General features: G+C 35.8%; 224 protein-coding genes, 4 tRNA genes, 1 pseudogene and 3 riboswitches (2 of these 232 cut by a window edge). Of the genes and pseudogenes, 37 read left to right on the plus strand and 192 right to left on the minus strand.

Going from position 1 to position 230686, the window contains the following annotated elements; translation table 11 throughout:
- The 11 genes from I0Q91_RS05990 to megL form a co-directional block, all read left to right on the plus strand.
- Positions 1–673 carry the 3' portion of a THUMP domain-containing class I SAM-dependent RNA methyltransferase gene (locus tag I0Q91_RS05990; protein WP_270453515.1) on the plus strand. 476 nt of this gene lie to the left of the window's left edge, so only the last 673 of its 1149 coding nucleotides appear in the window; its start codon lies off the left edge, out of view; the stop codon is at positions 671–673.
- The gene (locus I0Q91_RS05995; RefSeq protein WP_270453516.1) at positions 673–1647 is read left to right on the plus strand and encodes a DMT family transporter; all 975 of its coding nucleotides are present in this window, start codon (positions 673–675) and stop codon (positions 1645–1647) included. The genes I0Q91_RS05990 and I0Q91_RS05995 overlap by 1 nt, the downstream gene beginning before the upstream one ends.
- A complete protein-coding gene (dapB, locus tag I0Q91_RS06000; protein WP_270453518.1) occupies positions 1628–2419 on the plus strand; it encodes a 4-hydroxy-tetrahydrodipicolinate reductase in 792 nt (263 codons plus the stop codon). The genes I0Q91_RS05995 and dapB overlap by 20 nt, the downstream gene beginning before the upstream one ends.
- 21 nt (positions 2420–2440) lie before the next feature.
- Positions 2441–3436, plus strand: a complete 996-nt coding sequence (locus I0Q91_RS06005; RefSeq protein ID WP_270453520.1) for an aspartate-semialdehyde dehydrogenase — start codon at positions 2441–2443, stop codon at positions 3434–3436.
- A 21-nt stretch (positions 3437–3457) separates the two neighbouring features.
- A complete protein-coding gene (gene dapG, locus I0Q91_RS06010) occupies positions 3458–4669 on the plus strand; it encodes an aspartate kinase (RefSeq protein WP_270453521.1) in 1212 nt (403 codons plus the stop codon).
- 5 nt (positions 4670–4674) lie between these two features.
- Complete coding sequence (gene dapA / locus I0Q91_RS06015; protein WP_270453522.1) at positions 4675–5553, plus strand: 4-hydroxy-tetrahydrodipicolinate synthase; 879 nt, start codon at positions 4675–4677, stop codon at positions 5551–5553.
- 171 nt (positions 5554–5724) lie between these two features.
- Positions 5725–7398, plus strand: coding sequence for a ribonuclease J (locus I0Q91_RS06020; protein ID WP_270453523.1), 1674 nt, complete (start codon positions 5725–5727; stop codon positions 7396–7398).
- Between the two features lie 315 nt (positions 7399–7713).
- Positions 7714–9990 carry an FtsK/SpoIIIE family DNA translocase gene (locus I0Q91_RS06025; RefSeq protein WP_270453524.1) on the plus strand — a complete coding sequence of 759 codons (2277 nt, stop codon included), beginning with the start codon at positions 7714–7716 and terminating at the stop codon, positions 9988–9990.
- 81 nt (positions 9991–10071) lie between these two features.
- The gene (locus I0Q91_RS06030; protein WP_270453525.1) at positions 10072–10836 is read left to right on the plus strand and encodes a DUF3388 domain-containing protein; all 765 of its coding nucleotides are present in this window, start codon (positions 10072–10074) and stop codon (positions 10834–10836) included.
- Between the two features lie 20 nt (positions 10837–10856).
- Positions 10857–11828, plus strand: a complete 972-nt coding sequence (locus I0Q91_RS06035; protein ID WP_270453526.1) for a helix-turn-helix domain-containing protein — start codon at positions 10857–10859, stop codon at positions 11826–11828.
- 23 nt (positions 11829–11851) lie between these two features.
- A complete protein-coding gene (megL, locus tag I0Q91_RS06040) occupies positions 11852–13033 on the plus strand; it encodes a methionine gamma-lyase (RefSeq protein WP_270453527.1) in 1182 nt (393 codons plus the stop codon).
- Positions 13034–13118: 85 nt separating this feature from the next.
- Here megL and I0Q91_RS06045 read toward each other — a convergent pair.
- The 3 genes from I0Q91_RS06045 to I0Q91_RS06055 form a co-directional block, all read right to left on the minus strand.
- Positions 13119–13205, minus strand: a tRNA-Tyr gene (locus I0Q91_RS06045).
- Between the two features lie 16 nt (positions 13206–13221).
- Positions 13222–13297, minus strand: a tRNA-Glu gene (locus I0Q91_RS06050).
- 7 nt (positions 13298–13304) lie between these two features.
- Positions 13305–13381: transfer RNA gene (locus tag I0Q91_RS06055), tRNA-Pro, on the minus strand.
- 174 nt (positions 13382–13555) lie between these two features.
- Here I0Q91_RS06055 and I0Q91_RS06060 point away from each other — a divergent pair.
- Positions 13556–13631: transfer RNA gene (locus I0Q91_RS06060), tRNA-Phe, on the plus strand.
- Between the two features lie 58 nt (positions 13632–13689).
- Positions 13690–14487: an SDH family Clp fold serine proteinase gene (locus I0Q91_RS06065; protein WP_270453529.1), complete on the plus strand. Its 798-nt coding sequence runs from the start codon at positions 13690–13692 to the stop codon at positions 14485–14487.
- Here the strand turns inward: I0Q91_RS06065 and xerA are convergent.
- Complete coding sequence (xerA, locus tag I0Q91_RS06070; RefSeq protein WP_270453530.1) at positions 14484–15416, minus strand: site-specific tyrosine recombinase/integron integrase; 933 nt, start codon at positions 15414–15416, stop codon at positions 14484–14486. The two genes, I0Q91_RS06065 and xerA, sit on opposite strands and share 4 nt — an antisense overlap.
- Before the next feature lie 115 nt (positions 15417–15531).
- On the opposite strand from xerA, the gene I0Q91_RS06075 reads away from it, so the two are divergent.
- The 10 genes from I0Q91_RS06075 to I0Q91_RS06120 all read left to right on the plus strand — a co-directional run bounded on the left by I0Q91_RS06075 (position 15532) and on the right by I0Q91_RS06120 (position 24144).
- Positions 15532–17235 carry an MFS transporter gene (locus I0Q91_RS06075; protein WP_270453531.1) on the plus strand — a complete coding sequence of 568 codons (1704 nt, stop codon included), beginning with the start codon at positions 15532–15534 and terminating at the stop codon, positions 17233–17235.
- A 24-nt stretch (positions 17236–17259) separates the two neighbouring features.
- The gene (locus tag I0Q91_RS06080) at positions 17260–17502 is read left to right on the plus strand and encodes a glutaredoxin (RefSeq protein WP_270453532.1); all 243 of its coding nucleotides are present in this window, start codon (positions 17260–17262) and stop codon (positions 17500–17502) included.
- Between the two features lie 83 nt (positions 17503–17585).
- A complete protein-coding gene (locus tag I0Q91_RS06085; RefSeq protein WP_270453834.1) occupies positions 17586–17792 on the plus strand; it encodes a cold-shock protein in 207 nt (68 codons plus the stop codon).
- 135 nt (positions 17793–17927) lie between these two features.
- A complete protein-coding gene (locus I0Q91_RS06090) occupies positions 17928–18428 on the plus strand; it encodes a flavin reductase family protein (protein WP_270453533.1) in 501 nt (166 codons plus the stop codon).
- A 17-nt stretch (positions 18429–18445) separates the two neighbouring features.
- Positions 18446–19018 carry a nitroreductase family protein gene (locus tag I0Q91_RS06095; RefSeq protein ID WP_270453534.1) on the plus strand — a complete coding sequence of 191 codons (573 nt, stop codon included), beginning with the start codon at positions 18446–18448 and terminating at the stop codon, positions 19016–19018.
- Positions 19019–19084: 66 nt separating this feature from the next.
- Complete coding sequence (locus I0Q91_RS06100) at positions 19085–20572, plus strand: TrkH family potassium uptake protein (protein WP_270453535.1); 1488 nt, start codon at positions 19085–19087, stop codon at positions 20570–20572.
- A gap of 14 nt (positions 20573–20586) precedes the next feature.
- Positions 20587–21270: a potassium channel family protein gene (locus tag I0Q91_RS14420; RefSeq protein WP_270453536.1), complete on the plus strand. Its 684-nt coding sequence runs from the start codon at positions 20587–20589 to the stop codon at positions 21268–21270.
- Positions 21271–21362: 92 nt separating this feature from the next.
- Positions 21363–22265, plus strand: coding sequence for a glutamate formimidoyltransferase (gene ftcD / locus I0Q91_RS06110; protein WP_270453537.1), 903 nt, complete (start codon positions 21363–21365; stop codon positions 22263–22265).
- Entirely contained in the window at positions 22265–23536 is a 1272-nt protein-coding gene (gene hutI / locus I0Q91_RS06115; RefSeq protein ID WP_270453538.1) for an imidazolonepropionase, read from the plus strand. Before ftcD ends, hutI begins: the two co-directional genes overlap by 1 nt.
- On the plus strand, positions 23536–24144 hold the full coding sequence (locus tag I0Q91_RS06120; protein WP_270453539.1) for a cyclodeaminase/cyclohydrolase family protein: 609 nt from the start codon (positions 23536–23538) through the stop codon (positions 24142–24144). Before hutI ends, I0Q91_RS06120 begins: the two co-directional genes overlap by 1 nt.
- A gap of 114 nt (positions 24145–24258) precedes the next feature.
- Here I0Q91_RS06120 and I0Q91_RS06125 read toward each other — a convergent pair whose 3' ends face one another.
- Entirely contained in the window at positions 24259–24579 is a 321-nt protein-coding gene (locus tag I0Q91_RS06125; RefSeq protein WP_270453540.1) for a LysM peptidoglycan-binding domain-containing protein, read from the minus strand.
- Between the two features lie 168 nt (positions 24580–24747).
- On the opposite strand from I0Q91_RS06125, the gene lexA reads away from it, so the two are divergent.
- Positions 24748–25368: a transcriptional repressor LexA gene (gene lexA / locus I0Q91_RS06130; protein ID WP_270453541.1), complete on the plus strand. Its 621-nt coding sequence runs from the start codon at positions 24748–24750 to the stop codon at positions 25366–25368.
- 65 nt (positions 25369–25433) lie between these two features.
- Here the strand turns inward: lexA and I0Q91_RS06135 are convergent, their stop codons facing one another.
- From I0Q91_RS06135 to I0Q91_RS06175, 9 genes are read right to left on the minus strand one after another with little or no spacing between them, the layout of a single operon-like run.
- A complete protein-coding gene (locus I0Q91_RS06135) occupies positions 25434–26045 on the minus strand; it encodes a tetratricopeptide repeat protein (RefSeq protein ID WP_270453542.1) in 612 nt (203 codons plus the stop codon).
- Between the two features lie 7 nt (positions 26046–26052).
- On the minus strand, positions 26053–27225 hold the full coding sequence (locus I0Q91_RS06140) for an LL-diaminopimelate aminotransferase (protein WP_270453543.1): 1173 nt from the start codon (positions 27223–27225) through the stop codon (positions 26053–26055).
- A gap of 38 nt (positions 27226–27263) precedes the next feature.
- Positions 27264–28127, minus strand: coding sequence for a diaminopimelate epimerase (gene dapF / locus I0Q91_RS06145; protein WP_270453545.1), 864 nt, complete (start codon positions 28125–28127; stop codon positions 27264–27266).
- A complete protein-coding gene (miaA, locus tag I0Q91_RS06150) occupies positions 28094–29083 on the minus strand; it encodes a tRNA (adenosine(37)-N6)-dimethylallyltransferase MiaA (protein WP_270453546.1) in 990 nt (329 codons plus the stop codon). The genes dapF and miaA overlap by 34 nt, the downstream gene beginning before the upstream one ends.
- Positions 29076–30944 (minus strand): DNA mismatch repair endonuclease MutL, encoded by a 1869-nt coding sequence (gene mutL, locus I0Q91_RS06155; RefSeq protein WP_270453547.1) that lies wholly within the window; start codon positions 30942–30944, stop codon positions 29076–29078. The genes miaA and mutL overlap by 8 nt, the downstream gene beginning before the upstream one ends.
- 5 nt (positions 30945–30949) lie before the next feature.
- Positions 30950–33565, minus strand: a complete 2616-nt coding sequence (gene mutS, locus I0Q91_RS06160) for a DNA mismatch repair protein MutS (RefSeq protein WP_270453548.1) — start codon at positions 33563–33565, stop codon at positions 30950–30952.
- 29 nt (positions 33566–33594) lie between these two features.
- A complete protein-coding gene (gene miaB / locus I0Q91_RS06165; RefSeq protein ID WP_270453549.1) occupies positions 33595–34920 on the minus strand; it encodes a tRNA (N6-isopentenyl adenosine(37)-C2)-methylthiotransferase MiaB in 1326 nt (441 codons plus the stop codon).
- 22 nt (positions 34921–34942) lie between these two features.
- Positions 34943–35590 (minus strand): potassium channel family protein, encoded by a 648-nt coding sequence (locus I0Q91_RS06170; RefSeq protein ID WP_270453550.1) that lies wholly within the window; start codon positions 35588–35590, stop codon positions 34943–34945.
- A gap of 12 nt (positions 35591–35602) precedes the next feature.
- Entirely contained in the window at positions 35603–36943 is a 1341-nt protein-coding gene (locus I0Q91_RS06175; RefSeq protein WP_270453551.1) for a TrkH family potassium uptake protein, read from the minus strand.
- A 271-nt stretch (positions 36944–37214) separates the two neighbouring features.
- On the opposite strand from I0Q91_RS06175, the gene I0Q91_RS06180 reads away from it, so the two are divergent.
- The 3 genes from I0Q91_RS06180 to I0Q91_RS06190 are packed head-to-tail and all read left to right on the plus strand — an operon-like array spanning position 37215 to position 40375.
- The gene (locus tag I0Q91_RS06180; RefSeq protein ID WP_270453552.1) at positions 37215–38744 is read left to right on the plus strand and encodes an NAD(P)/FAD-dependent oxidoreductase; all 1530 of its coding nucleotides are present in this window, start codon (positions 37215–37217) and stop codon (positions 38742–38744) included.
- Positions 38734–40005: an NAD(P)/FAD-dependent oxidoreductase gene (locus tag I0Q91_RS06185; RefSeq protein WP_270453553.1), complete on the plus strand. Its 1272-nt coding sequence runs from the start codon at positions 38734–38736 to the stop codon at positions 40003–40005. Before I0Q91_RS06180 ends, I0Q91_RS06185 begins: the two co-directional genes overlap by 11 nt.
- A gap of 1 nt (position 40006) precedes the next feature.
- Positions 40007–40375 carry a DUF1667 domain-containing protein gene (locus I0Q91_RS06190; RefSeq protein WP_270453554.1) on the plus strand — a complete coding sequence of 123 codons (369 nt, stop codon included), beginning with the start codon at positions 40007–40009 and terminating at the stop codon, positions 40373–40375.
- A gap of 169 nt (positions 40376–40544) precedes the next feature.
- Here the strand turns inward: I0Q91_RS06190 and glpK are convergent, their stop codons facing one another.
- From glpK to I0Q91_RS06590, 80 genes and pseudogenes are all read right to left on the minus strand, one after another.
- On the minus strand, positions 40545–42044 hold the full coding sequence (glpK, locus tag I0Q91_RS06195) for a glycerol kinase GlpK (protein WP_270453555.1): 1500 nt from the start codon (positions 42042–42044) through the stop codon (positions 40545–40547).
- Positions 42045–42056: 12 nt separating this feature from the next.
- Complete coding sequence (locus I0Q91_RS06200; protein WP_270453556.1) at positions 42057–42710, minus strand: DUF47 domain-containing protein; 654 nt, start codon at positions 42708–42710, stop codon at positions 42057–42059.
- A gap of 20 nt (positions 42711–42730) precedes the next feature.
- Entirely contained in the window at positions 42731–43108 is a 378-nt protein-coding gene (locus tag I0Q91_RS06205) for a CoA-binding protein (protein WP_270453557.1), read from the minus strand.
- 77 nt (positions 43109–43185) lie between these two features.
- Positions 43186–43314, minus strand: coding sequence for a desulfoferrodoxin FeS4 iron-binding domain-containing protein (locus I0Q91_RS06210; RefSeq protein WP_270453558.1), 129 nt, complete (start codon positions 43312–43314; stop codon positions 43186–43188).
- A 64-nt stretch (positions 43315–43378) separates the two neighbouring features.
- The gene (locus tag I0Q91_RS06215; RefSeq protein WP_270453559.1) at positions 43379–44572 is read right to left on the minus strand and encodes a trans-sulfuration enzyme family protein; all 1194 of its coding nucleotides are present in this window, start codon (positions 44570–44572) and stop codon (positions 43379–43381) included.
- Positions 44573–44600: 28 nt separating this feature from the next.
- Entirely contained in the window at positions 44601–45326 is a 726-nt protein-coding gene (locus I0Q91_RS06220) for a nucleoside phosphorylase (protein WP_270453560.1), read from the minus strand.
- Between the two features lie 23 nt (positions 45327–45349).
- Positions 45350–46402 (minus strand): S-methyl-5-thioribose-1-phosphate isomerase, encoded by a 1053-nt coding sequence (gene mtnA, locus I0Q91_RS06225; RefSeq protein ID WP_427854497.1) that lies wholly within the window; start codon positions 46400–46402, stop codon positions 45350–45352.
- A gap of 16 nt (positions 46403–46418) precedes the next feature.
- Positions 46419–46850, minus strand: a complete 432-nt coding sequence (dut, locus tag I0Q91_RS06230; protein WP_270453562.1) for a dUTP diphosphatase — start codon at positions 46848–46850, stop codon at positions 46419–46421.
- Positions 46851–46867: 17 nt separating this feature from the next.
- On the minus strand, positions 46868–47794 hold the full coding sequence (locus tag I0Q91_RS06235) for a cell wall hydrolase (RefSeq protein ID WP_270453563.1): 927 nt from the start codon (positions 47792–47794) through the stop codon (positions 46868–46870).
- 96 nt (positions 47795–47890) lie between these two features.
- Positions 47891–50320: a helicase C-terminal domain-containing protein gene (locus tag I0Q91_RS06240; protein ID WP_270453564.1), complete on the minus strand. Its 2430-nt coding sequence runs from the start codon at positions 50318–50320 to the stop codon at positions 47891–47893.
- A gap of 10 nt (positions 50321–50330) precedes the next feature.
- Positions 50331–51170, minus strand: a complete 840-nt coding sequence (locus I0Q91_RS06245; protein WP_270453565.1) for a deoxyribonuclease IV — start codon at positions 51168–51170, stop codon at positions 50331–50333.
- Between the two features lie 88 nt (positions 51171–51258).
- Complete coding sequence (locus I0Q91_RS06250) at positions 51259–53370, minus strand: polyribonucleotide nucleotidyltransferase (protein ID WP_270453566.1); 2112 nt, start codon at positions 53368–53370, stop codon at positions 51259–51261.
- A gap of 54 nt (positions 53371–53424) precedes the next feature.
- On the minus strand, positions 53425–53691 hold the full coding sequence (gene rpsO / locus I0Q91_RS06255; RefSeq protein ID WP_270453567.1) for a 30S ribosomal protein S15: 267 nt from the start codon (positions 53689–53691) through the stop codon (positions 53425–53427).
- Positions 53692–53785: 94 nt separating this feature from the next.
- Positions 53786–54709, minus strand: a complete 924-nt coding sequence (locus I0Q91_RS06260; RefSeq protein WP_270453568.1) for a bifunctional riboflavin kinase/FAD synthetase — start codon at positions 54707–54709, stop codon at positions 53786–53788.
- 25 nt (positions 54710–54734) lie between these two features.
- The gene (gene truB, locus I0Q91_RS06265; protein WP_345790962.1) at positions 54735–55664 is read right to left on the minus strand and encodes a tRNA pseudouridine(55) synthase TruB; all 930 of its coding nucleotides are present in this window, start codon (positions 55662–55664) and stop codon (positions 54735–54737) included.
- A gap of 6 nt (positions 55665–55670) precedes the next feature.
- Positions 55671–56672 carry a DHH family phosphoesterase gene (locus tag I0Q91_RS06270; protein ID WP_270453570.1) on the minus strand — a complete coding sequence of 334 codons (1002 nt, stop codon included), beginning with the start codon at positions 56670–56672 and terminating at the stop codon, positions 55671–55673.
- Positions 56656–57033: a 30S ribosome-binding factor RbfA gene (gene rbfA / locus I0Q91_RS06275; RefSeq protein ID WP_270453571.1), complete on the minus strand. Its 378-nt coding sequence runs from the start codon at positions 57031–57033 to the stop codon at positions 56656–56658. The genes I0Q91_RS06270 and rbfA overlap by 17 nt, the downstream gene beginning before the upstream one ends.
- 30 nt (positions 57034–57063) lie before the next feature.
- Positions 57064–59088 (minus strand): translation initiation factor IF-2, encoded by a 2025-nt coding sequence (gene infB / locus I0Q91_RS06280; RefSeq protein WP_270453572.1) that lies wholly within the window; start codon positions 59086–59088, stop codon positions 57064–57066.
- Positions 59089–59120: 32 nt separating this feature from the next.
- Positions 59121–59378, minus strand: coding sequence for a YlxR family protein (locus I0Q91_RS06285; RefSeq protein WP_270453574.1), 258 nt, complete (start codon positions 59376–59378; stop codon positions 59121–59123).
- 3 nt (positions 59379–59381) lie between these two features.
- A complete protein-coding gene (gene nusA / locus I0Q91_RS06290) occupies positions 59382–60551 on the minus strand; it encodes a transcription termination factor NusA (protein WP_270453575.1) in 1170 nt (389 codons plus the stop codon).
- A 20-nt stretch (positions 60552–60571) separates the two neighbouring features.
- On the minus strand, positions 60572–61033 hold the full coding sequence (gene rimP, locus I0Q91_RS06295) for a ribosome maturation factor RimP (protein ID WP_270453576.1): 462 nt from the start codon (positions 61031–61033) through the stop codon (positions 60572–60574).
- Positions 61034–61179: 146 nt separating this feature from the next.
- Positions 61180–65409, minus strand: a complete 4230-nt coding sequence (locus I0Q91_RS06300) for a PolC-type DNA polymerase III (protein ID WP_270453577.1) — start codon at positions 65407–65409, stop codon at positions 61180–61182.
- Between the two features lie 15 nt (positions 65410–65424).
- Positions 65425–66087 (minus strand): MgtC/SapB family protein, encoded by a 663-nt coding sequence (locus tag I0Q91_RS06305; protein ID WP_270453578.1) that lies wholly within the window; start codon positions 66085–66087, stop codon positions 65425–65427.
- A gap of 18 nt (positions 66088–66105) precedes the next feature.
- A complete protein-coding gene (locus I0Q91_RS06310; RefSeq protein WP_270453579.1) occupies positions 66106–66741 on the minus strand; it encodes a glycosyltransferase family 2 protein in 636 nt (211 codons plus the stop codon).
- 17 nt (positions 66742–66758) lie between these two features.
- Positions 66759–68474, minus strand: a complete 1716-nt coding sequence (locus I0Q91_RS06315; RefSeq protein ID WP_270453580.1) for a proline--tRNA ligase — start codon at positions 68472–68474, stop codon at positions 66759–66761.
- Position 68475: 1 nt separating this feature from the next.
- Positions 68476–69531 carry a flavodoxin-dependent (E)-4-hydroxy-3-methylbut-2-enyl-diphosphate synthase gene (gene ispG, locus I0Q91_RS06320; RefSeq protein ID WP_270453581.1) on the minus strand — a complete coding sequence of 352 codons (1056 nt, stop codon included), beginning with the start codon at positions 69529–69531 and terminating at the stop codon, positions 68476–68478.
- A 3-nt stretch (positions 69532–69534) separates the two neighbouring features.
- A complete protein-coding gene (locus I0Q91_RS06325; RefSeq protein ID WP_270453582.1) occupies positions 69535–70095 on the minus strand; it encodes an HD domain-containing protein in 561 nt (186 codons plus the stop codon).
- 18 nt (positions 70096–70113) lie between these two features.
- The gene (gene rseP / locus I0Q91_RS06330) at positions 70114–71190 is read right to left on the minus strand and encodes an RIP metalloprotease RseP (RefSeq protein WP_270453583.1); all 1077 of its coding nucleotides are present in this window, start codon (positions 71188–71190) and stop codon (positions 70114–70116) included.
- On the minus strand, positions 71184–72338 hold the full coding sequence (dxr, locus tag I0Q91_RS06335; RefSeq protein ID WP_270453585.1) for a 1-deoxy-D-xylulose-5-phosphate reductoisomerase: 1155 nt from the start codon (positions 72336–72338) through the stop codon (positions 71184–71186). The genes rseP and dxr overlap by 7 nt, the downstream gene beginning before the upstream one ends.
- Complete coding sequence (gene ytvI, locus I0Q91_RS06340) at positions 72338–73393, minus strand: sporulation integral membrane protein YtvI (RefSeq protein ID WP_270453586.1); 1056 nt, start codon at positions 73391–73393, stop codon at positions 72338–72340. The genes dxr and ytvI overlap by 1 nt, the downstream gene beginning before the upstream one ends.
- 15 nt (positions 73394–73408) lie before the next feature.
- Complete coding sequence (locus I0Q91_RS06345) at positions 73409–74215, minus strand: phosphatidate cytidylyltransferase (RefSeq protein ID WP_270453587.1); 807 nt, start codon at positions 74213–74215, stop codon at positions 73409–73411.
- A 1-nt stretch (position 74216) separates the two neighbouring features.
- A complete protein-coding gene (uppS, locus tag I0Q91_RS06350; RefSeq protein ID WP_270453588.1) occupies positions 74217–74918 on the minus strand; it encodes a polyprenyl diphosphate synthase in 702 nt (233 codons plus the stop codon).
- Between the two features lie 67 nt (positions 74919–74985).
- The gene (locus I0Q91_RS06355; RefSeq protein ID WP_270453589.1) at positions 74986–75192 is read right to left on the minus strand and encodes a hypothetical protein; all 207 of its coding nucleotides are present in this window, start codon (positions 75190–75192) and stop codon (positions 74986–74988) included.
- A 1-nt stretch (position 75193) separates the two neighbouring features.
- Positions 75194–75751, minus strand: coding sequence for a ribosome recycling factor (gene frr / locus I0Q91_RS06360; protein WP_270453590.1), 558 nt, complete (start codon positions 75749–75751; stop codon positions 75194–75196).
- Positions 75752–75773: 22 nt separating this feature from the next.
- Positions 75774–76493, minus strand: a complete 720-nt coding sequence (gene pyrH, locus I0Q91_RS06365) for a UMP kinase (RefSeq protein WP_270453591.1) — start codon at positions 76491–76493, stop codon at positions 75774–75776.
- Positions 76494–76564: 71 nt separating this feature from the next.
- The gene (tsf, locus tag I0Q91_RS06370) at positions 76565–77455 is read right to left on the minus strand and encodes a translation elongation factor Ts (RefSeq protein ID WP_270453592.1); all 891 of its coding nucleotides are present in this window, start codon (positions 77453–77455) and stop codon (positions 76565–76567) included.
- A 136-nt stretch (positions 77456–77591) separates the two neighbouring features.
- Entirely contained in the window at positions 77592–78329 is a 738-nt protein-coding gene (gene rpsB, locus I0Q91_RS06375; protein ID WP_270453593.1) for a 30S ribosomal protein S2, read from the minus strand.
- 179 nt (positions 78330–78508) lie between these two features.
- On the minus strand, positions 78509–78988 hold the full coding sequence (locus I0Q91_RS06380) for a chemotaxis protein CheD (RefSeq protein ID WP_270453594.1): 480 nt from the start codon (positions 78986–78988) through the stop codon (positions 78509–78511).
- The gene (locus tag I0Q91_RS06385) at positions 78985–79608 is read right to left on the minus strand and encodes a chemotaxis protein CheC (RefSeq protein ID WP_270453595.1); all 624 of its coding nucleotides are present in this window, start codon (positions 79606–79608) and stop codon (positions 78985–78987) included. Before I0Q91_RS06385 ends, I0Q91_RS06380 begins: the two co-directional genes overlap by 4 nt.
- Before the next feature lie 15 nt (positions 79609–79623).
- Positions 79624–80124, minus strand: coding sequence for a chemotaxis protein CheW (locus I0Q91_RS06390; RefSeq protein ID WP_270453596.1), 501 nt, complete (start codon positions 80122–80124; stop codon positions 79624–79626).
- Between the two features lie 14 nt (positions 80125–80138).
- Positions 80139–80666, minus strand: coding sequence for a chemotaxis protein CheW (locus I0Q91_RS06395; protein WP_270453597.1), 528 nt, complete (start codon positions 80664–80666; stop codon positions 80139–80141).
- A 15-nt stretch (positions 80667–80681) separates the two neighbouring features.
- A complete protein-coding gene (locus I0Q91_RS06400) occupies positions 80682–82691 on the minus strand; it encodes a chemotaxis protein CheA (RefSeq protein ID WP_270453598.1) in 2010 nt (669 codons plus the stop codon).
- 26 nt (positions 82692–82717) lie between these two features.
- Positions 82718–83083 carry a response regulator gene (locus I0Q91_RS06405; protein WP_270453599.1) on the minus strand — a complete coding sequence of 122 codons (366 nt, stop codon included), beginning with the start codon at positions 83081–83083 and terminating at the stop codon, positions 82718–82720.
- Between the two features lie 167 nt (positions 83084–83250).
- Entirely contained in the window at positions 83251–84030 is a 780-nt protein-coding gene (gene codY / locus I0Q91_RS06410; protein ID WP_270453600.1) for a GTP-sensing pleiotropic transcriptional regulator CodY, read from the minus strand.
- Positions 84031–84066: 36 nt separating this feature from the next.
- Entirely contained in the window at positions 84067–85494 is a 1428-nt protein-coding gene (gene hslU / locus I0Q91_RS06415; RefSeq protein ID WP_270453601.1) for an ATP-dependent protease ATPase subunit HslU, read from the minus strand.
- Positions 85487–86050 carry an ATP-dependent protease subunit HslV gene (gene hslV, locus I0Q91_RS06420; protein ID WP_270453602.1) on the minus strand — a complete coding sequence of 188 codons (564 nt, stop codon included), beginning with the start codon at positions 86048–86050 and terminating at the stop codon, positions 85487–85489. Before hslV ends, hslU begins: the two co-directional genes overlap by 8 nt.
- 203 nt (positions 86051–86253) lie before the next feature.
- A complete protein-coding gene (trmFO, locus tag I0Q91_RS06425; RefSeq protein WP_270453603.1) occupies positions 86254–87564 on the minus strand; it encodes an FADH(2)-oxidizing methylenetetrahydrofolate--tRNA-(uracil(54)-C(5))-methyltransferase TrmFO in 1311 nt (436 codons plus the stop codon).
- A gap of 22 nt (positions 87565–87586) precedes the next feature.
- Positions 87587–89659, minus strand: a complete 2073-nt coding sequence (gene topA, locus I0Q91_RS06430) for a type I DNA topoisomerase (RefSeq protein WP_270453605.1) — start codon at positions 89657–89659, stop codon at positions 87587–87589.
- Positions 89660–89703: 44 nt separating this feature from the next.
- Positions 89704–90834: a DNA-processing protein DprA gene (gene dprA / locus I0Q91_RS06435; protein ID WP_270453606.1), complete on the minus strand. Its 1131-nt coding sequence runs from the start codon at positions 90832–90834 to the stop codon at positions 89704–89706.
- A 162-nt stretch (positions 90835–90996) separates the two neighbouring features.
- Positions 90997–91812, minus strand: coding sequence for an SIMPL domain-containing protein (locus I0Q91_RS06440; RefSeq protein ID WP_270453607.1), 816 nt, complete (start codon positions 91810–91812; stop codon positions 90997–90999).
- A 17-nt stretch (positions 91813–91829) separates the two neighbouring features.
- Positions 91830–93206 (minus strand): MATE family efflux transporter, encoded by a 1377-nt coding sequence (locus I0Q91_RS06445; RefSeq protein WP_270453608.1) that lies wholly within the window; start codon positions 93204–93206, stop codon positions 91830–91832.
- 153 nt (positions 93207–93359) lie between these two features.
- Positions 93360–93851 (minus strand): ferritin family protein, encoded by a 492-nt coding sequence (locus tag I0Q91_RS06450; protein WP_270453609.1) that lies wholly within the window; start codon positions 93849–93851, stop codon positions 93360–93362.
- 68 nt (positions 93852–93919) lie between these two features.
- Positions 93920–94774, minus strand: coding sequence for a thiamine pyrophosphate-dependent enzyme (locus I0Q91_RS06455; protein WP_270453610.1), 855 nt, complete (start codon positions 94772–94774; stop codon positions 93920–93922).
- Positions 94774–96453, minus strand: a complete 1680-nt coding sequence (locus tag I0Q91_RS06460) for a 2-oxoacid:acceptor oxidoreductase subunit alpha (protein WP_270453611.1) — start codon at positions 96451–96453, stop codon at positions 94774–94776. Before I0Q91_RS06460 ends, I0Q91_RS06455 begins: the two co-directional genes overlap by 1 nt.
- 17 nt (positions 96454–96470) lie before the next feature.
- Positions 96471–96998: a type 1 glutamine amidotransferase domain-containing protein gene (locus I0Q91_RS06465; protein WP_270453612.1), complete on the minus strand. Its 528-nt coding sequence runs from the start codon at positions 96996–96998 to the stop codon at positions 96471–96473.
- Position 96999: 1 nt separating this feature from the next.
- Positions 97000–97761 carry a class I SAM-dependent methyltransferase gene (locus I0Q91_RS06470; RefSeq protein ID WP_270453613.1) on the minus strand — a complete coding sequence of 254 codons (762 nt, stop codon included), beginning with the start codon at positions 97759–97761 and terminating at the stop codon, positions 97000–97002.
- A 17-nt stretch (positions 97762–97778) separates the two neighbouring features.
- Positions 97779–97892, minus strand: a pseudogene (nrdD, locus tag I0Q91_RS06475) (anaerobic ribonucleoside-triphosphate reductase); the annotation flags it as partial.
- Positions 97893–97985: 93 nt separating this feature from the next.
- Positions 97986–98717 carry an anaerobic ribonucleoside-triphosphate reductase activating protein gene (locus I0Q91_RS06480; protein WP_270453615.1) on the minus strand — a complete coding sequence of 244 codons (732 nt, stop codon included), beginning with the start codon at positions 98715–98717 and terminating at the stop codon, positions 97986–97988.
- Entirely contained in the window at positions 98718–101333 is a 2616-nt protein-coding gene (locus tag I0Q91_RS06485) for a ribonucleoside triphosphate reductase (RefSeq protein WP_270453616.1), read from the minus strand.
- Entirely contained in the window at positions 101323–102651 is a 1329-nt protein-coding gene (locus I0Q91_RS06490) for a patatin-like phospholipase family protein (protein WP_270453617.1), read from the minus strand. The genes I0Q91_RS06485 and I0Q91_RS06490 overlap by 11 nt, the downstream gene beginning before the upstream one ends.
- A gap of 667 nt (positions 102652–103318) precedes the next feature.
- Complete coding sequence (locus I0Q91_RS06495; protein WP_270453618.1) at positions 103319–103786, minus strand: chemotaxis protein CheX; 468 nt, start codon at positions 103784–103786, stop codon at positions 103319–103321.
- 1 nt (position 103787) lies between these two features.
- A complete protein-coding gene (locus I0Q91_RS06500) occupies positions 103788–104210 on the minus strand; it encodes a bacteriohemerythrin (RefSeq protein WP_270453619.1) in 423 nt (140 codons plus the stop codon).
- A 137-nt stretch (positions 104211–104347) separates the two neighbouring features.
- On the minus strand, positions 104348–106759 hold the full coding sequence (locus I0Q91_RS06505; RefSeq protein WP_270453620.1) for a secretin N-terminal domain-containing protein: 2412 nt from the start codon (positions 106757–106759) through the stop codon (positions 104348–104350).
- Positions 106759–107211, minus strand: coding sequence for a hypothetical protein (locus tag I0Q91_RS06510; RefSeq protein WP_270453621.1), 453 nt, complete (start codon positions 107209–107211; stop codon positions 106759–106761). Before I0Q91_RS06510 ends, I0Q91_RS06505 begins: the two co-directional genes overlap by 1 nt.
- 5 nt (positions 107212–107216) lie before the next feature.
- Positions 107217–107780, minus strand: coding sequence for a hypothetical protein (locus I0Q91_RS06515; RefSeq protein WP_270453622.1), 564 nt, complete (start codon positions 107778–107780; stop codon positions 107217–107219).
- Positions 107777–108328 carry a PilN domain-containing protein gene (locus I0Q91_RS06520; RefSeq protein WP_270453623.1) on the minus strand — a complete coding sequence of 184 codons (552 nt, stop codon included), beginning with the start codon at positions 108326–108328 and terminating at the stop codon, positions 107777–107779. Before I0Q91_RS06520 ends, I0Q91_RS06515 begins: the two co-directional genes overlap by 4 nt.
- Entirely contained in the window at positions 108318–109418 is a 1101-nt protein-coding gene (pilM, locus tag I0Q91_RS06525; protein WP_270453624.1) for a type IV pilus assembly protein PilM, read from the minus strand. Before pilM ends, I0Q91_RS06520 begins: the two co-directional genes overlap by 11 nt.
- A 29-nt stretch (positions 109419–109447) precedes the next feature.
- A complete protein-coding gene (locus tag I0Q91_RS06530) occupies positions 109448–110560 on the minus strand; it encodes a pilus assembly PilX N-terminal domain-containing protein (RefSeq protein WP_270453625.1) in 1113 nt (370 codons plus the stop codon).
- A 93-nt stretch (positions 110561–110653) separates the two neighbouring features.
- Complete coding sequence (locus I0Q91_RS06535; protein WP_270453626.1) at positions 110654–111169, minus strand: prepilin-type N-terminal cleavage/methylation domain-containing protein; 516 nt, start codon at positions 111167–111169, stop codon at positions 110654–110656.
- A gap of 1 nt (position 111170) precedes the next feature.
- The gene (locus tag I0Q91_RS06540) at positions 111171–111626 is read right to left on the minus strand and encodes a type IV pilus modification PilV family protein (protein WP_270453627.1); all 456 of its coding nucleotides are present in this window, start codon (positions 111624–111626) and stop codon (positions 111171–111173) included.
- A gap of 31 nt (positions 111627–111657) precedes the next feature.
- Positions 111658–112404, minus strand: a complete 747-nt coding sequence (locus I0Q91_RS06545; RefSeq protein WP_270453628.1) for a prepilin peptidase — start codon at positions 112402–112404, stop codon at positions 111658–111660.
- Between the two features lie 31 nt (positions 112405–112435).
- Positions 112436–112864 (minus strand): prepilin-type N-terminal cleavage/methylation domain-containing protein, encoded by a 429-nt coding sequence (locus I0Q91_RS06550; RefSeq protein WP_270453629.1) that lies wholly within the window; start codon positions 112862–112864, stop codon positions 112436–112438.
- 99 nt (positions 112865–112963) lie between these two features.
- Positions 112964–113404, minus strand: a complete 441-nt coding sequence (locus I0Q91_RS06555) for a type II secretion system protein (RefSeq protein ID WP_270453630.1) — start codon at positions 113402–113404, stop codon at positions 112964–112966.
- 143 nt (positions 113405–113547) lie between these two features.
- Positions 113548–113635, minus strand: a riboswitch (cyclic di-GMP riboswitch).
- 94 nt (positions 113636–113729) lie between these two features.
- Positions 113730–114965: a type II secretion system F family protein gene (locus tag I0Q91_RS06560; protein WP_270453631.1), complete on the minus strand. Its 1236-nt coding sequence runs from the start codon at positions 114963–114965 to the stop codon at positions 113730–113732.
- Between the two features lie 17 nt (positions 114966–114982).
- Positions 114983–116056, minus strand: a complete 1074-nt coding sequence (locus I0Q91_RS06565) for a type IV pilus twitching motility protein PilT (RefSeq protein ID WP_270453632.1) — start codon at positions 116054–116056, stop codon at positions 114983–114985.
- A 29-nt stretch (positions 116057–116085) separates the two neighbouring features.
- Entirely contained in the window at positions 116086–117762 is a 1677-nt protein-coding gene (locus I0Q91_RS06570; RefSeq protein WP_270453836.1) for a GspE/PulE family protein, read from the minus strand.
- Between the two features lie 45 nt (positions 117763–117807).
- On the minus strand, positions 117808–118377 hold the full coding sequence (mnmM, locus tag I0Q91_RS06575) for a tRNA 5-(aminomethyl)-2-thiouridylate-methyltransferase MnmM (protein WP_270453633.1): 570 nt from the start codon (positions 118375–118377) through the stop codon (positions 117808–117810).
- A gap of 290 nt (positions 118378–118667) precedes the next feature.
- Positions 118668–119621 (minus strand): tRNA modification radical SAM protein MnmL/YtqA, encoded by a 954-nt coding sequence (gene mnmL, locus I0Q91_RS06580; RefSeq protein WP_270453634.1) that lies wholly within the window; start codon positions 119619–119621, stop codon positions 118668–118670.
- Between the two features lie 197 nt (positions 119622–119818).
- Complete coding sequence (locus I0Q91_RS06585; protein ID WP_270453635.1) at positions 119819–121210, minus strand: L-cysteine desulfidase family protein; 1392 nt, start codon at positions 121208–121210, stop codon at positions 119819–119821.
- Positions 121194–122993, minus strand: a complete 1800-nt coding sequence (locus I0Q91_RS06590; protein WP_270453636.1) for a sensor domain-containing diguanylate cyclase/phosphohydrolase — start codon at positions 122991–122993, stop codon at positions 121194–121196. The genes I0Q91_RS06585 and I0Q91_RS06590 overlap by 17 nt, the downstream gene beginning before the upstream one ends.
- A gap of 223 nt (positions 122994–123216) precedes the next feature.
- A riboswitch (cyclic di-GMP riboswitch) is annotated at positions 123217–123305 on the plus strand.
- A gap of 112 nt (positions 123306–123417) precedes the next feature.
- Here I0Q91_RS06590 and I0Q91_RS06595 point away from each other — a divergent pair.
- On the plus strand, positions 123418–123627 hold the full coding sequence (locus I0Q91_RS06595) for a hypothetical protein (protein WP_270453637.1): 210 nt from the start codon (positions 123418–123420) through the stop codon (positions 123625–123627).
- A gap of 61 nt (positions 123628–123688) precedes the next feature.
- On the opposite strand, the gene I0Q91_RS06600 is transcribed toward I0Q91_RS06595, so the two are convergent.
- The 24 genes from I0Q91_RS06600 to nth all read right to left on the minus strand — a co-directional run bounded on the left by I0Q91_RS06600 (position 123689) and on the right by nth (position 147748).
- Entirely contained in the window at positions 123689–124630 is a 942-nt protein-coding gene (locus I0Q91_RS06600; RefSeq protein WP_270453638.1) for an HD-GYP domain-containing protein, read from the minus strand.
- A gap of 122 nt (positions 124631–124752) precedes the next feature.
- Positions 124753–126312, minus strand: coding sequence for a YifB family Mg chelatase-like AAA ATPase (locus tag I0Q91_RS06605; protein ID WP_270453639.1), 1560 nt, complete (start codon positions 126310–126312; stop codon positions 124753–124755).
- 23 nt (positions 126313–126335) lie between these two features.
- Positions 126336–126737, minus strand: a complete 402-nt coding sequence (locus tag I0Q91_RS06610; RefSeq protein ID WP_270453640.1) for a YraN family protein — start codon at positions 126735–126737, stop codon at positions 126336–126338.
- Positions 126738–126930: 193 nt separating this feature from the next.
- Complete coding sequence (locus I0Q91_RS06615; protein WP_270453641.1) at positions 126931–128097, minus strand: pyridoxal phosphate-dependent aminotransferase; 1167 nt, start codon at positions 128095–128097, stop codon at positions 126931–126933.
- Positions 128098–128148: 51 nt separating this feature from the next.
- Positions 128149–128619: a QueT transporter family protein gene (locus tag I0Q91_RS06620; protein WP_270453642.1), complete on the minus strand. Its 471-nt coding sequence runs from the start codon at positions 128617–128619 to the stop codon at positions 128149–128151.
- A 70-nt stretch (positions 128620–128689) separates the two neighbouring features.
- Positions 128690–129958, minus strand: coding sequence for an MFS transporter (locus tag I0Q91_RS06625; RefSeq protein ID WP_270453643.1), 1269 nt, complete (start codon positions 129956–129958; stop codon positions 128690–128692).
- Between the two features lie 13 nt (positions 129959–129971).
- The gene (locus tag I0Q91_RS06630) at positions 129972–130715 is read right to left on the minus strand and encodes a class I SAM-dependent methyltransferase (protein WP_270453644.1); all 744 of its coding nucleotides are present in this window, start codon (positions 130713–130715) and stop codon (positions 129972–129974) included.
- A 152-nt stretch (positions 130716–130867) separates the two neighbouring features.
- Positions 130868–131731: a formate/nitrite transporter family protein gene (locus I0Q91_RS06635; protein WP_270453645.1), complete on the minus strand. Its 864-nt coding sequence runs from the start codon at positions 131729–131731 to the stop codon at positions 130868–130870.
- Between the two features lie 142 nt (positions 131732–131873).
- Positions 131874–132308, minus strand: a complete 435-nt coding sequence (locus tag I0Q91_RS06640; protein ID WP_270453646.1) for a DMT family transporter — start codon at positions 132306–132308, stop codon at positions 131874–131876.
- A 49-nt stretch (positions 132309–132357) separates the two neighbouring features.
- Complete coding sequence (locus I0Q91_RS06645) at positions 132358–133104, minus strand: aspartate/glutamate racemase family protein (RefSeq protein ID WP_270453647.1); 747 nt, start codon at positions 133102–133104, stop codon at positions 132358–132360.
- Between the two features lie 113 nt (positions 133105–133217).
- On the minus strand, positions 133218–135530 hold the full coding sequence (locus I0Q91_RS06650) for a spermine/spermidine synthase domain-containing protein (protein ID WP_270453648.1): 2313 nt from the start codon (positions 135528–135530) through the stop codon (positions 133218–133220).
- Positions 135523–136653, minus strand: a complete 1131-nt coding sequence (amrS, locus tag I0Q91_RS06655) for an AmmeMemoRadiSam system radical SAM enzyme (protein ID WP_270453649.1) — start codon at positions 136651–136653, stop codon at positions 135523–135525. Before amrS ends, I0Q91_RS06650 begins: the two co-directional genes overlap by 8 nt.
- Positions 136654–136809: 156 nt before the next feature.
- Positions 136810–136980, minus strand: a complete 171-nt coding sequence (gene rd / locus I0Q91_RS06660) for a rubredoxin (RefSeq protein WP_270453650.1) — start codon at positions 136978–136980, stop codon at positions 136810–136812.
- An 85-nt stretch (positions 136981–137065) separates the two neighbouring features.
- Positions 137066–137779, minus strand: a complete 714-nt coding sequence (locus I0Q91_RS06665; protein WP_270453651.1) for a radical SAM protein — start codon at positions 137777–137779, stop codon at positions 137066–137068.
- 11 nt (positions 137780–137790) lie between these two features.
- Positions 137791–138834 carry a peptidoglycan DD-metalloendopeptidase family protein gene (locus tag I0Q91_RS06670; RefSeq protein WP_270453652.1) on the minus strand — a complete coding sequence of 348 codons (1044 nt, stop codon included), beginning with the start codon at positions 138832–138834 and terminating at the stop codon, positions 137791–137793.
- A gap of 47 nt (positions 138835–138881) precedes the next feature.
- Positions 138882–139892 carry a M42 family metallopeptidase gene (locus tag I0Q91_RS06675; RefSeq protein ID WP_270453653.1) on the minus strand — a complete coding sequence of 337 codons (1011 nt, stop codon included), beginning with the start codon at positions 139890–139892 and terminating at the stop codon, positions 138882–138884.
- Position 139893: 1 nt separating this feature from the next.
- Positions 139894–140913 carry a M42 family metallopeptidase gene (locus I0Q91_RS06680; RefSeq protein ID WP_270453654.1) on the minus strand — a complete coding sequence of 340 codons (1020 nt, stop codon included), beginning with the start codon at positions 140911–140913 and terminating at the stop codon, positions 139894–139896.
- Positions 140904–141965: a M42 family metallopeptidase gene (locus tag I0Q91_RS06685; RefSeq protein ID WP_270453655.1), complete on the minus strand. Its 1062-nt coding sequence runs from the start codon at positions 141963–141965 to the stop codon at positions 140904–140906. The genes I0Q91_RS06680 and I0Q91_RS06685 overlap by 10 nt, the downstream gene beginning before the upstream one ends.
- A 43-nt stretch (positions 141966–142008) precedes the next feature.
- Positions 142009–142494 carry a tRNA (uridine(34)/cytosine(34)/5-carboxymethylaminomethyluridine(34)-2'-O)-methyltransferase TrmL gene (gene trmL, locus I0Q91_RS06690; RefSeq protein WP_270453656.1) on the minus strand — a complete coding sequence of 162 codons (486 nt, stop codon included), beginning with the start codon at positions 142492–142494 and terminating at the stop codon, positions 142009–142011.
- 26 nt (positions 142495–142520) lie between these two features.
- On the minus strand, positions 142521–144584 hold the full coding sequence (locus tag I0Q91_RS14425) for a SpoIID/LytB domain-containing protein (RefSeq protein ID WP_270453657.1): 2064 nt from the start codon (positions 144582–144584) through the stop codon (positions 142521–142523).
- 23 nt (positions 144585–144607) lie between these two features.
- Entirely contained in the window at positions 144608–145921 is a 1314-nt protein-coding gene (locus I0Q91_RS06700) for a PhoH family protein (RefSeq protein WP_270453658.1), read from the minus strand.
- A 2-nt stretch (positions 145922–145923) separates the two neighbouring features.
- The gene (locus I0Q91_RS06705; protein ID WP_270453659.1) at positions 145924–146376 is read right to left on the minus strand and encodes a PPC domain-containing DNA-binding protein; all 453 of its coding nucleotides are present in this window, start codon (positions 146374–146376) and stop codon (positions 145924–145926) included.
- A gap of 2 nt (positions 146377–146378) precedes the next feature.
- Entirely contained in the window at positions 146379–147098 is a 720-nt protein-coding gene (locus I0Q91_RS06710; protein WP_270453660.1) for a tetratricopeptide repeat protein, read from the minus strand.
- A 5-nt stretch (positions 147099–147103) separates the two neighbouring features.
- Positions 147104–147748 (minus strand): endonuclease III, encoded by a 645-nt coding sequence (gene nth / locus I0Q91_RS06715; protein ID WP_270453661.1) that lies wholly within the window; start codon positions 147746–147748, stop codon positions 147104–147106.
- A gap of 101 nt (positions 147749–147849) precedes the next feature.
- Between nth and I0Q91_RS06720 the strand changes: the two genes are divergently transcribed.
- A complete protein-coding gene (locus I0Q91_RS06720; RefSeq protein WP_270453662.1) occupies positions 147850–148422 on the plus strand; it encodes a 5' nucleotidase, NT5C type in 573 nt (190 codons plus the stop codon).
- Here I0Q91_RS06720 and I0Q91_RS06725 read toward each other — a convergent pair.
- The 7 genes from I0Q91_RS06725 to I0Q91_RS06755 form a co-directional block, all read right to left on the minus strand.
- Positions 148410–150059 (minus strand): nucleoside kinase, encoded by a 1650-nt coding sequence (locus tag I0Q91_RS06725; protein WP_270453663.1) that lies wholly within the window; start codon positions 150057–150059, stop codon positions 148410–148412. The genes I0Q91_RS06720 and I0Q91_RS06725 overlap by 13 nt on opposite strands.
- 22 nt (positions 150060–150081) lie before the next feature.
- Positions 150082–151038 carry an epoxyqueuosine reductase gene (locus tag I0Q91_RS06730; RefSeq protein WP_270453664.1) on the minus strand — a complete coding sequence of 319 codons (957 nt, stop codon included), beginning with the start codon at positions 151036–151038 and terminating at the stop codon, positions 150082–150084.
- A 13-nt stretch (positions 151039–151051) separates the two neighbouring features.
- Positions 151052–153931 carry a UPF0182 family membrane protein gene (locus I0Q91_RS06735; protein WP_270453665.1) on the minus strand — a complete coding sequence of 960 codons (2880 nt, stop codon included), beginning with the start codon at positions 153929–153931 and terminating at the stop codon, positions 151052–151054.
- A gap of 17 nt (positions 153932–153948) precedes the next feature.
- A complete protein-coding gene (locus tag I0Q91_RS06740) occupies positions 153949–154677 on the minus strand; it encodes a JAB domain-containing protein (RefSeq protein ID WP_270453666.1) in 729 nt (242 codons plus the stop codon).
- Positions 154678–154701: 24 nt separating this feature from the next.
- The gene (locus tag I0Q91_RS06745) at positions 154702–156006 is read right to left on the minus strand and encodes an amidohydrolase (RefSeq protein WP_270453667.1); all 1305 of its coding nucleotides are present in this window, start codon (positions 156004–156006) and stop codon (positions 154702–154704) included.
- A gap of 24 nt (positions 156007–156030) precedes the next feature.
- Positions 156031–156330, minus strand: a complete 300-nt coding sequence (locus I0Q91_RS06750) for a hypothetical protein (protein ID WP_270453668.1) — start codon at positions 156328–156330, stop codon at positions 156031–156033.
- A gap of 106 nt (positions 156331–156436) precedes the next feature.
- Positions 156437–156934 carry a ferritin gene (locus tag I0Q91_RS06755; protein ID WP_270453669.1) on the minus strand — a complete coding sequence of 166 codons (498 nt, stop codon included), beginning with the start codon at positions 156932–156934 and terminating at the stop codon, positions 156437–156439.
- A gap of 112 nt (positions 156935–157046) precedes the next feature.
- On the opposite strand from I0Q91_RS06755, the gene I0Q91_RS06760 reads away from it, so the two are divergent.
- Complete coding sequence (locus I0Q91_RS06760; protein ID WP_270453670.1) at positions 157047–158471, plus strand: deoxyribodipyrimidine photo-lyase; 1425 nt, start codon at positions 157047–157049, stop codon at positions 158469–158471.
- A gap of 92 nt (positions 158472–158563) precedes the next feature.
- Here the strand turns inward: I0Q91_RS06760 and I0Q91_RS06765 are convergent, their stop codons facing one another.
- From I0Q91_RS06765 to pta, 21 genes are all read right to left on the minus strand, one after another.
- Entirely contained in the window at positions 158564–158869 is a 306-nt protein-coding gene (locus I0Q91_RS06765) for an HU family DNA-binding protein (protein ID WP_270453671.1), read from the minus strand.
- A gap of 111 nt (positions 158870–158980) precedes the next feature.
- Positions 158981–159982 (minus strand): NAD(P)H-dependent glycerol-3-phosphate dehydrogenase, encoded by a 1002-nt coding sequence (locus I0Q91_RS06770; RefSeq protein ID WP_270453672.1) that lies wholly within the window; start codon positions 159980–159982, stop codon positions 158981–158983.
- A gap of 14 nt (positions 159983–159996) precedes the next feature.
- Positions 159997–160605 (minus strand): glycerol-3-phosphate 1-O-acyltransferase PlsY, encoded by a 609-nt coding sequence (gene plsY / locus I0Q91_RS06775; protein WP_270453673.1) that lies wholly within the window; start codon positions 160603–160605, stop codon positions 159997–159999.
- A 14-nt stretch (positions 160606–160619) separates the two neighbouring features.
- Positions 160620–161936: a ribosome biogenesis GTPase Der gene (gene der / locus I0Q91_RS06780; protein WP_270453674.1), complete on the minus strand. Its 1317-nt coding sequence runs from the start codon at positions 161934–161936 to the stop codon at positions 160620–160622.
- A complete protein-coding gene (locus I0Q91_RS06785; protein ID WP_270453675.1) occupies positions 161905–163227 on the minus strand; it encodes a DUF512 domain-containing protein in 1323 nt (440 codons plus the stop codon). The genes der and I0Q91_RS06785 overlap by 32 nt, the downstream gene beginning before the upstream one ends.
- 121 nt (positions 163228–163348) lie before the next feature.
- Complete coding sequence (locus I0Q91_RS06790) at positions 163349–165598, minus strand: bifunctional 4-hydroxy-3-methylbut-2-enyl diphosphate reductase/30S ribosomal protein S1 (RefSeq protein ID WP_270453676.1); 2250 nt, start codon at positions 165596–165598, stop codon at positions 163349–163351.
- An 85-nt stretch (positions 165599–165683) separates the two neighbouring features.
- Positions 165684–166271, minus strand: a complete 588-nt coding sequence (locus I0Q91_RS06795) for a lysophospholipid acyltransferase family protein (protein WP_270453678.1) — start codon at positions 166269–166271, stop codon at positions 165684–165686.
- Between the two features lies 1 nt (position 166272).
- Entirely contained in the window at positions 166273–166944 is a 672-nt protein-coding gene (gene cmk, locus I0Q91_RS06800) for a (d)CMP kinase (protein WP_270453679.1), read from the minus strand.
- Positions 166945–166964: 20 nt separating this feature from the next.
- The gene (gene aroH, locus I0Q91_RS06805) at positions 166965–167318 is read right to left on the minus strand and encodes a chorismate mutase (protein ID WP_270453680.1); all 354 of its coding nucleotides are present in this window, start codon (positions 167316–167318) and stop codon (positions 166965–166967) included.
- Between the two features lie 3 nt (positions 167319–167321).
- Positions 167322–168050, minus strand: coding sequence for a ribonuclease III (gene rnc, locus I0Q91_RS06810; protein ID WP_270453681.1), 729 nt, complete (start codon positions 168048–168050; stop codon positions 167322–167324).
- A 31-nt stretch (positions 168051–168081) separates the two neighbouring features.
- Positions 168082–169329: a beta-ketoacyl-ACP synthase II gene (gene fabF, locus I0Q91_RS06815; protein ID WP_270453682.1), complete on the minus strand. Its 1248-nt coding sequence runs from the start codon at positions 169327–169329 to the stop codon at positions 168082–168084.
- Between the two features lie 93 nt (positions 169330–169422).
- On the minus strand, positions 169423–169656 hold the full coding sequence (gene acpP / locus I0Q91_RS06820) for an acyl carrier protein (RefSeq protein WP_270453683.1): 234 nt from the start codon (positions 169654–169656) through the stop codon (positions 169423–169425).
- 46 nt (positions 169657–169702) lie between these two features.
- Complete coding sequence (gene fabG / locus I0Q91_RS06825) at positions 169703–170458, minus strand: 3-oxoacyl-[acyl-carrier-protein] reductase (RefSeq protein WP_270453684.1); 756 nt, start codon at positions 170456–170458, stop codon at positions 169703–169705.
- Complete coding sequence (gene fabD / locus I0Q91_RS06830) at positions 170455–171381, minus strand: ACP S-malonyltransferase (RefSeq protein ID WP_270453685.1); 927 nt, start codon at positions 171379–171381, stop codon at positions 170455–170457. Before fabD ends, fabG begins: the two co-directional genes overlap by 4 nt.
- 1 nt (position 171382) lies before the next feature.
- Positions 171383–172342: an enoyl-[acyl-carrier-protein] reductase FabK gene (gene fabK / locus I0Q91_RS06835; protein ID WP_270453686.1), complete on the minus strand. Its 960-nt coding sequence runs from the start codon at positions 172340–172342 to the stop codon at positions 171383–171385.
- Between the two features lie 4 nt (positions 172343–172346).
- Positions 172347–173345 (minus strand): beta-ketoacyl-ACP synthase III, encoded by a 999-nt coding sequence (locus I0Q91_RS06840; RefSeq protein ID WP_270453687.1) that lies wholly within the window; start codon positions 173343–173345, stop codon positions 172347–172349.
- Positions 173345–174352 carry a phosphate acyltransferase PlsX gene (gene plsX / locus I0Q91_RS06845; RefSeq protein WP_270453688.1) on the minus strand — a complete coding sequence of 336 codons (1008 nt, stop codon included), beginning with the start codon at positions 174350–174352 and terminating at the stop codon, positions 173345–173347. Before plsX ends, I0Q91_RS06840 begins: the two co-directional genes overlap by 1 nt.
- Before the next feature lie 163 nt (positions 174353–174515).
- Positions 174516–174689, minus strand: a complete 174-nt coding sequence (gene rpmF, locus I0Q91_RS06850; protein WP_270453689.1) for a 50S ribosomal protein L32 — start codon at positions 174687–174689, stop codon at positions 174516–174518.
- Positions 174690–174728: 39 nt separating this feature from the next.
- Complete coding sequence (locus I0Q91_RS06855) at positions 174729–175202, minus strand: YceD family protein (protein WP_270453690.1); 474 nt, start codon at positions 175200–175202, stop codon at positions 174729–174731.
- Between the two features lie 89 nt (positions 175203–175291).
- Positions 175292–176485 (minus strand): acetate/propionate family kinase, encoded by a 1194-nt coding sequence (locus I0Q91_RS06860; RefSeq protein ID WP_270453691.1) that lies wholly within the window; start codon positions 176483–176485, stop codon positions 175292–175294.
- A 39-nt stretch (positions 176486–176524) separates the two neighbouring features.
- On the minus strand, positions 176525–177517 hold the full coding sequence (gene pta / locus I0Q91_RS06865) for a phosphate acetyltransferase (RefSeq protein WP_270453692.1): 993 nt from the start codon (positions 177515–177517) through the stop codon (positions 176525–176527).
- 164 nt (positions 177518–177681) lie between these two features.
- On the opposite strand from pta, the gene I0Q91_RS06870 reads away from it, so the two are divergent.
- On the plus strand, positions 177682–178932 hold the full coding sequence (locus I0Q91_RS06870) for a nucleotidyltransferase (RefSeq protein WP_270453693.1): 1251 nt from the start codon (positions 177682–177684) through the stop codon (positions 178930–178932).
- On the opposite strand, the gene I0Q91_RS06875 is transcribed toward I0Q91_RS06870, so the two are convergent.
- The 6 genes from I0Q91_RS06875 to yedE form a co-directional block, all read right to left on the minus strand.
- Complete coding sequence (locus I0Q91_RS06875) at positions 178898–179896, minus strand: YlbL family protein (protein WP_270453694.1); 999 nt, start codon at positions 179894–179896, stop codon at positions 178898–178900. The two genes, I0Q91_RS06870 and I0Q91_RS06875, sit on opposite strands and share 35 nt — an antisense overlap.
- Positions 179897–179918: 22 nt before the next feature.
- Entirely contained in the window at positions 179919–181289 is a 1371-nt protein-coding gene (locus I0Q91_RS06880) for a sensor histidine kinase (RefSeq protein ID WP_270453695.1), read from the minus strand.
- 2 nt (positions 181290–181291) lie between these two features.
- A complete protein-coding gene (locus I0Q91_RS06885) occupies positions 181292–181984 on the minus strand; it encodes a response regulator transcription factor (RefSeq protein WP_270453696.1) in 693 nt (230 codons plus the stop codon).
- A 311-nt stretch (positions 181985–182295) separates the two neighbouring features.
- Positions 182296–182541, minus strand: a complete 246-nt coding sequence (locus I0Q91_RS06890; protein ID WP_270453697.1) for a putative Se/S carrier protein — start codon at positions 182539–182541, stop codon at positions 182296–182298.
- A gap of 38 nt (positions 182542–182579) precedes the next feature.
- A complete protein-coding gene (locus I0Q91_RS06895; protein ID WP_270453698.1) occupies positions 182580–182789 on the minus strand; it encodes a sulfurtransferase TusA family protein in 210 nt (69 codons plus the stop codon).
- Positions 182782–183876, minus strand: a complete 1095-nt coding sequence (gene yedE / locus I0Q91_RS06900) for a YedE family putative selenium transporter (RefSeq protein ID WP_270453699.1) — start codon at positions 183874–183876, stop codon at positions 182782–182784. The genes I0Q91_RS06895 and yedE overlap by 8 nt, the downstream gene beginning before the upstream one ends.
- 219 nt (positions 183877–184095) lie before the next feature.
- Here yedE and I0Q91_RS06905 point away from each other — a divergent pair, with 219 nt between their 5' ends.
- A complete protein-coding gene (locus tag I0Q91_RS06905) occupies positions 184096–185247 on the plus strand; it encodes an aminotransferase class V-fold PLP-dependent enzyme (protein ID WP_270453700.1) in 1152 nt (383 codons plus the stop codon).
- A 47-nt stretch (positions 185248–185294) separates the two neighbouring features.
- Here I0Q91_RS06905 and I0Q91_RS06910 read toward each other — a convergent pair whose 3' ends face one another.
- From I0Q91_RS06910 to I0Q91_RS06945, 8 genes are read right to left on the minus strand one after another with little or no spacing between them, the layout of a single operon-like run.
- Positions 185295–186179 (minus strand): selenium metabolism-associated LysR family transcriptional regulator, encoded by an 885-nt coding sequence (locus I0Q91_RS06910; RefSeq protein ID WP_270453701.1) that lies wholly within the window; start codon positions 186177–186179, stop codon positions 185295–185297.
- Positions 186180–186196: 17 nt separating this feature from the next.
- Positions 186197–187450, minus strand: coding sequence for a D-serine ammonia-lyase (dsdA, locus tag I0Q91_RS06915; protein WP_270453702.1), 1254 nt, complete (start codon positions 187448–187450; stop codon positions 186197–186199).
- Positions 187451–187474: 24 nt separating this feature from the next.
- Complete coding sequence (gene coaD / locus I0Q91_RS06920) at positions 187475–187963, minus strand: pantetheine-phosphate adenylyltransferase (protein WP_270453703.1); 489 nt, start codon at positions 187961–187963, stop codon at positions 187475–187477.
- An 18-nt stretch (positions 187964–187981) separates the two neighbouring features.
- Positions 187982–188533, minus strand: a complete 552-nt coding sequence (gene rsmD / locus I0Q91_RS06925; RefSeq protein WP_270453704.1) for a 16S rRNA (guanine(966)-N(2))-methyltransferase RsmD — start codon at positions 188531–188533, stop codon at positions 187982–187984.
- A gap of 22 nt (positions 188534–188555) precedes the next feature.
- Positions 188556–190610, minus strand: coding sequence for an ATP-dependent DNA helicase RecG (gene recG, locus I0Q91_RS06930; RefSeq protein WP_270453705.1), 2055 nt, complete (start codon positions 190608–190610; stop codon positions 188556–188558).
- Positions 190610–191488, minus strand: coding sequence for a DegV family protein (locus I0Q91_RS06935; protein ID WP_270453706.1), 879 nt, complete (start codon positions 191486–191488; stop codon positions 190610–190612). Before I0Q91_RS06935 ends, recG begins: the two co-directional genes overlap by 1 nt.
- 24 nt (positions 191489–191512) lie before the next feature.
- Positions 191513–193243 (minus strand): DAK2 domain-containing protein, encoded by a 1731-nt coding sequence (locus I0Q91_RS06940; protein WP_270453707.1) that lies wholly within the window; start codon positions 193241–193243, stop codon positions 191513–191515.
- Positions 193230–193595: an Asp23/Gls24 family envelope stress response protein gene (locus tag I0Q91_RS06945; protein WP_270453708.1), complete on the minus strand. Its 366-nt coding sequence runs from the start codon at positions 193593–193595 to the stop codon at positions 193230–193232. The genes I0Q91_RS06940 and I0Q91_RS06945 overlap by 14 nt, the downstream gene beginning before the upstream one ends.
- A 177-nt stretch (positions 193596–193772) precedes the next feature.
- Here I0Q91_RS06945 and rpmB point away from each other — a divergent pair, with 177 nt between their 5' ends.
- Positions 193773–194003, plus strand: coding sequence for a 50S ribosomal protein L28 (gene rpmB / locus I0Q91_RS06950; RefSeq protein WP_270453709.1), 231 nt, complete (start codon positions 193773–193775; stop codon positions 194001–194003).
- Positions 194004–194051: 48 nt separating this feature from the next.
- On the opposite strand, the gene I0Q91_RS06955 is transcribed toward rpmB, so the two are convergent.
- The 25 genes from I0Q91_RS06955 to remA all read right to left on the minus strand — a co-directional run bounded on the left by I0Q91_RS06955 (position 194052) and on the right by remA (position 217781).
- A complete protein-coding gene (locus tag I0Q91_RS06955) occupies positions 194052–195272 on the minus strand; it encodes an NAD(P)-dependent malic enzyme (protein ID WP_270453710.1) in 1221 nt (406 codons plus the stop codon).
- Positions 195273–195283: 11 nt separating this feature from the next.
- Positions 195284–195835 carry a Fe-S-containing hydro-lyase gene (locus I0Q91_RS06960; protein WP_270453711.1) on the minus strand — a complete coding sequence of 184 codons (552 nt, stop codon included), beginning with the start codon at positions 195833–195835 and terminating at the stop codon, positions 195284–195286.
- A gap of 1 nt (position 195836) precedes the next feature.
- Positions 195837–196691, minus strand: a complete 855-nt coding sequence (locus tag I0Q91_RS06965; protein ID WP_270453712.1) for a fumarate hydratase — start codon at positions 196689–196691, stop codon at positions 195837–195839.
- Between the two features lie 14 nt (positions 196692–196705).
- Entirely contained in the window at positions 196706–197368 is a 663-nt protein-coding gene (locus tag I0Q91_RS06970) for a thiamine diphosphokinase (protein WP_270453714.1), read from the minus strand.
- A 4-nt stretch (positions 197369–197372) separates the two neighbouring features.
- Positions 197373–197837: a 6,7-dimethyl-8-ribityllumazine synthase gene (gene ribH, locus I0Q91_RS06975; RefSeq protein WP_270453715.1), complete on the minus strand. Its 465-nt coding sequence runs from the start codon at positions 197835–197837 to the stop codon at positions 197373–197375.
- Position 197838: 1 nt separating this feature from the next.
- The gene (locus tag I0Q91_RS06980) at positions 197839–199071 is read right to left on the minus strand and encodes a bifunctional 3,4-dihydroxy-2-butanone-4-phosphate synthase/GTP cyclohydrolase II (protein WP_270453716.1); all 1233 of its coding nucleotides are present in this window, start codon (positions 199069–199071) and stop codon (positions 197839–197841) included.
- 17 nt (positions 199072–199088) lie between these two features.
- Positions 199089–199757, minus strand: a complete 669-nt coding sequence (locus tag I0Q91_RS06985) for a riboflavin synthase (protein WP_270453717.1) — start codon at positions 199755–199757, stop codon at positions 199089–199091.
- Positions 199757–200893: a bifunctional diaminohydroxyphosphoribosylaminopyrimidine deaminase/5-amino-6-(5-phosphoribosylamino)uracil reductase RibD gene (gene ribD / locus I0Q91_RS06990; RefSeq protein WP_270453718.1), complete on the minus strand. Its 1137-nt coding sequence runs from the start codon at positions 200891–200893 to the stop codon at positions 199757–199759. The genes I0Q91_RS06985 and ribD overlap by 1 nt, the downstream gene beginning before the upstream one ends.
- An 86-nt stretch (positions 200894–200979) precedes the next feature.
- Positions 200980–201097: riboswitch (FMN riboswitch) on the minus strand.
- 89 nt (positions 201098–201186) lie between these two features.
- A complete protein-coding gene (rpe, locus tag I0Q91_RS06995; protein ID WP_270453719.1) occupies positions 201187–201834 on the minus strand; it encodes a ribulose-phosphate 3-epimerase in 648 nt (215 codons plus the stop codon).
- Positions 201827–202666 (minus strand): ribosome small subunit-dependent GTPase A, encoded by an 840-nt coding sequence (gene rsgA, locus I0Q91_RS07000; protein ID WP_270453720.1) that lies wholly within the window; start codon positions 202664–202666, stop codon positions 201827–201829. Before rsgA ends, rpe begins: the two co-directional genes overlap by 8 nt.
- 48 nt (positions 202667–202714) lie before the next feature.
- Positions 202715–204481, minus strand: coding sequence for a Stk1 family PASTA domain-containing Ser/Thr kinase (pknB, locus tag I0Q91_RS07005; RefSeq protein WP_270453723.1), 1767 nt, complete (start codon positions 204479–204481; stop codon positions 202715–202717).
- Positions 204482–204493: 12 nt separating this feature from the next.
- Positions 204494–205222, minus strand: coding sequence for a Stp1/IreP family PP2C-type Ser/Thr phosphatase (locus I0Q91_RS07010; RefSeq protein WP_270453724.1), 729 nt, complete (start codon positions 205220–205222; stop codon positions 204494–204496).
- A 4-nt stretch (positions 205223–205226) separates the two neighbouring features.
- Entirely contained in the window at positions 205227–206264 is a 1038-nt protein-coding gene (gene rlmN / locus I0Q91_RS07015) for a dual-specificity RNA methyltransferase RlmN (RefSeq protein ID WP_270453725.1), read from the minus strand.
- A gap of 1 nt (position 206265) precedes the next feature.
- Positions 206266–206913, minus strand: coding sequence for a DUF6391 domain-containing protein (locus tag I0Q91_RS07020; protein ID WP_270453726.1), 648 nt, complete (start codon positions 206911–206913; stop codon positions 206266–206268).
- 20 nt (positions 206914–206933) lie between these two features.
- On the minus strand, positions 206934–207872 hold the full coding sequence (gene fmt, locus I0Q91_RS07025; protein WP_270453727.1) for a methionyl-tRNA formyltransferase: 939 nt from the start codon (positions 207870–207872) through the stop codon (positions 206934–206936).
- 2 nt (positions 207873–207874) lie between these two features.
- Positions 207875–208342 carry a peptide deformylase gene (gene def, locus I0Q91_RS07030; protein ID WP_270453728.1) on the minus strand — a complete coding sequence of 156 codons (468 nt, stop codon included), beginning with the start codon at positions 208340–208342 and terminating at the stop codon, positions 207875–207877.
- A 35-nt stretch (positions 208343–208377) separates the two neighbouring features.
- Positions 208378–210636 (minus strand): replication restart helicase PriA, encoded by a 2259-nt coding sequence (priA, locus tag I0Q91_RS07035; protein WP_270453729.1) that lies wholly within the window; start codon positions 210634–210636, stop codon positions 208378–208380.
- A gap of 79 nt (positions 210637–210715) precedes the next feature.
- Positions 210716–211897, minus strand: coding sequence for a methionine adenosyltransferase (gene metK / locus I0Q91_RS07040; RefSeq protein ID WP_270453731.1), 1182 nt, complete (start codon positions 211895–211897; stop codon positions 210716–210718).
- A gap of 71 nt (positions 211898–211968) precedes the next feature.
- On the minus strand, positions 211969–213318 hold the full coding sequence (locus I0Q91_RS07045; protein ID WP_270453732.1) for a TldD/PmbA family protein: 1350 nt from the start codon (positions 213316–213318) through the stop codon (positions 211969–211971).
- A 1-nt stretch (position 213319) separates the two neighbouring features.
- Complete coding sequence (locus I0Q91_RS07050; RefSeq protein ID WP_270453733.1) at positions 213320–214714, minus strand: TldD/PmbA family protein; 1395 nt, start codon at positions 214712–214714, stop codon at positions 213320–213322.
- On the minus strand, positions 214714–215484 hold the full coding sequence (gene lgt / locus I0Q91_RS07055) for a prolipoprotein diacylglyceryl transferase (RefSeq protein ID WP_270453735.1): 771 nt from the start codon (positions 215482–215484) through the stop codon (positions 214714–214716). The genes I0Q91_RS07050 and lgt overlap by 1 nt, the downstream gene beginning before the upstream one ends.
- A 14-nt stretch (positions 215485–215498) precedes the next feature.
- Entirely contained in the window at positions 215499–216683 is a 1185-nt protein-coding gene (gene coaBC / locus I0Q91_RS07060) for a bifunctional phosphopantothenoylcysteine decarboxylase/phosphopantothenate--cysteine ligase CoaBC (protein WP_270453736.1), read from the minus strand.
- A 22-nt stretch (positions 216684–216705) separates the two neighbouring features.
- A complete protein-coding gene (gene rpoZ / locus I0Q91_RS07065) occupies positions 216706–216921 on the minus strand; it encodes a DNA-directed RNA polymerase subunit omega (RefSeq protein ID WP_270453737.1) in 216 nt (71 codons plus the stop codon).
- Entirely contained in the window at positions 216911–217495 is a 585-nt protein-coding gene (gene gmk / locus I0Q91_RS07070; RefSeq protein WP_270453738.1) for a guanylate kinase, read from the minus strand. Before gmk ends, rpoZ begins: the two co-directional genes overlap by 11 nt.
- Positions 217496–217523: 28 nt before the next feature.
- Positions 217524–217781, minus strand: a complete 258-nt coding sequence (remA, locus tag I0Q91_RS07075) for an extracellular matrix/biofilm regulator RemA (RefSeq protein WP_270453739.1) — start codon at positions 217779–217781, stop codon at positions 217524–217526.
- A 137-nt stretch (positions 217782–217918) separates the two neighbouring features.
- Between remA and I0Q91_RS07080 the strand changes: the two genes are divergently transcribed.
- Entirely contained in the window at positions 217919–219694 is a 1776-nt protein-coding gene (locus I0Q91_RS07080; RefSeq protein ID WP_270453740.1) for an Rqc2 family fibronectin-binding protein, read from the plus strand.
- Here I0Q91_RS07080 and lnt read toward each other — a convergent pair.
- From lnt to I0Q91_RS07100, 4 genes are all read right to left on the minus strand, one after another.
- Positions 219653–221131 (minus strand): apolipoprotein N-acyltransferase, encoded by a 1479-nt coding sequence (lnt, locus tag I0Q91_RS07085; protein ID WP_270453741.1) that lies wholly within the window; start codon positions 221129–221131, stop codon positions 219653–219655. The two genes, I0Q91_RS07080 and lnt, sit on opposite strands and share 42 nt — an antisense overlap.
- Before the next feature lie 18 nt (positions 221132–221149).
- Entirely contained in the window at positions 221150–221809 is a 660-nt protein-coding gene (locus tag I0Q91_RS07090; protein WP_270453742.1) for a Crp/Fnr family transcriptional regulator, read from the minus strand.
- An 80-nt stretch (positions 221810–221889) separates the two neighbouring features.
- Positions 221890–223944, minus strand: a complete 2055-nt coding sequence (fusA, locus tag I0Q91_RS07095) for an elongation factor G (protein WP_270453743.1) — start codon at positions 223942–223944, stop codon at positions 221890–221892.
- Positions 223945–224798: 854 nt separating this feature from the next.
- A complete protein-coding gene (locus I0Q91_RS07100) occupies positions 224799–225335 on the minus strand; it encodes a DUF192 domain-containing protein (RefSeq protein ID WP_270453744.1) in 537 nt (178 codons plus the stop codon).
- Between the two features lie 130 nt (positions 225336–225465).
- Here I0Q91_RS07100 and I0Q91_RS07105 point away from each other — a divergent pair, with 130 nt between their 5' ends.
- Complete coding sequence (locus tag I0Q91_RS07105; RefSeq protein WP_270453745.1) at positions 225466–225765, plus strand: ArsR/SmtB family transcription factor; 300 nt, start codon at positions 225466–225468, stop codon at positions 225763–225765.
- Positions 225749–226474: a hypothetical protein gene (locus tag I0Q91_RS07110; protein WP_270453746.1), complete on the plus strand. Its 726-nt coding sequence runs from the start codon at positions 225749–225751 to the stop codon at positions 226472–226474. The genes I0Q91_RS07105 and I0Q91_RS07110 overlap by 17 nt, the downstream gene beginning before the upstream one ends.
- 50 nt (positions 226475–226524) lie before the next feature.
- Here I0Q91_RS07110 and I0Q91_RS07115 read toward each other — a convergent pair whose 3' ends face one another.
- From I0Q91_RS07115 to I0Q91_RS07125, 3 genes are all read right to left on the minus strand, one after another.
- Positions 226525–227916 (minus strand): Na+/H+ antiporter NhaC family protein, encoded by a 1392-nt coding sequence (locus I0Q91_RS07115; RefSeq protein ID WP_270453747.1) that lies wholly within the window; start codon positions 227914–227916, stop codon positions 226525–226527.
- A 221-nt stretch (positions 227917–228137) separates the two neighbouring features.
- Positions 228138–228611 carry a hypothetical protein gene (locus tag I0Q91_RS07120; protein ID WP_270453748.1) on the minus strand — a complete coding sequence of 158 codons (474 nt, stop codon included), beginning with the start codon at positions 228609–228611 and terminating at the stop codon, positions 228138–228140.
- Positions 228612–228622: 11 nt separating this feature from the next.
- Positions 228623–229783: a PQQ-dependent sugar dehydrogenase gene (locus I0Q91_RS07125; protein ID WP_270453749.1), complete on the minus strand. Its 1161-nt coding sequence runs from the start codon at positions 229781–229783 to the stop codon at positions 228623–228625.
- Between the two features lie 155 nt (positions 229784–229938).
- Between I0Q91_RS07125 and mnmH the strand changes: the two genes are divergently transcribed.
- A protein-coding gene (gene mnmH / locus I0Q91_RS07130; protein ID WP_270453750.1) for a tRNA 2-selenouridine(34) synthase MnmH crosses the window boundary here: on the plus strand, positions 229939–230686 show its 5' portion. It continues 314 nt past the right edge of the window; the window shows 748 of its 1062 coding nt (coding positions 1–748); it begins with the start codon at positions 229939–229941; its stop codon lies off the right edge, out of view.

The raw sequence follows: 230686 nt of genomic DNA on the forward strand, positions 1-230686 counted from the left end.
ACTCCATAAGCGTGGTTATAGACAGGAAGCCGGTCCTGCTCCAATCAAGGAAACTATTGCGGCAGCCATGATTTACCTTAGCAAATGGAATAGAGATAGAATTCTAATAGATCCATTCTGTGGTTCAGGAACTATTCTGATTGAAGCTGCTTTAATGGCTCGAAAAATAGCCCCAGGTTTAAATAGAGATTTTGTCAGTGAAGACTGGGCTTTTCTGCCAGAAAATCTTTATGATGAGATGAGGACTGAAGCCAGAGATAAGATCTGGACAGATGCCGAGCCTAGAATGCTGGCAGGTTATGACCAGGACCAGCGCTCAGTTAAACAGGCTATCTATAATTCAAGACGGGCTGGAGTTGAAGAGATGATTCATTTTCAGCAGCAGGAACTTGCTGATTTTTCAACAAACCGCAAATATGGTTATATCATTTCTAACCCTCCATACGGTGAAAGAATGGCTGAGGATGAGGTCAGGGAATTATATGAACTAATGGGTAATAAGTTTTTACCGTTAGACACCTGGTCATTTTATATCCTGACTGCCCACCCGGATTTCGAAAAGTATTTCGGTAAAGAAGCAAGTAAAAGGAGAAAATTATATAATGGCGGCCTGGAATGCCAGTTTTATCAGTATTATGGTCCATGGCCACCATCTGATGGAAGTGATTATTAATGGGGAAACAGAATAAATCTGGTGATAAAAGCCAGGTTTTACCCTATTTAGCAGGGCTGACATTCAGCATTATCTTTGGTTTTTCCTTTATGTTTTCCCAGGATGCCCTGGAATATTTAAATCCATTTCATTTATTAGGCTTTAGATTTATAATTGCTTCACTTACAATGACTTTTTTCTGGGGCTTAGGGTTTATTGAGATAAATATATTATCAAAGGCGAAAGGACCATTACTATTAGTGGCTCTATTTCAACCAGCCCTTTATTTTCCCTTTGAGGTAACAGGAATTCAGATGACAACATCGTCTCAGGCCGGTTTAATGATTTCTTTAATACCGGTTGCAGTTGCTATTTTTGGAGCAATTTTTCTAAAAGAGATACCTGGTAAACTTCAGCTATTTTTTATAATTCTGTCAGTGTCAGGTGTTGGTGTGATTGTTTCTTTTCAGGGCGAGCTTGCTTCGACTGAAGGCCATCTAATCGGACTGCTCTTATTGATGGGGGCAGTTATTTCTGCAGGTTTATATAATATTGTTTCCAGGTCTATTTCTGTTAACTATACCCCTGTCGAGATAACATTTTTTATGTGTTATACAGGAGCAATTATATTTAATATAATCGGTATCAGACTCCATGATGGCGGCCTTTCAGAATATATCTCAATGTTTACACTGTCTGAAGTTCTAATTGCCGTTACATATTTAGGGGTTTTATCTTCTGTTGTTGCATTTTTTATGATGAATTTTACATTATCAAAGTTGCCGGCTTCTCAAGCAGCCATCTTTGCTAACCTGGTTACAGTTGTTTCTATTTTTGCCGGTGTCTTTTTAAGGAATGAGCCATTTTACAGACCACAGATTATTGGAGCTATAATGATAATTCTAGGGGTCTGGGGTACTAATTATTTCGGAGTTAAAGAAAAAAGAGAGAAAAAATTTAATAGAGGTGAAAATTATGAAAAGAATTTTAATTAGAGGTATTACTGGTAGCATGGGTGTTGAGACAGCTTCCATGATAATTAGCCATTCTGACTATAAACTTGTTGCTGGCCTGGCCGAGGAAAACTTAAATGTTGACCTATCAAGGCTGACCGGTCTGTCTAAGGCTACAGATGTTTCTATATTTGCAGATTTAAAAGAGGCTGTACTTTCAACAAAACCAGATATTATGATAGATTTTACTGTTCCTGATGGGCTTTTACCTGCCTTAAAACAGGCTTTAGATTTAGGCCTTGATTTAATAATTGGTACAACAGGTCTGCAGGAAGATGAAATCCAGGAATTAAAAGCATATACTGAAGACAAATCAGCTACAACTATGTTAATACCTAACTTTTCATTAGGGGCAGTATTAATGATGGAATTTGCCTCTAAGGCAAGTAAATACTTTCCGAGAGCCGAGATTATTGAAGGCCATCATGAAAATAAGGCAGATGCTCCTTCTGGAACCTCTATTGCCACAGCTGAAAAATTAGAGAAGACGGAGCCATTTCTAAAAGAAGAAGAGATAAAATATACAATTGAAGGAGTCCGTGGCGGCGAGAAAAATAATGTCAGAATTCACAGTCTTAGACTGCCTGGTTTAATGGCCAGACAGGAAGTTATTTTCGGTGGCCAGGGCCAGACCTTTACTTTAACCCATAATACTATCTCCAGAAGTTCTTATATGCCTGGTGTCCGACTTGCCCTTGATAGGATTGAAGATAAATCAGGATTTATTTATGGACTCGATAAATTGTTGGATTAATGAGTTTTAAGGAGGATATTTATGAATTATACTATTGGTGTTTTAGGTGCCTCTGGTCTGGTAGGCCAGGAGATCATTAAAATTTTAGAGGAGAGGAACTTTCCTCTTAAAGATATCAGGTTATTTGCCAGTGAAAGATCTACTGGTAAAACTGTTGTATTTAAAGATAGAGAAGTTGAAATTGAAAAGTTAACTGTTAAAGCAGCTAAGGAATGCGATATTCTGCTCTCAAGTATGCCTTCAGGAATAAGTGAGAAAATAATTCCTGAAATTGCAGATAGTGATACAATTGTAATCGATAATTCTTCAGCCTTCCGTCAAAAAGATGGTATTCCACTGATTGTACCTGAAGTAAATAGTGGAGATATTCCTGAAAGGCCTGAGATTATTGCCAATCCAAACTGTTCAACTATTCAGCTTGTTTTAGTCTTAAAACCACTGGCTGAAAGGTATGGTCTGGATGAGGTTGTTGTCAGTACCTATCAGTCAGTCTCTGGGAGTGGCCAGAAAGCTTTAGAATCATTAAAGGCAGAAACAAAAGAGCAGCTTGAATCTGGTAATAAGGAAGGCAAATATTATGAACGACCAATTGCCTTTAATTTATTACCTGCTATCGATTATTTCCATGATGATGGTTTTTCCAATGAAGAGGTGAAGATGTTAAATGAGTCCCGTAAAATATTAGGAGATCCTGAATTACATTTAAATGCAACCTGTGTCAGGGTTCCTGTCTATTATGGCCATGCTGAGAGCTGTTATTTGAAATTAAATAAAGAGTTTAATATAGATGATATAAAAGAATTACTGGCTAATTTTCCAGGTTTAAAACTTTATGATAATCCTGAGTTAGCTGAATATCCTGAACCAATCTTATCTGAAGAGATTGATGAGACTTTGGTGGGTAGAATAAGAAGAGATAGAGTAAACCCAAAGGCTTTAAACTTATATATTGCAGCCAATAATCTTCGTAAAGGGGCGGCTTTAAATGCAGTTCAGATCGCTGAAGAACTGGTCTAATAATTGCTGGAGCTGGTTAATATGAATGTGATTATTCAGAAATTTGGTGGTAGTTCTCTGGCAACCTTAGAAGATAGAGAAAATGCCTGTAGACAGGTAATAAAAGCTGTTAAAGCTGGTTATAAGCCTGTAGTCGTTGTCTCTGCAATGGGCAGGGCAGGGGCTGCATATGCTACTGATACTCTTTTAGACCTGCCAGGAGATAGAGAGAAATTATCGGCCAGACAGCAGGATTTACTGGCCTCCTGTGGCGAGGTTATCTCTTCAGTAATAATTGCCGGCCATTTGACTGAAAAAGATTACTCGGCCCAGTCTCTGACCGGAGGTCAGGCCGGTATTATAACCGATGATAATTTTGGAGCTTCCAGGATTATTGCTGTGAAACCGGAAAAAATCATAAAACTTCTTGAAAAAGATATAATTCCTGTTGTTGCAGGTTATCAGGGCTTAAGCCAGGATGGCGAGATAACAACCTTAGGAAGAGGTGGCAGTGATACAACTGCCAGTGCTTTAGGCTATGCATTAAATGCTGAAAAGATCGATATCTTTAGTGATGTTGATGGATTAATGACAGCAGACCCCTCCATTTATGAAGGCGCAAAAAACTTGAGTGAAGTGACCTTTACTGAGGCCTGTGAACTGGCCTATCAGGGAGCTGAAGTTATCCATCCCAGGGCAACAGAGTTTGCCCAGGCTGGAAATATTCCTCTGAGAATAAGAGCTACAAATAATCTAAACGATGATAATGGCACAGTTATTAAGGATTCCAGGGATTTAAATAAAGACCGCCCAGTTACTGGACTGGCAGTCAGGCGTCAGGTAGCCTTTATAGAGATTCTCCCTGATAGCAAGAATGATTATAATACAGGCCTTAAATCGTTTAGACTGCTTGCAGATAATGACATTAGTGTTGATATGATAAATATAAGACCGGAAAAGATTTCATTTATAGTTGATAATCCAGATATAAATAGAGCCAGCAGTTTATTGACTGATTCAGGCTTTACCTTTAATATTTCAGATAAATTTTGTAAGGTTTCTATTGTTGGAAGTGGTATGACAGGTCTGCCTGGAGTTATGGCCAGGATAGTTGATGCTTTAAATCAGGCCGGGATTAAGATTTATCAGACGACAGATTCCCATACCAGTATTGCCTGTTTAATAGAAAAAAGCAGCGAGGAAGCTGCTATTTCAGCACTGCACGGAGCTTTTAAACTAAATTACAAGGAGTGAGTATAATGTTAGAAGGAAACCTTTATACGGCAATGGTTACACCCTTTACTGAGTCAGGAGAAGTTAATTACGAGAAAGCCCGGGATTTAGCCAGGTATTTAATTAATGAAGGCTGTGACGGACTGGTTATCTGTGGAACTACTGGAGAAGTGCCGACTTTAACAGACCAGGAAAAGATCACTTTATTACAGAATATTGTTGCTGAAGTTGGAGATAAAGCTGAAATTATTGCTGGAACCGGGTCGTATGATACAAGATCAAGTATTGAATTGAGCAGAGAAGCAGAAGAGATTGGTGTTGATGGGGTTATGCTTGTTGTTCCTTATTATAACAAACCACCTCAGGAATCATTGTATCAGCATTTTAAATCTATTGCTGAAAGTATTGAGCTACCGGTTATGCTCTATAATGTTCCAGGCAGAACCTCTAGAAATATGGAGGCAAAGACTACTATCCAGCTTGCTGAAATTGATAATATTGTTGCTATAAAAGAGGCAAGTGGCGATTTTGATCAGGCCACTGAGATAATTGCTAGAGCCGGCGATAAGATAGATCTTTATAGTGGTGACGATTCATTAACATTACCTTTAATGTCCCTGGGAGGCAAAGGGGTTGTCAGTGTTGCCGGCCATTTAGTTGCTTCTGAGATAAAAGATATGATAGAATTAGCTCTGGCCAATGATTTTAAAAGAGCCGCTGAGATTAATAAAAAGCTATTCCCAATCTTTAAGAATATGTTTATATCTACAAACCCTATTCCTGTTAAGACTGCTCTTAATATGAAAGGCTGGGATTTAGGTAGTTTTAGGCCACCATTAACTGAGCTGGAACCATCTAAGAAAGATCTGTTAAAGAATCTTTTAGAAAATTATAATTTACTATAATTTAAAATTCGGCGAGTTTTTGCTTGTATTTTAGTAAGTAAGACGTTATAATAGAAACAATGGATATTTATGTGCTATTTCTTAAATGAAATAAATAAATTTAATATAAATAAAAGAACACAATTAAGTAAAATTAATTGAAATTCAAATCGGAGGTGTCTTTTTTTATTTATGTCACAAAAAAATAATGAAGCCGTCAGGATGATTCCACTCGGCGGAGTCGGCCAGATCGGTAAGAACATGATGGTGTTGGAATATGGAGATGAGATGTTAATTATAGACTCTGGGGTGATGTTTCCTGAAGATGATCAATTAGGTATTGATTTAGTAATACCTGACTTTGATTATGTCAAGAAAAATAAAGACAAAATCAAAGGGATTGTATTAACCCATGGTCATTTAGACCATATAGGTGCTCTACCTTTTTTATTAAAGGAGATTAATGTACCTATTTATGGGACAAAGCTGACTTTAGGTTTATTAGAAGGAAATTTAAAGGAACATCGTTTGATGAAGTCAAGTCGTTTAAAGGTTGTAAATGCTGGAAGTACTGTTCAGGTTGGTCAGTTTAAGGTAGATTATATTAAGGTAAATCATAGTCTAACAGATACCTGTGCACTTGCAATTCACACACCTTTAGGGCCGATTGTTTATGCCAGTGATTTTAAGTTTGACCAGACTCCAGTTGATGGAGAGGTCGCTGATTTTCATAAACTAGCCGAGTTAGGACATTCAGAACCTGGCGTATTAGCACTTTTCTCTGATAGTACAAACGTTGAGCGGAAAGGTTACACGATGTCAGAGAAAGTTGTTGGTGAAACGATTGATGATATATTTTATAGAGCTACTAATAGGATAATCGTTGCAACCTTTGCTTCGAATATTCATAGAATTCAACAGATTCTTGATGCTGCAGTCAAGTATGACAGAAAAATTGCTATTACTGGCCGGAGTATGACTAATAATGTTGAAATAGCTAGAAGACTTGGGTATATTAATGTTCCTGATGATATGATCGTTGATATTAGAGATATGGGACATATTGCTGATGATGAAACTGTTATCATTACAACAGGAAGTCAGGGTGAGCCGATGGCTGCTTTAACCAGAATGGCCAGAGGAGACCATTACCATATTAATATTAAAAATGGTGATACTGTAGTTATTTCTGCATCTGCAATCCCTGGTAATGAAAAATTTGTTGGCCAGACAATTAATCAGTTATTTGAACGGGGAGCAAATGTAATCTATGAAGATGTTTCAGGTGTGCATGTTTCTGGTCATGCCAGTCAGGAAGAGCTTAAATTAATGCTTAATCTAACTAAGCCTAAATATTTTGTTCCTACCCATGGCGAGGCCCGTCATCTACATCAGCATGCTGCTTTGGCTGAAGATGTTGGAGTTCCTAAGGAGAACACTTATATAGCAGAGCTTGGCGATGTAATTGAATTTAGAGAAGATAAGGTAGAAAAGGTTGATAAGGTTCAGGCTGGAGATATTCTAGTTGATGGCCTTGGAATTGGCGATGTTGGAAATATAGTCTTAAGAGATAGAAAAACTCTATCTGAAGATGGAATTATTATTGTTGTTGTAACAATAGATAGCAATGGTAATATTCAATCTGGACCTGATATTATAACCAGAGGATTTGTTTATATCAGAGAGTCTGAAAAATTAATTGAAGATGCAACTAATCGTGTCAAGGATGCTTTAGAAGAATGTGAAGAAAAGGGAATAACTGAATGGTCTGTTCTTAAAAAGACTATTAAAAATTCCTTAAATAATTACATTTATAAGCAGATTAAAAGAAATCCAATGATTCTACCGATTATTATGCAGGTATGATCCAATAAATAACTAAAAAACAGGGGACAGGCAGTTAGCCTGTCTCTTTTCTTAATAAATACCGATTTGCAGTATATAAATACATATAAATGAATATTACTTGTATAATTACTTTGTGAAATTTGTTAAGAGATACTACCTGGTAACCGTCGGGTAACCGGAGGGTCATATCTACATATTGAATAAATATACACAAAGATTTTATTTGATTTTATAAAATTTAATAGCTTATTTATTGGTTTTACATAATATGCAGGAATTATAACAAATAAAGAGAATTAATATATAGAACAGATATTTGTAGGAGAGGATATTATGCTGTCAGGGATTTTAAAGCCTGGGGAAAGAAAAAAGGAGATTGCAGGGATTTTATCAGCAGCCTGGGGAATCTTTAGTGGTGTGGCCCTTTATGGAGGGGCAGCCGGTATAGCTGGCCGTTTAGTAGCTGATTTTTATCGTTTCTTTGTTGGTAATTCTGCAGTTGCAATACCTGTGATTTTTGTAATTATAGGTTATAAGTTAGTTTTTGCTGATGATTATAATTATAAAAGTAAGATACCTGGATTTATAATTGCATTTATATCATTTATTACTATTTACCATATAGTTCAGGATTATGAGAGTATTTTTACTGCAGGTTTAATTGGTGATGGTGGTGGCCTGATTGGAGGAAGTCTTGCCTATTTCTTTAAGATGATTTTTGGCATGACTGGAGCCCAGCTAATTTTAACAGCCTTTGGGTTGATTGGTATTCTCTTATTCTTTGATATTTATCTAACTGATTTATATAAAATGATAAAGGCTAGAATTAAAGAGGTCTTTCATCAAATTAAGTCAATTAATTATACTGGAAAGATTAAAGGTCTGGCAGGTTTATTGATTGTCTTATTAAAATCACCTTTCACACTTTTTAACAAGATAAAGAATAGAGAAAAGGTTAAAGATAAATCAAAAAAGAAAGAATCAACTGAATTACAGCTTAGAGAAGAAGAAAAGAACTTAGAAGTTGTAAATGATGAGAATTATACTTTACCTGAATTTGAGAAGGTATCAAAAAAGCAAAAAAGTAATCACCAAACTAAAAATACTGAAGATGAAATTGAAAAGAGCTATTTCCCTGATTGGGATGATGATTATAATGATTTTGAAGTCTTTTCTGTTGAGGATAGCCTGGCTGAAGATAAAAAAGAAAATAAAGGTATGGAGGATTATCAAAATCCCCATAGCCGTCTTCTTAAAAAGAGCAGTGTTGACCGGGATCAGGTTGAGGATAAAAGCCAGTTATTAGAGAAAACTTTAAATAATTTTGGTGTAGATGCTTCAGTTATTAATGTTACCCATGGCCCAACTATTACCAGATATGAGATCCAGCCTGAGGTTGGAGTTAAAGTTAGTAAGGTCGTTAATTTATCAAACGATATTGCTTTATCTTTAGCTGCCCATGATGTTAGAATTGAAGCTCCGATTCCAGGCAAATCAGCGATTGGGATTGAAGTTCCTCATCAGGGTCCATCGATGGTTAGGTTTAGAGAAATTGTAGAGAGCGATAAATTTAATGGTTCTGATACCAGGCTAAATCTTGGTCTGGGCAGGGCAGTTGATGGTTCAGCAGTTGTTGCTGATCTAGGAAAGATGCCCCATCTGCTGGTTGCTGGAGCAACTGGTTCAGGTAAAAGTGTCTGCATTAATAGTATTATCGCCAGCCTTTTATATCAGAATACTCCTGAAGAATTAAAACTTTTATTGATCGATCCTAAAAAGGTTGAGCTTGTGAATTATAATGGCCTGCCCCATTTATTTAGTCCTGTTGTAACTGACTGCAAAAAGGCTGCTTCAACCCTGCAATTAATTGTTAAGGAGATGGAAGATCGCTATGATCTCTTTGCCGAGACTGGAACCAGAGGGATTGAGTCATATAATAAAAAATCAGATGATCCCCTCCCATACATCGTTGTTATAATTGATGAATTATCTGATCTAATGATGGTAGCAGCAAATGATGTTGAGGATGCTATCTGCAGACTGGCCCAGATGTCCAGAGCAGCAGGGATCCATCTTGTAATAGCAACTCAGAGACCTTCTGTCGATGTCATTACCGGTTTGATCAAGGCAAATATTCCTAGCCGGATCTCCTTTGCTGTCTCTTCAGCTACTGATTCCAGAACTATTCTTGATACTGGAGGAGCAGAGAAACTTCTCGGTAATGGTGATATGTTATTCCACCCAGTTGGGGCCAAAAAACCTTTCAGAGTTCAGGGTGCTTATATCGATAATGAAGAGATAAATAACCTGGTTAATTATTTAAGTAATCAGACTGAACCTGATTTTTATATCGATGAAGATGAATTTGAAGACCTGGAACTGAATTTAGATGATGAAGAGGACGAACTTTTAGAAGATGCAATTAGACTTGTTGTTGAGTATCGGGCTTCAATTTCAATGTTACAGAGAAGGCTTCATATTGGTCATTCTCGAGCTGCAAGATTAATCGATACCATGGAAGAAATGGGGATTGTGGGCCCATATGTTGGCAGCAAACCAAGAGAGGTATTAATTACAGAAGATGAACTGGAAAACTATTTAGATGACTAATTTCTAACTATTAGACCAGTTTACAGGTTAAAGAAGGATTATCTACTTATAATCTCGAATATAATAGAGAGAGGCAAAATTATGGAAACATTATATATGGAATACAAGATAATAAAAAATAGACCTGGACTATTAGGAGACCTTGCTTCTTTATTAGGTTTATTGCAGATTAATATTAAGACAATAGCCAGTATAGAAAATTATTATCGTGGTTTATTACTTGAAATTAAGGAACCTGAAGTTAAGGAAAGACTTTTAAATGCGCTAGGAGCAGTTAAAGAACTTGAACTAACTGGATTAAGGACTCCTCAGTTAGAAGATTTTTTGGCATTAAAACATGGCAAAAAGGTATCATCGAGGTTTAAAGAAGATAGCTATTTATTTTCTCGCCAGGATTTAGAGTTGTTGATAGATTTTTTGAGCTTTTATATTATAGATAATGAAGAGATAATGATTGGAATAAAGGGTAATCCAAGAATTGGAAAAACAGAGACGGCTATTGCAGCTGCTGTTCATTCAAATAAGCACTGGAAATTATTATCTACAACTTTGCTCAGGCAGACAACACTAACTTCTGTTCCTGAAAATATTCTTAATAGTAAGACGGTCTTTATTATCGATGCGATCACAACATTTAGGAGGGCTTCAGCTGATCATGTGAGGTTTATCAGGGATTTTTTAAATAAACCATTACTTAAAATTATTGAACATCCAGAATTTTTGATCAGGGAAACAGATGTCTCTTATAAGGATTTTGACCTTTTAGTTGAGTTGACTGAAGATATTAATGATGATTCAGATGACAGGCTTGATAATTATATGTATTCAATTAGTAGTTTTGAATAAATTGGGAGGGGGTCATACTTTTGGCCGTTGGAAAAACTTTAAAAGAAATTAGAGAAGAAAAAGGTATCACGATTGAAGAAGCAAGCAAAGAGACTAAGATAAGAAAGAAGTATATTTTAGCATTAGAGAATGATGAATTCAGTAAAATACCAGGGCGAGTATATGAAAAGGCTTTCTTAAAAACATATGCTGATTATTTAGGTATAGATAAAGAGAAAATTTTAAATGAATATCAACTCGATCAACAATTAGATGGGGTTGAAGAAGAAAGCATTGGTCGCAAAAGAAGAACTAAAAAGAATAAAAAATCTACATTATTTAACTTTCTCTCCATGATAACCGGGAGAGCTATGATAATTATACTTATAATTCTTTTATTTGGTGGAGTTGTAGGTTATAATTTGCTTATTATGAATGGTAATAATGGCAACAATGGTTTTGCTGAAGTTGATGAACAGGTTGAGGAAGAGGTTATTGATGAAGATGATTCAGTTGATGAGATATATCTGGCAACAGAGGATAATGAGGAAGAAAATGATTCTGAGCCTGATCTAGATAGTGATAATTTATTAGAGACTGGAATTGATCCTACTGATCTAGATGATGATGGTATTCAGCCAGATGATGAAACAATTATTGATTTAGAAGACGAAGTTGATTTAGCCGAAATTTCTGAGCAGGAGGCTGAAGTAGACGAGAATGGAGAAGACGAGAATGGAGAAGCTGATGATTCTGATGAAAATGATTTAGAAGAGGCTCCATCTTATTTTAATGTGATTGCCACTGGCGAAAGCTGGATTAGAGTAGTTGTCGATGGAGAAACTCAGTTTGAAGGAATAATTAACGACGGCGATATTCTTGAATATGAACCTGATTCAGAAGTAGTAATCAGAGTTGGTAATGCAGCCGCCATATCGGTTGAGTATGGAGAAGAAGAAGTAGGTCCTCTTGGTGGTAGTGGGCAGGTTGTTGAAGAAACATTTCAATTATAATTAACCAGGAAAGGGCTGAATTTATGAAAAAAGAATGGAATTTTAATACCAGAACTGTTCATGCTGGCGAGGATCCATGTCCTCAGACAGGCGCTTTAAGGGTGCCAATATATCAGAGCTCTACCTTCGTTTTTGACAGTGCTGAGCAGGGTGGAAGACGATTTGCTGGCGAGGAACCAGGCTACATATATACCAGGCTTGGAAATCCGACTCAGACGGCATTAGAAGAGAAAATGGCTAATTTAGAAGGTACCGATTCTGCAATAGCATTGGGTTCTGGTATGGCAGCAGTATCATCAACAGTTATGGGTTTATTAGAAGCAGGAGACCATATCATAGCTTCAAAGACTTTGTATGGCTGCACATTCTCACTATTTTCAGAATTATTACCTAAATGGAATATTGAAGTTTCCTTTGTTGAGATGTCTGATCTTAATAACATTAAAGCTGCAATCAAAGATAATACAAAAGTTATTTATACTGAAACACCATCAAATCCTACTATGAATTTAGTTGATCTTGCTGAACTGTCAGATATTGCAGGTGAAGATATAATAACAGTTGTAGATAATACCTTTATGTCTCCCTGTCTACAGAAACCTGCAGAATTTGGAATTGATATAATTATTCATAGTGCCACTAAATTTATTGGTGGTCATGGCGATACAATAGCTGGTATAATCTGTGGTCCTGAAGATCTTTTAAATTCATTTAGAGAAACAACTGTTAAAGATTTTGGAGGAATTATAGCTCCCTTTGATACATTTTTGCTATTAAGGGGATTAAAAACATTATCAGTCAGGATGGAAAGAATAACGAAAAACGCAAAGAAAGTCGCTGAATTTTTAAGTAATCATCCAGCAGTTGATACTGTTTATTATCCAGGTTTAAAAGATCATCCTCAATATGAATTAGGAGAAAAACAGATGAAAGGACCTGGAGGAGTTATGGCCTTTGAATTAAAAGGCGGAATTGAAGAGGGTAAAAAGCTATTAAATTCTCTTGATTTATGTATACTTGCAGTTAGTTTAGGCGATGTGGATACTTTAATCCAGCATCCGGCTTCGATGACCCATTATGTAGTCCCGGAAGAAGACAGGCGCTCTGCAGGCATTACAGACGGCCTAATAAGGCTATCAGTTGGAATCGAGGATGTAAATGATATTATTGATGACTTAGAGCAGGGGCTTAATAAAATCAAATAAGATTTATATTTGCTGACAGCTTTAAAACTGTCAGCTTTTAATATTTATAAATAAAAAACTCCAGCTGATTAGCTGAAGTTAAAAATGGTGGAGGGGAAAGGATTTGAACCTTTGAAGGCATCGCCGGCAGATTTACAGTCTGCTCCCTTTAGCCAGACTCGGGCACCCCTCCAGTATTATATTAAAAATGGTACCCTCAAGGGGATTCGAACCCCTGTCGCCAGGATGAAAACCTGGTATCCTAGACCCCTAGACGATGAGGGCACTAAAATGGTCGGGCTGCTGAGATTTGAACTCAGGACCCCCTGTTCCCAAAACAGGTGCGCTACCAAACTGCGCCACAGCCCGTCAACACAATTACTAGTATATCTGAAAAAGACGTTATCGTCAAGGGTTTTTTTAAAGTTTTTTTATTTTTTATTTTCCGTCAATTCTAAATTCTTTTTTTAGTAAAATATACTTGATTTTAACAAATTCATATGATAATATAATCTTGCAGAAATTAAATATTTTTTTAAATGTGGTGAGATAGCTCAGTTGGTAGAGCAGGGGATTGAAAATCCCCGTGTCGGCAGTTCAATTCTGCCTCTCACCACCATTTTTATATAACAAATTGTTATTATATTTTGAAATTTTAAATGATTGGAGGTGATTATATGTCATGGGGTCTATTTTTTCTTATAATTTTTATTCTAACTATTTTTATTCCAATCCTAAAGAATTATAACTTGAACTATAAAAGAACTAAAATGATTAAATCTATTGAAAAAGATGAAGAGACCAGGGTTATAACATTAATTCATAGACAGGAAATCTTAAGTATTATAGGCATACCCTTTACCAGGTATATAAATATTGAAGATTCAGAGGAGATTTTAAGAGCAATCAGGTCCACTGATAAGGACAGACCTATAGATTTAATACTGCATACCCCTGGTGGTTTGGTTCTTGCAGCTGAGCAGATAGCTATGGCAATAAATAGGCATCCATCTAGAGTAAGAGTACTTGTACCCCATTATGCTATGTCAGGTGGTACTTTAATTGCTCTAGCTGCTGATGAAATTATTATCGATGAAAATGCTGTTTTAGGCCCTGTAGATCCGCAGATAGCCGGCTACCCTGCTGAATCTATTCTCCAGGTAATTGAGTCAAAAGAAATGGCTGATATCGACGATGAGACGCTTATCTATGGGGACGTGGCCAGAAAAGCAATAGTTCAATTAGAAAATTTCTTAAAAACAATATTAGATGATAAAATGGACGATGATGAAATTATAAGGTTAATTGAGAATCTATGTCATGGAAAATACACTCATGATTTTCCTCTAGACTCAAAGGTTTTAGAATCACTAAATATTAAGCATAGTATAGGTCTGCCAGATAAGGTTTATACATTAATGGAACTTTATCCTCAACCTGGCAGAAATAGACCATCTGTTTATTATGTTTCTTAAAAGTCTTCCATCTTATCAATAGCATTTTTCTTTTGACGTGCATCAGTGTGGGTATATATCTGGGTTGTAGAAATACTGGCATGACCTAATAAATCCTGTAATACCTTTAAGTCCTTTGTCTGATGATACAGAGATGTTGCAAAGGTATGGCGTAATTTATGGGGGGTGATTTTACTTGCCTGTCTTAAACCGGCACTTTTAGCATATTTCTTAACAAATTTTTGTATAGTTCTTACTGAGATTCTTCGACCCTGATTTGATAAAAATAAAGCTTCCTCATCTTTAGGATCTTTAATATCTATATTATCTCTTAAGGGTAGATAATCTAAAATTGATTCAATAACATCGTTATGCAAAGGGACATACCTTTCTTTATTGCCTTTACCATAAAATTTAATAGATTCATCATCAAAATCAATATCAGGCAAATCTAAATTAACGAGCTCAGAGACTCTTAATCCGCCGTATAGAAATAATTTGACTATAGCTAAATCTCTTAATTTATAACTGCTATCAGATTTTTCTATAGACTTAATATATTTTTTGGCCTCATTCATTTTCAAGTATATAGGTTCAGCTCTCTGTTCAGTCTTACTTGCCTGAATACTGGCAGCTGGGCTACTATCTAGCAATTCATTTCTAACTAAATATTTAAAAAAAGATCTTAATGAATAGAGCTTTCTATTCCTGGTAGCTGCTGAATTTTCCTGAACAATTATTATATTTCCTAAAAATTCTATTACCTGATGTTTCTCTATTTGCTTGACTGGAAAATCTTCTTTGAAATTATATTTATCTTTTAAAAAATCAAGGAATAGGAATAGATCATGGTTGTATTCTTTAATAGTTAATTCTGAATAGCCTCTTTCAACTAATAGGTGATTTTTAAATCTATCAACTGCATCTAAAAAACTTATATTTTTTGACATAATATATACATCTCCTTCGCCTAAGTTAAATTTTACGAAACTTTTATCTTCTTGTTTTATATATTCAAGATAAAAAATTAAATTCCTGTTTTTAAATAAAAAGGAGGAGTTCAACTTGAAAAAGAGATATAAGTATGTAATATTATTTTTTCTTATTTCATTAATTCTTATAGGGGGATTTTCTGTCTATCATTACTGGTATAACCTTAATAATCCTAATGAAGTACCACTTTTAGCAACTCAGGATTGGTCATATCCAACAAAATTAATTGAAAATTTATATTCGAGAGAGTATGAAATTATAATAAATGATGAAAATATTGAAGTTATTTGGATCGATAGAGGGTCAAATAGTGATAATATTAAACTATCCAAATTTAATAGGTCAGGGGATTTAATTGAAGAAGAAACTATTTTTGAGGAAGCAACATTAAGAAATATTAATTATTATCATTTAGATGAACATAATTTTATTTTTTATTTATCAGGTTCAGGAAGGAATATGAAATTAAATAAATTGACTTTTAATGAGGCATTTGAGTTGATATCAGAGGAAACATTAATTGATGAATTATATAATGCAGGAGGCCTAAGTATAGATTATAATAATTCAGATATTTTATTAAGCTGGCATCATAGAATAGATGATATAAGTAGTAGCTATCAGATTGGAGCAATGAAATATAATCTCGATGACGGAGTAATTAATCTCAATTCTGAACTAATAATAGGGGAATATGATTCAAGGCACCCTATTTCAGTTCTAAATAATAATGATTCTTATATTATTTCCAATGATATGGATGAAAGAGGTTATTATGCCGGTTCAAGTTTAAATAATAATAGATATCTAATTACATTCAATACTATAGATGATACAACATTCTCTGTTGATAATTCAATTGAAATAGAAAGAACCCAAATAAGGGATAGAAGAGACAGTCCTAAATATGTAATAGATGATGAAGATATTTATATTTACTGGAATTATTTTGATTCTGGTGATAGGGCAAGAACTATTTACCTCTCTAATATTAATTTAGTTGATTATTCAATAGAAGAATTAAAATATGTCACAGGATTTAATAATTCAGAACCAGGCATTATTAGAAGAGGGGATAAATATTATTTTTCTTATATACAAGAAACTGAACCAGAAAAAGGGATAAAAGTAATTGAGTCAGATGATCCTATTAATCAAAGGATGGATGGTGAAACCTTGTTTCCAGTCCATAAATATATATCGCAACCCAGATTATCTGGAAACCAAAGTGAAGCTTTATTAAGCTGGTTAAGGATTGAAGGCGGACAGAGAACTTTATATTATTCAAGTGATGCTGAAGGATACAATCCGTCAGTTTCTACAATTCTTGGCCTTTCCAGAGAAGAATTTGATCTAAATCTACTAAGTATATTTTTGTATTATTTTTTATTACCGTTTTTGCCGATGGCATTTAATCTGCACTTTTTAGTATTACCCTTTTTAGCTGCATTTGCATTGTATTATTTTATTAAATACTTTAAAAGTGATTTATTATTTAATAAAAGATACTTCACATTCATTTCGTCCCTAATGTTTATAATTATTGGAACATTTATTAGAGGTGATACTGGTTTCTTGTTTTTTCCTGAGACCCCACCGTCAGGATTATTAATTCCGATTTTGATTTCAGCTTTTATATCTGTTATAATTTATTTTAATAATGTAGAAGAATCTTCAGGTTTAGAATTTTATGTAGGGTTTTCAATGATTATAGCTCTATTTTATTGGATAGCTCAGATAAATTTAGTTTTTCAAACATTTAATTATTTCTTGTAAAATTTTTAAATCAGGAGGGATATTGTGAGTGAGTTAAATTTATATTATCTAGAAAACTGTCCGTTTTGTATTAAAGTGTTAGATTATCTAGAGAATAAGAATTTTGATATTGAATTAACTGAAATAAATGAAGTTGATATGGCTAGAGAATTTTTAAAGAAAAATGGCGGGAAAATACAGGTGCCATGTTTATTCATTGATGGAGACCCATTATATGAGTCTGATGATATTATTGAGTGGTTTAAGGATAATTTAGAAAATAAATAATTAAATTTACTTGATATACCAATTAAATTATGTTAATCTAATAATGGATTAAAAATAGATTAAATTTAGGAGGAATGAGTTTAATGATTTATACTGGAAACGTAAAATGGTTTGACACTAAAAAGGGTTTTGGTTTTATTGAACGTGAAGGCGAAGAAGAAGACGTTTTTGTTCATTTTTCAGCTATTGAGGAAGATGGATTTAAGAATCTTGAAGATGGTCAGGAAGTAGAATTTGAAATTGTTGAAACTGACCGAGGTCCTCAGGCTGAAAATGTAGTTAAAATATAATCATCTAAATAACTATTAAATTCTGTTAAAGATTTAGTCCCCCGATTACCTCGGGGGATTTTATTTTATATGTAAATATATTGCTGATTAAACTAAAATATGCTATGATTAATATTGCAGGAGTGTGATAATATTATGAAATCTATAAACTATTTTGCTGACCTAGACTTAGTTAATAAGCAATTACAGGAAGGGGCATTTTTAACTGTAAGATCTAAAGACCGGCTTAATACTATGACCATTGGCTGGGGAATGATCGGTTATATCTGGAATAAGCCTATTTTTCAAGTCTTAGTCAGGCCTTCTAGATATACATATAATTTGCTGAGAGAAGTTGATAATTTTACTGTTTCAGTACCTTATGAGTATGATATGAATAAAGAACTTGCTTATTGTGGCAGTAAATCTGGAAGAGATGTTAATAAGTTTTCTGAATTAAATTTAAAAACTATCGAGTCTCCAGATGTTAACTCGCCATTTATAAAAAGAGCTACTTATCATTATTCATGCAAGATTTCATATAAGGATAAGATAATCAAAGATAAACTTAATCAGGGTATCTTAAATAATTTTTATCCTGATGGAGATTTTCATTATCAATATTATGGCGAGATTGTCTCTGCATATAAAAATTAGATTTAGGAGGAATTATTATGAATTTTAAAGAATTAGTAAAAGGTAATCGTTCATATCGTCGTTATGATGAAGAATATGATTTAAAAAGAGAGGATCTAGAATATTTAATTGATTTAGCAAGAATGACAGCATCTGCTGCTAATCGTCAGCCATTAAAATATTTTTTATCTAATGAAAAAGAAACTAACAATAAAATTTTTGAGACATTAAGCTGGGCTGGTTATATTAAAGACTGGGATGAACCTAAAAAAGGTGAGAGACCTTCAGGATATATTGTAATTCTTGGAGATAAAACTATTTCAAAAAATTATTTCTGTGATCCAGGAATAGCAGCACAAACTATTTTATTAGGGTCCAGAGAAAAAGGATTAGGTGGATGTATTTTTGCTGCAATTAATAAAGAAAAATTAAGGGAAAATCTGAATTTGCCTAATAAATATGAAATATTATATGTAATATCCCTTGGTAAGCCAGTCAAAAAAGTCGTTTTAGAAGAAATGGATGATAATGATAATATAAAATACTGGAGAGATGAAGATAAAGTTCATCATGTTCCAAAAAGGAACTTAAATAAAATAATTATCAACTAAATTATATTAGGATGGCTTATAGCCATCCTATATTTATTATAATAATTTAATATAGGGGTAAATTACATGTTTAAAAAACAAAATCAAATTTTACATTATATTGGTGCTTTAATTTTTATCATATCTGCTATTTTAATTTTACCTTTACTTATTTCTATTTTAAATAATGAAAGCTTTGAAATTTCAGTTATATATCTTATAACAACATTGATTTTTTCTGTGATTGGGATTTTATTATATAGATTAAATAAAGTTAAGCGGGAAATAAACATCGCTACTGGTATGCTTTTATGCAGTTTAGGCTGGATTATTGGTTCTTTTATTGTATCAATACCATTTTATTTAATTTTTAAAATACCATATATTGATGCTTATTTTGAGGCTATGAGTGGTTTTACAACAACAGGAATAACTATGTTAACCGGTATCAGTAATTATCCTGCTTCTATATTATTTTTGAGAGCAGTTATCCAGTGGCTTGGTGGTTTAGGAATTTTAACCTTCTTCCTATTGGTGACTTTTAGATTAGGAAGTGGAGTCTGGCATCTATTTACAGCAGAATCCCATAAAGCTTTAAATTCCAGACCAGTTCCAAATATATTCAAAACAATTAAGATTTTATGGTCAATATATATAGTTCTAACAATTTTATTGGTTATAATTCTTTTGATTTTAGGATTAAGCTTTTATGATGCTCTTACTCATGCTTTTACAACATTATCGACTGGTGGATATTCAAATTATGATACAAGTATAGATTATTTTAGAACTGCAGGATACGGAAATTATATTCTAATTGAGTATGCCTTTATAGTATTTATGTTTTTTGGTGGCGTAAACTTTTTAATATTCTATAAGATAAAAAATCTGGAATTCAATGATGTTTTAAATGATAGAGAGCTAAAATTATATTTTAAAATAATTGTTTTTACAACTTTTTTAATTTTATTATCTGTAATATTTACTAATTCAATTAGCTTTGATTTTAAAATGATTGAAGAAAATTTTAGAAAAGTTTTATTTCAGGTTGTTGCTATCTTAACTACAACAGGTTATGGAACTAAAGATATAGCTGCACCTTATTTTACGGCTTTTGCACGACAATTATTTTTATTTTTAATGTTAGTTGGAGGTTCAGTAGGTTCAACCGGTGGAGGAATAAAAGTATATAGGGCTTTAGTTTTAAAGGAATTATTTACCAGAGAAATAAAAACATTAGGATATCCAAGAAAAGCAGTAAAACCAATAGTAATAAATAACTCTATTATAGAAAAATCAGAAATATATAGAATAGCCGGTATTTTCTTTGCCTGGTTAGTGTTTATATTAATAGGTGGTTTGATAACAGCTTTATTTTCAAACCATACAGCTTTAGAATCTATTTCCGGAATGTTTTCTGCAGTTAATAATATAGGACCTTCATATATCTCTGTTTCTGAAATGACTGAATTAAATCCAATTATTAAAATTACTTATATAATAGGAATGTTAGCAGGAAGACTCGAATTAATACCAGTTATTGCATTATTTAATAAAGATATCTGGAATAAATAAATTTTTAATAAGAGGTGTCTAAAATATATATTTTAATAGCAGGTGGAGGAATTGTTGGAAGAAGCCTTGTAAAAAAATTAGTAGATAAGCATGATATTGTTGTTATTGATTTAGAAAAAGAGGTATGTGAAAGAATATATAGTCAATATGGAGCAGTCAGTGTTCATGGTAATGCAACTAAAATTAATGTATTAAAAGATGCAGGTATAGAAAAATGTGATGTTGCAGTAGCTGTTATGAGAGATGATGTTGATAATTTAGCCTTTACAATATTAGCTAAAAACTTTGGTGTAGATAAAATACTCGTAAGAATGAGAGATCCAGAATATGAAAATGCATATAGATTGGCTGGAGCTACAAATATTGGGGCAGTAATGAACCTTTTGGCTGAGAGGTTTGTTGTTGATATTGAAGAGCCAAGAATTAGAAAAGTCGCATCATTAGGAGATGGAAAAGCTGAAGTTTCAATTATCACTATACCAGAAGATGCAAGATCTGATGGTCAATCTATTGCAGACATTGTAAATAATAGTGAATTTCCAGATGATTGTGTAATAGCTGGAATTTATGATACTGAAAATGATCAGCTAATTATTCCCAGGGGAAACAGGAAAATTCATGCCGATAATCAGGTATTTTTAGTTGCAACAAAAGAAAACATGATAAAAGCAGCAGACTTTTTAATGGGTGCTTTATAATCACACTACAACACTTTAATGCATTCAATTGAAGCTTTTTGTGAGAAAAGTTATAATATTAAATGGATAAACTATAATTTGGAGGGGATAAAGTGAAAAAATTAGTAGAAACAGTACCAAATTTTAGTGAAGGTAGAGATCAGGAAAAGATTGATGCAATTGTCAAGCCATTTAAAGAAATTGAAGATGTCAAATTGCTGGATGCTTCAGCGGATAAAGATCATAATCGATTAGTTGTAACTGCAATCGGTACACCAGAAGCTGTGGAAAAAGCAATTTATGATTCAACAAAAATTGCAATCGCTGAAATTGATATGGAAAAGCATGAGGGTGAACATCCAAGAATGGGCGCAGTTGATGTAATTCCATTTACACCAGTTAAGAATATTGAAATGGAAGAGGCCAAAGAATTAGCTGATAGAGTCGCGAAAAAATTATCAGATGATTTTAATTTACCAATTTTTATGTATGAAGAGTCAGCAAGCAATGAAAAGAGAAGAAACCTTGCTAAAATTAGAAAAGGCCAATATGAGGGTATGAAAGAAAAAATAAAAGAACCAGAGTGGCAGCCTGATTATGGTCCAGCAGAAATTCATTCATCTGCAGGAGTTACTGCTGTTGGTGCCAGGATGCCATTAGTTGCATTTAATATTAATTTAGATACTAATAATAAAGAAATAGCAGATAAAATAGCCAGAAAAATTAGACATTCTGGTGGAGGTTTAAGATACTGTAAAGCAATTGGAATTGATTTAAAAGATAAAGGTATTGCTCAGGTATCAATGAATATGACTAATTATAAAGGAACATCTTTATATCAAGTAATGGAAATGGTAAAATTTGAAGCCGAAAGATTTGGCGCAAATATAATTGGCAGTGAGTTAATTGGTTTATTACCTTCTGAAGCATTATTTGATGTTGCTGAATATTATCTAAAGTTAGATGACTTTGATTTAAATCAGGTAATAGAAAACAGATTATTGGAAGACCTCTAATGAATAATAATCTTATGATTGTTTACAATATTGGTGAGCTTATAACTTCAACAGATCCATGGCTTATAAAAGATGCAGCTATAGTAATTAATGAAAAAACTGGATTAATTAAAGAGATAGGTAAGAATAAAATTATAAAAGAAAAATATAACCTCACTAATAATAACTCAATTGATGCTAAAGGTGCATCAGTCTTGCCTGGATTTATAGACTCCCATACCCACTTTGTATTTGGAGGATACAGGGCAGATGAATACTTATGGAGATTAGAGGGCCAGTCTTATTCTGAAATAATGGAAAAAGGTGGCGGCATTGTAAATACTGTTGATGCAACCAGGCAAACTAGTTTTGATGAACTTCTAAACGCAGGTAAAAAGAGACTGGACAACTATTTACAGCAGGGTGTAACAACAATCGAAGGAAAGAGTGGATATGGCTTAAATATCGAAACAGAAATAAAACAATTAGATGTTATGAGATCTTTAAACTGCAAACATCCTATAGATGTAGTTCAGACCTTTATGGGAGCCCACTCTGTTAGCAGAGAATTCAATGACAATAAAGAGGGCTTTGTCAATTATGTAATTGAAGAGATGCTTCCAATTGTTGCAAAAAGAGAAGATGTATCATTTTGTGATGTTTTCTGTGATAAGGGTGTATTTACTACCGAAGAGACTAAAATGATTTTACAGGAAGCCAAATCATTAGGATTAAAGCCAAAATTACATGTTGATGAGATTGCTTATGTTGGTGGTGCAGAATTAGCAGCTGAGCTTAATGCAGTTTCAGCAGAGCATTTATTAAAAGTGTCTGATGAAGGAATTACTCGAATGGCTGAAAATAATGTAATCCCTGTAATTTTGCCAATTACGGCATTTAGCCTTCAAGAAAAATATGCACCTGCAAGAAAAATGCTTGATAATGGGTTAAATGTTGCAGTTTCTACTGATTTTAATCCTGGAAGTTCACATTCTTATTCAATTCCATTATTATTATCTTTATCTGCTATTAAACTTAATATGAACTTAAAAGAAATAGTTAAAGCTGTAACCATTAATGCTGCTAAAGCTTTAGATAGAGATAAATTAATCGGTAGCTTAGAGCCTGGTAAGTATGCTGATTTAATTATATTAGATGCTCCATCATACGAGCATTTGATTTATAATATTGGAGGCAATATTGTAGATACAGTGATTAAGAAAGGCTCTATAGCTCATAAAAAAGATAAATTATATTATGAAAAGAATAATATCATAAAGGGTGATAAATAATGGCATTTGCAAATTTATCTTTAAAAGAATTTTCGGAAGAAGTTGCTTCTAACAAACCAACTCCAGGTGGAGGTAGCGTAGCTGCATTATCTGCAGCATTAAGTTCATCCCTATTAAAAATGGTAATAGTTTTAACCAAAGACAATAATGAGCTGGATTCCTTTAAATCTGATCTTAATAAAGATATTCAAGACGCTTTTCATTTAATGGATAAAGACAGTGATAGCTTCAATGAAGTAATGAAAGCTTTTAAGATGTCAAAAGAAACAGAATTAGAAAAGCAAAAAAGAAAAGAAGCTATCCAGGCTGGTCTCAAAAAAGCAAGTTTAACTCCGCTGGATACAATGAAATTAGCATATAAATTAATAGAGATTTCCATTAAAGTCGCAAGGCATGGCAATAAAAATGCAGTTACAGATGCAGGCGTTGCAGGTTATATGGCTTTTTCCGCACTCCAGGGCGGTTATTATAACGTAATTATCAATACTGCATCCATAAATGATGAAGATTTCGTTAATACTACAGAAAAAGAAGCAAATGAAATGCTGGAGAGATCGAAATCTTTATTAGAAGAATTAAACGATATAGTTATTAATACTGTATCATAAGAGTATTATTTTAAAGAAAAATCAAATTAAATAAAGCGATTTTATATAAACCTTCGCAAAATACTTATTTTGCGAAGGTTTATATTTTTAATTAAAAAATCATGAAATAGAGAATTATTCTATAGGTATTTTTATTTGCTGTCCTGGCCTTATATCACTATTATTCATATTGTTTATTTCTTTTATTTCATAAATAACTTCTCTTAGATCAGTTTTTGTACCATAATATCTTCTAGCTAAATTCCAGAGAGTATCTCCGTTTTGTACAATAACCCTTTCTATTTCTATATTTGATTGAGTCATAGAGCCATTATTAAAATTGCCATTTAATATTTTACCTCCAGATAGTATTGATGGGCTAAAATAAAAAATAGTCATAGATAATGTAATAAGTAAAGCTAAGATCAATAATAGGTTATTACTGAAGCTTTTCATTATAAATCCCCCTTTAGCTCGAACTTTAGTTCAGTACTTATGTTCAATTATACCAGAACATAAGTTCAACTTCAACCCCTTTTCTATTAATTTGTGAACTATTGTTTGTTAAATTTAATATTATATGATATAATATTACTATCAATCATTATTATTTGGAGGGATAATATGAACGATTTAAGTGATAGACAAAAACAAATTTTAGAACATATTATAGATGAATATAATACTAAAGGTTATCCACCTTCTGTAAGAGAAATTGGAAAAGCAGTTGGATTAAAATCTCCAGCATCAGTTCATAACCATCTTAAAACTTTAGAAAAATTAAATTATATAAAAAGAGATCCTGATAAACCTAGAGCAATTGAAATTTTAAAAGGTAATAAAGAAAAAATTAAAACTGAAGAAATAGTTAATATACCTATATTAGGAAAAGTAACCGCTGGTGTCCCGGTATTATCTGAAGAAAATGTAGAAGATTATTTTCCACTTCCGATTAATTATTTTAAATCAGGAAATAGTGATGTTTTCATGTTGAAGGTAGATGGACAGAGCATGATAAATGCAGGAATTCATGATGAAGATTATGTAATTGCAAAAGAAACCAGGCAAGCAAAAAATGGAGACATTGTAATAGCTTTATTAGAGGATGAAACCACAGTTAAAAGATATATTAAAAAATCAGACCATATTGAATTATTACCAGAAAATGATGATTTTGATACAATCAAGACTACCAATGTTACAATATTAGGCAAAGTAATTGGTCTCTTTAGGTCTATTAATTAAATATATTATTAGATAATATAAAAAAATTAAAGGTTGTCCCAAGCATCGGGACAACCTTCTCTTTATCAAAATATAAAATCTGATAATAAACTGCCTGTCTTTCTTAATTCATTAATGGCTCTAAGTTTATGACCTTGTTCATAATAATTTACCCCTAATAATAAACGGGTATATTGATTATTTTCTATATCCAATGACTTATTTAAACTATCATGAGCTTCTTCAAATCTTTCTGATTCTATTAGTGCTGCTGATTTATAATTTAAAGGCCAGATATTATCAGAATCAATTTCAATTATTTTATCAAAATAATCTATAGCATTGTCATACTCATCAAAAATCACATAATAAAATGCATGGTAATTCAAATATAAAAGCTTATCTTCTTTCTGATTAATATTATTTACTTCCTGATTAAACATTTCATCAAACTCATCTCTAGAAAAATCATCTTGAAATTGATCCAGGATATCCATAGTTTCATTAATCATGCCTAAATTAGCCATAGAAACAGTTTTATAATAATTATTTGCTAATGAATCAGGATTCTCATTATATTTAACCTCAGCTTGTTCATAATGCTGCTCCCAATAGCTATCAGTTGCTAAAGAGGTTCCTGAAAAAATTATTATTGCACAAATTATAAAACTTATAAGTAATCTTTTATAATTTATCAAAAGTAAATCATCCTTTAAATATATTGCTATTTTTTAATCTTTCTAAAGCCTCTTCTATTCTACTTTCATTTACCGTTAAAGCAATTCTAACATATTTATTGCCTTCATCACCATAACCAATACCTGGAGTAAAAAAGACACCAGTCTCTTCAAAGACTTTCTTAGAAAACTCTTCTCCAGTTGAATAACTATCTGGAATTTCAGCCCAGATATAGAAAGTAGCTGTGTTCTTATTAATATTCCAGCCTAATTCATTTAATCCATCTACAATTTTATTTCTTCTGTTTTTGTATATATCACATGTACTTTCTATTGCTGATCCATTACCATTTAAAGCAGTTATAGCAGATTTCTGGATAGCTTCAAATATACCAGAATCAATATTAGTTTTAATTCTACCAAGTGCATCTATAATCTTTTCGTTACCAACTGCCCAACCAACTCTCCAGCCAGTCATATTAAAGCTTTTTGATAGAGAGCCAAATTCAATTCCAACATCTCTTGCACCTTCAACTTCTAAAAAACTTAATGGTTTATTATCTTCATAATAAATCTCTGAATATGCAGAGTCATGAGCAATTATAAAATCATATTTTTTAGCATAAGATATCATTTCTTTAAAAAAGTCCTCATTTGCAGTAGCTGCAGTAGGATTATTCGGATAGTTTAAGAATAATAGCTTAGCTTTTTTTAATATTTCTTCATCAACAGAATCGAGATCTACTAAAAAATTATTTTCTTTCTTTAAAGGTAATTTTTCAACCTTGCCTCCTGCTAATAATGAAGCAGTATTATATACAGGATAGCCTGGATCAGGTACTAAGGCATAATCATCTTGATTAATATAACAAAAAGGCAAATGAGCAATCCCCTCTTTCGAACCAATTAAAGAGATAACTTCAGTGTCTGGATCTAAATCAACTGAAAATCTTTCATTATACCAATTAGTTACTGCATCCCTATATTCATATAAACCTTCATAAGATGGATAACTATGTGTTGATGGGTCCTGGACAGCTTCGATCATACTATCTACAATATAATTCGGGGTTGGTTGATCAGGATCACCAATACCAAAACTAATTACATCAACTCCATTTTCTTTAGCTTTATTAATCATTTTATCAATTTCAGCAAATAAATATGGTGGCAAATTCTTAACTCTTTTAGCTTCTTCCATTAATAACACCTCTTAAGATTATTTGTTGTTAATCACTATTATACATTAATTATACCATTAAAAACAAGTCTAGATTCTCCTTTAATATAAACACCATCATCATTCCACTCAACCTGTAAATTACCTCCAGGTAATTCAACTAAGGCTTTTCTATCAACTAAATTATTTAACGAAGCAGCCACAACTGTAGCAGCTGCGCCAGTACCACAGGCTAGAGTTGCGCCAGCTCCACGTTCCCAGACATTTAACTTAATTTTATTATTATTTATTTTAGTTGCAAATTCAACATTTGTTTTTTCTGGAAAGAGTGGATTCTTTTCAATTTTAGAACCGATATCTTTCCAGTTTAACTCATCAATATCTTCATTAAAAAAGATAACAGCATGAGGATTTCCCATTGATACCATGTTAAACTTATACTCTCTACCATCTATTAAAAGTTTTTGATTTAAAATATATGAATCTTTTTTTATTTCTGGTAAATCTATTGCTAAATTTTCATTTTTCAATTCTGGTTTTCCTAAATTCACACTAATAATTGCTGATTTCTGATCTTTATTATACTCCATTATCTCTGGAATAATTTTACCAGCTTTCGTTTTTAAACTCAATTTCATTTTCTCAGTCAAATTATATTCCTTAATATAATGGGCAATACACCTAATCCCATTACCACACATCTCAGCTTCAGACCCATCAGAATTATGAATTATAATCTCAAAATCATAATCTGGATCATCTATAGAAAGAATCTCTAAAATTCCATCTGCCCCTACACCAAATCTCCTATTACATATATTTTTAATCTTATCTTTATCATCAAATTCTAGATTATTCTCTCTGTTATCAACAACTATAAAGTCATTACCTAAACCATGCATTTTAGTAAACTTAAATTCCATTTTGATTCATTCCTTTCAAAATACTCAAATTTATTACACGCAGTTTTAATAATATATGCTAGTAATTCTGTATTATTCCAATGATCAGGATTTAACCAGATATTCTTTGAATTTCTCCTTAAAAAAGTGAGTTGTCTTTTTGCCAGATGGCGAGAGCCCTGTTTTATATTCTTTATTGCAGTTTCTTTATCAGCTTCTCCATCTAAAAATTCTTTAATTTCCTTATAACCCAGGGCCTGACCTGCAGTTCGCCCTGGATTAAAATTATTAAATAAATACTCAACTTCTTCAATGAGTCCATTTGAAATCATTTCATCAACTCTACTATTTATTTTATTATATAACTTTTGTCTATCTCTTTTTATTGCAAATTGCAAATAATTATATCGACTTTTTTTTCTGTTTTGCCTGAATTCAAAATATGTCCTGGTTCTTCCAGTCATATGATAGATTTCAATAGCTCTAGTCACCCTTCTTGTGTCATTAGGGTGAATCCTTTTAGCATATTCCGGGTCGATCATTTTCAAGTAATTATGCAATCTGTTTTTATCAATAGATTTAAGTTCTTCTTTATACTTTCTCCGAAAATCATTATCTGGTAAATAAGGTAACATAAAACCCTCAACAACAGCCTTTATATACATGGTTGTACCACCAACTATTATTGGGAGTTTTCCTCTTTTAAATATTTCATTTATTTTCTGATCAGCTAACTTTTTATATCTAGCAACAGAAAACTCTTCATCTGGCTCACAGATATCAATTAAATGGTGGGGTATTTCTTTCTGGATATCTTTAGAAACCTTATCAGTCCCAATATCCATATATTTATAAATTTGCATTGAATCTGCAGAAATTATTTCAGCATTTAAAAGTCTTGCTAATTTAACAGAAAGTCCAGTTTTCCCGCTTGCAGTTGGCCCAGTTATTATCAATAGGTCTGGTCTTTTAATCATATCTTTCCACCTTCTGCTTTAACTCATCAATCGATAAATTTATTATAATTGGCCTATAATGGGGGCAATAAAAGGGATTAGAGGTATCAAATAAATCATCAACTATTTTTTCCATTTCAGAGTTGGAGAGATATTTCCCTTCTTTAACAGCTTTCCTGCAGGAATTATACATTAATAACTCATCAACTAGTTCATTATTTTTAGCAACTTTAGCAGTTTCTAATAGATGATTAATTAAATCACTAATACTCTCTTCAGGATTCTTATCTTTAATAAAATCTGGAACTGAAGTAACAGCATATTTAGATGGACCAAACTCATCAATTTCAAACCCGAGACCATTAAGTTCATCTTTAATTTCAATAAGTATTTCTTTTTCTTGAGCATTCAAATTTAACTGAATTGGTGTTAATAGCATTCTGCTGTTATTTGATTTGGAATTAATTTTTGCTTTCAAGTTATCATAAATAATTCTTTCATGGGCATTATGTTGGTCAATTAATAAAACTCCCTGATTAGTTTCAGCAATGATGAATAATCTATGCAATTGACCTAAAATATTTCTAATCTCTAGATCCTCATTATCTTCATTACTATCTTGATCAACTTCATCCAAACTATCTGGATAATCCCTATTATTAACGTTCTTGCTGTAAGATAAATCAGCTTGTACAGTCCTGGACTCATCTTCATCAATATTTTCATTTTCTTTTATTATATCACCAGTAAGGTTAAGCCTGGATGGCAGGTATTCAACTTCTCTCTTTAAATTTTTATCCTTATTATTTGGTTTAGATTTAGCTTGATTGCGATTTTTCTTAAAACTATTTGAGCTTTTTTGTTTATTAAAGCTACTATCACTTGTCTTTTCTTTATTTTTTATAAGAATATTTTTAACATTACTCTTAATAGTTTTCTTAATATCCTTTCCTCTACTAAACTTAACTTCCCTTTTAGTTGGATGGACATTAACATCTACTAAAATTGGATTTAAATCTATATTAAGAAATATTAAAGGATATTTCTTAATTCCAAAAAGTTCTTTATAGGCTTCTTCAACAGACAGACGTAAAAACTTATTATAAACTGGCCTTCCATTTACAAAATAGTATTGATGCTGTCTTGACGATCTCATAATATCTGGTTCAACAACAAAGCCAGAAACTTCAATAAAGTTATCTTTAAATTCAACAGAAATTAATTTATCAAAAACATTTTCACCATAAATACTATATATTACATCCTTTAAACTCTTACTACCAGGAGTTGTAATGGTTCTATTGCCATTATGGTCAAGAGTAAATTTAACATCAGGCCTGGCCAGAGCAGCAGCAGTAATTATTCTACTGATATGAGCAGCTTCTGTAGAGGTTTTTTTCAGATACTTATATCTGGCAGGCGTATTAAAAAAGAGGTCCTTAACAGTTATTTCGAGACCTTTATTATAGCCGATTGTTTCTTTTTCAATTATTTCGCCACCATTTAACACCAGTTTGACGCCTTCTTTTTCCTCTTTATGACAGCTCTTAGCAATAACTTTAGCAACTGCAGCTATACTTGCAAGAGCTTCACCTCTAAAACCAAGAGTTCTTAATGAATATAAATCATTGACATCCTCAATTTTACTGGTTGCATATCGGGAAAAAGCCAGCTCTATCTGATTACTTCTAATGCCTTTACCATTATCAATGACCTGTATAAGATCTTTACCACCATTTTCAATGACAATCTCTATTTTATCAGCGCTGGCATCTAATGAATTTTCTATCAGCTCTTTAACGACAGAAGCTGGCCGCTCTACAACTTCTCCAGCTGAAATTTGATTTGCAATCTGCTCAGATAATTTTTTAATTTTAGCCATAAACTCTATTCATCTCCTGTAAGATCCTGTTTGAATTCATACAACTTCTCCAGAGCTTTAATAGGAGTTAGATTATTAATATCTAATTCTCTAATTTCATTGATTATTTTTTCTTCATTTTCTGGATAACCAAATAATTCTAGCTGTTCATCGTCAAGTCTATTAAAATCTCTTCCATCAATTTCTCCATTATTATTTTCAAGTTTATTTAAAACAAGATAAGCCTGATCAATTATTTCTTCTGGAAGACCGGCAATTTTAGCAACTTCAATCCCATAGCTATCATCAGCAGAACCAGGTTCTATTTTGTGTAAAAACTTAACCTCATTATTTTCTTCAGTAACTACAACATTTAAGTTTTTAATACCATCATTTTTATTTGCCAGAACTGTTAACTCATGATAATGAGTTGCAAATAATGTTCTAGCACCAATTCTATCAGGGTTATTTATATAATTACTTATAGCCCAGGCCAGACTCAAGCCATCATAAGTGCTGGTTCCTCTGCCAACCTCATCTAAAATTACTAAACTTCTGGCAGATGCATTATTAATAATATTACTAACTTCATTCATTTCAACCATAAATGTACTCTGACCAGTTGAAAGGTCATCACTGGCCCCAACCCTTGTAAATATACGATCAACCAGTCCAATCCTGGCAGCTCCTGCAGGAACAAATGATCCAATCTGTGCCATTAAAACAATCAGAGCTACCTGACGAAGATAAGTAGATTTACCAGACATATTTGGCCCTGTAATTATCATAAATCTATTATTTTTTCTATCAAGCCGACTATGATTAGGAACAAAATCTACATCATCCATAATCTCAACGACAGGATGTCTGCCTTCAGTAATTGTGATTATATCACCATCATCAACCTCAGGACAGATATAATTGTTTTCAGCAGCAACCTCTGCAAGTGAGATTAATACATCCAGGGTTGCCAGTTGTTTAGCAGTGATCTTAATCCTTTCTAAAACCTTATTGGCTTCTTCTCTAAGTCTGGTAAATATTTTATATTCTAATTCATGAATCTGGTCTTCAGCCCCTAAAACCTGGGCTTCCTTTTCTTTTAGTTCAGGAATTATATAGCGTTCACTATTGCTTAATGTCTGCTTTCTTTCATAATCATCTGGTACAGTATCCAGATTAGCCTTAGTAACCTCTATATAATAACCAAAAACTTTATTAAAACCTACTTTTAAAGAACCAATTCCCGTTCTTTTCCGTTCTTTAGGCTGCAAATTGGCAATCCAATCTCTGGCCTCCTGAGATTCTTCCCTTAAATTATCTAATTCCTCATTAAAGCCAGATTTAATTAAACCACCTTCTTTTGGAGAAACAGGGGGTTCCTCTACTAATGCATCGTTTAATATCTCAAGCAGCTCTGGAATCTCATCCAACTTATTTTTAATCTCAATTAAATAGACAGACTGAAAATCATCAAGTTTATTTTTCAATTCAGGGATTAGATTTAATGAACTTCTTAAACAGTCCATATCCCTGGGATTTATAGAACCATAGCTTATTTTGCTCAAAATTCTTTCTAAATCATATATTCCCTTTAAACTATCCTGAAGCTTTTTTCTTTTAACAAAACTATCCAGCAACTCTTTAACTGCATTTTGTCTTTTTTCAATCTTTTCAATTTCTAGAAGAGGTTGATTAATCCATTTTCTTAATAGTCTAGCTCCCATGCTATTAATAGTATGGTCCAGTACAGAAAGTAGAGAACCATCAAATCTACTATCGATAATTGTTTGATTCAATTCTAAATTTCGCCTGGTAGAACTATCAATAACCATATATTCTTCAATAAAATACCTGCTTATACTTGAAATATGATCCAAACTTTTTTTCTGAGTATGATTAATATATTTTAAGATCAAAGCAGCAGATTTAACTGCAGAATCCATATTTTGCAGATTAATCTCCTCTAAATCATTAATACTGAAATGCTCTAAAAGGATATTTTCAAAATCATTTTCTAATTTATCTGATTGATTCTTGATTTCCTCTTCAATATAACTAATATGATAATCGTTATTTTTAATTAATCTTTCCCATTGGTTATCAGGATTGAAACCCTTAGTAATAACAATTTCACTGGGATTTAAGCGATTTAGTTCATCATAAACCTCATCAATGTTTTTTGTCTCAGTTACATTATAATCACCAGTAGATACATCTATATAGGATAAACCATAATTATTATTAATTTCAGCCAGGGCTACTAAATAATTATTTTTTCTTTCAGTCAGGATTTCATCCTCGATTACAGTTCCTGGGGTTATAACCCTAACGACATCTCTTTCAACAAGGCCACTGCTCTCATCTGCATCTTCAATCTGTTCACAAATGGCAACTTTATAATCTGCATTAATTAATTTTGCAATATATGGAGCAGCTGAGTGGGCAGGTACTCCAGCCATTGGCGTTTTTTCCCCACCGCCTTTATTCCTGGAAGTTAATGCAATATCCAGTATCTGAACTACCTCTTCAGCATCATCTCCAAACATTTCATAAAAATCACCTAATCTAAAAAATAAAATAGAATCAGGATATTTATTTTTCAATGAAAAATATTGTTGCATCATTGGTGTAACCTTAGCCATTATTTAACCTCCAAAAATCGAGCATTTCCCTAATTATTTACAATATCGCCATAAAGGGTCCAGCTTCCAGCTTCATTTATCTTAGCAGTAATAATATTACCAATTAACTTTTTTGTTTTAGCTGGAATTATTACAAGCTTATTACCATCAGACCTTGCAGAAAAATAATCTGGATCTTTTTTGCTTTCACCTTCAACTAAAACATCTATCTCTTTTCCGATTAATTCCTGATTTACCTCATAACTTATCTGATTCTGTTTATCCATTAAAGCCTGCAGTCTTCTGTGTTTTTCTTCAGAACTAATCTGATCAGCTTTTTTGGCTGCAGGAGTGCCTTCTCTTGGTGAATATGCAAAAGTATAAGCCATATCAAAACGAACTTTTTCAACTAAAGAAAGAGTCTTTTCAAAATCAGATTCAGTCTCACCAGGAAAGCCAACAATAAAATCTGTAGTAATTACAGCATCAGGAATATTGTCTCTGATTTTATTAATTAAACCAAGATAATGTTCTCTGTCATATTTTCTGTTCATAGCTTTTAAAATCCTGGAACTCCCAGACTGAACTGGAAGATGAAAATGTTTAGATATATTATCATTCCTGGCAACAGTTTTAATAAGTTTATCAGATAGATCTTTAGGATGAGATGTCATATATTTAATTTTTTCTAAACCATTAATTTTAGCTAATTCGCTTAATAAATCAGGAAAATCATAATCGTCATCAAGATCAAGTCCATATGAATTTACATTCTGGCCAAGCAGAGTTATATCAATAACTCCATCTGCAACGAGTTTTTTAACCTCATCAACAATATCCTCAAGTGGCCGACTTCTCTCAGATCCCCGGACATGTGGAACAATACAGTAACTACAATAATTATCACAGCCCTGAATAATAGTAACCCAGGCCTGGAATTTATTTCTCCTTTTGCTTGGTAAATCAGGGATTAAGCCTTTATCTTCTTCCCAGACATCAATCACCCGCTCCTCACCATGTTTTACCTGATTTATAAGTGAAGGTAACTTGTGAATATTATGAGTTCCAAAAATTATATCCACCTGTGGATATTTCTGATACAATTCGTCAACAGGCCCTTTCTGCTGCATCATACAGCCGCCTACAGCAATAATCATTTCAGGATTATCTTCTTTCAACTGTTTTAAAGACCCGACTTTTCCAAAAACTTTCAGCTCAGCATTTTTACGAATTAAACAGGTATTAAAAACTATTATATCAGCCCCAGCATGGTCATCAGTTTCTTGATATCCCATGCTTTCTAACATGCCAGCAATTTTTTCAGAATCATGTTCATTCATCTGGCATCCATAAGTTATTATATGATAATTCATCATTATATTTAATAAATCCTCCTAATTATTCTTCTTTTAAATCCTCAAGTTCATCATTATGCCCCATAATAATCAGAGTATCGCCTTCAAGAACTTTATCCTGGCCACCAGGAGCTAAATTCAAATTCTTTCCCCTTCTAATGGCCATTACGTTGGCATTATATTCTCTTCTAAAATTAATTTCCTGTAAAGTTTTGCCAACCATCTGACCAGGAGCAATAACCTCAATAATACTATACCCTGGAGCAAAATCTATATAATCAAGCATATTTGGGCTGATTAGCTGTCGGGCAACCCTCTCACCCATATCTCTTTCCGGGAAAACAACCTTATCAGCTCCGACTCTGCTTAAAATTTTGCCATGCATTTGATCCTGGGCTTTAGCAACCACCTCTGGCACACCCATCTCCTTTAAAATTAAAGTAGCCAGGATATTGGCATGAAGGTTATCTCCTATGCTGACAACAGCAGTATCAAAATTATTGACACCTAAAGCACTTAAAGCTGCTTCATCAGTAGCATCAGCCTCCACTGCATGGGTCACATGTTCAACTAATGCATCAACACATTCTTCGCATTGATCAATGGCCAGCACATCATGACCGTTATCTGCTAAAGTCCTGGCAACACTGGAACCAAAACGGCCCAGACCTATCACAACAAACTGTTTCATTATAAATCCTCCTTAACCAACCATAATTTTTTCCTGTGGATATCTATACTTTCCATGTCTGACTTTCTGCCCTAGGGCTAGGGCAAGTGTCAGTGGCCCGACCCTGCCTAAAAACATGGTAATAATTATTAAAACTCTACCAATCGACGAGAGCTCACTGGTTATACCAGTTGAAAGACCAACAGTACCAAAGGCAGAGACAACCTCAAATAATATTTCTAAAAACTGTCCATCTTCAGTAATTGTCAAAATAAAAGTCATCAGCAAAACAATCCCTAAAGCCAGCAAAATAATAGTTAATGCCTTAAAGACTATCTCATAATCAACCCGTCTTTCATAAAACTCTATATCCTTTTTATTTCTTATCTTATTAAATGCCGTAACAATAATTAAGCCAAAGGTTGTTGTCTTTATCCCGCCACCGGTAGAACCAGGTGAAGCACCAATAAACATTGCAATTACAATAAAGAAAAGAGTAGTACTTCTTAATGCACCAGTTGGGATAGTATTAAAACCGGCTGTCCTTGGCGTAATTGATAAAAAGAAAGAAGATATTATCTTTTCACCAATGCTGGCATCTGCAATCGTATTAATATTACCGGTCTCTAAAATAAAGATTATAACAAAACTTACAACAGTCAGTAAACTAGTAACAGTCAAGACCAGCTTGGTCTGCAGACTGAATTTTTTCTTGCCTTCCCAGCCTAAAAGTTCAACAATAACAGCAAAGCCCAGTCCACCCAGTACAATTAAAGCAATCACTGTTAAATTAATTATCGGATCACCGAAATATCCTTCAAGACTGGTGCCAAATAAGTCAAAACCGGCATTATTAAAGGCAGAAACAGCATGAAATACAGAAAAATATAGTGATCTAATAATAGAGTAATCATATCTTAATCTAATAAATAATAATACAGCCCCAATCCCCTGAATAGTCAGAGTTAAAGCGATTACATACTGAATCAATCTCAATAAACCGGAGATTTTAAACTGATTAAGATCCTCCTGGATTAATATTCTTTCCTTTAAGGAGATCTTCTTACCTAAAATCAAGGCAATCAAAGTTGACATAGTCATAATCCCCAGCCCGCCAATTTGAATCAAAACCATAATTACAACCTGACCAAATACAGTAAAGGCAGTGCTTGTATTAACAACAATCAGGCCAGTAACACAGGTAGCAGATGTTGCAGTAAATAATGCTGTTAAAAAACCAATACTTCCTGGATCAGTTGAAGCCTGGGGCAAAGTTAATAAAAATGTCCCAATAGAAATAACAATAAAATATCCAAGCACCAGAAATTGGGCCGGAGATAAATTTGTTGGTGAAAAATCAGCCTTATTCAGCATAATTATGTATCCCTTCCCTGCCATCATATTTATCTAAATATCACCTTTTATTATACTATACAAACTATCATATATCAATTTATCTAACTTGACTTAGTTATAATATTATAGTATTATTAATATTGTAAATCAAATATGTTTTTAATGGTGAGATATAGAGAGAGCCATTGTTAGTTAGGGGAAGCTATGCCTTCTTTTAACTAACTGGCTCTCTTTTTGTATTTAAATAATATTATAAAATTATAATTAAATCAGGAGAGGAGCAGAAAATATGAATGATAAAAAGTATGATATTCTAATAGTCGGAGGTGGAGTCGTCGGTACAGCAATCGCAAGAGAGCTGTCAAAATACAACCTGTCAATTGCCCTTTTTGAAAAGGAAACTGATGTAGCTTCTGGAACCTCTAAAGCCAACTCTGGCATAATTCATGCAGGTTATAATGCCTCAAAAGATACTTTAAAGGGTAGATTAAATATAGAATCAAATCCTATGTTCGATCAAATAGTCTCTGATTTAAAGGTTCCATTTAAACGGATAGGTTCTCTGGTTGTTGGCCACAGTCAGGAAGATAAAGAAAAATTAATCCTGGAAAAAGAAAAAAGCCTGGCTCAAGCAGATATTGATTTAAGAGTTATTGAAAAGCAGGAATTAAGAGAAAAAGAGCCTGATCTGGCTGAAGATGCAATTGTTGCTCTCTATGCTCCAAATGCAGGAATAATCTCTCCTTATAAATTAACAATTGCCCAGGCAGAAAACGCAGCCAATAATGGTGTTGAAATCCATTTGCAAACCGAAGTTAAACAGGTTTTACATGAGAATAACTATATTACAGGAATAAAGACCAATAAAGGTGAATTTTATGGCTCTGTCGTTATAAATGCAGCTGGACTTTATGCTGATAAAATAGCTGCAACAGTTGGAGAAAATTATGAGATAGTCCCAAGAAAAGGTGAATATAATTTATTCGATAAAAAATATGGTTCCCTGGTTAATCATGTCATCTTCCCAATGCCATCAGAGAAATCCAAGGGAATACTTATAACACCAACTGTAGATGGCAATTTATTATTAGGACCTAACTCATATGTTGTCGATGATAAAGACGACCTTGAAGTAACCGAGCAGGGTTTAAATGAGATCTGGTCTGGAGGCAAAAAACTATATCCCTCATTACCAGGTGGCGGTGTTATCTCATCATTTGCTGGTCTTAGAGCAACTATTCCAGCAGATCCATATAATGATGATTTTAAAATTGAAGCTTTAGATAAACCAGTCGGTTTTATTGATGTAGCAGGGATACAGTCTCCTGGCCTCTCTTCTGCTCCAGGAATTGCAAAAATGGTAGAAAGACTAATCAAGGATATCTCTACTGAAATTAAAGCACCAATTTCCTTAAAAGAAAAACCAACTTATAACCCTGAATTAGATAAATTGCCCCGGCTTGATGATTATAAAGATCACCGTGAAGATTGGCATCAGGTTTATCAAGAGGATAATAATTATGGTGAGATAGTTTGTCGCTGTGAACACGTAACTAAAGGAGAAATAATTGCAGAATTAAAAAAATCACTTGCCCCTCCAACACTTGATGCTCTTAAAAGAAGAACCAGAGCTAGCGGTGGACGCTGTCAGGGCGGTTTCTGTGGGCCAAGGATTGCAGAAATAATTGCCGAAGAATTCAATATATCACCATTAGAAGTAACCAAAAATGGCCCTGGATCAGAAATCTTAATGGAAAGAGTAAAGGATATAAAAGCCGATCGGGACATCACATATAGGAGGCAAAAGGATGAAAACTAAAAGAGAATTAGTTGTTGTTGGAGGTGGGCCAGCCGGTCTTGCTGCTGCCCTTGAAGCCCATAAAAAAGGTGTTAAAGATATCCTTTTAATTGAAAGGGATGAATATCTCGGTGGAATCTTACAGCAGTGCATTCATAATGGGTTTGGTTTGGATTATTTTAATGAAGAGCTTACCGGTCCAGAATATGCTGAAAGATTTATCGATGAACTTAAAGATAAAAACATAGATGTTCAGTTAAAAACAATGGTTATAGATATCAATGAAGAAAAATTAATAACTGCCTTGAGTTCAAAAGATGGTATAGAGTTTATTGAAGCAGAATCAATTATCCTGGCAATGGGTTGCAGAGAGAGAACTAGAGAAGCTATTAGAATTCCAGGTACCCGCCCTGCCGGTGTCATGACTGCCGGAGCGGCACAGAGATATATTAATATCGAGGGCTATCTTCCTGGCAGAGAAATAGTTATCCTTGGTTCAGGAGATATTGGTTTAATAATGGCCAGAAGACTTGCTCTAGAAGGGGCCGATGTCAAAGGAGTATTTGAAATTATGCCCTATTCATCTGGCCTTGTCAGAAATAAAGTACAGTGTTTGGATGATTTCGGTATACCTCTGTATCTTCAGCAGACAGTTGCCAAAATTTATGGGCAAAAAAGAGTCGAAGCCGTAGATATCGTTGAAGTTGATGACAATCTAAATCAAATTACTGAAACTAAAAAGACAATTCAATGCGATACCCTTCTTCTATCAGTCGGTTTAATCCCTGAAAATGAATTAAGTCAGCAGGCCAATATTTCCCTTGATGATATTACTGGAGGCCCGATTGTAGATCAGACACGAGAAACTGATATACCTGGAGTATTTGCCTGTGGCAATGTTCTTCAGGTTCATGACCTTGTAGATAATGTAAGTGAAGAGTCTGAAATTGCAGGGAAAGCTGCTGCTGAATATCTTTTAAATGATCAAGAAAAAGAAATTGAGCAAGCACTTGAGGTTTCAGCTGGAGAAAATATAACCTATGTAGTTCCTCATACATTAAATCTGAATTCCAAGACAGATCCCATAATCGAGTTATTTTTTAGAGTTAAGGACCCGGCAGAAGATTGTAAGATTTCGATAAAGGATAATAAAGAAGAACTGGCCAGTTATACCAGGCCAATCGTTGAGCCTGGAGAGATTGAATCAGTTAAATTGCCGGTAAAATTAATTAATAAAGACTCAAATGAAATAATAGTCGAATTAATAACAGGGGGTGAGTAGCATGGATCAAAGAACGATTGTCTGTTTAAGTTGCCCTAAAGGCTGTCGGGTTACAGTTAAGGCCAACGGAGATGATATTAAAGATATTAGTGGCCATGAATGCCCCCAGGGGATAGAATATGCTAAAAATGAATATCTAAATCCGACTAGAATTCTACCAACTACTGTCAGGGTGAAAAATGGACAGATAGCCTTAGTACCAGTCAAAACTGCTGCCCCAATCCCTAAAGGAAAAATTGGAGAAGCAATGCAAAAACTGGCAGAAGTTGAAGTTGAAGCTCCTATAAAACTAGGCCAGGTTATTGTTGAAAATATAGTAGAAACCGGTGTAGATGTAGTGGCAACCCGTTCTATCAAAGCAAAAAATTAATATTATGTAACCTCTAAACTCAAAAGCCAGCATATCAATTATTATGCTGGCTTTATCAATTCTTATTATTATATTTTAGTTATAGCACAATAAAACTCCAGGACTGTTCCGTATTTCCTCCGAGATTGCTCCGGGTCCGCTCCGGCTTTAATCCAGTCCCCCTTATATCTTAATGTAAATCAGACCAGGCCAGAGTTCCTTTAATAGCCTTCTGCCAGCCCTGATATAATTCTTTTCTTTTATCTGAATCTAAATCAGTCTCAAAAACATTTTCAACATTTCTGATGCTTTTAATCTCATCTAAATTACCCCAGAAACCAACAGCAAGACCTGCTAAAAATGCAGAACCTGCAGCAGTTGTTTCAGTATCCACCGGTCTCTGAACCTCAGTAGCTATCATATCAGCCATAAATTGCAGCATAAAGTTATTTGCTGATGCTCCTCCGTCGACTCTTACCTCTTTAAATTCAATTCCAGTATCTTCAACCATGGCCTCTAATAAATCTTTGCTCTGATAGACAATCGATTCTAAAGTAGCTCTTATCAAGTGATTTTTAGTCGTTCCCCTTGAGATACCAAACATAGTACCCCGTGCTTCTGAATGCCAGTGAGGAGCTCCCAGGCCAGTAAAAGCTGGCACCAGATAGACACCATCAGTATCATCAACTTTTTTTGCAAAAAACTCAGAGTCAGCTGCATCTTCAATTAAACTCAATTCATCTCTTAGCCACTGGATTGCCGAACCAGCATTAAAAATACTTCCCTCTAATGCATAGGTAACCTCTCCATCAATCTCCCAGGCTATAGTTGTCAGCAGCCCATTTTCAGAGATATAAGGTTCATTACCTGTATTCATCAATAAAAATGCACCGGTTCCAAGTGTTATCTTTGTCATACCAACTTCAAAACAGTTTTGAGCAAAGGTAGCTGCCTGCTGGTCTCCAGCAATTCCGGCAATTGGAACTTCTTCACCAAAGAAATGGTGAGCAACTGTTTCAGTATAAATCTCACTGCTTGAACAGACTTCAGGCAGTATATTACCTGGAACATCAAGGATATCTAGAAGTTCATCATCCCATTCACCTTCATGAATATTATACATTAAAGTTCTAGAAGCATTGGTTGCATCAGTGACATGTCTTTTTCCACCACTTAACTTCCAGATCAACCAGCTATCGATCGTTCCAAATATAATTTCATCATTTTCAGCCCGTTCCCTTGCCCCGTCAACATTATCCAGAAGCCATTTAACTTTAGTTCCAGAAAAATAGGGGTCCAATACCAGCCCGGTCTTCTTATTAAATAAATCTTCATAGCCTTCATTTCTTAAATCCTGACAGATATCATTAGTTCGCCTGCATTGCCAGACAATAGCATTATGAATTGGTTCAGAAGTTTCTTTATCCCAGAGTACAGTGGTTTCTCGTTGATTTGTAATTCCAATCCCGGTAATTTGAGAAGGTTTAATTCTGGCATCTTTAATAGAACCTGCCATAACCCCCAGGGTTGAGATCCAGATATCAGAAGGATCATGCTCCACCCAGCCTGATTTTGGATAAATCTGTTCAAACTCCTGTTGAGATTTACCAACTATCTCTCCAGCTTTATTATATATCATAGCTCTGGTACTTGTTGTTCCCTGATCTATTGCCATTATAAATTTATCCATTAAGAAACCCTCCTATACCCTTCTTAAAGCAACAATCAACTCAATTTCATCAGCGGCATCCTCAATAATATCAGAAATATCTGTTAATCTGGTCAGAAAATCTCTATATAAAACCTTTAAAGCAAAGGAAAGATCATCTCTTTCTGAGAGCATATTAATAAGTTCAGTTTCAATTACATCAATATCTGATTCTAAATCAGCTATCTTCTCAACATAGGTAAAAGCCTGATGAATATCTTTAAATACATACTCTATTGCTTCTATCAATAAATTATATTGCTCAATAGTCAATTCTAAAATTTTATTAATTTTAGACTTACCTTCATCAGTAACATCCATGGATTTAAGTATAATAAAATCCAGAGTTCCTTCAGCATAATCAGCGGCTTTATCAGTAAATTTTAGTAGATTCATAAAATCCCGTCTGGTATTAGGTACTAGAAACCTTTTTTCAATCAGTAGTTGGACAATCTCTCTTCTTAAATCATCAGCTTCAGTTTCAAGTCTGTGGACATTATGGGCAAACTCTTTAAATTCATCAGTCGTTCCAGATTCCAAATAAATATTTAACGCCTTATCAAACTCTTTTAAACAATCTAAAACTTTTAAAGCATGCTTATTATATAATTCTGCAAGTTCACCGGTTTTATTAACAATTCCATTCATTAATTTCACTCCCTGTCAAATTAAGCTAATGTAGAATAAATACAGTCTTTAACAACCTTAAGATTAAATTTTTCAGTAAGATCATCTATCTCATCACTTCTTGTGCCTGGTTGTAACCAGATATATTCAATATTATTACCAGCTATTTCAGGAATAATCTTTTTGCTAATCTCTGGCCTTACCACTATATCAACAACATCAATAGTTTCATCTATATCGTTTAAGCTACTATAACATTTAATGCCATCGATCTCTTCAAGCCTGGGGTTAATTGGAAATACATTATAATCATTATCACTTAGAGTTTTAACTATTTTATAACCGAATTTATCCTTTTTATCACTGGCCCCAACAACAGCCCAGTTCTTTAACTTAAGACTTTCAGCTTTATAATCCATAATTATACCCCCTAAAATTATTAAATAGAAAAATAACCCTGGCCATAAATATACTGGCACAGAGTTATTATAAAAAACTACTCTTCTTCAACTAATTCCATTGGCTGACCACAGCAGACCAATTCGCCTCCACCGACATCTAAAACCTTAACTTCATTCCCACAGACATTACAGTGAAATACCTGACCTTTTTTTGATACATTCATGATATAGCCCCCTTTAAATTAATTATGTTATGATAATTATATTAAAATAAATAATAACTGTCAATTAAAGTTTTTGTAAATTATTTTCAATATCCTCAATAAGAATCTCAGCATCTTCAAGTCCAGCAGAAATACGGAGTAAATATTTACTTATACCTAATCTATCTAAGATTTTTTTATCATAATCTCTATGAGTCATGAAAAATGGGTACTCAATTAATGATTCAATATCGCCTAAACTAACAGCTAATTTAAAATAATCGAGATTATTAACAAATTCCCTGATTTTATTAACATCTGCATCCAGTTCAAAGCTAAGCATGGCCCCTGGCCCAAGCATCTGTTTTTCCCAGATATTTGCTGATTTCTTTGATTCCAGCCCTGGATAATTAACAGATTTCACTCTCTCATCAGCCTGTAAAAACTCAACAATCTTCATAGCATTGGCCTGGGCAGCTTCCATTCTCAACTTCAAAGTTTTCATACCCCTTAAGATCAACCAGGCATTAAATGGACTCATTACACTGCCTAATTCTGTTAAATAATTAAACTTTAAATCCATAGCATAATCTCTGGAATCAGCAACAACAACTCCACCAACCAGATCACCATGCCCACCTAAATATTTAGTGGCACTATGAATAACTATATTAGCACTCTGATCAATTGGATTTTGCAGATAGGGACTTGCAAACGTATTATCAACAACTAATTTACAGTCATTTTCTTTAGCAATTTCAGCAATTCTTTCTATGTCAATAACCTCTAAAGTTGGGTTAGCTGGAGTTTCCATATATAAAACCTTAGTATTTTTATCTACAACCTGATCAAGCTTTTCAAAATCATTAAAATCAACTAGCTTACCTTCAATATTATAATCCCTTAGCCATTCATTAATCAGTTTATAACTGGAGCCATATAAAATTTGATGAGCAACAATATTATCTCCAGGTTCCAATAAAGACAATAAAGTTGCAGAAATAGCACCCATACCTGAAGCAAAAGCAACTCCCGCAGCCCCATTTTCTATTTCGGCCATTTTATCTTCAAAAATCTTTAAAGTCGGATTATTCCCTCTGGTATAAACATAATCATCAGTCTCAAATTCAAAAGCAGCTTCAGCAGCTTCTAAACTATCAAACGTAAAGGTAGAAGTCATAAATATTGGATTATTCAAAGCATTTTCAGGTTTTTTGTCAGGCTCTCTGGCATGGATTAATTTAGTCGAAAAATTATCTTTTGGTTTAATTAATATCAACCCCTTAATCTATCCACAAACAATACACTTATAGTGTAATAGCCTCCAGTGCTATTATACTACTATTTTTAATAGCTTCATCTACCTTATCCCGATGTGGATTATAACTATCAGCATCAAAGTCAATTGCAATCCCGTCAATTGCAAAAATACCACTGGCTGCAACTCCGTGTAAGGAGGCAATAACAAATAATACACTGGCTTCCATCTCAACAGCAAGGGCTCCGGCTTCACTATAATAATTATTAGGCAAAGCCTCAATTTCAGGATAAAATGCCCCAACAGTTAATATTATCCCACTCTGAATCTGTTTGTCAGCTATATCATTAGCTGCTGAAATTAAATTTCTAGTTAAATCCATATCGGCTACTGCCGGGTACTCCTTTTTAATTAACTGTTCTGTCAGGCCATCTTCTCTAATTGCAGCCTCAGAAATAACAATATCTCCATCTTTTATCTTTAAATCCAAGGAACCGGCAGTACCGACCCTTATAATCTCTTTAGCTCCACCTTTAATAATTTCTTCAAAACAGACTGCAGCTCCAGCAGCTCCAACTCCATGGGAAACAACAGTTATTGCCTGACCATTATATTTACCATTTATTACCTTATACTCTCGGTTATATGCCACTTCTTCGACATCATCAATAAATTTAGATATCTTATCAACACGGCCAGGATCCCCACAGACTATAACTTTATCATTAATTTTATCTGGAGTTGTCTTTAAAATTGGCAACATATTGTCTGACATATTTATCGCCCCCTATTAAAGATTTATGACCTTCTTCTATCTTTTATATCTCTTAGACCAGAAACAAAAGGAGGTTTAACAATACCGTATTCTGTAATAATTCCAGTTATATTTTCAGCAGGTGTTATATCAAAGGCTGGATTATATACTCTTATACCATCAGGAGCAATCACTTCAGAACCGATTTTCTTAACTTCATCTGAAGATCTTTCTTCAATTTCAATAAGATCACCATGATCTAAATTATAATCGACTGTTGATCTTGGAGCAACAACATAAAATGGAACTGAATGAACTCTGGCCAATTCTGATAACATATAGGTTCCTATCTTATTGGCAGTATCGCCATTGGCAGCTATTCGATCAGCACCAACTAAAATCAGATCAATCCTGCCATCTCTAATTAGCGTGGCAGCAACACTGTCAGCTATTAAAGTAGCAGGAATATTCTCTTCAACAAGTTCAAAAGCTGTTAATCTGGCACCCTGTAGCCGGGGCCTGGTTTCATCAGCATAAACATGGATATTTTTATTATTTCTGTGGGCTTCTCTAATAACCCCTAATGCTGTCCCGTAATCAACTGTTGCCAGGGCTCCAGTATTGCAGTGGGTCAAGATATTTGCAGACATAGGCACAATCTTATTACCATGTTTGGCCATAGTCTTATTAATTTCAACATCTTCCCGGGCAATATTATTTGCCTCCTGCTCTAGTAATCTGATTAAAGCCTTTCGATTCTGTCCGCTATTTTTCTTAATAATATTAAACATTCTCTTAGTTGCCCAGCTTAAATTAACAGCAGTAGGACGGGCTTTATTTAAATATTCAATAGCTTCTTTCATCTGATTTAAAAATTCATTCTCACTAAGGTCATCATATTCTAAAGCAGCTAAATAAACACCATATGCACCGGTAGCTCCAATAGCAGGCGCTCCTCTAACTACCATATCAGAGATAGCAAAGGCAACCTCCTGGTAATCTTCAGCTTCAAAAAATTCTATTTTCTCAGGTAGCTTTCTCTGATCCAATAAGATTAAAGTTTCTCCATCCAATCTAATTGTTTCATACTTCATAATTATAACCCCCCTTTAGTTAGATTCCTGAATCACCAAAACCAGTAGATTTTCTCTCACTCTCTGGTAATTTATCAACAGGATTCCATTCAACTTGCTCTATCTGGTGAATTATCAGCTGAGCGATCCTGTCTCCCTTTCTTATTTCAAAATCTTCAAGGCTGTGGTTTATTAAAATAACACCAACTTCACCCCGGTATCCAGAATCAATAACCCCTGGTGAATTTAAGACTGTAACACCATAATCTTTAGCAAGACCACTCCTTGGGTAAACAAAACCACCATAACCCTCTGGAATTGCAATCTTAATACCAGTCTTAATCATCCTGAAATTACCTCCAGTCAGGTTACAGTTTTCAGCAGCCATTAAATCAATCCCGGCATCTTCACCAGGATGCTGATATTCAGGTAAGTCAATCGATTTATCAATCTGCTTAATTTCTACTTTCATTATACCACTCCTAACTATTACCTTGCAAAAACATGGTTTCCAATTCGAACAATAACATCTCTTCTGGCCATCCATGCCTGTTCATTTGAAGTTTCAGGATTATAAAAGTATAGAGATCTATCTGTTGGATCTCTGCCATTAACAGCTTCTTGAGCAGCCTGTCTTGTGGAGGGTGAAGGAGCTAAATCTATCTGACCATCTTCAACAGCGCAGAACTGACCATCCTGCATAATAACACCTTCAATAGTATCAGGAAATTTATCACTGATGACCCGATTTATAATAACTGCACCAACTGCAACCTGCCCTAAATATGGTTCACCCCGGGCTTCACCGTTGATTGCTCTAGCAAGTAATTCTATTTCCTGGTTAGAAATAGATCTGGCCAGTAGCTGTCTTTCAGTTAAGTCTTTGGCAGGAACCTGTAATTGATCTCCAGGCCTAATAGAATGATTTTCTAGATCATTTAAAGCAATAATTACACTTGAAGAAGTATTGTATGTCCTTGCAATTTCATAAAGAGAATCACCACTACTGACATTATATGTAACTAAGTCTTCTTCTGATATATCATCAATATCTGCCTGGGCATTGGCATTAACATTGATTGGATAAGACTTTTCAGTAGCTAGATTTAAATCATCTTCACTGTCTAAAAAGTTCTTATTAAAATCCCTTTCAACAGGTTCATCATCATCAAGGGGTATTTCTAAATCATCACCTGATCTAATCATTCCATTGCCGCTCAGTCCATTCCAGGAGGTTAACCTATCAATACTTATATTATAGCCCATTGAAATTTCATAAAGAGAATCCCCTTCTTGAACTGTATAAATCAACTTAAAGTCGATCGCACTGGTCTCTAATGGAAAAATAGCCCCAAAAATAAAAACTAAAATAAATACAGATATTATAACTTTTAAATTAAATTTTGAAATATTCATATTTATAATGCCACTCCTTATCAACAAGAACAAAAATTAATTCTACTAATACTTATATTTCTTTAAAGAATATTAAAATCCTTCATAGTTATCAAATTAACTTTTAAAATCAGGCCAATTTTTATTTAATTTACAGTTCTTTGGCAATGACTTAATAAACCTGCTGCCATAGCTCTTATCAAGGATTCTTCTATCCAGTAGTATGATTTCCCCTTTATCCTTTTTGGACCTGATTAAACGGCCAAATCCTTGCTTAAACTTGATAATAGCTGCCGGGAGTGACTCTTCCCAGAAAGGATTGCCACCAGATTCTCTAATTTTGTCATTTCTAGCAGCAACTATCGGATCTGTTGGAACCTCAAAGGGCAACTTCATTATAACCAGGCCAGCAAGAGATTCTCCTGGAACATCAATCCCTTCCCAGAAACTACTGGTCCCAAGCAGGATCTGCCGCTTTTTATTCTTCAATCTCCTTAAGATAACATGCCTGGGGAGATCTCCCTGGGCTAAAATATTAATATTTAGTGCCTTTAATGGCCCTCTATAAATTTCTTTAAATTGATTTAGCATTTTATAGGATGTAAATAAAATCAAAGTTCTTCCAGCCTTTTTGTCAATATACTCTATTAAATCATCAGAAATTGTATTTAAAAAATCATCATCATAAACAGAGGGAATATCTTCTGGAAGATAAATCCCTATCTGATTTTTATAGTCAAAAGGTGATTCAACAATAAGCTCACCGGTCTTATTTAAACCTAATTTTTTCTTAAAATAATCAAAACTCTCATTTACAGCAAGGGTAGCTGAAGTCATAATATTTGTGGCAACTTTATCAAAAATAACCTCATTTAAAAATTCATTAACTTCAAGCCTTGCATTCCTCTGAATATAATTATTGCTTCCTCTATTAAAACTTTTTTCTATCCAGAATACATATTCATCTAAATGATCCATATAATTTAAATTAACCTCAAGTGCATCAGCCATCTCGTTTAATCTGCTTAAATATGCGTTAATCTCAATCAAAGGATTTTCTTCAGCTGTTGATTTTATATCAAAATTAGACTCAACTAAATCAAATAGGTTTTCAAATTTATAGGCAGTCTTTTTTAAAAGTGAGATTAATCTATCGCCATAATCTTTCCAGTCTTCTATATTGTCATTATTTTTTAAGGTATTTTCTTTTAACCGTAATTTTCTAGAACTTTCTTTTTTCATAAAAGAGCCTAATTCAAAATTATATTGACGATTTAATTCTTCAATTTTGTTAAGATTAGGGAATAATTCTTGATCAATAATATCAATTATTTGTTGGCGATCATTGGGATGGATATTATATTCATTTTTGCGAATTCTGATCAAAGGTGAATGAGTTGAATTCATTATCCTATTTATTAAATTATTTAATGCTGGCGGATAAAAATCCTGACCACTAATCTTTGTAGCAACTTCTGATAAATTATGGGCTTCATCAATAATTAATTCCTGATAGTCAGGGAGAACACTGTAAGCTTTATTCTTTAAAATCCCATCAGCCAGCAAAAGATGGTGATTAACAACTAAAATATCACTCTGATAAATTGATTTTCTGGCTCTTTGAAAATAACACTTTTTAAGATAAGGGCAGGCTGAGTTTAAACACATATCCGACTCTGAAGCAAATTCAGACCAGAGATTATTATCAATTTTTAAAGTAAGATCACTTTTAGAACCATCAAAGTTCTCTTTATTAGTCTGATCATCAATATACTGAGCCACATTTTTTAATTCAGAGTTATTATCATTTCTCTTTAATATGTTTTTTAGTTTTCGATAACAGATATAATTAGACCTGCCCTTAACAAGAGTGGCCTTAAAATCAAAGGGCATAATTTCTTTTAAAAAGACCAGGTCTTTATTAATTAACTGCTGTTGCAAATTAATTGTATTAGTAGAGATTATAACAGGTACATTATTTTGATGGGACCAGATTAAAGCCGGAATTAGATAGGCAAATGACTTTCCTGTGCCTGTGCCAGCCTCAACCATTAATTTTCCATTATTATTAAAGGTCTCAATTATTTCTTTTAAAACCTCTATCTGCTCTTCTCTTTCCTGATAATTTTCCAGAGAATTAGCAAGCTGTCCTCCAGGTTTAAAATATTTGATTATCTCCTCTTTATCAAGGAGCTCTAATTCATCAATACTATCAGGACTTACAACTATATAACTGTCAGTAACACCATTATTAATAATAATAAAACCAATTCCTTTATTGCCTAATTTAGAGGCAATTCTAATATCTGCCGGGGAAGGTCTCAAATCAGCTGAGGGGTGATTATGAATAACAACATCACCTGGTTTAAGATTACTAATAATTGCCGGAGCCATACTTTCATTACCCCGGCTGACTGCTTTAATAGAAGTCAAAACTTCCTGCTTTCCATCATAGACACCCTGAAAAAATACTTCCTGACCTCTTGCAGCATCAATCTGGTCTCGCATATATTCAATTGTATCTTCAGTAAATAGTTTGTTTTCCATTAAAATCCACCTATTTCCTGAGTTCTTTTAATATATCAACATCAGGATCATGGTCAAGATCATCAAACCACGGAGTTTCTAATATAAATGTTTTATCAGCTAATTTAGGATGATTTATTATCTCAGTAAATCCTTCTTTCCCAATATAACCTTCACCAATATGGGCATGTCTATCTTTATTTGTTCCTAATTCAAATTTAGAATCATTTAAATGCAATACTTTAAGTTTATCTAAACCTGGGCCAGTTTCAATCTTATCAAGCAATTGATCTAAACCCTCTTTAGTAGCGACATCATAACCAGCAGAAAAAGCATGGCAGGTATCAATACAAAAACCAACTCTTTCTGGCTCATTCAACTTAGTTATAATTTCATTGAGTTCATCGATAGTTTTACCGATAGCAGTCCCTGCCCCGGCAACATTCTCTAATAATATTTCAGTATTTCCTTCAGTTTCATCCAGCACCTTATTTAAACCATCAATAATTCTTAAAATTCCTTTTTCTTCGCCAGAGCCAGTATGACTTCCAGGATGAAATACCAGGTATTCAGCACCGATTTTGTCAGATCTTCTATAATCATCAATCAGTCCCTGAATAGATTTTTCCCATAAATTTTTCTTAGGAGATGCTAGATTAATTAAATATATTGAGTGGACAACAACAGGATTAATTTTATTAGATTTTCTAGAACTTTTAAAATCATTTATTAGTTCATCTCCCAGGGCACTATTCTTCCAGCCACGAGGATTATTCACAAATATTTGAACAGAATTACAACCAATTTCTGCTGCTCTTGTAATAGCTTTATCAATTCCACCGGCTATTGATACATGTTTACCAAGTTTCATATAATTGACTCCTCTCAAATAATTAAAAAAACATAAACTAGAAAAAACTAGTTTATGTTTTTCAGTTGTTATTTTATTTTAAGCAATATTACTCTTTATCTTCTTCATCAAGTTCTTCAAGAGCTTGAACCCGTGATAGATTTATTCTATCCTGATTATCTATTTTTATTACCTTAACTGGAACCTCATCACCAACACTGACAATATCTTCAACTTTGTCAACATGATAATCAGCCAGTTCAGAAATATGAATTAATCCTTCTTTACCAGGTAAAATTTCAGCAAAAGCTCCAAAATTCATGATCTTTTTAACTGTACCTGTATAAATTTCACCAACGACTACATCTCTAGTCAGATTCTCAATCATTTTCCTGGCTTCTTCGCCACCTTGTTGATCATTAGACATAACATAGACTGTACCGTCATCTTCAATATCAATTTTTGCACCAGTTTCATCAATTATTTTATTGATCATCTTTCCACCTGGACCAATAACATAACGGATCTTTTCTGGATCAATTTTCATAGTTATTATAGATGGCGCATTTGGTGATAGTTCAGGACGGGGTTCAGCAATAGCTTCAGACATCTTTTCAAGGATATGAAGTCTTCCTTCTTTTGCCTGCTCTAAAGCATTTCTCATAATATCTTTGGAGATACCGGTAACTTTAATATCCATCTGTAAGGCTGTTATTCCATCCTTTGTACCAGCGACTTTAAAGTCCATGTCACCTAAGTGATCTTCAAAACCCTGGATATCAGATAATATTGCCACATCATCATCTTCTTTTATTAATCCCATAGCAATACCGCTTACAGGGGCTGAAATTGGAACACCGCCATCCATTAAAGCCATAATGCTTCCACAGATACTTGCCTGTGAAGAAGAACCATTGGATTCAAGGACTTCTGAAACGAGTCTGATTGTATAAGGGAATTCATCCTGACCAGGTAAAACAGGACCAATTGCTTTTTCTCCTAAATGACCATGACCAATCTCTCTTCTGCCAGGACCTCTCATTGGGCTGGTTTCTCCAACACAGAAAGGAGGGAAGTTATAATGATGCATAAATCTCTTGGTCTCATCATCACCAAGGCCAAAAATAGTCTGTTCATCACTGGATGATCCCAGAGTTAATACACTTAAAGCCTGAGTCTCACCTCTGGTGAATAATCCAGAACCATGAACTCTAGGAATTAAGTCTACTTCAGCTGAAATCGGTCTTACTTCATCTAGACTTCGACCATCCGGTCTTTTACCATTACTCATAACTTCTTCTCTAAAGACTTTTTTAGTTACATTATCTAATTCATCTTTAATTAAACCATCAAATTCTTCAGCCTGTTCTTCATCTAAAGTTTCCATAAATTCATCATAAACTCTATCTTTAACATTGCTGATAGCTTCTTCTCTTTCCTGCTTTAACTTAATAAATACAGCATCTCTCAATTCAGCTTCAGCCATTTCAAATAATTGCTTTTTATATTCCTCTGGTAATTCTGGAGGAGTAAATTCCATCTTTTCTTTACCAATTTCTTCACGCATTTTAATCTGCATTTGAGCCAGCTTTTTAATTTCTTCATGGGCTAAATCAAGAGCATCTAAAAATACATCTTCAGAAACCTCATTAGCAGAAGCTTCAACCATCATAACTGCCTCTTCTGTTCCTGCAACTAATAGATCAAGATCTGACTCTTCAGAAAGATCTTCATCAGGATTAATTTTTAGCTCACCATCAATCAGACCAATTCTGACACCGGCAATCGGACCATCAAATGGTATATCAGAAATCATTAAAGCAGCAGATGCTGCATTCATAGCCACAACAGCAGGGTCATTGTCATCTTCGACAGCGAGTATTGTTGCAACGACCTGAATATCATGTCTAAACCCTTTTGGAAATAAAGGCCTTAAAGGACGATCAATTAATCTAGCATTTAAAGTTGCTTGATCTCTTGGTCTACCCTCTCGTCTGTTTACACTGCCAGGTATTTTACCGATAGCATAGATTCTTTCTTCATAATTAACCATTAGCGGCAAGAAATTCACGCCAGGACGAGGTTCTGACATAGTGGCAGTTACAAGTATTGAAGTATCACCATAAGTCGCCATTATTGAACCATTTGCCTGTTTTGCCATCTTACCAGTTTCAAGCTTTAATTTAGTACCATTAATCTCATGTTCCCAGGATTTTACCATAAATCAACCTCCTATTTAAAAGACAGGGAGCGGTAAATCCGCTCCCTAAATAAATTATTTTCTTATTCCAAGACTGGATATCAATTCACGATATCTTTCAACGTCATTATTTTGAAGATATTTTAACATTCTTTTTCTTCTACCGACCATTTTAAGTAGCCCTCTGCGGCTATGATTATCATTCTTGTGTTCTTTTAGATGTTCAGTTAACTCTTTAATTCTTTCAGTTAATAATGCAATCTGAACTTCAGGAGAACCAGTATCTCCTTCTTCTCTCTGGTATTCCTTGATAACCTCTTCTTTTCTCTCTTTACTTATCATTAATTCCACCTCCTTAATTATTAATACTCCAGTAACCAAGATTTCGCTGGTGGTACGAAAATCCTAGTAACGGAAAACTTCTACCTAAACAATTTTAACATAAAACCTCTTTACTGTAAAGCACATCCTGTTTAATAGCCTCAATTAAATCATTTTTATTATCAAACTTTTTTTCAGGTCTAATATATTTAACAAGGCTAAACTCTAAATCTTCACCATACAGGTTTTTATTCAAATCAATTATAAATACCTCTATTCTATATTCACCAACTGTAAATGTTGGATTATGGCCAAAGTTAGCAACTCCTCTTAACCTATTACCATTATAATTAACATACCCGGCATAAACTCCCTTTGCAGGCAAAACATAATCTGTATTTAATGATAAATTAGCAGTAGGAAACCCTAATTTAGCTCCCCGAGCATCTCCATGGACGACTTTACCGGCCATTGTATAATATCTTCCTAAAAGTCCTTTAACTTCATCCATTTCTCCTCTGGATATTAAATGTCTAATCTTAGTACTGGAAATCTTATCTCCGTGATTATTAATAATACTTAAAGGGGTTACAGAAAAATCAAATTTTTCCCCAAGTTCCTTTAAATCCTCAATATTTCCACTTCCACCTCTACCAAATGAAAAGTCTTCTCCAACGACAATATGACCAATATTTAATGATTTATATAATATATTTTCAACAAATTCCTCAAAATCTTTTTTAGCAAATTTTTTAGTGAACTCCTGGCAGAAATAATAATCAATATTCAGATCAGTTAAAAGCCTGACTTTCTGTTCAGGAGAAGTAATAAAACCTGGAATATGATCAGGTGATAAGACCTGTCTTGGATGAGGTTCAAAGGAAAAAACAGCAGGGCTTAAATTATTCTCCCTGGCTATTTCTTTTGTTTTATTTATTACAGCCTGATGTCCCCGATGTATACCATCAAAACTACCAATGGCAATTGCAGACCTTTGACCATCAAATTCTTTAAATTCATTACTATAGATAACTTTCATTCCTTAATTGACCTCCAGACCAAATTCAAACATTTTCTTCTATATTAAATACCTTATCAGGTTTTAGAACATACCTACCATCTTCAAAATCAACCTGACATATAGAAATAAATAAATCATCATCATATAAAATTATATCATCGTCTTTATTAAATTCATATCCATTCAAATTTAATAAATCTTCTTTATATAAAAAGGCTCCATTAGTCGCTCTGATAAAAGCATCAGATTTAATTTTTAATTTAGGGAAATCTAAATACTCTGTTAAAGGAATAAATATTTTTTCTCTATTATTTTCAGTTAAATTTCTCTCTAGTTCTTCTGGATATAAAGCATTTTTTATATCAAAAGGTCCAGATCTGGTTCTTAATAAGAATATCATCACAGCTTCTGTATCAAGCTTTTTACCAATATCTCTTACTAAAGATCTAATATATGTCCCCTTTGAGCAGGTAACCTTAAATCTAATATTAGGAAGATTAATTTCAAGTATCTCAAGATCAAAAATTTCTACATCCCTTGACTCTCTTTCAATTTCTTTTCCTTCACGGGCCAGCTGATATAAACGTTTTCCTTTATAATTAATAGCAGAAAACATTGGTGGTACCTGTTCTATCTTTCCCTGAAAACTTTTAAAAACATCCATGATTATTGCAGGCTTTAATTCTTTCCAGGATTCATCCCTGTCAGTGATCTTACCCTCTAAATCAAGGGTATTTGTTGAAATACCAAGCTTCATATCACATATATAAGTCTTTTTACCCTCTGGTAAAAACTGAATAATTCTGGTTGCCTTTCCAGCACATAAAGGTAAAACACCGGCTGCTAATGGATCAAGGGTCCCGGTATGACCAATCTTTCTCATATCTAAAACCCTTCTAAGCCAGCCAACCATACCAAAGGACGATATCCCAGGAGGTTTTAATAAATTTAAAATTCCGTTGTATTCTGAAATTTTAAATCACCTCCTGAGATCCTGATTTATTTCAATTGCCTTATTTATAACCTTTTCAATGGCCGTTTTTAAGTCCATGTTTATACCGCAACCAGCTGCATTTGGATGGCCTCCACCGCCAAATTCTGCTGCCAGTTCATTGACTGGATAGTAATCATTGGACCTCAGGCTAACTTTAATCCGATCATCTTCTTCATTGAACAAAATCCCAACTTCAATATTATCAATATCTCTGGCAAAATTAACAATACCCTCTTTATCCTCATAATCAGCATCTAGTTCCTCATAATCTTTCTTTTCTAAATATAGATAGGCAATTTTTTCATCTTCTAATATATTCAAATTGTTTAATGCCCTACCAATTAATTTTAAGGTTTTAGGATTTTCTCGGCCATACAGATCTCTATTAATCTCATAAATATTAACACCCTTTGCCATCATCTGATCAATTAATTGAAGTACAGATCTATCAGTATTACTATAGCGAAGAAAACCTGTATCAGATAAAACTGCTACAGCAATATAATATGCAATATCTTTATTAATCTTCCACTTCATATAGTCTGCAATTTCATAAATTATCTGACCTGTTGCAGCCGAGTCTGGAGAAATATAATTAAGATCACCGAAATGCTTATTATCTATATGATGATCAATATTTAAAACTTTATTATTATTTAATAAATCTTTAGCCGGTCCTAATCTCTTTGAATCACTAGAGTCAAGAGCTATAATTGCATTATTGTCATTGATCTTAGTTGACTCATCAATAATAAAATAATCTAAACCAAGATTATTATTTATAAAAGCATATTTATCGTTTAAAGGTTTGTATAACCCAATCTTAACCTCTTTATCTAAATCTTTAAGTAATAATCCAAGACTAAAAATCGAACCAAGACAGTCACCATCAGGATCCTCATGACCGATTAGTAAAAAGCTATCCCAGGCAGCTATAAAGTTAGCAACCTGGGAAATGTTATTGCTTTTTTTAGTTGTCTTCTTCATCGGATTTAGCCTCTTTTTCTTCTTTTCTAACTTCTTTAATTAAATTAGATATATGGATTCCATGTTCAATGGAATCATCATATTTAAAGACCAATTCTGGTGTATGATAAACAGTTATTCTCTCACCAACTAATTTTCTTATAAAACCTGTAGCTTTCTTAAGTCCATCCAGGGTATCATCTCGTTCAGACTGATCACCTATTATGCTAAAAAAGATTTTTGCATGTCTTAGGTCACCACTTAACTCAACATCAGTAATCGAGACAAAACCAATTCTTGGATCCTTAACTTCCTTTAAAATAATATCACTTATTTCTTCTTTTAGGAGTTCTGATAATCTCCTCTGTCTATTTCTTGACATAATATCCACCTCTATCTAATAAGGGAGATTTTATAGAGTACGCTCTATCTCTTTATAGTCATAAAACTCTATGATATCTCCCTCTTTGATATCATTATAATTGGCGATTCCAACGCCACATTCATATCCTTCTTTTACTTCTCTAACATCATTTTCAAAACGTTTTAGAGAAGAAATCTCTCCTTCATGAATAACAACGCTATCCCGGAGCAGTCTTGCCTGATAATTTCTATTTACTTCCCCGTCTGTCACATAGACTCCAGCAATAATTCCTACATCTGGAACAGAGAAAGTAGCTCTGACTTCAGCATGTCCTTTAACAACCTCTTTAATTTCAGGATCTAATAAACCTGACATAGCATTTTTAATATCCTCTAATGCTTTATATATAACTCTATACATTCTAATATCTACATTTTCTTTTTCAGCAAATTTCTGTGCCTTAACACCAGGCCTTACATTAAAACCTATAATTATTGCATTAGAAGCACTTGCAAGGTTAACATCAGTTTCATTAATTGCACCGACACCAGTATGAATTACATTAACTCCAACTTCATCAGTACTTAATCTTAGCAGAGATTCCCTTAATGCTTCAATTGAGCCCTGAACATCAGCTTTAATGATCAGGTTAAGTTCTTGAAGTTCCCCTTCTTGTATCTGATCATAGAAGTCCTCTAATGTTACTTTACTCTCAGTCTGAATTCTAGCCTGATGCTCTTTTTCCTGTCTTTCTTCAGAAATTTCTCTGGCCCTTTTTTCATCCTCAAGAACCTGAACAAAATCTCCAGCTTTAGGAACATCATTAAAACCTAAAACTTCAACTGGCATAGCTGGTCCAGCAACATCAATTCTATTTCCGTGCTCATCTACTAAGGCTTTAACTCGGCCACATACTGAACCTGCAAGAATAGGATCTCCAACTTTTAATGAACCATTCTTAACAAGTACTGTAGCCACCGCACCTCTACCTTTATCCAGTTCAGCCTCAATTATTACACCTTCAGCAGGTCTGTTTGGATTAGCTTTAATATCTTCCATTTCTGCAACAAGTAAAACCATTTCCATTAATTCATCTATATTTTCACCCTTTAATGCAGAAATTTCAACACAGATTGTCTTTCCTCCCCATTCTTCAGGGACAAGTCCATGTTCAGTAAGTTCCTGTTTTACTCTATCTGGTTGTGCATTAGGCTTATCTATCTTATTAACTGCAACAATTAATGGTATATCAGCTGCTTTAGCATGATTAATTGCCTCTACAGTCTGTGGCATTATTCCATCATCAGCAGCAACAACCAGTATTGCTATATCAGTTAACTGGGCACCTCTAGCTCTCATAGCTGTAAAGGCTTCATGACCTGGGGTATCAATAAATGTTATCTTTTGATCACCTGATATTGCCTGATAAGCACCTATATGCTGGGTAATTCCACCGGCTTCAGATTCGGTAACCCTTGTCTTTCTTATCATATCAAGCAATGTAGTTTTGCCATGATCAACATGCCCCATAACAGTTACAATTGGAGAACGCAACCTGTAATCAGCCGGGTCTTCCTCAAAGTCAACCTTGACTTTGCTTCCATCACAGGTGAAATCTTCCTCCTCCTCAGGAGCAGCAATTTTAGCAGGTAAATCTAACTCATCAATCAATAATTCCAGGGTCTCTTCATCCAGGGAATAATTAATATTACCCATAATTCCTAGACCCATTAAATCTTTTAAAAGTGTGTTAGCCTGCATGCCAACTTCTTCAGCAAAATCCTTTACTTTTATTGGAGGAATAATAGCAACCCTATCATCCTCTTTATCCTCTTCAATCTCTTTATCTATTTCATCAACTTTTTCATCTGCTTTTTCTTTTTCAGATCCTGTCTCCTCCTCATCATCTGTCTCGGATTCAGAATACATCCCTCTAACAAGGTCAGCAGTATCATCCTCAACTGTACTCATATGGCTTGTTACTTCAACATCTAATTCCTGTAATATATCAACAAGCTCTTTACTTTCCATATTTAATTCTTTTGCTAAACTATAAACTCTAATTTTTCCCATCTATCAAGCACCTCCATAAGTATCTATCTTACTTAACCATGATTTATCTCCTCCAGCAGTTTATTATAAATAGAATCGCTGATTTCTATTTTTAAGGCATTACTCAACTCATCATTTTCAACTGCTGCATCCAAACAGGTAATCTGCGGGCAAATATAAACATCCCGGCCACTCATAATTCCACCAGGGTCAACATTAATTTCCCCTTTGTTATTAACAATTCTCATTAACTCTACTTCACTGCGGTGATCACCGCAACCGGCACATTTTTTAATAGACCTTCCTCGCAACTTTTACCCCTCCTGTGAGTTTTTTTCTGATTCTTGATCTTCACTTATATCTTCATTTTCATTATCAACTTCATTAATCTCTTCCTCATTAAGAGTTCCAGAATCCTCATCATCAATCTTTTCAATATCTTCATCACTTGCATTATATTCAGATTCTTTAACAATATCAACTTTCCAGCCTGTAAGTTTAGCTGCAAGCCTGGCATTCTGTCCCTCTTTTCCAATAGCAAGTGATAATTGAAAATCAGGAACAACAACCTGAGCTATTGCTTCTTTCTCATTTAAAATAACTTCACTGACCTCAGCTGGATTTAATGCATTTGCAATAAATACTTTCGGATCAGGATCCCATTTTACAATATCAATCTTTTCTCCATCAAGCTGATCAACCACAGCCTGTACCCTGCTTCCCCTTGGACCAACACAGGCACCAACAGGGTCAACATCATTATTTTCAGAATAAACTGCAACCTTTGACCTGTAGCCAGCCTCTCTGGCAACTTCCTTGATTTCTACAGTTCCATCATATATCTCAGGGATCTCAATTTCAAATAGTCTCATCAATAGACCTGGATGAGTTCTGGATACCAGGATTCTAGGCCCTTTATTTGTAGAGCTTACCTCTACTATAAATAGCTTAATCCTATCTCCGACTTCATAGTTTTCACTATCAATCTGTTCTGATGGAGGTAATAAAGCCTCAGTTTTACCCATATCTATCATAATATAATCTTTATGAAATCTTTGAATAGTTCCAGTTATAAATTCACCCTCTTTTTGTTTATAATGGTCATAAATTACATCTCTCTCAGCTTCTCTAATTCTCTGCATTACAACCTGTTTTGCTGTCTGAGCTGCAATCCTTCCAAAATTATCTGGTGTTATTTCTATTTCAGCAACATCACCTATTTCTAATTTTGGATCAATATTTTGTGCATGCTCTAAAGAAATTTCTGAATTATCATCTTCAACTTCCTCAACAACTTTTTTCCTGGCAATAACTCTAACTTCACCAGAATCCTGATCAATTTTTACTTCAGCATTTTCTTTAGAACCAAAATCTTTCTTATAAGCTGATTCTAAAGCAGTTTCTAAAGCCTCTAGTAATACATCTTTAGATATATCTTTTTCACTGGCAATATCATCTAAAGCATGTAAAAATTCAATATTCATCTTATTCCTCCTATCATCCTTTAAAATTCAACAGAAAGTCTTGCATTAGCAATACTTTTGAAAGGTATTTCAACTTTACTATCAGTATCATTTAAAATAATATTAACTGTATCATCTACTAGACCCTCTAATGTTCCTGTGAATTCTTTTTTTCCATTTAAAGGAGCATATGTTTTTATATATACTTTTCTTCCTTTAAAGCGGTTATAATCCTCTTCATCCCGTAAAGGTCTTTCAACTCCTGGAGAAGAAACCTCCAGAATATAACTATCATCAATAAAATCTTCTTCATCCAACTTATCAGATAAAGCTCGACTAATTCTTGTACAGTCTTCAATAGAGAGATTGCCTTCTCTGTCCTCAATATAAACTCTTAATATCCAATTTGAACCCTCTTTAAGATATTCCACTGAGACAATTTCAAGGTCATCATTTATAATAATTTCCTTAACTAATTCCTCAGTTCTGGTTGTAATTTTCATCTAGATACCTCCAAAATTTTATTATCTATAAATAAAGAGTGGGTTTGCGCCCACTCCCAACATTACGTATAAAATAGCATATTCCTTAATAATTTTAACACAGGAATCGTCATTATGCAAGCAGGTCACATTGATCAGAAATAATTCTAATCAAAAAATAAAGAAAGCTGATCTCTTTCCGGTAAACCTTCTAAAGCACCAAGATCTTTCATTATCTCCAATACGTTACTAGAGAGTGAAGTTCTATTACTTAAATCTTCAATTGAACTGAAATCACCATTTTCCCTTGCGGCAACTAAACTTTCAGCAGCTGAGGTTCCCAGGCCACTGACACTGATTAAAGGTGGTAATAATTGATTACCCTTTAATTGGAAATCCGATATTTTAGATTCATATAAATCAACTGGCAAAAACTCAATATCTCTCTCCATAGCTTCAATTACTATTTCCAGAACAGTTATAAGGTTCTTCTCCTTGGCTGTTGCATCATTACCTTTTTCTTTTAATTCATTAATCATATTTAAAATATAATCATATCCCTGACTCACTATTTCAGTATCAAAATCATCGGCTTTTATAGAGAAATATGTCGTATAAAATTCTGCAGGGTAATTTACTTTAAAGAAAGCTATTCTAAAAGCCATCATTACATAAGCAGCTGCATGAGCCTTAGGAAACATATATTTTATTCTTCTACAGGATTCAATATACCAGTCTGGAACACCGGCAGCTACCATTTTCTCATATTCTTTATCAGTTAGACCTTTTCCCTTTCTAACATGTTCCATTATTGTAAAGCTATCAGCAGGGTCCATTCCCTTTTGAATCAAATAATTCATAATATCATCTCTAACAGAAATAACATCCTTTAATTCAGCTTTACCCTTTTTAATAAAATCACGGGCATTATTTAACCAGACATCTGTTCCATGGGATAGTCCACTAATTCTTATTAACTCTGCAAAAGTTGAAGGCCTGGTTTCAGTTAACATCTGTCTGACAAATGAAGTTCCAAATTCTGGAATACCAAGTGTGCCAAGTTCCAGGTCTAAAGCATTATCATTTAAATTTAAAGCATCCACACCGGAAAAAAGACTCATAGTTTCAGGATCATCCAGAGAAATATTTAATGGATCTACTCCAGTTAGATCCTGTAACATCCTGATTGATGTAGGGTCATCATGTCCCAATAAATCCAGCTTTAATATTCTACCACTTATGGCATGGTAATCAAAATGAGTTGTTCTAACATCTGTATCTTTATCATTAGCAGGTCTTTGAATTGGTGTAAAGTCATGAATATCCATTTCCTTGGGGACAACCATCAGACCTCCAGGATGTTGACCTGTCGTTCTTTTAACACCTGTACAACCTTTAACCAGCCTATTAATTTCAGTATTTCTTTTTGATAGATCACGGTCCTGTAAATAACCCTTTACAAATCCATAGGCTGTTCTATCAGCAATAGTAGATATAGTTCCAGCCCGATAAACATAATCTCTGCCAAATAATCTTTCAGTCTCAAGATGAATTTCTGACTGATATTCTCCGGAAAAGTTAAGGTCTATATCAGGCACCTTATTACCATCAAAACCCATAAAGACTTCAAAGGGAGTATCAAAACCATCTTTAATCAACTCTGAATTACAACTTTCACATTCTTTATCTTCCAGATCAACTCCAACTCCAACCTCACCTTTTAAGAAAAATTTATTTTCCTGACACTCAGGGCACCTATAGTGTGGAGGAAGAGGATTAACCTCAGTAATATCACATAAATATGCAACTAATGAAGACCCAACAGAACCTCTTGAGCCCACAAGAAAGCCATCTTCAAGAGATTTCTTAACTAATTTATGTGAAATTAAATAAATAACAGAAAATCCATTGCTAATAATTGATTCTAATTCCTTTTCAATTCTATCAGTTACTAATTCAGGCAAATTTTCACCATATAATTTTTTAGCCTTATTATATGTCATCTCTCTGATTTCTTCATCAGCATTTTCTATTTCAGGCGTAAATAAACCAGATGGCATAGGCTTTAGTTTTTCAATAGACTCATTAATTTTCCTGGGATTCTCAATAACAACCTCTCTAGCAATATCTTCTCCTAAATAAGAAAACTCAGAAAGCATTTCATCTGTTGTCCTAAAATATAATGGAGGCTGTTTATCTGCATCATCAAATTTCTGACCGGCCTGCAAAATTCGGCGATAAATTTCATCTTCCGGATTTAAAAAATGGGCATCAGTTGTTGCAACTACCCTTTTATTTAATTTATTTCCTAATTTATATATTTTTTTATTAATATCTTTTAAATGTTCAAAGGATTTAGCAGCTCCCTTTTCTATTAAGAATTTATTATTCTCTAAAGGTTGAATCTCAAGATAATCATAAAATTCTGCTATCTGGATTAATTCTGATTCATCTTTACCATTTAATATTGCCCTGTATAATTCCCCGGCTTCACAGGCAGAACCAATTAATAAATTTTCCCTGACTTCTTTTAATTGACTCTTTAAAATTTTAGGCTTTTTGTAGAAGTTATCAAGATGAGAACTTGATATTAACTTATATAAATCTTTTAATCCTTCTTTGTTTTTAGCTAAAATTATCGTATGATAAGAAAACTTTTTCTCCCAATCAATCTCTTCAGACAAAATATTTATGTCAGCTAATTTTTCGATATCTTTTTTTTGAATTTTATCTATGAAATTCGTAAAAATTTCAGCAGTTGCAGTGGCATCATCTTCAGCTCTATGATGATTATTCAGAGAAACTCCCAAACTATCAGCAACTTTATTTAAGCGATAACTCTTTAAATCAGGTAGAATTGCTCTACTGAGTTCAACTGTATCTATCAATGTAAAGTCAGCCAGTTCCTGATTAAGCCTTTTAAATTCTTCCTTTATAAAACCATAATCAAAACTAATATTATGAGCAACCAGCACAGCATCATCTATAAACTCTTTAAATTCATCTGCAACTTCAGAAAATGAAGGGGCAGTCTCTAAATCTGTATTTTTAATACCAGTCAGACTTGCTATTTTAGGAGTAATTTTAACACCTGGATTAACTAATGTTGAATAAGTATCAATGATTTCTCCACCTGAAATCTTTACAGCACCAATCTCTATAATTCTATCCTGATTGGGCTTTAAGCCAGTAGTTTCAAGATCAAAAACTACATATTCTTCTTCAGAAATATATTTATCTTCAGGATTTTGAACTAACCCTAAACAATCATTAACTAAATAAGCCTCAAGTCCAAAGATTATCTTAATACCATGTTTTTCACCGGCTTGAGCTGCATCTGGATAAGCCTGAGCTACACCATGATCAGTTATAGCTATTGCATCATGGCCCCAATCAGCAGCCTGAGCGACTACATCATCAACATCTATAATAGCATCCATTGAACTCATTTTTGTATGCAAATGAAGTTCAACCCGTTTTTCTTCAGCTTTATCCTCTCTAGTTATAGCAGGTAATAGATTAATATCTTCGCCATTAATAACATTCTCTCTGGCATATCTGTCATAGCGAATATCTCCGGCAATTTTCAATCTATCCCCGGCTGAAATATCCTGATAAAGATCATCATTGGAGTTTAAAAATAATTTTGTCTTAACTGAATCCTTATTGTCAGTAATAGAGATTAGCTTAATTAATCTTCCATTTCTAGTTTCTTTATCATCAATATCAAATATTTCTCCCTCTACTACAACCTGACCATCTTCAGGCAACTGATTTAAAGGATAAACTCTTTTAGATTTAGCTATCTTTTTACCGTAAACAATACTTCCTCTTGACTTCTTTTTCTTTCCCTTATTATTTGAACTTTTAACAGTAGTATTGTTATTTTCCTTTAAATATGCAGTTAATTCATCATCATTTTTTTCACTCTCATAATTTCTGACAAAGTTACCATTTACAATCTCAACATTTAGGTCAATTCCTATTAATGAATTCAATTGATAAGATATAAAATTAACAGCTTTCTGACAGCTAGCAGATTTACAGGCAATTTGACTTTCAACCTTTATGTAGAGGTTCTCATCTTCCAAAATTAGTTTTGCCCTCTTTAACCAGCTTGAAATATAACTTAAACTTTCAGGAAGATTCGAAATAATATTAGGCCAGACAAACCTTATTTCATCGTCGATCTTTAAAGGGCCGACTTTTAAAATTTTATATTTATCAATTTCTGAACCTAATTTATCATTTAAATAATCATTAATATTATCTGTTTCTACAGATTGATTATTGGTGGAGCTTTTTGTTGAAATTAAGTAACAAATATTAGAATCATCATTTAATAAAATATATTTTATAGATTCAATACTTTTTTCTAACTTTAAAGCTTCAAACATTTCTTAACCTCCAGATTAATACCATTTAAACTCTATTAATCCATCAATATTTAATAAAGATTTATTTAAATTATTTATATCAGATTCTTCACTGAATTTTAAATCAAATCTAACAACAGTTTCGTTAGTTAATTTATCCCGTTCAACTACTACATCCTTTATATTGATATTTTCCTCGCCAATAACTTCAGCTAGTTGTCCGAGAATTCCAGGCATATCCCTGATTCGGCAATCTAACATTTTTATATTAGAACTTGTATGTCTTAACTCCAATCTATTTAAGAAAAATAAAGTAAAGAAAACAAGCAGGGTTGAAAAAATAGCCAGGTTATAATAGCCAACTCCAACAGCAAGGCCGATAGCAGCAACAACCCAGAGGCTGGCAGCAGTTGTCAATCCCTTTACTGAAAAACCCTCTCTTATAATTGTTCCAGCACCTAAAAAACCTATTCCACTAACTACCTGAGCAGCAATTCTTCCAGGATCAGGATCAACAGGTTCATATAAGATAGACATTGTAAAAGAAACAATCATTACAACAGTTGAACCCACTCCTACTAAAATATGGGTCCTAAAACCAGCCGGTCTATCATGATTTTCCCGTTCCCAGCCGATAAACCCGGTTAAAATTAATGCTAAAATTAATCTAAAAATAATTGTACCTGGTGAAAGCATCATGCTCACACTCCATCCTGATTAATCTATAAAAAACAGAAATACCGCCTTTAAAACTTCCATATACATTTTTATTCTCGATTTAAACCCTTTCCAGAAACCCATTTTTTCTTCTTTCATAATATGGGTTAAATCAGGTAAACTTACTTTTTTTATCTGGCCATGTTCTCTGACATACCTATTTATTACAACCTCAACGCCATAACCAGAACTGTCAAGGTTTTGTATTTTATTTAAAATCTCACCCTTTAATGCCCTCTGACCTGAAAGATGAGGACTAATCTTTTGGGCAATATCAGTCAAATTTCTTCCCTCATTAAAAATACCAACAGTCATATCATATTCATTATTCATAATAGGATTTAAAAGGGAATATATATGCTCTTTTTTCAAACCAATCAGGTCTGCATCAAGCATTATTACAATATCAGCATTACATTCATCAAAACCTGCTTTTAATGCAGCCCCTTTCCCTGAATTCTTTTCAAGATCTATAACATCAGCACCAGCCATTCTGGCTACATTTGATGTATCGTCCTCAGAACCATCATTAATTACAATAACTCTTTTAACTTCCGGTAAACTCTTTGTAACAGTTACAACATGACTAACTGTCTTCTCTTCATTATAAGCTGGAATCAGAGCACATATTTTCATGGCCAGATAACCCCTTATTAGGTTATTTTAGATAATAATTCATCAATCTGGTCAACTGCTTTATCTTTATCTAACATAGATTCTTCCCCGGACCTTCTTATCTGTAACTCAAATTTATCTTCCTTTAATGACCTGGAACCAATGGTAACTCTTAAAGGAATCCCAATCAATTCAGCATCATTAAATTTAACTCCAGCCCTCTCATCTCTATCATCAAGCATAGTTTCTATTCCTGCTTCATTTAAATCATTGTATAAATTTTCTGCAGCTTTATTTACATCATCACTATTTCCTAAAGGCAAAATTATGACTTGATAGGGAGCAATCGGTACAGGCCAGACTATTCCCTTTTCATCATGATTTTGTTCAATAGCAGCAGCAACAGTTCTAGTTATTCCAATACCATAACTCCCCATAACAATTGGCTGCTCTCTCCCGTTATCGTCTAAATAAGTTGCATTCATACTTTCACTATATTTAGTTCCTAACTTAAAGATATGACCAACTTCAATGCCAGATTTTATCTCTAATTCTCCATGGCATTCTGGACATTTATCTCCAGCAATTACCTTTCTTAATGGAAGGTAATCCTGAATCTCATTCATATCTCTTTCTATATCAACATTCACATAGTGATAATCTTTTTTATTAGCACCAGTAACAACATTACTTAACTCTTTAATTTTTCTATCAGCAATAACTTTAACATCATTTGCTAGATTAACAGGGCCAATAAATCCAGCTACACTTCCGAAAATATCTTCAAATTCTTCTGGATGAGCTGGCCTTAATTCAACAGCTCCTAAATAATTTTTAAGTTTAATTTCATTTAACTGGTCATCGCCTCTAATTAAGGCCACAACTGGCTCTCCATCTGCAATATAAGCCATTGATTTTACCATTTTACTGGCTGGCAACTCAAGCATATCCACTAGATCTTCAATAGTTTTAGCACCAGGAGTATGCACCTCTTCAAGGTCAGCTTCAATAGTTTCTCCACTTTCATCTAATTCTATAAATGCTTCAGCCCTTTCCACATTGGCTGCATAATCACAGCTAGTACAGAAAGCTAATTCATCTTCGCCGGTATCAGCTAAAACCATAAATTCATGGGATGAAGAACCTCCCATAGCTCCACTATCAGCTCGGACAACCCTGGCTTCAAGCCCACACCTTTCAAAAATATTAGAATATGTATCATACATTACCTGATACTGCTCATCTAACCCTTCATAGTCAGTATCCAGAGTATATGCATCTTTCATAATAAATTCTCTTGCTCTCAATAAACCAAACCTTGGCCTAATTTCATCTCTAACCTTTGTCTGTATCTGATAGAGATTATATGGAAGATCTTTATAGGATCTTATCTCATCTCTTATCATATCAGCAACAACTTCTTCATGGGTTGGACCAAGACAGTACTGTCTCTTTTTTCTATCTTCAAATTTTATCATTAAAGGTCCGAAATCTTCCCAGCGCCCCGATTCCTGCCAGATCTCAGCATTCTGCATTGCAGGCATCAATACTTCTAATGCGCCACTTTTATCCATCTCTTCTCTGACAATATTCTCTACTTTTCTTATAACTCTATACCCTAATGGGAAATATGAATAAACTCCACTAGATAAAGCTCTCATCATACCTGCTCTTAACATCAATTTATGGCTTGCAATATCTGCATCAGCAGGTTCCTCTTTTAATGTTGGCATATAATACTTTGATAATCTCATCCTATTCACACTCCATTTTTTTAATTTCTGTAATCAACTCATCCAATAATTCATCTTCTGATACCTTTTTAATAATCTCACCCTTTTTAAAAATAAGTCCAACCCCTTTGCCCCCGGCAATACCAATATCAGCCTGTGAGGCTTCTCCAGGCCCATTAACAGCACAGCCCATAACTGCCACTGTTAAATTCAAATCTGAACCCTTTAAAGCAGCCTTAACATCCCTGGATAGCTTTAATAAATCAATCTCTGTACGACCACAGGTCGGGCAGGAGATTATCTCAATCCCTTTATCACGCATACCAAAGGACTTTAATATTTCTATTCCAGCTTCAACCTCTCTAACAGGATCATCTGTTAAAGATATCCTTAATGTATCACCAAGGCCATGACTTAACAGAGCACCAATTCCAGCAGCAGACTTTATATCTCCAGCTCTACCGCTTCCAGCTTCTGTTATTCCAATATGCAAAGGATAATCATATTTTTCAGCAAATAACTGATTGGCCTCTAAAGTCATCATTATTGAACTCGATTTTAAAGAAACTATTATATCTGTAAAATTCAGCTTTTCTAAATAATTTATATGTTTACTGGCACTGGCAACCATGGCTTCAGCAGAATGCCCATATTTTTTGGCTATCTCTTCATCCAGAGAACCAGAATTCACTCCAACCCGGATAGGAATACCGGCCTCTTTAGAAGCATTAACAACCTGCTTTACCCTATCAAAGCCCCCAATATTTCCAGGGTTTAACCTCAAGCCATCAATCCCGGCTTCAATTGCTCCTAAAGCAAGTCTGTAATCAAAATGAATATCAGCTATTACTGGAATCGGCGAATCTTGAATAATCTCAGGCAAAGCATTAACTGATTCTGAGTCAGGAACAGCTACCCTGATAATCTCACAACCAGCAGTTGAGAGTTCTTTGATTTGAGTTATAGTAGCCTCTATATCAACAGTTTTAGTATTGGTCATTGACTGAATTGATATAGGGGCATCGCCACCAATTTTAAGATCACCTAGATTGACTGCTTTAGCATTTCTTCTAATCATTAATTAAACCTGACCTTTCCTGCAATCCCAGCACTCTTTATTGCAATCATCAAGGTGCCTGGCTACTTTATTATCTAATATTTCTAATCTATCTAAAGCATCTTCAAGACTAATTTCAATATTATGATGCTCACCATCATCGAGCTCATCAATATCATCAGCTTCCATTACAAGTTCCTGTAATGGAGTTAATTTTAAATTTGTATTTATAGGGCTGGAACCACTATGGAAGAGAATAGCCAGAGCAATCTCTCTGGCTTTTCCTAAATGCTCACCTTTTAAGGTTAATAATTCATGTGCCCGTTCAGCACCTTTAATCGGGTGGATATCAAAATAATCATATGATTCAAAATCCCATTTGCCGTGCTTTTCCCAGCTAGTATGGCCTATATCATGTAATAAAGCTGCTTTAGTGGCTAAATCAGTACAGACATTACGCTCTTTAGCCAGATCATAAGCATACTCAGCAGCAACCACTGCATGTCGAAAGCCAGCAACCCTTAAATGTTTCAAAGCAATACTATCAGTTAACAAACTAACAAGTGTAACTCTGGGTAATTTCATTATACCACCTCCATCAACTTAGAAGAAACTGGTGATAATATCCTGGTATATAACAAAAACCATTAATAATATCAATAGGAAAAACCCAATCATATGAATAAAGCCCTCTTTTTCCTGAGGTACAGGTTTACCCATTATCATTTCTATGAATACAAAAACAATCCTTCCCCCATCTAATGCCGGGAATGGCAGTAAATTCAATATACCTAAATTAATACTGATGATTGCCAGCCAGTTTAAAACATCATCAAAACCAGTCCTGGCAGCCTCACCAACAATAGAAGCAATCATTACAGGTCCACCAAGATCCTCAGTGCTTCTCTGGGCAAAAATTTGAACAAATCCATTAAAGATCATTCTTATTACATAGCCTGTCTGCACAACCGCACCCTGAATAGTTGCGATAGGACCCATTCTCTCTCTAATAATATCAGGCTCAATTCCTATTATACCGTGGCCGGCATTTTCATCATATCTAGGTGTAACATTAAATGCCATTTCACTATCATTTCTCTGAACAGTAAATTCAAGAGTCTCATCAGGGTTTTCATGAATAAAAGAAACCATCTCGTCCCAGCTTTCAACGCTTTGACCATCAATTGCTAATATTCTATCTCCAGCTCTTAATTCTGCTTCAGCAGCAGGATGATTTGGATAAGCCTGACCAATTACTGCTTCCCTGGAATAATCAACTGGAAGTCCATAAATTCCAAAGATCAAAACAAATGCTACTAACGCTAATAAGAAATTCATGATTGCTCCCATAGCTAATACCAGCAACCTCTTTCCAGGTGATTTTTGGTGAAAAGCACGGCCCTGTTCCACAGTTTCTTCGTATAGACGAACTTCTTCTTCAGAAAGTTCCTCTTTATCAACAGGCATCTCTCCAACCATATTACAGAATCCACCAAGAGGTATAGCTCTAATTGAAAAGACAGTCTCACCTCTTTTTTGAGAGATAAGTTTTGGTCCAAAACCTAATGCAAATTCTTCAACTCTTATATCTGATTTCTTGGCCATTATAAAGTGGCCAAGTTCATGCACAAATATTAATACTCCTAAAAATATTATAAAGACAACTATTGTAGTTAACAAGTTAATATTACCTCCTCTGTCATATTACGGACAGTTCGATTTAAGTTTAAAATTTCATCTAAAGTATTAAATTCACCAGAATTATGCTTATCTAACATTTTTGAAATAACTTTTGAAATATCAGTAAATCCAATTCTTTTATCTAAAAAAGCTTTAACAGCTATTTCATTGGCTGCATTTAAAACAATTGGATATCCTTTGCCACTTTTCCCACTTTCATAAGCCATTGTTAATGCAGGAAATGTTTCTAAATCAGGTGAATCAAATTCCAGCCTGGAAATTTCATTTAAATTTAATTTGCCAGCAATATTAGACCCTCTATCTGGATATTTCAAAGCATACTGAATAGGTGTTCTCATATCAGCAGTACCTAATTCTGCTAAAATAGAACCATCAATTAATTCAATCATTGAATGAATTATACTTTGAGGATGAATTACTACATCTATTTTATCATAAGAATACTCAAATAACCAATATGCTTCTATGACTTCAAGGCCTTTATTCATTAAAGTTGCTGAATCAATTGATATCTTGCTTCCCATATCCCAATTTGGGTGAGCTAAAGCATCTTCAACAGTGACATCCTCTATCTCTTCAGCTGTATAACCGTAAAAAGGGCCTCCAGATGCCGTTAAAATAAGTTGAGAAACCTGATCCCTATCCTTGCCATCTAAAAGCTGAAAAATAGCATTGTGCTCACTATCTATTGGTATTATATCCACATTTTTTTCTCTGGCAAGTGGAATAATTAAATTACCACCTATTACAAGGCTTTCCTTATTAGCAAGCCCAAGTTTATTATTACTAATAATAGCATTATATGATGGCTCTAAACCGGCAGCTCCAACAATAGCATTTATAACCATATCCACATTATTTAATCCAGCCAGTTCAGCAAATCCTGAAGCACCTATTAATATTTCAGGATCATAACCAATTGGAAAATCTTTTTTTAATTCCTTTAAATCAGTCTCATCATATATCGCAATATAATCAGGCCTAAACTTAATTGCCTGTTTTCTTATTTTATCAATACTTTTATAGCATGATATAGCCTTTAAATTCCAATTATCCAATCTTTCTAATACATCAAGAGTCTGTTCGCCTATCGATCCAGTTGATCCTAATAAGACGAGATTCTTCATCAGTTAACCTCCCAGTAAGGCAAAAGATTTGTTCTTGCTAAAGATTTAATAATTACAAGAACAGCCGGTCCTATGATAAATCCTATAACGCCAAGGATTCTAAATCCGGCAAAAAGAGCAACCATAGTTGCCAGTGGATGCAGTCCTAAATGGTCACCGATAATTTTACCCTCTAATGTCTCCCGGGCTGCAACAGTAACCATATGAGTAATAAATAAACCAACTGCAAAGCCAATATCACCAACTAAAATATTAATTACTAACCACGGATATATTATAATTGATGGCCCAATTATCGGTATTATATCTAATACAGAAGATAATAATCCAATAGTTAACGCATAATCATTTCCCAGAATAGTTAAAGCCACAAAAACAATAAAACCAGTTATTGAAATCAAAATAAGCTGGGCTCTAATATAACCAATGGCAGATGTTGATAATTCTCTCATAACTATATTTACTTTTTCCTGCCACTCATCAGGAAATAATTTTAGAATGCTTTCTCGAATCTTTTCTTTATCCCTGCTAATAAAGAATGTAGCCACAAAACTAAAGAAAATAGTCATTAAAGCAACAGGAAATCCACTAACAGCATTTAATGCCATATTAGCCAGCTGTAACATAGAGGTTCGAATAGTATCAAAAATAGCCTGCAAATTTTCTTCAATTCCAGAAATAATAGCCGGTGATACATTCCAGGCTTCTAAATAATCCTGCCAGCCTCCTGCATCAATAACTTCAAATTGCTCAGCCAGAGTGTTATAATCCGGCAGAGTCTGAATAATTCTATTCAATTCAAAATATATCCTGGAAACACCAATAATTAATATAAAAACAATTATAGTTAAAACAACTAATAACACAATTACAACAGATAAAGTCCTTCCAAATGGTGCTTTTTTAGCAAGGTATCTTACAAGTGGTTCTAATAAACTTGCAACAACCAGAGCAATTATAAATGGAGCAAAGATCGTAAATGCATACCTCAATAAAAATAATGATATAAATGCCAGAAAAACAGTTAAACCTAATTCCTGTAATCTTCTTTTCATATTTATCAACCTGCTTTATATTAAATAATTTATTAACAAAAATGCAACTGGAGCCACTAATAATAGACTATCAAACCTATCCAGTATTCCGCCATGACCAGGAAGTATTTCTCCAGAATCTTTAATATTTGCATCTCTTTTTAGTGCAGACTCCATTAAATCACCAAAAATTGCAGCTAATGATAGAACTATTGTTAATGGAATTATTAATAAGCTAAAAATATCTAAATACAAACTATAAAGTAATATAATTATAATTGCAAAACTTACTCCACCTATAGCTCCCATAATTGATTTATTTGGAGAAATCACAGGTGCTAATGGCCTTCTACCAAACTTGATACCAATAAAATATGCACCAATATCAGTTGCCCAGGCAACCAATAAAACTAACCATAAAGCCTGATCATTTACAAATATCGAATTATTAACTTCCTTTAAGAGCACTAAAAACGAGAGCCCACCAGCAATATATAATAAACAGAAAATCCTATTGCCAACATTATCTAAAATATTTTCATAACCACAGCTTTTAATATTAATGGCAAAGGTATAAACTATTACAAATAAAATAAATAATAACAGATTCTCAATCTGGGCATAATTAAAAGCTCTATAAAAAAGAATCAAAGTTATAGAAGAAAATACCGGAATTGTATATTCATCAAGATATAATTTATTATTAAAAAAATCAACAAACTCTCTGCCAGCCAGAGCTGCCAGTATTGCTAAAAATATCAAAAAAGGAATAGTACCGGCATAAATAATTAATATTAATAATATTAGACCTAAAATAGCGCTGGTAACTCTCTCCTTCAACATTTTAGTTCAACTCCTCACCTGGCAAACTACCAAATTTCCTTTTTCTTGAATTATACTCATCAATAGCCTTTTCTAATTCTATTTTATCGAAATCTGGCCATAAAGTCGAGGTAAAATAGAATTCAGCATATGAAATCTGCCATAATAAAAAATTAGAAACCCTTTTTTCATTTGCAGTTCTTATTAATAAGTCAACATCATTTAGCTCTGGTGCATATAATAACTTATTGAATTCTTCTTCATCAATAGTTTCAATTTCAGATTTTAAAGCTTTATTTAGAGCATCAACTATTTCTGCCCTGCCACCATAATTAACTGCAATATTTAACTGTAAGCCCTTATTATCTTTAGAAACTTCTTCAATTTTTTTAATATCTGCCTGAATATCATCTTCAAGCTCATCAATTCTTCCAATAACCTTAATCTTAATATCCTCTTCCTGCTGCAATTTATCAAACTCATTTCTAACAGTTGACCTTAAGAGTTGAAAAAGAAAATCCACTTCACTCCTTGGCCTCTGCCAGTTTTCAGTTGAAAAAGCAAAAACAGTTAAATATTCAATTCCTAATTCATTGGCAGCTTTAGCAACTCTTTCTAATGCTTTTAAGCCTTCTCTGTGGCCAAACTTTCTTGGCCTGCTTCTCTTATTAGCCCATCTGCCATTGCCATCCATTATTATAGCTATATGCTTTAAAGACTTCATGCCCTTCCTCCTAATTTGTAACAATTAAAAATATTTAAAAAAGAAGCATCCCCTCAACTTGAGGGGATTAATTATATTCAGTAAAAGAATAAAGTATAATCAGTTCATTAGAGCTGGAAGAATTCTTTTGTCTGATATCTAAAACTCTCTTTTCACCAGTCCCTGAACTCTTCCTGGGAGGATTAACTTCAACCAGGCTTAAATCATAATCTTCTAATCGATCAATCACAGTTTCGAGGCAACCACCTCTAAAATTATCAAGAACCAGGTCCATCTTAAACCTCCATAATTTCTTCCTTTTTCTTTTCTAAAGCTTTATCTATTTTTTCAATATATTCATCAGTTAAATCCTGAATATTATCTAGCCCTCTATGCAAATTATCTTCAGAAATTTCACTGGCATCTTCTAATTCTTCAAGCTCCTCATTGGCTTCCCGGCGAATATTTCTTATTGAAATCCTGCCATTTTCAGCCTTTTCATTAGCGACTTTTGCCAATTCTTTTCTGCGCTCCTCAGTAAGTTGAGGAATATTTATCCTAATAATATTTCCGTCATTATTAGGTGTTAATCCTAGATTTTCTTTCATTATAGCCTTTTCAATATTTTCTAGAGCATTCTTATCCCATGGTTCAATGATTAACTGTCTTGCTTCCGGGGCAGAAACTTTAGCCATTTGTTGAATAGGAGTCTGACTGCCATAATAATCGACTATAATATTTTCAACCAGAGAAGGTCTCGCCCTGCCAGTCCGAATAGTTTTAAATTCTTCCTTGACTGAATCCAGAACCTCTTTCATCTTTTTTTCAGTTTTCTGCTCAACCTGTCCAATCATAATTAGGATCCCCCTTTATATATTATCTTACATAAGTCCCAATTTCTTCGCCTCTGATAGCTCTTTTAATATTTCCATTATCTTTAACCCCAAATACTATTAAAGGTATTTCATTATCCATACACAATGAAATAGCCGTTGAATCCATTACTTCCAGTGACCTATTTAAGACATCAATATAAGCAAGTTCTTTGAATTTAATTGCCTCTGGATTAACCACAGGGTCAGAATCATATACGCCATCAACATTTTTAGCCATCAAAATAGCATCAGCCGATATCTCAGCTGCCCTTAAAGCAGCTGTTGTATCTGTTGAAAAATAAGGATTACCTGTACCAGCAGCAAATATTACAACTCTGCCTTTTTCAAGATGTCTAATAGCTCTTCTGCGGATATAAGGCTCTGCTACCTGCCGCATCTCTATAGCTGATTGGACTCTAGTTTCAAGGCCTAATTTTTCAATTGCATCCTGAAGTGCTAAAGCATTAATAACAGTTGCCAGCATCCCCATATAATCAGCTGTACCTCGATCCATACCCTTTGCACTTCCAGCTATTCCTCTAAAGATATTGCCTCCACCAACAACAATTGCAAGCTCAATATCAGTATCGTCAACAACATCATAGATCTCTTCAGCCAATTCCTGAATAACTTTCGGGTTAATGCCAAAACCATCATCAGCTGCCAGTGCTTCACCACTTATTTTCAATAAAACTCGAGAATATTTTGGAGTCGTATCCATTAAATAACCTCCATTATTATTACTGCAAAAAAGAGAACACGGAACCGTGTTCTCTAATGCGGGCAGAATAATTAATTTTTATTAAGCTCTGCTTGCACCTCTGCCGCAAAGTCTTCTTCTTCTTTTTCAATACCTTCTCCAACTTCATATCTAACAAAGTCCTCAACAGTTACACCTTTTTCATCAAGATATTCTTCAACAGAAATATCAGTATCCCTAATATATTCCTGATTATTCAGGCATACCTGATTATAAAACTTATTGATCTTACCCTCAACGATATTATCAATAATATGCTCAGGTTTACCTTCATTTAACATCTGCTCCCGATATACTTTCTTTTCACGGGCAATATCTTCTTCTGTAACTTCTTCAGGACTGATGTATTCTGGAGAAGAAGCGGCAATCTGCATAGCAATATTATTAGCAGTTTCAGTATCAGCATCACCTGATAATTCAACCATAACACCAATCTTTCCACCCATATGAATATATGAATGAAGCATGCCATCAGTCTTAAACCTTGAGAATCTACGTAACTCAATCTTCTCACCAATATTAGCTGTAGCTTCCTTAATAATAACTTCAAGAGTTTTGCTATCATCTTCAAACCATGATTCCTCTAAAGCCTCATCAACATTTTCAACATCGCTATTCAATAAATGCTGAGAAATCTTAGCAACTAATTCCTTAAAATTATCATTTCTAGCAACAAAGTCTGTTTCAGAGTTAACTTCAACAATAATACCTTCATTGCCATCTCTGCTGATAACAGTATTAACCATACCTTCAGCAGCAACCTTGCCAGCTCTTTTTGCAGCTGCAGCCATTCCCTTTTCTCTTAAATAATCAACTGCATCCTCAATATTACCATCATTCTCGGTTAGAGCATTCTTGCAATCAAGAACACCTGCACCAGTTCTTTCTCTTAATTCTTTAATTTCACTCATTCCAAATGCCATTGTCTATTTACCTCCCTGTGATAATCAGGCGTGAAAAAGGCCGGCCAAAAAATTACTTTCAGCCGGCGCCATAACTTCCTGAGAATATATTTGCTAATAGCAGCCTGCTAAAAGCCGCAAAACAGATTTAAACTAATTACTCTGAATCTTCAGTTTGAGCAGTTTCCTCAGCAACCTGCTGATCTTCACCACTACTCTGCCTTCCGGCTATAACTGCATCGGCAATAGTACTTGTAATCAATTTAACCGCTCTAATAGCATCATCATTTCCTGGGATCACATGATCGATAAGATCAGGATCACAGTTACTATCAACTATTGAAACGATTGGAATATCTAACTTAATAGCTTCTTGAACAGCAATAGATTCTTTGCGAGCATCAGTAATATAAAGAACATCAGGTAATCCATCCATATGGCGGATTCCACCTAAATTTCTCATTAGTTTTTCATGCTCTCTCTCCAGCTCAATTACCTCTTTATTTGGAAGAACCTCAAATAAACCATCTTCTTCCATCTGTTCAATCTCTTCAAGGCGATCAATCCGCTTTTTAATAGTATTGTAATTGGTTAACATACCACCTAACCAGCGCTGATTTACATAAGGCATTTCACAGCGTTCAGCTTCAGATTTAATTGTTTCCTGAGCCTGACGCTTGGTACCTACAAATAAAACATTACTTCCTTTACTGGCTTCCTCACGGACAAAATTATAAGCATCATCAATTAGCTTAACAGTTTGCTGAAGATCAATAATATAAATACCGTTTCTTTCGGTAAATATATATCTCTCCATCTTAGGATTCCATCTTCTAGTTTGATGTCCAAAATGGACACCAGACTCCAATAACTGTTTCATATTAACTACAGACATTATTAACTTGCACCTCCTTCCAGTTTTTAAACCTCTGCCTGTTTCATCTCCTTAAAACCTCTGCCGAAGAAGCAGAGCTGCAACCGGAAAACCGGCACCTGCAGTAGGATCCACAGACATGTGTATTTTTTTAACTACTTGCTAGTATATCACATAGCTATAACTATATCAAGCATAAATTAAAGCTCTTTATCATCAGTTTTATGTGAAGTTATTATAACCCTGCCATCATCAGTAAAAAACTTCATAGTCCGACCATAATTAGCACCGGTATCTTCTCCTAAAATTCTTATCCCTAAATCTTTTAAAACTTCTTTAACCTTAATCACATTTCTTTCTCCAACATTTAATGTAGAATCTTTACTTGATACTGAAAACATCTTAGCCCCACCGGCTATTTTAGCCTTAAGATAATTTGTTTTAGCTCCTAAATTTTCCATTTCCTCTATTAACAATGGAATTCCTGTATCAGCATATTTAGCCGGTTTTAAACCTTTTCTATTTTCAGGCAGCATAATATGTACCATTCCACCGACCTTATTGTACTTATCATAAAGTGTTATTCCAACACATGAACCCAGGCCAATTGTAATTAATTGATCAGGAGATTCTACTACTCCATACTCGGCCATTTTCACCTTTACTGATCTTTCTGTCATCCAAGATCAAATCCAATCGCCTCTAAGATTTTTTTCAAAGATCCTGTTTCTGGGATCAAAAAGAAATAACCTTCAATTTTCTCTTCACCATCAATAAACTGGGTTTTGATAAGTAAGGCATGATCACTGGATTTACTTAAAGGTATCATAGAGGAACTCAAAATAGCACCGGCCATATCAATGGCACATTCAGGAACAGATTGAATCATATTATAATTTGTCATCTTATTTAAGGCATTTAAATATGAACCACTAATAATATTTCCTATTTCTTTTACAGCTGAAATTTCAATATCATCTAATTCATCAAAATTTACTTCCTGGTCAGTAACCAGACCAACCAGTTTTTCAACACTATCTTTATCAATCATAAATAATATTGAAGCCGGGGCTTCTCCCATAACCTCAAGCAAAATACCGGCTACAATTTCTTCAATATTTCCGGTAATCTCAGGAACATCGGAGATAGGCATAATTTCAACAGACGGCACTGTCATATCTATTTTTCTATTAAGAAACTGAGAAAAAGCAGTTGCAGCATTACCAGCACCAATATTTCCAATCTCTCTTAATGCATCTTTTTGCATTTCATCCAAATCTCTAAATATATCTTCAGTCATTAAAATTCCTCCAGACTAAACCTCTAATTCCGAAATTTCTTCAACTTCTTCCTGGGTCAATACTTTATTCAACTTAAGTAAAATTATAAGTCTATCATCTAACTTCCCTACACCTTCAATAAAGTCACGCTTATACTGTTTGGTAAGACCAGGGGCAGAACCAATATTATCTTCACTCAACCTGATAATACCTTTAACCTCAGATACCTGCATCCCTATTAAATTACCTGCTATCTCAACAACAATTATCTTGTCATCACTTTCTCTTTCCTTTTTATCAATCTCTAATCTTTTGTAAAGATCAACAATCGGAACAATCTCACCTCTTAAATTTATAACACCTTTAACAAAATCAGGGGTTGATGGCATCTCAGTTAGCTCAGTAAAATTAATTATCTCTCTAGTCTGTTTTATCTCAACACCAAATTCCTGATCATTTATCAAAAAGACTATATATTGATTCTTTACTTCAATCTTTTTTTCAGATCTGCTCTCATCCTTAAATTTAGATAACATAGATACTCCCCCACTTAATTTTTAATTTCATCGGTATCTTCAAATAATATCTTATTTAAATCGACTAAGACCAATAGCCGGTCCTCAATCTTGCCAATACCTATTAAATATTCCTGTCTTACGCCACCGGCAACCTCAGGGGCAGGCTCTAATTTATCCTGATCAAGCCAGACAACCTCATTAACTCCATCAACCTTTATCCCGATTAAAGCATCATTAACTTCAACAGTAATAATCCTGCTGGAATCAGTCTCTGTATCGGCATCAAGCTCAATAGAAAATCTCTTTTTCATATCAACTACCGGTACTATCTGGCCTCTTAAATTTATTACACCTAATACATGCTCAGGAGTATTGGGGACATTAGTAATATTTTTCGGCTTAATTATCTCCTTAGCCTGGGAGATATTAACCCCATATTCTTCAGACCCGAGCTGAAATACAACAAACTGATCCTTATTCCCTGTATTATCATGCATCCCGTCATTTAAATAATCATCTCTTACAGCATTTTCTTTTTCATCAACTGTTACAGCTTCCATCTTTTCCCCTCCCCCTTAAGCAATATTCCTGACATCTAAGATCAGGGCAACATCGCCATCTCCAACGATAGTCGCACCACTAATATGCTCAACATTCAATAAATACTTGCCAAGAGATTTAATAACTATCTCCTGCTGATTTAAAAGCTCATCAATTACCAGACCTACTAATCTCTCGCCAGTCTTAACAATGACAACAGGTATCTCATCAAGCTCTTTATACTTACCATATTCAACATCTAAATTAAGCTGCCTGGCAGCTTCCTTTATCGGAATCGTCTTATCTCTTAAAACAATAACATCCTGACCTCTAACCTGCTTTAACCTATCAGGGGTAATAGTTAATGTTTCGCTGATAGCATTCAATGGAATTGCAAAAATCTCATCATCTATCTTAACCATTAAAGCCTGAGTTATTGCCAGAGTTAACGGCAGAGAAATAGTAAACCTTGTGCCGATATCCTTTTCAGATTCAATCATTATCTGGCCATCAAGGGATTCAACAACACTCTTAACAACATCCATGCCGACACCCCGGCCAGAGACATCGCTTACCTCTTCAGTTGTTGAAAAGCCTGGAGCAAAAATAAAGTGAAGCTTTTCTCTTTCATCCATATTTTCAACATCTTCTCTGGTTGTAATTCCTTTTTCTATAGCCTTTTCAGCTAACTTATCGCCATCAAGGCCTTTACCGTCATCTTCAACCTCTATTAAGATCTCGCTGCCTTTCTGATAGGCTTTAAGTAAAATCTTACCCTCAACAGGTTTATCCTTTTCTTTTCTGACATCCTTTTGCTCAATACCATGATCAACAGCATTCCTTAAAAGATGTACTAAAGGATCAGCAAGCTCATCAATAATTGAACGGTCCAGTTCAGTCTCAGCACCTTCAATAATTAAATCAACCTCTTTATCCAATTCTTTCGATAAATCCCTGATCATCCTCGGAAATCTATTAAAGATACCGCCAATTGGAACCATCCTGATCTGCATAACAACATGGTGAAGCTCCATTGTAACCCTATCTAACTGGCCAATAATATCATTATAGGTGTCATGTTCAAGCTTTAAACCTTCCAGCCTGGTCTTATTGATCAATAACTCACCAACCATATTCATCAGGGTATCCAGCTTTGAGATATCTACCCTGACAGTTGGCGAAACCTCAACATTAGTCTTATTACTACTGCTCTTGGATTTCTTAGAAGAACTACTTTTTTCAGCTTTATTTTTCTTAACTTCAGAAAAGTCAAGTTCAACATTATCTATCTTAACATCTTGAACATCAATAATATCAAATAACTCATTCTCTAATTCCTCAGCCGCCAGGTGGGAAATCAAAACAAATTTAATCTCTCTGCCAATATTATCATCGTCTTCATTCTCAATTTCATCTCTAGTTGGAGATGACTTAACAATATAACCAACCTCTGCGGCAGTTTTTAAAACCATGTATGCCCTTACACTCTTTAACATACTATCTTCTTCTAGCTCAACCAATACACCATATATGTAATCAGTCTCACCTTTATTATCTAAAATTTCCTCTTTTTCATCATTACTCAAGTCCAAAACAACATCATTGGCCACACTAACATCAGCATTATCAGTATTGCTAATAACCGAATCAACAGCAACCTCACCAGAATGAGAGGCTATCATTTCATTTAACTCATCAACATAATCCTGAACCTCAGTTAATTCTTCTCCACTATCTTTGATATCATTAACAATAGAAGTAATTAAATCAAGACCAGCAAATAAAGAATCAATCATTTCAGTATCAAGCTTTAGCTCATCATTTCGAATCTTATCAAGAGCATTTTCCAGCTTATGGGTCAAACTGGTCAACCGATCAAACCCCATAGTTGCAGCCATGCCTTTTAAAGAATGAGCAGCTCTAAAAATAGAATTAATAACATCCTTATCATCTGGATCCTGCTCAAGTGCCAGGATATTCTCATTTAATACCTGAATATACTCATCAGATTCATCAAAAAACATCTGTAAATATTGTTCATCCATAAAGACTTCCTCCTGTCTACTAAATTTTATTCATTAAATACTTTTTTAATAGCACCAATAACCCTATCTTCTTTAAAGGGTTTAACAATAAAATCTTTAGCTCCAGCTTCAACTGCATCAATAACCATTGCCTGCTGTCCCATTGCACTGCACATAATAACATTTGCACCAGGGTCAATCTCTAAAATTTTCTTAACAGCCTGAATTCCATCCATATCTGGCATTGTTATATCCATCGTCACCAGGTCAGGATTATGTTCTGAATACATATCTACAGCTTCCCTGCCATTGCCTGCTTCAGCAACAACCTGATAATCAGTCCCTTGCAAAATATTTTTTATCATCATTCTCATAAATGAAGCGTCATCAACTACTAAAACTTTTTTCGCCATTTTTATACATGCCTCCTGAAATAATTATCTATAGTCTATTATACCCCTTTTGTCTTGTTAATTTCAACTATAAAACTTATATTTATTAAAAAAAATTCCTAAAAACAAAAAATAATAGCCCTGCCTTTATAATAGCAGGGCATTTTTAATCCATTAAGATTCTTTAATTATTTTAATTTTTCAAGCTCTCCAAGTAAATATTCATTCAATACTTTGATATAAGTTCCTTTCATACCAAGTGATCTCGATTCAATAACACCAGCACTCTCAAACTTTCTCAAAGCATTAACTATAACCGATCTAGTAATACCAACTCTATCAGCTACTTTACTGGCAACAAGTAAACCTTCCTCACCATCAAGCTCTTCAAAAATATGTTCAATAGCCTCTAATTCTGAATACGATAAAGTCTCGATAGCGATTGTAACAGCAGCCTTCTTTCTGGCTTCTTCTTCGCCCTTTTCACTCCTTGAGCGGAGAATCTCCATTCCAACAACTGCAGCACCATATTCTCCTAGCACAAGATCTTCATCAATAAACTCACTGCCATATCTGGCCAGAACCAGAGTTCCTAAACGATCTCCACCACCAACAACAGGAACAACAGTTGTCAATTTATCCTGGAATAAACATTCATCACCTTCAGAGAATACACATTCATTGCCTTTCTGTTCTATATTCTCCCTGGTATTGTTTGAACGCAATAAGAAATCATTGTATTCATCAGGAAAACGTCCATTTTCAATAACCTTTTCTTCCATAATATCACATTCAAACTCATCAAGAACACTATGGCCTAAAATCTTTCCTTTCTTACTTAAAATATAAACATTACAATTAATTGCTTTAGTTAATACATTTGCCATCTCTTCAAAATCAACTGGTTTTCCACCACTCTGCTGTAATAAACGATTAATCTTTCTACTTTTGTCTAATAAATTCGCCATTGTTATTACCTCCATTCATTTAATAAAAACTAATAATTATAAAATATACCTGCTTAAATCTCTATCCTGAACAACTGATGCCAGAGCATCATCAACATAATCAGCATCAATTTCAAGCTCTCCCTTATCCATCTCTGGGGCTTCAAAGGAGATCTCTTCTAAAACCTTCTCCATAATAGTATGGAGCCTTCTTGCACCAATATTTTCAGTCTGCTCATTTATTTGAGCAGCATAACCTGCAATAGCATCAATTGCTGAATCAGTAAATACAATATCCAATCCTTCTGTTTCCAGTAATGCTCTATATTGCTTGGTTAAAGCATTCTCAGGCTGTCTCAAAATAGTAGCAAAATTTTCTTTTGAAAGACTATTTAATTCAACTCTGATCGGAAATCTACCCTGAAGTTCAGGAATCAGATCTGCCGGACTACTAACATGAAAGGCACCAGCAGCAATAAATAAAATATGCTCAGTATCAACAGGGCCATATTTAGTGAAAACTGTTGAACCTTCAACAATAGGCAGAATATCTCGCTGGACTCCCTCCCGGGAAACTTCAGGTCCAGAATCACTCTCCCTGCCAGCAATCTTATCAATTTCATCAAGGAAAATAATTCCTTCCTCTTGAACCCTTTCTCTGGCAATATCAATTATATCGTCCATGTCAATAAGCTTATCAGCTTCCTGTTCTTCAAAGATCTCTCTGGCTTCAGCAACAGTAACTTTCTTATTTTTAGTTTTAGATGGCATTAGAGAGCCTAATAAATCCTCCATATTAATACCCATCTCTTCAACTCCAGCATTTGAGAAAATATCAATCGTCTTTGGAGTCTTACTTTCAACCTGAATTTCAATCTCTTTATCATCAAAATAGCCATCTTCAAGGCGTTCCAGAAACCTTTCCCGCCTTCTTTGCTGTCTCTCAACCAATTTATTTTTCTCGCTATCGTCCTCTTTATCTTTTTCATCATCTTCAGTATCAGTATTAAAACCTGGAGCTAACTGAAACTGTTTACTGGAAGTTGAAGTTTCATCTTTTTTAGATGTACCAGGCAATAAAATCTCCAGAATTCTCTCTTTAGCCCTCCTGGCAGCCTCTTTTTCAACCTCTTTAGACTTTTCATCTTTAACCATTCTAATAGCAGTCTCTAAAAGATCCCTAACCATCGATTCAACATCACGACCAACATAACCAACTTCAGTAAATTTACTAACCTCTATTTTAATAAATGGAGAACCAGCCAGTTTAGCAAGTCTCCTGGCAATCTCAGTTTTACCAACACCGGTCGGTCCAATCATCAAAATATTTTTAGGAATTATTTCATCCTTTATGTTCTCATCAGAAATGTTTTTCCGTCTATATCTATTCCTTAAAGCAATTGCAACAGATTTCTTGGCTTCATCCTGACTAATTATATATTTATCAAGTTCCGCAACAACCTCTTTAGGAGTTAAATCACTCATTATTATCATCATCTCCTATAGTATCAACAGAAATATTTTTATTAGTATAAATACAGATATCAGCTGCAATTTCCAGAGATTCTCTGGCAATCTCGGCAGCTGAAAGATTAGAGTTATGAGCCATAAGGGCTTGAGCTGCAGCCCTGGCATAGGAACCTCCTGAACCGATAGCAATAAAGTCATGATCAGGTTCAATAACATCACCAGTACCTGATATCAATAATAACTTTTCCTGGTTGGCAACAATCAGCAGTGCCTCTAATTTCCTCAACATCTTATCAGTACGCCATTCTTTAGCCATTTCAACAGCAGATCTCTCTAGTTGTCCATGATACTGCTGTAATTTGCCTTCAAACTTTTCAAACAGAGTAAATGCATCTGCAGAGGTACCGGCAAAACCGGCAAGAATACTATCATTATACAGTCTTCTAATCTTTCTAGCGCCGGCTTTCATAACAGTATCTCCAAGAGTTACCTGGCCATCACCGGCAATAGCAATCTCTGATTTATATCTAACCGCAATTATAGTCGTAGCTGAAAAATCGTGCTTACTCAAAATACCACCTCACAAAATTGTCATATGATTCAAAATTGTTTTTCATCTCTTTAATATTAACATATTATTTTTTCAAATGTCAAGACAACTCTTAACAAAATAAATTTAATTATCATTATTAAATTATATTATAACACATTAGATAAACTTTTCCCAATTTAAAAACTTAAAAAACTGACCGGAAAAACCGGCCAGCATAATAATTAAATATTATAGCTGTCTTTAATCCTCTCCAGGCTCTCAAGGGCAAACTCAGAACGCCTTCGGTTCCGCTCCCTTTTATCCTTTATCTCTTCATCAAGTTCAGGTAAAAGTCCAAAATTTATCTTCATCGGCTTAAAATCAACCTTATACTCATCAGTTATATAATTGGGCAAAGCTCCAATTGCAGTCTCTTCAGGAAAAATAATTCCATCTTCCCCATTAACCATCCTGGCAGCATTAATACCAGCAACCAGTCCTGATGAGGTCGATTCAATATAGCCCTCAACACCGGTTATCTGCCCGGCAAAGAAAATATTAGGATTATCCTTAAACTGATAGGTCGGCTTTAAGAATAAAGGTGAATTCAAATAGGTATTTCGATGCATTACGCCATGTCTAACAATCTCAGCACCCTCTAAACCTGGTATAAATTCTAACATCTTATCCTGTTCGCCCCATTTTAGCCGGGTCTGAAAACCAACCAGATTATATAAAGTCCCCTCTTTATTATCCTGGCGAAGCTGCACAACAGCATGGGGCTTCTTCCCGGTCCTGGGATCCTTTAAACCAACAGGTTTTAAAGGCCCATATAATAAAGTCTTCCGACCTCTTTTAGCCATAACCTCAATCGGTAGACAGGCCTCAAAGTAGGCATCATCTTCAAATTCTCTCGGCAGGCTTATCTCTGCCCGCAAAAGAAAATCCCAGAATTCAAAAAACTCTTCCTCATTCATCGGAGCATTCAGATAATCACCGGCCCCATCATCATATCTGGAGGCCTTAAAAACAATATCATAATTCAAACTATCTGCAGCAACAATTGGAGCTGCAGCATCATAAAAGTAGAGATAATCCTCACCAGTTAATGCCTTAATAGCCTCGGCCATTTTATCAGAAGTTAAAGGCCCGGTGGCTATCACAACCGGCCTATCCACTGGAATTTCAGTCACTTCTTCTCTAATTATCTCTATATTATCATTGGACTCAAGCCTGGCCTTTATATCCCTGGAAAAAGCCTCCCGATCGACAGCCAGAGCCCTGCCAGCAGGTAATGCATTGGCATCAGCAGCTGTCATAATCAAAGAATCAAGCTGCCGCATCTCCTCTTTTAATAACCCGGCAGCATTGGCCAGGCCATCGGCTCTAAAGGAATTACTGCAGACAAGCTCAGCCGGCAGGTCAGTATGATGGGCCGGACTCTTAACTCCAGGCCGCATCTCATATAATTTAACCTTAATCCCCCGACTGGCCAGCTGCCAGGCAGCTTCACTGCCGGCCAGACCTGCACCAATCACCATAACCTCTTTCATATCAACCACCTACCTGCTAGATTTATCTACTTTCTTTATATCCACAGCTCTTATTTACACATTTCAAATGATCGCCATCTTTTTTAGTTCGTTTCTCGACCATAATTCCGCCACATTCAGGACATTTCTTCTCGCTCGGCTTATTCCAGAGCACATACTCACAGTCTGGATAATTGCTACAGCCATAAAAAGTCCTGCCTTTCCGGCTTTTCCGCTTAATTATCTCGCCCCCATCACAGGAAGGACAAGCAACACCGGTCTTTTCAACATAAGCTTTAGTATTCTTACAATCAGGATAAGCTGAACAGGCCAGAAACTTCCCATAACGGCCATATTTAACAACCATCGGACTGCCACATTTCTCGCAGACCTCATCAGTCTCCTCAACAATATCAACAGATTCCATCTCTTCCCTGGCAGTCTCAAGCCTATCAGAGAAAGGATTATAGAATTCAGCCAGAAGCTTATTCCACTCAAATTCCCCTTCTTCTATCTGATCAAGCTTATTTTCAATCTTGGCAGTAAACTCTACATCAGTCACATCAGGGAAATATTCAACTAAAAGATCAGTCACAATAAAGCCAAGCTTTGTCGGCTTTAAGCTCCTTCCATCCTTTTCAACATATTCCCTGGATATAATAGTCGAGATAGTTGGCGCATAAGTTGACGGACGGCCGATTCCCTCTTCCTCTAATGTCTTAACCAGGCTGGCCTCAGTATATCTTGGAGGTGGCTGAGTGAAATGCTGTTCAGGAATAATATCCTCAACAGGCAACTTCTCGCCTTCCTCTAATACAGGCAACTCCTCCCGGTCATTACCATTATAAGAAAGAACTCTCATAAAACCTGGAAACTTAACCTTAGAACCACTGGCTCTAAAGAGATACTTTTCCCCAGCCTTAAGATTTACAGTATAAATCTCATAAACAGCAGGAGCCATCTGACTGGCAACAAACCGTTCCCAGATCAACCTGTATAACTTCTCCTGGTCCTTACTCAAATATTTCTTTATCTTATCAGGAGTCCGCTGAACACCAGTAGGCCTGATAGCCTCATGGGCATCCTGGGCACTATCAGAATTCTTAGTCTTCCGTTTCTTATTTTTATAATATTTATCGCCAAATTCATCCATTATATAGCTTTTAGCATCGTTAGCAGCTTCCTGAGAAATCCTGGTACTGTCACTTCTAATATAACTGATCAAACCCACAGTACCCTCGCCGCCAACTTCAATACCTTCATATAATTGCTGGGCAATAAACATCGTCTTTTTAGCAGAAAAATTCAATAAAGTCGATGCTCTCTGCTGCAGCGTACTGGTAGTAAACGGCGGATAAGGATTCCTTTTCCGATTCCGTTTTTTCACCTTGCTGACAACAAAATCTTCCTTTTCAATCTCAGCAACAGCATTCTTAGCATCATCTTCATTATCAATATTAAACTTCTTATTATCAATTCTATAAAGATCAGCAGAAAACTTCTCTTTATCCTTCTTTAAATTTGCAGTGATTGACCAGTACTCATCAGGTTCAAAAGCCTCAATCTCCCGTTCCCGCTCACAGATTATCCGCACAGCAACAGTCTGAACCCTACCGGCAGAAAGACCTTTCCGGACTTTCTTCCAGAGTAAAGGACTCAACTTATAACCAACAAGCCTATCAAGTACCCGGCGTGCCTGCTGGGCATCGACTAAATCATCATTAATCTCCCGTGGAGCCTTCAACGCATTGGTAATAGCATTTTTAGTTATCTCATTAAAGACAACCCTATTTTCACCATCATCAAGCTTTAAAGCTCTGGCTAAATGCCAGGAGATAGCCTCACCTTCCCTATCAGGGTCAGTAGCCAGCAGAACATCCTTACTTTTCTTAGCCTCTTTTCTCAACTTTTTCAAGACTTTGCCTTTGCCCCTGATTGTAATATAATGAGGAGCAAAATCATTATCTATATCTACACCTAATTTACTTTTCGGTAAATCAATTACATGGCCCATAGACGCTTCTACCCTGTATTTTGAACCCAGAAACTTGCCAATAGTCTTGGCCTTTGCTGGAGACTCAACAATTACAAGGGTTTTTTTCTTCTTGGTTGCCACGGTCACACCTCCAAAAATTTTGTTTATATTTACACAGTATAATATTATATTGGTTTTAGGAGGTTTTGTAAACCCTTAAAATAATAATTGTGTCCATTATCCCTGGCAATTACCCCTTTAATTTCCAACTTAACCAAAGCAGCATTAAGCTCTGCTATATCAATATTTATAAGCTTTGAAATCTCCTCATAATTTAGTTCAATATTATCAGTAAAAATTTTTATTAATTTATTTTCAGAATCAGTCAAATCAGGCAAATCTTCAGATTTTAATTCTTCAGTCACCCTATATTCCTGTCCGACACCAGAAATCACAGTTAAAATATCATCAACAGACGTCACTAGCTGAGCACCTTTTTTAATCAAATCATTGGTACCCCGGCTACTTCTGGCATAGATATCCCCTGGCACAGCCATCACATCACGATTCTGGTCTAAAGCCAGATTAGCAGTAATCAAAGAGCCACTCTTTTTAGCAGCCTCAACAACCAGTACTGCCTGGCTCAATCCACTAATAATCCGATTCCGTCTCGGAAAATTTTCAGCCTTGGGCGGTTCATCTGGTGGAAATTCAGATAAAATAACCCCATTCTCAGGAATCTGCCTGTAGAGATCCCGATTAGTCGCAGGATACTCATAATCATGGCCAGAGCCCAGGACAGCCACAGTCTTTCCACCGGCATCCAGAGCAGCCCTATGGGCCATCCTGTCAATACCCTTAGCCAGTCCGCTAACAATCACCACACCTCTGGCAGCCAGCTGCGAGCTCAACTCCTCAGTAGCCCGCTTGCCATACTGCCTGAACTTCCTGGAACCAACAATTGCCACCGAAAACTTAAAATCAGGTATCTCACCTCTGTAAAATAAGACCGGCGGCGGATCATAAATATCAGTCAATATATCTGGATACAGCTCATCATCAAAGGTAATAAATTTAATTTCCCGCCTCTTTAAATCATCAGCATATTCCAGCAGATCAACTTCATTTCGAATCCGCTTATACTCCTTGCCTGCATAATCACTAAATCTCGTCCTGACCCAGCTCTCACCTAAATTCCAGATCTTTACCGGATCATAATTATAATTCTCCAGCTCCCGCTTTAACCTTAAAGGCCCAATCCCCTTAACTAACGCCAGCCCCAGCCAGCTCATCCTCCGTTCCAGCCCGTAACTCATCGCCTCAACCCCTAACAGATATTTTAGATAAAGCCCATTACCAGCACCTTCCATTATATAATACTATATTTTTACAATACAAGCAATATATAATCACGAAAACCTCCAGAAAAAATTTCTCTGGAGGTTCACCTATCTATTAAAGGTATTCAGTATTCAGCATTAATAAAACTCAATCTCTGCCTGAATTCTAGTCGAAATCGAAATCATCCCAGGCTCTATCGCCGGCATACTGGCAGCAGCATCCATCATCATAACCTCAGACCTGAAAGGCCTGTAATAGCCATCAGAATCCTCATTAACCTGAAGGTTAACAAAATCATAGTCCTCGCCATCAAACTCGCCTATAATCCGCTCAGCCTTGTTTTTAAGCGACTCTACAGCTCTGGCAGTAACCTCTGCCTGCACCTCACTGGTATCAGCCAGTGAATAATTAATATTATTAATCCTATTAACACCAGAACCAATAGCAACATCAATAACTTCTGCAACTCTATCAATATCATCAAGTTTAACCCTTATCCGATTGGTAACCCTGTACTCATCATCATAATAAGAAACTCTATACTCTAAAGTCTCAAGCTCCATCAAATCAAGCTCTTCCAGCGCAGTCATAACCTCTCCAGTTACCTGATTCGATTCATTATAGGCATCATCAAGTATCTCATCATGAATCTCCACAGCCAGAATAATCTCAGCCTGATCAGGCATAACCTCCATCTCATAACTTTCACTTAAGTTAAGTCTGGTTGTTGCCCTGGCCTCTTCCTCAGCCGGGACCATCTCTGTATTCTCAACAACTACAGTCTTATCAACAACATCCTCAACTTCTTCCTCTTCTTCTACAACATCGCCAGTCATAGCCGGTTCTGGAGCCTCCGGGCTGGTACCAAACCAGTCAGCATCATAATTTACAATTACCAGCAGAGCAAAAACTAAGACCAGACCAATAATAATATAATATAACTTTTTCTGCATAAAATCCCCTCCATTCATTAAACTTCAAGGTCTTTCCAGTCACCTAATCTAAATCTATAAAAAACATAACTGCTCCGCATTACCCAGTCAACAACCATGGCAATCCAGGCACCGGCAACCCCAAATCCAAAAACATTAATTAAGATATAAGCAACACCTAAACGGCCAATCCAGCTGGAAATCGCTGTACTGTAAAAGACAGATTTAGTTTCGCCAGCACCTCTTAAACCACCGGCAAAGATAAACTGTGAACCCATTGGTATCTGAGCAATCGCAGCAATCCTTAAACATAAAGCCCCAATTCTAATAATCTCTGGATCATTACTGTATAACCTGACAAGCTGCTCAGGGAAGATCAAAAAGACAACTGCCATTAAGCCCATAAACATCGCCCCGAGCTTCCAGGCCTCATAGCCACTCTGCTCAGCCTGGTCCTTTTTTTCTGCTCCTAAATTCTGGCCAACCAGAGTAGTTGCCGCCACAGCAATGCCAAATCCAGGCATATAAGAGATAGACTCCACATTAATCGCAATCTGATGAGCAGCAAAGGCCACAGTACCTAAACCAGAAACAACCCGGACAAAGAAGATCTGAGCCGTTCTCATAACCATCTGCTCCATGGCAGCCGGCATCCCAATCTTCATAATCCGCCTGATCCTATCAATATCAAATTTAAAGAAACCTTCTTTTAATACAGTAACTGTCGCATCATCTCTAAAAACATAAATCAAAAGCACAATTCCCCCGAATCCCCGGGATAAACTGGTGGCAATAGCAGCCCCATTTAAGCCTAGCTCTGGAGCCCCAAAATGACCAAATATCAAAGTATAATTCAAGAATATATTAAATAGATTAAGCACAAAATTAACCTTCATCGGAGTTTTAGTATTGCCGGCACCCCTTAAAGCCGCCGTCAACACAAACCCTAAAAACATAAAGATCAATCCAGGTACCAGCCAGCGGATATAGGAAGTCCCTAAGGGCACAACTTCAGCTTCAGCCCCCATAAACCGGATAACCGTCTCAGCACCTGCAAAAAACAGAATCGAAACAAATACCATAATAACACTGACTGCCAGCAGCGACTGCTGCAGGGTCTTGCCAGCCTCCCACTCATCGCCAGCCCCAATATGCCTGGCAACTAAAGCAGTCGTACCAACACTAATAGCCATCCCAAAGGCCATCGAGAAAAATAACGGCTGCATAGAAAGCCCAATTGCAGTAATAGCAGCAGCTCCAAGCCGGCCAACCATCATCATATCAACAACCTGGGTTACTGTACCTAAAGCCTGCTCCACAATCACCGGCCAGGCCAGTTTCAATATTACCTTTTTCGATGATGAATCCTCCCCGGTAACTAAATCCGAGACCTCACCCTTCTTATACCTCCGCATAAACAAATCGACTCCAGTCATATAATACCATGTTTTAATCCTACCATAACATAGTATATTTGCAAAAGCTTAAACTGTCAAGCATTATTACCAATGCAAAAAGACCGACCCGGTAAGTCGGGTCAGCCTCACTGCAATATATTCTATTCTGCTTTAATATTCTTCAAGATGATACCATTCTGCATCATCAAGCCAGGTATTTGGCCGATTAACCATAGTTATTATATTATCAAGAATCGCCTCATGCTTCTTCTCCTCAGCAGAAAGTTCATTAAATACCCGCTCAACAGTCTTATTATCAGACTTTTCTGCATGTTCCTTATAAAAATTCTTACTCTTTGTCTCTAAATCCTTGGCCTTCTTATAGATATCCACCTGATCCTCAGGCATTAAAGAACTCTCATCAAAATTCTCAGCAATCTTATCAAAAGCCTCCTTAGCCCGCATATTAATATCAGATTTCACACTATCAACATTCCGGTCATCAGCTAAAGCCTGAACGATCTTTTCATGCTTGGCCTCTTCAGCAGCCAGCTCCTTAAAGACACTCTCTAAAGTCTTATCATCAGTACCACTTGCACATTCCTCATAAAACTCCCGGTTCTCTTTCTCAAATTCAAGCGCAAATTTATAAATATCCTGCATACTAATTCCCTCCTAATTTAATTTTAGTCAGACCAAAACCATTAACAGCTCAAGAAAATTATTTAAGCTTAAGCAAACTCCTGCATCAGATCATCATATTCAGCCGGCTCCTTATAATCCTTCACAAAACTATCTGAGAGCCAGTCAAACTTGCTCCTGAAGGGCTTCCTGGCATCATTTCTATAAATAATACCTAAAGGTATATCATCGCCCCATTCTTCAGCCTTTTCAACAGCAGCCTTATAATCAGTCGGGTCATAATCATCATCTAATAAATATGACCGCTCCTTATACCATTGATAGGTGTTAACCTTATTAAATGTCACACAGGGCTGTAAGATATCAACCAGTGCATAACCCTCATGTTCAATAGCAGCCTGCATCATCTCAATCAGGTGGTCCTGGTTGCCAACAAAGGCCCTGGCCACAAAACTGGCCCCCATGGCCACAGCAAACTTTATCGGATTAAAAGGTGCAGCAGTAATCCCATAAGGTTGCACCTCAGTCTTTATCTCCTCACCAGTAGTCGGCGAAGCCTGGCCCTTTGTCAGACCGTAAATCTGATTATCATGAACAAAATGGGCAATATCAGGATTCCTCCGGATATTATGGAGAATATGATTGCCACCTTCCCCATAGGTATCACCATCACCAGATTCAACAATAACTTTCAACTCAGGATTAACCATCCTAAAACCAAGTGCCGGCGGTAGAGCCCTGCCATGAAGCCCATTAAAGCCATTAACCCGTATATAATGAGGCATCTTAGCAGCCTGGCCAATTCCAGTAAACATCGCAACCCTATCCGGAGTAATATCCAGACCAGCCAGCGCCTCAGCCAGGGATTTCCTTAAAGGAAAGTTCCCGCAACCCGGGCACCAGGCAGTTTCACGATCAGCATCAAAAATATTCTTATCAACCATTAAGAGATCACCTCTTCTTCCAGTTCTCTAACCAGGCCATCAACATTAAATGGACGGCCATCATATTTCAAGATTCTATGATCAACAGTCAAACCAGTCTCAGCCTGAATCAAACTTGCCAGCTGACCGGTTGAATTACCCTCAACCACAACCAGCTTCGTATCATAACTCCGCTGCTTTTCAAGCTCAGCAGTCGGCAGCGGCCAGATATCAGAAAAACTCAGCATACCAATCGAATGGCCATTACCATTTAGCCGGTCCATAGCCTCCTTTAAAGCCCCATAAGTCGAACCAAATGAAACCAGCATATAATCAGGCTTATCCGGCCCGATATAAAGCGGCTCCTCATTATCTTCTCGCTTCATCTTCTCAAACTTGGCATTCCGCTTATCGACCATCTTAACCCTGGTCTCACCATCTTCAATAATAAAGCCATTCTCATCATGCTCATCACTATCAAGCAGCACAACCTCGCCTTCAAGCTGGCCAGGATAAGCCCTCGGTGAAATCCCATCCTCAGTTAGCTCATAACGCTTATATTCCTTATCCTCAGGCCATTCATTCTCATCGACAAGGTTTCTATCTATCTTAAGCTCATCAAGCTTAAATTCAGGTATAGTCGCCCCTGCATCAGCCAGATAGGCATCAGACAGAATAATTACTGGTAATTGATACTTATCAGCAATATTAAAGGCCCTGAAAGTCTGATAAAAAGCATCTTCCTGGTCTCTCGGGGCAATCACCTTCAGCGGAAACTCACCCTGAGAAGCATTAATCACAAATGAAAGATCTCCCTGCTCAGTTCTGGTCGGCAGTCCAGTCGCCGGCCCAGGCCTTTGCACCTCAGCAATAACCAGCGGAGTCTCCATAATTCCAGCCAGGCCTAAACCCTCAGCCATCAATGAAAACCCACCACCAGAAGTACCAGTCATCGCCCTGGCTCCACCAAATGACGCACCAATAGCCATATTAATCGCTGCAATCTCATCTTCAGCCTGCTCCACAGCAATTCCTAGCTTATCCTGTCTTGAAGCCAGATAATTTAAAATACTGGTAGATGGAGTCATCGGATAAGCAGCATAAAACTGAACCCCGGCAGTTGCTGCTCCAAAGGCAATCGCCTGATTACCATTAATATATAAACCTTTAACATCGCCATCAGGCAGCTCACAATCAAAAGTCGTATCAACCTTCTCATAAGCGGCATCTAAAAGCTTTACGTTATCATCATAAATATCGCCTTCACCAAACTTTTCCTTTATAACATCCTTTAAAGCATCCAGAGGAAGTCCAAGCAGTTTCCAGGCATAGCCTAAAAAGACAGTATTAACAGCCTTCGGATTAACCTCCTTGGCCATCTCTTTAGCCGGAACCTGCATGTAATCTAAATCCTTATCGCCATCAAAAAGAATAACGCCATCATCCTTAACACTATCCTGATGAATATCAACGCCATCCTCATTTAAAGCAATCAAAATATCAATCTCTTCAACCGGTCCGGCAACCTTTTCATCGCCAAACCTTATCTGCATAAAATTATGGCCGCCACGAATCCTTGACATATAATTCTTAGAACTAAAAACCGAAAATCCCAGCCTGTGCAAAGATTTACCGATTATCTGATCCACAGTCTTAAGTCCCTGACCGGCCTCACCGGCAACAACTATATTAATATCCAAAAGAATCACTCCTCGACTTATTGATTTCTTAGAAACTCCAGATTAGCCTTCATAAACGCCGGCAGATCAGCAGGCGCTCGTGAAGTAATAATATTGCCATCAACAACAACCTCTTCATTTACCCAGTGAGCACCAGCATTAACCAGATCATCTCTAATAGCCGGAGTTGAAGTCAACTCAACATCCTTAATTACATCAGCAGAAGCAAGCACCCAGCCAGCATGACAGATAGCAGCCACCAGGCCATTATTCTTAGCCTGATACCTGACCAATTTAAGCACATTCTCGCAGCGCCGGAGATAATCAGGTGCATAACCACCTGGCACAATCACACCGTCATAGTCAGCAGGGTCAATATCCTTCGCCTTATAATCAACCTCTAACGGATAACCCTCTTTACTGCCACATTCAGTACAACCATCATCCCGGCCAATCACATCAACAATTACACCGGCCTCTCTCAATCGCAAAATCGGATACCAGGCCTCCAAATTCTCATAATAATCCTCAGCCAGTACAGCAACCTTCTTTTTCAAATCAGTCACTTTAAATACCCTCCTTCTTTGTCGCTCTAATTATTAGAGGAAATGACTCCCGGGGCTCAAACTCACCGCCTCGAAAATCACCAAAACTCTCAATCTCAGCAAATCCGCTCTCCGCAAGCAGCGAAATAAAAGCCCTGCTCTTCAGCGGATAAAGGGGCACAGAATTCTTATATTTCTGCTCATCTTTAGTCCCCTTATTAACAATCAACTCAGTCTTAAAATCGATTCGACCATCATCCTTGCAGTCATAATGGCGAATAAACTCAACACCTGCCTCCTCGTTGGTAATAGTTGGCAGACCATCGACCTCATTATCCAGCACCCGGTCATAATTAACAATCTGCACAACCAGCTTACCGCCACGATGCATAACCCGGTTAATCTTCTTAATCATCGTCGAAATCTCCTGTTCATTACTCAAATGAACCAGAACATTCCCCAGGCTGTAAACACCAGAAAAATAAGGCTTCGAATAAAAAAGATCAAGGTCACGCATATCAAGCTTCTTATATTCAATCGAAAGATCAGCATCAGCCGTCTTATCCCTGGCCCTGGCAAGCATGGCCAGCTCATAATCAATCCCGACAGGTTTAAACCCCTCCTGCCTCATCTTGATCGTATAACCACCTGTACCACAACCAATATCAAGCAGAGAGGCCCCATCAGGAAGCTCACTAAAAGAATCCTTTAAAAACTCAACCTTCCCATCTTTAACAGGAAAGATCTCATCATAAAAGCGATTGAACTCCTGATAAAAGGCCATCTTATCCCCCCATTATTTTACTCAGGCTGTTTATAAGTCTTTCTATCTTCCCATTCTTCCTTCTTACCTTTATTCCACTCCGATACCGGAGATAAATAACCAACAACCCGTGAATATACTTCGCATTTCTGTTTTTTAGCCATTTTAATAGCCTCCTTTTTATTTATATCATCAATATCTAACCAAATAAAACTTATATAAATCGATAAATCTTATAAATCCTGCTAAATATTATCTCTAATTCTTACCTCTTCTATATATTTCTCTGCTAACACTTTAAACTCCTGCAAAACTTCATGACTAAATGGACTAATTTTACTAAAGTAGTCAACTAAAACCTCTTCAGGCCGAAAATTCTGGATAACATACCTGTCAAATGACCGCTCAGCCAGCTCCCTGGCAATCACCTCAATATCCTGATGCCTGATCAACTCAGGCACAACAGTCGTCCGAACCTCAACTTCAAGCTCGCCATTATCCCTGGCCTCAGTCAGAATATTGCCAGTCCGCATCAATCGCTCCCTGGCATCGCCATCACCGCCAGGGTCGCCAAGCTCATCATAGCGACCGGCCGGCAGCTTATAATCCCAGGCCACCAGATCAAGCAAGCCAGCCTCAACCAATTCTTCAAGCCGATCAGGCAACATCCCATTGGTATCAAGCTTCACCAGCAGATCAAGCTCCTTAACCCTGCCGATAAAATCCTTTAAACCTGGCTGGAGCAGCGGCTCACCGCCGGTTATTGATACACCATCAATAAAGCCAGCCCGCTCCTCAAGAATCTCCAGAATATCGTCCTCGTAATAGTAATTCTTCATCTCGCCATCAATCAACTCATGGTTATGACAGTACGGGCACCGGAGATTACAGCCAGCAGTAAAGAGCACAGTTGCAATCTGATCAGGAAAATCAATCAGACTGGTCGGCTGTATCCCGCCAAACCTGACCCCGGCCATCTATCTGGCAGCTCCAGAGTCAGACTCAGCATTCCCGGCAGCACTGCCAGCAGCATCATTTCCAGCAGCTTCAGCCTCACGCTCACATTTAGGACAGTAATAATGCTCACCGGCTAAATACCCATGCTCCGGGCAAATGCTAAAGGTTGGAGTTAAAGTATAATACGGCAGTGAAAAATTCTCAGCAATCCGTTTTACAATTTTCTTGGTAGATTCAATACTGTCAACCTTTTCACCGAGGAAACCATGGAAAACAGTTCCACCGGTATACTTAGTCTGCAGGTCATCCTGCAGTGTCAGCGCCTCAAAGATATCACTGGTCTCGCCAACAGGCAGGTGGGTCGAGTTAGTATAATAAGGATCAGCATCATCCTCAACAACCCGCTCCTGGTTGGCAGCAATTATCTCATCGCCAAACTGCTGTCTATCAAGCCTGGCCAGCCTGTAAGAAGTACCCTCAGCAGGAGTGGCCTCAAGATTATAGAGATCACCGGTCTCATCCTGATAATCAGCCATCCGTTCCTTCATCAATTCCATAACTTCCTGAGAAAACTCCTGGCCCTCCTCAGTTGCAATACTGACACCGAGGAAATTCTCAACCGACTCATTCATGCCATTAATCCCAATCGTATTAAAGTGGTTCTTCCAGTACTCACCAAACCGGTCATAAATATTTCTCAGATAAAACTTGGAATAAGGATAAAGCCCGTTATCAGCCATATTCTCAAGCAACTTCCGCTTCGTCTCCAGGCTCTCCCTGGCAGCATCCATCAACTCATAGACCCGCTCGATATAATCAGCCTTATCCTCAGCCAGATACCCGATTCTCGGCATATTTAAAGTCACAACTCCAATCGAACCAGTCATCGGATTGGCCCCAAAGAGCCCGCCACCTCTTTTTCTTAATTCACGGTTGTCTAACCTGAGGCGACAGCAGTTATGGGTAATATTGCCATCAGAATGCACAAAATAATGATTCTTCTCAAGCTCAATATCATAAAACTCCTGCTGATAATCAAGCTCCTCACTGACAATACCTTCAATGCCAGCAATCTCATATTCCTTATCACTTAACTCTCCATCAAAACTATCACCGGCAAGAATAGTATCTCCATTCTCCATTACTAATAAAGAATCTTCCTCAACAATATCCTTGGCCTGTCTGGTTACAATCCCATCCCCAGTATAAACAGCAACTAAATGATCAGCCGAAACCTTCATCGTCTTGCCATCATTGGCAGTAATAGTAACCAGCCTGTCATCTTCTATCTTCAAGAATTTATCAATCCTGGCCCATTCCAGTTCACCAGTTTCAGGATCAAGTGAAATAGCCTCAATATCAGCAGATGGCTTAAACCATTCATCATCAAGCCTCTCGCCGGCAAACTCCTCAGCCAGCTCGCCGATACTATATTTCTTTATCTCTCCATCAACCTTTATCATAATCGCCTCTTCAGGATGCAGACACATCGATCTGGCATCCTCCGGATCCATATCAGAATTAATAAAATTAGAAAAGTAGGGAATCCCGTATTTAGCAGTCATCTCCCAGACCGGATCCAGCACCGGATTATCCCATTCAAAATCAGAAGTAATATTATAAGTCGGAATCGGAAAAGAAAACATCCTGCCCTTGGCATCACCGGAAATCATCAGCTCGGCAAAAGCCCTGTTTAACATATCCATCTCTTCCTGGAACTCACTATAAGTCTTCTCCATCCTCTCGCCGCCAATAATCACCGGCTCATCCTCAATAAACTTCGGAACCTTTAAATCCATTGTAATATTGGTGAATGGCGTCTGAAAACCAACCCTGGTCGGCACATTAATATTATATAAAAACTCCTGCATGCACTGCTTAACTTCCTCGTAATCCAGCCCATCATAATGGATAAATGGCGCCAGATATGTATCAAAATTAGAAAATGCCTGGGCACCGGCAGCCTCACCCTGGAGCGTATAGAAAAAGTTAACAACCTGTCCCAGCGCAACCTTAAAATGCTTCGGTGGGCCACTCTCTATCTTACTCTCAACCCCCCTGAATCCAGTCAACAGCAGGTCCTGCAGATCCCAGCCACAGCAGTACACACTCAGATTCCCCAGGTCATGGATATGCAAATCGCCATCCATATGGTAATCCCTTATCCTATCAGAATAAATCTCCTGGAGCCAGTACTGGCCGGTAATCTCCGAGGCAATATAATTATTTAAACCCTGCAAAGAAAAGCTCATATTCGAATTCTCATTGACCTTCCAGTCAGCTTTTTCCAGATAGCTATTCATCGCCCCAATTGCATCATTAAAGAGCTTTTTAGTATCCCTTAACTTGCTATGTTTCTCTCTGTATAAAATGTAAGATTTAGCAACCTCGGCATGGCCCTTCTCAATTAATACCTTCTCGACCAAATCCTGTACCTGCTCAACGTCAGGCATCGCATCGCTATCCTTATAAAAAATCTTTAAATACGATAGCACCTCATTGGTAACTTCCTTGGCAATCTCTTCAGCTCCGTCAACCTCAGCCGCCTGAACAGCCTTCTCCACAGCAGCAAAAATCTTATTCGGATTAAACTCAACCTCTTCGCCATTTCTCTTTCTGATATACTTAATTGTCATCATTCTCCTCCTTGCTATTATTACTCATAACGCCACCATCTAAACCATCATCACTATCCAAACTCTCATTATCAACATCTATACTTGCTAGCTCCAGCCTCTCTCGATGCTGGAAAAAACCATCAAATAAAGTCGTAACAAGCTCCAGCGCCAGGTCATCCCTGACAGCCCTGGATAATAACTCATTCTGCTTCAAAAAGTCAGGAATCTCCTTAAAATCAAGCTCCAGGCCGGTCTGATACCGCTTTTCAATCATCCTGACAAACTCGGAAAAATCATAGATCTCATAGGGCTCAATCTCCAGCTTGGCCGCCAGCACCTCTAAAGCAGCTATCAGCAACTCCCGGTAGCCAACAGTCTCATCAAGCTCTAACAATCCCTGCAGTCTGGGAATTATCTTCTCAAAGAGCAGCCGCCTTGCCGGAAAATCCTTGCAGCCAAGCAAACGCCCGGCCTCCAGCACCGAGGCATTGTCAATCGTCTGCCATAGCTGAAAATAATAATCCTCGTCTTCATCGGCCCGAATATAATAATTGGTTCCCTTAAGATTCTCATAATGCCGCCAGGTATCAAGATAGCCCAGCCTGATATTATGCTCAATCCGCTCAGGCACAAACTCCAGCACCCGGCCTAAATCCTCAGTCGGCCCGATATACTGCACCGATACCGAAACCTCATCATCAACTGGCCTAATCCGCCCTGAACCATAAGTCCTGATAGCAATAATCTCATTGTAACCCCTGCCAGCCAGCATATTTATCGGCAAATTATCATGAACAGCTCCGTCAATAAACCGCTTGCCATCCAGCTTCTCCCCCTTAAATGCCGGCAGATAGGAACTGGCAATCAAATACTCCACTAGCTTACCCTCAGGAATATCCTCAATAAAAAGCTCTAAAGGCTCAAAATCAGTCAGTGAATATGTAACCAGACCAAAATCCAGCTGACTGCTTCGAACCTTGTCTTCATCAACAAACTCATCTAAATATCTTCTTATATGCTCAACATCAATCCCCTTATTTTCAAAGATATTTTTTATCCTGCCAAAAATTCTACCAAAATTATTTCTATCTAAATTCAAATTCATCAGATCAGAAAGATCCTCAGTCGACATTTTAAAGATCTCCTCCGGATCAATAGCCATCCAGAGATCCTTCGCCTTCTCAAAATCACCCTGAGCAATCATTGCGCCATTAATAGCACCAATCGAAGTCCCGGTGATTCCAGATATTTCAATATCCATCTCCAGCAGCGCCCTATAAGCACCTAACTGATAAGAGCCCTTAGCTCCACCACCTTCAAGGACCAGTCCACGCATAAGCACCCCACCCCACTATATATTGTGTGAATTAACCTGCTATCACTAATAATACCACAAAATAAGCAAATAATAAACCCCAAAACAAATAATTTTATCAATTACTTTTCGACAATTTTCCAACCCGGGTTAGACCTATCTAGACCTTTCCAGAAAATATTACAAAAGCATAAAATTATAATATTTATGAACAAAAAAATAACCGACTATATAATTTCTATCCACTCAGGATATATAGTCGGTCTAATCTTAATACGCTATAAATACGCTCATTCTTCGGTCCGGCTTCGGTTCAGCTTCGCTCTAGATTCCCTATAGATTCGGTTCAGCTTCGCTATAGATTCGCTCTAGCTACCCTCAAGGGCCAAAATTTCTCTATACTCAATACAAGTATCCTCCACAACTGCTCCAGGTTTCCTCCGGGAATGCTCCGGGAATGCTCCGGGTCTCCTCCGGGATTGCTCCGGCTCAAGTCCAGTCCAAACCCGGCCAGAACCCACTCCTGGCCCCAATCAGCTCTGGTTCCACAATAAATAACATAATTTACCAGCAAACATCGCCCGCCAGCACCTCACTAAACCTATCACAGATCACCAATAATAACGTTATCTAATTATATCACCAGAGCCAGCCAGAGTAAATAGCCCCCTGGTGCATCTAATAAAAATTACTCACTTTCTTTCACAGAAAGATTAATCTCAAAATCACCAATCTCAGTCTCCAGCGGAATCACTAAAGCCTGATCATTCGCCATCGAAAACGACTTGTTCTTCCCGATCATAATCTGCGGAGAAACAATATCACAATCAAAATCATTCTCAGCCAGATATGTAGTCGCATTTCCACTGATTATATTGGCAATCTCACCAACAGCAGACGAGACAAACTTATCAATCTCATCCATCTCCATACCAGACATAATCCTCACCATCTCCAGGGTCATCTCCTCAGAGAAACTATAATGAATCGAGCCATTCAAACTCCCTGTCAACCCGATAATCACATTGGCATCGCTGCCAACAATAGCATCATCCTCAACAAGCCTTAAATCTCCTCGAGTAACCTCAAGACCAAGCATAGTATTCAACACATCTGAAGTCGCCTGATAGATTGGATTAACAAACTCAGCTTTCATCCTACTCATCCTCCCCATCTAATGAATCAGCATAATCACTTATCTTCTGATCAGTATTGGCCACATGATTTATCAGCCAGGCCATCAACTTTCCGCTAAACTCCAGGGCTAAATCCTTCTCATAGCCCTCTTTTTCAAACTTCTCAGCAAAATCAGCAATCTCACTCTTAAACTGCTCATGAATCTCCTTATGTTCTTCTCGCTCAGGATAACCGATCTCCTCCTGATACTCCTCCTCAGAGTCAAAATGCTCCACAACATAATCACCCATAAAACTCAAAGTCTTCTTAATCTCAGGAATCTTAGGCTCCCAATCGCCATCACTCCGCAGCACAGTTATAAAATCACTCAACCGCTCAAAGAGCTCCTTATGCTGCCTGTCAACTTCCTCGACCCCTATCTTATAGGAATCTTTCCACATCATAAAAACCAACCTCCATTATAAGATTAATTACTATTATATTATAGCACCAAATCCAATGAATATAAAGTCCTACATGAGAAAAATCCTGCTTCCAAAGCAGGATCCCTCTCAAATCACAGTATCATACTGGGCTTAATCTATCTAGTATAGGGGAGAACAACCACTGTTCCAGCATTTATATCATTATTCTCAAACCGATTGGCCTCTACAATCCGCTCGGCAGTAAGTCCAGTCCGCTCAGCCAGCTCAAGCACAGTAGTATCAGTATCAACCTCATATGCCTGATTACCAGCCATCATTATACTATATTCATAACGACCATCAGCCTCATAATAACTGATATCATCTGCACTCACATTATATAAATCCATCAGATACTCATCAGAATACTGCTGGTCAGATACAAACTCAAACTCATAAATCTCAGCCCGATCATCCCGGCGGTCCATTCTGGCCCTGAAAGTTATCTGCTTAAGCTCATCCATCGCCGGCCTGTCAACAGGTCCAGTCTCTCTATCTTCAGCCTGGGCCATTATCTCAGCCATAACATCTTCAACCCGCCTGGCAGTCCGTTCCTCGGCGTCAGCATAGGCATCCTCGTCAGCATCAGCATCATCAGCATCATCTTCCTCATCAAGATCAATCGGCTGGGCCTCAACCTCGGCCTCATCATCGACATCCTCAAGATCAGTATCAACATCAGGCCTGTGGCTGTCATCGACATCCATCAGCTTATCCTCATCTATAATCCCCTGGCTGTCAAAATTAACCTCGCCATCTCTAATATCAATCACAGAATCGGCATCATCAAAGCCTTCAGCTGAAATATCAACAATCCTCGGAGTAATAAAGATAACAACCTCAGTTCTATCTCTATCCTCATCCCGGCGTCTAAAGAGATTGCCTAATATCGGCAGGTCACTTAATAGCGGCACACTTCTAATCTGCTCGCTAAAGTCATCCTGTAAGAGTCCACCAATTGCAAAGGTCTGGCCGTCTCTTAAAGATATCTGGCTCTCAATCTCTCTGGTCTGGATTACCGGCAGCAGTGCCTCTGAAGCCTCAGCACCCAGGCTGGAAACCTCAGGAGCCATATCTAAAGTAATCGTGCCATCTTTAGTAATAGTCGGTGTAAAGTTCAGCGTAATACCAACATCTCTATATTCAAACTCATCAACAACCCGTCCGGCATCAGTCTCCCGCTCGCCAACCTTTACCGGTACCTGGTCGGCAATTACCAGCGAAGCCTCTTCGCCATCAAGGGTCATCAGTCTCGGCCTGGCTAGAGTCTGGGTTGCAGATTCAGAATCAAAGAATCTAAATAACTCAGGCAGGTCCAGGTCCACACCTGTTATACTGCCATTATCATAATTAACCCCGATAGTCGTGAAATCCTGGAGTTCACCAACATCAATTCCCCGCTCTTCCAGTTGACTGTGTGATATCTCCTCAATTCTGGCCTCAAGCATCAACTGTTTCCTCGGCTGGTCAACTTCAGCAATCAGATCACTGACCCGCTCCAGCACACGCTCCTCGGCCCGGACAATCATCGTCCTGTCAGTCTGGTTCTTGCTCAGCTCAATATCATCCTCAAAATTCCTGACAATCTCCTCTAAATCATCCAGAGGCAGATAATCGACCTGAAATTTCCTGTGATCAATAACCTGTTCCCGCTCATCTAAATCAGGCAGAGCCTCGGCAATCTGCTCGACCTGTCTGGCAGGCCCTTCAAGGAATAAATTGCCATCTTCTATCCTGACATTAACAGTACCTATATCCCTGCTCCGCTCAAGCTCTTCCAACAGCTCCTCAGCCTCCAATTCCTGAGGTCTGTAGCGCTGGCTCACAGTTCTATCCGGACGGTCCAGGTCACCAATCAGGCTCTCAACATCTTCCATCTTCCGGCCCTGGCCGCTGACAATAATATCGCCAACAGACTCCCTGGCCCTCACAACTAGGTCAGGAAAGAACTCACTGAGATAATCAGAGACCTCATCGGCACTCTGATACTCAACATTAAAGACCCTGACAACCTCCTGGCTCGGCTGGTCTAAATCGCCGATAAAATCAATAACCTCGGCCAGACGGTCTTCTCTGCCAAAGAGCACAAGTCTCGCCTGCTCGCTAAGAGCCTGGGCAGAAATATCAGGATAGGCCTCAGCTAAAATTTCAACTCCCTCATCTGCCTCCAGATAACTCAACTCATATATCTCCCTGACAACCTCATCATATATGTCACCAAGCCTATCAGGTGTGGCCACAATTATAATATCATCGACGACTCTGTAATCTAAATCCTTTATGTTTAAAAGATGGGTAAATGCCTCATAAAAGCTCACATTCTCAAGCTGGACAGTCACCTCACCCTGGGCAGAATCATCGACAACGATATTTCTGCCGCTAATAACTGCCAGTGAACGGACCACATCTTTAATATCAGTAGAGCGATAATCTAAATCAATATAAGTATCGCCCATTACAGTAGTTGTAGTAAGAAATAATAATAAAAGGGGTATAATAAATAGTACTGCCTTATTCTTTATTTTCATTAAGCTCCACCTCCAACCTGCAAGTTAAAATCCTGTCCATCCCGTCTAAAGACTGCCTCACCATCAGCAAAATCAACAAATTGATAACCATCATAACTCTGTCCTGCCCTCAACAGTTCAGGTACTGCTCCATCCTCAATTATCAGTACAACTCTGCCCCCGCTTCTAACCATGCCATTTATGCTAAATTCCGGCGGACTCACCTCTTCAACTTCCTCCTCGGCCTCGGCATCAGGTGCCGGACTCGGTGCCGGTCCGGGCTCTGGCTCTCTCGGCCGCTGGTCAGCAAAGGGATTCCTTAAAAGCTGCAACTCCTCATCTAAGAGCCTCACCTCCGAGGCAAATTCACTCATCGCATCCTCAACATCAAGCTCCAGGGCACCAACCCCTGGCCCAAACCCAAGTATTAAAACAGCGATTATTATAACCGATATAAATTTAGATAATTTCATAATAATCACTCCCCGTTACTTTCTACTTCATTGCTTTCAGCTTCAATAAACTCTCGCAATTCATCTGGTTGATGGAAGAAGAAGCTCATATTAGTAGTGATCTCTTCATCATTTACAGATAAATTAAAATCTTCAACTACCAACCTGTAATCCCAGTTATCAACCATTCTAGAAAAATCTAAAATTGGAAAAAAGTTTCCTGTGAATGTCATTTGTAATGGAAGCCCGTCTTCTCTTTCTCCCTTACTGTATTCTTCGATATTCACTCCTGTTTCTTGTGAAAAAACATTTATTGCAGCTAATATCTCTTCAGGCTCTCTAATAGCCGCTTCTAATAACTCAGCTCTTTCTTCTTCTAAAGCAGCAAGTTCATCCTCTAATTCAGGTATTTGGCTAACCCTTTCCACTGCAATTGTGTGCTGATCAATTAAATCATTTATTTCATTTTGAACCATTTCTTGTTCTTCAACAATAGGTTGGTATAAAAAATAATAATATCCACCAGCTATTAAAGCTACTAAAGCAATCAATAATAATATTTTTTCTCTTCTAGATAACCTCCCTATCATATTGATTCCTCCTCATCATCAGCATCATCTTGACCAGTAATCACATCTCTGGTATGCATATTTACAGTTAAATTGAATTGGTATATATTATCTCTTTGAAATCTCTCTAAAGAAACTAATGAAAAAACATCTGATTCAAAAACATTTCCAACCATATTAAGTATTTCATTTATATTTTGTGCATGACCAAAAATTGTTAATTGTCCATTTTCATAGATGATTTCTTCAAATCCAATACCTTCTGGCAAAATAACTCCGAATTCCTGAAATGCCGGTGCTATTGCATATCTTTCAACTTCAACTTCTTCAGGTAATCTAAAGTTATCTATTTGCTCCTGGAGATCAAAGTAAACTTCTTCTTGTGGTCTGATCTCTGCCAGTCTATCTTCCCACATATTTCTTTCTCTCTCTAATCCCTGTAATTCTACATAATTCAAATAGTAATTCAAAGCTGGAACAGCTATAGCCAGAATTATTACTAAAGCAGCAGCTACCTCAAGCCAGTTAACATGTAAGCTCTTATCTTCTTCGAGTAAGTTAATTCTCATTATGAATCACCTCACTGGCAACAAGCCCTGAAGCTACAGCCATTCTGCCTTCTTCACCTGGAGAAGTACTGTTTTTAACATTAAAGCTATCATAAGGATTAATATTTACAGTCTCAAGACCCAGGTTTTCAGCTATATAATCTTTCAGGCCATATAACCTGGAGCCTCCTCCTGTTATATATAATTTTTCCAGATCTTTATTAGGGTTTCTCTCCCTGTAATATTCCATCGACCTATTTATTTCAACGAGTAATTCATCTGTTAATTTTTTCATTCTGGTCTGATGATTATTTTCTTCCGCAAAGCCTGAGACAACCATTTCAAAATCAGTCTCTTCCTCATCCTCAACTTTCTCAGGAGTAAAATCCGTTCTCTTTTTGGCCTCATCAGCCTCCTGCCAGCTCATCTCCTCATCTTTAAATATCCTGGTATAACTATTACCGGCAATATCAACAGATCTACTTAAGTAAAACTCATCACTGCTTGCTATTAATATTCTGGTCTTATTTGCACCAATATTAATTATTGCTGAATTATCATCTAAATTGTTTTGATAATTAAGCAGTGATATTAATCCTAATTCCTGCATGTTGGCAACTCTAGCTCTATAACCAATCCTTTCAAAGACTTCTCTGTAATCGTCTAAGATATGCTGGGGCATTAAAGCCAGTAAAACCTCAAAGTTTTCTTCATCCTCCTCTAAAATTAAAAAATCGGAAGCGACTCTCTCCGGGGGCAGGTTTAAATATTCCTGGACCTCCCAGTGTAATGCTTCCTCAAGCTCATTGTATGGCATGGCAGGCACTTGAACTCTTCTGACAAACTCCTGGCCAGCTGCCGGCGAAAATATTATTAAACCAGGTTTTATTCCAGCTTCATTAAATAGATCTTCAAGTTTGTTGCTAACCACTGATATGTCATCAATCTGGCCATTATGAATTGCACCATGGGGGATAGTCTCAAGACCGCTCTTTAAAACCTTGACACTATCGCCCCTGGCTTTACAATGGACAGCCTTTAAGCTATGATGACCAAAATCTACAGCAGTATATTTAACTCCTGTCAGTTTCTTCAATGGATTTCTAGGCAAGACACATCAACTCCCTATATAACAATTTATTAGTTCAATTGTCTCCAAACAATGCTATCTAATTCACCTTCAATTGGTAATGCTAAATCAATCATAGGGCCACCTTCAATATATGTCATACCGAAATTACCTGTTGTATAGACCTTATCTGCTATAACTCCACCAGTAATGTCAGCAGTTCCACTTAATTCTAATTCAGTATATGGTGCATATATATAAACATTGCCATTAATAGTACCATTTAATGTTACATTTTCATCCATTAAATATAATATTATATTAGCATCATTTTCTGTTTTTATAGTTGAATTTCCATCCAAATTGAATGAATCATCAACATATAAATGAACTGTTTCATTATAATCATTAGATTTATTTTCAGTTCCTTTTACAACAAGTTGATCATTAACACCACTATAATCAAAATTATCTGAATAAACAAATCGATGTCTATTACCTTCCTCATCAGTTGTATAATTTTCTTCTTCTTCATTGAACTCAAAAGTTTCAGCACTATCAATATCAGTGCGAATATCTTCTTCTCTTGCATTATTTAAAAAGAAAGAAGAATCTATATCAGGAAATTCTAAACCTGCTTCATAAATTATTTCTCCATCTATTTTCTCTTGTGAAATTTTATTTTTGTCAGTTTCATTAGTAGCAACATTACCTATAATCATTTCATTACCTGTATTGGTTACAGAAACATCATTTCCAGCTATAGCATTTTCAAAAAATCCACTCTGTAATTCAGTCAGAAATTGAACTTGCAACTCTATTTGTCTTTCTACTCCATTAAATTCACCAATAGACTTAAATGTCCTAGAGCCTGTTTTTTGATCCATCAAATATAAGGAAAAAGATTCATTTCCAGATTCACTGTATCCTTTATTAATAAAAGGTTGTTCAGAGTTAACATTAAGACTAGAATAATTATCATTATAAATATAATTAGATTTTAAAAATTCAACACCTGCATCAGCAGCATAAAAAGCCTGATTTCTATCTAATTCATTTCCGCTAAACCTTGTATTAAAAGTAGTTGCAGCTAATAAACCTCCAGCAAGCCCGGCAACAACAACCAACATAATCAAAACCAATATAAGTGCAGCACCATTATCATTATTAATATTTTCAAACATTTTTATATCCCTCCTCTTTATGAGAAGACTATTGCAAATATAACTTATCATTATTATTCTTCACTATAGGTAAAAACTCCTGCAAGCTTCTTATCAATTTCCTAGATTTCTAGATTTAATATTTAAATTTCTTTTTGCAGTACCTTCTTCATCACTAACAATAATTTCAAGTTTAAATATATTGCCTTCTTTATTTATTTCGAATTCATCAATAAAACCACTAAAACTTTGATCTCCAGCAAAACTTAGATCAAGATTCCCATCTACAAAAATTCCTAATGAACGATTACCTTCATTAAACACAATTTCTATATCAACATGCTCTTCTTTAGTTGGATGAAAGCCTCTAAAATTCCATGGATTCCCATTATCAAACTCGCCATCTTCATGACTAGTCATAGACCGCAAGTATCCAGCAACTTCAGTTTTAATCAGCTCAGCTTTCTGCCCTGCACTCATTCTCCTGGTACTTGAAAAAAATACGTCTGATGCTTGAATAAACATAGTTGCTACTAAGGAAAAAACAAAACCCATTAATAATATTGTTATAAGAAGTTCTATTAATGTTAGTCCTTTTCTATTATTTAAAACATTCCTTATACCTATCATTTTAGTCACCTTCCGACTCATTATTTTGTTCTTCTGAATGTAATGTAACTAATCTATGAGTCCTCGGTTCGCCTCTTTCCTGCCATTTTAATTCAACAGTTATTCTATATAAACCAACATTTCCATCATAATCTTCTTCAATTTTTATATAAGAACTTTCCTGATCCAATTCATTAAAAAATAAATCCTCATCATTGAAACTATTATCTACAAATTCATTATATTTTATAGTTTCATAATCTTCGCCACCTGCAGTATCTGGAACTCCATTATCTTTTATAAACTCAACAATCCCACTGGCTAAATTATTAGCCTCCATCCTAATACTAACCTCAGCCTCACTCTGCAATCCAACTAACATAGCCCCGGCAAAACCACCAACTAATGCAAATAATAAAACGAGAGCAATTATAACCTCAATCAGCGTTAATCCATCCTCTTGCTTTAATTTTCTCATAATAATTGCCCCCCTTCAATTAACTGCATTACTAAATAAATATACTTAAATAAAATTCCCATAAATAATCGCCCCAGAACCAGAATATCAATGAAGCACCAGCAAGAAATGGTCCAAAGGGCAACTTGCTTTTTCTACTCAATTCTCCTGAAAGAATACCAGGCAAACTCGCCAGAAGCCCTAACAATGCTCCAATAAAAATAGCTGCAAAAGCAGAAAGTGGTCCTAAAAAAGTTCCAACCATTGCCATTAATTTTATATCTCCGCCACCGAGGCCACCTTTACTTGCATAAGCTATAATTAACAGAAATCCTCCGGCTACTAAAAGCCCTAAAATCGCATTAAAAACAGTAATATCAGGCCTGAATATGCTTAATATAAGTCCTACAAATAATCCACCAATAGTTATACTATCTGGTAAGATCTGATGATCATAATCAATTAAAGTCAATACTATCAATATCGAAGACAAAATCAAGCCTGCTATCAAATTCATAATATTATAATATAATTGCAAATAATTAATAACAAACACTATGCCAGTAACAAGCTCAACTGCTGGATATCTTAAAGAGATTTTTGTATCACATGAACTGCATTTACCTTTTAAAACAATATAACTAATAACAGGTATTAACTCAATTGGGGATAGCCTATGATCACATTCAAGACAGTGAGAAGGCGGTTTAATAATTGATTTCCCCTCAGGAACCCGATAAATAACAACATTTAAAAAACTGCCTATAACCAATCCTAGTATAAAAATAATTAATATCATATAAAACCTTCCCATCAATTCAACTATTAATTTACTCTAAAGATAGATTTTCATCCAGATCATATCTAAAGCCATAAACATTTGAAATAACTAAATATTTGTCCTCTGCTTTTACTGAAAAAAGATAATCACCATCAACATTTTCATAAACATAAATATCAGATGAATCCCCTAAATAATTTACTATTTCAGCCAGTGCATCCGACTCTTTTTTAAATTCACTAATAAAATTATCTGTATTATCAAAATCAGGGTATTCGTCTTCTAAATAATTGTGACTTTCTATCTCTGTCATCACAGTTCTCATATTAACTCTAATAACTTCCATAGGAACCGGGTCAGCCAGGCCAATAACATTTGGGATTGCAATAGCAGCAATAGTGCCGACAATTAGAACAACGACTAAGAGTTCAACCAGGGTAAAGCCTTTATTGTTTAATAATAATTTTTTTTTAAGCAATGGCATCCCTCCATTAATATTACCAATAAGCTGTGTATTAAAGATACAGCTTATTGGTAATAATCATTTATAATTATAATAGATACTTAAGGAGTTAAATCAATCATCAGGAAAAGTTACTATATCAGTAGGTTCACTTTCAAATCCTGAAGAAATAGTTATTGTTTCAAAGTCACCGTCAAATTCAAAAACAGCCCAATAACCGGTAGTTTCTGAATCATCAGCTGCATTATTAGAATAAAACTTAAATGTTCCAAAATCCTCAGCTAAACCAATTAATTCTTTAAAGGTATCAGAGTCATCAAAATCATTTAGATCATCAGCATCTGTGATAGTCGGTAAATCACGTTCATTCTGAAGCCTAAAAGCTTCTATTTCTGTAGCTAAAGCTCTCATATTAGCTCTAACAACAGGTTCATCTGCCTCGTCAGTTAAATCTAAAATATTCGGTATAGCTATAGCTGCAAGCACACCAATAATAACAACAACGATTAATAATTCAATCAATGTAAAACCAGCATTGTTTCTTAATTTTCTCATTATAATTCCTCCTGTTTAATATTATTTTTTAATCACTATCTCAACTCCACTTTTCCCTGCTCCTGTTTTTTCGTGTTTTCACCTCCTACTCCATACTGTGTTAAAAATTTATCACAGCCGGTTGATATTTAAACCGACCTCGATAGAATCTGGCCGGTTGCACCACTGGCTCCAATCGGTCTCAGGGTGCCCAGGTGATCCAGACCGGTCTTCACAGCCTCCAAACTACTATATCTATCTATATTTATTAGATATCACAATTATATCATAATATTTTCGCCATAGTCAATAAGTCTCAATGATTCTAGGATGACGCAAAGAAATTTTAAATAGCTGTATATACACCAAATAATGGTAGTAAGACTGATGCAACTATACCGCCAACAACAATAGCAAGCATTACTATCAAGAATGGTTCTATCAAAGAGATACTTCCATCAATTGCAGCCTCTACCTCTACATCATAAAAATCAGAAAGTCTGTTTAACATCTCTTCCATATTACCAGTTTCTTCACCAACTTTTATCATCTGGATAACCATCGGTGGAAATTCTTCACTTTTGGCTAAAGGCTGAGACATGTTAACACCTTCTCTAACTCTTGACCTGGTTTCTATTAAGATATCAGCATAAACTTCATTTCCAACAACATCTTCAAGTACCGGCAGGGCATTCATTATATTTACTCCACTTTTCATTAATAGAGATAAAGTACTTGCAAACCTGGATATAGTTATTTTCATTATTAAATCGCCGACAACAGGTACTTTTAATATCAATTTATCAAAATTCCTTTTACCTCTTGGAGTGTTCTTGTACGATCTTATACCGAGTACAATCAATATAATACCAATCAACATTATCCACCAGTAACTATTTACAAAGTTGGTAACCCCAATTAATATAACAGTCGGTAAAGGCAGGTCTCCCCCAAGGCCAACTAGCATGTCTGTAATACTTGGTAGTACAAAACCAATTAAGATTAAAACAGCTATTAAGCCAACACCTAAAACAGCAGCCGGATAATACAGAGCTGATTTAACCTCTTTATTAATTTTATCTCTCCGTCGGTAATATTCTACCAGTTCTGCTAAAACCTCATCCAGCACACCACCTGTTTCACCTGCTTTTATCAAATGAATAAATAATGATGGAAAATAGTCAGGATGTTTCTTAAAGGCTTCAGTTAATGTTTCACCGGCTTCAACATCACTTATTACTTCACCTAGCATCTCTTTAACATGTTTCTTGTCCACCTGGTCTCTCATAATTTCAAGTGAACCAACCAGTGGTATTCCAGCAGCTATTAAAACTGAAAACTGCTGTGAAAAATAAGCCAGTTCAGCTATACTAAAACCATGTTCCCAAAATTTTAACTCTTCTAGCTCTATATTACCAAACAACCCGCCAGACTTTTCAGACTCTTTCTCACTTATCGAAACAATATAAAGTCCTCTATCCCTTAGCTGTCTGGCCACATCATCTCTGGCACCGGCACTTAGCTCACCGCCAACAAGTTCGCCATTCTTCCGCCTTGCCTGATAATTAAACTCTGGAGACATAGCCTGCCACCTCCTCTCTACATCATTCTCTCTCTAATATATTTTATATCATTACAGTAATGAACAACTGACTCTCTGGAGATTGTTCCCGAGTTATATAATTTAAGCAGGTAATTATCCATCGTTACCATATCCAGCTTGCCACCGGTCTGGATGGCAGAATATATCTGACTTGTCTTGCCCTCCCGGATAATATTCCTGATCGCCGCCGTTGCAATCATTATCTCAAATGATGCCACCCGGCCGCTCTCGTTCTTTCTCGGCATCAACTGCTGGGCTACAATGCCACTGATTACCGAGGCCAGCTGTATTCTTATCTGATCCTGCTGTCCTGGCGGGAAGACATCAATTATCCTGTCAATCGTCGCCGGCGCACTATTTGTATGGAGTGTTGCCAGGACCAGGTGACCGGTCTCGGCAGCCTCCAGGGCTATCTGTATGGTCTCTAGATCCCGCATCTCACCGACCAGGATAACGTCCGGGTCCTGCCGGAGGCATGAACGCAAGCCCCTGGCAAATGATGATGTATCATTGCCAACCTCCCGCTGGTGCACCAGGCTCTCATTATGCCTGTGCAGGTATTCAATCGGGTCCTCTAGAGTTATAACATGGGCATTTCTCGTATGATTTATCTCATTTATAATTGCAGCCTGGGTCGTCGATTTCCCACTCCCGGTCGGCCCGGTTGAAAGCACCAGACCCATCCGCTGTGATGCCAGCTTCTTTAAGACCTGGGGCAGGTTCATACTATCTATTGTCGGTATCTCCGATGGAATAATTCTCAAAGCAATTCCAGTACTTCCCCGCTGGTGGAAGGCATTAACTCTAAACCTTGAAACTCCAGGCACACTGTATGAAAAGTCAACCTCGCCATACTCCTCAAACTCCTCAAGTTGCCTCTCATTCATCATATCTTTGGCAATAGTTGAGACTTCCTCGCCTGTCAGTTTCTCAGGGTAATCAGGATGGGCCTCAAGTTTTCCATCTTTTCTAACAAACGGTCTATTCATTACTGTCAGATGCAGGTCAGAAATATAATCTGATTCAGCGACATCCCTTAAAAGGTTGTCATAATCCTTTACATAATCCATCCAATCCCCTCCATTAGGTCAGGTTTCTATTAAAAGATAATCCTTCTAACTTCAGCAATATCAGTCTCGCCTTCTCTAATCTTTTTGATGCCGTCTTCCTTTAATGATCGCATCCCCTTTTCTCGGGCTGCAGCTTCTAGCTTCTCCTCGGTTGCACCACTTGCAATCATATCCTTTATCTCATTATCGACCATAAATATTTCCTGCAGCGCCAGTCTGCCGCTGTAACCGGTATTGTTGCATTTCTGGCAGCCAACTGCATAATAGGCTGTATCCAGCTCTGCAATATCTCCAATATACTGCTTGTCCAGCTTATCAAGCTGTTTTTCTTCCTTGCAGCTATTGCATAGCCTCCTGACCAGTCGCTGGGCCACAATTCCATTTACCGAAGATGCCACCAGATATGGCGGTAAGCCCATATCAACCAGCCTTGTCACCGAACTAACTGCATCGTTGGTGTGGAGCGTACTGAAGACCAGGTGACCTGTAAGGGCAGCCCTAACTCCAATCTCGGCAGTCTCTTCATCCCGCATCTCACCGATCATTATTACATCCGGGTCCTGCCGGAGTATCGAACGGAGAGACTTGGCAAATGTCAGCCCGGTCTTTGGCTTGGCCTGAACCTGATAGATACCCTCAACATTGTATTCTACCGGGTCCTCAATCGTCACAATATTTATCTTCGGGCTATTTATCCTGTTTAAGCCGGCAAAAAGTGTTGTCGACTTTCCACTCCCTGTCGGACCGGTAAGTAGCATAATTCCATGGGGCTGCTGAATTAACTTTTCAAATTTCTCAATATTATCTTTGGAAAATCCTAGCTTTTCGATATTCAAAAGGTTGGTATTCTGGGCTAAAAGCCTGACTACAACCTTCTCGCCATGGACTGTCGGCAGTGTCGAAACCCGCATATCCAGCTGGTTTCCATTTATCAGCATCCTTATCTTTCCATCCTGGGGCACCCTGTGTTCTGTTATATCCAGGTCGGCAATTATCTTAAACCTGGAGACTAATGCCCTGTGTGAAGATTTCGGTGCCGTCATCTCCTTTTGCAGCACGCCATCAATCCTGTATCTCACCCTGATATACTTATCCTCAGGCTCTATATGAATATCACTGGCTCCCCGCTGATAGGCCCTGCTAATAATCGAGTTGGCCAGCCTGATAATCGGCGCCTCTTCAACCATCTCCAGCAGCTCAGCTTCGCCATAACTGTCATCCTGCTGGCTGTAATCCTCAAACTCTTCCAGAAAATCGCTGATATCCAGGCTGTCATCGGCATATATCCAGTTGATGGCCTCCTTTATCTTGCTGGCCGCCGCAATCACCGGCCGCACAATCAAGCCAGATACCCTCTCAATATCATCTATCGCCACAATATCAGTAGGGTCGGCCATCGCCACCTTTATAACCTCTTCATCAACCTCTTCTATCGCAACAGCCAGGTGCCGCCTGGCAATATTCTCCGGTATATATTCAGCCAGCTCAGTATCAAAAAAGTAATGATCTAAGTTGGCACTCGGTATCCCCTTTTGAAACTCCAAAACCTCAACTAAATCCTCTTCCTTTAGATAACCTTCATCGACCAGTATCTCGCCGATCTTCTTATCCCTGACATTCTGCAGATCAATTGCCCTCTCCAGCTGTTCCTCTGTTATATATTCATTTTCAAGTAATATTTCACCTAATTTTTTTATACTCCGCATCAAAGCTCAAAGTACACCTCCAAAAAATCTAAATCAAAATCTAATTTACCGCTTCTGAATCACAAAAACTTCAGGCGGATTTTTTTCCTGATTGATAAACCTGTAATGGCTGGCATTATACGCCTTATAATCTAATTTCGCCGCCCAGGCTTCAATCTCCTGCCTCTCTTTTAAACCTTCTTCGTGTCCTGGATAGGCCGTTACTACTAAAATTCCGCCATTTCCAAGCAATTCCAGGGAATCCTCTAATGCCGGCAGTGTATTTGCCGCCTCAGTTACAACTGATTTATCGCCACCTGGCAGGTATCCCAGGTTAAAAACTATCGCCTTCGGCCTTAATTCCTCAGTTTTTAGCAGACCCTTTAAATTACTGTGATCGGCCTGCCTCAGCTCAACCTGCTCCATCAGGCCTCTGTCTTTTAGCTCCATTTCAGTGGCTTCTATTGCATCCTCCTGAATATCCAGGGCCAGCACCTTGCCAAACTCACCGACCAGCCTGGCCAGAAAACCTGTATCATGTCCATTGCCGCAGGTCGCATCTATTACAAAATCACCTTCATTTATCTGTCTTGCCAGCAAATAATGGCTGAATTCAACCGCCTGGGGAATCTCCATAATATTATCCTCCCTATTATATAATAATTTTACCTCTGATTACAGAAATAATACTCACTATTGATAGTATAATTCTCCCAAACTCTAAAAACTCCTGCAAAAGTTTTAGAATAAATAAAAAAAATCGGGTATATTAATACCCGACGAAAATTATATATAAAATAAGTCTATAATTTAACTCTTTACCATAGTAAATACTGATTATTCCAATTTTTAGCAGTGAGCTCTAAATAATACCAGACAATCTAAACAGGAAATTTAATCTTAAAATAACTATAGTCAATATTTAACTAGCCTTGAAATTTATTTAATGCAGGGCCCTGCAGGTAATCAAAAAAATCACCCTGTTCAACTTCTCTCTCATTCATCTCTTCAATAATCATATCATGTATCTTCCACCAGCTCATATCCCAGTTAACAAAGACACTGCCTTCCTCCGGTGCCCGGCCAATCAACCTCTGGACAGCAATCCTCGGATCAAGATACCTTAAAAAGGTTATTACTCTATCAATATACTCCTCAAGGCTTATCATCTCAAGCTCTCCAGCTTTAAACTGCCTGGCCAGCTCAGTACCTTCCCTGAGATACAGTGCATGGAGCTTCACATTATCAACCCGCAATGCCGATAGCACCCTGGCATTCTCCTTAACATCAATCATCTCATCCCCAGGCAAATTCAAAATCAGATGGGCTCCAATTCCAAAATCAGATGTCCTGGCAGTCAGCACGGCATCAATAAACTGGGCCAGACTATGGCCCCGGTTCACATTCTGTAATGTCCGGTAATTTATAGTCTGTAACCCCAGCTCCAGAGTCAAGTTTATCTCAGGTTTTACAGTCTGTACCAGGTTCTTAATCTCCTGTAAATACTCATAATTAACACAGTCAGGCCTGGTCGATAATATCACCTCAACAATATCATCAACAGTCAAGGCCTCGCGCACATAACTCTTCAAATTATTAAGTGGCAGATAGGTATTTGTGAAATTCTGGAAATAGGCGATAAACTTATCAACCTTATATCTATCGCCGATATATTCCCTGAGTTCCAGCAACTGCTCCCGGACCGATTCATCAGGTTCACTCTCAAACCCGGCAGCCTGCTCGCCACAGTAAAAACAGCCCTCAGTTCCAAGCTGGCCATCCCTGTTCGGACAGGTCAGCGGCAGATTCACCGGCAGCTTGTAAGTTTTTTCACCATATCTATCTCTCAAATAAGCCGAATACTTATAATAGGGTTCCATATCTAAAACTCCTCACAGCAAAATAGTAATATATAATAGTAATATTATACAGTTACTATTTTACCGTACCATAACATTTATTGCAAACTAAAAATCCTTAAAATCCCCTGAATTTAAACCTGCTCTATCACTCAACTTTCTGCATTATTACTCAACTTTATTTGCTCCATAACTTAACTTTCAGCCAAAATTTCAGCCTAAACCCGCTCCTTTTCCAGCATTATATCAAGTATCTCCCTGTCAGTGCTATCCATCCCTGGACTATTCAGCCTGGCCAGATTATCAAGCAGATCCTCCATATTATCAGCCAGCATCCCCTCAGATGGGCTCAGTCCAATCCCCCGGCTGGCCAGCACAGCTGATTGCACAGCCCAGTGTGAAGATAACGCCACCTTATAGGCACAGCCTGTCTTGGCCCCATCACAGACAATTCCAGTCAGTACCCCGTATAAATTCAAACCGGCCTGAAAAATATCCTTTTTGCTGCCACCCAGGAGATAGACAATTCCGCCACTTGCCCCAAAGGCCGAAGCAACTCCAGCCCCGCACATGGCCGACAGCACGCCAAGTCTGGCTTTAACATAGACAGATATCAATATCGCCAGGGCCAGAGCTCTGATCAACTCTTCTTCGCTCTTTTCTAAAGCCTCAGCTGCTCCAATCATCGTCAGGAAGGCAGTTATCCCCTGATTGCCACTCCCAGCCAGTGACATCGCCGGCTGAGAACTCCCGGTCATCCTGGCCTCAGATGCCGCCGATGCCAGCAGTGACGGATACTGCAACAGCTTGCATTCCTTCGAATCAAGTTTCAGCATCGATCTAATAGTGGCTGCCATCCCTGCCGATTTCTCCATGCCTTCATCGGCCAGCCTCTTTGATATCTCAATGCCTTCCCTTAATATTCCTAATTCGTCAACATCTATATTTTCAGCAAACTTAATAAAATCCTCAAGCTCATAATTCTCCACTGGCTGCCTCTTTCTCTTAACAGCATCCACCGGCTCAACCTTAAAATCCCCGATCTCATCGTTATGTTCAACAGCCTCAACAGCTGTATAATAATCTAAAATCACCAGCCGCAACCTCTCCACACCACTATCCATACCAGCATCCCTGCCCGCACCGCCACTAACAGTCAGCTCAAGATCTATCAGCAGCCGATTAATATCCCGATCAATCTCAACCTCAAAAAGTCCGGCCTTCACTAACTTCCTGGCTTCATCGATATCTCTATCCCTAAGATCACTTAAAACCTCCAGGTTCCGCTCAGAATCACCAGCCAGATATCCCAGCGCTGCTGCCATCGTCACCCCGCAGTCAGTCGTACCAGGTATTGTCACCCTGGCCGCATTCTTATATAAATTAGCATTAACAGTAATCTTTATCTTCTCTAGCTTACCAGCATTAACACCCTCACCAGTGCCATCAATTTTTCCAGAATTACCAGCGTTGCCAGTTCCACCAATTCTCCTTGTTAACTCCTGTCTCGCTCTGGCAGCAGCAAAGGCTACCGAAACCGGATCAGTACAACCCTGGGCCGGCATTAAAGCTTCCTCAATAATACTTTTTAACTCATCCATCATCTCCATATTCCATTTCCACCCCTGTATTAATTGCTTCATCTTTTAGTTGATTGTCTTTAATCATCCCGCTATTTTCAACCATTGCCACAAATTCATCGACTAGTTTCCCGTCAAACTGTATACCCCGGTAATTCTTTAACTCCTCCAGGGCATCCTCCGGATCTCTAGCAGGTTTATATGGTCTGCCAGATATCATCACATCAAAGGCATCTGCAATCGCTATTATCCTTGAATATAAAGGGATCTCTTCACCCTCAAGACCATCAGGATACCCCTGGCCATTCCACCATTCATGATGGGCCAGTATATTTTCAGCCACATCATCATAATCCCTGAGAGAATTAATTATTCTACTTCCGTATTCAGGATGCTTTCTGATCTCTTTCCAGTCATCCTTATCCAGTCTCTCTTCTTTAAAAATCAGATCATCTGGCAGCATATGCAGCCCGATATCATGAAATTTCGCCAGAAAATCAAGATCCTCCCTGGCCTCATCACACAGGCCAATCCTTTCAGCCAGTCCTATAGCCAGCTCCCTTACATTATTCAGATGCTCTCTGGTTTCAAAGCTGTTTTCTTTAAGCTCTTCCAGCATATGCTTTACAAGATGCTCACCGCTATTTTCACCATCCAGGGCCTTATCACAATACATATCCTTATCAGCCTCTTCTAAAACACTATTTATCTCCGTCTCACTATCAGATTTTACTGAAATCCCAATAGCCACCGAGATCGGATCCCCATTCTCATATGAAAGCAAGCAGTTACTTTTTATCCGCCTGTATAAAAGTTTAGCTGCATCATAATCAGTATTCGGCATCAGGATAACAAACTCATCTCCAGCCCATCTCGCCAGTATATCCTCCTGACGGATTGAGTTCTTTAATATATTTGCAACCTTCTTAAGATGTTCATCCCCGGCTTTATGGCCATAGGTATCATTAATTACCTTAAGCCCATTAACATCAATCATTACTATCGCCAGAGGCATCTGTCTTCCTGTATCAAGCCTTTTTAGCTCTTCCTCAAAAAATCGCCTGTTATACAATTCAGTCAGACTATCCCGGTATAACAGATAATTAATATCCTTTTCCCTCTTTAAAATCTCAGTAATATCCTGCGCAAATAAAAACCCATACTCCTGCCCATTATAGTTTAGATGTTTACAATTTATTTCAACCGGCAATTTCTTTTCCTGTTTAGTCTCCAGAGTAAGCCTGAATGTTAAAGGACCCTGATAATCCATATCCCGCAGGCAGTCCATATAAAGCTCTTCCCCGCTCTCACTTACTAAATACTCGAACTCTTCCCCGATTAATTCCTCTTTTTCATATCCTAATAAATCCGATGCATATTTGTTAATATCAATTATTGTACTGGTCTCATCAAATAAAAAAGTCATCAAATTGGCATTCTCTATTCCAAATTGGGTCAGCCGATAATTAGCCATATATTCCAGATATTTATCCCTTAAAAGCCCAATCCCCAGACTGAGAGCAATCGCAAAGGCTATATGCACAGAAGTATTTAAAAACGATGTAACTCCAAATCTATTTATCGAAATAATACTTGCAACAATTATTAAAATAGCTGCTGGTATAACACCTTTAAACCCAGCAGTAAATCCAATTATTACAGCATAAAGAAGAAGAATAAGCCCTAAAATACTTAATTCAGCATAAAAAGCCAGAATAAATAATAATAGGCCTGGTATCAAATAACATAATACTCTGGCCCCAATCCTCATCTTTCCTATTTTAATGGCTTTTTCCCAGAGGTCAGTAAACATTTTTACTCCTCCTTCATAAACTCACCAAAAACTCTGCAAAAACTTTTTAAAATAAAAAGTTATCAGTAAATCTATTATATCATATATAAGATTCAAAATCTCATGGTATTTTACTCATTAAAAAAATAATTAGTAAAATTTTATTATAATTTTTGGCAATAAAAACTATGCAAAACTTATTTTTTATGATATAATTGATAAAAGTGAAAAAATTATTTTCTCTACCCGAAAAAGGCTACTCTTTCCGAAAGGAAAGATTCGCAAAGTCTGTGAACCTGTGACTATCCATGTTATGGTTGCCAGATTGCCGAAGTGGAGGATAGGATTATACCTGTCGCCTCCTGGGTTTGACAGGTTATTTTTATTTCCTCCCTTAAAGGGTATCCTGCTGAAAAGTAGCTCACAAATTTAAAGGAGGAAAAAAATGCTTAAAAAAGCAACCGTATTACTTATCGTGTTCACCCTTATCGTCTCTTTCTCAATGACATCCTTCGCCTCAAATTCTAATGACATAGTCCAGTTTGAAAATGGAGAAAGAGTAATTTACAATCCAGCAGAACCAGAAGCCAATGGATATTCAGGTTCAGGCAATGGCCATGGCCCTAATAATCCACTATATGTAGCTGGAGAATAAAAAACAAAAAAAAATCATTAATGATTTAAGGTTTATCGCTTTTAGCGATAAACCTATCTTATTACTCAATATTTTCTCTCTGATATTCCTTTTCAGCCTTATAAAAGGCATCAACGACCTCAGGTGAAAACTGTCCACCTTTACATTCTTCTAACTCCTTTAATGCCTCTTCCCGGCTAAGCCTATCCTGGTATGGTCGTTCATTGGTCATGGCATCATAAGCATCTACAACAGTTAATATTTGAGCTTCAATCATTATTTCGTCACCCTTTAATCCCTGGGGATAACCTTTACCATCATATCTCTCATGATGTTGATGTACTATTTCTGCAACATCTTTATAATGACCTTCTTTTAAATATTTTAATATTATGTTTTTGCCTTTTACGCAATGGGTCTTCATCTCCTGCCATTCTTCATCATTTAAACTCCCTGGTTTATTTAATATCTCTGAATCAATCTCAATTTTACCAGTATCATGTAAAAATGAAGCATAACTTAAATTAAACAACTGTTTATCTCTTAAACCTAACAATTCAGCAGTCTTTAATGAGAGCCAGTGCAATCTAGTACAATGTTCCTTAGTCTCTAGATCCTTATTTAAAACCTTCTCATTTAAAGCAATTAATTCATTAAATCTCTTTTCAGCATTATTAAAAACTGGAGAATTAGTAAATATTAATAACTCTGTTTTTTCTAGTGTTTTAAAATATGTCTCATCTACTTCACCATTTACTGATATGAAATTACCTTTTGTTAAAATTTCTTCACTATCTTTGCTTTTTACCTTGCCATCTAATAGAAAATAAAATTCAAAAGCATCATCTTCTGTCTTAATCATAAATATTCTATCTTCAACAATTTCTTGATGAATAACTTCCAAATCTTCATTCTGAGCAATCAAAGATAAACTTGTTGTTTTTCTTTCAATTTTATCTAAATAGTCACTTTCATCTCCAATAACTAAAGAAAGTGGAAAACCTATATCATCAAATTTATTCATTATTATTAATCAACCTCCACCAGACATAATTTAAATCAACTATATATTAAGTTACATATATAATCGATTTTTCCTGCTTTTCTGTCGTTTTTAAGCATTTAGCAGGAGTCCAGCAGCAAAAATTATATAAACTTCTTCCTCCTGTATAAACTGGCTTCAGATAATTCATCTATTCCAATCGTCTCAATCCCGGCAAGGTCAGCTATTGTTCTGGCCAGCCGATAGATCTTATCAACTGCCCTGGCTGATAACTTTAAACCTAATATCGCCTCCTTTAGAAATCTCCGTTCAGCCTGGCCCAATGGCGAGACCTCTTCCAGCTCTTTCCTCGATAACTCAGAATTCAATTTGCCTTTATTACTTATAACCCCATTCCTATTACTATCAACTATCTTACCACCATTCATCCAGCCTTTATTCCTCACCAGCTGGATCTCCCGTGCAGCTATAACCCGTTTTCTTACCTCTGCACTCGATTCCGCCCTATATTTAGCTGTTATCATCTCATCTGGTTTCAAATCAACTAACTCCAGCTGAATATCAATCCTATCCAGGAGCGGACCTGATAATTTAGCCTGATACCTTTCAATCATACTCCTGCTACAGCTACATTCCTGCCAGCTCGAACCATTATAACCACAGGGGCAGGGGTTCATTGCAGCAACCAGCATAAAATCAGCTGGAAAGTCCACCTTATAATCCCGCCTGGAAATACTGATACTCCCGGCTTCCATCGGCTGTCGCAATAATTCCAGCATATCTCGTCTAAATTCTGGCAGCTCATCTAAAAACAATATCCCCTGATGGGCCAATGTTATCTCGCCAGGAGCCGGATAACTACCGCCACCAACCAGCCCGGCCCTGGATATAGAATGATGAGGTGCCCGCCATGGCGCCATTCTATCAACTTTAGGACTGCCAACAGCTGAACCAATTGCAGCCACCTTTTTTAACTCACCTCTCTCAAGTGGAGGCAAAATCCCCTGAATACTCCTGGCCAGTAATGTCTTGCCAGTCCCGGGAGGTCCGCTTAAAATCAGATTATGCCGACCGGCAGCTGCAATCTCAACTGCTCTCCGCCCGGCCTTCTGGCCTCTAATATCCGCCAGCTCAACATCTATTAACCCCTCATCCTCAAATCTCTCCTTAAACTCCCAGCCAGCCAGTCTATTTAAATCTTCCTGAAACAATTCAGCCGCCTCGAAAAGATCATTCACAGGAAAAAGCTTCAATCTACTCTTAAATTTAACCTCATTTTTACAGGCTGCTGGAAATACAAAGTTTTTAAACCCGGATCTTTCAGCCAGCTCTAGCAGTGGCATTAATCCTCTGATTGCCTGCACCTCGCCATTTAGAGCCAGCTCTCCAATAATATAAGTATCTCCAGGGATCTCATTTATAACCCCATCTCCTGCCAGTATTCCCAGGGCAATCGGCAGGTCAAATTGAGGCCCCTCCTTCTTTAAATCAGCTGGAGCCAGATTTATCGTTATCCGCTTTGTCGGGTATTTAAAACCACTATTGATCAGGGCAGATCTAACCCGCTCCCTGGATTCCCTGACTGCCTGATTGGCCAGACCAACCATCACAAAGGCCGGCAGACCCCGATTTATATCAACCTCCACCCCAACTGGCACAGCCTCTATCCCAAAAACAGTTCCAGAATTAATTGCAATCGGCATTCCATCACCTCCCTCTGCTAAATCTAGAAAGCATTCTCAATATGATTGATCTTCCAGCTATCATCCCGCCTGAAGACAAAAATCCCATCAAATCTTATCTCTTCATAATATTCATCCTGACTTGCCAGATATTCTCTGGCAGTATAGCGAATCCTGGCCTGTTTTCTCCTGTCGACCCTGTATTCAGCAGCCCCAAAGGCCAGATTACTAATCGTCTTCACCTCAATAAATACCAGCTCTCTTCCTCCTGTCTCATTTTCCCTGCCATCTGCCTCATCCTGAATCTCTCTCCTGGCAATCAAGTCAAGCTCACCCTGCCGACAGTAATAATTTCTCTCAACTATCTCATAACCATTATCTTCAAGATACCTGGCAGCCATCTCTTCCCCTATATTTCCAAGCATCTTCCGCCCAATCTCCTCCATCACAAATCCTCCTTATCCTCCACCTTATTATTTTAACTCCAATAGATAATTTTTCCATTACTCTATATACTTATCCCTCAAATAAAAAACTCCTGCATAAATTATGCTTATGCAGGAATTAATTTCAAATATTTTTTTATAATTAATCTTAAGTTAATAAACCACCTAATTTTCATACTATCATTCAAGTTGATTATAATTTTTTAACAGCTTCAACTAGATTACCCATACCCTCTCTAACCTCATCAGTACTGCAGGTAAAGGCAATCCTGACTGAATTTTCAGCTCCTATCCCAAAATCTCCGCCAGGCACAACTGCAATCCCGGCCTCTTCCAGGAGATAATCACAGAGCTCAATCGCATCCATGCCAATATCAACAAACTTAGGAAAGGCATACAGACCTCCAGCCGGCGGCACCAGCTCAACCATATCTAATTCATTTAACTTATCAACAACAATATCTCTCCGCTCTCTAAATACCTTTAACCTCTCATTAACTATCTCATCAGATAAATCATAGGCCTGTAAACTCCCGTATTGAGCAAAGGATGTCGGGCAGATTGTCATATTCTGAGGCACCTTAACCATCTCTTTTATAAACTGCTCAGGACCGGCCAGAAATCCGATCCGCCAGCCAGTCATCGAATAGGTCTTCGATGTACTATTTACAGTTAATGTCCTCTCTTTCATACCAGGCAGGCTCCCAATACTGATATGCTCACCCTGATACAGAAACTTCTCATAACATTCATCAGAGATCACAAAGATATCTTTATCCTTTGCAAATTCAGCAATCTCATCAAGGCTCTCCCTGGATTGAATCGCCCCGGTCGGGTTATTCGGGCTATTTAAAACCAGTAATTTAGTCTTATCTGTATAATATTCTTCCAGGAGCTCTCTGCTTAACTGGTAATCATCCTCCACAGTCGTCGGCACAACAACTGGTTTACCTCCTGCCAGCTGAACCTGCTTATAAAATGAAGAATAATATGGTGATGGTATCAAAACTTCATCCCCGGTATCTATAGTTCCAAAAATAGCAGTAGATAAAGCCATCATCGCCCCGGGTGTAACAATTATATTCTCCCTGCCAGCTTCAATCTTATTTTCATCAACTAATTTCTTAGCAATCTTATCCCTTAATTCATCTAAGCCATAATTTGAAGTATAATGGACTTTTCCATCTTTAATTGCCTCAATAGCAGCATCCTTAACAGATTCCGGGCTATCAAAATCAGGCCTGCCAACCTCCATATGAATTATTCTCCTGCCAGCCCGTTCAAGTTCTTTAGCCTTCTCAAATATAATCCTATTACCTGCAAATGCAACATTCTTAACTCTATCAGAAGCAGTTAACATAATCAATCGCCACCTCTTAAATATTTTATGAAACTATTATCCCTTTAAAAATTACCTTTTTAGAAAATCTATCTTTTTAACTTTCGGCCTTAAAAACTTAATCAATGGATATCCCAGACCAAATACAACAACAGCCTGACTCACTGTAATTTGAGCAACTACAACTAAATACGGAACCCCAAAGAATAAATGCAAATAAGCACTAACCAGTAATCCATTTAAAATTATCGGACTTAAATAGGCAATAATAGTATCTCTATACTGATATGTAAAATAAGCTGCCAGTAAAGTTACAAAACTACCGCCAATAATATCAACCATTCCCAGCCCACCAATAATATTGGCCAGTAAAACTCCAATAAACAGTGCCGGCACTGCCTCAGGATACAATATAGGTAATACTGTTAATGCCTCAGCTGCCCTAAATTGCAGCGGGCCAAAACTAATCGGAGCTAAAATATAAGTAACTACAAGATACAACCCTGCAATCATAGCCCCTCGTGTTATCTCTTTCGTTGTCATAAACTAAATCCTCCTGTAAATTTTCTTATTTCCTAATCCAATTTCATTTAACTATTATAATTTTTCAACTCTATTTCTTAATCTTCTTCAACTGAAATGTAAGAATAAATGATATCACTGAAAATATCAGGAAAAATGCAAATCCCTGCTGATATCCCTGGATTGTATAAATCCTGCTCCCATCAATCATCTGACCGGTCCAGGTTGCATCCAACCTCCAGCCAATCAAAAAGTTAAAGATTATAGTTCCTAAAAATGGGGCCAGATTAATTAAGCCCATAGCACTCCCTTTTAACTCAGGGAATAGCTTTTTAACATTGCCAAATGTAACCAGTACAAATAGAGTAACAGTACCAAAGATAAATAATAGACCTAACAGCTGCCATAGCGGCACATAGCCTCTTCTAATTATCACAAAGTATATCCAGAATAAAGCAGATACACCAGAAGTAAGTTTAAGCATCCTGATCTTGCTCCCTAACCGCTTTTCTACAAAATCTAACATCAATGCACTCACAATGCCACCACTGGTAATTAAAAATGCAAAATTAGCAGCCATATTCCTTGAAAGTTCGTGAACATGGGTAAGATAAGGAACAATCCATAAACCTGACAGACTCATCATTCCCCCTAAGACTGTAAATATTATTATAAAGTATGACCAGAACTCCAGGCTCTTTATTAGACCACCCATGCCTAAAATTATCTCTTTTAAACTTCGCTTTTCTTCCTCGATATCATTAACAGGCTCAAATCCCTTATCTTCAGGCTTATTCCTGACTAGAATCCAGGCTAAAACTGCCAGTATGTATGTTATAACTCCAAATAACACATGGGACTGCCTCCAGGTTAAATATCCAACTAAAATTGAAAATGGAGTCGTAGCCAGCAATGCACCTATATTACCCATCAGTGCAGTCCAGCCAGTAAATTTAGTAAACTGCTCCGGCGGAAACCAGACAGCCACCATCTTTAAAATCGATACAAAAAATGTCGCAGCACCGATGCCAATTAATAAACGGCCAGTTGAGGCCATTATCATCCCATCAGAGATGGCAAAAAAGATTGAGCCACTGCCCATTGAAACCAGGCCCACTGTCGTCACAATCCTGACCCCAAATTTATCGCTTAATATTCCAACAGGGGCCTGTAAAAATCCATAGGCATAAAAATACATCGAGGTCATTGCCCCTAAATGGACAGCAGTCAAATCCATCTCCTGGGCCAGGATATCAGAAATAATCCCCAGTGTATACCGGTGGAAAAATCCAATCAGATAGCCCATCGCAAGGATAAACCAGATTAACATTCTATATTTCTCCATTTTAGAATCAGTCAAACTAAAACTCCTTTCACTCCTTGATACTTACAACCATTATCTCCATTTCATCCATCTTTACAACCTCCCGGTTCCAGTCACCTGCAGTACCGCCCCAGAAATTCTCAACAGCCAGCCCGGCAGCATCATGCATTAATTTCAGCTCAGTGGCCAGAAAACCTTTCTCCTGCAGGATCATATCATCTGGAGCCTCATCGATAATTTCTTTAGCTGGAAAATATTCAACAACATTTACCGGATCAAACCTGCCAGCTTCAACATCCTCATCATTATACTCTCTAATCTTTTTCAGGCCGTTTAAGGCAGTAAGTATAAACTTTCCACCAGGTTTTAGACAGTTGGAGATATTTTTTAATATCTTAATATCTCTCTCCATCGGATCTTCACCTATATTTAATAAACCAAATGCTCCCTCACAGAGACAGACAGCACTATCATACCGTTTTTTCAACTTAAAATCAACAGCATTTGCTTTAATAAATTCAATCTCTAAATTTTCTTTATCAGCAATCTCCCTGCCTCTAGCAAGCATCTTCTCTGAAATATCAATTCCAGTTACTTTATAGCCTCTTCTGGCCAATTCAAGACTATGCCTGCCAGTTCCACAGCCAACATCCAATATAGAATCTCCTTTTTCCAACCTAAATTCTTCTTCCAAAAAATCAACTTCTTTTTCAGTATTCTCAGTAAAAATATTATCCATATATTCTGGAGCATGCTTATCAAAGAAATATTCCCAGCCATGAAATTTATCCATAATCATTCTCCCTCCCAATTATATGATTTATCTTAAATATTAATTCTTCCTCAAGTTTATATTTCCTGCATTAAAAACTAAATCGGCCAGGCATTGCCTGACCGATAAGCATAGAAGGGCGTAATATATATTAAATATATCAGTTATTTTTTCTAAGCAGTTTTTCTGATTCTTTTTAACTTCCGTTTTATAGCTTTTGGCTTTCTTAAAAATACCAGCCAGTATGCACCGCCAACCAGGAAAGCTCCTCCAACTATATTGCCAAATGTTACAGGAACCAGGTTATATAATAATCCTGTCCAGCTAACCCCGGCCAGCCCCTCGTTACCAATAATTGCTGCAACTGCAGCTTCCTGTCTGGCCATAATCGCTGCCGGAAAATAATACATATTGGCAATACTGTGTTCAAAACTACCTGTAACAAAGGCCATAACTGGAACCCAGGCCGCAATTGATTTGCCGACCATATCCTTTGCTCCAATTGCCATCCAGACAGCCAGGCAGACTGCTATATTGCATAAAACACCCTGGAAAAATGCCTGGCCAAATGTCAGACTTGCCTTGCCAGCAGCTATACTAACATGGGCTGCACCTAACTCTCCACCAGATGTATTAAACAATCCAGCCTGATAGATTAACCAGGCAAATACAACTGAACCAACAAAATTACCGAAATATATTAATCCCCAGTTCTTAAGTAATTCCGACTTACTAACTTTACCCTCCAGGGCACCAATAAAGATTAAGTTGTTTCCAGTAAATAATTCAGCGCCGGCAACAACAACTAAAATCAAGCCAACAGGGAAGATAGCCCCCTGTAATAAACTCTTTAAACCATTACTTGCAATTGGAAAATCATGAATTACAACTGTTGATAGATAACCACCAAAAGCAATAAATATTCCTGCAAGCACACCTAATAAAAACATTTGCGATGTATTTCTTCTTACTTTTTTCATACCTACTTCAATTGTCGATTCAATAATCTCTGTCGGACTTAATAAACTTTTCTCCATCTTTCCCACCCCTGATCAATAGTATAATTTAATATAGTAAAATAATTCACATTAATTAGTAAAAAAATTCACTATCCATCTATAATGTAACATAGCTCCAACTATTAGTCAAGGGTTTTTCATAGAAAAAATGAATTTTTTATTAACTCAACTGATACATAATCAACCCGACTATCATCAAAATCAATCCAATAACCTTTGATAGATTAACAGTTGCTATAGCCTCACCAAATAATCCAAAATAATCTATAATAAAGCCACCAACGACCTGGGTCACAATTATAATCGTAATAGCATAGCTAACCCCTAAAATGCTAATACCCTGCATCACAGAAAATATTATAATCGCCCCAAAAACTCCTCCTAATAAATAATATGGCGGAACCTCCCTGAAATTCTCAAACTGCACCTGTCTGCTTATCATCATCAAAACAAATAGGGCAAATAAAAACCCTGATCCATGAACAAAGACATTGGAAGGCCAGGTGCCAACAGTTTCTCCAAGTCTGGCATTAAATACTGATTGTAATACTATAAATAAGCCTGCAACAAATGAATATATTAAACCTTCAACCATTTCATAACCTCTCCTACTATAATTAAAATTTATCTATAATTTCAATCTCTTATTTATGCTTATAAAAAACCTGGTCCGTCTGCACAACTCCTGAATAAACATGGTCTATTAGAGTTATAAAGTCAAATACCGGTAGATTAGTTGCTCTCTGGATTGCCGGGGAATATGGCGGCAATACACTGCATTCCACAAGAAATGCTCCAACCCCCTCTTCATCTACCAGTTCTCTAGCCATCTCAACCATCTCATCTTCCATTATCTCAGGGTCAAGCTCTGGCCTCTCATCAAGGATATATCTTTTAAAGCCTGGTTTATTCTCCATCCCACCGATAACCAGCCTCTCCTGAGTCTCAGAGCTAATTCCAACCCCATCAAAATGTTTTTTGCCAAGTGATTCAGAATTAGCAGTTATAACACCAATCTTTTCCTGACCACCCATCATCCTGTCCATCAAGGGGATCTGTAATAATGATGACATAAAGACAGGAATATTTAAAGCCTTAGCCATTTCATCCTGGAGAACAGCCATAAAGCCACAGTCACCGGTTACAGCCTTTACCCCTGCATTCTCCAGCTCTTTACCTGCTTCAATAAACTGCTCTAACAGCCTGGTCGGATCAGCAAACATCTCAGAAATTGTTGCCTCTTCTATAACCTTATATCTAACTGGATAATCATAACTTAAAGCACAGGCAACATCACCTGGAATAGTTGGAGTTACAGTCTTTAACAATATAATACCAATACCCTCACCAAAGCTTACCTGATTAGTATTTGGAGATTTAATTAAAGCCATCTAAACACCCTCCCAAATTATATTAACCTATTATAAATCTAATTTGTAATTTATTAATTATTTAATACCAGTCACTTATTAATATATTAAACTTTTAATTGGATTTTCCTGCATTAATCAGCTAAAACCCCATAAATCAATAAATAACTGCTTACTTTTATTACAATCAATCCTGAAATTGTAATCACCAGCCCTGTCATTGGAAATACAAAGATTCCAATTATCAAACCTGCAGCCCAGCCACCAAGTAAATCAGCAGTATAAAGTCTCCCGGCTGTACTGCCTGCAGTTTCAGAGCTTTTTAAATCAGGAAGAAACTCTGTTGCCAGTGGAAACTCTGCTCCAGTAACCCCACCAGCCATTAAAGCCAGTATAACACAGATTATAGCACTGATATAAATTGAACCACCAATCAATAGAATATTTCTCAAAATATATATAACAACTATAAATAACAAAAGCAGGCCAACAATCCCTAATTCCAGTCTCTTTAAATAATCTTTAAGAGATACTTCTTCCCCATTTTGGGATTCAATAAACTTATAGGCCAGTCTGCCACCGCCAAACATTCCTCCCATAAAAGCGACAATAAAGAGGCCTGAAAACTGATAAATATGGCCAAAAAGGCTCTGTAAGGCAAACATTATTAAAATATCAAAACTCATTGCAATTCCGCCAGTTGTTACAATTAGATAAGTTAACCTATTTGCATCAGAATTATTAGCCCGTTTAAATAATAGCCAGCAGATAAATAAAATAAAAATACCGGCAATAATCAATCCCCTTATCCCAAAATCTCCGATATTATAAAATATATTTAAATACTCTGGAGCTATCACCCTGGCTCTATTTAACATCCCGTAATAAAATCCACCAGGATTAAAATCTCTATTTAACCTTGCCTCAGTGGCAATTAAACTCTCCGTTAAATTATCAATCCTGGACTGATCAAGCCTGTACTCCAGATAACCTGTTGTAAATCTTCGACCATAAAGTCCTCTATTTCTTAATCTTTCAACATAAACCTCAGCTTCAATACTTAAGCTATCATTAGATGCCAGTATAATATTTCTATCACCAGGTATCAGGTAGGTATTTTCAAAAACATTATCTACTGTCCTATAAAGTGAGCTATTAAGTAATGCCAGCTCACCACCCATATAAGTATACGAGCCTGGTAATGAAAACGCTATAATACCATTATCTTTAAGCCTTTTTTCTGCCAGCTCAAAAATCTCTTCAGTATAAAATCTATTCGTCTGCAATGTCTCAGTATCGATATCGCCAATCTTTATTATATCATATCTATTTTCTGTCCGATTTAAATATAATCTCCCGTCCTGTTCAATTATATTAACCCTGGGATCATCAAACTCTCCCTGAATGATATCGCTATCTCCATCTCTCATTATATCTAAAAGACCAGGATCAAGCTCGGTATAAGTCAGTTCTTCAATCGAATGCTCCAGCAAAAATGAAATCGGGCCACCGATTCCCTGACCAATCATTAAAAGATTTTCAGGTTTTTCATGGGCAGCAGCCACTAAGTAGGCATAATCTTCACTCCAGCTAATATCAGGGTTTGTCAGGCTAAGCATCGGACTCCCATCATAAAGTAATGTCTTTTCACCTTCTCTACTTAAAGTAACTATATTTCCATAAATAGAATTTCTATAATCTACAACCTCTCCCTCAGGCCATAGACCTCTTAAAGAATACTCATGGAGATTATTGGAAATCGGATTAAAAAATATTATAATAACCCCGGTTACAATTATCAGAGATATATTTAATACATACCTGTAGCTAAATAATTTATAGTTATTAATCAACCAGATTAGAATAATTAAATGCAGGATTAATATAATTGTTGTGATTTCTAGAGCCTTTAATCTCTGTGCAAAAATAAAAACAAAAAATAATCCACCTAAAATAGTTCCAATAATCTCTGTCAGATATGCCCTGCTTACAGCCAGTTCCTTTTTCTCCCTTTCAAATAATTCAGCTGCAAGGGGAAAGAGGCTGCCATGAACAATACTTGTCATACCAATAGTTATAAGAGCAGTAATCAGCATCTGAGATAAATTCATGGCCAGACCAGGGATCCGCCTGAAAAGAAAGCCTCCCCCTATCAGTCTGGCCATAATTATTGCAGCTATCAGGCTAAATGGATATATTATAAATAAACCTAAAAATACTGACCTGGAATTTATAGACTTACAGCTGGACAATTTTCCTCCTAGATAAGAGCCCAGCCCCTCCATTAAAAGCCAGTTGGCTATAACCAGACTCAGCGATAGCTCATTCCCATAAAAAATAACCATTAAAACTCTAATTAATAATAGCTGTCCGATCATACCTCCAAAACCGATTAATATAGTCGTTGCAGGCAGCGCTTTACTTTTTTCAAATACCTTTTTAATCATGCCAGACCCCGGAAATTTCTGCTCCACAATCTCCACATTTACCATTGTCCATATTAATTTCATGGATAGAAAAATGTGTCCTATCAATTATCACAGTTCCACATTCAGGACAAATTGAGGAGTTATACATATGCCCTGGAGCATTACCAATTGTAATAAATTTAATACCCTCAGATTTTGCTATCTCTCTACATCTTTCCAAAGTCTCAATTGGAGTCGGCATAAGGTCAGTCATCTGATAGGACGGTGAAAATCTATTAAAATGCACCGGAACATCATTACTCAATTCACTATTTATCCAGCGGCTCATCTCTCTAATTTCATCAGGAGAATCATTTTTCTCAGGTAAAACAAGATTCACAATTTCAAGCCAGGCACCAGATTCATAAATAGTCTTTAAAGAATTTAAAACAGGCTCAAGTCTTGCCTCACATATATCATTGTAAAAATCATCTGTAAATGCCTTCAAATCAACAGTTACTCCATCAATATATTGAAGCAAATCCTTTAATGGTTCTTCATTCATAGCCCCATTACTATGAAAAATAACATTAAGCCCATTTTCCTGAGCCAGCTTTGCTGTATCATACATATACTCATAAAATACAGTTGGTTCATTATAGGTGAAGGATATTGATGGTATACCTCGATTTTTAGCTGCCTCAACTATATCTTCAGGCTCTAAATTCTGTACATTCCTTACCTCTTCAAGGCTTCTTTGAGACATTCTCCAGTTATGACAGAATTTACATCTAAAATTGCAACCGGCAGTCCCAATACAGAGTATCTGGGTATCAGGCAGAAAATGATGCATCGGTTCTTTTTCTATCGGGTCAACATTTACAGCAGCAGGCAGAGAATATACTATATTATAAAGTTTTCCATCATTATTTTCTCTATTCCGACAGAATCCTCTCCTGCCTTCTTCAATATAACAGTTACGGAAGCAGAGCTCACATCTAACATCATTGTCATCTAATCCTTCATAATATCTGGCTTCAACCATATTATCTTCCTTTCTATAGCCGTTTATAGAGTTATCTCCTCTAAACCACCAGTATCCTGCAACGCCAGTAACTCCAACCATGATTCCGCAGAGTTTGATAAAGTCTCTTCTATCCATAACCTTCACCCTCCTCCCGATAGAGAATTTGTATATCCCTTCTCAATATAATTTTATCATATTATTTTTTAATTTTCTAAAAACTTAGCTAAAATAAATCCCCCAAAATAGTAAAAAAGCCGGGAAATCCCGGCTAAAAGTTAAGTAACTATTATTTTAATAAGGTTCAAATAAATCTTTGCCAACACCACAATCCGGGCAAACCCAATCTTCAGGAACATCTTCGAATGGAGTTCCAGGTTCTACAACAACCCCTCCGTCTCCATCAGGATCGCCTTCTTCTGGATCATAAATATACATACAAACTGTGCACTGATATTTTTGCATAATTTCGCCTCCCTTCAAAATTCCATAATTTAAATTAATTATAGCACAAATTACTAATAAGTCAATAATTTAATGCATTATTTTATTAAATATAAATTTCAGTTTTAAAAGGAATCTTCTCTGAAATTTTAATCAGTCTCTCTTTACTAACTGGCTTATATCCAGAAACTGCTGGCGCACGATTTAATGTATTAATATCAACCTTATCAATTTTAAAATCTTTAATCTTATCTACAAGCTCATTGACTTCCCTATCACTGTCATTAACACCCTTTAGAAAAAGGATCTCTAGCCTGATTTCCCCATTAAACTCATTAGAAACAGCCTCAATCCCATCTAAAATCAATTGTAAAGTCAAACCCTCTGCCGGTCTACAAATCTTCTTAAAAGTCTTTTCAGTGCCAGCATCCAGTGAAGGTACAATTAAATCCAACCTTTTAATTTCAGCTCTAACTTCAGCTTTATGTAATAGGGAACTATTTGTCAATAATGCTATTTTATAATCTGCATAATTATCTTTTAAATAATCAATAATCTTTCCAATACCTGAATGTAAAGTCGGTTCTCCTAATCCAGAGAATGTAATATAATCTGCAACTGGTCTTTTTTTCAGGAATCTATCTAGTTCAGAAATAACTTGATCAGTTGGAGCATATTCCTTTCTTTCCAGAGTAAGATTCCGGGTAGTTCCACATTCACAATAAATACAATCTTCACTGCAAATTAGATCAGGCAGAAGATTAATTCCTAAAGATCTACCCAATCTTCTTGATAAAACGACACCCTTAACATATTTCATAACCATTTCTCCTATCTTAAGAAGTTCATAGGATTTTGATGGTTGCCATTCTGATGGATCTCAAAATGCACATGGGGGCCTGTGGCAACTCCACTTGTACCAACTCTTGCAATTGCACTCCCTCTATTAACATTCTGGCCTTCATTAACCAGAATCTGAGAATTATGGGCATACAATGTTTCATAGCCATTGCCATGATCAATTATTACAACACGACCATATCCACCCATCCAGCCAACAAAACTAACAGTTCCTGAAGCTGCTGCCTGTACAGTAGTTCCGTGTGGAGCTGCAATATCTACACCACTGTGAAAATCATTGCGTCCACTAACAGGATGTCTCCGATTTCCATAATCAGATGTAATGTTTCCTTCAACTGGCCAATCAAAATTCGTCGAAGAACTTGACCTCTGTGATGAACTATTTCTTGATGATACAGGTATTACTAATTCATCTCCTGCTCGGATTACATCTCCAGTAATATTGTTATATTCTCTAATTGTGGCAACATCAGTATCATGTTGCCTGGCTATTGTTGATAAAGCCTCACCACTTCTAACATTATGAGTTATCTCTTCTACCTCTGATTCCTCTCCGCCCTGTCCTGTTAAACTACCATTTTCGCCAGGAATGACTAATTCATCTCCAGGGTGAATCGTACTCCCATCAACATCATTGGCTACTCTTAATTCATTTAATGATACATCATGATTAATTGCAATAATTGTTAATGTATCTCCAGGTTGTACAGTATATATGTTATCTTCAGATGAGTTACTATTAAGTTCTTCTTTTAAAGCCTGTCTGGTCTGATCTCCGTAAACTCCATCTACAGATAATCCTGCAGATTCTTGAAAATCCCTTAATGCTTGCTCAGTACCAGCACCAAATATTCCATCAGCACTGATATCATAACCTAAATCACTTAAATTTTGCTGGAGTTCTTCAACGGCTGAGCCTCTATCTCCATTTCTAAGAACCCCTGCTTCAGCTACAGTTGTTATAGCTAAAAGCATAATCATTAATAAAGCTAAAACCTTTAACTTTGACGACAATTCTATCAACCTCCTTTATCAATATTACATGCCTTTATAGTATTTTATTATTTTTTATAGATTTTTGCAAGTTTTTCGCATTCAACAAATTTAATTAATAGATTTGTACAGTCTCTTAAATCATCTAAATCCAGAATTTCAGATGGGCTATGAATATATCTGGTCGGAATCGATAGAGTTCCACTCGGCACTCCACCTCTACTTAACTGAATTGCTCTGGCATCTGTTGCCCCAAATTCCAAAACTTCGTACTGGTATGATATCTCATTTTCTTCTGCCAGTTCAGCAAGCATCTTTTTAATTCCTGGATGGGCAATACTCCCTCTATCCATAACCTTAATGGCTGCACCATTACCTAATTTTACATCCATTGTATGGGCCTCAGGTGTATCTCCTGTTCCTGTAACATCTACAGCCAGGGCCAGATCAGGCTCAATTCCAAAGGCAGCCGGTCCTGCTCCTCTGGTACCAACCTCTTCCTGAACGGTAAAAACAGCATAGATATCATTGATAGAATCATCCATTTCTTTTAATAATGATATTAAAACTGCACACCCCGCTCTGTCATCCAGGCTATTGGAAATAACTCTTTGACCGTTATTATTAAATTTCTTCTGATATACTGCTACATCTCCAATACCAACTGTCTCTCTGGCTTTTTCTTTGTTTTCAGCACCTATATCAAGAAATAATTTATCCAATTTTAAATCTTTATATGAATCCAATTTCTCAACCCCAACTGTACCAACTGTCCCATCTTCAAAAACAAAATTCCTATTTACAAGATGTTTCGGGTTTACCCCACCGACAGTTGTAAATCTCAGGAATCCATCGTCATCAATATGGGTTATCATAATACCAATCTCATCCATATGGGCTGCCAGCATTATCTTTTGACCCTCGCCATTGCCCTTTTTAATTGCAATTAAATTACCCATATTGTCAACCTTTAATTCATCAACATAACCTTCTATTTCTGTTTTAATTAATTCTCTAATATTTTTTTCCTGTCCAGCAGGACCAAATCCAGCAGTTACTCTTTCTAATATTTCCAGCATTCTATATCCCCTTCCTTGCTAATCTCTCTAAATATAATTTTACCAGTTTGTTCATTTTATTATAATCATCTAAATCAATTAAAGATAATGGCGAATGTATATATCTGCAGGGAAGTGAAATCACAGCAGATGGAACTCCTTCTCGGCTTAAGCTGATTGCACCTGCATCATTTCCACCAGCATCAGTTCTCCTGAATTGATAATCTATACCATTATCTTCAGCAACCTCAATTAAGCCAGTAAGAATATTTTTATCGGCAATTACAGTTCTATCCATTAGAGTTAAAGCAGGACCTTTGCCAACTGAAGTTGAATATCTATGCTCTTTATTTTCCGGAACATCAGCTGCTGTGGTTCCCTCTAAAACTAGAGCAAGATCAGGTGCAATATCAAAAGCAGCAACACCAGCTCCTCTCAGTCCAACCTCTTCCTGAACAGTAAAGACAAAATATACTGGCATATCAAAATCATATTCAGTTAACTCAGCAATAATTGAACAGCCAACTCTATCATCAAAGGCCTTACCAATTACTCTGCCATTTCCTAATTCTTCATATTTAGTGGAAAAGACTGCAACATCCCCTAAATCAACATGCTTTTCAGCTTCTTTTTTGCTATTTACCCCAATATCAATATAGAGGTTATCAAAATCAATAGGTTTATCTCTTTCACTCTTTTTCTGGAGATGAATAGCCTTGGCTCCAATCACACCTGCCATTTTATCTTCACCGACAAGCACAGGTTTGGATACTAAAACTCTTTTATCAATACCGCCAACTGGTTGGAATTTCAATAAGCCATCACTGGTTATCTCAGTTATCATAAGGCCAACTTCATCCATATGAGCTGCCAGCATAACTTTTGGCCCATCTTTTTCTTTTCCCTTGCTGGCAATTAAGTTACCCATTTTATCAGTATATATCTCATCAACATTATCCTTGATTTCTTCTCTAATTAAATCTCTAATCTCTTTTTCTCGACTTGATATACCGGTTGCATTAATCATCTTCTCTAATAACATCTTAATCCCTCCAGAAACTCATCATCAATTGCCGCAATACTGCTTGCCAGCAACTGTGCACCATATTTAACATCATTTAAAGATATTAACTCTACAGAGGTATGCATATACCTTAAAGGTATGGAAATTAAAGCAGTGGCCACACCACTTCTTGCTATCTGCATTCCTGCTGCATCAGTTCCAAAAGGAGAGTTATTTGTTTCTATCTGATATGGAATACTCCTCTTTGAAGCTTCATCTTTTAATAATGCAAAAATATCCTGATGTACCTGAGGTCCTAAAGCTATAGCCGGGCCATCATTCATTTTAGAAGCCTCACTATTATTAACCCCTGGCATCAGGCCATGACAGACATCTATTGCAATACCCAGATCAGGAAAAATATCATAGGTAGATGTAATTGCTCCCTTAACACCTATTTCTTCCTGAACAGTGGCAACAAAATATACATCAATCTCATGGTTTAATCTCTGTAATTCTTTAGCTGCCTCTATCATCATTAAAACGCCAGCTCTATCGTCAAGAGCTTTACCACTAACATAATCATTATGTAATGATAAAAGTTCTCTATCCATTGAAATTACATCACCAATTGATATTATCTCATTTAATTCTTCTTCTGAATAACCTGTATCAATATATAGTTCATCAAGCTTATAAGCTTTGGAATCCATATCTTCAGCAGATAATAAATGAGGAGGCATTGCTCCAATAATCCCTGTAATAGATTCTTTCCCATGGACCTTGACTTTCTGTCCAGGTAATGTTCTAGGATCTATTCCTCCAACTGTTGAAAACTTTATAAAGCCATTTTCATCAATCTTTTTCACCATTAGGCCTATTTCATCCATATGGGCTGCCAGTAAAATCTTAGGAGGATTCTCTTTATCAGAGTTCCCTTTTTTAACAGCAGCAAAGTTTCCAAGTTTATCTATCTGAAAATCATCAACAAAATCTTCAAATGCCGATTTAAGTAATGGTACAATATTAGTTTCATGCCCTGTTACAGCAGTTGTTTCACATAATTCTTTAATTAATTCTTGACTATTCATAATTTTAATATCACCCCATCCAATATTATATTCTCTAATACTTCTAAAATTCCTGCATAAACTTCCCTCTTTTTTGGAATCCAGGAAAATCTAGCTGTCTGTAAGCTTCATATAATACAATTGCAACTGAATTAGCCAGATTTAATGATCTGGCATAATCCCTCATTGGAATTCTTAAAGATGATGGCAGATTTTCTTTAATAAAATCCTCTGGCAGACCGGCTGTCTCCTTGCCAAAGATCAAAAACTCATCTCCAGAAAACCTTTCTTCAGTATATGACTTGGCTGCTTTTGTTGAAAATAAAAATAATTTGTCATCCCTATGCTTACTGAGAAAATCCTCAAAGGATTCATGGACTCTAATATCCAATTCATCCCAATAATCCAGGCCTGCCCTCTTTAAATATTTATCATCTATAGAAAATCCTAAAGGTTTAACCAAATGCAAAGTAGAACCGGTAACTGCGCAAGTTCTTGCAATGTTACCGGTATTTTGAGGTATTCGTGGTTCAACTAATACTACATTCAATTTTTATCACTCCATCTTGATTTTCGTTAATAAGCTTCTTCAATTGTCACATCATCATAGAAATGTGTAAATATTGCTCTATGATTATAACCCTCTGTCGCCATCCCTGCACTGGCAGTCTGATCAAAGCCAACTCCATGACCCCAGCCGGCACCAAAGAGTACTGCTCTCTCTAAATAGCCATCACTATCAAATGATTTATTTATAATAAAATTATTGCTTCTGAGTCCACCTAATCTGCTCCTGATTGTGTCCCCACTAAAGCTAACTCTATCATTTTCACCAATTATATCCAGACTTCTTATATAACCTGAAGGTGTTCTTTCAGTTATTTCAATATCTTTAATTTTCCCGAGATCATAATTATCTATAAGATCTGATAACTGCAATTCCCAGGTCCAGCGATAAGCATTTCTGCTGGCAAATGGCGATCTTCCAGAATAACTCTCAGGACTGGTCATTAAAAAATCTCTTAATTCTGCAGGCAATAATGGAAATTCATATTCATTATTAGAAACAGTACTTACTCCCTGCAAATACTCTCTTTCTCCACCCCAGACGTTTCCGCTGGCTTCAGTATGGCCTCCACTATTTGCACTAAAAACAGCATCTATTACCTGACCATTATGTTTTCCAACCTCACCAGTTGTAGCCAGAACAGCTTGAGTAGTTCTATCATTTTCACTATTTATACCTCTATAAACAGCACAATGAACTGTTGCACACAGATCATAACCATCTGCAGCATGCTTTCTTCCAATCTGGAACATAGCATAACTTCTAGCAGCAACAGCCTGAGCTCTCAAGGCTTCCTGAGGCCAACTAGCTGGCATTTCTGCAGGCACAACAGATATAAGATATTCCTCTAAATTCACTCGATTAATTACATTAAAATTATGGGGACTTGTTTTGCTTATCTTCATTTCCCCACGATATTGTCTATCTTCCTGATTGGCCCAAAAGTATCCACTACCATACTGAACCTCATATAAAAGAATACTTCCATTCTCATTTTCAGGCTTAATAATTAAATCTCCATCAAATTGAAATTCTTTGACAAGAAAACCTCTTCTCTTAATAGATATCCTATTAGTACGCTGTTCAATAGACCATTCCCTGTATGCATCGCCACCATCTAAAATAACATTCCCTTCACCATCAACTATTTTAAAGTCTGAATCGACTTGAAACCTTAAATTATTGACATCATTAATCAAACCAATATCTACATCAGGAGTTGATTCCCTAACCTCAATTGGTCTAACATCTCTCCAGGAAGGCTCAGGAATTTCTCTATCTGGGTCCGGTCTTAATTCAGGATATTTTTCTCTCAATGTATCAGCCCGTTGCCTGGCATAGCTTTCTTCGACTCCAACTCGAATACTTCTCTGCCAGTATTGAAATGCCTGATAATGATCTCCCATTTCTTCATACCCTCTTGCAATAGTAGGTAAAAGATAAGTTAAAGAAGTATCTCTTGTAAATGCCTCTTCATAATTTCTAGCCGCTTGAACAATATCACCTGTGCTCTCTGCTATTTCTCCAATCCCAATGTAATATTTAATATAACTTGAATCAAAATATATGCCCTTTTGAAATCTATCAATAGCGTTTGTATAATCACCTGTTTTCATAGAATTTAATCCTGAAAAATAGTATAAGTGATTTATATAATTCTCATTACCATTAAATCTATTCTCATATTCATCAAATATTTCAATAAATTTCTCTTCAGCATCATCATACCAGCCAGCATTAAATAAAGCTATTGCGTTTTCTAAAATAGCTTTATATCCATCTTTAAAGGACTCAGCTTCTTGAAAATTATTTAAGGCAGCTTCCTGCTCTCCTTTTTCAAGATAAATTATTGCTAAATTCCTATAAATATCATATTCACTTATTTCTTTATTTAATTCATTATCTGAATTACTTTCAATTTCATCTAGTAATTCTTCTAGCCTCTCGATTGCTTCCTCATATTGCCCATTATAATAATATTCTTTAACATTATCTAAGGCATACCCTGAAAGACTAAATGTTAAAGTTATTAAAATTATTGTAATAACTGCTACTACTATCTTCTTAAACACTAACTGAGTCCTCCTTTTATTGTCTATAACATTTCACTGGCTATTCTGGCTAATTCAGATCTTTCTCCCTTTTCAAGCATGATATGACCTGTAATATCTATCTCTCTTAACCTGTAAGCAAGATAAGTTAAACCATTATTCTGTTTATCCAGAAATGGATTATCAATCTGGAATGGATCGCCAGTTAATATAATTTTAGAATTTTTACCCACTCTGGTTATAATAGTTTTAACTTCATGCTTGGATAGGTTTTGGGCCTCATCTATTATTATAAACTGATCAGGTACAGATCGTCCTCTAATATATGTCAGCGGCTCAATTTGAATCCTATCTTTTTCAACTAATTTATTAAAAGTAATATCAGAACTCTTATTCTGTTTCAAAATATAATCTAAATTATCAAAGATTGGCTGCATCCATGGCTGAAGTTTATCTTCTTTTGTACCGGGTAAAAAACCAATATCCTTACCCATTGGTACAACCGGCCTTGCAACTAAAATTCTATTGTATTTTTCCTCTTTTAAAACTTTTTCTAACCCAGCAGCCAGTGCCAGTAAAGTTTTACCTGTTCCAGCTTTACCAGCTAAAGTTATCAGTTCAACCTCATCTCTTAGCAGAATTTCCATAGCCATAGTTTGTTCCCGGTTTAATGGTTTAATCCCTAATGCATTTCTCTTGTCATTTCTCAATTTAACCAGCTTATCATTTTCAATAATACCTAAAGCTGATTGTTTAGAGCCTTCACCTGGTGTATTTAAATTAATGAATTCATTAGGATAAAATTCAATTTCGCTATCTATATCTTCAATACTTAAATTACCGTTTTGATAAAATTGATCTATCTTATTGCCACTAATTTCACACTGAGTATAACCAGTATATAAGTCTTCATCTGTTAATCTATCTGCCTTATGCATTTCAGCTTTTAAACCGAAAGCATCAGCTATTAATCTTAAATTTATATCATTAGAAACCAGGATAACTTCCTTATCACTATTTTTTTTCAAATGTATGGCAGCATTAATTATTCTATTATCCATTTTATCTAAACTAATATTTTGAGGCAGTTCTCTTTTGTGGCCATTTATTACAACCCTTAAAACTCCGCCACCTTCAAGCTTTACACCTTCATCAAGTCGTCCCTTCTCTCTTAAATCTTCTAACAATCTTGAAGTTTCTCTGGCATTATATCCTAAATCAGATGACTTATTCTTTTGATCATCTATCTCCTCTAAAACAGCCATTGGAATAATTACATCATTATCCTCAAAAGAAAATATAGATCTTGGATTCATTAACAATACATTGGTATCAAGAACAAATATTTTTTTTGCCATCGCTACACTTCCCATAAAGAAAGGCCACTTTCAGGCTCCTCAACTCTTACCTGTGGTTCACCAATAAATTCTTGAATAATAGTCTCTGCTACATATATCTCCGAGCCCTCAGCAAGATGACCTCCATAAGACCTGCCTTCTGAATCAGTTATAATTATATGAGCATGGATAAAGGGCTCACCATCAAGCATAGAAATATTCCCCTGACAGTGAGCTATCTCAACCCCTGCATCAAATTCATGGTAATAATAGTTTCTATCATTTTGATTAAAATATCCTATTTTTGCATTTCTAAGCGCTCCTAAAACCTTTACCTGTCCTGAGCGAATCCCGGCTTCTTTAATCAGGTCAGTTAGACTATTTAATAAATCTTCTCCTCTTGGTAAGCGTCCCTTTAAAACCTGACCTGGCTCATAATTATTAAAACCTTGAAATCTATCGTCCTTTAGTTTCATTACTATTCCCCCTGGATTCTATTAAGATTATTTTCAGCTCTCGTAAAATCTGGATCAATTTCCAGTGCAGCTTCAAATGCTTCAACAGCTTCAGCTTCTGCACCTGTATTTAGTAAAGCCAGTCCATAATTATTATAAATATAGGCTTCACCTGGTTCTAATGCAACTGCCTCTCCCAGATACTCTACAGCTTCTTCATATCTCCCATCTTCTAATAAGAGCAAACCTAAATTATTATAGAGATATGGATTATCACCATACTCAATTCCTTCAAGATAAGCAGCCTCTGATGATTCAAGCTCTCCCTTGCTAGAATAAATTAACCCTAATAAATTATGATACTGAGTATCTAAAATATCACCATCAAAATCAGTTAAAATTTCATAAGCTGTTTCATAAGCTTCTGACCTGTATAATGCCCTTGTATAATTAACAACTGTCCTGTAATCATCAGGTCTCAATTCATATGCATTCTCAAAATAAGGTATGGCAGTTTCTGGTTGACCAATATTATTATAACTAAGCCCTGCAAAATAATATGCCTGCCAGCTTTCTTCTCCCTCATCAATTAAATCACTAAAAACAGAGGCAGCATTTTCATATTCAGCATTATTAAAATACTCCATTGCCTGGTTTAAAGATGCACCTTCAATTTGTGAACTCATGCCTACCATTAAAACAACTGCAAGAGCAAAGACAATAATTAAATTTCTTTTTTTCATTTTAATTACCCTCCTTTCTTTTGATAGTAATTGCAATAATTTTTTAACCGACATATCTCACATTTAGGACTTCTAGCCTTACAAACTTCTCTACCATGAAATATTAGCCAGTGATGCATGTCAGCCCACAATTCTTCAGGAATAAGATCTTTTAACTGTTCTTCAACCTCTTCCACTCTGTCACTACTTGCTAGACCTAACCTATTAGAAACTCTAAAAACATGAGTATCAACAGGAAAAGCCGGAGTTGAAAAAGCACCAACTAAAACAACACTTGCTGTTTTTCTGCCAACACCAGGTAATTTCAATAAATCCGAGAAATTTCTTGGCACCTGACCATCAAAATCAGCTAAAATAATTCTGCTGCTTTCCACAATAAACTTACTCTTATTTCTATAAAGACCAATAGATTTAATTTTATCTGCTAATTCATTTGGACTTAATCTTGCAAAATCATCTGGGCTATCATATTCTTTAAAAAGCTCTTCAGTTACTTTATTAACCTGTACATCTGTCGTCTGAGCAGATAAGATAGTTGCCACTAACAATTCAAATGGCGAGTCATGATTTAATTCTGTTTCTGGCGCAGGGTATTTATCACCTAAAATATCAATTACAAAATTTAATTTCTCATCTAAATTTTTTTCCATTACATACACCTCTTCTAAACCATTATACTACTTTATACTGGAATTTTAAATGAAACCATGTTAATATATTTTTAATACACAATTAACAGGAGGTTTTAATATTGTATAAGTTCGGATTTGATATTGATGGAGTTTTAACTAATGAAGGCGATAATGATAATAATATCTGGCATAAAACTTTTATAGATCATTTTGGTGATAAAGTAAAAAAGGTTTCTGATAGTTATGATTTCAGAGAAGCTTATAACCTTCCAGATTCTGATATAATCGATTTCCTCAATGAAAATAAAGAAAAAATATTTTCCTCAGTACCACCTTATCAGGAAGCTATTGAGTTTTTGAATAGACTTAAAGAGCAGGGCCATAAAATAATCTTAATAACTGCCCGCCACGAAGAATTTAGAGATGTTACAGAAAAATGGCTGAGTAGAAATAACTTTTCTTATGATAAATTATATCATGATGAAAATAAAGCTCCTCTAGCTCTAAATGAAAATTTGGAAATATTTGTTGACGATCATCGAGACAATGTTAGAGATATTAAATCAGTCGGTATCCCAGCCCTTTTATTTACAAGAAGCCATAATTTAAATGCAAGCGAAGATGAATATACGGCTAGAGTTAGTAACTGGCAGGAAATCAAAGACTATATCAAAAACTATTATCTTCGATAAGAATTTCCACCAATAAATTCTCTTAAAACAGAAATCGGCGGTATAGTTAATTCTGGCATTGGAACTATTGGTTCTACCAATTCTTTTAAACGAACAGCTTCGTAATATGCCGGGCTTGATTTATCAATTCTATCTAGTAAAGGTATTAGATGCTTTTTTAGAACAGCCAGTTCATAAATTAATGCTGAATTAAATATTACATCAGCATTTTCTTGATAGGGGAAGATATTTTTCTCTTCTCCTTTTCTTACTTTTGGCCACCAGTCAATTGTTGTCTCTGCATCATGTCCTCTATATTTATGGTCTCTAACTATTCTTCTGATAAACCTGGTATCAGATGTTGGTATTCGATTATGATAATCCATATTTAACTGGGTAAGTGCACTTACATAAATTTTATATTTATGATTTTTAGGAATAACCTCTGTTAACCTCTCATTTAATCCATGTATACCTTCAATCAAAATTGGTTGATCATCTTCAATCTGCAAGTAATTCCCATTATATTCTCTCTTGCCAGTTTCAAAATTATATTCAGGGAGTTCCACCCTTTCACCTTGCAATAATCTTAATAAATGGTCATTAAATAATTCTAAATCAATAGCTTCAAGTGCTTCAAAATCTAAGTTTCCATCTTTATCAAGTGGAGTCTCATCTCTATTAACAAAATAATCATCTATTGAAATGTTAACAGGCTTTAAACCATCTATCCTTAAATGAGTCGCCAGCCGGTGAGAGAATGTTGTTTTCCCAGACGACGATGGTCCAGCTATTAATATTACTCTCCTTGTATCTATCTCATCATATATATTATCAGCAATTTTAGTAATATTTTTTTCATGAATAGCTTCAGATATTCTAATTAATTCTTCACCATCATCTTCTCTAATTATATTATTTAAATCATTTACATATCCAACCCCAATTATTTCACCTAATCTCTCATAATCAATAAATATATTGGCTAATTTAGGCGAATCAACAAACTCAGGAACCTTACCTGAATCTATCTGCTGAGGGAATAATAGAACAAAACCAGGTAATGAATAATGCAGATCAAATTTATCTAAGTATCTGGTGCTCGGAAGTAATTCATAATAAAAATAATCATAATAACCATCAAGATTATACACTTCAACCTTCTCACCATCAGGCTTTTCTGATAATATATCTATTTTATCCTGAAATCCCTGATCCTGATAAATCTCAATTAATTCATTTTTATCCATCAATTCTTTTTTTATCTCAATATCTTTTTCAACGTACTTACTCATTCTAATTTTTAGTTTTTTTAAATCATGTCTGGTTAAAGGCTTACCTTTAAAAATCTCACAATAGATTCCATTACTCAAAGAATGTTCTATCTTTAATCTGGAATCAGGAAATAACTCATAAACTGCTTTTGCAAGCAATAAGAAGAGACTTCTTCGATATATTCTATTACCTAATTCTTCCCCTCTACTAATACTTTTAATCTCTATATCATCTTCAGGTATAAAATTTAATCTTACCAGTTCATTTTCTACAACAGCTGCTACAAATTTATTATTAGGAAGGTCTGTTTTTGAAAAAATTTCGCTTAGTTCCATACCCTTTGGAAAACTATATTTTTCTCCATCTATAACTAAATCCAGCATATAATTAAAGCCCCCTTGGTAACTAATTCATTTTATTATATAGACTCAAATAATGTTCAATTATTGGAGAATTTGATACTTCAAGTTTATCAACAATATTATTATATTGCCTATTTTTAATATTCGACAAATTAATTAATAAATTCCTAACTAAAACTCTATTTCCACGCCAGCTAAATGCATAGTCATTATATATCTTCTTTTTTTCAAGATATGAATTAATAACCCATTCAGGATCTATTTCTTTAATGCCAGTCCATTCTTTAGCTGTTTCATTTCTTATATTTTTAGCAGTTTTAGTGTTATTATAAGGGCAAACCTGCTGACAGATATCACAGCCCCAAAAATTATTGCTAATTAATTTATCCTGTGAGCGGCCTAAGACACCTTTTTTCTGAGTAAGATAACTTATACATTTTTCCTTATATAACTTAGGAATTCCATCTTCTAAATATAATGCTTTACCTGGGCAATGCTTCTGACAGAGTTTACAGCTATCGCAACATATTTTATCACTATTTAAATGATTAATTTCAATCTTAATATTTACAGCCATTAAACCAATAAAAGAGTAAGTGCCTATCTCAGGATTAATTAAAAGTGTATTATAACCTATTTCCCCAAGTCCAGCTTCATAGGCTAGCTTTTTCTCAGGTAAAAAATGGTTATCAACACCAATCCACAACAATTTTGATTCAATATTATTAACTAAAGCATTAGCCAATAAATTAATTTTATCTTTTAATATATTATGATAGTCTATTCCCCTTGCATATTTAGAAAGCTTTAACTTATATCCTAAATCACCAAACACTGGAGGTAATAGTTCCGGATAAGGTTGTAAAAATACCAAAAGAGAGCCGGCATCTTTTAATTGCCGGCTATAATCTCTTTTGTATTTTATCAGCAAATTCTCTGGAAGTATTCCAACCTTTAACCCTGCTGATTTTACCTTTTCTAGCCAATTATTTATTCTCATTTAAATCAACCTATTATTGAGAAACTTCTAATTCTCTTAGAAGCTCTTCAAGTCTATCCATCTGCTGGCCATAACTCTGCCAGTCTCCCTGCTGTATAGCTTGCTGAGCCTGGTTATATACATTTATAATCTCATTAATTAGTTCTGGATCTTCAATATCATCAATTTCAACTGGATCCGGTTCTGGATCTTCAGTTGGATCAACAGTATCTTCCATCTCTTCCATCTCTTCTAATTCTTCAGGTGATGGTTCGATCTCTTCAACAGGATCAGCATCCACATCAATGCCAACATCAGCTAATCCTTCATCTTCAAGTTCTTCTTCATCTAATTCTTGAGTTGGTTCAGCTTCACCAAAAACAACATCTAATGCATCGAGTAAAGTCTCTTCCATTGCTATCATATCATTATATCCCACTATTACTCTTCTTAATTCTGGTAGAGCACCTGCTTCAGCCTGTAAAAAGATTGGCTCAATATATACTATCGAGTTTTCTACAGGTAAAACAAGTAAGTTTCCTCTAATAACCCTGGATCCTTGCTGATCCCATAAACTGAGCAATTGAGAAATATATGCATTTTGATCTATTCTAGATTCAATCTGAGAAGGACCATAGACTAATTCTCCTCTTGGGAAGTTAAATAATTTTATCTCTCCATAATTTTCTCCATCAGATCTGGCAGCCATCCAGGCAACCATATTATTTCTATTTGCTGGAGTAAATGGAATCATTAAAGTAAACTCAACATTTTCTTCTCCTGGCAATCTAGTCGAAATATAATAAGGTTCTACAGGAATAGTGCTTCCAGCATAATTTTCATTTGGAATATCCCAGACATCTTCCTGGTTGTAAAATACAGTTGGGTTCTCCATATGATACCTTTTAAAGACCTCTGCCTGTATTGAAAATAGATCAGCTGGATATCTTACATGAGGTCTTAAGCTTTCAGGCATTTCATCAAGGCTTTTAAATAAACCTGGGAATATATTAGAATACGTATTTACAATTGGATCGTCTTCTTCAGCAATATAGAAATCAACATCTCCTTCGTATGCATCAACAACAACCTTAACTGAATTTCTAATATAATTTATATTTTGATTGATAGGTTCTGAATAAGGATATCTATTTGAGAATGTATAAGCATCCTGAATCCAGTAAATCTTGCCATCTGCAACAACAGGATATGGATCATCATCTAACTCTAAAAATGGTGCAATCTTATTAACTCTCTCCTGAATATTTCTATCAAACATCATTCTTGAATCTGGAGATATATCATCAGCAAGCATTATTCTTATATCATTAAATCTCATACTAAATAATGCTCTTTTAAGATAACCATCCAATTGAACTCCACCATTTCCAGAATAATTGGTATAGACATTAGTTCCACCATCAGGATAATGAAATTCTTCTTCAAGGTTATTTACAATAACATATTCAGCAGTGCTCTCTCCATAATAAACAGAAGGATTATCCAGAACCAGATCAGTATCGGTTCTAGGTGGAATATCCTCTATAAACATTTCTGGCAATCCCTGAGCAGTACTAGCGCTAACATCAGCCATTGCAACACCCATACCATGAGTATATTTCAACCGCTGGTTAACCCAGGTCTGTGCCTGTGGATTAAGACCAGACTGATTCATCTCTCTAACAGATAGTAAAACCTGCTTATATTCATCATCAATTATATAACGATCAATATCAACATCCATAAAACTATAATATTGCCTTAATTCCTGTAACTGACTAAAAGTTGTTTGTATTGGCCTTGGATCCCACAATCTTACATTATTAAAGATTTCAGGATTATTATCGACATCTTCTCTTGTCAATTCATTATCTAAATCAAATCTAGTTGTTTCAACTTCATCCAGATTATAAGCTTGCTGAGTCATATTAATATTATATTCTATATATGGAGTCTCTCTTCCCAGCTCATTCGGCTCAACCTGAAATCTTTGCACAAATCCAGGATATACATTCAATAATAAAACAGATGCAATAATCCAAACACCGACTACACCAGCTATCAACTTATATTTCTTCTTAAACAGGCTAAATATAGCTAAACCGGTTAAGAGGATTACTAATACCATTAATATTCTTAATCCTGGTAATGTGGCATTTATATCGGTATAACTTGCACCAAAGGCCACTCCCCTATCAGAATACATTAACTCATACATCTGTAATCTATAATCAATAGCCTTAGTTATAAGATATAAGATTAAAAGAATTATCAAGTGGTTTTTAGCACTTTTTGATAAATTAAATTTTAAGTTATTTATATCTATTGAATTAATCCCTGAAGATAAAAGATAAATTAAACCAACTACAAAAATAGTAAAGATTATTATAATTACAGCTATTTCTCTAAATAATTCAAATACTGGCAAAGAGAATAAATAAAAAGAAACATCCCTACCAAATATAGGATCAACCTGACCAGTTGGAGATTGATTTATAAATTTCAATATAGTTTCCCAATTAGCTGCTCCAATATTAGAAAATATTACCCCTATAAAAATAGAGATCCCTAAAAATAAATACTTTAATCGCTGCAAATTCAGCCAATTTAATATAGGTATTTCTCTGTCAGGAAATATAGATTGAACCCGATCATTATTGGACATATTTATTAAATACATTAAATCATTTTTAGTATACCTCAGGTTAATATAAAAGAATAAAAATACTATTAAACCAACAGCAACTCTCATTCCAATCTGAGCTATAATCCTGGTAAAATAGGCATTTAGATAGCCTAATTCTCCAAACCATAGAATATCAGTGAAAAACCTGCTTCCAATTGCTAAAATAGCTAGTATTAATACTAGTATTCCTAAAACACTGAAGATAAATATTTTCCTTTTATTTGTCATTTACTTATCAGTCCCAATTATATAAGATTAAGTTTCTTAAAACTATAAAACTGATTCCCATCAACGTGCAATCTATCTTTAAATTTAATTCCTAAAATTGCCCCAGCCTGTCTCAATCTATTTACTTTCATTATCTCTTCCCGTTCTGGCGATTTAATATTTATATCTAAATTATCGATAATATAAATCATACATTCATCTTCAACATTTAAAGCCTGCTCAAAAACTTCCTTGGGATTTAAAGATAAATCATAATCAGTTCCTGGCCCCATAAGTTTCCAGCCCTTTAAAATCCTATATCTATCTAAAGTTACAACTAAAGCTCTTTCATTTTTTGATTCATTAATCAGGTTAAATAGCTTGATTAATTGACTCTCTTGATAAAAAGGAGTCTTTAAAAAATCTCTTTCAGATTCTTTCTCTGGATTATAACATTTTGATAACAAGCAGTCTATATTTTTAATATCTTTTAATTCCCTATAAAAATCAATAACCTCATCAGTACTAAACTCAGAATCTAAAGAAAGTTCCTGAGTAAAATTTTTAGGGAGTTTCTTATTATCAACTTTTAATAATGGATGATCGGATTCTAATATCTGGTATTGCAATTCTCTTGAACAGGGACATCTAAATGCAACAAAACCGAGCCCATTCAACCTTCCAATATCTTTAGTGAATTCACCAACACCAAGAATTTCAATTTCACCATCAAATTTTCCACATTTTAAACAGGCAATTTCGGTCATGTTTCTGCCCCCTTTCATAATTATTTACTCTGATAATCTATCAGCTCTATTAGCTACTTCATCATATACTTTATCTTCATCCAGAGTTTTCAATTCCCTATTTTCCATAATTAATCTACCATCTATGATTACAGTATCAACATCTCTTCCGCTCCCTGCATAAAATATATTGGATAAAGAATTATAATCCGGGGTATATGCAGGTTTATTATGAGTATTTATCAATATTACATCTGCTTTTTTACCTTCTTTTAGTTCACCAATTTCAGCATTCCCTAAAGCCTTTGCTCCATTTGTTGTTACAATTTCTAAAATATTATTTAAAGGTATTACAGTTGGATCATTATTTACAGCTTTTTGCAGGTAAGAAGCCAGCCTGACATCATGAATTAGGTCTAAACCATTATTGCTTGCAACCCCATCTGTACCCAGACTCACATTAATACCAGCATCTAAAAGTTCTTTGAGTCTAATAATTCCACTACCTAATTTCATATTACTTGCTGGGTTATGAGATATATGAACATTATTTTCAGCTAAAATCTTAATATCATTATCACTTAAATGAACTCCATGGGCTGCTAGAGTATGATAATTAAATAAACCGATTTCATCAAGGTATTGCACTGGAGTCTTCCCAGAATCATTAACTAAATCATCTACCTCTTCTTTTGTTTCAGCAACATGAATATGAATCATACTATTATATTTATCAGCAATTTTCATAACTTCTTTTAAATAATCTTCACTGCAGGTATAGGGAGAATGAGGTGCTAGATTAATTTTAACACGATTATTTAAATATCCATCGTACATTTCAATTAATCTCACAGATTCTTCTAAACCCTTTTCTCCATCATTTTCTTCTATTAAACCATAACCTAAATCTGCCCTAATCCCGCTCTCTCTAACAGCATCAATTACTCGATCTGTTGCAAAATACATATCATTAAATGTTGTCACACCATTTTTTATCATTTCAATAATAGCTAATTTAGTTCCCCAGTAAATATCCTCTTCATTCATTCGGCTCTCAAAGGGCCAGATCTTTTCAGTAAGCCAGGTATGCAACTTATAATCATCTGCATATCCCCTCAAAAGATTCATGCCTGCATGTGTATGGGTATTAATCAGACCAGGTAAAACAAGCATTCCTGTAGCATCAATAATTTCAACATCTTCTCTATCCTTAATTATACCATAATCTTCATCATTAATACTACCTATTTTTTCAATCTTATCCCCTTCTAATAAAATATATCCATTTTTGATGCCCTCATTATTGCTTGAAGTACCAAAAGCCTCTTTAAAATTATCAATCAATATCATATTAATTCCCCCGGACTGTCAATTTTATTTTAACAATTCACCATTATCACACTCACTGGTTATAATTTGATAGCTTTTATCAAAGAAAATCTCTAAATGGATTTTATTATAACAATCTGGACAAACAATATATTTCTTTAACATATAATTTCCAGGTTGATCATCTTCATAAACAGTTGCTATATCATATGTCTTTAAAACTTTTATTTCATTGATATTTTTGCATTTGTTACATTTAACCTTAAAAGCAAGCATCTTATCCTTATCATCTGTCGAGCCGCTAAATAAACCTTTAATTATTTCTATAATTTTCAGAATAATCACCCCAAATTTATTTATATGTATATAAGTAATTATAACTGATATACCTGCCCTAATCAAGTAAAGCCAGGCATAAATGCCTGGCTCACATGATTATATTATTTAAGAATTAATGTCCTTTTCTTGCGCCTAATTCTTTATCAAGCATATATATGCCTGTATTGGTATCTCCAACTTTTTCGAATTTATCTAAAATCTCATTAACAGTATCTTCTTCTTCAACCTGTTCGTCAACAAACCAGTTTAAGAACACTTCAGTTGCATAATCGTCATGTTCTCTTGCCAGTGAAACTAAATTATTAATTCTGTCACTGATATATTCTTCATGTTCCAGTGCTGCTTCAAATACAGCCTGTGGTGAATCCCATTCAAAAGGTGGCTCTGAAATTGCTGCTAATTTAACTCTTCCTCCACGTTCATTAATAAAATCATAAAATTTACGTGCATGTTCTTGCTCTTCTAAAGCCTGCATATCCATCCAGGCAGCAAATCCTGGGAAACCTTCCTCTTCAAACATTGCAGCCATTGCCTGATAAATATAAGCAGATTCTAACTCAGCATTCAATTGATCGTTTAAAGCTTCTAAAATTTCTTTTTTTAACTCCATTTTTTATGCCTCCTATTTTATTAAATAATCTTCAAATTGGAAAATCTATTAATTCCTGATATAATCATATCGTATTTAAAATATTTTTCAAGCCTAAATAGGAGGAATTCTTATGAAATCAGAAAATATTATTAATAAAATCAATTTGGATAAAGATTATTATAGTATTTTAAGTAATCGAGAAATAAATAAAAAAAATGATTATGTTTTATACTGGATGCAGGGTAGCCAGAGATTATCAGATAATAGAGCACTTTCAGTCTCTGCTAAAGTAGCCAATCAGTTAAATAAAAAATTATATATTATCTTTAATTTTGTTTCAGATTATCCTGAAGCTAATTATCGTCATTATTCATTTATGTATGATGGCATAAAAGAAATTTATGAAAATCTAAAAGAACCAGGTATTAGATTTATAGTAACCAAAGGAGACATTGTTACAAATATTAAAAAGTGGGCTGATAGGTCAGCAATTACATTTGTAGATAAGGGTTATTTAAAACCTCAACGAAACTGGAGAAATTCACTAAATGAAAAAATTAATGTGCCGTTAGTTGAAATTGCAACTAACACAGTAGTCCCTATCCAAAAAGTTTCTAATAAAGAAGAATACGCCGCTTATACAATCCGAAATAAGATTAATAAATATGTGGATGAAGAATTATTTATCTGGAATCTACCTGAGTTAAATAACAAATGCAATCTAGATCATATTGAGCCTGAAAATTTCACAGATAAAGATGCTTTTTTATCTTCATTAAAACTAAATAATGATCTACCTGAAATCAGCAGTTTTACTGGAGGTTATTCTCAGGCTAAGCTTAAATTAAAAAGTTTTATTGATAATAACCTTAAAGATTATCAGGAAAATAGTAACGATCCAGATTTAAATATTCAATCAAATCTAAGTCCTTATCTTCATTTTGGACAAATTTCTCCTAGAGAAATAGCTTTATTAGTAAAAGATGAGGCTGAATTAAATCCTGCTATTAATCCTGAAGATTTCTTAGAACAGCTAATAGTCAGAAGAGAATTAAGTTTTAATTTTGTCTATTATAATAAGTTGTATGATAGCTATCCAGGAGCACTCCCTGATTGGGCAAAAAAGTCTTTAGAAATTCATGCTGATGACCCAAGAGATTATATATATTCCAAATCAGATTTTGAAAATGCTAAAACCCATGATTATTACTGGAATGCTGCTCAACTGGAACATATATATACCGGTAAAATCCATAATTATATGAGAATGTACTGGGGCAAAAAAATACTTGAATGGTCACCTGACCCTGAATCAGCCTTTAATCTTGCTCTTTATTTAAATAATAAATATAGCCTTGATGGTAGAGACCCTAATTCTTATGCCGGTGTAGCCTGGTGTTTTGGAAAACATGATAGAGCCTGGCAGGAAAGGTCTGTATTTGGTAAAACTAGATACATGAATCAAAATGGCTTAAAACGAAAATTCAGTATGGATGAATATATAAAAAGAATCAAAAAGATATCTGGTCTTTCTAAAATTAAAGGTGATAAATAATTAAAGAGGGGCAATTGCCCCTCTTTAATCAATATAATATAGTTTATTAGCAATATGTATTGCTAAATTTATTGCTAGATATAAATGCGGTATTATTGATCTTTAACTGACTCTTTGAAAGTTTTACCTGCTCTAAAAGTAGGTACCTTTCTTGCAGGAATTTTAATGGTTTCTTCAGGGTTCTGAGGATTCCTGCCCTGTCTTGCTTTGCGATCTTTAACTTCAAAGCTTCCAAAACCAATAATCTGTACATTATCTCTAGTTTCCTGGTCTTTTTCTGCTTCTTCTGTTAAATAATCCATGATTGAATCAAAGGTAGTATTAACAATCTCATTACAATCTTTTTTAGTGTGCCCAGTCTTTTCAGCAACCAAATCAATTAATTCAGTCTTAGTCATTGTCTCACCTCCTCATAAAATTATTACTTACTTACTCTTATTCTTGATATATCATAAAACTCCTGCTTAAATCAGAAAAAAATTCATTTAAATCACTAATATTTTAATAAATTAGCTGATTTCAGTCTTAATTTCCCTATTCATAAGGTCATCAACAGCTTTTAAAGGATCTTTATCCTCAAATAAAACCTCATAAATTTCTTCTGTTATAGGCATTTCTGTCTTAACTTTTCCACCTTTTTTGGCTAAAATAACAGATCTTGTAGTTTTTATTCCCTCTACAACCTGGCCAACTTCTCTTTCGGCCTCATCAATACTTAAACCCTGACCAATTTTATAACCAAAACTCCTATTCCTGCTGTGTTCACTGGTGCAGGTAACAACCAGGTCTCCTAATCCAGATAAACCAGAAAAAGTTGCCTTATTGGCTCCTAGTTCAACTCCAAATCTGCTTATTTCTGTTAGCCCTCTGGTTATTAAGGCAGCAATAGAATTATCTCCATAACCAAGTCCAGCGACTATACCTGATGCCAGAGCAATAATATTCTTAATTGCACCACCTAATTCAACCCCGACTATATCCGGGTTAGTATAGGCTCTAAATCTAATATTACTCATAGCTTTTTGAACTACTTTTGCAGACTCCATATCTTTAGATGCCACAACTGCTGCTGTTGGTTTATCAAGAATTACTTCTTCAGCATGGGTTGGCCCTGATAAAACTGTAATAGTATTGGCCAGTTCTTCAGATATTATCTCACTATTTGTTAAAAAACTATCCTCATCTATACCTTTGGCAGTAGATACAACAATGGCATCCTTACTAATATATTTTTTTACTTTTCTAGAAACTTCCCTGGTGGCTGAAGTCGGGACTGAAATAAAAACTATATCCTTATTAGATACAGCCTCTTTAAGATCATTAGTTGGAATAATAAAATCAGATAATTTATAATCAGGGAAGTAATCCTTATTCCTGCCTGTCTTAATCATTTCATTTACCTGCTCAGCTCTCTTGGCATATAAATAAACGTTAAAATTATTCTTTGTTAAATTTTCAGCAATAGCAGTTCCCCAGCTGCCTCCACCTATTACTGCAATCTTTTTAGTCATAATAACACCTCAAATTATTTTTCTTTGCTGGAACCTAAACTTATTGGTTTTTCTTCTCCTTTAAGCAACCTTTTTATATTTTCTCTATGAGTATATAAAACAAATAAAAACAATAAAAATGCCATAAATGTTTCGATTCCAGAACCAGTTAAAAACCAGATAGAAATAGGTAAAGACCCAATTCCAATAATTGAAGCCAGTGAAACTATCTTAATGGTAAAGGCAATACTCAACCAGATTATAGCTAGAATTAAAAAACTAATAAAATTCAATCCTAAAATAACACCAAATGTAGTTGCCACGCCTTTTCCACCATCAAACTTAAGAAACACTGACCAATCATGCCCTATTATAGCAAAAAATCCAATTATGAAAATAAGATATTCAGGACTATCATAAAGGATATTTCTTCCAATCATTACCGGGAGAAACCCTTTGAAAATATCAATCAATGCTACTGCCGCTCCCATTTTGAACCCTAACTTTCTGGCAACATTTGTAGCTCCAACATTTCCACTTCCATAATCCCTGATATCAACATTTAAAATTGCTTTTGTAAATAAATATCCAGTTGGAATCGAACCAATTAAATAAGCAACTAAAATAAGAACAAAGAATGCCATCAAATCACTCCATCTTAATTTCTTTTCCTAAATTTTATATCAAGTGAAGTTCCAATAAACCCAAAGTTTTCTCTAAGACTATTATCAAGATATCTCTGGTAAGCAAAATGAACTAATTCAGGATCATTAACAAAAACAATAAATGTTGGGGGCCTCACAGAAGTCTGTGTTGCATAATAAATCTTAAGCCTCTTACCTTTATAAGCAGGTGGTTGCCTTAATTCTACAGCCTCCTGTATAACTTCATTTAATAATCCAGTTTTAACTCTCATAGATGCCTGGTCAAATACATATTCCATTAAATTTAATACTTCTTCAACTCTCTGCCCTGTTTTCGCAGATATAAAAGAAACAGGAGCATAATTTAAAAATTTAAGCTGATAATAAATTTCATCTCTATATTCCTGACTGGTATAAGTATCTTTTTCTATCATATCCCACTTATTCACTGCTAAAACAACAGGCTTACCTGCATCATGAACATAACCAACAATCTTTTTATCCTGGTCAGTAACTCCTTCATTAGCGTCAATCATCATTAAAACCACGTCTGCTCTTTCAATAGCATTTATAGCTCTTAAATTACTGTAATATTCAACAGACCAATCAACCTTTGATTTCCTTCTTAAACCGGCTGTGTCTATTAAATTAAATTTTCTATCTTTAAACTCAAATAAAGTATCAACGGCATCCCTTGTTGTTCCTGGTTGCGGGCTAACTAACACCCTTTCACTTCCCATTAAATAATTAACAAAAGAAGATTTTCCAACATTAGGTTTACCGACAATAGCCACATCTAAAATATCATCTTCATCTTTTTCCTCTTCTATCTCTTCAGGTAATTTTTCAACAATCTTCTCATAAAGATCACCAACATTTTTTCCATGCTCAGCAGAAATTGGTAAAACATCTTCAAAACCTAATGAGAAAAATTCCCAGGGTTCTTCTCCTTTAACAAATTGATCAACTTTATTAACAACAACAATTACCTCTTTTTTTGATCTTCTCAGCAACTCTGCAATTTCTTCATCCTGTGGAGTCATTCCAGTGCGATCATCAACCACAAATAAAATCAGATCAGATTCAGATATTGCCTGCTTTGCTTGAAATAAAACCTTAGATTTAATTCCCTTGTCTGAACCAGGTTCAATTCCTCCAGTATCAACAACAACAAAATCTCTTCCCTGCCAGGAACTATTTCCATAAATCCTATCTCGGGTCAAATTTGGTGTTCCTTCAACAATGGCCTGTCTTCTTCCAATAAATCTATTAAATAATGTTGATTTACCAACATTAGCTCTACCCACTATTGCAACAATCGGTCGTCCCATCAAAAATCACCTCCAAAATTTCTTTTATCTCACTAGCCTTACATATTCTATCATAATCTAATGTATTTTTAAAATCTTTTATACCATAATCATCTAAAGTTAAACCATTGTCATTGAAAATTATATCTGGTAAGATCAAAATCCCGGAATTTCCATCATCTGATAAGCCATAGAATATATCCTCAGCGGCAAGTAAACCAGTTACTGTAACTCCGCCACCTAAATATTTATTTTTAATAACCTCTACCTTAATATTTTCTGATAAGCTGTTAATTTCCTTCCAAAAACTTTTTAAAGCAAGCCATCCTAACTCAGATGTTATAATTGTAATCTCCTCATTAATTTCCAGATCTCTATTATCATATATATCTTTAATTTCTTTATAATTATCAAGCTCTAATCTGGTCATACCAATTCCATTTTCTAACTGTGGAAATTCATTATAATGATCTTTTTCAGGTATATTTTTATCAGATATTAAATAAAATTCATCAGATAAGTAAATATAATTATATCCCTCTTGCTCAATTAATTTTTTTTGCCACTTACCAGTAATATTAATTACCTCTTCAGCAGACTCCTTATCATATGAATTTAAATCAGGTAAATTATCTCTATGACCAGTTAATCCAACTGGAACAATTCCTATAGATTCAACATTTTCAGCAAGGCCTGTCAGGTCTTTTAAACTTCTCTCTAATTCTTTACCATCATTTATCCCTGGAATTAAAACTAATTGAAGATGAAAATGTATCCCGGCTTCTGAAAGCTCTCTTAAATCTTCCATAATTCTTCCTGCCCTGGGATTACACATTAATTCTTCTCTAAGTTCAGGATTGGTTGCATGAACGGAAACATAAAGTGGCGATAACTTTTCTCTTTTTATCCTCTCAAATTCATAATCTTTTAGATTAGTTAAAGTAATAAAACTTCCCTGTAAAAAAGAAAAACGATAATCATCATCTTTTTTAACCAGAGTTTCTCTGCTCCCTGAAGGCTGTTGATCAACAAAACAAAATATACATTTATTTTTGCAATTTTTTAAGCCATCAAAAACAATCTCAGAAAATCCTATACCAGAATCTTCATTTTCTAAAGTTAAACACACATTTTTAATTTTATCATCATCAGAATCGATATATTTTATTCTTAATTCTTCATTAAGGGATAAAAACAAATAATCGATATAATCCCTTAATTCCTCACTATTTATACTTATTATATCATCACCGGCTTTTAAACCAGCTTTATCAGCTGGTGAATCCGGTCTGATATATGCAATTTCAGCCATAATCTAACCTCCGTAACTTGATAATACCATATATAATAGGCTGAAGCAACAATTAATAAAAAATAAAAAGGACCTGCCTTAGTCAAGACAGATCCCTTTAGCATTCTGAATTAATCGTTGATTACTGCTCATCATCATCCATTAATGATTTTAAGTCGCCTAATCTTTCGCCAATTGTGGCGCCAGAAGGCATTTCTTCTTCAGATTTATCTGATTTATCATCTGAAGAACTACCTTTACTATCATTACTTGAGCTGGATGAAGAAACAGTCTTTTCTTTTTCTTCAGGTTCTTCAAGCTCTTTAATACTTAATCCAACTCGCTTCTGTTCAGGATCAATATTAATTATTTTGGCTTCTCTTTCTTCATCAACAGAAACCACTTCATCAGCAGTTTTTACATGACGATGTGAAAGTTGGGAAATATGAATTAAACCTTCAATACCTTCTTCAACTTCCATGAAAGCTCCAAAATCAACAATTTTGGTGACTTTACCCTCAATAACTTCACCTTCATAATGTTTGCGGGCAAACTCTTCCCATGGGTCTGGAAGTAATTGTTTGTATCCGAGAGAAATTCTTTCATTTTCTCTGTCAACTTCGAGAACCTTAACTTTAACTTCCTGGCCTTCCTCTAATACTGAAGAAGGATGATCTATTCTACCCCAGGACATTTCAGAAATATGGAGAAGACCTTCAATCCCTCCAATATCAACAAAAGCACCAAAATCAACAAGCTTAGTTACTGTACCTGTTAGCTCCTGGCCTTTTTCAAGGTTTTCAAGAGTTTCTACTTTGGCTTCTGCTCTTTCCTCTTCCATAACTTTCTTGGCAGATAGAACAACATTATTATTATTTCTATCAACTTCAATAACTTTTAATCTTAAAGTTTGACCAACAAAGTCTGAAAGATCTTCAACATAACCGATTGAAACATGTGAAGCAGGGATAAAGCCTCTTAAGCCAACATCGGCTACAAGACCACCTTTAACTTCTTTTTTGACCTCAGCTTCAATAACTTCATCATTTTCATGAATCTTTTCAATTTCATCCCAGGCTACTTCCTGGTCAGCTCTTTTTTTAGAAAGAATCATGTTACCCTCGTCATCTTCAAGAGTTAAAATGACAACTTTTATTTCTTCATCTAATGATACTTCATCATGAGGATCAGAAACATCACTATTACTTAATTCCCTTAAAGGAATGAAACCATCAGTTTTATAATTAACGTCAACATAGACGCCCTGATCATTTATTTCAACAACAGTACCTTCTACAGTCTGACCTTTTTCAAGGTTAGCTATATCATTATCACTGTATTGAAAAACTTCTTCCTCTTCTGATTCCTCGGTTTCTTCAACCTCATCAGTTTCAGACTGTTCAGCTTCATCAGTTTCAGTTTCTTCAGAAGCTTCAACTTCCTCAACCTCTGGTTCCTCTTTAGTTTCAATCACCTCATCATTCTCTTCCTTTTTTTCTAATTCTTCAATCTCTTCTTGTTCTTTTTCTTCAATTTCTAAGTCTTTTTTCTCTTCACTCATTGCCTGAATGACCTCCTTTATTAACCAATCTGGGGTCGATGCCCCAGCTGTAATACCTATTTTATTTATATTTTCCAGCCAACTCCATTCAATATCTTCAGCTGTTTCTATGTGATATGTTGGAGTTCCTGTATTTGAACAAATTTCTGCTAATCTATTTGTATTGGCACTATTGAAGCCACCAATTACAAACATTATTTCAACATCATCAGCTAAATTTTCAGCGCCTGACTGTCTTACCTGGGTTGTATTACAAATAGTATTATAAATCTTTAATTCTTTAACCCTATTTAATAATAAACCAATCAGTTCCTTAAAAGATGCAGGCGACTTTGTCGTTTGAGCAACAATACCAACCTTGCTTTGCAGATCAATTTCATCAAGATCATTTTTATCTTCAACAATTAAGGCTTTATAATCAGTAGCTCCTAAAATTCCTTTTACTTCAGGATGATCCTGATCTCCATAAATAAGAGTTTGATAACCTTCTTCCATTAGAAGTTGAGCATTTTTTTGTGCCTTTTTGACATAAGGGCAGGTAGCATCTAAGATTGTCAAACCTTTATTTTCAGCTTGTTCAATCGTCTTTGGCTCAACTCCGTGGGAGCGAATAATTATTACACCAGAATCAATTTCACTGAGATCCTCCACAGATCTGATTCCAAGTTCTTCTAATTTTTCAACAACCTGTGGATTATGAATTATTGGTCCCAGAGTGTAGACCTTGATATCACTTTCATCTTGAACTGCTTCCATAGCCATATCGATAGCTCTCTTAACACCAAAACAGAAGCCGGCTTCTTCAGCAGTTGTTATCTCCAGAACCTTCACCCCCTTTCAAATCTCAACCTTGCCCTTTTATACTTTTCTCTATTCATTGTATAATTCCTGCTTATAAACAGAAATTTTTCTAAATTTATTCATTCACCAGAGAAATAATTTCAGACATTACTTCATTAGCGACTTTCTCTCGTTCTTCTTTGTCTAGCTTTTTACCAAAATATTCATCTAGAATTAAAGGCTCACCGATATTAACTCTAGGCGTGCCTTTTCTTTTAATATTTTTAATACCAATTGGTAAAATTGGAGATTTAGCCATAATTGCTAGCATTACAGAGCCAGAGTGTGGTTCACCTGGCGAACCTTCTGGATAGCGGGTGCCTTCTGGAAAAATACCTAAAACCTGATCATTCCTTAAAATTTTGATAGCTTTCCGGAAAGCTCTACTATCGCCTGTACCTCTTTTTAATGGAAAAGCCCCCAGTTTTTTTAAAATAGCACCAGCAATTTTATTTTCAAATAATTCAGCCTTGGCCATATAATGTATCTTCCGAGGTAAGATAGATCCAATCAATGGCGGGTCTAAATAAGAAATATGATTTGACATAACAACCAGCGGCCCTGATTCAGGTATATTTTCTCTGCCCTTAACTTCAACCCTCATTATAAATTTAGCATATAAATTAAATATACCGCTTGCAGCTTTATAAAATAAATCAGCCAAATCAACCGCCACCTTCCAGCAGAGATATTATTCTATCTGCTACTTCTTCAGGAGTTAAATCATCAGATATTATCTTATGAGCATCATCGGCTTCTTTTAAAGGGGAATGCTCCCTGTTTGAATCTTTTTCATCTCTAATTTTAATTTTTTCCTCAACCTCAGCCATATCAATATCAATTTCTCTCTCCACTAAATCATAATACCTTCTTTTTGCTCTTTCTTCAAGTGTTGCAGTCAAAAAAATTTTTAAATCTGCATCAGGAAGAACTCTAGTACCTATATCTCGTCCATCCATAACAACATTATTATTTCCTGCAAGCTCTCTTTGCTTTTCTAACATAATCTCCCTAACTTCAGGAATAGAAGCCACCTTAGAAACATTATTATCAACTTCAACTGATCGTATTTCATCAGTTAAATCCCTGGAATTAACAAAAACCAAAACATTACCATCTTTATCAGGTGTGGAAAAATCAATCGATATATCTCTAGCTATTTTAATTATTATATCGTTATCTTCCATTATAACATCTTTTTCTAATGCAAGAAAGGTCACTGCCCTATACATGGCACCTGTATCAATATATTTAAAATTTAATTTAGTAGCTATAATCTTTGCAACAGTCGATTTCCCGGCCCCTGAGGGGCCATCAATTGCTATTGTTTCTGCCATATATCTCATCCTCTCAATAACTAATCAATCAAATCAGGTCTTAAATTAGCAGCTTCATTTAAGTAAATATGCTTTACATCCCTGCTATTTGGCCTTTCTAAATAAATCAACAGCCTTATTGTATGATCTAAAGCTCCAGTTATTTCAGGTTCTAAAGAACTAAATAGAGGTATCCTGTCATAACCTAAATCTCTAAAAGCTTTAGCTGGGTAATAACTTTTAATATCCGATGTTGTGGAGAAAGTTATACTTATGACTTCTGATTCATTTATCGTATTACTGGACCATATTTCTTTGATTAGCTCTCTAACAGCATTTTGTACAGATTCTTTATTATCCTCTTTTATTGTAGTAGCGCCTCTAATAGCAAGCATTAATCAACCACCATCTCTTCCTTCAATTTCACCCAGGTTTATCAGAGCACTCTTTGCAGCTTTTTGTTCTGCTCCTTTTTTTGTAGACCCGCTACCTTTTCCTAATCTCTCACCATTTAATAGAACTTCCATTTTAAACTCCTTATTGTGATCAGGACCAAGCTCTTCAATGATTTTATACTCTGGTCTTTTATCAGAATTTTGTTGCACATATTCCTGTAATACCGTCTTGAAATCCTTATTATATTCACCAGTCTTTACTAGCTCAATATCTTCATCAAAAAAATCATTTATAAATCTCTTTGCTTTTTCAAAACCCTGATCAAGATAAATTGCTCCAAAAATTGCTTCCAGGGCATCAGCAAGAATTGAATCTCTCTTTCTGCCGCCAGTCATTTCTTCACCACGACCTAATAAAAGATGACCACTCAGCTCAATATCTCTAGCTTTTCTTGCCAGTGTTACTGAACTTACTAAAATAGCTCTCATTTTAGCAAGACCACCTTCAGGCATCTCACCATAATCTTCAAAAATTTTTGTAGCAATTGAGAGGCCAAGAACCGAATCTCCCAGGAACTCAAGCCTCTCATTATTATTTAATGATAGATCAGGGTTTTCATTTGGGAAAGATTTATGTGTTATAGCTTTTAGCAGAAGTGATTTATCATTAAATTCAATTTTTAATTTTTCTTCTAGTTGATAAATACCTGCTTTTAGCATAATATCTTCCATTACTATACTCACCCTATCTTATTTGTTTTAATTACTCAGTATACTCTCCAACAACCAGACAGGCATTATGCCCACCAAATCCGAATGAATTACTCATAGAATATTTTAAATCTTCTATTTTGCGAGACTTGCCTGGCACATAATCTAGATCACAATCTACATCTAAGTTCTCATAATTTATTGTCGGTGGAACTTCTTTATTATAAACTGATAATAATGAGGCAATCAATTCAACACCACCGGCAGCACCTAATAAGTGACCGGTCATAGATTTAGTAGAACTAATAGGTAGATTATCTGCATGTTCACCAAATACTGCTTTAATAGCCATAGTTTCAAATTTATCATTAAATGGAGTAGATGTGCCATGAGCATTAATATAACCCATTTCATTATAATCAATTCCAGCTTTATCAAGTGCCATCTTCATAGCTCTGGCAGCGCCTTCACCTTCAGGAGCAGGTTGAGTAATATGATGTGCATCTCCTGTAAAGCCATATCCAAGAACCTCTCCATATATTCTGGCTCCTCTAGCCTTAGCATGCTCCAAATCTTCAAGCACAACCATACCGCTACCTTCACCAATTACAAAGCCATCTCTATCTTTGTCAAATGGTCTGCTGGCTTTTTCAGGCTCATCGTTTCTCGTTGATAAAGCTTTCATTGAACCAAAACCAGCCAGAGCAGATGGAGTTATAGAAGCTTCTGAACCACCGGCTATCATTACTTTTGCATCGCCTCTTTTTATGATTTCCATGGCATCACCAATTGCATGTGTACCAGATGCACAGGCAGTTACAGTATTATTATTTGGACCTTTAGCTCCAGTATAAATAGAAACCTGACCAGATCCCATATTAGAGATCATCATTGGTATAAAGAAAGGACTAATTCTACCTGGACCTCTGTCATGAAGCCTTTTTATCTGTTCTTCCATTACTTCAAGACCGCCAATACCAGAACCAACAATAACACCAGTCTCATTAGCAATTTCATCGCCAATCTCTAAATCAGCATCTGCCAGGGCTTCCATTGCAGTATAAATTGCATATTGAGTAAAAAGTGCCATCCTCTTTCTATCTTTTCTAGTCATATATTTTTCTGCATTAAATTCTTTTAACTCAGCACCAATTCTGCTTGGATATTCTTCAATATTTTTTATTCCTTCAATCTCACTGATGCCTGATTTCCCGGCAATCAGATTTGACCAAAACTCATCTTTTGAATCTCCTAATGTAGATAATACACCTACACCTGTTACAACAACTCTATTAGACATTTAATTGTACCTCCCAGTCAATCTTAAACGAATATTTATAGTATTTCTTTGAAAATGGCCCCGTATAAACTAACGGGACCATTAATTTATAATTTAATTATTTGCTTCTAGATAATCAATTGCATCCTGAACTGTTTCTATCTTTTCAGCATCTTCATCAGGAATTTCAAGATCAAATTCCTCTTCCAATGCCATAACTAGTTCAACAACATCAAGTGAATCAGCACCTAGATCATCAATAAATGATGCTTCCAGAGTAACTTCATCAGGATCAACAGCTAATTCTTCAACGATTAAATTTTTAACACGTTCGAAAAGGTCTGCCATAACATTTCACCTCCTTTCAAATAATTATATAAATGTTAAAACTAAATTACATACCCAATCCTCCTGTAACTTTTATAACCTCACCAGTTATATAGCTGGATAAATCAGAAGCTAAAAAAGCTACAGTATTTGCAATTTCTTCAGGATCACCAGAACGGTTTAATGGAATATTTTCTTTCATTTTATTTAAAGCCTTTTCTGGCATCTCATCTGTCATTTCTGTAGAAATCAAACCAGGAGCAACTGCATTAACTGTAATTCCTCTGCTGGCAACTTCCTGAGCCAGAGATTTTGTAAATCCAATAATGCCAGCTTTACTTGCTGAATAATTAGTTTGACCGGCATTACCGGTAATTCCAACAATAGAGCTCATATTAATAATCTTTCCAGCTCTAGCTTTCATCATTGGCCTGATTACAGCATTACAAACATTAAATATTCCTGTGAGGTTAACATCTATAACCTGCTGCCATTCCTCTGGTTTCATTCTCATTAATAAACCATCTCTATTAATACCTGCGTTATTAACAAGTATATCAATTGTTTCAAATTTCTGCAAAGATTCATTAATTAATTTTTCTGCTTCCTCTTTTTCAGATACATCTGCTTGAATAACAATAACTTCAATATCAAATTTATCCTTAATTGATTCAGCAATTTCTTCAGCTCTATCTTTGCTATTATCTGAAGAATGATTAATTACTATATTAGCTCCAAATTCAGCCAATTTAAAAGCAGTAGCAGCTCCAATCCCTCTTGAGCTACCAGTTATTATAGCTGATTTCCCATTTAAATTTATCATATTAAATCACCAATAATTTTTTCTAAATCTTTGATATTTCTAGTTGAATAACAATCAACTGAACGATCTATTCTTCTTAACAAACCTTTTAAAACTCTGCCAGAACCAACCTCTACAAAAGTATCAATACCTTCATCAATCATTAAATTAATTGATTCTACCCAGCGAACTGAGCTGGTCAATTGGGCAATTAAATTTTCTTCAATTATATTGCTATCAATAACTTTCTCAGCTGTAGCATTAGCAACTATTGGTATAGATGCATCTTTTATTTCAACATTTTCAATAACAGATTTTAATCGATTAACAGCAGGTTCCATTAAACTTGAATGAAATGGACCGCTTACAGATAACTCAACAACCTTTTTTGCACCTGCATTATTCAATCTCTCCATTGCAGTTGCAACTGCTTCTTTTTCACCGGAAATAACTATCTGATTTGGAGTATTAATATTTGCAACCTCACAAACCCCTACAACTTTAGAACATATATCTTCAATAGTATCAATATCAAGTCCAATAATAGCTGCCATTGTACCTAAACCAGCCGGCAAAGCCTCTTCCATCGCCTGACCTCTCTGCCTGACCAATTTTAAGTTATCCTCAAAATTAATTGCTCCAGCAGAAGTCAGTGCTGAATATTCTCCAAGACTATGTCCGGCAACCATATCTGGTACTAGACCCTGCTTTTTTAAGTAATCATCAATAGCTGCACTCATTGTAAATAAAGCCGGTTGAGTATTTTCAGTTAAATTCAAATCAAATTCAGGACCTTCAAAGCAAATTCTCTTTAAATCTAAATTCAGTATTTCTTCAGCACGATTAAAATAGTCTGCAATTTCAGGATATTTATTATATAACTCCTGACCCATGCCTACTTCCTGGGCACCCTGCCCTGGAAAAATAAATCCAATCTTACTCATACTATTCCTCCCCTATCTCTTTACAAGTTTTTAAAAGCAAATCTTCTGCTTCATTAATAATATTATGTATTATCTCTTCAGAAGATAATATATTTTTTATTAATCCAGAAATTTGACCTGCCATAACGCTTCCAGTGTCAACCCTTCCTTCACAAACAGCTTCTCTTAATGCTCCCTCACCAGCTTTTTCTATTTCTTCTTTTGTGGCAGATTCAGCTTCAAGCTTATCTAACTTTCTTGTAAGAGTATTTTTAAGTGAACGAACAGGATGACCGGTAGATCTAGCTGAAACAACAGCATCTCTATCTCTAGCATTAATAATTTTTTCTTTATATTCATTAGAAGCCTGACATTCTTCGGCACAGACAAATCTGGTGCCTAACTGAACAGCCTGGGCTCCTAAAAATAATGCTGCCAGTAAACCACGTCCATCAGCAATTCCTCCAGCAGCAATTACCGGAACATCAACAGAATCAACAATCTGTGGAATTAATGTCATTGTTGTAAGGTCACCTATATGGCCCCCGGCTTCATTTCCCTCGGCTATTACAGCAGAAATCTCCATTCTGGACATTCTCCTGGCAAGGGCAGATGATGAAACAACAGGGATAACTTTGCAGCCTCCAGCTAGAAATCTATCAATATATTTCCCAGGATTTCCAGCACCAGTGGTGACAACAGGAACTTCTTTTTCTGCAACTAAATCAACAACTTCCTCCACATATGGAGATAATAACATAACATTAACTCCAAAAGGTTTATCAGTTATCTCCCTGACCTTATTAATCTCCTGTTCAACTATCTCGGCTGGAGCATTACCTGACCCAATAATTCCAAGACCACCTGCCTTAGAAACAGCCCCTGCCAGTTCTCCAGTAGCTACCCAGGCCATTCCTCCCTGAATTATTGGATATTCTATTTCTAATATATCACAGATATCAGTCTTAAAAAAACTATTCATGATCTTAACCTCCCTGATTCCACTCTAATACAGCACTGGCCCAGGTCAAACCCGCTCCAAATGCAACAAGTACTAGAATATCACCATCTTTTATTCGATTATTTTCAACTGCTTCAGCAAGAGCTATTGGAACAGATGCACTGGAAGTATTACCATATTCAGGTAAATTAACTATCACACTATCCTCATCAAGTTTTAACCGTTTTGCTGCAGCAGAAATAATTCTTGTATTGGCCTGATGTGGCACAAAAAAGTCAACATCATCAGGTTCTAATCCGGCTTCTTCTAATACTTTTAAAGAAGCAGCCCCCATCTTTTTAACTGCAAAACGGAAAACCTTATTTCCTTCCATTGTAATAGTATGCATATTATTAGTGACAGTTCTTTCACAGGCTGGATTCAATGATCCACCAGCTTCCTGATAAAGTGTATTACCACCACTACCATCTGAACCAAGGTGAGTAGCCAGTATGCCACCTTTTTCTCCTGCTTGAAGAACAGCTGCGCCAGCACCATCACCAAATAAAATACAGGTTCCCCTATCTTTCCAGTTAACAATTTTCGATAGAGTCTCAGCTCCTATAATCAAAACATTCTCATACTGGCCAGACTCTATAAATTGAGAACCAACACTTAAAGCATATACAAATCCAGAACAGCCGGCTTCAAGATCAAAAGCAGCAGCATCTTTAGCACCAAGCTTATCCTGAATCAAACAGGCAGTAGCTGGAAATGCCATATCAGGCGTTACAGTTGCAACAATAATTAAATCAAGTTCTTCACCTGAAAGTCCGGCATCAGCTAGAGCTTCTTCTGCAGCTTTAAAAGCCAGATCAGATGTCGGCTGATCATCTGCTGCTATATGTCTCTTTTCAATTCCAGTTCTCTGTCTTATCCACTCATCACTTGTGTCTACCATTTCTTCTAAATCAAAATTTGTTAAAACTTTCTCCGGCACATATTTACCAACACCGGTTATTACTGCTTTTCTATTCTTATTCATTAATTTTCACCATCCCTGGCTATCTCAGATGCAATTTCCGCCACAACCTGCTCTTTAATAGTATCCCGGGCAACCCGGATTGCATTGAAAAAAGCAGTAGCATCTGAGCTCCCGTGACCAATTATTACAATCTCATTAAGGCCTAATAAAGGAGCACCGCCATATTCTCTATAATCTACTTTATTTTTCATCTTTTTTAAATTATCTTTAACTAAAAATGCGCCTAATTTACTCTTTAGATCTGAAGTTAAAGCATCTTTTAATAATGAAAACATAAATTCTGCTAAACCTTCAGTTGTCTTCAAAATTACATTTCCTGTAAAACCATCTGTTACGATTACATCATATTCTCCAGTAAAGATATCTCTACCTTCAATATTTCCAGCAAAGTTATCAATTCTTTTATCATTGTCAATTAACTCAAAGGCCTCATTTGTAAGTTTACTGCCTTTACCCTTTTCTTCCCCAACATTCATCAGGCCAATCTTGGGTTTATCTCTATTAAGTATCTTTTTAGCATATATCTGTCCCATCAATGCAAATTGCTGAAGATATTCAGGTTCAGCATTGGCATTCGCACCGGCATCTAAAATTAAAGTTGGTTTATTTTCAGTTGGAAAGAGAGTTGAAATAGCAGGCCTTTTAATCCCCTTTAGCCTCCCGACTTTTAGAACTCCTGCTGACATCGCAGCACCAGTACTGCCAGCTGCAATTAAAGCTTCAGCATCTCCTTTTTTCACTAATTCAGAGGCAACCACAATTGATGAATCTTTCTTTTTCCTTATGGCTTTAGCAGGAGAATCTTCCATAGTTATTTCTTCAGTTGCATTTATAACCTGTAATCTTTCCTGATTATAACTTTGATCTTCCAGATAATTAGATATTAAATCCTCTTTACCTACGAGCTTTAATGTAATATCATCAAAACTATTTACTGCTTTTAAAGACCCTTTAACAACAGCCTCCGGGGCATTATCTCCACCCATAGCATCTACAGCAATTATCATGATAAGACCTCCAGATAATTATTATTCAGCAAATTTTAACTTTACTTATCTCCTAATAATTATATATAAAATCAAGGCCTTATGCAAATTATTTAATTTCTACAATGTCAAAATTAAGTAAGAAAAAAGACCTGCAATAGCTGCAGGTCTAAACTAACGAATATTAGTTTGAGGTGATTTCTTTACCTTTGTAATGTCCACACTCAGGACATACCCGGTGAGGAAGAATTTGTGCTGTACAATTTGAACATTCTATTAAGTTTGGAGACTTCAATTTCCAGTGAGTTCTTCTCTTTCTCTTTCTGGATTTAGAAGTTCTTTTCTTTGGTACTGCCATTACAAAAACACCTCCTTTATTTCAAAAAAACCTAATCAATTATTCCTCGTTATAAAGTTCTCCTAATTTCTCTAAACGGGGATCAATATCTTCTTTTTCACAGTCACAATTAAACTCATTTAAATTCTGACCGCATTGACTACAGATCCCTTCACAATCAGAGCTACAAACTGCTTTACTCGGAATCGTCAGAATAAGGTTCTCTTTAAGTTTATCACTTAAATCGACATGAGCCAGATCATCAATTTCACTTTTTTCAATAATAAATTCCATATCAGTCTCAATTGAATACCTGAACTGATCCAGACATCTGGTGCAGGCTAACTTATAGCCACCTTCAAGCTTGCCTGTAAAGACAAACTCATCTTCATCAGCATAAATATCAACCTTAACATCAAGGGGCTCATCAACATTAATCTCCCTCTGAAAATAATCGATATCTTCAGGAAGATATTTTCCAGTTATTGTAGTATAACTGCCCTTCTCCTGATATTTTGTAAGATCAATTATCAAAAGGATTCCCTCCATAAAGCTCAAATTCTTAAACAAAACTACAAGCAAAAATTATTATACATCATAAATAGCCCTGTTGTCAAGAAAAACTATCCTTCTAAGATCTCTGCAGTATCTCTTGCAATAACCAGTTCTTCATTTGTCGGGATAACAAATACCCTTGTATCAGAACCAGCTTTTGATATCTCTATTTCTTTGCCTCTAGAATCATTAGCTTCTTTATCCAGTTCAAAACCTAAATACTCAAGTCCATCTAAAATACCCTCTCTAATTTCTATTGCATTTTCACCAATACCAGCAGTAAATACAATAGCATCAACGCCACCCATAGCAGCAGTATAAGCTCCAATATATTTTTTGACTCTATAATTAAATACATCTCCAGCCAATTGAGCTCTCTCATTCCCATCGGCAGCAGCTTCCTGAATATCCCTGGAATCATTGCTAATCCCTGAAATTCCTAAAAGTCCACTTTTCTTATTCATGATATTATCAATTTCTTTACTGGATAAATCTTCTTTTTCCTGTAAGAAAGGTACAATTGCTGGATCAATATCTCCACATCTTGTACCCATTACAAGACCCTCTAATGGAGTCAGGCCCATACTTGTATCAATTGATTTACCATTTTTAACTGCAGCCACACTGGCACCATTACCAAGATGGCAGGTAATAATTTTTGAATCATTAAAATCTTTATCAATTAGTTTAGCTGCTCTTTTTGCAACAAACCTGTGAGAAGTTCCATGGAATCCATATCTTCTAACACCATACTTTTCATAATACTCATATGGAAGAGCATAAGTATATGCTTCAGCAGGCATAGACTGATGGAAAGCAGTATCAAATACACCAACTTGAGGTTTTTCAGGCATTAATTCCTGACAGACTTTTATACCGGCAATATTAGGCGGATTATGGAGTGGAGCAAGATCAGAAACATCTTCCATCTGCTCAACCACTTCATCTGTTATTTTTACAGAATCAGCAAATTTTTCACCACCGTGAACAACCCTGTGACCAACGGCATTTATTTCATCCATGCTAGCTAGAACACCATGATTATCATCTAAAAGAGCATCAATAACCAGGCTAATTCCTTTACTATGATTAGGAATATCTTCTTTTATGACTATCTCATCACCATTAACTTCATGCTCTAAAAATGAATCATCAATTCCAATTCTTTCAACAATACCCTTTGCCAGTACATTTTCATTTTCCATATTAAATAATTGATATTTAATTGATGAACTTCCACTGTTAAGTACTAAAATTTTCATTTTTTTAAAATCACTCCTAATTTTTTATTAATAATTTTTTTATACCTGAAGAGCAGTAATTGCTGTCAGATTAACAATATCATCAACTGAACAACCTCTTGATAAATCATTGACCGGCTTATCCAGGCCCTGAATTATTGGGCCAACAGCTTCAGCCTTAGCCAGCCTTTGTACCAGTTTATAACCAATATTCCCGGCTTCTAAATCTGGAAAAACCAGGACATTAGCCTGACCTGCAACTTTACTATCAGGGGCTTTTCTCTCAGCAACTGATGGAACTAAAGCAGCATCTGCCTGCATTTCGCCATCAATCGATAAATCAGGTGCAATCTCTTTAGCTTTTGCTGTTGCCTGTTGAACTCTTTCAACCAGCTTATGCTTTGCACTACCCATTGTTGAAAATGAAAGCATGGCAACCTTCGGATCCAGTCCAGCTATCTTACTGGCTGTATCAGCACTGGCAACAGCTATTTCACCTAAAGTATCAGCATCCACTTCAGGATTGACAGCACAGTCAGCCATGATCATTTTTCCATCCTGGCCAAAACTCTTATCAGGCACAATCATTACAAATGCTCCTGAGACTGAATTAATACCTTCAGCAGTCTTAATAATCTGTAAGGCTGGCTTTAAAACATCACCAGTTGGACTGGCAGCACCTGCCACCATACCATCAGCCAGACCAGCTTTAACCATCAAAGTCCCATAATATAATGGTTTTTCAATCATTTTTTCAGCATCTTCCATTGTTATACCCTTATGTTTTCTTAAATCAACAAATAACTCAATTAAATCAGTTCTCTCATCAGTTGCCTCTGTCGGATCAATCATTTTACAACTTTCCAGATCAACCCCTAAATCATTGCCATCAGATAAAATCTTCTCGCTATCACCTATTAAAATAATTTCAGCAATACCATCTTCAACTATTCTTGCAGCAGCCTCTAAAACTCTACTATCTTCTGTTTCCGGTAAAACGATAGTTCGTTTTAATGCTGATGCCCTTTCCTTTATTTCATCTAAAAAATTCATAATTCCCCCCTTGCCTTGCTGTAAATAAAATTCTTTGATATTATAAAGTTAATTGAATATTCTAGTGAAAAATCTTTCAATATACTTAATTCAACATAAGTATAAAGATTCCTGCTAAAAATATAAAGTAAAACTTATCAAATTTTTTTGAAAAAGGTGATAATATGCAAGCTACAGGGCTAATAGTAGAATATAACCCCTTTCATAATGGGCATGATTACCATTTAAAGCAATCTAAATTAATTACTGATAACCAGCCAGTGGTAGCAATAATGAGCGGCAATTTCACCCAGAGAGGTGAGCCAGCTATCTTTGATAAATGGATTAGAGCTAAAATGGCGATCCAGGCAGGAATTGACCTGGTCATAGAACTACCTCTAAGCTATGCAATCAGAAGTGCTGAATATTTTGCCAGAGGTGCTACTTTAAGTCTTGCCCATACCGGCCTGGTTAATAATATTGTCTTTGGAAGTGAAAAAGGCCAATTAAAAATCCTAAAAGCAATTGCCAGTCTACTTGCTACAGAACCTCCTGAATTTCAAAATATATTAAAAAGAAACTTAAATAACGGATTATCTTTTCCAGAAGCCCGGGCTGAAACAATCAAAGAAATGCTAGGAGACGAAGCATTTAAAGCTATCAATAAACCTAATAATATCCTTGGAATCGAATATCTAAAAGCTATTAAAGAATATGATCTACCGATCCAGGCCAGAACAATAGAACGTAAAGCAAGCAACTATCATGATGAAACTCCTGGTCAATCAGAGATTGCAAGTGCTACTGCAATCAGGAACCTGGTTTATAAAAATCAGATCGAAATAGCAAAAAGCTATATTCCAGAATTTAATCAAAATTTATTCAAAAGTTCTATCCATACTGGCAAAGGTCCTGCCAGACTTAAAACCTGGGAAGAATATACCCTATTTAAAATTAGAAGTCTTACCAGAGATGAACTGCTGGATATTCCTGCAATTAGTTACAATCTAGCAAATTCAATTTTAAATTATAGAAATAAAATTACAAACTATAATGATTTAATTAATCGCTTGACCTCAAAAACTTATCCAAAAAGCAGAATCACCAGAGCATTATTACAAATTTTATTAAGATTAAGCAAAGCTAAATATATAGAGCACAGGCTTGAAGAGCCAGCATATCTTAGAGTCCTGGCAGTAGGTAAAAAAGGTGAAAATATATTATCAGAGCTGGCAAATAGAGCAAAGGTACCAGTTATCATTCAACCAGCTGAATATTTAAAGGAGCCTGATTTTAACAGCTCAGACAGACTAAAATACCAGCTATCCCTGGATATCCATGCCAGTAATCTTTACTCACTAATAATTCCAGCCCAATCAGCTAAAACAGGAAATAAAGACTTTACTCAACGTTTAATTGCTCTAAAAGATCTCTAAAATCAGGCGATTCAATAATCTCAATATCTACACCAAGGCTTTCAATAATAACACCGTGATCTTCAGGTAAAATAAAAGTTGATATTCCGTCATTTTCAGCAGCTATTATTTTTAAGAGTTCACCGCCGACTCTGCCAATCTCTCCATCAAAATTAATCGTACCGGTTCCAGCATACCTATTGCCTCTGGTAATGTCCTCTTCTGTCAGCTGATTATATATCTCAAGAGAGAACATAACACCTGCTGATGGACCCACAATATTTTCTGATGTAAAATTAACATATTCAGGCATATCATAATCCAGACCAGCTGTTGTTATATAAATTCCTAAAGAGGACCTCCCGACTTCCTCTGGATGCTCAGCTGTTGTTATCTCAAATTCCAGTATTTCTTCATCTCGTTTAACCTCAAGCAATAATTCAGTTCCAATCGGATAAGATTTAATTAATTCAACAGCTTCAGATGCAAGTTCAACTTCTTTACCATCAATTTTCAGAATTATATCATCAGGTTCAAGAATCTCTTCAGACTGGCCATCTTCAACCAGGTCAACAACTTTTACTCCCTCACCTCTCATTTCAACATCATAGCCAAGTTCTCTATAGGCAACAGCCTGGGCTGATAACTGACTTTCAACCATCAATTCCTGCATTAGATTCAAATATTCTGACTCAGACATCCCAGGTGGTATGGCAGTTCTCACAGGAATCAGTTCTTTGTTTTCAGATGGAAACAAATAAAATACAGCAACATCCCAGAAAGAAGCCCTTCGCTGGCTAACTGAGGTAAGATAAAATCCTCCCCAGTCATCATCTCTATAACTACCCTCAACAGTTATCATTTCACTTAAATTAAGAGCAGGGCCTGGCTCAGATATAAAATATTGTGAAGGTATAAAATTAACTGCAACAAATAATATCAATAAAACACCAATTATTTTATTTTTTAGCGGAATTCTTCTCATCTAAACCATCCTTTAAAAACTATTATTGAGGAAGCATAACAACAAAATTGCTCCCTTTATCACTATCTTCTAAAAAGATATCGCCTCCTAAAGCAGCGACAATCTCTCTGGTAATTGCCAGGCCGAGCCCGGAACCTCCAGTTTCTCTAGATCTTGATCTATCAGTTCGATAAAACCTCTCAAAGATCAAATCTTTCTCCTCTTCTGGAATCCCAATTCCAGTATCTTCAACCTCAAGTCTCAGATTATCATCTATAAGGTTAACTCTCACATCTACCCTGCCACCAGCTTCAGTATATTTAAAAGCATTGGTTATTAAATTATTTAAAATAATTTCAACTGCCTGCCGGTCAAGGCTTATCCTGTCAAGGCCTGCAAAAACCTCATAGTTATAATTAATTTCCTCATTTTCAGCTTTCTTTACATAGAAATTCAATAACTCATTAAAATATTCATTGCCATCAACTGTCTCAATATTTACATCAGTCAATTTCTTTTCAAGTTCAACCAGCTCAGTTAACTGACCGGTTAAGTTAGTAATTCTATCAACCTCTTCATTTATACTCTCAAGGTTTTCTGCATTCAACTCCAAAATCCCATCTTCTAATGCTTCAACTGTGCTCTTTAAATTATGGAGCGGAGTCCTTAACTCATGGCTAAAGTCAGCAGCAGATTCCCGGCGAATCTTCTCAAGATATTTCAACCTGCCGGCAAGACTTTTTATCGCCAGGCCTAAAGACCTTAACTCGCCAGATAATTTTTCAGGAACCTCAATCTCATAATTGCCTTCCCCTAACTTGCCAACTTCATCAGCAAGTTTATTTACAGGCATTGCCAGTTTCCTGGATAACCAGAAACTAATCAAGCCACCGGCAAAGACCAGTACCATTCCAAGGGGCAGAATAAATCTATTAATTTCATTTCTAAAATTAGCTGTCTGTTCAGCTATTTCAGAATAGATAGCCGGTTGACCATCCCGTTCTGGCCAGATTAAAACACCAAAATCTCTCTCATTAATAATAATATGATAGCCCTGACTTAAATCTGCCTCTTCAAAGAGTTGCATCATCCGTCTGCCTCCGCCTGAGCTCATCCTTCTATTATCCATCATATCATGATGGTCCATATGACCATTCCCAGGGTCAGCAATATATTCTAATTGATTTATCCTGGCAAATTGCTCAATATGATCATAAACAGCCTCTTCACCTTCATTATCATAAATATCAATCAGTTGCCGCTCAAGCCGATTAATATTTGCAGCCTCTTCCTGCATCTGATAATCAGAAAAATATCTATCAAGGCCATAATTAAACAGGATCGTAATTGCAGCCAGACCAACAACTAGTAATATAATTATCGAAATAAATATCCTGAATCGCAAATTATTCATAATTAATCACCCTGACTATCATCAAGCTCAAATCGATAGCCCATCCCATAAACAGTCTCAATCAACTGATCCTTTTCCAGTCCCAGCTTCTTTCTTATATTTTTAATATGAACATCAATCGTCCTATCAAAGCCGGCATAATCAAGCCCTAAAGCCCGATTAACCAGTTGTTCTCTGCTCAAAACCTGACCTCTGTTCTTATAGAACTCATAGAAAATATTAAATTCAGTTCCAGTCAAATCAACATCTTCACCGGCAAGAAAAACTTTACCTGCAGCCGGTTTAATCGTAATATCATAGCCAGGCAATTCTATAACTTCACTTTTTAACCTGCCAGTCCGCTTTAAAATCGCCTTAACTCTGGCAATAAGCTCTCTGGGGCTAAAAGGCTTAACCAAATAATCATCAGCACCCTTTTCAAAACCCTTGACCCGATCATCTTCATCTGATCTGGCAGTCAGCATCAAAATTGGCAGATCATAAAAATTTCTGACCTCTTCTGCAATCTCCCAGCCATCAATTCCAGGTAACATTATATCTAATATCAATAAATCAGGCGGATCAGACAATACTTTTTCTAAAGCCATATTGCCATCACTTGCAATCTCAACCTCAAAACCAGCATCTTCTAAATACGAAGATACTATCTTTCTAACCTTTTCTTCATCCTCAACTAAAAGTATTTTCTCTTTCATCTTACCTAAATCCTTCCTGACTCCTTATAAATCAATTATTGCTAAATACCACTCTAATTATATCAGATAGTTATCTAAAAATAAATAAATTGATTTGCAAAATACATTTAATTAAATTCAGAAAATTCCAAAATAGCTTGCTTTAAGTACAATAAAAAGAGCCAGCCAAAGTCCTGGCCGACTCTCATAATTATACAAAATATTTTCTGTTTTTAACAGGGACCTGGTCCATACCCGACAGTTACCAGGTCCTATCTATTAACAAATTTCACAAAGTCCTATATCTGTATATTATACACTTTTTAAGTATATTATTCACAGGGGATAGCCTCATATCCATTTATATTTTCATAACAACCTTCCAGCTCAATACCCTCATTTAATAAATTAATCCCGGGACTACCAATCTCATCAAACCTGGCAGCCAGGGCATAGCCACAGGATGAACTGATTTTACGGGGTACCGGCTTTAACTGACAGTCAACCCCTTCAGATTTCAGAAATTTTTCAGCTCGCATTGCATCATTAGTTGTTGGAAATGTAAATAATAAATTCAAAATCTATCCCCCCAATCTAAACTATTCATAAATCTAAACTATTTAGTTAATAAATGATATTGCTGTCCATCTTCCTGCTCTTTATATTCCAATCCAGCCTTCTTTAAGAATTTGCCAACATTTTCTCTAGCAACTTCAGTATCAACAATAATATCTAAATCCTTATCCCCTGCTTCAACAGCCTGCTTAACTAATAATACAGGTTGTGGACAGGAAAGTCCAGAAGTATCAATTAATTTTTTAGACATTTGAGCTAGCCTCCCTTCTTCTAGTAGCTATCTCTTTATTATTTTGAGTAATATTAACCCAGGCTAGAATAAATAACGCAATTATCAGACCAATAGTTGCAGCTCTTCCATTAAAGCCAACGCCATCAGGACTACCTGCAAGCCCAAAATTATGGGAGATAGCAGCCCCAAAGACCATGCCAAAAACAGCTATTACTGAATCAATATTTCCTTCACCGGCAAGAATAGTCTGCCTTAAAGGACAACCACCTAACATGATAGCTGTTATACCAACAACAAACATCCCAAGAAAATTCCAGAGATAATCAGTATGGGCAACAGCCTGTCCAGTAAATCCAGGGTTGAATTGACCTAAAGCAATATTTGCACCAGTGGCAACAACTATAATAGCTATCATCCCTTTAAACAAATCAAAATCCCTTACTAATATAACATCTCTTATTGCACCAGCAGAACAGATCCTGCTCCTCTGGGCTAGCCCGCCAATTAACAGACCAACCACTAAAGTAATCCAGAGCGGAGCAAACTGAGAACCAGGTCCACTCTCACTTAAAAAGATAAATTCTGGATTAATTAATCTCAATAATAATAGGCCAATAGCAACAGCAGGGAATAAATACCCCTTTGTATCCCTTTCAGTGCTGGCCCTTCCTAAAGAGAAGCCTTTTTTCAAAAATTCAGTTGCCAGATAAACCCCTGCAACAAAGCCAAACAAGCCACTAATAGCTGTCCAATCGCCACCACTTAACCGTAAGACCATTCTCCAGGGACAACCTAAAAAGACCAGTGCTCCAATCATCATAGCAGCCCCTAAAAAGAATCTGGTAAATGGTGATGATCCTGATTGTACCTTATATTCTCCTTTAACTAAATTAGCAATAACAAAGGCTCCTATTATAAAGCCTACAATCTCCAATCTGATATTCTGAACCACTCCAGCCCTATGTAATCCAAGGCCTCCAGCAACATCTCGCCAGAAACAGGCCAGGCAAAGACCCATATTAGCCGGGTTCCCCAGCCACATTAATAAAGACCCTGCAAGTCCAATTACAACTCCTGTTAAAATTATTACTCTACTCTGTTTCATATAATCCCCCCTAAGAATTATGTGAATATTTTATTATAACTTCCTAAATGATTATAACATAAAACAGAAAAACAATAAACACTTTTGATATAAAAAATAATCTTTTTTTATATAACTCCCAAAAAAACTTGAAATTACAGCCCGATTAAAGATATAATTAACATAATAAATTAAAATAATAGCAAATATAATATTAAGAAATAAAAGGAGAGATAAATTGTGGATACAATCTATTTAGATAACTCAGCTACTTCCTACCCCAAGCCGGAGCCAGTTATAGAAGCTATCTGTCATTTCATGCAACACGTTGGAGCAAATCCTGGCCGGGGAGGCCATTCCAGTTCATTATCTGCCAGCAGATTAATTCTAGAAACAAGGGAATTAATCGGAGAGTTCTTCGGCGGAAGATCACCAGAAGAAGTAATTTTAACCCAGAATATAACCCATGCCCTTAACATCGTTATTAAAGGTTATTTAAATAAAAATGACCATGTTATAACAACAAAATATGAGCATAATTCAGTCTTAAGGCCATTAAATAGATTAAAATCAGAGAAAAATATAAGTTACGATTTTTTACCTGTTTCAGAAGAAGGAGATTTCGATTTAAACTCCCTGGACAAACTAAAAAGAGATAACACCAGGCTTATAATCATCAATCATGCCTCTAATGTCAGCGGTGTTATTCTAAATATTAAAAAAGCCATAGACTGGGCAAATTATAATAACATACCTATTATGATAGATACAGCCCAGACAGCTGGCAGTTATAAAATCAACTGGCAGGAGTTAAATGCCGATTTTATAGGATTTACAGGCCATAAAGGCTTTATGGGCCCTGCTGGAACCGGCGGCCTCATCATCTCTAATAAAATGATAGAAAAAACTAAACCCTTCATTGAAGGTGGAACTGGCAGCAAATCCGACCTGCTAATCCAGCCAGAACTTTTACCTGATAAATACGAAGCCGGCACCCAGAATACTCCTGGAATTGCCGGTCTCAATGCAGCAATCAAATTTATCAAGCAAAAAGGAATTGAATCTATCGATAAAAAAATAAAAGAAAATTACAGGCTGCTCCATCAGGGCCTGGCAGAAATCAATGGAATTAATATTGTCGGCCCAAAAAACATTGATAATAAAGTCAGCACAATTTCATTAACATTCGATGAGCATGACCCTGCAGAAATCGGCTTTACAATCGATAAAAACTATGGAATTATGGCCAGAACAGGCCTGCACTGTGCCCCATTAGCACATAAAAGTCTGGGCACATACCCGGAAGGCACATTACGCCTAAGCCCGGGATATTTTTCATCCAGGGAAGAAATCGAAAAAACTATTAAGACATTTAAAGATATAGTCTCTTAACTATTGATAAATCATATACATTACAAGATCTTAAGCAGAGAAAGATCTTAACCATTTAAGTAATTATAGAAACTCTTTAAAATCTTTTCTTCCAGCCTCCCCTTTTCATAGATCAAATATAAATGGCGGCTAAGATTTAATTCCGGTGTTTCAATTATCTTTATTCTGCCTGATTTTTCCGCCTTACTGGCAGCCATTCTTGAAACAAATGAAGTTCCTAACCCGGCTTCCACAGCTGATATCACAGCCTCCGTACTGCCAAACTGATAGCTAACCTTAAAATCCTTCAGGGAGTATCCAAGCTCTCTGAAGGCATCAAGCATAACCTTCCTTGTTCCTGAGCCCTCTTCCCTGATCACCAGATCATTTTTTATAATTTCACTGAGCCCAACTTTATCACTCTCAGCAAGTGGATGGTTAACTCCAACAATAAATTTCAATTGGTCATCTTCAACAGGTTCAGATAAATATTTATCTGAATTAAGCTTTTTCCCGATGATTATCAAATCAACCTTGCCAAGTGTTAAAGCTTCAATCATATCCTGACTATCGCCACTTATTACATCAACTTTAATATTACTATAATCATTTCTAAAATCAGCAAGTCGGCCAGGCAAAAAATAAACGCCAGGAATAGTACTTGCTCCAACTTTAATTCTACCAGTATCCTTAGTCGAAAGTTGAGAGATCTCTAATTCTGCCTTATCCCATCTTCTTAATATCTCCCTTGACTGTCTGTAAAGAATCTTACCGGCGTCAGTTAAATGAATTGTCCCCTTAGATTTATTGATCAACTCAGTCTCAAAATACTCTTCAAGTGACTTAACCTGCATACTGACTGCAGGTTGAGTCAAATTCATCTCCTCAGCAACCTGAGAGTAACTGCCAATATCACAAAGTTTTATAAAAATCTTTAAAGTATTAAGTTTCATAATTTACCCCCTGGACTTTATTTTTTGACCTGATCATAATAGTTTTGCCAGTCATTTTCAGGCAGCATAGATCCTCCAGTTAACCAGACAATATGAATAGCTTCAGCAGCAATATTTTCATAGCCATTAGCTTTTAATAACTTATTGACAGATTTTGGTCCTTTCAAACCAGAAGCAGCAGAAGGCTCAACTTTTAAATTTTCAAGATCATATAAAAGCGCCATAGAATTTAAAATCTCACTATCATCTAAAATATAGCCTCCAGCAAATAAGTTACCTGTTGATTCCATCACCAGCGGCGAAGGATTCCTGACAGCAAGCCCATCAGCAACTGTCCTGCCGTCCCCCTTTGTAAAGTTAAACTCATTTGAATTAGAGCTAAATATTAATTCTCTATCATCATCAATTAATGCTTTACTAACAGCAATTGCCGTTTCAGGCTCAACTACCAGGGGATATACCTTATCACCAAAGATATATTTCATGCCATAGGCAATCCCTCCTGGGGCTCCACCAACTCCACAGGGCAGATAAACAAATATCGGCGGAATATTTTCTCCCAGCAGATTAAGGCCCTCTAATTGTTTTTCAAGATAAAAGGCTGCAGTACTATACCCTAAAAAGAGCAACCTGGAATTCTCATCATCAATAAAAATACTCTTCGGATTTTTTTCTGATTCTTCCCTTCCGATAGCTATCGCTTTCTCGTAATCACCTTCATACTCAATAACTTCCACACCTTTAGACCTTAAAAGCTTCTTTTTCCATTCTTTAGCATCATCTGACATATGCACTCTTACTTTAAAGCCTAAGGCTGAGCCACTAATGCCAATACTTAAAGCCAGATTACCGGTAGAACCAACTTCCAGATAATAATCCTCAAATAATTCCTGGGCTTTATCACTTAAAAGCCAGTTATAATTTCCTTTAAGAGAAAAGCCATTACCTTCAGCCAGAGCTATAGCATGCTGAAAGACAGCATAAATTCCTCCTCTTGCTTTAATAGAGCCAGCAATAGGTAATTGATGATCTCCTTTCAAAAAGACTCTATCTGCAAGCTCATCATCTAAATCGTTATATAAATTCTCTGCCGGATATAAAGGAGAATCAATCACCCCTCCAGTATGTTTTACTTCAGAAAAGATTTCAGCAATTACCGGGGCCAGCAATGCCCATTCTGTCTTTGCTGCTTTAATATCTTTAAAATCTATTTGACTCTCGTCCATCTCATTTCTGCCCTTTTTGCTAAGATCTAAAAATAACTCCTCCATTATTTCGCCACCTCTTTATCTCAATTAAGAATTATTAATATCTAATTTATCTATTAAAGCTTCTTTTACAACCTGGGGTACAAACTTATCAATATCCCCTGAAAAACTGGCAACCTCTTTAACCAGGCTTGATGATAAAAAGATATAACTGGCATCAGTCATTAAAAATACTGTCTCAATCTCATCATTTAACTCTTTATTCATTGCAGCCATCTGGAATTCGCCTTCAAAATCAGAAACAGCCCTTAAACCTCTAATAACTGCATCTGCCCCCTTCTGACTGGCATAGTCCATAGTCAAACCTGAAAAAGCCTCTATTTCAAAGTCACCAATTTCTTCAGTTGCTTTTTTTAGAAGCTCTACCCTTTCCTCCATTGAAAAAAGCGGTTCTTTGCTATTATTATTAAAAACAGCGATAATAACTTCATCAAATATCTTAGAAGCCCGTTCAATTATATTTAAATGACCATAGGTAACAGGATCAAAACTTCCTGGATATATAACCTTTGACAATTAAAATCACCTCAATTTTTAACCCTGAAATTCAGCAACTATAATACCTGTTGAACCGTAATCTTTCTCCTTAATAATTAACAGTTCACCTGGAATTTCAGGTCTATAATTTTCTCTATATTCAATAATTAGAACAGCTGGATTCTTTAAAAGTTGATAGTCCAGTAATGCAGTTAATGTATCTTTATAATAATTCTCATCATATGGTGGATCAATAAAAACTAAATCATATTTCTTTGTACTATTTTTTATAAAGCTTTTAACATCCTGGCAAAACAGATTAGTTTTTTCTTCAATCCCTAATAAATCAATATTATCTCCAATAATTTTGCAATTCCTGGAGCCAATTTCTACAAAATCAACAGTCCCTGCACCTCTACTGGCTGCTTCAAGTCCTAAATTACCAAAGCCTGCAAAGAGATCCAGACAGTCTTTTCCCCTGGGAAAATCTAAAAGTATATTAAAAACAGCTTCCTTTACCATATCTTTAGTTGGTCTCACTTTATCAGTCTGATATGATTTTAATTTCCTGCCTTTAAATTTTCCAGCAATAATCCTCACAATAAACACCTCATAAGCAATATAATAACAATTAAATAATAACTTCTAATTGACTGACTTTATTAACAATATCAGGATATTTTTTCTCCCAATTAGCCTTAGAGGTCAATCTCAATGCCTCTTTTCTGGCAATCTGTAAAACCTTCTGGTCCTGAATCAGACTGGCTACTCTAAATTCATCAATACCATGCTGTCTGGTACCAAAAAATTCACCTGGGCCTCTTATTTCAAGATCCTTTTCAGCAATAACAAAACCATCACTGCTGGCAACCATTGCCTCAATTCTCTGAATACCATCCTCCGTTTTAGGATCAGCAATTAAAATACAGAAAGATTGCTTATCACCTCGTCCAACCCTTCCTCTTAACTGGTGGAGCTGGGCCAGGCCAAATCGATCAGCATCTTCAATAACCATTACCGTTGCATTAGGAACATCAATTCCAACTTCAATTACTGTAGTTGCAACGATCAGATCGATATTGCCTTGCTTAAATTCTTCCATGATCTCCTGCTTATCAGCAGCAGTCATCTGACCGTGAACCATACCTAAATTTTTATCAGGAAGAAACTTTTCATTTAACTGCTGATATAATTCGTCTACAGAAATTAAATTTGGCATCTCATCTGAAGGCTCAATTAATGATGTAACAACAAAGGCCTGATCTCCTGCTTCTATCTTTTGATTAACAAAATCATAAATTTGTCTTCTCTTATCCCGCTTTCGCCAGTAAGTAATAACAGGCGAACGGCCTGGGGGCATCTCACCAATAACTGAAACATCGAGATCACCATATAAAGTCATAGCAAGAGACCGAGGAATAGGTGTTGCTGTCATTACTAGTAGATCAGGGTTTTCTCCCTTTTCCATTAATCTCTGTCTCTGCCTGACCCCAAATCTATGCTGCTCATCAATTACAATTAAACCTAAATTTTTATAATTGATATCGTCCTGAAAAAGAGCATGGGTACCAACTACTATATTAAGATTATCAGATTCTATCCTTTCAAGGATTTTTTCCTTATCACCAGTACTTGAGCTACCAGTAATTAAGCCGATATTAACTGGTAAGTTTTTAAATAATTCTTTTAAAGTAAAATACTGCTGCTCTGCTAGAATCTCAGTTGGCGCCATATAAAGGGAAAGCTTGCTATTTGAAACAACAGCCAGTAAAGCCAGAGCTGCAACAACAGTCTTCCCGGAACCAACATCTCCCTGAAGTAATCGCTGCATTGGAATATTTTTTTCCAGGTCACCAGCAATATCATGCCAGGCTTTTTTCTGAGCTGAAGTCAACTTAAAATCAAGTTCACTTAAAAAGTCAGCCATTAATTCAGTTGATGGAGGATGACTATATCCCTTTTTAATCTGATATTGATTTTTTTCCATCATTAAGCGGATCTGAAATAGAAATAACTCAGAAAAAGCCAGACGCTGTCTGGCTTTAATGAATGAATCCCTGCCTGAAGGAAAATGATATTCCCTGACTGCATCACCAATATGAGGGAGTTTATATTTTCTTTTTAAATAAGCAGGCAGCCAGTCATTTAATTTGTTAGCATAATTATTTACTGCTCTAAAAACTATAGACCTAAGTTGTTTCTGATTTAAATTCTTAGTTAAAGTATAAATAGGCACAACCCTATTAGTATGAACTAAATTTTCTGAATCTGCAGCTTCATAAACAGGATTATTAATCTCTTTCTTTTTAAATTGCCTCCAGCTTTTCTCGCTAATCTGGCCATGCAAATAAAATTCTTCTCCCTTAGAAAAATTCTTTGCAAGATAAGTCTGATTAAACCAGCTTCCTATAACTGCGTCACTATGATCTATAAATGTCACTTTTAATAGTTCAAGACCCTTTCTTATCCTGCTTTTTTCAAGAGAATATACTTCACCTTTAATTGTTACTGTCTCGCCAGGAGCAGCATCCTTAATAGAAATTACTTTACTTCTATCTTCATAATCTCTAGGAAAATAAAATAAAAGATCAGCTAAAGTATCGATACCTAATTTCGATAATTTTTCTGCCCTGGCCGGTCCCACACCTTTTACATATTCAATTGATTTTGCCAGAGTAGAATCCATTATTTCAATAAATCTCCACTTAAAAGAGCCATACCATATACTGACGGGCCAACATGGGCTCCTAAAATTGGGCTAATTATATTTTCAATTATTTCTACTTCTACTCCTATTTCCTGACATAGCTCATTCAATGCAATTTTGATTTCTTCAGCTCTCTCAGCATTATCTCCATGCATAATTCCTATCCAGGCATATTTCTCACCCTGCAGCTCTTCACGACAATACTCCACAATAGCATCCTTAACCCGCTTTTTCCCCCGGGCTCTACCATTTGGGGATATTTCACCTTCAACTGCTTTAAGTTCTAATAGTGGGTGAAAATTAAGAATAGACCCTAAAAATGACTGGGCCTTCCCAATTCTTCCGCCTTTTTCAAGAAATTTAAGGTCACTAACTGTAAACAAAACTCTTGATTTATTTAAATAATTATCAATAATTTCAGCAATTTCATCAAGTTCTTTACCAGCTTCAACCAGTTTACAGACAAGTTTTACAAGAGTACCTAAACCAAGACTGGCAGATCCAGTATCAATTATTTTGACTTCAGTATTATTTATATCCTGGGCTGCTAGTTGAGCAGACTTTACAGTACCACTTAATTTACCTGAAATATGAATTGAAATAATCTGATCATATTCTTCAGCCATCTCCTGATATTTTTCAATAAATCTACCAGCAGAGGGCTGAGAAGTGGTCGGAATTATATCTACTTTGCTTATCTTCTCGAAAAACTCAGCAGAATCTATATCAACTCCATCTATATACTGTTCATCACCAAAGTGAAGAGTCAGAGGAATAGTAAATAAATAATCTCTGCTCTCAATAAACTCTTTTGGCAGATCATTGGTGCTATCTGTTAAAACTCCTATTTGGCTCATTTAAAACACCTCAATTTTCTTATTTTATTCTAATGAAATGATATATGGATAAAGTGGCTGTTCCCCCGCATATATTTCTATCTCATCGATATTATCAAAACGATTTAATAATTTTTTCCTTAATTTAATAGCATCATCTTCAGTTACTTCTTCACCATAATATATAGTAATTAATTCTTCATCTTCAAGAGATTCTTCAAATAATTTAACAACTACTCTCTCATAATCATTACCTTTAACTTTAATATTACCATCAATTAAGCCAATTACATCTCCTTCTTTAATATCAAGACCCTGAACTTTAGAATCTTTTACAGCTTTTGTAATTTGAGCAGTTCTAACATATTCTCTTTCTTCATCCATAGCATCAACCATTGTATCCAGTTCTTCATGTTCATTATAATGCATCATAGCAGCAATAGCCTCAGTAAAGGATCTAGTTGGAATTACCTTAACAGTTTTTTCTTCTTCAAGTTCTGCTGCCTGTCTGGCTGCAGAGACAACATTTTTATTATTAGGAAATATAATTATTTCTTTTGCATTAAGTTTTTCAAGAGCCTGAACAAAATCATTAGTACTCGGGTTCATTGACTGACCACCAAATATAACTTCATCTGCTCCTAACTCAGTCAAAATATCTTTTATACCCTCACCAGCAGCAACGGTTATAATACCTCTTTTCTTTGGTTTATCATCTTTATTGCTTATCTTAATAGTTTCAGCATCAGTAGAACTTTTTGTAGCAACTGAATGATCATCATTTACAACCTTAAGTTCTGGTTTTTCTTTATAAATCATATCCCGATGCTGACTCTTCATATTATCGATTTTAATATCATCAATAATTCCAATTTTAAGTCCATACTCCAGGATAACACCAGGATGATTAGTATGAATATGAACTTTAATGATTTCATCAGAGCCAACAACCATTAATGAATCTCCATAATTATTTAATTCCTTCCTAACTCTGTCTATCTCTTTTTGTCCATCTTCCTTATCAAGATGGATTAACAACTGAGTACAAAAAGTATATTTAATATCTTCTTCACGTTTTTGATGAGCTCCTAAATTCTTATGAGCTGCAACATCGCCTGTATCAGAGTAAATAACTTCTCCTTTTAATGCTTGAAGCATGCCCTCAAGGATAAATATATATCCCTGACCTCCAGCATCAACAACTTCAGCTTCTTTTAAGACAGGTAGTTGTTCTGGTGTCTTATTTAAAGCAACATTTGCAGCTTCAATTGTCTCTTCCAGGATAACCTGAGTATCATCACTCTTTTTAAGCCCCTTTTTAGCGCCATCAGCAGCTTTCCTGGATACAGTTAATATTGTACCCTCTACAGGCTTTAAAACACCTTTATAAGCCACTTTAGATGCATTTTTAAGAGCTTCTGCGAAAACTTTAGCATCCATCAACTTATTACCCTCAACAGCCTGAGCAAAGCCCCTTAAAAGCTGAGATAATATAACTCCTGAGTTACCTCTGGCTCCCATTAAAGCTCCTCTAGACATAGATTCACAAATATCATCAATTCTATCTGACTTACTGTTTTTTGTTTCTTCAACCGCTTCCTGCATTGTTAAATACATATTAGTACCTGTATCACCATCAGGAACCGGAAATACATTAAGGGAATCAACCAGAGATTTTTGCTGACCTAATCTACTTAAAGCGGTCTCTAACATCTCTTTAAATCGGTCACCGTCTATAGTATTAATTCCCCTGTTATTTTTATTACCGGTCTTCATCTTGGACCCTCACTCCCTGTACATTAATGTCAACTTTAGCTACTTCTACCCCTAGCTTATCATTGACAGTATAATTTACTCTCTCCATGGCATTAGTTGCCACCTGTTGAATATTAGTACCATATTCAACAATAATATTTAGCTCAAGGCTTACTTTGTCTTCTTCAATATTAACTATTATACCCTTGGTTAAATTATCCCAACCTAATAGATCAGCTATGCCATCCTGCATATTCCTGGAAGACATGCCAACTAAACCATAACATTCCATTGCAGCAAGTCCAGCTATTTTAGCGATAACATCTTTGCTTACAATTACTTTTCCAAATTCTGTTTGCCATTCTTTTGACATATTCTCACCTCGTTTATAAGACAAAAGATTTAATTTAATTCTACAACAATTAGATAAAACTTGCAAATCCAACTTATAATTCTCCAATAAAACTTGTCAGGACTACTCTAAATATGTTAAAATGAATATTAGAGCTAAAATAGCAGGCTTATCAAAATAGAAACGGGGGTGTTTGTAATGGCACAGGTCTGTGAGATTTGTGGTAAAGGCAGCAACAACGCCAATAGAATAAGACGTAGAGGTAAAGCAAAAAAAGAAGGCGGTGTAGGCCGTAACGTAACTAGCGTCAGCAAAAGAAGCCAGAAGCCTAATCTTCAAAAGATAAAGGCTATGGTTGATGGAAATAAAAAAAGAATTAAAGTATGTACTACCTGTATTAAATCAGATAGAGTAACTAAAGCATACTAAATAAATTATAAGGCGAAGGAGATAATTACTCCTCCGCCTCTTTTTTATTTAATAGGTAACTTCAGCTAATTCTTTTTCCAATTCTTCTCTTGACTTTTTAATTCTTGCTACACCTGTTTCCATTGCCGCCTCAGCTACTGAAATAGCAACTGCTTTAGCAACTCCCTTTTCAAATGGTCCAGGAACAATTCTTTCATTATCAGGTTCTTGAATCAGTCCAGCTATTGCCCTGGCTGCAGCCATCTTCATCTCTGAATTAATATCTTTTGCTCTAACTATTAAGGCACCTTTCATGACTCCAGGAAAAGCCAGTACATTATTAATCTGATTTGGATAATCAGACCGACCTGTAGCAATTATTGAAACACCAGCCTCTTTAGCCAGCTCTGGAGCAATCTCTGGATCAGGATTTGCAAGGGCAAATATAATTGGGTCCTGATTCATTATATTAACCATATCTTTAGATAATACGTTACCAACTGATAAGCCAATAAAAATATCTGCCTTATTAACTGCTTTAGCCAGGCCACCATCTAAATTTGCTGAATTAGTTATTTTTGCCAATTCTTCTTTAGCAGGATTTAAATCACCTCTATCACTATTAATGATCCCCTTACTATCACAAACAACTAAATTATCTTCTGAAACACCTGCCTGAAGCAATAATTTAACAGTGGCAGTTGCTGAAGCACCAGCTCCATTAATCACAATTTTACTATTTGATAATTTTTTATCAAATAATTTGGTAGCATTTAATAAACCAGCTAAAATTACAATAGCCGTACCATGCTGATCATCATGAAATATTGCCATCTCAGTTTCTTCTTTTAACTTTTCCTCAATATAAAAACAGTCTGGAGCAGCAATATCTTCTAAATTAATACCTGCAAAAGAAGGCTCTAAATTTTTTACTATATTAACTATCTCTTCCTTATCAGTAGTACCCAGACATAAAGGAACTGCATCAACTCCAGCAAATTTTTTAAACAAAACTGCCTTACCCTCCATTACAGGCATAGCAGCATCTGGACCAATATTCCCAAGTCCCAAAACAGCAGTTCCAGAACTGACAACTGCAATCATATTGCCTTTAGCAGTATACCTGAATGCATTATCCTTATCTTCAGCAATAGCTCTGCATGGCTCAGCTACACCTGGAGAATAAGCCAAACTTAAATCATCAGCATTATTAACTTCGACCTTACTTTTAATTTCTATCTTACCTTTATTATCTTCATGAAATTTTAATGACTTCTGATAAATATCCAAAATATCTCCCCCTAATTATTATTTGAAAATTCCTTTTGTCCCTGCTCATATAAATCATTACCTTCTACGTCATTAACAACAAATAATGGAAGACCTTCAACATATAATTTCCTGATAGCTTCTGGTCCTAATTCAGGATAAGCTATAACCTCAGCTTCTTTTATATGTTCAGCTATTAAAGCTGCAGCCCCTCCAACAGCGGCAAAGTAGATAGCATCATATTTTTTTAAAGCATCCCTTACAGATTCAGATCTTGCACCTTTACCTATCATGCCTTTAAGACCAGCCTTTAACAGTGGTTCAACAAATGGATCCATTCGATAACTGGTTGTAGGACCGGCAGATCCAATTGCTTTATCAGGTTTATTAGGGGCCGGACCAACATAATAAATAACAGTTCCTTCAATATCAAATGGGAGCTCTTCGCCTGCTTCCAGGGCCTCAACCAGGCGTTTATGAGCCTGATCTCTAGCAGTATATATTGTCCCTGTCAGCCTAACCTCATCTCCTGCCTTAAGTTCTTTTATTAGACTATTATCTAATGGCAAATTTATTTCTTTCATCCTATCTACCTTCCTTATTAAATACTAAGCTTATATGGCGAGCAGAATGACAATTCAAATTAACTGCAACAGGCATACTGGCTATGTGACAGGGATAACTCTTGATATTAACACCTAAAGCAGTTGTATTTCCGCCAAGACCCTGGGGACCAATTCCAAGTTGATTAACTCTTTCAAGAATATTTTTCTCTAATACTGCCAGCTTTGGATCAGGATTTCTTTTATCTATTCTTTCAAAAAGACTCCTTTTAGCAAGTAAAGCTGATTTTTCAAAATTACCTCCAATTCCAACACCTACAATCAAAGGAGGACAGGCATTGGCACCTGATTCCTGAACAACCTGGACTATATAATCAATAATTTCATCTTGAGATACAGTTGGTTTCATCATTTTTATCTGACTCATATTCTCACTGCCACCACCCTTAGTGGCAATATCCAGTTTTAGTTCATCACCTTCAATAAAATCATAATGAATAATGGCAGGAGTATTAGTGCCGGTATTTTCTCTATCAAGTGGATCTTTTACAACTGATTTCCTTAAATAACCATCACTATATCCTCTACTTATCCCCTTATTAATGGCATCTTTTAAGTTACCATCAAATTGAAGATCTTGACCAATTTCTGCATAAACAACAACCAATCCAGTATCCTGACAGAGAGGAACTCTCTCATTTCTAGCTATCTCTGAATTATCAAGAATCTGTTTCAAAATTTTGCGGCCAACTTCACTTTTTTCTCTATCATAAGCTGCACTTATTGCATTTTTAACATCTTCAGGCAGCTCAAAATTAACCTCTTGAACCTTACTGGCAATCTCATTCTCAATCTCTTTTGTTTTAATTAATTGCATATTTTCACCTGTATCTAATTAGAATTATCATCATGTAAAATATAGATTAATCTACCTTTACCAACCTTTATCTTAAAAACATCCCCAACGACTCTATTACTAATGCCTCTGGTATAACTTCTTAATAGATCAAGTCCTTCAATGTCATATTTAGTTCCACTAAGTGATATATTCTCAACCTTTTTATCTAAAGGCAATAATGATAAATGCCAGCCTTGATAACCTGAAATTTCTTTGCTTTTTTCAATTATTCCAATTTCAAGACCTTTTTCCTTAATGACAGCATCAATATTAAGATTCAAAGAATACTCAAGCAGATAAATATTAGCCAGTTGCTGATCAAACCTTCCACCCATACTACCTAGTAATATAATTGTATCACATTCTAACCTATTACAATAATCAATGGATAATTCACCATCTGTTTTATCTTTATCAACAGGATATCGCTCTAAAGTCACCTGTCTTTCCTTCCAGAAATCTAATTCAGCTTCAGTCAGCGAATCAAAATCACCAATTATATATCCAGGATCAATTCCTAAGCTTTCAAATAATCTGGCCCCTCCATCTGCTGCCAGTCTAATATCTGAACCATTAATAATATCTTTATAAAAGTGATCAGGGGAGTTAAATTCTCCATTTAATACAACTACTGCCTGACAATTATCAGAGCCCATTTTATTAAAACTGATTTAATAGATTGGCCATTTCCAGCATACCAACAGCTGCTTCAAAACCTTTATTGCCAGCCTTAGTGCCTGCTCTCTCAATAGCCTGTTCAATTGTATCAGTAGTTATTACCCCAAACATTACAGGTTTTTCAGTATCTAAACCGACTGTAGCAATACCCTTTGAAACTTCAGCACAGACATAATCAAAATGAGGTGTTGCCCCTCTAATTACTGCACCAAGGCAAATTACACCATCATATTTATCACTGGCTGCCATCTTTTTAGCAGTTAGTGGTATTTCAAAAGCACCTGGAACCCAGGCAATGTCAATATCTTCAGCTTCAACTCCGTGCCTGATCAAAGCATCCTTTGCTCCTGAAAGCAGTTTGCTTGAAATAAATTCATTAAAACGAGCAATTACAATTCCAACTTTTAAGCCTTCACCTAACAGTTTACCTTCATATACTTTAGACATTTTAATTATCCTCCTTTGGATTATCTTTAATCTCATTTGTATTTAAATTATGCAAAATATGTCCCATCTTATTCTTTTTAACTTTTAAATATTCTTCATTATCTCTATTAGGTCTAATTTCAAGAGGTACCCTATCAGTAATTTCAAGACCATAACCCTCGAGACCAACAACCTTTTTCGGATTATTAGTTATTAATTTAATAGATTTTATTCCTAAATCAATTAAAATCTGAGCGCCGATTCCATAATCCCTTAAATCAGCAGGGAAGCCTAAAGCGATATTGGCTTCAACAGTATCCATTCCTTCATCCTGTAAATGATAGGCCTTTATTTTATTGGCTAAACCGATACCCCGGCCTTCCTGGCGCATATATACAATTACACCCTCGCCATTTTCTTCTATCATTTCCATAGCTCTATGAAGTTGCTCGCCACAGTCACAGCGATTAGAACCTAATACATCACCAGTTAAACATTCTGAATGGATCCTTGTTAATACATTCTCCTTATCATGTAAATCTCCTTTAAAAATTGCCACATGTTCCATATTATCTACCATAGTTGAGTAGACCCGAATCTTAAACTCGCCATATTCAGTTGGCATATCAGCTTCAGCTTCCAAATTAATTAGCTTTTCCCTTTTCTTTTTATATTTTATAAGATCAGCAATACTAATTAATTTTAAATCGAATTTCTCAGCAAATTCTTCTAGATCATCTAATCTAGCCATCGAACCATCATCTTTGATGATTTCACAGATTACACCAGCAGGTTTCAATCCAGCTAATTTAGCCAGATCTACAGCCGCCTCTGTATGACCGGCCCTTCTTAAAACTCCACCTTTTCTGGCCTTCAGTGGAAATATATGTCCAGGACGATTAAAATCTCCTGGTTTACTTTCAGGATTCACTAACTCCTGAATAGTTTTAGCCCTCTCTTCAGCTGAAATACCTGTTGTTGTGGAAACATGATCAACTGAAACAGTAAAACCAGTCTGATGAGGATCAGTATTATTACTTGTCATAAGAGGAATTTCTAATTCTTCTATTCTTTCTTTTTCCAGTGGAGCACAGACCAGGCCTCTGCCCTCTTTAATCATAAAATTAATCGATTCTTTATCAGCCTTTTCAGCAGCCATCAAAAGATCTCCCTCATTCTCTCTATCTTCATCATCTACAACTATTACCATTTTACCTTCTTTGATATCCTGGATTGCATCTTCTATTCTATCCATTATTATCCTCCCTTAAATTATAGGTCATATCCATATTTTTGTAATTTTTCTTTAGTTAAAGAACCTGATTTATCATTACTTCCACCACTATTTTTTAGATAATTCTCTGTTGTATTCACAATATATTTGCCAAGTATATCAGTTTCCAGGTTTATAGTGTCACCAATTTTACTCAGATAAAAAGTTGTCTCAGACCAGCTCTCTGGTATTAGAGAAACTTTAAAAACTTTATCATTAACTTCAACAACAGTTAAACTTACTCCATTTACTGCAATTGAGCCTTTTTCAACGATATATTTTCCTAATTCTTCAGGATAGTCAATAGATAATACTCTGGCATTCTTTTCAGGTTTTATTTTTAAGAGATTTCCTGTACCATCTATATGGCCGGTCACAATATGCCCATCCAGCAAATCATTAACCCCTAATGATGGCTCTAAATTAACCTGACTGCCAAGACTGAGATCTCCTAAATTACTTTTTCTAAGAGTTTCAGGCATTACATCAGCCTTAAATCCAGTTGCTGTAAAAGCCACAACAGTTAAACAGACACCATTAACAGCAATACTGTCACCTTTGCCTGCAGATTCTACAACCCTTTCAGCTTTAATATCAAGTTGATATGAGCTGCCACCTTTATTAATTGCCTGAAGGGTACCAATTTCCCTGACAATACCGGTAAACATTAACTTTCACCTCTTTTAGGATAGGCTGTAATCAAAATATCTTCACCATATCTTTCAGTTTTATCTATATTAATTTTTTCAGATTTATAAATTTTATCTGGTGCAGCACCGGCAAAAACAGGAATACCATCATTACCACCAAGGATTTTCGGGGAAATAAAAATATAGTATTTATCTATTAAACCTGCTTTTAAAAAAGAATAATTAATTCTACTGCCGCCCTCTAACAAAATATTAATTAGATCAAAATTTATTAATTCTCTTGATAGATCATCGAGGTCAAGCTGATTATCTTCATTTAAAGCAAGCTCGATTACTTTCACTCCAGGTAATTCTTGAAATTTTGATTTTTTTACAGCATCGACATCAGGTCCAGTAAAAACTAAAATATCTGAAAGATAATTACCTTTTCTGGCTTCCTTAAACAATTTTGATTCAAGAGAAATTTTTAGGTTGCTATCAAGAATAACCCTGGTTGGCTGACTCACCTTTCCATCTAAATGCCGAACTGTTAATTGAGGATCATCAAGCTCAGCAGTTCCTCTACCAACTAAAACAGCATCTAACTTATGGCGTAAATAATGTGCATATTCCCGGGATTTTTCACCAGAAATCCAGCGAGCATCACCACCAGGCGCAGCAATATAACCATCAATAGTTTGAGCAACCTTCAGATTATAAAAAGGTCTTTTCTTTTCCATAAAATGAAAGAATGATTCATTTAATTTTCTGCCCTCTTCTTCCATCAATCCTGCATAAACCTCAATATCCTTTTCTTTTAATTGAGATATTCCACCACCTGCAACTTTAGGGTTAGGATCTCCATTAGCAATAAAAACCCTTTTAATTCCAGAATTAATCACTTTTAAAGAACAGGGAGGTGTTTTCCCATAATGACTGCAGGGCTCTAAATTAACATAGAGATCAGACCCTTTAACATCAGTATCTGCTGAATCAATAGCCATAACCTCAGCATGATCTTCACCAAAAGCAGAATGATAACCTTTACCAATGATTTTATCATCTTTTACGATGACAGCACCAACCAGTGGATTAGGACTCACAAAACCTTCTCCCTTTCTAGCAAGTTCCAGGGCTCTTTCCATATATTTATAATCCTTATCTCTAAACTCCATAAAAACTACTCCCCTCCAGCATTTCGTAAATAATCAGACATAAATAAAAGCCTTCCTAATTATAGGGAAGGCCTGGATATCTCTTGCAAGGCTAACTCTCATCCAGACTTTAACTGTCGGTATTGGAATTTCACCAATTCAACCCCGTTGGGCTTGTGGACTTTAACCACCGGTATGGAATTTCACCACTCCCCGTCAGCATAATATTCATTTTTAAAACCAATTAACTATACATATTAACTGTACATATTTTATCATAAATTAAAAACACTGTAAAGTCAGCCTAAAAACTGCTACTCTCCAGCAGCTCTAAACTTTTTAATCATTTCATAAGGATTTTCAGAACCAAATATTGCAGAACCAGCAATAATTATATCTGCGCCGGCCTCAATTACTTCACTGACATTATGAAGTTTTATTCCTCCATCAACTGCAATTGCCACATCATTATTTAATTCTTCTATCATAGAATTAAGCCTGGCAATCTTTTCAGTTATCTGTGGAATATATTTCTGACCACCAAAACCTGGATTAACTGACATTATCAAAACCATATCTAAATCAGGCAAAATTAATTCAATCTCTTTTAAAGAAGTCCCTGGATTTAAAGATACACCGGCTTTACAACCTGATTCTTTAATCCGTTGAATCAATCTATGGCTATGATTTGTCGCTTCAATATGAAAAGTTATATAATCACTACCTGCTTCAGCATATTCTTCAATATAATCTTCAGGATTAGAAATCATCAAATGGGTATCGAAAACCAGGTCAGTCTTATCTCTCAGAGCAGATATAATTCCTGGTCCAAAAGTCAAATTAGGAACAAAATGACCATCCATAATATCTAAATGAAGCATATCCGCATTATCTATAGTTTTAACCTCTTCTGCAAGCCTGGTAAAATCAGAGGCTAACAAAGATGGAGCAATTTTAATCATATTGCTTTCCCCTTTCCTCTAACATCTCAAAATATGTCTTATATGATTTATATCTTGAACTGGCAAGTTCGCCTTCTTCAACTTTTTCTTTTATTAAACAGCCTGGCTCATGAATATGATTACAGTTATTAAATTTACAATTACTCAAATACTTTCTAAACTCAGGGAAATAAAATTTCAAATCTTCAGCTTCAATGCCATCTAATTCAAGTGTTGAAAAGCCTGGAGTATCAGCAATCCAACCATCGCTATTCATCTTAAGTAACCTTACTTCCCTGGTAGTATGGGTTCCCCTCTTAAGTTTCTTGCTAATATCGCCAACCTTTAAGTTAGCACCAGGTATCAAAGTATTTAATAATGCAGTTTTCCCAACACCTGATGGCCCTGCCAGCACTGTTATACCTTTAGAAATGGCATCTTTAACCTCAATCATTCCTGTACCATTTTTTACACTTGTCAGAAAAACATTATAACCTGCATCTTTATATGCATTTATTGCATCATCTATCTCTGGATCTATTTCATCTACTAAATCAGTCTTATTAATAACAATTACAGGACTATAATCTAGAGATTCAATTAATATCAAAAACCTGTCCAGTAATTTAAAATTCACTTCAGGATTTTTAAGTGACTGAACAAGCAAAACCTGGTCTACATTTGCAACTTTCGGTCTCATCAGTAAGTCTTCCCGGGGCAAAAGCTCTTCAACCATTTCCTCTTTGACAACAACTCTATCTCCTGGATACATTTCTTCTCTAATTCTACCTCTAGGTTTACAGCGTTTTTCTTCTCCATTATCTAAATGGACAAAAACAAATCCACCAATCATTCTATTAATAGTACCCTTAAGCTCGATTTTTTAACTCCCCCTTAAAATCTATTCAAGTAACTCATCATAGATCAGATCATCTTCTCTATACAGTAAATACCTTGTAGAACCATAACTCTCAACCTCAATTTCAACCTGCTCACCTGGCTCAACCTGAGCTCTCCAGGCCATATAAATTCCAGTATCATCTTCTATCATCAGCCTGTATGAAGCAACCTCATTACCTGATCCAGTAAAACTAATCGTCCTATTTTTTATGCGATCATCATCAACTTCATTTTCATCTAAATGACCCTGAACCACATTACCCTGACTTACAACAAGATTAACTTCATCTCCTAAGAGATACTCCTCGCCAATCTCTGGGTCAGTATTAATAACCCGATTTTGTTCAATTTCATCAGAAAACTCATAATCTGTTTCACCAACAACAAAACCAAGTCTTTCCAGTTCTATAGTTGCCTGCCTGGTAGTCATTCCACTTAAATCTGGAATCTCTCTCCGCTCAGGTCCAGCACTTAGAATTAAATTAATACTTCTTGTAACTCTAATATTTTCACCGGCAGCTGGTTCCTGAGAATAAATATTACCTTCATCTATTTCAGAGCTAAATCTTTCTTCTTCAGCAATAGTATATTCAAAACCAGATTCTTCAATTATTTCAGTTGCCTCCTCAAGCTCAATTCCAGTTACATCAGGCACCTCTGCAATAGGTACATTCATTACTCTATTATATGCAAAAATGAATCCGCCTATTAATAAAGTTAAGATGCCGATACCAATCAAAGCATAAATTATAGGTCTCTTAATTTTTGAGGACGACTTTTTGCTTTTATTGCTTTTTTCTCTTTTACTTCTCTTATTAGTTTTCAATGAGCTCACTTTTTTGTCAGTTGAATTATTATCAAGCTCATTTATCTCTTTATAATTATGAATTTTTGTTCTTTCAAAAATATCTCTCCGTTTTTGATTTTTGTTTTCTCTTCTTAATCTATTAATCTTTGCCATAGCCTGAAGGAGTTCCTCTCTCATTTCCAGTGCTGAAGAAAATCTGTCATCTGGATCTTTGGCTAAAGCCTTTTTTATTAATTGATTAACTTCTTCAGGAATAGAATTATTATAATCGGAAAGATCTGGAACAGGTTCTTTTATATGTTTTAAAGCAACAGAAACAGCAGTTTCCCCTTTAAAGGGGACTGTACCTGTTAACATTTCAAAAAGTACAACCCCAAGAGAATAGATATCTGTCAGTGGTGTAATTTCTCCTCCTTTAGCCTGTTCAGGAGAAAAATAATGGGCACTGCCAACGACAGAATCAGTCATATCCAGGGTAACTGTAGAGCTGACTGCTCTAGCTATACCAAAATCAGTAACCTTAACCTGATTTTCAGGGGTCAGAATAATATTATGGGGCTTAATATCACAATGAACAATATCACTCTCATGGGCAACATTTAAAGCTGCAGCAATCTGAGAAGATATATCCAGTGCTTCAATAATCGGCAATTTCCCTCTTGCTTCAATAATATCCTTTAAATTCTGTCCGATTATATTCTCCATTATCAGGTAATGATAATTTTCAGTCTGCCCTATATCATAAATATTAACAACATTGGGGTGAGAAATCCTGGCAACAGCCCTGGCTTCATGGCGAATTTTTTTAATAAATTCTTCATCAGAAGCATATTCAGGTCTCAACATTTTTAAAGCAACCTGACGATCAAGCATTATATCGGTAGCTTCATAAACTACAGCCATCCCACCTCTGCCTAACTCTTTATTTATTTCATATCTATTTTTTATTACTTTATCCAAAAAAATTCACCTCTAAACTTCCTTTATCAAACAAGAAATAAAAGTAATGTTGTCACTGCCACCGGCAGCAAGTGCATCAGTTAATAATTTATCATTAATCTCATCAACTTCAGGATATAAATTAGAAATTATTAACTCAATCTCCTTTTCTCTCACCATATCTGACAAGCCATCACTGCAAATCAAGATATAATCACCTGAATTAAGCTCAACCATACCGGTATCTAAGTCCAGGTTTCTCTCCAGGCCAATAGCCTGTGTTAAAATATTTCTTTTAGGATGATTAAAGGCTTCCTCTTTAGAAATCTTTCCCTTAGTAACAAGTTGATTAACATAGGAATGGTCTGTAGATAACTTGCTTAAATTTTCATTTCTATATAAGTATATTCTGCTATCGCCTACATGTCCATAATATAATTTATCATTACATATCAAACAAACTGATAATGTAGTACCCATGCCTTTTAAGGTAGGATCATCTAAACCCTTATCTATAATCCTATTATTAATCCCACTAAAAATATTTTGAAAATATTGATTATATTCATCGTTACAATCAAAATTAATTTCATCCAACATCTCAATTGCAGTAGAACTTGCAACTTCGCCACCTTTATGGCCACCCATGCCATCAGCTACAGCAAGGATATTATTTTGATTAAGCCTTACTAGATAAGAATCTTCATTCTTGTCTCTAAGATTACCTCTATCCGTTATCCCTCTAGCAATTAAATCAGACATTAGATTATTCCTCCCTTAATCGGAGTTGACCGCATGCTGCAGTAACGTCTTCCCCCATACTTGCTCTTATCTGAACAGGTATGTTAAAATTATCTAAATATTTTTTGAAATTTTTGATCTTATTTTCAGGGCTTGGTTTATGAGCTAGACCATCAACTGGATTAGCAGGAATCAAATTAATAAAAACATTCATATTGCCTAACCAATCAACTAATTTTTTTGCATCCCTAATACTATCATTAAAACCAGAAATCATTAAATATTCAATTGTTATTCTTCGAGATGTCAATTTATAATAATCCTTCAAAGCAGATTTTATAGCATTTAAATCATATTTTTTATTAATAGGCATCAATTTATCCCTTTTATCATTATCACCAGAATGAATGGAAACTGCGAGACCAATCTGATCAAAATCTCTCCCAAATTCTAGAATTTTAGGAACAATCCCAACTGTAGAAACAGTAATTCTCCTGCTTCCAATATTTAAAGCTTTTTCAGAATTTATAATCCTAATAGATTTTTTAAGATTATCATAATTTAAGAATGGCTCCCCCATCCCCATATAAACTACATTTCTAAGTTCACCTAAATTATTCTTATCAATATATCTAGAAATCTGCCAGACCTGGTCAACAATCTCAGCTGTCGTTAAATTTCTCTTACAACCATTTAGACCAGTTGCACAAAAATTACAACCTAGATCACAACCAACCTGAACTGAAATACAGACAGTAAATCTTTCTTCTTTAGATTGTGGAATTAAAACCGTTTCAACTCTTTCACCATCATTTAACTCCCAGAGAAATTTACTTGTTCCATCTCTACTTTTATTAACCTTAATTAATTTTAGATTTTCCATCAAAAAATTATTAACTAAAAATTTCTGAAGCTCTCCAGGTAAATTTCTCATTAAATCTGGCTTAATAACTAAATTATTATATACCCAGTTAAAAATCTGATCAGACCGGAAAGATGGAAATGAATTTTCAACTAAAATTTCTGTTAAATCTGATTTATTTATTCCTTTAAATGAATACATCCTAAACCTCCCTGGTCCTCACATATATCTTGCTTCCTGGTTGAAATGGTTGATTACTCTTAGAATAATCTGCTCCAATAATATAAATATTATCAACATCTGCAGAAGTAGTAACTTTATTTTGCAAAATATCTCCAACAGTTGGACCAATTAAATTTGCAATTAACATTGCCAGCAACATACTCCAGATAGAAAAATAACCACTCCAAAATAATATAAAAATAAATATGATAGCCGATAATAAATTAGCTGCTGTTAAAGTAGTTCCGCAGCGTTCATGAATTGTTAACTCTTTTTCACCAGATTTTAATCTTTCCTGACCTTCTCTGGCAGCGAGTTCAACTTCTGTTAAATCTTGAGCTCCAATTATATAAAAACCCTCTTCATCTGAATAGCCTGCCAATTGTCTGTAACCATAATGTTCTTCAAGGACGTTAATAGTTGCATGCTCTAAACCATGATTCTTCTTTAAAATCGGATTTTTTGCAATTCTATATAACTCGCCAGGGGCATGAATTAAGCTATGCATTGAATTAAAAGTAAATTTCAAAGGAATTAAAAACAAAAATATAAAAAAGAAAAATGCTGCTGGAAGCAATAATACAGGAAAAAAGAATAATAACATTATTAAAATTAACCAAAAAATCATAAAATCACTTCCAAATTATATTATTTACCTAAAATCTCACCTTTTTCAGGTTGATAACCACAGATAAAATCTCTAGCCGACATCCTCTTTGAGCCAGGTAACTGAACTTTAGCAAGATTAATAGCTCCATTAGCAGTAGACACGATTAATCCTCGATTTAAATCAACAGAAATTATCTCACCAGGAGTTGAATTATTGTCAGTTTCAACAATCTCAGATTTCCAAACCTTTAATTTTTTACCCTGATAAAAAGTATAAGCTCCTGGCCATGGGTTATTCCCTCGAATAAAATTAAAGACATCATGACTTGGTTGATCAAAATCAATTAAACCATCTTTTTTATTTAACTGAGGAGCATAATTAGCCAGGGAATCATCCTGAGATTCTGGCTCTATTTTGCCTGCCTCCATCTCCAGAAGAGTCTTAACAAGTAAATCAGCTCCAATTTCAGCGAGTTTATCATGGAGTTTGCCAACAGTATCACTATCTTTAATGATCAACTCTTCCTGTAATAACATATCTCCCTGATCAAGTTCTCTTGAGATCAACATTGTTGTTACTCCTGTTTTATTATCACCATTAATAATTGCCTGATGAATTGGACTGGCACCTCTGTATCTAGGCAATAATGAAGCGTGTAAGTTTATTGGAGCTTTTTTAGGTATATCCAAAACTTCCTGGGTAAATATCTGACCAAAGGCAACTACCACAAAATAATCAGCTTTAATTGCCTCTAATTGTTCTTTGATTTCTTCAGAATTGATATCAGGAATTTCTAGCAAATCCAGATCTAATTCTTTAGCCTTCTGGCCAACCGGTGTAGAAGATAACTTTTGACCTCTACCTTTCTTCCTGGGCGGCTGGGTAACGACTAGTTCAATGTCTATTTCATTATTATTATCAAGTCTAACCAGTGAGGGCACTGAAAAATCCGGGCTCCCAAAAAATACAATTTTCATTACTAACCCTCCATGCCTGCTAATTCAGCAGGGTCTATCATTTTATCAACAAAGAGAACACCATCAAGATGGTCTATCTCATGCAGGATTGCTCTGGCTGCCAGTCCTGTAAATTCTTTCTGATATTTTTCTCCATGACGATTATAAGCAGTTAACTTAATACTCTCTGGTCTGGCAACTAGTCCATTTCTATCAGGTATACTCAAACAGCCCTCTTCTGCGATATCTTTTCCCTCTTTTTCAGTAACTTCAGGATTTATGATTTCAAGCAATTCTCCATTAACTTCAACTACTGCTACTTTAAGCTGAACACCAATTTGTGTTGCTGCTAATCCTAAACCTTCAGCATCATGCATAGTATCTATTAAATTAACAATTAAATTTTCAGTCTTTTCAGTAAAATGTTCTACAGGTTTAGCTTTTGCTCTTAATACTGGATCTCCAATTTTTCTTATAGGTAATACAGCCATCATGGCCACCTCCATTTTTTTACCATTACATCTTATTATAACATTGAGATAGGATCAACATCAACTGAAACATCTAACTTATTAGAGATAAGTTCATATATTTTAGCTTTAATATCTGGTAGAAATCTTCTTCTTTCCTTTATTCCAGGGAAAAAACAGAGAATATGCCAGCGGTATTTCCCCCTTAATTTACTAATTGCTGCTTCAACTGGTCCTAAATAGTAAAATTCTTTATCATACTTATTCTCTAGAAAATCTTTTAACTCACTAACAAGTTTCATAATCAAACCCTCAGTTTCAGCTTTAAATAATATTCTGACCAATCTAGAAAACGGGGGGTAAAATAATTTAGACCTTATTTCCAGCTCCTTTTCATAAAAATCATTCCAATCCGATGAAAGTACAGCCTGAAGGGCATAATGGGATGGATTATAGGTCTGAATATATACCTGCCCCTTTTTCTTGCCTCTACCAGCTCTTCCAGAAACCTGAGTAATTAATTGAAATGTCCTCTCAGATGATCTAAAATCAGGCAAGTTCAACATTAAATCTGTACCTAATACACCAACTAATGTTATATTATGAAAATCATGCCCTTTAGCAATCATCTGGGTTCCAACTAAAATATCTATCTCTCCATTATCAACTTTATTTAAAATTTCTTTATGGGAGTTTTTCTTTCCAGTTGTATCAACATCCATCCTGGCAACAGAAGCTGCAGGAAACTTATCTTTAATTACAGTCTCTAAACGTTCAGTTCCTGAGCCAAAGTCTTGCAATAGATCACTGGAACAGGCCGGGCATTTTTTAGGAACATGAACATGATAATCACAATAATGGCACTGAAGTTTATTAATACCTTTATGATAAGTTAAAGTTATATCACAACTCGGGCATTTAATAGCCTCACCACATTCCTGACATAAAATAAAAGAAGCATAACCTCTCCGGTTTAAAAAAAGCATAACCTGCTCATTATTAGCCAGTCTTTGCTTAATAGAATCAACAAGTTTATTACTCAATAAACCGTAATTACCGGCTTCAATTTCTCCACGCATATCAATCAAATCTATATCAGGCATGGCGCCATCTCCAGCCCTTTCTTTTAAAGTTAAATATTGATACTGTTCCTCCATTGCAAAATAATAACTTTCTAAAGAGGGAGTTGCCGAACCTAAAACTACTGGAATTCCATTTTCTCTAGCTCTTATAACAGCTGCTCCTCTAGCATGATAATAAGGATTAGTACCCTGTTTATAAGAGTTTTCATGTTCTTCATCTATTATAATTATACCAGGATTATTTAAAGGGGCAAAGATTGCCGATCTGGCGCCGATAACTATTTCAGCTTCACCATGATATATTCTTTGCCATTCATCATACCTTTCACCATCAGAAAGCCGGCTATGAAGCACAGCGACTTTATTTCCAAAATATGAATAAAAGAAATCAACCATATAGGGAGTTAAAGAAATCTCAGGGACTAACATTATTGCTCCCTGACCATTTTTAACAACTTTTTCTATCAATCTAAAATAAACAGCTGTCTTTCCACTTCCAGTTACACCATGAAGTAAAAATACACTATTTTGTCTATTATCAATAGATTGTGAAATATCTTGAAAAGCCTGAGCCTGTTCAGAATTAAGCTCAAAGTCAACCTTCTCATCTCTACCGGCAATCTTATATTCTGGTCTTCTTCTATTAATAACCTCTTCCCTTTCAATAAGACCCTTATCCTCCAATGAATAGAGAACATTTCTAGATGTAGAGGCTCTTTCAACTAATTCTGTAGCCTCTATAACTTCAAAATCAGAATCAACAAAAACCTTTAAAATTCTAGCTTGAGCCGGTGCTCTACCTTCGATTTCATCAATTTTATTTATTAATTCTCCATTCTGAAATAATGACTTATAACCAATTACCTTTTTATAAGCTCCCCCTGAACCATCAACTCCGGCAGGTAGAGCAGTCCTGATTAAACTTAAATAACTAGTAGAATAATAATCAGCAAGCAATCTTAAAGTTTCAAGCAACTCCTCTGTAAAAAGAGGCCTTGGATTAATTATTTTATCAATTCTTTTTACCTTATCTTCATCTATATCTATCTCTTTTGAAAAACCAACAATATATCCAGTTACTTTCTTTCTACCAAAGGGTACCCTTACAGACTGCCCTGGTTTATAATCAACAATCCCCTTTTCTTTTTCTGGTAGATAAGAGAAAGCTCCTCTATCACCAAGGTGAGGCACATCAACAATAATATCTATATAATTTTTGTTTATATCTATCAACTTTATCACCTCACCAGAAAAATTAAGTCACATAGAAAAACCGAAGAATCAAGCATTGTATTCTCCGGTTTAATCTCAATTATAATGAACTTTTTAATGCTTCAACCTTATCAGTCTTTTCCCAGGGTAGGTCAAGTTCTGGTCTACCAAAATGACCATAACAGGCAACCTGCTGGAAAATCGGCTCAGTTAAATTTAAATTCTTAATAATACTCCCTGGCCTTAAGTCAAAATGCTCTTTAACCAATTCAGTTAAACGTTCCTCAGATACTTTTCCAGTTCCAAAAGTATCAACCATGATAGATAATGGCTTAGCCACACCAATAGCATAGGATAGCTGAACCTCACATTTATCAGCAAGTCCTGCAGCCACAATATTTTTAGCAACATAACGTGCAGCATAGGTGGCAGACCTGTCAACTTTTGTGCCATCTTTCCCGGAAAAACAGCCTCCTCCATGTCTGGCAACTCCTCCGTATGTATCGACAATAATCTTTCTTCCAGTCAGGCCTGTATCGCCATGGGGGCCACCTATTACAAACCTGCCAGTTGGATTAATCAGATACTCTGTCTCTTCATCTAATAAATCTGCAGGAATCACTTCTTTTATAACATGTTTGATCAAATCTGTTTTTAAATCAGCCAGCTTCTTATCTGGATGATGCTGGGCAGAAACTACAACTTTATCAACTCTCTTTGGTTTATCATCTTCATATTCAACTGTAACCTGAGTTTTACCATCAGGTCGCAAGTAACCAAGCAATTTATTCTTTCTAACTTCAGCAAGCCTTTGAGCCAATTTATGGGATAAAGTTATCGGTAAAGGCATAAGTTCTGGCGTTTCATTGCAGGCATAACCAAACATTATACCCTGATCTCCAGCACCTAATTCTTCTTCACCGTTTTCTTCTCTTTCCCTGCTTTCTAAAGCAGTGTTAACTCCCTGAGCAATATCAGACGATTGTTCATCGATGGCAGTTAAAACAGCACAGGTTTCACCATCAAAACCATACTTAGCCCGATTATATCCAATATCAACAACTTTTTTTCTGGTAATATCAGTAATATCCACATAACAATCAGTAGTAATTTCTCCTGAAACCAAAACAAGTCCTGTAGTAACAAAGGTTTCACAGGCAACCCTGGCATCAGGATCGCATTTTAAAATTTCATCTAAAATAGCATCAGATATCTGATCAGCTACTTTATCAGGATGCCCTTCAGTAACAGATTCCGATGTAAAGAAATATTTATCAACCATAAAAATCTCCCTTCCAAATAAATATACAAATACTTAAAAATTATTCTAGCATAGAGGTAAATCTATGTCAATTAATTGCCACCTACTGACAGACTACCAATTAATAATGATGGTGAACCAATATGCCCTCTGCCTGGTGAGCCCATTTCTAAATCATTACCTATCCCAATAACATCTTTTAAGAGCTCAATAAAGTTACCAGAAATAGTTATCTGTTCAACAGGTTTAATAATCTCTCCATCTTCAAGCAAAAAGCCCTCTGCACTCAGGGAGAAATCTCCTGAAACCTGATTGGCACCGGCATGAAGCCCTGTAATATCAGTAACCAATAATATTCTTTCCTTCATCTTCTTGAGCTGATCATAACTTGTCTGACCAGGTTCAATATAAAGATTTGTTGGAGCAATTCCAACTGAGCTTTTATGGGAACTTCTAAAGGCATTACCAGTCGATTTAACACCTTCCCTGGCAGCTGCTTTTAAATTATATAAATAAGTTGTTAAAATTCCATTCTTTATAATCTCTTTTTTTCTGGTAGGGTAACCCTCAGAATCAAAAGGTGTTGATCTAAAACCCTCTTCCATAAAAGGATCATCAATCAGGGTTAAATCATCAACTGCAACTTTATCATCCAGTTTACCCTCAAATAAGGAGAGGCCTTTCTGGACATTCTCAGCAGATAAAGTTGAAGCAAAGGTCTGTAAAAGATCACCGGCAACATCCCGTCTCAATAAAACAGGATAATCGCCTGATTTAATTGAGCTAGCACCTAATAAAGAAACTGCCTCTTTAGCAACCTCTTCTGCCAATTCTACAGGATCAAACTCTGCAAATTTTCTTTTAACAACAACTTTACCACTTGATTTTTTATCAGTCTCATCAGCTGCCAGAACAGATAAATACATATAGGCAAGTTGACTGTTGTTGCTGAGCTCAAGCTCTGCAGTATTATCCATAACCTCTTCTAGCATCATATCGGAATACATACAATAATTAACTACTTCTATTCTATCATCATAATCATAAGCAGCCTGTTCTGCATTCTTTAAAAGCTCAATTTTATCATCAGGGTTAATTTCACCAAAATCATCGCTAATTATATTTAATTCCTGATATTCTGCTTTTTCAGTAAATATGACCCCTTCTTCTTTATCAACAATTTCAGCATTCTCTTTAGCTTTATTAACTAAAAAATCTATTTCTTCTTCTGAAATACTCTCTGTATAAGAAAAGCCCATTTTCCCCTGATAAATACCTCTAAAACCAATTCCATCATCATCATTAAGAGAATAATGATCAACCTCACCCTTAAAAACTCTGAGATCTATACTGGAATTTCTATTTCTATAAAGTTCAACCTCAGAAAACCCGGCAGCCTTAGCTTTTTCAAAAATTTTCTTTTTAAATTCCTTATATTCCATTTTATGACTGACCTCCTTCTCTTCCGCCAACTGTTAGTTCTGAAACCCTAATCATTGGCTGACCAACATTGGATGGAACAGCGCCACTAATCGAGCCACACATGCCCTGTTCATGGGCCAGATTATCTCCAACCATATCAATCTTTTTTAAAATATCTTCACCTTTACCAATCAGAGTTGCTCCTCTAACTGGCTCAGCAATTTTGCCATCTCTAATCAGATAACCTTCCTGAACATTAAAATTAAATTGTCCAGTAGAGGGGTCAACAGATCCGCCCCCCATTTTGCTGGCATAAAGGCCATAATCAACGCTATTTATAATATCATCTTTACTGCTCTCACCAGGGGCAATATAGGTATTGGTCATTCTGGAAGTAGGGGCATACTTATAACTCTCTCTCCGGCCAGAGCCAGTTGGTTCAGCACCCATTCTCCGTCCATTTAATCTATCAACTAAATAACCCTGGAGAATACCATCTTTTATTAAAACATTCTTCTGCATCGGGATACCCTCATCATCAAAGTTCTGTGAACCCCAGGCATTAGGAATAGTACCATCATCTATTGCTGTTACAACTTCACTGGCAATCTGGTCACCAACTCTATCAGCAAAAACAGATGTCTTTTTAGCAACTGAAGTTGCCTCCAGGCTATGCCCACAGGCCTCATGAAAAATAACTCCGCCAAAACCATTATCAATAACTACCGGCATCTTGCCTGCCGGAGCATAATCTGCCTTAATCATAGTAGCAGCTATTCTGGCAGCTTCTTCGGCATATTCTTCTATATCAATCGTATCATAAAACTCAAAACCCATATGAGCACCAGGAGCATAAAAACCGGTCTGCTTTTCTCCACCAATACTTGCTACAGCAGAGATTGCAAGCCTGGTCCTAACTCTCGCATCATTAACAAAGTCACCTTCAGAATTAATAAAGGTAATTTTCTGATTTTTATCAAAATAATTTATAATTGTCTGTTTAATAGAATCATCATAATTACTGGCGACCTGGTTAGCTTTATTCATTAAATCTAATTTTTCTGACTGACTAACCCTATCTGGTCTAATTTTAATAATATGATTATCCATCTCTCTAGCCGGCTCTAAATTGTCAGGTCTAAGAACCCTTTCAGATTTTAAAGCCTTAGCAGTATTTCTAGCCACCTTTAAAAGATTTTCCCGCTCAGTATTATTAGTATAGGCATAAATACCATTGAATTTATTGAAAATCCTTAAACCTAAACCGTAATCAGTCCCGCTTTTAGCTTCCTCAACATCTCCACCGATCATTTTAATACTATTAAGATATGATTTTTCAACAAATACCTCAGCATAATCCCCGCCTTCATTAAGGGCGGCATCTATAACTTCGAGCAAAATATTTTTATCTATCATTAATTTTTCCCCTTTCCACTACTCATAGATCTATAAAACAGATAAGCACCTGCTGCTATCAACACAATACTTATCAACCTGGCAACCTGGAAATTTCCTAAATAAAGACTATCCATCCTTAAATCCTCAATCACAAACCTTCCGATTGAGTATCCAATCAAATAAATTCCTAAAACCCGACCTGGTTTATAATATTTACTCTTGAATAGAACGATCATAATCACAAAAACTACTAAATTCCAGATAGATTCATATAAAAATGTCGGTTGGTGATAGACACCATTTATATACATTCCCTCCTGGATAAATTGAGGCAACCAGCTCAATGTCTCCTGGGATACAACCTGGCCATAGGCCTCCTGATTAATAAAATTACCCCAGCGACCAATACTCTGGCCTAAAATAAAAGCAGGGGCCAGAATATCTACAGTGATTAAAAAATCAAAATTCTTCTTTTTAGTAAAAAAATAAGTGAAAATAAGTCCGGCAATCATACCACCATGGATGGCCAATCCTCCACCTCTAACATTAAACATCTCAGCTGGATTGTCTTGATAATATGGTAGGTTAAATAAAATAAAATAAAGTCTGGTACCAACCAGACCAATTGGAAGACCTAGCAACAGAAAATCTATCCAATCTTCAAAATCATAACCTTTAGATTTTCCTAGCCAGGTAACAACACCTAAACCTAAAATTATTCCACTAACAATAAAAACTGCATACCACATAATTGGTACTGGGCCAATTTGAAAAGCTACTCTATCCATATTATTTCACCACTTTATAAAAAAGATTTTAATTCATCAAGAATTATATCAGCAATCTCTTTTTTATCCCTGATAGCAACCTGATATTCAAACTCCTCGTTTAAAATTAAGACCCTATTATTCCTGCTGGCAAACCCAACATTTTCATCAGCAATATTATTAGCAATTATTAAATCAAGACTCTTTTCTAAAAGTTTTCTTCTTGCATTAACTTTTAAAGCTTCAGATTCAGCAGCAAACCCGACTAATTTTTGACTTCCTTTAATCTTATTTAACTCATTAATAATATCCGGTGTCCTGGTCAGTTCAATCATCAAATTTTCATCATTCTCTGATTTCTTAAGCTTCTGTTCCGATATCTCAATCGGTCTATAATCTGAGACTGCCGCTGCCATGATGCCGGCATGAACCTCAGGAAAATATTCAACTGCTGCCTCTGCCATCTCCTGAGCAGATTTAACATCAATCAACTGAACCCCTTCAGGTGGATCAAGCTCAGTTGGTCCTGAGATAAGAACTATTTCAGCTCCTCTAGCCTTTGCTCTCTTAGCAATAGCATAACCCATCCTGCCAGTAGAACGGTTTGATAAAAACCGGACTGGATCTATTGTTTCTCGGGTAGGCCCTGCAGTAATCAGCAATTTTTTACCTGATAAATCTTTAGGTGTAAGCATATCTTTAACTGCGGCAACCAATACATCTGGTTCAGGTAATCTCCCGCCACCTTCATAGCCACAAGCCAGATAACCACTATCAGGTTCTAATACAATAAAACCTTTATCCTTTAAAATTTCAAGGTTTTTCTGAACCACAGGGTTATTGTACATATTGACATTCATAGCAGGGGCAATCATAACATCTGCCCTGGTTGCCATTAAAATTGTCGATAGTAGGTCATCACCGATACCACCGGCTAATTTTGCAATAAAATTTCCAGTAGCAGGACCAATCAAAAATAAATCTGCCCTATCTGCCAGAGAAATATGCTTAACATCTCTATTTGCAGGAGGTGTAAACATTTCAGATTCAACTGAATTATGGGTTAACGATTGAAAGGTTAAAGGACTGATAAATTCCTTTGCTGATTCAGTCATTATTACATCAACATTATAACCTTCTTTTGTCAGACTACTGGCTACATGAGCCATCTTGTATGCTGCAATCCCACCTGTAATCCCTAAAATAATATTAGGACGCATCTACCCACCTCCTTCTATCTATCTATTTTATACTATCTTCACTAATTTTTTTGTAATGTATTTTACCCAACTGAATTTCCTCTAAACTCTTTGTAACAGGCTTATTACCTTTATAATTATCAAGTAAATCCTTGCCACCCTGATTTAAATTTCTTGCCCTCTTAGCTGCCATAACAATTATAGTGAATGGACTATCAGCCTGACCTTTAAGATCTTCAAGTGATGGTCTAGCTATCATTATTATCTTGCCTCCCTTTCTTTTCTTTCTCAATTATTTCAATAATCCGCTCTGCAGCAGAATCAACTTTATCATTAACAACTTTGTAATCATAATCATCAGATTCAGTCATCTCAGACCTGGCATTTCTCAGCCTGATCTCCATATCGGCCTTACTTTCAGAATCACGTTTCTCTAATCTATTTTTTAATTCATCAAAAGATGGCGGTGTTAAAAAGATATAGACTGCATCTCCAAAACTTTTCCTAACCTGTCTGGCACCATTTATATCAATCTCTAAGATAATATCTCTGCCCTCATCTAAAGCTTCCTGAACAAATTTCTTAGGTGTACCATAAAAATTGCCATGAACGCATGCTGATTCAATAAACCCATCATTATCTTTATGCTTTTTAAATTCACTAGTTGAAACAAAATAATAATCTTCTCCGTTAACCTCACCAGGTCGTGGTTCTCTCGTTGTCATTGAAACTGAATATTCAACATCTTGATATTTATCAAAAACTCTGTCAAGCACAGTTCCTTTACCAACACCTGAGGGGCCAGAGAGAACAAATAAAATACCTTTAGACATAAGTACACCCCTTGCCATGCTAATAGTATTATTCTTCATCTTTTTTATTATCTTCCAATCTATGTGAAACAGTTTCAGGCTGAATAGCAGATAAAACGACATGATCACTATCAGTTATAATAACAGCCCTAGTCCTCCGACCATAGGTAGCATCAATCAACATACCCTTTTCTCTTGCTTCCTGAATTATTCTTTTGATTGGAGCAGATTCCGGGCTGACTACAGCAATAACCCTATTCCCTGCCACAATATTTCCAAATCCAATATTAATCAACTTAACCGACATCTCTCTACCTCCTAAGATTTATGTAAAATCGCTTTTTATCAATGATATCATAGTACCCTGAAATTTACAAGATTAATAAAAACTCTAGATTGACGAATCACCTTAATTAAACTATACTTAATTAAGAGGTGATAAATATGGCAATCGACGGAATAATGCTGGCTAATTGCCGGCACGATTTAAATGATAAATTAATTACTGGCCGAATAGATAAGATCTATCAGCCAGAAAAGACATTTTTAACTATTTTAATCCGAAATAATAACCAGAATTATAAATTACTTTCTGTAATAGATCCAAGACAATCAAGAGTCCATCTTACCGATTTAAGCTTTGATAACCCAAAAAAACCCCCTACTTTTACAATGGTTATGAGAAAACACCTAACCTATGGGGTAATCAAAAAGATAGAACAGCCTGGCTTTGAAAGAATCTTAAAAATAACTATAGAAAATAATAATAAAACTTTCTACCTCTACCTGGAAATTATGGGTAGATATAGTAATGTTATATTAACTGACCAGGAACATATAATCCTTGATGCCCAGAAAAGAATGGGACCAGATAAAAACTCAGCCAGAACTTTAATGCCAAAGGTCAAATACGAATTCCCGCCTCCCCAGGATAAAATTGATCCCCGGGAACTCAAGCAGGAAAACTGGGAAAAATTAATTAGCGAAGATATTGAAAAAAATCTACCCAGGGCTATCCTTAACAATATCCAGGGTTTCGGGCCTGATTCGACTAAAGAAATAGTCTATCGGGCTGGAATTGATTTAGAAAAAAATTATTCTGAATTGAATCAAAAAGAAAAAAATAAATTGCTGGATCAACTCTTCAGCTGGATAGATGCAATTGAAACCGGTGGTTTCCAACCGACAGTCGGTTTTGATAAAGAAGAAAAATTTAAAATCATTTATCAATCAGCTTTCCCATTAACTTATCTAAAAGCTTTAGAAGGGGTTGAATATAAAACCTTTGAAAACTCTGGTAAACTTTTTGATTTCTTCTATCAGGAACATATAATAAAAAGAGATCTGGCCAGGGAGAAAAAGAGATTACAGGATATTATCTCAAATTATCTGGATAAAAATAGCCGCCAGCAGAACAAGGTCAGAGGTAAATTAGAACAAAGTAAACATGCCGATAAATATAAACGAAGAGGAGAACTCCTTAAATCCCAGATCCACAAGATTGATAAAGGGGCCTCTGAAGTTAAGCTAATCGACTATTATAGTGAAGACCAGCCAGAAGTCAAAATTCCGCTGGATTCTGATAAATCCCCTGCTGAAAATGTCAGGCGACTATTTAAAAAATATAATAAACTAAAAAAGAGCCGCTCACACCTTGTCAAACAACTGGCCAAACTCCGGCATGAAGATAAATATCTTCAAAATGTAGAGTTAGAATTAAGTCAAGCAGAAACCGAAGAAGAACTCTCAGAGATTGCTGAAGAATTAAAGGAAGAAGGCTATATCAAAAAGAATAAACAAAAATCTAAAGATAATAATAAACTTCCTCCAAGAAAATATATCTCAGCAGATAATTATCAAATCTTAGTCGGTAGAAATAACCGACAGAATGATCACTTAACAAAAAAAGTGGCCAACCAGGACGATATCTGGGTCCATACTAGAAAAATTGCCGGTTCCCATGTAATCATCAAACGGGATACTGATAAACCAGTTCCAGAATCTACAATCTATGAAGCAGCACTCCTGGCAGCTTATTTCAGCAAAGCCAGAGAGTCAGAAAATGTTCCTGTTGATTATACTAAGGTAAAAAATGTCAACAAACCTAAAGGAGCTAAACCAGGTATTGTCTATTATGAAAATCACCAGTCAGTCTATGTTACCCCTAATGAAGAAGAATTAAAGCAGATACTTAAACGCACCGCCGAGCAGAGTAATTAAAATAGATAGATAGACAATTATATTACCATATTGCTGATAAACTGTCGGTTCCCTCCCTGGAGCCGGCAGTTCTATTTCTATTACAGAACTTTCCACTATCTCCTGATAACGACCATCTGGCAGGACATAGCCATCAATTGCCTTATTGCCTGCTTTAACAACTGGCATCCTGGTCTCAACAGCTCTCAATCTGGCAGATTGCCACATCTGAGTCTGAAGATTGCCATCACCAAACCAGGCTTCATTGGAAGGGTTTACGATAAATTGATGTTGACTCAATTCAGCATAATCTGCTGACCTATGCAAAATCTCAGAACAGGTTAAAACTCTAAAAGAAGCTTCAATACCCTCAACCTCAATCTCAAAATATTCTGGTTCCTGACCTCTGGTGATTGAACCCCAGTTTCTACCGGTAAAGAATTCTGCAACTCCAACCAGAGGAATAAATTCACCAGGAATCAAATCTATCTTATCATATCTACCTAGAATCTCATATTCATTATCCAGTAAAAACATACTATTATATGATTCAGTCGGTTCATCCCTGATAGCCTGGCTACCAAGTAAGAGATAGCCATTTAATTCAGTCAAATCCTGAAACATATTTCTATAATAGCCATTTCTAGGATAATCAAAGGTCAGTGCAGTCTCTGGCATAATAACCAGCTCGGCACCATTTGCATAGAGTTGATTGGCCTCTTCAGCAATTAACTCAGTAAATTCTTCAATATTCTGGCCCTGCCATTTCTCCTCCTGGGGAATTTCAGTCGCAATAATTCCAATATTAATTAGTTGACCGGTCTCAAACTGACTATTTTCTAGCCTATCCAGGGCCTGACCGCTAAAGTAACCTGAAGCCAGAAAAACAATTAGAATTAACAATAAATACCTTAATCTTCTAACAGTAAATAATTTATAAATCAATCCATTAATTAAAACTACAATAAAAGATAATAAGAATATTCCACCATATTCAGAAAGCTGCAAAAACCGATCAAAACCAGTCTGAGTCAAACCTAAATTACCAAAGGGGTAATACGGGAAAATAAAATTTATCAAATACTCAAAGGCTACCCAGCTTCCTGCCAGCAGCAGTAAAGAGGCTCTCTTTTTACTTCCTCTTTCAATGAATTTATAGCCAAGTGACCATAAACCCATATTCAAACCAGATAAAGTAAATAAAATCATCAAGAAAATAATTACAAGGGGAAATGGCAGTCCACTAAAATCATTTATAGGATGATATAACCAGTAGCTGGCCCCAACTGCCAGGGTAATACCCAGGACCCAGCCATAAACCAGCACCTGCTTATAATCACTTAATCTTTTCATAACAATAATAGTCGGCACCAGTCCAAACCAGGCAAGCCAGTAAAGCTCTGGATTTCCCAGTGGCAGAGTCAATAATATTCCACTTAAAATCACTAATAAGATCAATTTAATTACCCCCGTTTTTTAAAGCAGTTCGGCTTCCAAACCTTCTCTATTTTTAATATGAATTTTTCTACCTATATTTTCAATTAGATCATCATCCTTTAACTGACTTAGATTCCGGCTCACAGTCTCCCTGGTTAGCCCTAGATAATTGGCCAGTTGTTGCTGGCTCATCTCTTCTAAAGCAACATCATCTTCAGAGGACATTTCCAGAAGTGCTTGAATAATTTTGCTCTTTGAATCTAAAAGGGCCAGGCTCTCAATCCTGCTCTGGGAAAAATAAAGTTTATCAGCCATGGTTTTAAGCATACCCCAGCCAATCTCAGGATGCTGAAGAAAATACTCCTTAAAATCATCCCGCTTTAAAATACTTAACCTTGAATCTTCAAGACAGATAGTATTTGCCGGATATCTTTCATGGCCAAATAAAATAACCTCACCAAAAACTTCACCTGGCTCAATAAATTTAACAATATGCTCCTTACCATCAGGAGAGGTCCTGGTTATCTTTACCTTGCCTTCCCGCAAAAAGAACATACTATCACCTTTATCACCAGCCAGAAAGATAGTTTCCCCTTTCTTAAAACTCTTTTCACTCAAAAGCTCAAATATATCCTCAAGTTGACTCTTCTTTAAATCAGAAAAGATCAAAAACGATTTTAAAAAATTAAAATCAGTCATAGAAATCCTCCTAATTACAATTAAAAGACCCAGGACTTCAATTGTCCTGGATCTTTAATATAGCACAATTTATTACAAAATTACTCCTCTTCTTCCCTGGCAGCTTTTATAACATCTTCAGCTTCCTTCTCAGGAACCCGATCATAATGAGAAAATTCCATTTTAAAGCTACCAAAGCCACCGGTTAATGACTTAAGCTCAGTTGCATAAGTAAACATTTCAGCCTGCGGAACCTGGGCTTTAATAATCTGTTTTCCATCTTCAGGATCCATTCCCTGGATTCTTCCACGACGAGAATTAAAATCACCCATGATATCGCCCATGTAATCATCAGGAACAGTTACCTTCACATTCATAATCGGCTCAAGGAGAACAGGATTAGCCTGCTCTAATGCTTTCTTGAATGCTTTTGAACCGGCAATCTTAAATGCCATTTCAGATGAATCAACATCATGATAGGAACCATCATATAAAGTAACCTTAAAATCTACTACAGGGAAACCAGCCAAAACACCATCGGCACTGGCTTCTTCAATTCCCTTTTCAACAGCAGGAATATATTGACTTGGGATAGCTCCACCAAAAATTTCTTCTTCAAACTGGAAACCTGACCCACTTGAAAGTGGCTCTACCTTCATCATAACATGACCATATTGTCCTCGTCCACCAGACTGCTTCTTATATTTTTCTTCAACATCAACTTTTGATTGAATAGTCTCCCGATATTCAACACTTGGAATGCCAGTCTGGAAACCTACATCAAATTTTTCCTGACATATCTTCTTAATAACATCTAAATGTACTGTACCCATACCATGAACTAAAAGCTCTTTAGTTGCCCGATTATATTCAACCTTAAATGTTAAATCTTCTAAGGCATATCTATTTATCGCATCAGACATCTTATCCTCAGCCTGACCATCAATTGGCATGACTTTCTTAACAAGCATCGGAGTTGGCAATTCAAGGGGTGATAGTTCAATCTCATTATCTGGATTGGTTATAGTATCAGATGTCTCAATCTCATCAATCTTAGCAACAGCACCAATCTCACCGGCAACTAGTTCATCAACCTCTACCTGTTCTGAACCATTTAACTTATAAAACTTAGTCGTTCTAATATCTGTATCCCGATTTGAAATATATAATTCACTATCTTTATTTATCTTGCCACTATACATCCTAAAGATTGATAACTTACCAATGTAAGGGTCAACCATTGTTTTACCAACTCTAGAAACCAATGGGCCATCTTCATTAAACTCAACCTCTAACTCATTGCCCTCAGCATCCTTTAAAGACCTGGTCATTGCTGCATTTGGATTAAGTTTAACAATATAATCAAATGCTTCTTTTACACCAGAATTGATAGTTGCTACACCTGAAAATACTGGTACAGCATTGTTATTGGCTACAGCAGTAAATAAAGTATTGGTAATCTCTTCATCAGTAATCTTTTCATCTTCTAAATATTTCATCATTAACTCATCATCAGATTCAACTACACCTTCAATTAGCTCAAGATAATACTCATCATAAATATCCTGGTATTCTTCAGGAATAGGGCTCCTATTACCTTCTTTATCAATATGCTCAGCAGTTAAAAGATTAATAACTCCATTATATTCTTCACCTAAACCAGCAGGTACAGTCATTGGTATTAAAGGTACTTCACTAAATGCCTGCAAATCAGCAAATAGTCTATCAAATTCTATGCCATCTTTATCCAACTTATTAATAAAAATAAATCTAGCTAGTTCATCTTTTACAGCTCTATCCCAGACAAAATTCGTATTAACCTGAATTCCACTGCTACCATCAATTAAGACAATTGTTCCTTCAACCATACTAAAGGCACTTGCTACCTCTCCTCTAAAATCTGCATATCCTGGAGTATCAATTAAATTAACTTCTTTGTTATTCCAGGGAAAAGAGAAATAGGAATTAGTAATCGAATATTGCTGCTTCTTTTCTACAGGGGTAAAATCAGAAGCTGTATTACCTTTTTCAACGGTGCCTGCCTCTTTCTTTTTACCGGCATGTACTAACACCATTTCGTTAAAAGTAGTCTTTCCTGCTCCCCCGTGAGAAACTAGTGCGAGGTTTTTAATATTCTTTGTCTGATATTTGGACAATCTTAACACCAACCTTTCCCTTTATTAATAATTTAATATAATTTAACATCTGATTGTTATTTATTTATTCTATATAGTTCTGATTAATTCCTGCATATTTGTTAATTTAATTTCAGATTTTTAGTATTATTCAGTAGAAAACTCTTAAAACAGGAGTAGATGACTATTAAAGCAGCCTTAATTATAATCAATAGCAATAAAAAATCCCATCCAGAAAATCTCCTGGATGAGATGAAAATTTATATATAAGCATTCCTGATTAATTCCTGTTGATATTCAGTCTAAATACGGCAATTCTTCGGTACAGCTTCGGTTTAAATTCGCTTTAGATACGGTTTAGATTCGCTTTAGATTCGGTTTAGATACGCCTTAGATTCGTTCTAAATACGGTTAAAACATTTTAAAAAGTCTTCTAGATTTCATTATTAACCAAATCCTGGCCTGCTCCAAATAAGAACAGATGCTCTCCAGGATTGTTCCTGCTTTACTCCAGGACTGCTCCAGGACTGCTCCGGGATTGCTCCGGTTTTCCACCAGGATTGCTACGGGATTCCTCCGGGTCTACTCCAGGTCTGCTCCAAAATTAAACTATCTTCCTCCCAGTTCAGACTTAAAATCAATTTCCTCTCTCTAAATAAATTGAATTCAATCCAGATTAGACCTGAAAAACTAAAAAAAAATTATTCAGGCAGATTTATATCTTAAATATAATTATACTAAAAATTTATTAGCTAGTAAATAGTCACCTGGTGCAAATAAAATAAATCTGGCTGAAAATTTTTATTTCCGGCCAGATTTGAATTCTAGATTAAATTTTTCAGAAGTTTTTCTCTTCTCCTCTTTTAGCTAATAATTTATCTACTTAAAGAATCTATAACTAAACTGGCACCACCATCAGCTGTAACACCATGTCTTTCAAAATAACCCTGACCTGACATCAAAATATATCTATACTGGACTCTTGAACCGGCGCTATATCTGGTAGAAGCTCCCTGCTCGGTCTGTGCAATTGTTATTAACTCGCCATCAGCATTGAAGAAGCCTAAATCAAGGGGCACCCTTACTTTGTCTAATAAATGAGTGGCAACAGTATCTCTGGTATATCTATATAGGATAGCAGTATTATTAACTACATCTGCGCCAACGCCTCTAAAACCTGCATTTCTGGCATCAGTGGTTTCAGCAATTCTAACATCTAGAGTAATGGTCTCACCGGCATCATTAATCATTTGAATCTGACCGACAGGCATATCAGAGAGGGCTCTGGTTATCCTGGAATCACTTCTAACTGTAACAGCATAATATCCTCCTACAACTACAGCAATAATCGCCAGGGCAACAATAACCTTACTTTTCATACTCAACTTTTCATTTATTGCTTTTAAATTCATTCTTAACCCCTCCTTATAATTTTGCATATGCGCACATATATATCTTGACAAATGCACATATAATATATATAGTATAACTATAAAATATAAATATGTCAACTACTTTTTTTAAAAAAAGGAGAGATTAAATATGCATGACAAATTCGCCTATTTTTTTAAGAGCTTTTCCCATAATTCCAGAAATAAAATACTCCGGCTGCTTGCTGAAAATCAGGAGATGACAGTCGATGCCCTGGGCAAGGAAATGCAGATAAACCCATCAACTATTTCCAGGCATTTAAATACATTAAAAATGCAGGGAGTAGTTCAGATGAGAGTCGATGCCCCCTCCCATTATTACAGCATAAATGAAACTACAATCATTAATAATTTCAAAGAATTCATGGAATTTTTGAATTTTGAGGAGGTTGAAAATGAAATTAAAGAATAGACCATTAATCGGTTATATTCTTCTATTTTTAGCTCTGCTTGGTTCTTTATTTTTATTCTTCTTTTCTGAAGGTTTTGCTGAAAATATAATGGTCGAATTAATCGGAGCCATCATCTTTCTTTTAATAATCGACCAGCTCTTATTGAAATCAGAAAGAAAACAGTGGCAGGTTGTCAAAAATGAAATCGAATATTTACTGGCCAGAACCCTAAATTCATTAAGAGATGATATTCTAATCAAAATGTTTAATTTTAAACATGAAACAGAATTTAATAATAATATTACAGAGACAGAAAAGTTAATCAGAAAAGAAAAGGAAGAATATCTTAATGATCTCGTTGCTAGAGATGATGAAGAAATTGCCAGAATGATAGATAATAATTATCTTAATAAATTAAAATCATATGATGATTTCTTTTTAGAAAAAGCCGAGGATCTCTGGAGAACCATCAACAATAAATACTCAGACCATTTTGAACCAGAGGAAATAAAAGAATTTATATCTTTAAGCCTCTATCTTAGAGATCTCAACCACGGCTTAAAAACCTATCAAAAATCCTTCCATTATGAAGACAAAAAGGAATATTACCAGCAGAAAGGGCTTAGAAATATTGTCCATAATACAAGAGAAATCATTGAAACTTTAATTGAACTAAAAGATTTAGGCTATCAACCAACAGCCCTTTTTATAGAAGAAGATTATGAGTAAAAGTTAAAGCTGACCGGAATATAAACCCGGTCAGCTTTAGTATTTTAATATTATTCATTATCCACTAATAAACCTTTATGAGGTTCTTTACTCAATTCACCATCAGGACCCTCATACTTTAAATCCCAGCCTGTAATAGCACTGATCAGTAAAACCAATAAAAGGGCAAAACCATAAAATACATATGGAGTTATAGCAGTCGGTGCTATTTCAGTTACAAATTCATACTGTTCTGCCTGGGCACCAATCGTCGTTACAAGCAAGAGCAATCCTCCACTCCATGGGAAGACATAACCCAGTGAAGATGTTGGGCCATCAAGGAACGCAGCTCTTCTATATGGATGAATACCATAACTCTCTCCAATATTTCTAACAAATGGAGCTGCAGCAACCTCTGCTGCTGTATTAATTGTTATAACAGTATTCATTACAGAGACTAAGGCCCAGTAAGAAACTTCAGCTTTCCATACAAGGCCGCCAATTTTCCCTTTAGCAAAATTGAGCATATCTTCCATGGCGCCACTTAATTTTATTAAATGACCAAGTGCCACTATCAAGAGTATCAAAATAGCATACTCAACATAACCAGCAATTCCATCAACTAAAGCACCATCGATCGTACCTTCTTCAAAATTTAAATAAAGTATATCACTAAAGGGAGCAAGTCCTAATACTAAATTAAATGCTATACCGGTTACAATTCCCCAGGTCAATGAAACTATTAAATGATAACCCATAAATGCAACAACAAGCACAACTGCAAAGGGTATTAATAACCAGAGTCCACCTGGATCAGCATACTGGGCAATTATCTCGGCTCCTCCAGCACCTTCAACTGCATCAGCACCACCAAATATCATATATAGAAATACAACCGGGATTGCAGCAATTATAACATATTTAAATCTGTATTTAACAACCCCTGGAACATCAGTATTCTGCGTGGCTGCCGAAACAATAGTCGTATCAGAAATTGGAGCTAGTTTATCACCAAAAGCAGCTCCACTTAAAATGGCAGCTGCCAGCACAACTGGATCGCCACCAACAGCAACTCCTGCTGGATACATTATCGTTCCAAATGCCACAGCTGTACCATAACCGGTACCAACAGCTGAAGCGAAAATAGCAGCCAGTATAAATGTCAGAACAGTAAAAATAGCACCCTCAGCACCAACCTCACTGGCTATCCAGATCAATCCTTCAACCAGTCCGCCAGCCTGCAAAACTTCAGAAAACATTCCAGCAAAAAACCAGGCAACAATTGCAACAGCACCGATTGTCTGGGTAAATCCTTCAAAGACAGCTTTGGCAAAGGTATGGCCATCCTGTTTACATAAAACCATTCCGATTACAAGGCCAAAGACAGCGCCAAAGGATAAACCATTTGTTGTTACAACTTCAGTCATACTGGTTATTACTGCCCAGATAATAAAAATGATCATCGGAAGAGCCGAACCCTAGGAACCAAAAGTAAAATCCAGCTTCGTAATTTCATCAACTTCTGGTTCAATCTTGTAGCTATTCTCACTACTCATTTGATTAACTCCCTCCTATTAGAATGATAATATTCTAACTATTAGTAATATTATCATAAAGTCAGAGGGAATTTCAACCTGTTAAAGTAAAACTGACCAGAATAACTCTGGTCAGTTTTATTAATCAATTAAAATATTGAACCAGTTATATAATCTATATCCTGGCCGGCAGAAACATCCAGGTTGCCCCTGGAGATATATTCCTCAATCGTTGAACTCTGATTGGCAAAGATCACCCTGCCATTAGGGGCATTAATATTCACAGAGGCATTACCGGTCAGATCATCTGCAAAATGGACATAAATATCACCGGTGGCAGCAGTCAGGTTAACTCTTGCAGTTCCGGCAATCTGTTCCTCAAACCTGACATAAATATCGCCATCCTCAGTCTCCAGATCAACGGTAGCATTACCGGCAATCTGTCTCTGAAACTCCCGGTAAATATCTTCATCTTCCCTGACATCTCTAGTCTGCCCGCCTGTTATCTGCTCCTCTTCAACCTCTGGCTCGTCAGGCATTCCAAAATCTCCATCTGGCAATCCCCCGGTTCCATAGCCAAAAATCAAGAGCAGAGCAATAAATATAGCTACAAACTTCTCCATAATCAACCCTCCTAATCAATGGTCAGACGATAGATCTGGTCATCACCCTCTAATGGGCTGCCCCGGCCATCTCTATTGCTAGTTAAGACATAAAGATTACCGTCAGGACCTTTATTAACATCCCTTAACCTACCATATCTACCGGCAAAACTATCCTCTGCAAACCATCTATCTATGCTGGTTACATTATAATCAAATTCTCCCTCTTCTGCAAGCGAGAGCTTAATTAGAGATCTACTCCTTAAAGTGGCTATAAATAGTTCACCATCAACAAATTCAGCACCAGCCGGGGGAACAGCTTCAGGCCACATCACAATCGGGTCTATAAATTCGCCATCACCAAAATAGCCGATTCTTTCTGGCCAGCCATAATTCCCACCAGGTTCTATTACTTTTACCATATCTTTAGCCTGAAGTCCTGTTTCACCAGAAGGTCCATGATCACTTATAAAGAGGACACCATCATCATTCCAGGCCAGTCCCTGAGGATTTCTATGGCCTAAACTGTAAACATATGAGTCATCAAAGGGATTATCCTCAGGAATACTGCCATCAGCATTCATTCTTAATATCTTACCAGCCAGAGAATCTAGATTCTGGGCTAAATCTCGCTGCCAGATATCCCCTGTAGTTGCATATAACATATCATCTGGTCCAAACTTTAAGCGTCCACCATTATGATTCTGAGCAGCTGGTATTTCATCAAGAATGACCTCCTCTTCTCCACCGTAATCACCAAAATCAGTCAGTCGGGAAATTTTATTATAATAATCTCCGGCCTGATTCTGGTAGGTATACATTATATATAAATAGGGCTCTTCAGGAAAATCAGGATGATAATCAATTCCCATTAGACCACCTTCACCGTAATGAGCTGCATCAATATCTGCATAAACCTCTTCTCTTAATTCTCCATTCTCTATTAACCTCACTCTACCAGGTCTTTCTGTAACTAAAGCCCGATCAGATTCCGGTAAAAAAATTAACTGCCAGGGTATCTCCAGGTTCTGAACCCAGCTTTCAACCTCTAGTCCTGCAGGTTCATAAATAAATTCATCTTCAACATCCTGGGGCACTTCACCAACTTCAATTGCAACTCCAGAAAAAGAAAGACTAAAAACCAAACCTGAGACTAAAATAATTGCAAAAATATAATTTAATTTATTTTTCATAAACTCAATCACCCTCCTTTAATTTAATCTTCTAAATTAATTTTATAAATTATTCGGACTTTTTAATGTAAAAAGTACAACAAATTACTCTACTAATTATTTATCTGGACAGTTAGACCTAATAATTGATATAATAAATATCAGGAGGAATTTTAATGGATTACTTTCAAAAAGCAATAAATCATGATAAAAATATATTATTTATAGATGCAAGATCACCAGCAGAATTTCAAGAAGCAACAATCCCTGGAGCCATTAATCTTCCAGTCTTCACCAATCAGGAGAGGGCAGAGATCGGGAGGATCTATCATAATAAAGGTAAAAAGCAGGCCAGATTAAAGGGAGTTAAATATCTTTCTCCTAAATTGCCAGAATATATGAAAAAGCTTAATCAGTTCCAGGAAGATTATGAGTCCCTGATTACTTTTTGTGCCAGGGGAGGAATGCGTTCAGAAGCCCTGGTTACCCTGGCCAGACTGGCAGGGATTAATCTGAAAAAATATCCAGGTGGCTATAAATCCTATCGCCAGAAGGTTATTAAAAAGCTAAATAATTATCAATTAAATTCAAAACTGGTAGTTCTCCATGGTCATACCGGTGTCGGAAAAACTGAAATACTCCACAAATTAAATGATAAAGGCTATTCAATCATAGATTTAGAGAAATTGGCTGGACACAGGGGCTCTGCCTTTGGCAGCATCGGGCTTAATGGAGCCCACAACCAGAAAAAATTTGACTCCCTTCTCTTAAATAAATTAGAGAAGATCAATGGCAGTGATTATATCTTTTTGGAATCAGAAAGCAAACGGATTGGATATTCAGTTCTACCTGATTTTCTGCTCAAAGCTATGGAAAATGGAATTCATATCTTAGTCCGGGCAAGTCTTAAAGCAAGGGTAGATA

Source organism: Halonatronomonas betaini (assembly GCF_015666175.1).
In the GTDB taxonomy this organism is placed as follows: domain Bacteria; phylum Bacillota; class Halanaerobiia; order Halanaerobiales; family Halarsenatibacteraceae; genus Halonatronomonas; species Halonatronomonas betaini.

What these genes read in the sequence shown, in the direction of transcription:
- I0Q91_RS05995 (WP_270453516.1), top strand. Translation starts at nt 673, where the DNA reads ATGGGGAAACAGAATAAATCTGGTGATAAAAGCCAGGTTTTACCCTAT.
- dapB (WP_270453518.1), top strand. Translation starts at nt 1,628, where the DNA reads ATGAAAAGAATTTTAATTAGAGGTATTACTGGTAGCATGGGTGTTGAG.
- I0Q91_RS06005 (WP_270453520.1), top strand. Translation starts at nt 2,441, where the DNA reads ATGAATTATACTATTGGTGTTTTAGGTGCCTCTGGTCTGGTAGGCCAG.
- dapG (WP_270453521.1), top strand. Translation starts at nt 3,458, where the DNA reads ATGAATGTGATTATTCAGAAATTTGGTGGTAGTTCTCTGGCAACCTTA.
- dapA (WP_270453522.1), top strand. Translation starts at nt 4,675, where the DNA reads ATGTTAGAAGGAAACCTTTATACGGCAATGGTTACACCCTTTACTGAG.
- I0Q91_RS06020 (WP_270453523.1), top strand. Translation starts at nt 5,725, where the DNA reads ATGTCACAAAAAAATAATGAAGCCGTCAGGATGATTCCACTCGGCGGA.
- I0Q91_RS06025 (WP_270453524.1), top strand. Translation starts at nt 7,714, where the DNA reads ATGCTGTCAGGGATTTTAAAGCCTGGGGAAAGAAAAAAGGAGATTGCA.
- I0Q91_RS06030 (WP_270453525.1), top strand. Translation starts at nt 10,072, where the DNA reads ATGGAAACATTATATATGGAATACAAGATAATAAAAAATAGACCTGGA.
- megL (WP_270453527.1), top strand. Translation starts at nt 11,852, where the DNA reads ATGAAAAAAGAATGGAATTTTAATACCAGAACTGTTCATGCTGGCGAG.
- I0Q91_RS06065 (WP_270453529.1), top strand. Translation starts at nt 13,690, where the DNA reads ATGTCATGGGGTCTATTTTTTCTTATAATTTTTATTCTAACTATTTTT.
- xerA (WP_270453530.1), bottom strand. Translation starts at nt 15,416, where the DNA reads ATGTCAAAAAATATAAGTTTTTTAGATGCAGTTGATAGATTTAAAAAT.
- I0Q91_RS06085 (WP_270453834.1), top strand. Translation starts at nt 17,586, where the DNA reads ATGATTTATACTGGAAACGTAAAATGGTTTGACACTAAAAAGGGTTTT.
- I0Q91_RS06090 (WP_270453533.1), top strand. Translation starts at nt 17,928, where the DNA reads ATGAAATCTATAAACTATTTTGCTGACCTAGACTTAGTTAATAAGCAA.
- I0Q91_RS06095 (WP_270453534.1), top strand. Translation starts at nt 18,446, where the DNA reads ATGAATTTTAAAGAATTAGTAAAAGGTAATCGTTCATATCGTCGTTAT.
- I0Q91_RS06100 (WP_270453535.1), top strand. Translation starts at nt 19,085, where the DNA reads ATGTTTAAAAAACAAAATCAAATTTTACATTATATTGGTGCTTTAATT.
- hutI (WP_270453538.1), top strand. Translation starts at nt 22,265, where the DNA reads ATGAATAATAATCTTATGATTGTTTACAATATTGGTGAGCTTATAACT.
- I0Q91_RS06120 (WP_270453539.1), top strand. Translation starts at nt 23,536, where the DNA reads ATGGCATTTGCAAATTTATCTTTAAAAGAATTTTCGGAAGAAGTTGCT.
- I0Q91_RS06125 (WP_270453540.1), bottom strand. Translation starts at nt 24,579, where the DNA reads ATGAAAAGCTTCAGTAATAACCTATTATTGATCTTAGCTTTACTTATT.
- lexA (WP_270453541.1), top strand. Translation starts at nt 24,748, where the DNA reads ATGAACGATTTAAGTGATAGACAAAAACAAATTTTAGAACATATTATA.
- I0Q91_RS06140 (WP_270453543.1), bottom strand. Translation starts at nt 27,225, where the DNA reads ATGGAAGAAGCTAAAAGAGTTAAGAATTTGCCACCATATTTATTTGCT.
- dapF (WP_270453545.1), bottom strand. Translation starts at nt 28,127, where the DNA reads ATGGAATTTAAGTTTACTAAAATGCATGGTTTAGGTAATGACTTTATA.
- miaA (WP_270453546.1), bottom strand. Translation starts at nt 29,083, where the DNA reads ATGATTAAAAGACCAGACCTATTGATAATAACTGGGCCAACTGCAAGC.
- mutL (WP_270453547.1), bottom strand. Translation starts at nt 30,944, where the DNA reads ATGGCTAAAATTAAAAAATTATCTGAGCAGATTGCAAATCAAATTTCA.
- mutS (WP_270453548.1), bottom strand. Translation starts at nt 33,565, where the DNA reads ATGGCTAAGGTTACACCAATGATGCAACAATATTTTTCATTGAAAAAT.
- miaB (WP_270453549.1), bottom strand. Translation starts at nt 34,920, where the DNA reads ATGATGAATTATCATATAATAACTTATGGATGCCAGATGAATGAACAT.
- I0Q91_RS06170 (WP_270453550.1), bottom strand. Translation starts at nt 35,590, where the DNA reads ATGAAACAGTTTGTTGTGATAGGTCTGGGCCGTTTTGGTTCCAGTGTT.
- I0Q91_RS06175 (WP_270453551.1), bottom strand. Translation starts at nt 36,943, where the DNA reads ATGCTGAATAAGGCTGATTTTTCACCAACAAATTTATCTCCGGCCCAA.
- I0Q91_RS06180 (WP_270453552.1), top strand. Translation starts at nt 37,215, where the DNA reads ATGAATGATAAAAAGTATGATATTCTAATAGTCGGAGGTGGAGTCGTC.
- I0Q91_RS06185 (WP_270453553.1), top strand. Translation starts at nt 38,734, where the DNA reads ATGAAAACTAAAAGAGAATTAGTTGTTGTTGGAGGTGGGCCAGCCGGT.
- I0Q91_RS06190 (WP_270453554.1), top strand. Translation starts at nt 40,007, where the DNA reads ATGGATCAAAGAACGATTGTCTGTTTAAGTTGCCCTAAAGGCTGTCGG.
- glpK (WP_270453555.1), bottom strand. Translation starts at nt 42,044, where the DNA reads ATGGATAAATTTATAATGGCAATAGATCAGGGAACAACAAGTACCAGA.
- I0Q91_RS06200 (WP_270453556.1), bottom strand. Translation starts at nt 42,710, where the DNA reads ATGAATGGAATTGTTAATAAAACCGGTGAACTTGCAGAATTATATAAT.
- I0Q91_RS06205 (WP_270453557.1), bottom strand. Translation starts at nt 43,108, where the DNA reads ATGGATTATAAAGCTGAAAGTCTTAAGTTAAAGAACTGGGCTGTTGTT.
- I0Q91_RS06210 (WP_270453558.1), bottom strand. Translation starts at nt 43,314, where the DNA reads ATGAATGTATCAAAAAAAGGTCAGGTATTTCACTGTAATGTCTGTGGG.
- I0Q91_RS06220 (WP_270453560.1), bottom strand. Translation starts at nt 45,326, where the DNA reads ATGTCAGACAATATGTTGCCAATTTTAAAGACAACTCCAGATAAAATT.
- dut (WP_270453562.1), bottom strand. Translation starts at nt 46,850, where the DNA reads ATGAAAGTAGAAATTAAGCAGATTGATAAATCGATTGACTTACCTGAA.
- I0Q91_RS06235 (WP_270453563.1), bottom strand. Translation starts at nt 47,794, where the DNA reads ATGAATATTTCAAAATTTAATTTAAAAGTTATAATATCTGTATTTATT.
- I0Q91_RS06240 (WP_270453564.1), bottom strand. Translation starts at nt 50,320, where the DNA reads ATGGAAAACAAACTATTTACTGAAGATACAATTGAATATATGCGAGAC.
- I0Q91_RS06245 (WP_270453565.1), bottom strand. Translation starts at nt 51,170, where the DNA reads ATGAAACTTGGTAAACATGTATCAATAGCCGGTGGAATTGATAAAGCT.
- I0Q91_RS06250 (WP_270453566.1), bottom strand. Translation starts at nt 53,370, where the DNA reads ATGGTAAAATCCTGGGAACATGAGATTAATGGTACTAAATTAAAGCTT.
- rpsO (WP_270453567.1), bottom strand. Translation starts at nt 53,691, where the DNA reads ATGATAAGTAAAGAGAGAAAAGAAGAGGTTATCAAGGAATACCAGAGA.
- I0Q91_RS06260 (WP_270453568.1), bottom strand. Translation starts at nt 54,709, where the DNA reads ATGAAAGTTATCTATAGTAATGAATTTAAAGAATTTGATGGTCAAAGG.
- I0Q91_RS06270 (WP_270453570.1), bottom strand. Translation starts at nt 56,672, where the DNA reads ATGAAGAAGACAACTAAAAAAAGCAATAACATTTCCCAGGTTGCTAAC.
- rbfA (WP_270453571.1), bottom strand. Translation starts at nt 57,033, where the DNA reads ATGTCAAGAAATAGACAGAGGAGATTATCAGAACTCCTAAAAGAAGAA.
- infB (WP_270453572.1), bottom strand. Translation starts at nt 59,088, where the DNA reads ATGGGAAAAATTAGAGTTTATAGTTTAGCAAAAGAATTAAATATGGAA.
- nusA (WP_270453575.1), bottom strand. Translation starts at nt 60,551, where the DNA reads ATGAATATTGAATTTTTACATGCTTTAGATGATATTGCCAGTGAAAAA.
- rimP (WP_270453576.1), bottom strand. Translation starts at nt 61,033, where the DNA reads ATGAAAATTACAACCAGAACTGAGGAATTAGTTAAGGAAATTATTATA.
- I0Q91_RS06300 (WP_270453577.1), bottom strand. Translation starts at nt 65,409, where the DNA reads ATGTTTGAAGCTTTAAAGTTAGAAAAAAGTATTGAATCTATAAAATAT.
- I0Q91_RS06305 (WP_270453578.1), bottom strand. Translation starts at nt 66,087, where the DNA reads ATGATGCTTTCACCAGGTACAATTATTTTTAGATTAATTTTAGCATTA.
- I0Q91_RS06310 (WP_270453579.1), bottom strand. Translation starts at nt 66,741, where the DNA reads ATGAAAATATGTGCTCTGATTCCAGCTTATAATGAAGAGAAGACAGTT.
- I0Q91_RS06315 (WP_270453580.1), bottom strand. Translation starts at nt 68,474, where the DNA reads ATGAGATTATCAAAGTATTATATGCCAACATTAAAAGAGGAACCTGCT.
- ispG (WP_270453581.1), bottom strand. Translation starts at nt 69,531, where the DNA reads ATGATTAGAAGAAATGCTAAAGCAGTCAATCTAGGTGATCTTAAAATT.
- I0Q91_RS06325 (WP_270453582.1), bottom strand. Translation starts at nt 70,095, where the DNA reads ATGAAATTACCCAGAGTTACACTTGTTAGTTTGTTAACTGATAGTATT.
- dxr (WP_270453585.1), bottom strand. Translation starts at nt 72,338, where the DNA reads ATGAAGAATCTCGTCTTATTAGGATCAACTGGATCGATAGGCGAACAG.
- ytvI (WP_270453586.1), bottom strand. Translation starts at nt 73,393, where the DNA reads ATGAAAAGAAGATTACAGGAATTAGGTTTAACTGTTTTTCTGGCATTT.
- I0Q91_RS06345 (WP_270453587.1), bottom strand. Translation starts at nt 74,215, where the DNA reads ATGTTGAAGGAGAGAGTTACCAGCGCTATTTTAGGTCTAATATTATTA.
- uppS (WP_270453588.1), bottom strand. Translation starts at nt 74,918, where the DNA reads ATGAAGTCTTTAAAGCATATAGCTATAATAATGGATGGCAATGGCAGA.
- I0Q91_RS06355 (WP_270453589.1), bottom strand. Translation starts at nt 75,192, where the DNA reads ATGGACCTGGTTCTTGATAATTTTAGAGGTGGTTGCCTCGAAACTGTG.
- frr (WP_270453590.1), bottom strand. Translation starts at nt 75,751, where the DNA reads ATGATTGGACAGGTTGAGCAGAAAACTGAAAAAAAGATGAAAGAGGTT.
- pyrH (WP_270453591.1), bottom strand. Translation starts at nt 76,493, where the DNA reads ATGGATACGACTCCAAAATATTCTCGAGTTTTATTGAAAATAAGTGGT.
- tsf (WP_270453592.1), bottom strand. Translation starts at nt 77,455, where the DNA reads ATGGCATTTGGAATGAGTGAAATTAAAGAATTAAGAGAAAGAACTGGT.
- rpsB (WP_270453593.1), bottom strand. Translation starts at nt 78,329, where the DNA reads ATGTCTGTAGTTAATATGAAACAGTTATTGGAGTCTGGTGTCCATTTT.
- I0Q91_RS06380 (WP_270453594.1), bottom strand. Translation starts at nt 78,988, where the DNA reads ATGACAGAAAGATCAGTAAAGGTGAAAATGGCCGAGTATGGAGTAGTA.
- I0Q91_RS06385 (WP_270453595.1), bottom strand. Translation starts at nt 79,608, where the DNA reads ATGACTGAAGATATATTTAGAGATTTGGATGAAATGCAAAAAGATGCA.
- I0Q91_RS06390 (WP_270453596.1), bottom strand. Translation starts at nt 80,124, where the DNA reads ATGTTATCTAAATTTAAGGATGAGAGCAGATCTGAAAAAAAGATTGAA.
- I0Q91_RS06395 (WP_270453597.1), bottom strand. Translation starts at nt 80,666, where the DNA reads ATGGAAGCTGTAACAGTTGATGAAAAAGAAAATGCTGTAAGAGATGAT.
- I0Q91_RS06400 (WP_270453598.1), bottom strand. Translation starts at nt 82,691, where the DNA reads ATGGATGAACAATATTTACAGATGTTTTTTGATGAATCTGATGAGTAT.
- I0Q91_RS06405 (WP_270453599.1), bottom strand. Translation starts at nt 83,083, where the DNA reads ATGGCGAAAAAAGTTTTAGTAGTTGATGACGCTTCATTTATGAGAATG.
- codY (WP_270453600.1), bottom strand. Translation starts at nt 84,030, where the DNA reads ATGGCGAATTTATTAGACAAAAGTAGAAAGATTAATCGTTTATTACAG.
- hslU (WP_270453601.1), bottom strand. Translation starts at nt 85,494, where the DNA reads ATGAGTGATTTAACTCCTAAAGAGGTTGTTGCGGAACTTGATAAATAT.
- trmFO (WP_270453603.1), bottom strand. Translation starts at nt 87,564, where the DNA reads ATGAAAGAGGTTATGGTGATTGGTGCAGGTCTGGCCGGCAGTGAAGCT.
- dprA (WP_270453606.1), bottom strand. Translation starts at nt 90,834, where the DNA reads ATGAGTTACGGGCTGGAACGGAGGATGAGCTGGCTGGGGCTGGCGTTA.
- I0Q91_RS06440 (WP_270453607.1), bottom strand. Translation starts at nt 91,812, where the DNA reads ATGCAGAAAAAGTTATATTATATTATTATTGGTCTGGTCTTAGTTTTT.
- I0Q91_RS06445 (WP_270453608.1), bottom strand. Translation starts at nt 93,206, where the DNA reads ATGCGGAGGTATAAGAAGGGTGAGGTCTCGGATTTAGTTACCGGGGAG.
- I0Q91_RS06450 (WP_270453609.1), bottom strand. Translation starts at nt 93,851, where the DNA reads ATGCAGGATATTTATAAATTTGCGCTTGAATTTGAGAAAGAGAACCGG.
- I0Q91_RS06455 (WP_270453610.1), bottom strand. Translation starts at nt 94,774, where the DNA reads ATGGTTGATAAGAATATTTTTGATGCTGATCGTGAAACTGCCTGGTGC.
- I0Q91_RS06470 (WP_270453613.1), bottom strand. Translation starts at nt 97,761, where the DNA reads ATGGCCTTTTATCAGGAGTTCAATCGCTTTTATGATGAGATCTTTCCT.
- I0Q91_RS06480 (WP_270453615.1), bottom strand. Translation starts at nt 98,717, where the DNA reads ATGGCCGGGGTCAGGTTTGGCGGGATACAGCCGACCAGTCTGATTGAT.
- I0Q91_RS06485 (WP_270453616.1), bottom strand. Translation starts at nt 101,333, where the DNA reads ATGACAATTAAGTATATCAGAAAGAGAAATGGCGAAGAGGTTGAGTTT.
- I0Q91_RS06490 (WP_270453617.1), bottom strand. Translation starts at nt 102,651, where the DNA reads ATGCGTGGACTGGTCCTTGAAGGTGGTGGAGCTAAGGGCTCTTATCAG.
- I0Q91_RS06495 (WP_270453618.1), bottom strand. Translation starts at nt 103,786, where the DNA reads ATGAAAGCTGAGTTTGTTAATCCAATCTATCAGGCGACTTCAGATGTG.
- I0Q91_RS06500 (WP_270453619.1), bottom strand. Translation starts at nt 104,210, where the DNA reads ATGATGTGGAAAGATTCCTATAAGATAGGGGTCGAGGAAGTTGACAGG.
- I0Q91_RS06505 (WP_270453620.1), bottom strand. Translation starts at nt 106,759, where the DNA reads ATGAAAATAAAGAATAAGGCAGTACTATTTATTATACCCCTTTTATTA.
- I0Q91_RS06510 (WP_270453621.1), bottom strand. Translation starts at nt 107,211, where the DNA reads ATGAAATTATCTAAATTTATATCGGTTATAATAATCGCTGTTTTAATA.
- I0Q91_RS06515 (WP_270453622.1), bottom strand. Translation starts at nt 107,780, where the DNA reads ATGATAGGGAGGTTATCTAGAAGAGAAAAAATATTATTATTGATTGCT.
- I0Q91_RS06520 (WP_270453623.1), bottom strand. Translation starts at nt 108,328, where the DNA reads ATGAGAATTAACTTACTCGAAGAAGATAAGAGCTTACATGTTAACTGG.
- I0Q91_RS06530 (WP_270453625.1), bottom strand. Translation starts at nt 110,560, where the DNA reads ATGTTTGAAAATATTAATAATGATAATGGTGCTGCACTTATATTGGTT.
- I0Q91_RS06535 (WP_270453626.1), bottom strand. Translation starts at nt 111,169, where the DNA reads ATGATAGGTATAAGGAATGTTTTAAATAATAGAAAAGGACTAACATTA.
- I0Q91_RS06540 (WP_270453627.1), bottom strand. Translation starts at nt 111,626, where the DNA reads ATGAGAAAATTAAAGCAAGAGGATGGATTAACGCTGATTGAGGTTATA.
- I0Q91_RS06545 (WP_270453628.1), bottom strand. Translation starts at nt 112,404, where the DNA reads ATGATATTAATTATTTTTATACTAGGATTGGTTATAGGCAGTTTTTTA.
- I0Q91_RS06555 (WP_270453630.1), bottom strand. Translation starts at nt 113,404, where the DNA reads ATGAGAAAATTAAGAAACAATGCTGGTTTTACATTGATTGAATTATTA.
- I0Q91_RS06560 (WP_270453631.1), bottom strand. Translation starts at nt 114,965, where the DNA reads ATGTCTCCAGAGTTTAATTATCAGGCAAGGCGGAAGAATGGCGAACTT.
- I0Q91_RS06565 (WP_270453632.1), bottom strand. Translation starts at nt 116,056, where the DNA reads ATGGATTATGTAAAGGATTATGACAACCTTTTAAGGGATGTCGCTGAA.
- I0Q91_RS06570 (WP_270453836.1), bottom strand. Translation starts at nt 117,762, where the DNA reads ATGCGGAGTATAAAAAAATTAGGTGAAATATTACTTGAAAATGAATAT.
- mnmM (WP_270453633.1), bottom strand. Translation starts at nt 118,377, where the DNA reads ATGGAGATTCCCCAGGCGGTTGAATTCAGCCATTATTTGCTGGCAAGA.
- mnmL (WP_270453634.1), bottom strand. Translation starts at nt 119,621, where the DNA reads ATGGAACCCTATTATAAGTATTCGGCTTATTTGAGAGATAGATATGGT.
- I0Q91_RS06585 (WP_270453635.1), bottom strand. Translation starts at nt 121,210, where the DNA reads ATGGAGATGATGGATGAGTTAAAAAGTATTATTGAGGAAGCTTTAATG.
- I0Q91_RS06590 (WP_270453636.1), bottom strand. Translation starts at nt 122,993, where the DNA reads ATGTTTACTGACCTCTGGGAAAAAGCCATTAAAATAGGAAAGATGAGG.
- I0Q91_RS06595 (WP_270453637.1), top strand. Translation starts at nt 123,418, where the DNA reads ATGCTTAAAAAAGCAACCGTATTACTTATCGTGTTCACCCTTATCGTC.
- I0Q91_RS06600 (WP_270453638.1), bottom strand. Translation starts at nt 124,630, where the DNA reads ATGAATAAATTTGATGATATAGGTTTTCCACTTTCTTTAGTTATTGGA.
- I0Q91_RS06605 (WP_270453639.1), bottom strand. Translation starts at nt 126,312, where the DNA reads ATGCCGATTGCAATTAATTCTGGAACTGTTTTTGGGATAGAGGCTGTG.
- I0Q91_RS06610 (WP_270453640.1), bottom strand. Translation starts at nt 126,737, where the DNA reads ATGGAGGAGATTGGGCGGAAGATGCTTGGAAATATAGGGGAAGAGATG.
- I0Q91_RS06615 (WP_270453641.1), bottom strand. Translation starts at nt 128,097, where the DNA reads ATGTTAACTGCTTCTGATAGAGTTAAGAATGTTGCATTTGCAGGTAAT.
- I0Q91_RS06620 (WP_270453642.1), bottom strand. Translation starts at nt 128,619, where the DNA reads ATGACAACGAAAGAGATAACACGAGGGGCTATGATTGCAGGGTTGTAT.
- I0Q91_RS06630 (WP_270453644.1), bottom strand. Translation starts at nt 130,715, where the DNA reads ATGGATAAATTTCATGGCTGGGAATATTTCTTTGATAAGCATGCTCCA.
- I0Q91_RS06635 (WP_270453645.1), bottom strand. Translation starts at nt 131,731, where the DNA reads ATGGAGAAAAGTTTATTAAGTCCGACAGAGATTATTGAATCGACAATT.
- I0Q91_RS06640 (WP_270453646.1), bottom strand. Translation starts at nt 132,308, where the DNA reads ATGGTTGAAGGTTTAATATATTCATTTGTTGCAGGCTTATTTATAGTA.
- I0Q91_RS06645 (WP_270453647.1), bottom strand. Translation starts at nt 133,104, where the DNA reads ATGGCTTTAATTAAATCTCCAAATACTAATCAGGTAAGCTTTGGTGAG.
- I0Q91_RS06650 (WP_270453648.1), bottom strand. Translation starts at nt 135,530, where the DNA reads ATGATTAAAAAGGTATTTGAAAAAAGTAAAGCGCTGCCTGCAACGACT.
- amrS (WP_270453649.1), bottom strand. Translation starts at nt 136,653, where the DNA reads ATGGATAGAAGAGACTTTATCAAACTCTGCGGAATCATGGTTGGAGTT.
- rd (WP_270453650.1), bottom strand. Translation starts at nt 136,980, where the DNA reads ATGCAAAAATATCAGTGCACAGTTTGTATGTATATTTATGATCCAGAA.
- I0Q91_RS06665 (WP_270453651.1), bottom strand. Translation starts at nt 137,779, where the DNA reads ATGAAATATGTTAAGGGTGTCGTTTTATCAAGAAGATTGGGTAGATCT.
- I0Q91_RS06675 (WP_270453653.1), bottom strand. Translation starts at nt 139,892, where the DNA reads ATGCTGGAAATATTAGAAAGAGTAACTGCTGGATTTGGTCCTGCTGGA.
- I0Q91_RS06680 (WP_270453654.1), bottom strand. Translation starts at nt 140,913, where the DNA reads ATGTTATTAGAGAAGATGATTAATGCAACCGGTATATCAAGTCGAGAA.
- I0Q91_RS06685 (WP_270453655.1), bottom strand. Translation starts at nt 141,965, where the DNA reads ATGAATAGTCAAGAATTAATTAAAGAATTATGTGAAACAACTGCTGTA.
- I0Q91_RS06700 (WP_270453658.1), bottom strand. Translation starts at nt 145,921, where the DNA reads ATGGCAAAAAAAATATTTGTTCTTGATACCAATGTATTGTTAATGAAT.
- I0Q91_RS06705 (WP_270453659.1), bottom strand. Translation starts at nt 146,376, where the DNA reads ATGAAACTAAAGGACGATAGATTTCAAGGTTTTAATAATTATGAGCCA.
- I0Q91_RS06710 (WP_270453660.1), bottom strand. Translation starts at nt 147,098, where the DNA reads ATGAAAAAAAGAAATTTAATTATTGTCTTTGCTCTTGCAGTTGTTTTA.
- nth (WP_270453661.1), bottom strand. Translation starts at nt 147,748, where the DNA reads ATGGAAAAAAATTTAGATGAGAAATTAAATTTTGTAATTGATATTTTA.
- I0Q91_RS06725 (WP_270453663.1), bottom strand. Translation starts at nt 150,059, where the DNA reads ATGCTGGATTTAGTTATAGATGGAGAAAAATATAGTTTTCCAAAGGGT.
- I0Q91_RS06730 (WP_270453664.1), bottom strand. Translation starts at nt 151,038, where the DNA reads ATGAGAATAAATAATTGGCTAGAAAAGGTAAAATCAGCAGGGTTAAAG.
- I0Q91_RS06735 (WP_270453665.1), bottom strand. Translation starts at nt 153,931, where the DNA reads ATGACAAATAAAAGGAAAATATTTATCTTCAGTGTTTTAGGAATACTA.
- I0Q91_RS06740 (WP_270453666.1), bottom strand. Translation starts at nt 154,677, where the DNA reads ATGACCGAAATTGCCTGTTTAAAATGTGGAAAATTTGATGGTGAAATT.
- I0Q91_RS06745 (WP_270453667.1), bottom strand. Translation starts at nt 156,006, where the DNA reads ATGATATTGATTGATAATTTTAAAGAGGCTTTTGGTACTTCAAGCAAT.
- I0Q91_RS06755 (WP_270453669.1), bottom strand. Translation starts at nt 156,934, where the DNA reads ATGGAGTTAAAAAAAGAAATTTTAGAAGCTTTAAACGATCAATTGAAT.
- I0Q91_RS06760 (WP_270453670.1), top strand. Translation starts at nt 157,047, where the DNA reads ATGAAATCAGAAAATATTATTAATAAAATCAATTTGGATAAAGATTAT.
- I0Q91_RS06765 (WP_270453671.1), bottom strand. Translation starts at nt 158,869, where the DNA reads ATGACTAAGACTGAATTAATTGATTTGGTTGCTGAAAAGACTGGGCAC.
- I0Q91_RS06770 (WP_270453672.1), bottom strand. Translation starts at nt 159,982, where the DNA reads ATGACTAAAAAGATTGCAGTAATAGGTGGAGGCAGCTGGGGAACTGCT.
- plsY (WP_270453673.1), bottom strand. Translation starts at nt 160,605, where the DNA reads ATGGCATTCTTTGTTCTTATTTTAGTTGCTTATTTAATTGGTTCGATT.
- der (WP_270453674.1), bottom strand. Translation starts at nt 161,936, where the DNA reads ATGGGACGACCGATTGTTGCAATAGTGGGTAGAGCTAATGTTGGTAAA.
- I0Q91_RS06785 (WP_270453675.1), bottom strand. Translation starts at nt 163,227, where the DNA reads ATGGCTGAAATTGCATATATCAGACCGGATTCACCAGCTGATAAAGCT.
- cmk (WP_270453679.1), bottom strand. Translation starts at nt 166,944, where the DNA reads ATGGCAGAAACAATAGCAATTGATGGCCCCTCAGGGGCCGGGAAATCG.
- aroH (WP_270453680.1), bottom strand. Translation starts at nt 167,318, where the DNA reads ATGCTTGCTATTAGAGGCGCTACTACAATAAAAGAGGATAATAAAGAA.
- rnc (WP_270453681.1), bottom strand. Translation starts at nt 168,050, where the DNA reads ATGGAAGATATTATGCTAAAAGCAGGTATTTATCAACTAGAAGAAAAA.
- fabF (WP_270453682.1), bottom strand. Translation starts at nt 169,329, where the DNA reads ATGTCTAATAGAGTTGTTGTAACAGGTGTAGGTGTATTATCTACATTA.
- acpP (WP_270453683.1), bottom strand. Translation starts at nt 169,656, where the DNA reads ATGGCAGACCTTTTCGAACGTGTTAAAAATTTAATCGTTGAAGAATTA.
- fabG (WP_270453684.1), bottom strand. Translation starts at nt 170,458, where the DNA reads ATGATAAATTTAAATGGGAAATCAGCTATAATAACTGGTAGCTCAAGA.
- fabD (WP_270453685.1), bottom strand. Translation starts at nt 171,381, where the DNA reads ATGAGTAAGATTGGATTTATTTTTCCAGGGCAGGGTGCCCAGGAAGTA.
- fabK (WP_270453686.1), bottom strand. Translation starts at nt 172,342, where the DNA reads ATGAATAGTTTTTTTAAGACTGATATCTGTGATATATTAGAAATAGAA.
- I0Q91_RS06840 (WP_270453687.1), bottom strand. Translation starts at nt 173,345, where the DNA reads ATGAATAAGAATAGAAAAGCAGTAATAACCGGTGTTGGTAAATATGTG.
- plsX (WP_270453688.1), bottom strand. Translation starts at nt 174,352, where the DNA reads ATGATAATTGCTGTAGATGCTATGGGTGGAGATAATGCCCCGGAGGCT.
- rpmF (WP_270453689.1), bottom strand. Translation starts at nt 174,689, where the DNA reads ATGGCAGTACCAAAGAAAAGAACTTCTAAATCCAGAAAGAGAAAGAGA.
- I0Q91_RS06860 (WP_270453691.1), bottom strand. Translation starts at nt 176,485, where the DNA reads ATGAAAATTTTAGTACTTAACAGTGGAAGTTCATCAATTAAATATCAA.
- pta (WP_270453692.1), bottom strand. Translation starts at nt 177,517, where the DNA reads ATGAATTTTTTAGATGAAATAAAGGAAAGGGCATCAGCATTAAAACGA.
- I0Q91_RS06870 (WP_270453693.1), top strand. Translation starts at nt 177,682, where the DNA reads ATGCAAGCTACAGGGCTAATAGTAGAATATAACCCCTTTCATAATGGG.
- I0Q91_RS06875 (WP_270453694.1), bottom strand. Translation starts at nt 179,896, where the DNA reads ATGAGAAGAATTCCGCTAAAAAATAAAATAATTGGTGTTTTATTGATA.
- I0Q91_RS06880 (WP_270453695.1), bottom strand. Translation starts at nt 181,289, where the DNA reads ATGAATAATTTGCGATTCAGGATATTTATTTCGATAATTATATTACTA.
- I0Q91_RS06885 (WP_270453696.1), bottom strand. Translation starts at nt 181,984, where the DNA reads ATGAAAGAGAAAATACTTTTAGTTGAGGATGAAGAAAAGGTTAGAAAG.
- I0Q91_RS06895 (WP_270453698.1), bottom strand. Translation starts at nt 182,789, where the DNA reads ATGTCTAAAAAATTAATTGATACTTCTGGACTTTCCTGTCCACAACCT.
- yedE (WP_270453699.1), bottom strand. Translation starts at nt 183,876, where the DNA reads ATGAAACAGAGTAGAGTAATAATTTTAACAGGAGTTGTAATTGGACTT.
- I0Q91_RS06910 (WP_270453701.1), bottom strand. Translation starts at nt 186,179, where the DNA reads ATGAAACTTAATACTTTAAAGATTTTTATAAAACTTTGTGATATTGGC.
- dsdA (WP_270453702.1), bottom strand. Translation starts at nt 187,450, where the DNA reads ATGGAGGAGTTATTTTTAGATCTTAGCAAAAAGGGCAGAAATGAGATG.
- recG (WP_270453705.1), bottom strand. Translation starts at nt 190,610, where the DNA reads ATGGATTCTACTCTGGCAAAATCAATTGAATATGTAAAAGGTGTGGGA.
- I0Q91_RS06935 (WP_270453706.1), bottom strand. Translation starts at nt 191,488, where the DNA reads ATGAGCCAAATAGGAGTTTTAACAGATAGCACCAATGATCTGCCAAAA.
- I0Q91_RS06940 (WP_270453707.1), bottom strand. Translation starts at nt 193,243, where the DNA reads ATGAAGACCGGTAATAAAAATAACAGGGGAATTAATACTATAGACGGT.
- I0Q91_RS06945 (WP_270453708.1), bottom strand. Translation starts at nt 193,595, where the DNA reads ATGTCAAAAGAATGGCAAACAGAATTTGGAAAAGTAATTGTAAGCAAA.
- rpmB (WP_270453709.1), top strand. Translation starts at nt 193,773, where the DNA reads ATGGCACAGGTCTGTGAGATTTGTGGTAAAGGCAGCAACAACGCCAAT.
- I0Q91_RS06960 (WP_270453711.1), bottom strand. Translation starts at nt 195,835, where the DNA reads ATGAAAGAAATAAATTTGCCATTAGATAATAGTCTAATAAAAGAACTT.
- I0Q91_RS06965 (WP_270453712.1), bottom strand. Translation starts at nt 196,691, where the DNA reads ATGCAATTAATTAAAACAAAAGAGATTGAGAATGAGATTGCCAGTAAG.
- I0Q91_RS06970 (WP_270453714.1), bottom strand. Translation starts at nt 197,368, where the DNA reads ATGGGCTCTGATAATTGTCAGGCAGTAGTTGTATTAAATGGAGAATTT.
- ribH (WP_270453715.1), bottom strand. Translation starts at nt 197,837, where the DNA reads ATGTCTAAAGTATATGAAGGTAAACTGTTAGGTGAAGGCTTAAAAGTT.
- I0Q91_RS06980 (WP_270453716.1), bottom strand. Translation starts at nt 199,071, where the DNA reads ATGGATAGAATAGAAGATGCAATCCAGGATATCAAAGAAGGTAAAATG.
- I0Q91_RS06985 (WP_270453717.1), bottom strand. Translation starts at nt 199,757, where the DNA reads ATGTTTACCGGTATTGTCAGGGAAATTGGTACCCTTCAGGCAATTAAT.
- ribD (WP_270453718.1), bottom strand. Translation starts at nt 200,893, where the DNA reads ATGGAGTTTAGAGATAAGGATTATAAATATATGGAAAGAGCCCTGGAA.
- rpe (WP_270453719.1), bottom strand. Translation starts at nt 201,834, where the DNA reads ATGATTAAAATTGCTCCATCTTTGTTAGCCTCTGATTTTACCAGGCTT.
- rsgA (WP_270453720.1), bottom strand. Translation starts at nt 202,666, where the DNA reads ATGATTGGTGGATTTGTTTTTGTCCATTTAGATAATGGAGAAGAAAAA.
- I0Q91_RS07010 (WP_270453724.1), bottom strand. Translation starts at nt 205,222, where the DNA reads ATGTCTGATTTAATTGCTAGAGGGATAACGGATAGAGGTAATCTTAGA.
- rlmN (WP_270453725.1), bottom strand. Translation starts at nt 206,264, where the DNA reads ATGTATTCATTTAAAGGAATAAATAAATCAGATTTAACAGAAATTTTA.
- I0Q91_RS07020 (WP_270453726.1), bottom strand. Translation starts at nt 206,913, where the DNA reads ATGATTTTTTGGTTAATTTTAATAATGTTATTATTCTTTTTTCCTGTA.
- fmt (WP_270453727.1), bottom strand. Translation starts at nt 207,872, where the DNA reads ATGAAAATTGTATTTTTTGGGAGCCCGGATTTTTCAGTGCCCTCACTG.
- def (WP_270453728.1), bottom strand. Translation starts at nt 208,342, where the DNA reads ATGGCTGTATTACCTATAAGAAAAATTGGAGATCCAGTATTAAGAGCA.
- metK (WP_270453731.1), bottom strand. Translation starts at nt 211,897, where the DNA reads ATGGTTGATAAATATTTCTTTACATCGGAATCTGTTACTGAAGGGCAT.
- I0Q91_RS07045 (WP_270453732.1), bottom strand. Translation starts at nt 213,318, where the DNA reads ATGGAATATAAGGAATTTAAAAAGAAAATTTTTGAAAAAGCTAAGGCT.
- I0Q91_RS07050 (WP_270453733.1), bottom strand. Translation starts at nt 214,714, where the DNA reads ATGATAGATAAAAATATTTTGCTCGAAGTTATAGATGCCGCCCTTAAT.
- lgt (WP_270453735.1), bottom strand. Translation starts at nt 215,484, where the DNA reads ATGGATAGAGTAGCTTTTCAAATTGGCCCAGTACCAATTATGTGGTAT.
- coaBC (WP_270453736.1), bottom strand. Translation starts at nt 216,683, where the DNA reads ATGCGTCCTAATATTATTTTAGGGATTACAGGTGGGATTGCAGCATAC.
- rpoZ (WP_270453737.1), bottom strand. Translation starts at nt 216,921, where the DNA reads ATGATAGCTAGACCATCACTTGAAGATCTTAAAGGTCAGGCTGATAGT.
- gmk (WP_270453738.1), bottom strand. Translation starts at nt 217,495, where the DNA reads ATGTCTAAAGGTATTTTATTTGTTCTCTCTGGCCCCTCAGGTGTTGGT.
- remA (WP_270453739.1), bottom strand. Translation starts at nt 217,781, where the DNA reads ATGTCGGTTAAGTTGATTAATATTGGATTTGGAAATATTGTGGCAGGG.
- I0Q91_RS07080 (WP_270453740.1), top strand. Translation starts at nt 217,919, where the DNA reads ATGGCAATCGACGGAATAATGCTGGCTAATTGCCGGCACGATTTAAAT.
- I0Q91_RS07090 (WP_270453742.1), bottom strand. Translation starts at nt 221,809, where the DNA reads ATGACTGATTTTAATTTTTTAAAATCGTTTTTGATCTTTTCTGATTTA.
- I0Q91_RS07100 (WP_270453744.1), bottom strand. Translation starts at nt 225,335, where the DNA reads ATGAATTTAAAAGCAATAAATGAAAAGTTGAGTATGAAAAGTAAGGTT.
- I0Q91_RS07105 (WP_270453745.1), top strand. Translation starts at nt 225,466, where the DNA reads ATGCATGACAAATTCGCCTATTTTTTTAAGAGCTTTTCCCATAATTCC.
- I0Q91_RS07110 (WP_270453746.1), top strand. Translation starts at nt 225,749, where the DNA reads ATGAAATTAAAGAATAGACCATTAATCGGTTATATTCTTCTATTTTTA.
- I0Q91_RS07115 (WP_270453747.1), bottom strand. Translation starts at nt 227,916, where the DNA reads ATGATCATTTTTATTATCTGGGCAGTAATAACCAGTATGACTGAAGTT.
- I0Q91_RS07120 (WP_270453748.1), bottom strand. Translation starts at nt 228,611, where the DNA reads ATGGAGAAGTTTGTAGCTATATTTATTGCTCTGCTCTTGATTTTTGGC.
- I0Q91_RS07125 (WP_270453749.1), bottom strand. Translation starts at nt 229,783, where the DNA reads ATGAAAAATAAATTAAATTATATTTTTGCAATTATTTTAGTCTCAGGT.